The 194,673-nt window shown below is 71.0% G+C and carries 172 protein-coding genes, 5 tRNA genes and 1 riboswitch (1 of these 178 only partly in view); of the genes, 105 read left to right on the top strand and 72 right to left on the bottom strand.

Annotated elements, in window-relative coordinates:
* Nucleotides 1-194: 194 nt before the first annotated feature.
* The 4 genes from ABH929_RS13145 to gap all read left to right on the top strand — a co-directional run bounded on the left by ABH929_RS13145 (nt 195) and on the right by gap (nt 4,111).
* Entirely contained in the window at nt 195-1,274 is a 1,080-nt protein-coding gene (locus ABH929_RS13145) for a type III polyketide synthase (protein ID WP_404561554.1), read from the top strand.
* On the top strand, nt 1,271-1,993 hold the full coding sequence (locus ABH929_RS13140; RefSeq protein WP_205464155.1) for a methyltransferase domain-containing protein: 723 nt from the start codon (nt 1,271-1,273) through the stop codon (nt 1,991-1,993). Before ABH929_RS13145 ends, ABH929_RS13140 begins: the two co-directional genes overlap by 4 nt.
* 51 nt (nt 1,994-2,044) lie before the next feature.
* Nucleotides 2,045-2,995 (top strand): GlxA family transcriptional regulator, encoded by a 951-nt coding sequence (locus tag ABH929_RS13135; RefSeq protein WP_205464156.1) that lies wholly within the window; start codon nt 2,045-2,047, stop codon nt 2,993-2,995.
* A gap of 111 nt (nt 2,996-3,106) precedes the next feature.
* Nucleotides 3,107-4,111 (top strand): type I glyceraldehyde-3-phosphate dehydrogenase, encoded by a 1,005-nt coding sequence (gap, locus tag ABH929_RS13130; protein WP_404561553.1) that lies wholly within the window; start codon nt 3,107-3,109, stop codon nt 4,109-4,111.
* A 118-nt stretch (nt 4,112-4,229) separates the two neighbouring features.
* On the opposite strand, the gene ABH929_RS13125 is transcribed toward gap, so the two are convergent.
* The 7 genes from ABH929_RS13125 to ABH929_RS13095 all read right to left on the bottom strand — a co-directional run bounded on the left by ABH929_RS13125 (nt 4,230) and on the right by ABH929_RS13095 (nt 12,417).
* Nucleotides 4,230-5,318: an N-acetylglucosamine kinase gene (locus ABH929_RS13125; RefSeq protein WP_404561552.1), complete on the bottom strand. Its 1,089-nt coding sequence runs from the start codon at nt 5,316-5,318 to the stop codon at nt 4,230-4,232.
* Entirely contained in the window at nt 5,306-6,613 is a 1,308-nt protein-coding gene (locus ABH929_RS13120; RefSeq protein WP_404561551.1) for a 6-phospho-beta-glucosidase, read from the bottom strand. Before ABH929_RS13120 ends, ABH929_RS13125 begins: the two co-directional genes overlap by 13 nt.
* Before the next feature lie 8 nt (nt 6,614-6,621).
* Complete coding sequence (locus ABH929_RS13115) at nt 6,622-7,512, bottom strand: carbohydrate ABC transporter permease (RefSeq protein ID WP_404561550.1); 891 nt, start codon at nt 7,510-7,512, stop codon at nt 6,622-6,624.
* On the bottom strand, nt 7,512-8,552 hold the full coding sequence (locus ABH929_RS13110; protein ID WP_404561549.1) for a carbohydrate ABC transporter permease: 1,041 nt from the start codon (nt 8,550-8,552) through the stop codon (nt 7,512-7,514). Before ABH929_RS13110 ends, ABH929_RS13115 begins: the two co-directional genes overlap by 1 nt.
* On the bottom strand, nt 8,552-9,910 hold the full coding sequence (locus tag ABH929_RS13105) for an extracellular solute-binding protein (protein WP_404561548.1): 1,359 nt from the start codon (nt 9,908-9,910) through the stop codon (nt 8,552-8,554). Before ABH929_RS13105 ends, ABH929_RS13110 begins: the two co-directional genes overlap by 1 nt.
* Before the next feature lie 110 nt (nt 9,911-10,020).
* Nucleotides 10,021-11,262: an ROK family transcriptional regulator gene (locus ABH929_RS13100; protein ID WP_404561547.1), complete on the bottom strand. Its 1,242-nt coding sequence runs from the start codon at nt 11,260-11,262 to the stop codon at nt 10,021-10,023.
* A gap of 105 nt (nt 11,263-11,367) precedes the next feature.
* Nucleotides 11,368-12,417: an alcohol dehydrogenase catalytic domain-containing protein gene (locus tag ABH929_RS13095; RefSeq protein WP_404561546.1), complete on the bottom strand. Its 1,050-nt coding sequence runs from the start codon at nt 12,415-12,417 to the stop codon at nt 11,368-11,370.
* A gap of 78 nt (nt 12,418-12,495) precedes the next feature.
* Here ABH929_RS13095 and ABH929_RS13090 point away from each other — a divergent pair, with 78 nt between their 5' ends.
* Together ABH929_RS13090 and ABH929_RS13085 are read left to right on the top strand one after the other, a co-directional pair.
* Nucleotides 12,496-13,437 carry a DUF3097 domain-containing protein gene (locus ABH929_RS13090; protein WP_404561545.1) on the top strand — a complete coding sequence of 314 codons (942 nt, stop codon included), beginning with the start codon at nt 12,496-12,498 and terminating at the stop codon, nt 13,435-13,437.
* Nucleotides 13,438-13,508: 71 nt separating this feature from the next.
* A complete protein-coding gene (locus ABH929_RS13085) occupies nt 13,509-14,162 on the top strand; it encodes a spermidine/putrescine ABC transporter substrate-binding protein (RefSeq protein ID WP_404561544.1) in 654 nt (217 codons plus the stop codon).
* Nucleotides 14,163-14,249: 87 nt separating this feature from the next.
* On the opposite strand, the gene ABH929_RS13080 is transcribed toward ABH929_RS13085, so the two are convergent.
* Together ABH929_RS13080 and ABH929_RS13075 are read right to left on the bottom strand one after the other, a co-directional pair.
* Nucleotides 14,250-15,263 carry a LacI family DNA-binding transcriptional regulator gene (locus ABH929_RS13080; protein WP_111085034.1) on the bottom strand — a complete coding sequence of 338 codons (1,014 nt, stop codon included), beginning with the start codon at nt 15,261-15,263 and terminating at the stop codon, nt 14,250-14,252.
* Nucleotides 15,260-15,688, bottom strand: coding sequence for a DUF3054 domain-containing protein (locus ABH929_RS13075; RefSeq protein WP_404561543.1), 429 nt, complete (start codon nt 15,686-15,688; stop codon nt 15,260-15,262). The genes ABH929_RS13080 and ABH929_RS13075 overlap by 4 nt, the downstream gene beginning before the upstream one ends.
* A gap of 121 nt (nt 15,689-15,809) precedes the next feature.
* Between ABH929_RS13075 and ABH929_RS13070 the strand changes: the two genes are divergently transcribed.
* From ABH929_RS13070 to ABH929_RS13020, 11 genes are all read left to right on the top strand, one after another.
* A complete protein-coding gene (locus ABH929_RS13070; protein ID WP_404561542.1) occupies nt 15,810-16,760 on the top strand; it encodes a hypothetical protein in 951 nt (316 codons plus the stop codon).
* Between the two features lie 253 nt (nt 16,761-17,013).
* The gene (locus ABH929_RS13065) at nt 17,014-18,171 is read left to right on the top strand and encodes an extracellular solute-binding protein (RefSeq protein ID WP_404561541.1); all 1,158 of its coding nucleotides are present in this window, start codon (nt 17,014-17,016) and stop codon (nt 18,169-18,171) included.
* Nucleotides 18,168-19,208, top strand: a complete 1,041-nt coding sequence (locus ABH929_RS13060) for an ABC transporter permease (RefSeq protein ID WP_205464165.1) — start codon at nt 18,168-18,170, stop codon at nt 19,206-19,208. Before ABH929_RS13065 ends, ABH929_RS13060 begins: the two co-directional genes overlap by 4 nt.
* On the top strand, nt 19,205-20,017 hold the full coding sequence (locus tag ABH929_RS13055; RefSeq protein ID WP_123340755.1) for an ABC transporter permease: 813 nt from the start codon (nt 19,205-19,207) through the stop codon (nt 20,015-20,017). Before ABH929_RS13060 ends, ABH929_RS13055 begins: the two co-directional genes overlap by 4 nt.
* 44 nt (nt 20,018-20,061) lie before the next feature.
* A complete protein-coding gene (locus tag ABH929_RS13050) occupies nt 20,062-21,138 on the top strand; it encodes an ABC transporter ATP-binding protein (protein WP_404561540.1) in 1,077 nt (358 codons plus the stop codon).
* A complete protein-coding gene (locus ABH929_RS13045) occupies nt 21,135-22,733 on the top strand; it encodes an inositol monophosphatase family protein (protein ID WP_404561539.1) in 1,599 nt (532 codons plus the stop codon). Before ABH929_RS13050 ends, ABH929_RS13045 begins: the two co-directional genes overlap by 4 nt.
* A 471-nt stretch (nt 22,734-23,204) precedes the next feature.
* Nucleotides 23,205-24,026 (top strand): hypothetical protein, encoded by an 822-nt coding sequence (locus tag ABH929_RS13040; RefSeq protein ID WP_404561538.1) that lies wholly within the window; start codon nt 23,205-23,207, stop codon nt 24,024-24,026.
* 57 nt (nt 24,027-24,083) lie between these two features.
* A complete protein-coding gene (locus ABH929_RS13035) occupies nt 24,084-25,085 on the top strand; it encodes an ATP-binding cassette domain-containing protein (RefSeq protein WP_404561537.1) in 1,002 nt (333 codons plus the stop codon).
* On the top strand, nt 25,082-25,930 hold the full coding sequence (locus ABH929_RS13030) for an ABC transporter permease (protein WP_404561536.1): 849 nt from the start codon (nt 25,082-25,084) through the stop codon (nt 25,928-25,930). Before ABH929_RS13035 ends, ABH929_RS13030 begins: the two co-directional genes overlap by 4 nt.
* Before the next feature lie 148 nt (nt 25,931-26,078).
* Complete coding sequence (locus ABH929_RS13025; protein WP_240347702.1) at nt 26,079-27,980, top strand: amino acid transporter; 1,902 nt, start codon at nt 26,079-26,081, stop codon at nt 27,978-27,980.
* On the top strand, nt 27,977-28,945 hold the full coding sequence (locus ABH929_RS13020) for a DMT family transporter (RefSeq protein WP_404561535.1): 969 nt from the start codon (nt 27,977-27,979) through the stop codon (nt 28,943-28,945). The genes ABH929_RS13025 and ABH929_RS13020 overlap by 4 nt, the downstream gene beginning before the upstream one ends.
* Nucleotides 28,946-28,980: 35 nt before the next feature.
* On the opposite strand, the gene ABH929_RS13015 is transcribed toward ABH929_RS13020, so the two are convergent.
* Nucleotides 28,981-30,666 carry a long-chain-fatty-acid--CoA ligase gene (locus ABH929_RS13015; protein ID WP_263092202.1) on the bottom strand — a complete coding sequence of 562 codons (1,686 nt, stop codon included), beginning with the start codon at nt 30,664-30,666 and terminating at the stop codon, nt 28,981-28,983.
* A gap of 96 nt (nt 30,667-30,762) precedes the next feature.
* Between ABH929_RS13015 and ABH929_RS13010 the strand changes: the two genes are divergently transcribed.
* Entirely contained in the window at nt 30,763-31,686 is a 924-nt protein-coding gene (locus tag ABH929_RS13010) for an oxygenase MpaB family protein (RefSeq protein ID WP_404561534.1), read from the top strand.
* Between the two features lie 206 nt (nt 31,687-31,892).
* Here ABH929_RS13010 and ABH929_RS13005 read toward each other — a convergent pair whose 3' ends face one another.
* The 4 genes from ABH929_RS13005 to ABH929_RS12990 form a co-directional block, all read right to left on the bottom strand.
* Nucleotides 31,893-32,819, bottom strand: coding sequence for an aldo/keto reductase (locus ABH929_RS13005; RefSeq protein ID WP_263092209.1), 927 nt, complete (start codon nt 32,817-32,819; stop codon nt 31,893-31,895).
* A gap of 146 nt (nt 32,820-32,965) precedes the next feature.
* Nucleotides 32,966-33,532 carry a TIGR03086 family metal-binding protein gene (locus ABH929_RS13000; RefSeq protein WP_404561533.1) on the bottom strand — a complete coding sequence of 189 codons (567 nt, stop codon included), beginning with the start codon at nt 33,530-33,532 and terminating at the stop codon, nt 32,966-32,968.
* 540 nt (nt 33,533-34,072) lie between these two features.
* The gene (locus ABH929_RS12995) at nt 34,073-34,633 is read right to left on the bottom strand and encodes a YceI family protein (protein ID WP_123340768.1); all 561 of its coding nucleotides are present in this window, start codon (nt 34,631-34,633) and stop codon (nt 34,073-34,075) included.
* A 109-nt stretch (nt 34,634-34,742) separates the two neighbouring features.
* A complete protein-coding gene (locus tag ABH929_RS12990; protein WP_404561532.1) occupies nt 34,743-35,675 on the bottom strand; it encodes a hypothetical protein in 933 nt (310 codons plus the stop codon).
* Nucleotides 35,676-36,311: 636 nt separating this feature from the next.
* Between ABH929_RS12990 and ABH929_RS12985 the strand changes: the two genes are divergently transcribed.
* The 8 genes from ABH929_RS12985 (at nt 36,312) to ABH929_RS12950 (ending at nt 45,492) form a co-directional block, all read left to right on the top strand.
* Nucleotides 36,312-37,316 carry an aldo/keto reductase family protein gene (locus ABH929_RS12985; RefSeq protein WP_123341141.1) on the top strand — a complete coding sequence of 335 codons (1,005 nt, stop codon included), beginning with the start codon at nt 36,312-36,314 and terminating at the stop codon, nt 37,314-37,316.
* Nucleotides 37,317-37,551: 235 nt separating this feature from the next.
* Entirely contained in the window at nt 37,552-38,052 is a 501-nt protein-coding gene (locus tag ABH929_RS12980; protein WP_404561531.1) for a GtrA family protein, read from the top strand.
* Nucleotides 38,049-39,572 carry a glycosyltransferase gene (locus ABH929_RS12975; protein ID WP_404561530.1) on the top strand — a complete coding sequence of 508 codons (1,524 nt, stop codon included), beginning with the start codon at nt 38,049-38,051 and terminating at the stop codon, nt 39,570-39,572. Before ABH929_RS12980 ends, ABH929_RS12975 begins: the two co-directional genes overlap by 4 nt.
* Entirely contained in the window at nt 39,569-41,557 is a 1,989-nt protein-coding gene (locus ABH929_RS12970) for an ArnT family glycosyltransferase (protein WP_404561529.1), read from the top strand. The genes ABH929_RS12975 and ABH929_RS12970 overlap by 4 nt, the downstream gene beginning before the upstream one ends.
* Before the next feature lie 299 nt (nt 41,558-41,856).
* On the top strand, nt 41,857-42,678 hold the full coding sequence (locus ABH929_RS12965; protein WP_404561528.1) for a DUF4397 domain-containing protein: 822 nt from the start codon (nt 41,857-41,859) through the stop codon (nt 42,676-42,678).
* 101 nt (nt 42,679-42,779) lie between these two features.
* Nucleotides 42,780-43,934: a glycosyl hydrolase family 8 gene (locus ABH929_RS12960; RefSeq protein WP_404561527.1), complete on the top strand. Its 1,155-nt coding sequence runs from the start codon at nt 42,780-42,782 to the stop codon at nt 43,932-43,934.
* Nucleotides 43,931-44,653, top strand: a complete 723-nt coding sequence (locus tag ABH929_RS12955; protein ID WP_404561526.1) for a class F sortase — start codon at nt 43,931-43,933, stop codon at nt 44,651-44,653. The genes ABH929_RS12960 and ABH929_RS12955 overlap by 4 nt, the downstream gene beginning before the upstream one ends.
* Nucleotides 44,654-44,697: 44 nt before the next feature.
* Nucleotides 44,698-45,492: a polyprenol monophosphomannose synthase gene (locus tag ABH929_RS12950; protein WP_404561525.1), complete on the top strand. Its 795-nt coding sequence runs from the start codon at nt 44,698-44,700 to the stop codon at nt 45,490-45,492.
* Between the two features lie 204 nt (nt 45,493-45,696).
* On the opposite strand, the gene treZ is transcribed toward ABH929_RS12950, so the two are convergent.
* The 3 genes from treZ to glgX are packed head-to-tail and all read right to left on the bottom strand — an operon-like array spanning nt 45,697 to nt 52,183.
* Nucleotides 45,697-47,451, bottom strand: coding sequence for a malto-oligosyltrehalose trehalohydrolase (treZ, locus tag ABH929_RS12945; protein ID WP_404561524.1), 1,755 nt, complete (start codon nt 47,449-47,451; stop codon nt 45,697-45,699).
* Nucleotides 47,448-49,952, bottom strand: a complete 2,505-nt coding sequence (gene treY / locus ABH929_RS12940) for a malto-oligosyltrehalose synthase (RefSeq protein ID WP_404561523.1) — start codon at nt 49,950-49,952, stop codon at nt 47,448-47,450. The genes treZ and treY overlap by 4 nt, the downstream gene beginning before the upstream one ends.
* Complete coding sequence (gene glgX, locus ABH929_RS12935) at nt 49,949-52,183, bottom strand: glycogen debranching protein GlgX (protein WP_404561522.1); 2,235 nt, start codon at nt 52,181-52,183, stop codon at nt 49,949-49,951. The genes treY and glgX overlap by 4 nt, the downstream gene beginning before the upstream one ends.
* Before the next feature lie 129 nt (nt 52,184-52,312).
* On the opposite strand from glgX, the gene ABH929_RS12930 reads away from it, so the two are divergent.
* The 4 genes from ABH929_RS12930 to ABH929_RS12915 all read left to right on the top strand — a co-directional run bounded on the left by ABH929_RS12930 (nt 52,313) and on the right by ABH929_RS12915 (nt 56,640).
* Nucleotides 52,313-52,633 carry a hypothetical protein gene (locus tag ABH929_RS12930; protein ID WP_111086838.1) on the top strand — a complete coding sequence of 107 codons (321 nt, stop codon included), beginning with the start codon at nt 52,313-52,315 and terminating at the stop codon, nt 52,631-52,633.
* 99 nt (nt 52,634-52,732) lie between these two features.
* A riboswitch (TPP riboswitch) is annotated at nt 52,733-52,844 on the top strand.
* Nucleotides 52,840-53,478, top strand: coding sequence for an ECF transporter S component (locus ABH929_RS12925; RefSeq protein ID WP_404561521.1), 639 nt, complete (start codon nt 52,840-52,842; stop codon nt 53,476-53,478). (Overlaps the previous riboswitch by 5 nt.)
* A 41-nt stretch (nt 53,479-53,519) precedes the next feature.
* Nucleotides 53,520-55,961, top strand: a complete 2,442-nt coding sequence (locus tag ABH929_RS12920; protein ID WP_404561520.1) for an ATP-binding cassette domain-containing protein — start codon at nt 53,520-53,522, stop codon at nt 55,959-55,961.
* A complete protein-coding gene (locus ABH929_RS12915; RefSeq protein WP_404561519.1) occupies nt 55,954-56,640 on the top strand; it encodes an ATP-binding protein in 687 nt (228 codons plus the stop codon). Before ABH929_RS12920 ends, ABH929_RS12915 begins: the two co-directional genes overlap by 8 nt.
* A gap of 125 nt (nt 56,641-56,765) precedes the next feature.
* Here ABH929_RS12915 and ABH929_RS12910 read toward each other — a convergent pair whose 3' ends face one another.
* Entirely contained in the window at nt 56,766-58,136 is a 1,371-nt protein-coding gene (locus ABH929_RS12910; protein WP_263091779.1) for an MFS transporter, read from the bottom strand.
* Between the two features lie 102 nt (nt 58,137-58,238).
* On the opposite strand from ABH929_RS12910, the gene ABH929_RS12905 reads away from it, so the two are divergent.
* Both ABH929_RS12905 and ABH929_RS12900 read left to right on the top strand, forming a co-directional pair.
* Nucleotides 58,239-59,660, top strand: a complete 1,422-nt coding sequence (locus ABH929_RS12905) for an LLM class flavin-dependent oxidoreductase (RefSeq protein ID WP_263091780.1) — start codon at nt 58,239-58,241, stop codon at nt 59,658-59,660.
* Complete coding sequence (locus tag ABH929_RS12900; protein WP_404561518.1) at nt 59,657-60,922, top strand: acyl-CoA dehydrogenase family protein; 1,266 nt, start codon at nt 59,657-59,659, stop codon at nt 60,920-60,922. The genes ABH929_RS12905 and ABH929_RS12900 overlap by 4 nt, the downstream gene beginning before the upstream one ends.
* A gap of 37 nt (nt 60,923-60,959) precedes the next feature.
* Here the strand turns inward: ABH929_RS12900 and ABH929_RS12895 are convergent, their stop codons facing one another.
* The 6 genes from ABH929_RS12895 to ABH929_RS12870 all read right to left on the bottom strand — a co-directional run bounded on the left by ABH929_RS12895 (nt 60,960) and on the right by ABH929_RS12870 (nt 66,050).
* Nucleotides 60,960-62,324 carry an acyltransferase family protein gene (locus ABH929_RS12895; protein ID WP_404561517.1) on the bottom strand — a complete coding sequence of 455 codons (1,365 nt, stop codon included), beginning with the start codon at nt 62,322-62,324 and terminating at the stop codon, nt 60,960-60,962.
* A 78-nt stretch (nt 62,325-62,402) separates the two neighbouring features.
* Nucleotides 62,403-62,747, bottom strand: coding sequence for a metallopeptidase family protein (locus tag ABH929_RS12890; RefSeq protein WP_240347704.1), 345 nt, complete (start codon nt 62,745-62,747; stop codon nt 62,403-62,405).
* A 124-nt stretch (nt 62,748-62,871) separates the two neighbouring features.
* Nucleotides 62,872-62,947 (bottom strand) — tRNA-His (locus ABH929_RS12885).
* 75 nt (nt 62,948-63,022) lie between these two features.
* Complete coding sequence (gene orn, locus ABH929_RS12880; protein WP_205464185.1) at nt 63,023-63,661, bottom strand: oligoribonuclease; 639 nt, start codon at nt 63,659-63,661, stop codon at nt 63,023-63,025.
* Between the two features lie 707 nt (nt 63,662-64,368).
* A complete protein-coding gene (locus ABH929_RS12875) occupies nt 64,369-65,610 on the bottom strand; it encodes an MFS transporter (RefSeq protein WP_404561516.1) in 1,242 nt (413 codons plus the stop codon).
* Nucleotides 65,607-66,050, bottom strand: a complete 444-nt coding sequence (locus ABH929_RS12870) for a MarR family winged helix-turn-helix transcriptional regulator (RefSeq protein ID WP_263091784.1) — start codon at nt 66,048-66,050, stop codon at nt 65,607-65,609. Before ABH929_RS12870 ends, ABH929_RS12875 begins: the two co-directional genes overlap by 4 nt.
* A gap of 71 nt (nt 66,051-66,121) precedes the next feature.
* Between ABH929_RS12870 and ABH929_RS12865 the strand changes: the two genes are divergently transcribed.
* Both ABH929_RS12865 and ABH929_RS12860 read left to right on the top strand, forming a co-directional pair.
* Nucleotides 66,122-66,412, top strand: a complete 291-nt coding sequence (locus ABH929_RS12865) for an oligoribonuclease (protein WP_111086801.1) — start codon at nt 66,122-66,124, stop codon at nt 66,410-66,412.
* Between the two features lie 29 nt (nt 66,413-66,441).
* Entirely contained in the window at nt 66,442-66,702 is a 261-nt protein-coding gene (locus tag ABH929_RS12860) for a thioredoxin family protein (RefSeq protein ID WP_404561515.1), read from the top strand.
* Here ABH929_RS12860 and ABH929_RS12855 read toward each other — a convergent pair.
* Genes ABH929_RS12855 through ABH929_RS12845 form a run of 3 tightly spaced genes read right to left on the bottom strand, consistent with a single transcriptional unit; the run spans nt 66,646 to nt 69,859 of the window.
* Complete coding sequence (locus ABH929_RS12855; protein WP_404561514.1) at nt 66,646-68,181, bottom strand: DUF6716 putative glycosyltransferase; 1,536 nt, start codon at nt 68,179-68,181, stop codon at nt 66,646-66,648. The genes ABH929_RS12860 and ABH929_RS12855 overlap by 57 nt on opposite strands.
* Nucleotides 68,182-68,222: 41 nt before the next feature.
* A complete protein-coding gene (locus tag ABH929_RS12850) occupies nt 68,223-69,095 on the bottom strand; it encodes an N-acetylneuraminate synthase family protein (protein WP_404561513.1) in 873 nt (290 codons plus the stop codon).
* Entirely contained in the window at nt 69,092-69,859 is a 768-nt protein-coding gene (locus ABH929_RS12845; RefSeq protein WP_404561512.1) for a cytidylyltransferase domain-containing protein, read from the bottom strand. Before ABH929_RS12845 ends, ABH929_RS12850 begins: the two co-directional genes overlap by 4 nt.
* A gap of 112 nt (nt 69,860-69,971) precedes the next feature.
* Between ABH929_RS12845 and ABH929_RS12840 the strand changes: the two genes are divergently transcribed.
* A tRNA-Arg gene (locus tag ABH929_RS12840) sits at nt 69,972-70,044 on the top strand.
* A gap of 113 nt (nt 70,045-70,157) precedes the next feature.
* On the opposite strand, the gene ABH929_RS12835 is transcribed toward ABH929_RS12840, so the two are convergent.
* Together ABH929_RS12835 and ABH929_RS12830 are read right to left on the bottom strand one after the other, a co-directional pair.
* Nucleotides 70,158-71,432 (bottom strand): hypothetical protein, encoded by a 1,275-nt coding sequence (locus ABH929_RS12835; RefSeq protein ID WP_404561511.1) that lies wholly within the window; start codon nt 71,430-71,432, stop codon nt 70,158-70,160.
* An 89-nt stretch (nt 71,433-71,521) separates the two neighbouring features.
* Nucleotides 71,522-71,788, bottom strand: a complete 267-nt coding sequence (locus ABH929_RS12830; RefSeq protein WP_111086795.1) for a hypothetical protein — start codon at nt 71,786-71,788, stop codon at nt 71,522-71,524.
* Between the two features lie 158 nt (nt 71,789-71,946).
* On the opposite strand from ABH929_RS12830, the gene msrA reads away from it, so the two are divergent.
* From msrA to ABH929_RS12815, 3 genes are all read left to right on the top strand, one after another.
* Nucleotides 71,947-72,474: a peptide-methionine (S)-S-oxide reductase MsrA gene (gene msrA, locus ABH929_RS12825; RefSeq protein WP_404561510.1), complete on the top strand. Its 528-nt coding sequence runs from the start codon at nt 71,947-71,949 to the stop codon at nt 72,472-72,474.
* Nucleotides 72,475-72,511: 37 nt separating this feature from the next.
* A complete protein-coding gene (locus ABH929_RS12820) occupies nt 72,512-72,715 on the top strand; it encodes a methyltransferase (protein WP_205464191.1) in 204 nt (67 codons plus the stop codon).
* Nucleotides 72,716-72,838: 123 nt separating this feature from the next.
* Nucleotides 72,839-73,612, top strand: coding sequence for a single-stranded DNA-binding protein (locus ABH929_RS12815; RefSeq protein WP_404561509.1), 774 nt, complete (start codon nt 72,839-72,841; stop codon nt 73,610-73,612).
* Nucleotides 73,613-73,635: 23 nt separating this feature from the next.
* Here ABH929_RS12815 and ABH929_RS12810 read toward each other — a convergent pair whose 3' ends face one another.
* Complete coding sequence (locus ABH929_RS12810; RefSeq protein ID WP_404561508.1) at nt 73,636-74,361, bottom strand: hypothetical protein; 726 nt, start codon at nt 74,359-74,361, stop codon at nt 73,636-73,638.
* A 190-nt stretch (nt 74,362-74,551) separates the two neighbouring features.
* Between ABH929_RS12810 and ettA the strand changes: the two genes are divergently transcribed.
* The gene (gene ettA / locus ABH929_RS12805; RefSeq protein WP_111086790.1) at nt 74,552-76,237 is read left to right on the top strand and encodes an energy-dependent translational throttle protein EttA; all 1,686 of its coding nucleotides are present in this window, start codon (nt 74,552-74,554) and stop codon (nt 76,235-76,237) included.
* A gap of 32 nt (nt 76,238-76,269) precedes the next feature.
* Nucleotides 76,270-76,725: an acyl-CoA thioesterase gene (locus tag ABH929_RS12800; RefSeq protein WP_404561507.1), complete on the top strand. Its 456-nt coding sequence runs from the start codon at nt 76,270-76,272 to the stop codon at nt 76,723-76,725.
* Here the strand turns inward: ABH929_RS12800 and ABH929_RS12795 are convergent.
* Nucleotides 76,712-77,575, bottom strand: a complete 864-nt coding sequence (locus ABH929_RS12795; RefSeq protein WP_404561506.1) for an acyl-CoA thioesterase — start codon at nt 77,573-77,575, stop codon at nt 76,712-76,714. The genes ABH929_RS12800 and ABH929_RS12795 overlap by 14 nt on opposite strands.
* A gap of 47 nt (nt 77,576-77,622) precedes the next feature.
* Here ABH929_RS12795 and ABH929_RS12790 point away from each other — a divergent pair, with 47 nt between their 5' ends.
* Complete coding sequence (locus tag ABH929_RS12790) at nt 77,623-78,324, top strand: hypothetical protein (protein WP_404561505.1); 702 nt, start codon at nt 77,623-77,625, stop codon at nt 78,322-78,324.
* A 37-nt stretch (nt 78,325-78,361) separates the two neighbouring features.
* The gene (locus tag ABH929_RS12785) at nt 78,362-79,204 is read left to right on the top strand and encodes an NAD-dependent epimerase/dehydratase family protein (protein ID WP_404561504.1); all 843 of its coding nucleotides are present in this window, start codon (nt 78,362-78,364) and stop codon (nt 79,202-79,204) included.
* 161 nt (nt 79,205-79,365) lie between these two features.
* Here the strand turns inward: ABH929_RS12785 and ABH929_RS12780 are convergent, their stop codons facing one another.
* The 3 genes from ABH929_RS12780 to pepN all read right to left on the bottom strand — a co-directional run bounded on the left by ABH929_RS12780 (nt 79,366) and on the right by pepN (nt 83,598).
* The gene (locus ABH929_RS12780; RefSeq protein ID WP_404561503.1) at nt 79,366-79,878 is read right to left on the bottom strand and encodes a globin; all 513 of its coding nucleotides are present in this window, start codon (nt 79,876-79,878) and stop codon (nt 79,366-79,368) included.
* The gene (locus ABH929_RS12775; RefSeq protein ID WP_404561502.1) at nt 79,875-80,942 is read right to left on the bottom strand and encodes a mechanosensitive ion channel family protein; all 1,068 of its coding nucleotides are present in this window, start codon (nt 80,940-80,942) and stop codon (nt 79,875-79,877) included. The genes ABH929_RS12780 and ABH929_RS12775 overlap by 4 nt, the downstream gene beginning before the upstream one ends.
* 76 nt (nt 80,943-81,018) lie before the next feature.
* Nucleotides 81,019-83,598: an aminopeptidase N gene (gene pepN, locus ABH929_RS12770; RefSeq protein WP_404561501.1), complete on the bottom strand. Its 2,580-nt coding sequence runs from the start codon at nt 83,596-83,598 to the stop codon at nt 81,019-81,021.
* 122 nt (nt 83,599-83,720) lie between these two features.
* On the opposite strand from pepN, the gene ABH929_RS12765 reads away from it, so the two are divergent.
* A complete protein-coding gene (locus ABH929_RS12765; RefSeq protein WP_404561500.1) occupies nt 83,721-84,386 on the top strand; it encodes a DsbA family protein in 666 nt (221 codons plus the stop codon).
* 36 nt (nt 84,387-84,422) lie between these two features.
* Here the strand turns inward: ABH929_RS12765 and ABH929_RS12760 are convergent, their stop codons facing one another.
* Entirely contained in the window at nt 84,423-84,950 is a 528-nt protein-coding gene (locus ABH929_RS12760) for a GNAT family N-acetyltransferase (RefSeq protein WP_404561499.1), read from the bottom strand.
* Here ABH929_RS12760 and ABH929_RS12755 point away from each other — a divergent pair.
* Genes ABH929_RS12755 through ABH929_RS12745 form a run of 3 tightly spaced genes read left to right on the top strand, consistent with a single transcriptional unit; the run spans nt 84,949 to nt 87,049 of the window.
* Nucleotides 84,949-85,590 (top strand): helix-turn-helix domain-containing protein, encoded by a 642-nt coding sequence (locus ABH929_RS12755; RefSeq protein ID WP_404561498.1) that lies wholly within the window; start codon nt 84,949-84,951, stop codon nt 85,588-85,590. The genes ABH929_RS12760 and ABH929_RS12755 overlap by 2 nt on opposite strands.
* 22 nt (nt 85,591-85,612) lie before the next feature.
* Nucleotides 85,613-86,110 carry a ribose-5-phosphate isomerase gene (locus tag ABH929_RS12750; RefSeq protein ID WP_263091800.1) on the top strand — a complete coding sequence of 166 codons (498 nt, stop codon included), beginning with the start codon at nt 85,613-85,615 and terminating at the stop codon, nt 86,108-86,110.
* 9 nt (nt 86,111-86,119) lie between these two features.
* Complete coding sequence (locus tag ABH929_RS12745; RefSeq protein ID WP_205464200.1) at nt 86,120-87,049, top strand: Fpg/Nei family DNA glycosylase; 930 nt, start codon at nt 86,120-86,122, stop codon at nt 87,047-87,049.
* 6 nt (nt 87,050-87,055) lie between these two features.
* Here the strand turns inward: ABH929_RS12745 and ABH929_RS12740 are convergent, their stop codons facing one another.
* Nucleotides 87,056-88,525 (bottom strand): amidohydrolase, encoded by a 1,470-nt coding sequence (locus ABH929_RS12740; protein WP_404561497.1) that lies wholly within the window; start codon nt 88,523-88,525, stop codon nt 87,056-87,058.
* Nucleotides 88,522-89,160: an FMN-binding negative transcriptional regulator gene (locus ABH929_RS12735; RefSeq protein WP_404561496.1), complete on the bottom strand. Its 639-nt coding sequence runs from the start codon at nt 89,158-89,160 to the stop codon at nt 88,522-88,524. Before ABH929_RS12735 ends, ABH929_RS12740 begins: the two co-directional genes overlap by 4 nt.
* A gap of 158 nt (nt 89,161-89,318) precedes the next feature.
* Here ABH929_RS12735 and ABH929_RS12730 point away from each other — a divergent pair, with 158 nt between their 5' ends.
* The 7 genes from ABH929_RS12730 to ABH929_RS12700 all read left to right on the top strand — a co-directional run bounded on the left by ABH929_RS12730 (nt 89,319) and on the right by ABH929_RS12700 (nt 97,920).
* The gene (locus ABH929_RS12730; protein ID WP_263091804.1) at nt 89,319-90,905 is read left to right on the top strand and encodes an ABC transporter substrate-binding protein; all 1,587 of its coding nucleotides are present in this window, start codon (nt 89,319-89,321) and stop codon (nt 90,903-90,905) included.
* An 11-nt stretch (nt 90,906-90,916) separates the two neighbouring features.
* Nucleotides 90,917-92,338: a M14 family zinc carboxypeptidase gene (locus ABH929_RS12725; protein ID WP_263091805.1), complete on the top strand. Its 1,422-nt coding sequence runs from the start codon at nt 90,917-90,919 to the stop codon at nt 92,336-92,338.
* Nucleotides 92,338-93,279 (top strand): ABC transporter permease, encoded by a 942-nt coding sequence (locus ABH929_RS12720; RefSeq protein ID WP_404561495.1) that lies wholly within the window; start codon nt 92,338-92,340, stop codon nt 93,277-93,279. The genes ABH929_RS12725 and ABH929_RS12720 overlap by 1 nt, the downstream gene beginning before the upstream one ends.
* The gene (locus ABH929_RS12715; protein ID WP_263091807.1) at nt 93,276-94,166 is read left to right on the top strand and encodes an ABC transporter permease; all 891 of its coding nucleotides are present in this window, start codon (nt 93,276-93,278) and stop codon (nt 94,164-94,166) included. The genes ABH929_RS12720 and ABH929_RS12715 overlap by 4 nt, the downstream gene beginning before the upstream one ends.
* A 96-nt stretch (nt 94,167-94,262) precedes the next feature.
* Nucleotides 94,263-95,672: a serine hydrolase gene (locus ABH929_RS12710; RefSeq protein WP_404561494.1), complete on the top strand. Its 1,410-nt coding sequence runs from the start codon at nt 94,263-94,265 to the stop codon at nt 95,670-95,672.
* The gene (locus ABH929_RS12705) at nt 95,669-96,271 is read left to right on the top strand and encodes a GbsR/MarR family transcriptional regulator (RefSeq protein ID WP_404561493.1); all 603 of its coding nucleotides are present in this window, start codon (nt 95,669-95,671) and stop codon (nt 96,269-96,271) included. Before ABH929_RS12710 ends, ABH929_RS12705 begins: the two co-directional genes overlap by 4 nt.
* A complete protein-coding gene (locus tag ABH929_RS12700; RefSeq protein ID WP_404561492.1) occupies nt 96,268-97,920 on the top strand; it encodes a dipeptide ABC transporter ATP-binding protein in 1,653 nt (550 codons plus the stop codon). The genes ABH929_RS12705 and ABH929_RS12700 overlap by 4 nt, the downstream gene beginning before the upstream one ends.
* A gap of 73 nt (nt 97,921-97,993) precedes the next feature.
* Here the strand turns inward: ABH929_RS12700 and ABH929_RS12695 are convergent, their stop codons facing one another.
* Nucleotides 97,994-98,575, bottom strand: a complete 582-nt coding sequence (locus ABH929_RS12695; protein ID WP_404561491.1) for a hypothetical protein — start codon at nt 98,573-98,575, stop codon at nt 97,994-97,996.
* 132 nt (nt 98,576-98,707) lie between these two features.
* Between ABH929_RS12695 and ABH929_RS12690 the strand changes: the two genes are divergently transcribed.
* The 3 genes from ABH929_RS12690 to ABH929_RS12680 are packed head-to-tail and all read left to right on the top strand — an operon-like array spanning nt 98,708 to nt 101,863.
* Nucleotides 98,708-100,264 (top strand): sensor histidine kinase, encoded by a 1,557-nt coding sequence (locus ABH929_RS12690; protein ID WP_404561490.1) that lies wholly within the window; start codon nt 98,708-98,710, stop codon nt 100,262-100,264.
* 59 nt (nt 100,265-100,323) lie between these two features.
* The gene (locus ABH929_RS12685) at nt 100,324-100,986 is read left to right on the top strand and encodes a response regulator transcription factor (protein ID WP_111084503.1); all 663 of its coding nucleotides are present in this window, start codon (nt 100,324-100,326) and stop codon (nt 100,984-100,986) included.
* 13 nt (nt 100,987-100,999) lie between these two features.
* Entirely contained in the window at nt 101,000-101,863 is an 864-nt protein-coding gene (locus tag ABH929_RS12680) for an EamA family transporter (protein ID WP_404561489.1), read from the top strand.
* A gap of 8 nt (nt 101,864-101,871) precedes the next feature.
* On the opposite strand, the gene ABH929_RS12675 is transcribed toward ABH929_RS12680, so the two are convergent.
* The 3 genes from ABH929_RS12675 to ABH929_RS12665 all read right to left on the bottom strand — a co-directional run bounded on the left by ABH929_RS12675 (nt 101,872) and on the right by ABH929_RS12665 (nt 103,592).
* The gene (locus ABH929_RS12675) at nt 101,872-102,024 is read right to left on the bottom strand and encodes a hypothetical protein (RefSeq protein WP_159572741.1); all 153 of its coding nucleotides are present in this window, start codon (nt 102,022-102,024) and stop codon (nt 101,872-101,874) included.
* Nucleotides 102,025-102,126: 102 nt separating this feature from the next.
* Nucleotides 102,127-102,459: a hypothetical protein gene (locus tag ABH929_RS12670; protein ID WP_263091763.1), complete on the bottom strand. Its 333-nt coding sequence runs from the start codon at nt 102,457-102,459 to the stop codon at nt 102,127-102,129.
* Nucleotides 102,460-102,560: 101 nt separating this feature from the next.
* The gene (locus ABH929_RS12665) at nt 102,561-103,592 is read right to left on the bottom strand and encodes a LacI family DNA-binding transcriptional regulator (protein ID WP_404561488.1); all 1,032 of its coding nucleotides are present in this window, start codon (nt 103,590-103,592) and stop codon (nt 102,561-102,563) included.
* Between the two features lie 115 nt (nt 103,593-103,707).
* Here ABH929_RS12665 and ABH929_RS12660 point away from each other — a divergent pair, with 115 nt between their 5' ends.
* From ABH929_RS12660 to ABH929_RS12630, 7 genes are all read left to right on the top strand, one after another.
* Complete coding sequence (locus ABH929_RS12660) at nt 103,708-105,000, top strand: ABC transporter substrate-binding protein (protein ID WP_205464211.1); 1,293 nt, start codon at nt 103,708-103,710, stop codon at nt 104,998-105,000.
* Entirely contained in the window at nt 105,000-105,878 is an 879-nt protein-coding gene (locus ABH929_RS12655; protein ID WP_123673340.1) for a carbohydrate ABC transporter permease, read from the top strand. Before ABH929_RS12660 ends, ABH929_RS12655 begins: the two co-directional genes overlap by 1 nt.
* Nucleotides 105,875-106,837, top strand: a complete 963-nt coding sequence (locus tag ABH929_RS12650) for a carbohydrate ABC transporter permease (protein WP_404561487.1) — start codon at nt 105,875-105,877, stop codon at nt 106,835-106,837. Before ABH929_RS12655 ends, ABH929_RS12650 begins: the two co-directional genes overlap by 4 nt.
* Complete coding sequence (locus tag ABH929_RS12645) at nt 106,837-108,213, top strand: glycosyl hydrolase (protein ID WP_404561486.1); 1,377 nt, start codon at nt 106,837-106,839, stop codon at nt 108,211-108,213. The genes ABH929_RS12650 and ABH929_RS12645 overlap by 1 nt, the downstream gene beginning before the upstream one ends.
* A 32-nt stretch (nt 108,214-108,245) precedes the next feature.
* The gene (locus tag ABH929_RS12640; RefSeq protein ID WP_404561485.1) at nt 108,246-111,245 is read left to right on the top strand and encodes an alpha-mannosidase; all 3,000 of its coding nucleotides are present in this window, start codon (nt 108,246-108,248) and stop codon (nt 111,243-111,245) included.
* A 39-nt stretch (nt 111,246-111,284) separates the two neighbouring features.
* Nucleotides 111,285-112,202, top strand: a complete 918-nt coding sequence (locus ABH929_RS12635; RefSeq protein WP_404561484.1) for an endo-beta-N-acetylglucosaminidase H — start codon at nt 111,285-111,287, stop codon at nt 112,200-112,202.
* Nucleotides 112,203-112,398: 196 nt separating this feature from the next.
* Nucleotides 112,399-112,689 carry a DUF1905 domain-containing protein gene (locus ABH929_RS12630; RefSeq protein WP_404561483.1) on the top strand — a complete coding sequence of 97 codons (291 nt, stop codon included), beginning with the start codon at nt 112,399-112,401 and terminating at the stop codon, nt 112,687-112,689.
* A gap of 103 nt (nt 112,690-112,792) precedes the next feature.
* On the opposite strand, the gene ABH929_RS12625 is transcribed toward ABH929_RS12630, so the two are convergent.
* A tRNA-Gly gene (locus ABH929_RS12625) sits at nt 112,793-112,863 on the bottom strand.
* Nucleotides 112,864-112,916: 53 nt separating this feature from the next.
* Between ABH929_RS12625 and ABH929_RS12620 the strand changes: the two genes are divergently transcribed.
* The 5 genes from ABH929_RS12620 (at nt 112,917) to ABH929_RS12600 (ending at nt 116,207) form a co-directional block, all read left to right on the top strand.
* Complete coding sequence (locus ABH929_RS12620; protein ID WP_404561482.1) at nt 112,917-113,228, top strand: hypothetical protein; 312 nt, start codon at nt 112,917-112,919, stop codon at nt 113,226-113,228.
* Between the two features lie 56 nt (nt 113,229-113,284).
* Nucleotides 113,285-113,361 (top strand) — tRNA-Pro (locus tag ABH929_RS12615).
* Nucleotides 113,362-113,413: 52 nt separating this feature from the next.
* Entirely contained in the window at nt 113,414-114,721 is a 1,308-nt protein-coding gene (gene tig, locus ABH929_RS12610; protein ID WP_159572754.1) for a trigger factor, read from the top strand.
* A gap of 170 nt (nt 114,722-114,891) precedes the next feature.
* Nucleotides 114,892-115,521 (top strand): ATP-dependent Clp protease proteolytic subunit, encoded by a 630-nt coding sequence (locus ABH929_RS12605; protein ID WP_111084515.1) that lies wholly within the window; start codon nt 114,892-114,894, stop codon nt 115,519-115,521.
* Nucleotides 115,522-115,547: 26 nt separating this feature from the next.
* Entirely contained in the window at nt 115,548-116,207 is a 660-nt protein-coding gene (locus ABH929_RS12600; protein ID WP_111084516.1) for an ATP-dependent Clp protease proteolytic subunit, read from the top strand.
* Nucleotides 116,208-116,269: 62 nt separating this feature from the next.
* On the opposite strand, the gene ABH929_RS12595 is transcribed toward ABH929_RS12600, so the two are convergent.
* Complete coding sequence (locus ABH929_RS12595) at nt 116,270-116,875, bottom strand: copper resistance protein CopC (protein WP_404561481.1); 606 nt, start codon at nt 116,873-116,875, stop codon at nt 116,270-116,272.
* Nucleotides 116,876-116,925: 50 nt separating this feature from the next.
* Complete coding sequence (locus ABH929_RS12590; RefSeq protein ID WP_404561480.1) at nt 116,926-117,654, bottom strand: YcnI family protein; 729 nt, start codon at nt 117,652-117,654, stop codon at nt 116,926-116,928.
* 233 nt (nt 117,655-117,887) lie between these two features.
* Here ABH929_RS12590 and clpX point away from each other — a divergent pair, with 233 nt between their 5' ends.
* Complete coding sequence (gene clpX / locus ABH929_RS12585; protein ID WP_111084519.1) at nt 117,888-119,168, top strand: ATP-dependent Clp protease ATP-binding subunit ClpX; 1,281 nt, start codon at nt 117,888-117,890, stop codon at nt 119,166-119,168.
* A gap of 212 nt (nt 119,169-119,380) precedes the next feature.
* Here clpX and ABH929_RS12580 read toward each other — a convergent pair whose 3' ends face one another.
* Both ABH929_RS12580 and ABH929_RS12575 read right to left on the bottom strand, forming a co-directional pair.
* Complete coding sequence (locus ABH929_RS12580) at nt 119,381-121,405, bottom strand: M3 family metallopeptidase (protein WP_404561479.1); 2,025 nt, start codon at nt 121,403-121,405, stop codon at nt 119,381-119,383.
* Between the two features lie 76 nt (nt 121,406-121,481).
* Nucleotides 121,482-122,072, bottom strand: a complete 591-nt coding sequence (locus tag ABH929_RS12575; RefSeq protein WP_404561478.1) for a TetR/AcrR family transcriptional regulator — start codon at nt 122,070-122,072, stop codon at nt 121,482-121,484.
* Nucleotides 122,073-122,194: 122 nt separating this feature from the next.
* On the opposite strand from ABH929_RS12575, the gene ABH929_RS12570 reads away from it, so the two are divergent.
* Nucleotides 122,195-123,031 (top strand): alpha/beta fold hydrolase, encoded by an 837-nt coding sequence (locus ABH929_RS12570; RefSeq protein ID WP_263091742.1) that lies wholly within the window; start codon nt 122,195-122,197, stop codon nt 123,029-123,031.
* 105 nt (nt 123,032-123,136) lie between these two features.
* Here the strand turns inward: ABH929_RS12570 and ABH929_RS12565 are convergent, their stop codons facing one another.
* A complete protein-coding gene (locus ABH929_RS12565) occupies nt 123,137-123,388 on the bottom strand; it encodes a hypothetical protein (RefSeq protein ID WP_111084522.1) in 252 nt (83 codons plus the stop codon).
* 65 nt (nt 123,389-123,453) lie between these two features.
* Nucleotides 123,454-126,048: a valine--tRNA ligase gene (gene valS / locus ABH929_RS12560; RefSeq protein WP_404561477.1), complete on the bottom strand. Its 2,595-nt coding sequence runs from the start codon at nt 126,046-126,048 to the stop codon at nt 123,454-123,456.
* A gap of 267 nt (nt 126,049-126,315) precedes the next feature.
* Here valS and proP point away from each other — a divergent pair, with 267 nt between their 5' ends.
* Complete coding sequence (proP, locus tag ABH929_RS12555; RefSeq protein WP_404561476.1) at nt 126,316-127,902, top strand: glycine betaine/L-proline transporter ProP; 1,587 nt, start codon at nt 126,316-126,318, stop codon at nt 127,900-127,902.
* A 103-nt stretch (nt 127,903-128,005) separates the two neighbouring features.
* Here the strand turns inward: proP and ABH929_RS12550 are convergent, their stop codons facing one another.
* From ABH929_RS12550 to ABH929_RS12535, 4 genes are read right to left on the bottom strand one after another with little or no spacing between them, the layout of a single operon-like run.
* Complete coding sequence (locus ABH929_RS12550) at nt 128,006-129,733, bottom strand: ATP-binding cassette domain-containing protein (protein WP_404561475.1); 1,728 nt, start codon at nt 129,731-129,733, stop codon at nt 128,006-128,008.
* The gene (locus ABH929_RS12545) at nt 129,730-130,626 is read right to left on the bottom strand and encodes an ABC transporter permease (protein ID WP_404561474.1); all 897 of its coding nucleotides are present in this window, start codon (nt 130,624-130,626) and stop codon (nt 129,730-129,732) included. Before ABH929_RS12545 ends, ABH929_RS12550 begins: the two co-directional genes overlap by 4 nt.
* Nucleotides 130,623-131,615, bottom strand: coding sequence for an ABC transporter permease (locus ABH929_RS12540; RefSeq protein ID WP_404561473.1), 993 nt, complete (start codon nt 131,613-131,615; stop codon nt 130,623-130,625). Before ABH929_RS12540 ends, ABH929_RS12545 begins: the two co-directional genes overlap by 4 nt.
* 5 nt (nt 131,616-131,620) lie before the next feature.
* Nucleotides 131,621-133,240 (bottom strand): ABC transporter substrate-binding protein, encoded by a 1,620-nt coding sequence (locus tag ABH929_RS12535; protein WP_404561472.1) that lies wholly within the window; start codon nt 133,238-133,240, stop codon nt 131,621-131,623.
* A gap of 32 nt (nt 133,241-133,272) precedes the next feature.
* Here ABH929_RS12535 and ABH929_RS12530 point away from each other — a divergent pair, with 32 nt between their 5' ends.
* Both ABH929_RS12530 and ABH929_RS12525 read left to right on the top strand, forming a co-directional pair.
* Nucleotides 133,273-133,872, top strand: a complete 600-nt coding sequence (locus tag ABH929_RS12530) for a TetR family transcriptional regulator (protein ID WP_404561471.1) — start codon at nt 133,273-133,275, stop codon at nt 133,870-133,872.
* Between the two features lie 49 nt (nt 133,873-133,921).
* Nucleotides 133,922-135,421 (top strand): ArnT family glycosyltransferase, encoded by a 1,500-nt coding sequence (locus ABH929_RS12525; protein ID WP_404561470.1) that lies wholly within the window; start codon nt 133,922-133,924, stop codon nt 135,419-135,421.
* A gap of 56 nt (nt 135,422-135,477) precedes the next feature.
* On the opposite strand, the gene ABH929_RS12520 is transcribed toward ABH929_RS12525, so the two are convergent.
* Entirely contained in the window at nt 135,478-136,512 is a 1,035-nt protein-coding gene (locus ABH929_RS12520; protein WP_404561469.1) for a cation diffusion facilitator family transporter, read from the bottom strand.
* Nucleotides 136,513-136,756: 244 nt separating this feature from the next.
* Between ABH929_RS12520 and ileS the strand changes: the two genes are divergently transcribed.
* From ileS to ndk, 4 genes are read left to right on the top strand one after another with little or no spacing between them, the layout of a single operon-like run.
* Nucleotides 136,757-140,011, top strand: a complete 3,255-nt coding sequence (ileS, locus tag ABH929_RS12515; protein WP_404561468.1) for an isoleucine--tRNA ligase — start codon at nt 136,757-136,759, stop codon at nt 140,009-140,011.
* On the top strand, nt 140,008-141,465 hold the full coding sequence (locus ABH929_RS12510; protein ID WP_404561467.1) for a bifunctional folylpolyglutamate synthase/dihydrofolate synthase: 1,458 nt from the start codon (nt 140,008-140,010) through the stop codon (nt 141,463-141,465). The genes ileS and ABH929_RS12510 overlap by 4 nt, the downstream gene beginning before the upstream one ends.
* Nucleotides 141,462-141,878, top strand: a complete 417-nt coding sequence (locus ABH929_RS12505) for a DUF4233 domain-containing protein (protein ID WP_214546476.1) — start codon at nt 141,462-141,464, stop codon at nt 141,876-141,878. The genes ABH929_RS12510 and ABH929_RS12505 overlap by 4 nt, the downstream gene beginning before the upstream one ends.
* Nucleotides 141,879-141,916: 38 nt before the next feature.
* A complete protein-coding gene (gene ndk / locus ABH929_RS12500) occupies nt 141,917-142,336 on the top strand; it encodes a nucleoside-diphosphate kinase (RefSeq protein ID WP_111084529.1) in 420 nt (139 codons plus the stop codon).
* A gap of 420 nt (nt 142,337-142,756) precedes the next feature.
* On the opposite strand, the gene ABH929_RS12495 is transcribed toward ndk, so the two are convergent.
* The 4 genes from ABH929_RS12495 to ABH929_RS12480 form a co-directional block, all read right to left on the bottom strand.
* Entirely contained in the window at nt 142,757-143,062 is a 306-nt protein-coding gene (locus tag ABH929_RS12495) for a hypothetical protein (RefSeq protein WP_404561466.1), read from the bottom strand.
* A gap of 118 nt (nt 143,063-143,180) precedes the next feature.
* Complete coding sequence (locus ABH929_RS12490; RefSeq protein WP_205464228.1) at nt 143,181-144,044, bottom strand: thioredoxin domain-containing protein; 864 nt, start codon at nt 144,042-144,044, stop codon at nt 143,181-143,183.
* Nucleotides 144,045-144,226: 182 nt separating this feature from the next.
* Nucleotides 144,227-145,078 carry a DsbA family protein gene (locus tag ABH929_RS12485; RefSeq protein ID WP_404561465.1) on the bottom strand — a complete coding sequence of 284 codons (852 nt, stop codon included), beginning with the start codon at nt 145,076-145,078 and terminating at the stop codon, nt 144,227-144,229.
* 122 nt (nt 145,079-145,200) lie between these two features.
* Nucleotides 145,201-145,803: a vitamin K epoxide reductase family protein gene (locus ABH929_RS12480; RefSeq protein WP_404561464.1), complete on the bottom strand. Its 603-nt coding sequence runs from the start codon at nt 145,801-145,803 to the stop codon at nt 145,201-145,203.
* 349 nt (nt 145,804-146,152) lie between these two features.
* Between ABH929_RS12480 and ABH929_RS12475 the strand changes: the two genes are divergently transcribed.
* Both ABH929_RS12475 and ABH929_RS12470 read left to right on the top strand, forming a co-directional pair.
* The gene (locus ABH929_RS12475) at nt 146,153-149,008 is read left to right on the top strand and encodes an Rne/Rng family ribonuclease (RefSeq protein WP_404561463.1); all 2,856 of its coding nucleotides are present in this window, start codon (nt 146,153-146,155) and stop codon (nt 149,006-149,008) included.
* A gap of 2 nt (nt 149,009-149,010) precedes the next feature.
* The gene (locus tag ABH929_RS12470; protein ID WP_404561462.1) at nt 149,011-149,949 is read left to right on the top strand and encodes a hypothetical protein; all 939 of its coding nucleotides are present in this window, start codon (nt 149,011-149,013) and stop codon (nt 149,947-149,949) included.
* A 469-nt stretch (nt 149,950-150,418) separates the two neighbouring features.
* Here the strand turns inward: ABH929_RS12470 and ABH929_RS12465 are convergent, their stop codons facing one another.
* Entirely contained in the window at nt 150,419-150,691 is a 273-nt protein-coding gene (locus ABH929_RS12465; RefSeq protein ID WP_111084535.1) for a DUF4031 domain-containing protein, read from the bottom strand.
* A 179-nt stretch (nt 150,692-150,870) separates the two neighbouring features.
* On the opposite strand from ABH929_RS12465, the gene rplU reads away from it, so the two are divergent.
* The 15 genes from rplU to ABH929_RS12390 all read left to right on the top strand — a co-directional run bounded on the left by rplU (nt 150,871) and on the right by ABH929_RS12390 (nt 167,271).
* Complete coding sequence (rplU, locus tag ABH929_RS12460) at nt 150,871-151,179, top strand: 50S ribosomal protein L21 (protein WP_111084536.1); 309 nt, start codon at nt 150,871-150,873, stop codon at nt 151,177-151,179.
* Nucleotides 151,180-151,191: 12 nt separating this feature from the next.
* Nucleotides 151,192-151,443 (top strand): 50S ribosomal protein L27, encoded by a 252-nt coding sequence (gene rpmA, locus ABH929_RS12455; protein ID WP_071257351.1) that lies wholly within the window; start codon nt 151,192-151,194, stop codon nt 151,441-151,443.
* 184 nt (nt 151,444-151,627) lie between these two features.
* Nucleotides 151,628-153,232: a GTPase ObgE gene (gene obgE / locus ABH929_RS12450; protein ID WP_404561461.1), complete on the top strand. Its 1,605-nt coding sequence runs from the start codon at nt 151,628-151,630 to the stop codon at nt 153,230-153,232.
* A 7-nt stretch (nt 153,233-153,239) separates the two neighbouring features.
* Complete coding sequence (proB, locus tag ABH929_RS12445) at nt 153,240-154,058, top strand: glutamate 5-kinase (protein WP_404561460.1); 819 nt, start codon at nt 153,240-153,242, stop codon at nt 154,056-154,058.
* 377 nt (nt 154,059-154,435) lie between these two features.
* Nucleotides 154,436-155,701 carry a glutamate-5-semialdehyde dehydrogenase gene (locus tag ABH929_RS12440; RefSeq protein WP_404561459.1) on the top strand — a complete coding sequence of 422 codons (1,266 nt, stop codon included), beginning with the start codon at nt 154,436-154,438 and terminating at the stop codon, nt 155,699-155,701.
* 41 nt (nt 155,702-155,742) lie between these two features.
* The gene (locus tag ABH929_RS12435; protein WP_111084539.1) at nt 155,743-155,943 is read left to right on the top strand and encodes a hypothetical protein; all 201 of its coding nucleotides are present in this window, start codon (nt 155,743-155,745) and stop codon (nt 155,941-155,943) included.
* 10 nt (nt 155,944-155,953) lie between these two features.
* Nucleotides 155,954-156,553, top strand: a complete 600-nt coding sequence (gene nadD / locus ABH929_RS12430; protein WP_111084540.1) for a nicotinate-nucleotide adenylyltransferase — start codon at nt 155,954-155,956, stop codon at nt 156,551-156,553.
* Nucleotides 156,550-158,001, top strand: a complete 1,452-nt coding sequence (locus tag ABH929_RS12425; protein ID WP_404561458.1) for a hypothetical protein — start codon at nt 156,550-156,552, stop codon at nt 157,999-158,001. Before nadD ends, ABH929_RS12425 begins: the two co-directional genes overlap by 4 nt.
* 128 nt (nt 158,002-158,129) lie before the next feature.
* A complete protein-coding gene (gene rsfS / locus ABH929_RS12420; RefSeq protein ID WP_111084542.1) occupies nt 158,130-158,504 on the top strand; it encodes a ribosome silencing factor in 375 nt (124 codons plus the stop codon).
* 108 nt (nt 158,505-158,612) lie between these two features.
* Nucleotides 158,613-158,688, top strand: a tRNA-Ala gene (locus ABH929_RS12415).
* A 78-nt stretch (nt 158,689-158,766) separates the two neighbouring features.
* The gene (locus ABH929_RS12410) at nt 158,767-159,690 is read left to right on the top strand and encodes an aldose 1-epimerase family protein (protein WP_404561457.1); all 924 of its coding nucleotides are present in this window, start codon (nt 158,767-158,769) and stop codon (nt 159,688-159,690) included.
* On the top strand, nt 159,669-161,210 hold the full coding sequence (locus ABH929_RS12405; RefSeq protein WP_404561456.1) for an anthranilate synthase component I family protein: 1,542 nt from the start codon (nt 159,669-159,671) through the stop codon (nt 161,208-161,210). The genes ABH929_RS12410 and ABH929_RS12405 overlap by 22 nt, the downstream gene beginning before the upstream one ends.
* Before the next feature lie 66 nt (nt 161,211-161,276).
* Entirely contained in the window at nt 161,277-162,131 is an 855-nt protein-coding gene (locus tag ABH929_RS12400; protein ID WP_404561455.1) for a hypothetical protein, read from the top strand.
* A gap of 72 nt (nt 162,132-162,203) precedes the next feature.
* Nucleotides 162,204-163,832, top strand: a complete 1,629-nt coding sequence (locus tag ABH929_RS12395) for a DNA polymerase Y family protein (RefSeq protein ID WP_404561556.1) — start codon at nt 162,204-162,206, stop codon at nt 163,830-163,832.
* Nucleotides 163,833-163,854: 22 nt separating this feature from the next.
* The gene (locus ABH929_RS12390) at nt 163,855-167,271 is read left to right on the top strand and encodes an error-prone DNA polymerase (RefSeq protein ID WP_263090496.1); all 3,417 of its coding nucleotides are present in this window, start codon (nt 163,855-163,857) and stop codon (nt 167,269-167,271) included.
* A gap of 36 nt (nt 167,272-167,307) precedes the next feature.
* Here the strand turns inward: ABH929_RS12390 and ABH929_RS12385 are convergent, their stop codons facing one another.
* Together ABH929_RS12385 and ABH929_RS12380 are read right to left on the bottom strand one after the other, a co-directional pair.
* The gene (locus tag ABH929_RS12385; RefSeq protein ID WP_263090495.1) at nt 167,308-168,819 is read right to left on the bottom strand and encodes a cell wall metabolism sensor histidine kinase WalK; all 1,512 of its coding nucleotides are present in this window, start codon (nt 168,817-168,819) and stop codon (nt 167,308-167,310) included.
* On the bottom strand, nt 168,816-169,493 hold the full coding sequence (locus tag ABH929_RS12380) for a response regulator transcription factor (protein ID WP_111084549.1): 678 nt from the start codon (nt 169,491-169,493) through the stop codon (nt 168,816-168,818). Before ABH929_RS12380 ends, ABH929_RS12385 begins: the two co-directional genes overlap by 4 nt.
* A 225-nt stretch (nt 169,494-169,718) precedes the next feature.
* Here ABH929_RS12380 and ABH929_RS12375 point away from each other — a divergent pair, with 225 nt between their 5' ends.
* Complete coding sequence (locus ABH929_RS12375) at nt 169,719-170,072, top strand: hypothetical protein (protein ID WP_263090492.1); 354 nt, start codon at nt 169,719-169,721, stop codon at nt 170,070-170,072.
* 30 nt (nt 170,073-170,102) lie between these two features.
* Here ABH929_RS12375 and ABH929_RS12370 read toward each other — a convergent pair whose 3' ends face one another.
* Complete coding sequence (locus ABH929_RS12370) at nt 170,103-171,176, bottom strand: aromatic acid exporter family protein (protein WP_263090490.1); 1,074 nt, start codon at nt 171,174-171,176, stop codon at nt 170,103-170,105.
* A gap of 80 nt (nt 171,177-171,256) precedes the next feature.
* Between ABH929_RS12370 and ABH929_RS12365 the strand changes: the two genes are divergently transcribed.
* Nucleotides 171,257-172,501 (top strand): phosphotransferase, encoded by a 1,245-nt coding sequence (locus tag ABH929_RS12365; RefSeq protein ID WP_404561454.1) that lies wholly within the window; start codon nt 171,257-171,259, stop codon nt 172,499-172,501.
* A 650-nt stretch (nt 172,502-173,151) separates the two neighbouring features.
* Nucleotides 173,152-175,278, top strand: a complete 2,127-nt coding sequence (locus ABH929_RS12360) for a DEAD/DEAH box helicase (protein ID WP_404561453.1) — start codon at nt 173,152-173,154, stop codon at nt 175,276-175,278.
* Nucleotides 175,279-175,418: 140 nt separating this feature from the next.
* Here ABH929_RS12360 and ABH929_RS12355 read toward each other — a convergent pair whose 3' ends face one another.
* On the bottom strand, nt 175,419-175,691 hold the full coding sequence (locus tag ABH929_RS12355; protein ID WP_404561452.1) for a glutaredoxin domain-containing protein: 273 nt from the start codon (nt 175,689-175,691) through the stop codon (nt 175,419-175,421).
* 68 nt (nt 175,692-175,759) lie between these two features.
* Between ABH929_RS12355 and ABH929_RS12350 the strand changes: the two genes are divergently transcribed.
* Genes ABH929_RS12350 through ABH929_RS12340 form a run of 3 tightly spaced genes read left to right on the top strand, consistent with a single transcriptional unit; the run spans nt 175,760 to nt 178,448 of the window.
* Nucleotides 175,760-176,086, top strand: coding sequence for a PadR family transcriptional regulator (locus ABH929_RS12350; RefSeq protein WP_404561451.1), 327 nt, complete (start codon nt 175,760-175,762; stop codon nt 176,084-176,086).
* On the top strand, nt 176,083-176,922 hold the full coding sequence (locus ABH929_RS12345) for a hypothetical protein (RefSeq protein WP_404561450.1): 840 nt from the start codon (nt 176,083-176,085) through the stop codon (nt 176,920-176,922). Before ABH929_RS12350 ends, ABH929_RS12345 begins: the two co-directional genes overlap by 4 nt.
* Nucleotides 176,919-178,448 carry a CYTH domain-containing protein gene (locus ABH929_RS12340; RefSeq protein WP_404561449.1) on the top strand — a complete coding sequence of 510 codons (1,530 nt, stop codon included), beginning with the start codon at nt 176,919-176,921 and terminating at the stop codon, nt 178,446-178,448. Before ABH929_RS12345 ends, ABH929_RS12340 begins: the two co-directional genes overlap by 4 nt.
* A 99-nt stretch (nt 178,449-178,547) precedes the next feature.
* On the opposite strand, the gene ABH929_RS12335 is transcribed toward ABH929_RS12340, so the two are convergent.
* From ABH929_RS12335 to ABH929_RS12325, 3 genes are read right to left on the bottom strand one after another with little or no spacing between them, the layout of a single operon-like run.
* Nucleotides 178,548-179,081: a cysteine hydrolase family protein gene (locus ABH929_RS12335; RefSeq protein ID WP_404561448.1), complete on the bottom strand. Its 534-nt coding sequence runs from the start codon at nt 179,079-179,081 to the stop codon at nt 178,548-178,550.
* Nucleotides 179,078-181,249, bottom strand: a complete 2,172-nt coding sequence (locus ABH929_RS12330) for a S9 family peptidase (RefSeq protein WP_404561447.1) — start codon at nt 181,247-181,249, stop codon at nt 179,078-179,080. Before ABH929_RS12330 ends, ABH929_RS12335 begins: the two co-directional genes overlap by 4 nt.
* A 9-nt stretch (nt 181,250-181,258) precedes the next feature.
* Complete coding sequence (locus tag ABH929_RS12325) at nt 181,259-182,602, bottom strand: Fic family protein (protein WP_404561446.1); 1,344 nt, start codon at nt 182,600-182,602, stop codon at nt 181,259-181,261.
* A gap of 81 nt (nt 182,603-182,683) precedes the next feature.
* On the opposite strand from ABH929_RS12325, the gene ABH929_RS12320 reads away from it, so the two are divergent.
* Nucleotides 182,684-183,883 (top strand): amidohydrolase, encoded by a 1,200-nt coding sequence (locus tag ABH929_RS12320; protein ID WP_404561445.1) that lies wholly within the window; start codon nt 182,684-182,686, stop codon nt 183,881-183,883.
* A 72-nt stretch (nt 183,884-183,955) separates the two neighbouring features.
* Here ABH929_RS12320 and ABH929_RS12315 read toward each other — a convergent pair whose 3' ends face one another.
* A complete protein-coding gene (locus tag ABH929_RS12315; RefSeq protein ID WP_205464248.1) occupies nt 183,956-184,846 on the bottom strand; it encodes an aminodeoxychorismate lyase in 891 nt (296 codons plus the stop codon).
* A gap of 46 nt (nt 184,847-184,892) precedes the next feature.
* Nucleotides 184,893-185,243: a tryptophan synthase subunit alpha gene (locus ABH929_RS12310; RefSeq protein ID WP_404561444.1), complete on the bottom strand. Its 351-nt coding sequence runs from the start codon at nt 185,241-185,243 to the stop codon at nt 184,893-184,895.
* Between the two features lie 64 nt (nt 185,244-185,307).
* Here ABH929_RS12310 and ABH929_RS12305 point away from each other — a divergent pair, with 64 nt between their 5' ends.
* Entirely contained in the window at nt 185,308-185,826 is a 519-nt protein-coding gene (locus ABH929_RS12305; protein ID WP_263090475.1) for an 8-oxo-dGTP diphosphatase, read from the top strand.
* A gap of 22 nt (nt 185,827-185,848) precedes the next feature.
* On the opposite strand, the gene ABH929_RS12300 is transcribed toward ABH929_RS12305, so the two are convergent.
* From ABH929_RS12300 to ABH929_RS12290, 3 genes are read right to left on the bottom strand one after another with little or no spacing between them, the layout of a single operon-like run.
* A complete protein-coding gene (locus ABH929_RS12300; protein WP_111084562.1) occupies nt 185,849-186,136 on the bottom strand; it encodes a hypothetical protein in 288 nt (95 codons plus the stop codon).
* Between the two features lie 28 nt (nt 186,137-186,164).
* Nucleotides 186,165-187,751, bottom strand: a complete 1,587-nt coding sequence (locus ABH929_RS12295) for an ABC transporter permease (RefSeq protein ID WP_404561443.1) — start codon at nt 187,749-187,751, stop codon at nt 186,165-186,167.
* A gap of 52 nt (nt 187,752-187,803) precedes the next feature.
* Nucleotides 187,804-189,492 (bottom strand): sodium:proton antiporter, encoded by a 1,689-nt coding sequence (locus ABH929_RS12290; protein ID WP_123341057.1) that lies wholly within the window; start codon nt 189,490-189,492, stop codon nt 187,804-187,806.
* Between the two features lie 117 nt (nt 189,493-189,609).
* Between ABH929_RS12290 and ABH929_RS12285 the strand changes: the two genes are divergently transcribed.
* The 3 genes from ABH929_RS12285 (at nt 189,610) to ABH929_RS12275 (ending at nt 192,826) form a co-directional block, all read left to right on the top strand.
* Nucleotides 189,610-190,866, top strand: coding sequence for an inorganic phosphate transporter (locus ABH929_RS12285; RefSeq protein WP_123673409.1), 1,257 nt, complete (start codon nt 189,610-189,612; stop codon nt 190,864-190,866).
* Entirely contained in the window at nt 190,866-191,162 is a 297-nt protein-coding gene (locus ABH929_RS12280) for a hypothetical protein (RefSeq protein WP_205464249.1), read from the top strand. The genes ABH929_RS12285 and ABH929_RS12280 overlap by 1 nt, the downstream gene beginning before the upstream one ends.
* Nucleotides 191,163-191,335: 173 nt before the next feature.
* Nucleotides 191,336-192,826 (top strand): aspartate ammonia-lyase, encoded by a 1,491-nt coding sequence (locus ABH929_RS12275; RefSeq protein ID WP_404561442.1) that lies wholly within the window; start codon nt 191,336-191,338, stop codon nt 192,824-192,826.
* A gap of 39 nt (nt 192,827-192,865) precedes the next feature.
* Here ABH929_RS12275 and ABH929_RS12270 read toward each other — a convergent pair whose 3' ends face one another.
* Together ABH929_RS12270 and ABH929_RS12265 are read right to left on the bottom strand one after the other, a co-directional pair.
* Nucleotides 192,866-193,951, bottom strand: coding sequence for a YihY/virulence factor BrkB family protein (locus tag ABH929_RS12270; RefSeq protein WP_263090462.1), 1,086 nt, complete (start codon nt 193,949-193,951; stop codon nt 192,866-192,868).
* A gap of 190 nt (nt 193,952-194,141) precedes the next feature.
* Nucleotides 194,142-194,673: the 3' end of an MFS transporter gene (locus tag ABH929_RS12265; RefSeq protein ID WP_404561441.1), read on the bottom strand. The gene runs 788 nt beyond the window's last position; only the last 532 of its 1,320 coding nucleotides appear in the window; the start codon falls outside the window, past its right edge; its stop codon occupies nt 194,142-194,144.

Below are 194,673 nucleotides of genomic sequence, written 5' to 3'. Positions count from 1 at the left end.
GGCCTATGCGGGCCCGGGGCCCCGCCCCCCGGGTCCGCGGGGGGGGGGGGGCGGCCGCCCCGCCGGGGACCCCCCGCCCCCCCCCGGGGGGGGGGGCGGGGGCCCCGGGGCCCCCGCGCCTCCCGTCCGTCCGTGGTCGCGTTCGAGATCGTCGAATCTGGGGACGCGTCAGCGACCCGGTGACAGGATGAGTCGTGTCCGCAACGATCCGCGCCATCGGAACCGCCGTCCCGGAGACGACGCTCGAGCAGGCTGCCGTGCGAGACCTCTTCGCTGCGCAGCCCGAGCTCGGTCGTCTCGGCCGGCGGCTCGTCCCCGCAGCCTTCGACGCCTCGGCGGTCGAGCACCGGCACACGGTGTTGGCCGAACTCGACCGGAGCCGTCCAGCGGGCGCGTTCCGCGACACGGACGGCGCGCTGCACTCACCCTCGACGGGTACCCGCAACGACCGCTACCGCGAGCTCGCACCGACGCTGTTCGTCGACGCCGCGCGTGACGCGCTCGTCGGCGCAGACGTGGACGCGGCCTCGGTCACGCACGTCGTCACGGTGTCGTGCACCGGGTTCACACAGCCCGGGCCGGACCTGGACATCGTGACCGCGCTCGGGTTGCCACGCTCCGTGTTCCGGCACCACATCGGGTTCATGGGGTGCTGCGCTGCCTTCCCGGCGCTCCGGATCGCGGCCGCGTTCGCCGAGGCCGACCCGGACGCCGTCGTGTTGGTCGTCTGCGCCGAGCTCTGCACCCTGCACGTCCGCGCGAGCGACGACCCCGACCAGATCGTCGCGAACAGCGTCTTCGGGGACGGCGCCGCCGCCGTCGTGGTCACCGCCGACGGCCCCGGTCTGCGCCTCGACGCGTTCGCCACCGCCGTCGTGCCCGAGAGCGCCGGCGAGATGGCGTGGAACATCGGCGACGAGGGCTTCGAGATGGTCCTGAGCACCGCGGTCCCCAAGCTCGTCGGCAGCAGCGTCACCGAGGCCGTCGCGTCGCTGCTCGACGGACCTGCCGCCGACGTGCCGGTGTGGGCCGTGCACCCCGGTGGGCGTGCGATCCTCGACCGCACGCAGCAGGCGCTCGACCTGCCGGACGCGGCGATCGCGGCGAGCCGGACGGTGCTGCGCGACCACGGGAACATGTCGAGCGCGACCGTGCTGTTCGTGCTCCGCGAGGCCCTCGACGCCGGGATCCCGGACGGTGCTGCCGTCGTGGCGCTGGCCTTCGGCCCCGGTCTCACGGTCGAGAGTGCGCGACTGACCGTGGTGCGCACGTGAGCCGTCCCGACGGCGGCTCCACGGGCCTCCCGGTCCTCGACCTGCGCACGCGCGCAGTCGACCTGACCGAACTCATGGACGACCCGGACTGCGACCCGCACGCGCTCGCGCGGACCTTCCGGCGCTTCGCGCTCGTCAACGCCCTGGTGAGCGGCTGGCGTTCGGCGTGGCGGACCCACGTCGTGCCGGCCCTGCCGGTGAACGGCCGTGCCCGGGTCCTCGACCTCGGGTGCGGCGGCGGCGACCTGGCCCGGGCCGTCGTGCGGTGGGCGGCGAGCGACGGGTTCGACGTCGAGGTCGTCGGGGTCGACCCGGACCCGCGGGCGATCGACGCGGCGAACCGACGGGCGCCGCGGGGTGTCACCTTCCGGCAGCAGTCGAGCGGTGACCTGGTGACGGCGGGCGAGCGCTTCGACGTCGTGGTGTCGAACCACGTCCTGCACCACCTGGGCGACGACGAGCGGAACGGGTTCCTGGCGGACTCGGAGGCGCTCGCGTCGGGCCGCAGCGTGCACTCGGACATCCGTCGGTCACGCGAGGCCTACCGGGCCTACGCGCTGGCGTCGCCGCTGGTGTCCGCGGGGACCTTCGTCCGAGTCGACGGCCTGCGGTCGATCCGCCGGGCCTTCACCCTGGCGGAGCTGCGGGACACGCTGCCGATCGGGTGGCGAGCGGAACGGGCATCGCCGCACCGGGTGCTCGCCGTCCGCGACGCCTGACGGTCAGGGCACTCCGCGAGCCGGGCGGTCGCGTCCGCTAGCGTCGTCGGCATGGCTGCGTCCCCATTGCACCGCGTCGCAGTCCTGGTGCTCGACGGTGCGAAACCGCTCGACGTCGGGATCCCAGCGCAGGTGTTCTCGAACCGGCCGAGCATGCCCTACGAGGTGCGGGTGTGCGGCCCCCGGGTCGGTCGGATCACCGGCGGCGACGGCTTGGCCTACGCGGTCGACCACGGGCTGGAGGCACTGGACTGGGCGGAGACCGTCTTCGTGCCCGGCTACCGCCGCCCGTCGGACTCGGCGCCGCCCGCCGACGTCGTCGCGGCACTCGCGCGGGCGCACGACCGCGGCGTCCGCATCGCGGCGATCTCCACCGGTGCGTTCGCGCTCGCGGCAGCCGGGCTGCTCGACGGCCGCCGCGCGACGACGCACTGGCACTACACGCGGGTGCTCCGCGAGCGGTACCCCGACGTGGACGTCGACGAGGACGTGCTGTTCGTCGACGCCGGCTCGGTGCTGACCAGCGCCGGTGCTGCGAGCGGGATCGACCTCTGCCTGCACATCGTCCGACAGGACCACGGCGTGGCGCTTTCGAACCACGTCGCCCGACGGCTCGTCAGCGCCCCGTACCGCAGCGGCGGCCAGGCGCAGTACGTGCCGCGGAGCGTGCCGGAACCGCTCGGCGACGTGTTCTCAGACACCCGGGAGTGGGCGCTCCGGCACCTCGCCGAGCCGCTCACACTCGAAGCGCTCGCGCGGAACGCCACGGTGTCGACCCGGACGTTCTCACGCCGGTTCGTGGAGGACACCGGGTACACGCCGATGCAGTGGGTGCTGCGGGCGCGCGTCGACCTCGCCCGGGAGCTCCTGGAGCAGTCGGACCTCGGCGTCGACCAGGTGGCCGAGCGAGCGGGCCTCGGTTCCGACGCGAACCTGCGGACGCACTTCCGGCGGATCCTCGGGACCTCGCCCACCGAGTACCGACGGACGTTCCAGGACTGACCGCGCCGTCGCGGCGGTGGTGGCGACATCCTTTCGAACGCTGGCTTCCCTGCCACTGGAGCCGTGCCTCCCGGCCCGTGAGCATGGACCACGGAACGAAAGGAACCCCACATGACCCGCATCGCCATCAACGGCTTCGGCCGCATCGGCCGCAACACGCTCCGCGCCCTGCTCGCACGGGGCGGTGACGACCTCGAGGTCGTCGCCGTGAACGACCTGACCGCACCCGACACGCTCGCGCACCTGTTCCGCTACGACTCGGCGCTCGGCCCGTTCGACGGCACCGTCGAGGTCGACGGCGACACGCTCGTCATCGACGGCCGCCGCGTCCGCGTGCTCGCGTCGACGTCGCCGGCGGACCTGCCCTGGGTTGAACTCGGCGTCGAGGTCGTCCTCGAGTCCACCGGACGCTTCACCGCGCGCGACGCGGCAGCCGGCCACCTGACCGCAGGCGCCCGACGGGTCCTGATCAGTGCGCCGGCCACCGGAGCGGACGCCACCATCGCGTACGGCGTGAACTCGGACACGTTCGACCCGAACGTGCACACGGTGATCTCGAACGCGTCGTGCACGACCAACGCGCTCGCACCCCTGGCGTCGGTGCTCGACGACCTGGCGGGGATCGAGCACGGGTTCATGACCACCGTGCACGCGTACACGCAGGAGCAGAACCTGCAGGACGGGCCGCACCGCGACCTGCGTCGGGCCCGCGCTGCCGGCGTGAACATCGTGCCGACGACGACCGGGGCGGCCAAGGCCATCGGTCTGGTGCTGCCCCGCCTGGAGGGCAAGCTGTCCGGCGACGCCATCCGCGTGCCGGTGCCCGTCGGGTCGATCGTCGAGCTGAACGCCGTCGTCTCGCGGGACGTGACCGTGGACGAGGTGAACGAGGCCTACCGCGCCGCGGCTGCCGGTCCGCTCGCCGGGGTCCTGGCGTTCACGGTGGACCCGCTCGTGTCGACGGACATCACCGGGCGGCCGGAGTCGAGCATCTTCGACTCGCTGCTCACCCGCGTCGACGAGGGCCGGCACGTGAAGGTCGTCGCCTGGTACGACAACGAGTGGGGCTTCTCGAACCGCGTGGTCGACACGCTCGGGATGCTGGCGCGCGCGTAGGCCGCGGGCCGCGGGCCGAGGGCCGCGGGCCGCGAGACTCGGCGTGAGCGACAGTTCTCGCGCTCTGGAGCGCGAACCGTGTCGCTCAGGCCGAGTCTCGGGTGACGTCAGCAGCGCGTCAGCGGATCAGCGCCGTCGTGCTCGCGAAGGCCCGGGAGCGCACGGCCTCGCGGTACCGCTCGAGCGCCGCATCGTCGGCACCGACCGACTCCAGCGCCGCGAGCCCCGCGCCGAGCACCGGGGGATCGGTGACCCAGGTCGGCACCGCTCCGGGGACCCGGGCAGCGAGCCCGTCGACGACACCGTCCACGAGCAACGGGTGCCGAGCAGCGAGCACCCCGCCGCCGAGCACGACGGGCACCGGCTCGGCCGCCGAACCTCCGAGGCCCAACCGCTCGAGCGCGACCGCGGCGAGCAGGACGATCTCCTCCGCCTGCCGCTCCACGACGCTCCGGGCCACCACGTCGCCGGCTCCGGCCACGTCGAACAGCACGGGGCAGAGCCGGTTGAACACGCGCTGGTCGAGGCGGCCGAAGTGGATGGCCTCGGTGACCTCGCGGACGCTGCGGAGACCGACCGCTGCCGGCACCGCGTCGACCAGCGCCGTCGCCGGACCGCGACCGTCGTCGGCCCGCGCCGCGTGCCAGAGCGCCCGGTTGCCGAGCCACGCGCCGCCACCCCAGTCGCCGGAGACGTCCCCGATGGCCGGGAACCGTGCGGTCGTGCCGTCGGCCCGCACCGCGAGGGCGTTGATCCCGGTGCCGCACACCACGGCCGCGGCGTCGGGGGACAGGGTGCCGGCCCGCAGCAGCGCGAACAGGTCGTTGTCCAGGACGTGCGGTTCGCCGCCGTCCTCGGCCCAGTGCGCGAGGGCCGCGGTCGCCGCGACGAGCTCGTCGTGCAGGTCGAGCCCGGCCAGGTACACCTGCGTGGTGCGGATGCGGCGGTCGCCCAGCTCGCCCACCACCCGCGCACGGACGTCGTCGAGGATCGGGCCGGCGAGGTCCCAGCCCCGCGTCTGCGGGTTCGACCCCGGACCGCGCGCGTGGCCGACGATGGTCCCGTCGAGCGCGATCGCGACGACGTCGGTCTTGCTCCCGCCCCCGTCGACGGCGAGCACGACGTCGGTCGCGTCCGGTGGGACCGGCGCGGGCGGACGGGAGGCTCGGGCCGGGCCCGCCTCGCCGGTCCGGCTCAGCCCGCCCACGTCACGTGCTCCGATCGCGCCCACGGGATGTGTTCCGCGTTCGCGGCCAGGAGCAGGTCGGTGAGCTGCTCCGCCTTGTCGACCTGCCCCACGAGCGGGTGGGCCCACATCGCACGGAGCACCCGGTCGCGGCCGCCGTGCACCGCGGCGTCGAGGGCGAGCCGCTCGTACCCGGCGACGTGCGACACGAGACCGACCATGTCCGGGTCGAGCGGGGAGACCGGCAACGGTGTGATCGCCTGGCGGGTGACGCGCGACGGCACCTCGATGACGTGGTCGTCCGGCAGGAACGGGAACGTGCCGTCGTTCCGCACGTTGAGGACCTGCACGTCGCCGCGGTCGCCGAGGATCGAGGACAGCACGTCGATCGCCGCCTCGGAGTAGTAGGCGCCGCCGCGCTGCTCGAGTTCGGCGGGCTTCGTCACGACGGACTCGTCGGCGTACTTCGCGAGCAGGGCCCGTTCGGTCTCCATGACGGCCTCGGCACGGGTGGGTTCGTGCAGCTGCTCCTGCAGCACGATGTCGTGCGAGTAGAAGTACCGCAGGTAGTACGAGGGGATCGCGTGCTGCAGACGGAGGAGGTCCGGGTGCATGTGCACGCTCTCCGCCGTCCGGCCGAGGGCACCGTCCGACTCGGCGAGCAGGTCCGCCATCACGTCGCGCTCGACGCCGTCCGCGCCCGTGACGTGCACGCCGCGCTCCCACGTCAGGTGGTTCAGGCCGACGTGGTCGAGCCGGACGTGGTCGGGGGCGACGCCGAACTCCTTCGCGAAGCGGCGCTGGAACCCGATCGCGACGTTGCACAGGCCGACGGCGCGGTGCCCGGCTTCGAGCAGGGCGCGGGTGACGATCCCGACGGGGTTCGTGAAGTCGACGATCCAGGCGTCCGGCTTGGCGTGCTTCCGGACGAGTTCGGCGTACTCCAGGACCACGGGCACGGTGCGGAGCGCCTTCGCGAACCCGCCCGGACCGGTGGTCTCCTGCCCGATGCAGCATGCTTCGTGCGGCCACGTCTCGTCCTGCTGCCGTGCGGCCTGCCCGCCGATGCGGAGCTGGAACATGACGGCATCGGCGTCGGTGACCCCGGCGACGACGTCGTCGGTGACGTGGATCGTGCCGGGGTGTCCGGCGTGCGCGAACATCCGCTTGGCGACGCCGCCGACGAGTTCGCGGCGCACCGGGTCGGGGTCGACGAGCCAGAGCTCGTCGATGGGGAGCTGGTCGCGGAGCCGGGCGAAGCCGTCCACGAGTTCGGGGGTGTAGGTGGATCCGCCACCGACGACTGTGAGTTTCACTGGAGCTGCTATCCCTTCACGCCGGTGAGCGCGATGCCCTCGACGAATGCCTTCTGTGCGAAGAAGAAGATGATGACGACGGGGACCATGACGACGACGGTCATCGCCATCGTCATCGACCAGTCGGTGCCGTGCTGTCCGCGGAACGTCGCGAGCCCGTACGCCACCGGCCAGGCAGCCTGGTTCTCGGACGCGTACAGGAGCGGGCCGTAGTAGTCGTTCCACGAGTGGAAGAACATGAAGATCGCCGCCGACGCGATGCCCGGGCGGGCCATCGGGACGACCACCCGCCAGAGCACGCCCCACTCGCTGCAGCCGTCCATGCGGGCGGCGTCGCCGTACTCCTTCGGGATGGTCATGAAGAACTGGCGGAGCAGGAAGATGCTGAAGGCGTCGCCGAGCAGGTTCGGCAGGATGAGCGGCCACAGGGTGCCGGTCAGGTGCAGGTGCGACCACATCACGTAGACCGGCACCGCGGTGACCTGCGGGGGCAGGAGCATCGCGACGATGATCACCGTGAAGATCAGGTTCGCTCCCCGGAACTCGATCTGGGCGAGCGCGTAGGCCGCCGGCACCGAGCTGATGAGCATGAACGCGGTGGCGAGGACGGCGTACATCGACGAGTTGCCGAACCACTGCGTGAGCGGCAGCTCGGTGAACACCCGCGCGTAGTTCGAGAAGTCGAACGGCCGGGGCACGATCGACGCCGTGAGTGCCTGGTTGCTCGACATCAGCGACGTCAGGACCACGAACACGATCGGGGCGATGGTGAGGACGCCGAGGGCCACCAGGGCGGCGTGCTCGGCGATCCACACGAGCGTGCGACCACGCGGCCTGCCGGTGCGGGGAGCGGAACCCCGGGGCGCCCGGGTGAGCGGGGACTGGGACACAGCGGTCATCAGGACTCCTCCGGCCGGAACACACTGATCCGGCGCATCGTGAAGACGAGCACCACCGCGGTGATCACGAACAGGACCACGGCCATGGCGGACGCGTAGCCGAACTGGAAGTTCGCGAACCCGTGCTGGTAGAGCAGCTCGGTGTACGTGAGCAGCGAGGTGCCCGGGTAGCCGAGCTGGGCGGCGGTCCCGCCGCCGATCGTCGCCTTGCCGCTCGCGACGCCCGAGGCGACGGCCGCCTCGGTGAAGTACTGCAGCGCGGCGATCACCCCCGTCACGGCGGCGAACCCGATCACCGGGGCGATCGTCGGCAGGGTGATGTGCCGGACCTGCTGGACGCCGTTCGCACCGTCGAGCGACGCGGCCTCGTACAGGTCGCGCGGCACGTCGAGCAGCGACGCCAGGAAGATGATCATGATGTCGCCCATCACCCAGACGCCCAGGATCACGAGCGACGGCTTCGACCACGCCGGGTCGTTGAACCACAGCGGGCCGTCGATGCCGAAGACCCGGAGGATCTGGTTCACCGGCCCGGTGCCCGGGTTGAAGAGGAACACGAACGCCACGACGCTCGCGACCGGCGGGACGAGGGCGGGCAGGTAGAACAGCGTCCGCCAGAAGCCGGTGGCCGTCTTGGCCCGGCTGAGCAGCCCGGCGACCAGGAGTCCGCACACGATCCGCACCGGCACCAGGATGACGACGAACCACAGCGTGTTCACGACCGCCGGCCCGATCTGCGGGTCCTGGGTGAACAGGAACTTGTAGTTCAGCAGCCCGACGAACTCGGGCTCCTGCAGCTGGTTGTAGCGCGTGAACGAGTAGAAGATCGACGCGACGAGCGGGTAGGCGAAGAAGACCACGAGGCCCGCCAGGGCCGGCGCGAGCATCGTCAGGGCGACGAGGCGGCGCCGGGACTCTGCGGAGCGGGGCCGACGTCGCGGAGCCGTCGGGGGCACCGGACCGGACCCCGTCGGGTCCGTGGGCCGGGCGGCGCGGGCGAGCCGCGCCTCCCGGCCGGTCGTCTTGGTGGTGACGCTCATCACGGACCAGCCAGCTGGTTCGCGTTGTCGATGTCGGAGTCCAGCTTCTTCAGCTTTGCGTCGAGGTCGCCGCCGTTCTGCTGGTAGGCCTGCCAGAACTTCGTGAAGGTCCCGATGTAGGCAGCACCGTCCGCGGTGCCGGGCGAGGTCATCGTGTCCTCGTCGCCCGCGACGTCGACGAAGGTCTTGTAGTTCTCGTCGACCTCGAGGTCGGGGGACTCCAGCGCCGAGGTGAGCGTCGGGATGTTCTTCAGGCCGTTGCCCATCGTGACCTGCGCGTCGGTGTTCGTCGACAGGTACTTCAGCAGCGCCCACGACAGCTCGGGGTTCTTGGACCCCTTCGCGATGCCCGCGACGTTGCCCGCGATGTACGTCGAGCCGTAGTTGCCGAGACCGTCCATCACCGGGGTCGGGGAGGTGCCGTAGTCCAGGTCCGGCTTCTGGTCCTTGAGGAACGCCGTCCGGTACTCGCCGTCGATCTGCATCGCGACCTGACCGGTCTGGAACGCGTTGTCGGCCGCGAACTCCTGCCCGAGGCCGGACGTGAAGGCTTTGAGCTTGTCGTAGCCGATCTCGTCGACGAAGCCCTTCTGCCAGGTGATGAGCTTCTTCCACGCGTCGGACGTGCCGATCACGCTGTTGCCGTCCTTGTCGAGCCATGAACCGTCGACCATCGGCGCCCAGTGCTCGGGAGAGTTCTCGTAGAAGTCGATGAGCGGGTTGAAGCCGAGCTGCTTGATGGAGCCGTCGGCGTTGTACGTCGTCAGCTTCAGCGCGTCGGTCTTCAGCTCGTCCAGGGTCTTCGGCGGGGTCGTGATGCCCGCCTTCTCGAGCAGCGGCTTGTTGTACATGAGCGCGCTGACGTCGGCGAGGGCCGGCAGGGTGCAGCGCGTGCCCTTGTACTGCGTGTACGACTGCACGGCCTTCGGGATGTCGGACAGGTCGACCTTGTCCCGCTCGATGTACGGCGACAGGTCGCGGAACGCCCCCGAGGAGCAGAAGCTGCCGACGATCGCGGTCGAGTACGACAGGCCCACGTCGATGTTCTGGCCGGACGAGATCGCCTTCTGCAGCTTCTCGTCGTCCTGACCGGCGTGGATGTCGACGGTGACGTCGGGGTTGGCCTTCTCGAAGCCCTCGACGGCGGTCTTCACGACGCCGGCTTCACGGCCGGTGAAGAAGTGCCACAGGGACACGGTGCCCTTGAGCTCCTTCGGGGCGCTCTTCTCGATCGAGTCGGCGCTGCTGCCGGAGCTGCAGCCGGCGACGACGAGGGCTCCGACGGCGGCGACGGCCGTGGCGGTGGCGATGCGGCGGAACACCCGGCGGCGCGGGGCGTTCGGTTCGGGGAGGGACAAGGCGGTACTCGCTCTCTGGTCTCGCTCCGGCGCGCCGAGGATTCCGGGCGCGACGAAGAGCCCTGTGACAGGGCTGGGTGATGGTGCCTCGAGTGGTGCGGGTGGAACGTTCAGGGGCGCTCGACGGGGTCCGGCGTCGGGGCATCGTCACTGATGCGCTCGAGCCGGTCCGCGAGCGCGGTGCGGACGACGTCGATGAGGACGTGCCGCGCACCGTGCAGGACGGGGGTGTCGGGGACGCCGGGCGCGACCACGGCGGTGGACCAGCGTGAGCGGGTCCGGAGCCAGGCGGTCACGGCGGCGGCCAGGGCGGGGCCACCGGCGATCCCGGTCGGGCCGTGCAGGACGACCGTCTCGGGATCGGCCACCGCGAGGGCGGGGAGCACGTTGTGCCCGACGCGCTCGCCGAGGGCGACGGTGAAGGGGTGCTGCTCGGGCAGGCCGGGCAGTTGCGGGAGCACCTGGCGCCAGTCGGCCGCGGTGCCGTCCGGTGCCGTGATCCCGTGTTCGGCGGCCAGGGCGATGATCGCGGACTCGGAGATGAGGTCCGCGACGATCGTGGCCGTCGGGTCGATGGAGCGTGCGTCGGCGGGCACGCTGAGGTAGCCGATCTCACCCGCGGCACCGGAGGCGCCCGTGTGCAGGTGACCGTGCAGGTCGAGGGCCATGCCGAGGCCCTCGGCCATCCAGAAGAGCGCGAACGATCCGGGTGCTCGACCGGCCCCCATGTTGCGTTCGGCGATGGCGGCGAGGTTGGCGTCGTTCTCGACGACGACGTGGACGCCGAGCTCGGCGGAGAGGGTCGTGCTGACCTGCTCGCGGGGCCAGCCGGGTAGCCCGTCGGTGAAGATGAGGGTGTCGGTGGCGTGGTCGACACTCGCCTGCACGCCCACCGCGACGGCGGTGACGAGCTCGGGGTCCACACCGGCCGCGGCGGCTGCGCGGGAGATCGCTGCGGCCACGATGTCCGACCCGGGTGAGCGCACCTCGGCCTCGGACATCCGGTGCGTGGCGACCGGAAACGTGCGACCGGCGGCGTCCACCACGGTCGACCGGACGTCGACGAGCTGGACGTCCACCGCGACACCGAGGTCGCGGTCGGTGATCGCTTCGTACACGACGGCGCTCGGCCCGCGGCGCCCGGCCTGTGTGTCCGTGCCCGCTTGGCGGATGAGTGCAGCCGACTCGAGCCGTCGGATGATCTCGGCCGCGGTGGGCTTGCTGAGACCGGTGCGCTGCGCGATCTCGTTGCGGGTGAGCGGGCCGTCGTCGAGCAGGAGCTCGAGCGCCGCGCGGTCGTTCAGGACGCGCAGCAGACCGGGCTGGCCGGGGGTGCGTCCTCGTGTGGTCATGTCGAGGACTGTAACGGACAACCTTCTTTACTGAAAGGTTTGTTTACCGATTCGAAACACGCGTTCTGCTGCGCGAAACGCGCCGGCCCGACGGAGGCCCGGCGCCTACGGGCGCAGCAGCACCTTGATCGCCCGACGCTCGTCCATCGCCCGGTACGCTTCGGCGGTCTCGTCGAGGGGCAGCTCGAGGTCGAACACCCGACCCGGCTCGATCGCACCCGAGAGCACGTCCGGCAGCAGTTCGGGGATGTACTTCCGCGCCGGAGCCATGCCGCCCGCGATCGTGATGTTCGTGTCGAAGAGGTACCGCGTGCCGATCGTCGGCACCCCGTGCGGGACCCCGACGAAGCCGAGGTTGCCGCCCGCGCGCACCGAGTGCAGCGCCTGGTCCATGCTCTCCTCGGTGCCGACGGCCTCGACCGCACAGTCGGCCAGGTCGCCGCCGAGCAGGGTCTTGACGGCGGCGATGCCCTCCGCGCCGCGCTCGGCGACGATGTCGGTCGCGCCGAACTCCCTGGCGAGCGCCTGCCGGTCGGCGTGCCGGCTCATGGCGATGATGCGCTCGGCGCCGAGTCGCTTCGACGCGAGCACGGCGGACAGGCCGACCGCGCCGTCGCCGACCACCACGACCGTCTTGCCCGGACCGACCGCCGCCGACACCGCGGCGTGGTGTCCGGTGGAGAACACGTCGGACAGGGTCAGCAGCGACGGCACGAGTGCCGGGTCGACGGGGCCGGGCACCGCGACCAGGGTCGCCGACGCGTCCGGGATGCGGACGTACTCGGCCTGCGCGCCGCCGACCGGGTCGCCGTACGCGTCCTTCCCGCCGAAGCCGGACAGGTGGTCGCAGCCGCTGGTCATCCCGTGGCGGCAGGCCTGGCAGGTGCCGTCGTTCATGGTGAAGGGGGAGATGACGAAGTCGCCCTCGTGCAGGTCGGTGACCGCGTCGCCGACCGCGACGACCTCGCCGACGAGTTCGTGCCCGATCGGCCGGGGCTCCTTCGTCTTCGTGACGCCGCGGTAGGGCCACAGGTCCGAGCCGCACACGCACGCGGCGACGACCTTGACGACGACGTCCTTCGGAGTGAGGACCGAGGGGCGGTCGCGCTCCTCGACGCGGATGTCGTTCGGGGCGTGGATGATCGCTGCGCGCACGGGAGGCCTTCCGTCGAGATGGTGGGTGTCGGCGCGGTCGACGTCGTCCGGGCCGACGTCGACAGTACCCTCGTGCGGGTGGACGACGACCGGTACGGCGGGGACGTGCTCTCGGGAGACTGGCGCTCCCGCGGGGTGAAGAAGGTGCGGCAGGTGCCGCTCGAACGCGACATGGTGCTCGAGGACCCGGACTCCGGGTGGGCCGGTGCCGTCGTCGGGCTCGAGGCGGGCAACATCGCGCTCGAGGACTGGAAGGGCCGCACCCGTTCCTTCCCCTTCACCGGGCAGTTCCTGCTCGAGGGCGAGCTCGTGACGCTGGGGCGGCCGCAGGCGCCGGTCGGGCGGTCTGGTGGTTCGTCGGGTTCCGCTGGGTCGTCGGGTTCCGTCCACGCTGACTGGAGGCCCGGTGCCGGTCCGGCGGTCCGGCATGCTTCCGACGGTGGTCGCCTCCGCACCGCGTCCGGATCGTTCGCGGTGGAGTCGCAGCGTGCCCGGGTAGCCCTGCCCTCGCGCATCATGGTCGAGGGCAAGCACGACGCCGAGCTCGTCGAGAAGGTCTGGGGAACCGACCTGCGCGTCGAGGGCGTCGTCGTCGAGGAGCTCTCCGGCGTCGACAACCTCGCTTCGGTGCTCGATGAGTTCCAGCCCTCGCGCGACCGTCGTGTCGGCGTGCTCGTCGACCACCTGGTACCCGGGTCGAAGGAGTCCCGTTTCGCCGAGGCTGTGATGCGTGGCAAGTGGGGCGCGCACGTGCTCGTCGTCGGGCACCCGTTCGTCGACGTCTGGCAGTCCGTGAAGCCCGCCCGCGTCGGACTGCAGGCGTGGCCGACGATCCCGCGGTCGATCGAGTGGAAGAAGGGGATCTGCCAGGCGCTCGGATGGCCGAACGCCGAGCAGGCCGACATCGCGCGGGCGTGGCAACGGATCCTCGGGCAGGTGCGCACCTTCGCCGACCTCGAGCCGCAGCTGCTCGGCCGTGTCGAGGAGCTCATCGACTTCGTGACGGAACCCAAGGCCTGAGAACCCGGCCGTTCTGGGGCGGCGAGCGGAATGAGCGGGTGATCCGCGCCTCCGCTCCGTATCGTTGGGGCATGGACGGCATCGACGGACGCGTGCGCAGTGCTGTCGACGTCTGGCTGCGCTGGCTGCCGCGCTGGCAGATCGGGACCGCGCGCCCGCGCACCCGCATCTGCCGGAAGTGCACCGGGTCCCCGATCGCGAGTGCCGCCGGCTTCGGGCAGGACGTCCCGCACGCCGTCCAGCACGCGCTGATCGGCCGGATCTCGACCATCGTCGAGGACGCCGTCGACGACTACACCGCCAAGAACCTGCCGCTGCTGCAGCGCGAGCTCGAGCGGGCCGCGGCGCGCAAGCGGCACGCCGGGTACCAGCCGGCGGAGGGGTTGTCGCCCGAGTTCCAGGGCCTCGACGTCGATCCCGAGCCCTCGCCCGGTTCACCGTTCCTCTTCACGCTCGGGGAGCTGGCGGGGACGGGCGCGGGGGAGCAGGCCCCGAGGGAGCCGCTGTCCGACGAGGCCAAGGCGGCGCTCCGGCACGAGATCGAGCTGTCCGACGAGTGCGCTCGTTCGACCGGTACGGCGGTGTGCCTGGCGCTCATCGACCACCGGCCGCGCGTCGCCGAGGCGGTGGAGCGCCTGGTCGAACCGCAGATCGAGGCACTCGTGTCCGACATGTTCCGCGGGTTCGATGGTCCGGATGAGGGGCCGCGCAGCGGGCTGTTCTGACGGGCTTCGCTCGGTGCGAGGTTGATCACTCCGTGCGCGCTTGTTGCGCTGCACCGAGTGGCCAACCTCGCACCGAGAAGGTCCCGGTCAGCGGGGGAGCAGCGTGCGGCCGGGCACGACCGTGCCCCGGAGTGAGCGGTGCTCGACGGCCCGCGTCGGGTCGTCGATCCGGCCGATGACGAGGTCTATCGCCTCGCGGCCGATCCGCTCGATCGGCTGCTCGAGTGTCGTGAACCCGATCCAGTCGCTCGCGAGGGGGTACACACCGTCGAACCCGGTGACCGACAGATCGTGCGGGACCCGGACACCACGGCGGGAGAGTGCCTCGCACACGTCGAGCATGAGCCGGTCCGTCGGGCACATCACCGCGGTCACATCCGATTCGTGCATCGCGTCGACCAGGTCGGCAGCGAGGTCGTCCGGTGGCCGCACGAAGCTGGCGTCGATGTCGATGACCCGGACACCACGCGCTCGGAGCCGTTCGACCATCGCCGTCGAGCGGGCGTGCTGTGTGATCGCGTTGTCGAGCGGGACGGTGAGCACCACGACTGCGCGGTGACCGGCATCGGCGACGGCGTCGGCGATCGTCGCGCCACCGTCCACCTCGTCGCAGTACACGCTGGACAATGCCGGGTGGAGTTCGGGTCGACCTGCGACCACGGTGGCGATACGCGGGGCGAACTCGGCGATGTCGGCGGACGGCATCAGGCCGCTGCAGACCACGAGGCCGTCCACCCGCATCGACACGAGTGCGGCGAGCGCGGACTTCTCGTCCTCGACACGGCCGACACCCGTGGTGGTGACGACGCGGTAGCCGAGCTCCGATGCGCGGCGCTCCATCACGGCGTGCAGTGCGGTGTAGACCATCGACGACGCGTCGCGGACGAGCATGCCGATGGTGTGCGTCCGACCGCTGACGAGCCCGCGAGCCATGGCGTTGGCGACGTACCCGAGTTCGGCTGCTGCGCGTTCGACGCGCTCACGGGTCTCGTCCGAGAACCGCCCCGTGCCCGAGAGGACCCGGCTCACCGCCGACTTCGAGACACCCGCACGTGCGGCGACGTCGAGGATGGTCGGTTGGGAACCGCGGCTGCCGTTCACGCGTCCGACGCTGCAGCGTCCTGCCGGGAACGGGAACGGGAGCCGGCGAAGCGGAGCGCACCGCGGGCGATCGCGCGCCAGCCGAGCAGGAACACCCCGAGCACGATCGTCGCGACGATGACGAACGAGATCGGCAGCGGATTGCCGTCGACGTCGCCCTGGCCGGTGGCGACACGGATCGCCAGACCGACGAAGACCGTGAGGATCCAGACCACGACGCCGGTCGGCCAGAAGCGCAGCGGCCGGGCCCAGGCTCCGCTCGTCACGTACCCGATCGCCCAGCCCGCCAGGAACGGGTACGCGGTGATCCAGAGTGCCAGCGCCGTGTTGGCTTCACCGTGCGACGAACGCCCGATAAGTGCGAAGACGACGATGAGCACGACGTCGATGACCGCTGCGAGCCAACCCCAGGTGCGTTTGTTCACCCGGACAGTCTCGCAGCCCGGACGGCTCCGGCCTCTCCACAGGCGGGCGTCGCCCTCGTCTTGTCCACAGGACAGCCGCCGCCCCAACCGCTCTTGTCCCCCGACGACCACCATCGTCGGGGTGGACCGTCAGATCGCCCTCGCCCCGCTCCCCGCCGTCACCGTCCTCCGGACCTCGGCGCACCATCCGGCCGAGTCCGAGGTGATCAGGAGGCGGGCGGACGCGCAGGAGCTCGTCCGCATCGGGCGAGGGATGTTCGTCGACGCTGCCGCTTGGGCAGCCCTCCGGCCGGCGGAACAGCACCTGGTCCGTATCGGTGCGTCCGCCGATCGCATCGGACCCGATCAGGTCGTCTCACACGTCTCGGCGGCAGTCGTGCTCGGCGTGCCGACGGTGTCGCCGCCGCCCGATCGAGTGCACGTGACCTCGGTCGGGAGTGATCGGCGGACCACGAATGCTTCCTTCGTCGTCCACGCCGACCTCGACCCGGTACCGGACCCGAACAGGATCAGCACGCCGGAAGGCCTGCAGCTGAGCGGACCTGTTCGGATAGCTGCAGACGTGGCCCTCACGGTGCCGTTCATCGACGCCGTCGTGGCGCTCGACGACCTGCTCCGTCGGGGTGTTCCCCGAGCAGCCGTGCGCGACACGATCGCGCGGCGTGGCCCCAAGAGTCGCCGTCGGGCGCTCCGTGCGGTGGACTTCGCCGACTCCGCGTCGGACTCGCCGGGTGAGTCGATCGCGCGAACCCGGTTCGATCAGTTCGGAACGGAGGAGCCCGTGCTGCAGCACCGTTTCAGGTCGTCCGGGCAACCGGACATCGTGGTGGACTTCTGGTTCCCCTCGGCCGGCGTCGTGGTCGAGTTCGACGGCGAGGCGAAGTACCGCGACCCGACGATGCGGAACGGGCGTTCGGCGGAGGACGTGGTCGTCGCTGAGAAGTACCGGGAGGACCGGCTGCGGTCCATGCCCGGCGTTCGGCACGTCGTGCGGTTGCGATGGGCTGATCTCTGGGACGAGGCGACGTTGCGCGCGAAGCTGCGGCGGGCAGGTGTCCGGATGCGACGCTGAGCGCCGAGCGCCCCGTGCGAGGTTCGCCACTCGGTGCGAGGTTGTTGCGGTGCACGGGGTGATCAACCTCGCACCAGAGCGAAGCGCGGCCACGCACCCCGGAGTTCACCCGGCGGCGACGCCCGCGGCACCCGGCGTTCACCCGGTAGCGCCACACTCGACCTCGGCGCGGGAACGTTCCCACACGGCCCACCCCGCACCACCCCGCACGCCCCCCACACCACCCCCACCCCACGGAACAGGGAGAACCCACGTGAAGACCCGAGTCCTCGCCGGCCTCGCCATCGCGGCGGCCGCGACCGTCGCACTGTCCGGCTGCGTCCAGAGCGCCAACGCCTCGAACGCCGCAGACACGAGCGGTGGCACCACGAACCTCACGGTGTTCATCAGCGGCGACACGAACGTCCAGGACCTCTGGGACAAGTCGCTCATCCCCGCCTTCGAGAAGGCGAACCCGAAGATCCACGTGAGCACGAGCATCGACCTGCACGGCGAGCACGATGCGCAGACCCAGGCGAACCTGGCCACCGCGGTCAAGGCCGGCAAGTCCGTCGCGTACGACCTGGTCGACGCCGGCTTCGTCTCCACCGCCGGCAAGGCCGGCCTGATGGCGAAGGTCGACGACAGCACGATCCCGAACCTGAAGGACGTCCCCGAGGCCACGAGGCAGCAGGGTGGCGACAGCGCGATCCCGTACCGCGCCTCGAGCGTCCTGCTCGCGTACGACTCGAGCAAGGTGACGGACCCGCCGGAGACCCTCGACGAGCTCCTCGCTTGGATCAAGTCCAACCCCGGTCAGTTCGCGTACAACTCCCCGTCGTCCGGCGGTTCCGGCGGCTCGTTCGTCTCCACGGTGCTCGCGAAGTACCTGACCGCGGATGAGCAGCAGACCATGCAGACGACGTACGACAAGTCGCTCGAGTCGAAGTGGGACAAGGGCTTCGCAGCGCTCGAGGACCTCGGCCCCTCGACGTACCAGAAGGGCGTCTACCCGAACGGCAACGACCAGGTCGTGCAGCTGCTCGGGAGCGGCCAGATCGCGATGGCGCCGGTGTGGAGCGACCAGTTCATCACCTCGCAGAAGACCGGCGTGATCCCGAAGACCGTCAAGGCGATCCAGATCTCCGACCCGTCGTTCACCGGCAGCGCGAGCTTCCTCGGCATCCCGAAGACCGAGCCGAAGGCCAAGAAGGCGGCCGCCGAGCAGCTCGCCGACTTCGTCCTCAGCTCGAAGGGGCAGCAGCTCGTCGCGAGCGCCGTGTCCGGCTACCCGGTCATCCCGCTCGACAGCCTGCCGGCGTCGGTCGCGGAGCAGTTCGCCGACGCGAACCCCTCGCAGCTGCGCCTCGGGTTCCAGAGCGACTTCGCCGCGGACATGAACGCGGCGTGGGACGCGAAGGTCCCGCAGTGACCCAGACCGTCCAGGACGGCCCGGCGCTCGACCGGGAGGCCCGTGGCGACTCCGCCAAGGGCCTCCCGCCCGTCCCGTCGCCCGCCCACGGCACGGCGGACGCCGCAGGTCGGCTGTCCGTCCAGGAGCGGCTCGACCGCCGTCGGCGGTGGCAGGGCCTCGCCCTCGTCGCCGCCCCGGTGCTGGTCGTCGTCCTGTTCGTCGGTGTCCCCGTCGTCAACGCCGCCCTGTTCAGCCTCGGGTTCACCGGCGGCCTGAACCAGGCACTCGCGGACATCGGCGGCGACACCGTGCGCGGCTTCTCGTTCGCGGTGTACGGCACCCTGCTCGGCAACGCCACGTTCCTGCGCGACCTCGTCGCGACGCTCGGGGTCACCGCACTGTCGACCGGCCTGACCGTGGCGCTCGCCGTGGCGGTGGCCGTGATCCTCCGGCTCCGGGGCGGTTTCCTCGGCAAGAGCCTCAGCGTCCTCGCCGTGGTCCCGCTCTTCGTGCCGGTGGTCATCGCGAGCTGGTCGGTCCTGACGTTCACCGATGCGCAGGGCTTCCTCCGCAGCCTCGGTGCCCAGTTCGGCCTGGACGTCCCGGTGTGGGGCTACACCCTCGTCGCCGTGGTGTTCGGCAGCGTCTGGACGAGCCTGCCGTTCGCCGTGCTGATGATCGCCGGCGCGCTGCAGGGCACCCCGGACGCCCTGGTCGAAGCGGCGAAGGACGCCGGAGCGAGCACGTGGCGGGTGGTCTGGCAGGTGCTCCTGCCGATGGCAGCGACCCCGCTCGTCATCGCGACGACGTTCACCGTGATCGGCGTGCTCGGCTCGTTCACGGTGCCGTACTTCACCGGCCCGAACGCCCCGACGATGCTGGGCGTCGACATCTCGAAGTACTTCCAGGCCTACAACCGTCCGCAGCAGTCGACGGCGATGGCGTTCATCGTGTTCGCCTTCGCCGCGGCCGCGAGCGTGTTCTACCTCCGCTCGACGGTCCGGGCAAACGCCGGCGAGCTGCGGAAGCAGCAGCAGAAGCAGGAGCAGCCGTGATCAAGCGACTCACCGGGAACACCCTCGTCTGGGCCACCGCCGTCGTGCTGGCCGTCTTCGTGCTCGGTCCGCTCCTCTGGCTGGCGGCTCGTGCCTTCGCCACGACCTGGACGTACCCGAACCTGTTGCCCGACGGGTGGACGCTGCAGTGGTGGGGCACCGTGTTCGAGGACCGGAGCCTGGCGGTCGCCGTCCAGAACTCGCTCGTCCTCGCCCCGCTGACGGTCCTCATCGCCGCGGTGGTCTGCCTGCCGGCCGCGTGGGCGATCAGCCGCATCGAGTTCCCCGGGCGCCGGCTCGTCCTGGTCGGGCTGTTCGCCACGAACGCGTTCCCGAAGATGGGCCTCTTCGTCACGATGTCGGCGATGTTCACCGCGCTGAACCTCATGAACACGGTGACGGGCATCCTCATCGTGCACGTCCTCGGGTGCGTGGTGTTCATGACGTGGCTGCCCGCCGCCGCGTTCTCGGCCGTCCCGCGGTCCCTCGAGGAAGCAGCACGCGATGCCGGTGCGAGCCGCTGGCGGACCTTCTGGCGGGTGACGTTCCCGATCGCGTGGCCGGGGATCCTCGTCGCGATGGTGATGTCGTTCCTCGCGTCGTTCGACGAGGCGCAGGGCACGTACCTGGTCGGCGCGCCGACCTACATGACGATGCCGACGGCGATGTACTCACTCGTCCTCAACTCCCCACGCCAGGTCTCCGCGGTGTTCGCGATCGCGCTCAGCATCCCGTCCGTGGTCCTGCTGCTGCTCGCCCGGAAGCACATCATGGGCGGCCGCCTGGCGGACGGCTTCCAGATCCGATGAAGCGACGGACACCGATGACCACCACCAGCACGAAAGGCGACCAGATGACGGACACGACCCTCGTCGCGGAACGCACCACGGGCCTCCCGACCGACGGCAGCACGACCGACCGGGCCCGCACCGGCGGACTCACCATCCGCGGACTGCGCAAGACGCTCGGCGGACGCGACGTGGTCGCGGGCATCGACCTCGACGTCGCCAAGGGCGAGCTCGTCTCGCTGCTCGGCCCGTCCGGGTGCGGCAAGACGACCACGCTCCGGATGGTGGCGGGGTTCCTGCCCGCCGACGGCGGCGTCGTGACGATGGGGGACCGCGACGTCACGTCGACCGGTCCGGAGCGTCGGCCGAGCGCGATGGTGTTCCAGAACTACGCGCTGTGGCCGCACATGACGGTGACGCAGAACGTGGCGTTCCCGCTGTGGACCCGACGCGTGCCGAAGCAGCGGGTGGCGGAGCGGGTGCGCGAGGCGCTCGAACTCGTCGGCCTGAGCCACCACGCAGGATCGAAGCCGACGGCGATCTCGGGCGGTGAGCAGCAGCGGGTCGCCCTGGCGCGGGCGATCGTGCAGGAGCCCGACGTGCTGCTCCTCGACGAGCCGCTCTCGAACCTCGACGCGAAGCTCCGGGTGAGCGTCCGCGACGAGATCCGGCGCATCCAGCAGCGCCTCGGCATCACGACCGTCATCGTGACGCACGACCAGGACGAAGCGCTCAGCATCTCGGACCGGATCGCCGTCATGCACGACGGCCGGATCGAGCAGATCGCGACACCGACCGAGCTGTACGCCCGCCCCGCCACCGGGTTCGTCGCGTCGTTCATCGGGTCGACGAGCCCCGTCACCGGCCGGTTCCTGGCTGGCACGTCGGTCAGCCCCACCGTCGCGGACACGGTCCTGATCCGACCCGAGCAGGTCGTGCTCACCGACGACTCGCCGATCCGTGCGACCGTCGCCCGCGTGCTGATGCGCGGGCACTTCGCCGAGGTGGTGCTGGCCGCCGACGGCGCCGAGCTCCGCGCGTTCGTCACCGGAGCACCCCCGATGGTCGGCACCGAGACCGGGGTCCGCCTCGGCGAGGTGCTCGTGTACCGCGACGGCGCGCTGCTCGAGGGCACCCGATGAGTGCCCCGGTGTCGGCGCCCGCCGACCAGGTGGTCGCCACCAGCCCGACCGGGAGGCCCGGCGTGCGTCCGCCACGGCTCGTCGCCCACCGCGGTGCGCCGCGCGTCCGGCGCGAGAACACCCTGCCCGCCATCGCGGTCGCCGAGGCGCTCGGCGCCGAGGTCATCGAGGTCGACGTCCGTCGCACGGCCGACGACGTGGCCGTCCTGCTGCACGACGAGACCCTCGGCCGGATGTGGGGCGACGCCCGACGGGTGTCCGACGTCGCCTGGTGCGACGTCGCCCGGCTCGGCAACGGCCTCGACCGGATCCCGCGGCTCGACGCCGCCCTCGAACGGCTCGACGGCTGCCACTCGGTGCTGCTGGTCGACCTGACGGACGCGGCCGACGGACTCGTCGCCGCCCGGACCGTCGCGGGGTCCACCGCGTCCACCACCGTGGCGTGGTGCGGAGCGCCAGCGGCCATGGCGGCGGTCCGTTCGGTGCTGCCCGACGCCGACGTCTGGCTCGCGTGGGAGTCGCTCGACCCGCCCACTCCGGCCGACCTCGAGGCGTTGACCCCCTCGACCCTGAACCTCGACATCGCGTTCCTCACCCCGCGCACGATCGAGGCCGCGCACGCCCTGGGGTTGCGGGTCGCCGTCTGGACCGTCGACGAGGCCGAACCGGCGCTCTGGGCGGCACGGCTCGGCGTCGACTCGATCACCACGAACGACGTCGGCGCGATCGGTGCCGCGCTGTCGTCGGCGGAACGGGACGGCTGGCCGGAACGGGACCGCGAACCGACCGAGACCGAGGTCGCCTCGCGCGCCCAGGCCCTGGCGCACCGCATCGCGCACGAGGTCATCGCCTTCACCCGCGAGCACCCCGTCAGCGAGGTGCGGACCAAGGCGAACCCCGCGGACCTCGTCACCGATGTCGACCGTCTGGTGGAGCAGCACGTCCGCTCCCGCGTGCGGATGGCGTTCCCGACGCACGGGTTCACCGGCGAGGAGTACGGCGAGGCCCCCGGCGACCGGCACCGCTGGTTCCTCGACCCCGTCGACGGCACCACGAACCTGGCGAACGGCGTGCCCTGGACCTCGATGTCGCTCTGCCTGACCCGCGGTGGCCGCCCGCTCGTCGGCGTCGTGGCCGACCCGTGGCGGGGCGAGGTCCTCGAGGCGCGGCGCGGACGCGGTGCCACCCTGCGCGACCGTCCGCTGCAGCTGGACGACACCCCGCGACCGCTCGCCGGGGCGGTCGTCGGCACGGAGCTCGACGGGCACCGGCCGTGGCCCGGGTTCGGTGCGTTCCTCGACGCCCTGGCCGACCGGTCGTGCACGCTGCGGGTGCAGGGCTCCGGCACGCTGACCATCGCGCAGGTCGCGGCCGGCCGGGGGATCGGCGGGTGCGTGTCGGCGTTCAACCCGGTCGACCACGGTGCCGCCGTGCTGCTCGTGCACGAGGCCGGCGGTATCGTGCTGACCCGCTCCGGCCCGGTCGAGGGCTTCCCACCCGTGGGCGAACCGTTCCTGGTGGCGCACCCCGGGGCCGCCGACGAGCTGCAGGCGGTGTGGATGGCCGCGCTCGCCGCGGGCACGGGCGTGCGCTGAGCCGGCGCTGCGCGCTGGCGCTGGCGCTGCCGCTGGCGTGCGCTGGCGCTGGCGTGCGCGGTGCGCGGCCGGCGCACGGTGCGGGGCTTGCGTTCTGGTGCGGGGTTGGCCGCTGGGTGCGGCGCTGCAAGCGCGCACGGTGCTGCCGACCCGGCACGGGTCGTGCAGGTGCGCACGGTGCGGACTGGAGGCGCGGGTCGGGTCGGGTACGGGCCTCCCGTCGGGTGGGTGGTGCGCACGGTGCGGGGTCTGCGTTCTGGTGCGGGGTTGGCCGCTGGGTGCGGTGCTGTAGGCGCGCACGGTGCTGCCGACCCGGCACGGGTCGTGCAGGTGCGCACGGTGCGCCCGCGGGCGAGGCGGCGCACGGCTGACTCTGAGCGGGCGCTCAGTCAGCGGCCGACCCCGCTCCATAAGGTGGCAGACCACGGCCGGTCCGACCGGATCGCCCGTGCACCCGAAGGAGCATCGACCATGGGATTCCTCGACCGCCTGCTCGGACGTCCGGACCGCGACCGCACCGGTGACGCGCAGCAGTACGACGCGCAGCAGAACCAGTGGGGGCAGCCGCAGCAACCGCAGCAGCAGGGCTACCGGTACGGCCAGCAGTCGTACCACCAGCCCGCCCCGACGGGGGTGCCGGCCGGGCAGCAGCAGGGCGGCCAGTACGGCGTGCCGCAGTGGGGCGGAGCACCCGCGCAGCAGCGGGGCGCGACGACCGACGACGAGCGCGCGGTGGAGCGGTACCGCTACCTGCTCCGCACGGCGCCGCCCGAGCGCATCGAAGAGGTGCACGCCGAGGCGTTCGCCAAGCTGACCGACGAGCAGCGCCGGATGGTCTACGACGAGTTCACCCGCACGGCGCCTCCCGGCGAGGCCCCTCGTGGCGACGACCCCCGCTCGCTCGCGCAGTCGGCGACGCGGTCCGAGATCCGCCAGCCGGGCTTCATGGAGCGCTCGCTCGGTGGCGTCGGCGGTGGTGGCCGCCTCGGCGGGCAGCGCGGCGGACCGTCGTTCGGCAGCATGATCGGTGCCTCGATCCTCGGCACCGTGGCCGGCTACGTCATCGGTTCGGCGATCATGAGCGCCTTCCTGCCGGACCCCGGATCGTTCGATGGCGGTACTGACGCTGCGGGCGACGGTGGTTCGGAGGACACTGGAGCCGACTCCGGTGACGGCGGTGCGTCCGACGGTGGCGCATCCGACGGCGGCGGGTTCGAGAGCGCGGGCTGGGACGACGGCGGATCCGACTTCGGCGGTGGCTCCAGTGACTTCGGTGGTGACTTCGGCATCTGAGTGACGTCCGTCGCTCCACCGGACCCCGGTACCCACCGTGTCCGACGAAGGAGCGACATGGCCATCATCGAAGCCTCCGGGCTGACCAAGACCTACCGGTCGAAGTCCGGACCGGTGCACGCACTGGCCGGACTCGACCTGTCCGTGCCCCAGGGCACCGTGAAGGCGCTGCTCGGGCCGAACGGTGCGGGCAAGACCACGACCGTGAAGGTGCTCACCACCCTCATCACCCCGGACTCCGGGACGGCCACGATCGACGGCATCGACGTGATCGCCGATCCGCAGGCCACCCGGCGGTCCATCGGGGTGTCCGGGCAGTACGCCGCGGTCGACGAGAACCTGACCGGCTTCGAGAACCTCGAGATGATCGGGCGGCTCTACCACCTGGGCCGGAAGACGTCGCGGGAGCGTGCCCGTGAGCTCATCGACGTGTTCGACCTGGCCGAGGCGGGGGACCGCCCGGTGAAGGGCTTCTCCGGCGGCATGCGGCGACGGATCGACCTCGCCGGTGCCCTCGTGATGAACCCGCGCGTGCTGTTCCTCGACGAGCCGACCACGGGCCTCGACCCCCGCAGCCGGCTCGCGCTCTGGGGCATCGTCGAGGACCTGGTGGCCCAGGGCGCCACGGTCCTGCTCACCACGCAGTACCTCGAAGAGGCCGACCGGCTCGCCGACGACATCGCGGTCATCGACGACGGCCGGGTGATCGCCGAGGGCACAGCCGACCACCTCAAGGCGCAGGTCGGCGGCCACCGGGTCGTCGTGACCCTCGTGGACGAGACCGACGGTGACGCCGTGACGACCGTCCTGCGGCGCTACGGCGTCGGCGACGTCGAGGCCTCGGGCGACGGCCGCACCCACGCCATCGCGGTCGAGGCCGGCCCCACCGCGCTGCAACGGGTGCTCGCCGACCTCGGCGACGCCGGCATCGAGCTGCACGACGCAGGCATGCGCCGACCGACCCTCGACGACGTGTTCCTGCGGCTCACCGGCCACGCCGCGACGGAGGACGAGGCCGACGGAGCCGCTGCCCCCAAGCAGAAGGAGACGACCCGATGACCGCCACCACCATCGCGCCGGGTCGGCAGCTGCCCGTCGTCGTCACCTCGCCGGTCGCCATCTGGTTCGAGGACGGCTGGACCGTCAGCAAACGGAACCTCATCAAGATCAAGCGGTCGCCGGACATGCTCGTGTTCGCGGTGCTGCAGCCCATCATGTTCGTCCTGCTCTTCAGCCAGGTCTACGGCGGCGCGATCGCGGTCGAGGGCACCGACTACACGCAGTTCCTGATGGCGGGGATCTTCGCGCAGACCGTCGTCTTCGGGGCGACCTTCTCGGGGTCGGCGATGGCGCAGGACCTGAAGGAAGGCCTGATCGACCGGTTCCGCACGCTGCCGATGTCGGCGTCCGCGGTGCTCGTCGGCCGGACCAACTCCGACCTCGTGCTCAACTCGATCTCGATGGCGATCATGATGCTCACCGGGCTGGTCGTCGGGTGGCGGGTGAACTCGTCGCCGCTCGAGTTCCTGGCCGGAATCGCCCTGCTGCTGCTGTTCAGCTACGCGTTCAGCTGGGTGATGGCGCTGCTCGGGATGAGCGTGAAGACGCCGGAGGTCATCAACAACGCCTCGTTCATGATCCTGTTCCCGCTGACGTTCATCTCGAACGCGTTCGTGCCGAGCGGCACGCTGCCCCTGGTGCTGCGGGTGTTCGCGGAGTGGAACCCGGTGTCGTCGCTCGTGCAGGCGGCCCGCGAGCTGTTCGGCAACGTCGGGTCGGCGCCGGTGCCGGACATCTGGACGATGCAGCACCCGATCGTGACGGTGCTGATCGGGATCGCCGTGATGCTCGTCGTGTTCGTGCCGTGGGCGGTCAACAAGTACACCCGCATCAGCGCGAAGTAGCTTTCGTCCACAGGGGCCGTCCGGGTGCGCGCGTGCGTCACCCGGACGGCTTAGCATCGTCCACGTGACCGCGACAGACGCCGAGCGGGCCGCCCAGCGCGACGCCACGGAGCCACCCCTCGACCGCAGCACCCGACTGCGTCGCTGGATGCTGCAGGGCGCCCACCAAGGGGCATCCCACCAGGGTCCGCACCAGGTCGAGGTCGAGAAGACCCACCCGTGGTGGCGCGTCATGTGCCTGACCGGCGTCGACTACTTCTCGACCCTCGGGTACCAGCCGGCGATCGCGGCGCTCGCCGCCGGCCTGCTGTCGCCGATCGCCACGATCGTGCTCGTGCTCGTCACGCTGTTCGGCGCACTGCCGGTGTACCGCCGGGTCGCGAGCGACAGCTTCCGCGGTGCCGGGTCGATCATGATGCTCGAGAAGCTGCTGCCGTGGTGGGCCGGCAAGCTCCTGGTGCTCGTCCTGCTCGGGTTCGCCGTCACCGACTTCATGATCACGATGACGCTGTCGGCGGCGGACGCCACAGCGCACATCGCCGAGAACCCGTACACGCCGCACTGGTTCACGGAGATCCCCGTCCCGCTCACGCTCGCGCTGCTGCTCTTGCTCGGCGTGGTGTTCCTCCGCGGGTTCAAGGAGGCGATCGGCATCGCGGTCGGACTCGTCGCGGTGTTCCTCGCGCTGAACGCCGTCGTGGTGGTGGTCGCGCTCTGGCACGTCTTCGAGCACCCGATGGTCGCCAGCGACTGGTGGTCGGGGCTCACCGCGCAGCACAGCAACCCCCTCGTCATGGTCGGCATCGCGCTCGTCGTGTTCCCGAAGCTGGCGCTCGGCCTGTCCGGGTTCGAGACCGGCGTCGCGGTGATGCCGCAGGTGCGCGGTGACGCGTCCGACGACACGAGCGCCCGGCCCGAGGGACGGATCCGCGGCACGAAGCGGCTCCTGACCGTCGCGGCCGTGATCATGAGCTCGTTCCTCATCACCTCGTCGATCGCGACGACGTTCCTCATCCCGCAGCACGAGTTCCAGCCGGGCGGCGGTGCGAACGGGCGGGCCCTGGCCTTCCTGGCGCACCAGTACCTCGGCGGGGTGTTCGGGTCGATCTACGACTTCTCGACCGTCGCGATCCTGTGGTTCGCCGGCGCGAGCGCGATGGCCGGCCTGCTCAACCTGGTGCCGCGGTTCCTGCCCCGCTACGGCATGGCGCCGCAGTGGGCGCGGGCGACCCGGCCGCTCGTCATCATCTTCACGCTCATCGCCTTCCTGATCACGATCGTGTTCCGCGCGAACGTCGACGCCCAGGGTGGGGCGTACGCCACGGGCGTGCTCGTCCTGATCACGAGCGCCGCGGTCGCGGTCACCCTGTCGGCCCGTCGCCGACAGCAGAAGAAGCGCACCATAGCGTTCGGCGTCATCTCGGTCGTGTTCGTCTACACCACGGTCGCGAACGTCATCGAGCGGCCCGACGGCGTCCGGATCGCGGCGATCTTCATCGTCGCCATCGTCGTGGTGTCGCTCATCTCGCGGGTGCGCCGGTCGTTCGAGCTCCGCGCGTCGTCGATCGAGCTGGACGCCACGGCCCGGCAGTTCGTCGAGGCCGACGCCGACCAGTTCAGCTCGGTCTGCATCATCGCGAACGAGCCGGGTGCCGGCACCGCCGAGGCGTACCGGGCGAAGGGGCGCGAGGAACGACGCGACTCCGGCATCCCGGCGCGCGTCCCGACGATGTTCCTCGAGGTGCTGCCCGCCGACTCGTCCGACTTCGAAGAGGACCTGCTGGTCGAGGGGCACGTCGTGCACGGACACCGTGTGCTCCGGGTCCGGTCCGGCAACGTGCCGAACACCATCGCCTCGACCCTGCTCGCGATCCGCGACACCGCCGGGGTCGTCCCGAGCATCTACTTCGAGTGGAACGAGGGCAGCCCGATCCGGAACGCCCTGCGGTTCGTGTTCACCGGCGCCGGTGACGTCGCGCCCGTCACGCGCGAGGTCCTGCGCGAAGCCGAGCCCGACGTCCACCGCCGCCCGTCCATCCACGTCTCGTGACGGGTCCCGCCAGCGCGCGCCGGGTCCCGACGCCTGCCGGCGGGCTCGCTGCGGTGGTCGTCGCCGCCGTGGTCTGGGGGACCACCGGCACCGCGACCCACTTCGCCCCGGGCGTCCCCGCCTTCGTCTTCGGCGCCGTCACGTTCGGGATCGGTGGCCTCGTGCTCGCCGCCGTCGCCGGACGCGGCACCGTCCGCGCCGTCGCCGAGCGCCGAACACGGGGGTGGGCACTGCTCGGTGCGGCGGCGCTCGTCGTCTACGCGGTCGCCTTCTACGCAGCCCTCGCCGACGCGGGCGTCGCCCTCGGCACCACCATCGCCATCGGGTCGTCACCCGTGTTCGCGGGGCTCGTCGAGTGGGTGTCGGACAGGAGGCCCGTCACCGGCAGGTGGATCGTCGCCACGCTGGTGAGCGTGGCCGGCATGGTCGTCGTGACCCTGGCGCGGTCAGAGCACGGCGGCGGCGGTGGTGCGCTCGCGTTCGGTATCGCCAGTGCCCTGCTCGCTGGACTCACCTACGCGCTGTACTCGTGGGCGGTGGCACGGGGACTGCACGCGGCGGCCGGGGCGGTGTCGGTGCCCGGCGGGCCCGGGATCGAAGCCGTCGCGGCGGGACTGCCGAACGGCCGGGGGCTCGTCGGCGCCGTGTTCGGCATCGCTGCCGTGCCGCTCGTCGTCCTCGTGGTCGTCGTCGGCGCACCGTCCCTCGCCGAGGGCGGCAACTGGCCGGTGTTCCTGTACCTGGCCCTGGTGCCCACGGTCCTCGGGCACTCGCTGTACGCCGTGGGGTTGCGGTCCGTCGGTGCCTCGGTCGCGACCCTGGTGTCGTTGCTCGAGCCCGTGGTCGCGGCGGTGCTCGCCGTGCTCGTCGTCGGGGAGCACCTCGGTACGACGGGGTGGGTCGGCATCGCGCTCGTGGTGGCCGGGCTCGCCGTGCTCGCGGTGCCGGGGCGACGCCTGCGCTGACCTGCGTCGTCGGCCGCCGCGGACGCTGACGCGCGTCAGTCGTCGGCGAGGATCTGGTCCCGCACCTTCCGCCGCAGCACCTTGCCGATCATCGAGCGCGGCAGGTCCTCGACCACGACGACCCGACGCGGCACCTTGTACGCCGCCAGCTGGTCACGCGCCCACGCCCGCAGCGCCGCGGCGTCGAACGAGGACGGGTCCTTCGGCACGACGGCGGCGACGACCTGCTCGTTGCCGCCCTGCGTGATGCCGACGACCGCGACCTCCTTGACGCTCGGGTGCTTGAGCAGGGCGTCCTCGACCTCGGACGGCGACACGTTGAAGCCGCCCGTGATGATGAGCTCCTTGAGCCTGTCGACGATCCGGACGTAGCCGTCGGCGCCGATGGCCACGATGTCGCCGGTGCGGAACCAGCCGTCGGGGGTGAAGACCTCGTCCGTGGCCTCGGCCTTGCCCCAGTAGCCGCGGAACACCTGCGGCCCGCGGACCTGCAGCTCGCCGGGTTCGTCGACGCCGAGCACCTTCGTGCTGTCGTCGGGGTCGACCACGCGGGCCTCGGTGGAGGACAACGGCAGACCGATGGAGCCGAGGCGACGCTCCGGGGACACCGGGTTGGCCATCAGCACGGGGGAGCACTCGGACAGCCCGTAGCCCTCGACCAGGTACCCGCCGGTCCGTGCCTCCCACGGTTCGACGATGTCCTGCGACAGCGGCATGGCGCCCGAGATGCCGATCTCGATGCCCTCGAGCGAGACCTTCGCCGAGTCAGCGGCGTGCTGCAGTCGGGCGTAGATCGGCGGGACGGCCGGCAGGAACGTCGGCGGGTGCTTCTTGATCGCGGTGAGCACGAGCGCCGGGTCGAACGTCGGGAACAGCACGAGCCGCGAGGCCATGCTCATCGCGAAGGTCAGGCACAGCGTGAGGCCGTACGCGTGGAACATCGGCAGCACCGCGTACACGACGTTGTCGCCCCGACGGATCTGCGGCACCCAGGCGCGGGCCTGTGCGGCGTTCGCCAGCAGGTTCCGGTGCGTCAGCACGGCACCCTTCGGCGTGCCGGTGGTGCCCGAGGTGTACTGGATCAGGGCGACGTCGTCCGTCGACGGTCGCGGGTGGCGCTTCGACAGCTTGCGGGTGCCGACCAGGTCGTCCCACTTCGTCGTGCCGCGCACCGAGGTGGTGAGCTTCGCGCGGGACTCACGGGCCTTCGCCACCGGCAGGGCCAGGGCGAGCCGGGTGGCGCGGGGCATCGCTCGGGTCAGGTCGACCGACACGATCGCGTCGAGCGCCACGTCGGCGGGGAAGTCCTGCAGCGTCGCGACGGACTTGTCCCAGGCGATCGCGACCTTCGCGCCGTGGTCCTCGAACTGGTGGCGGAGCTCGCGCGGCGTGTACAGCGGGTTGTGCTCGACCACGATCGCGCCGAGGCGCAGGACCGCGTAGAACGCCACGATGTGCTGCGGGCAGTTCGGCAGCACGATCGCGACCCGGTCGCCGGCGCCGACGCCGAGCTTGCGGAGCCCGTTCGCCGCGCGGAGGATCTGCTCCTGCAGGTCGGCGTAGCTGGTGGTCCGCTTGAAGAACTCGAGCGCGACCCTGCCCGGGAACCGTCGCGCAGATTCCTCGACCAGGTCGATCAGGGAACCGTGCTGTTCCTCGATGTCGTGCGGGACCCCCGGGGCGTACGAGGCAAGCCAGGGACGAGGCGTGTCGATGCTCACGCGTCCCAACCTAGCGGGCCACCCCCGCGCCCGCTGGGAGGCGTCGGGGTGCACGAAGCCGAGCGCGCTCCCAGGGGGCGGACGGACGATGACGCCATGCCCTCCGTCTCCGATGCCTTCCGCTCCCGCCTCAACGACACGTTCACCGGTGGGGCGACGAGCAAGCCGGAGTGGATCGACGAACTCGAGGACGGCACCGACGCCGGCTTCTTCGGCCCCGGTTCCGCGACGTGGGCGGTGCACGGCGGCAAGCAGACGATCGTCGCCGGGGTCCGCGCACTCCTCGTCCAGGCCCTGCACCCCGGAGCCCTCGCCGGCGTCGCCGACCACTCCCGCTACCGCGAGGACCCGTTCGGCCGACTCGCCGGCACCATCCGGTGGATCTACACGGTCTCGCGCGGCGACACCGCGACCGCCCGCGGAGCGAGCGAGTGGGTGCTGCGCCTGCACGAGCGGGTTCGCGGCCAGTACGTCGACGGCCACGGCATCGCACGCGACTACGCGGCGAACGACCCCGACCTGGCCCGCTGGGTGCACCTCGCCTTCACCGACGCGTTCCTCCGGGCCGCGCAGCGCTGGGGCGGCCCGATCCCCGGCGGTGCCGACGCCTACGTCCGCGAGTGGGCGACCGCCGGCCGGCTCATGCGCGTCGAGGACGCCCCGGAGTCCGAGGCCGAGCTCCGCGCCCAGATGGACGGGTACCTCGACCGCGGCGAACTCGCGGTCACGGCCCGCACCCGCGACGTCGTCAAGTTCATCAGGAACCCGCCGCTCGCGCTGATGCTGCGGCCCGGCTACCAGGCGCTGTTCCAGGGGGCCGTCTCGACGCTCGACCCCCGCCACCGCTCGATGCTCGGCCTGCGGGCCCCCGCGATCGGGCCCGTCGAACTGCCCGTCGGCCGGGCGACCGGACTCGTGCTCGACGGGATCGGTGGGGTGCTCGGCAACCAGACGGGCACCGAGCGCGCTGCGCTCGTGCGCATCGCCCGCCTCGAACGCGAACGCGGCGCTGTCGCCTGACCGACCCGGCCCGTCAGGAGACGGAAGACGCCGTCGTCACGTCGAGACGCCGCCGGATCCGGCGGCGTCTCGACGCCGGAGCGGCGTCGCGCGGGCACGGCGGCGTGTGCTGAGCCGACGGCGTGCCACGTGTCGTGGACGTGACCGGAGACGGACGGGAGGCCCGTGGCCAGCTGGCCACGGGCCTCCCGTCTGCTTGTCGTACGTCAGAAACCGGACGGCACCCGGGGCGTGTACGCGGACTCGAGTCGCGTCACCTCGTCGTCGGTGAGCGTGATCGCGGCGGCCGCGACCGCGTCGTCGATGTGGTGCTCCTTCGTCGCACCGACGATCGGCGCGCTCACCGCGGGCTTGCCCGCGACCCAGGCGAGGGCGATCTGCGCCATGCTCACGCCGCGTTCGTTCGCGATCGCCTCGACGGCTCCCACGATCGCGCGGTTCGCGTCCTCGTCCTGGCGGTAGAGCGTCTTGCCGAACTCGTCGGTGCTCGCGCGTGACCCGGAGCCGTCGGCGTCCCACGGCCGGGTGACCTTGCCGCGGGCGAGGGGGCTCCACGGGATCACGCCGACGCCGGTCGCGTGCGCGAAGGGGTGCATCTCGCGTTCTTCCTCGCGTTCGAGCAGGTTGTACTGGTCCTGCATGCTGACGAAGCGGGTCCAACCGTGCAGGTCGGCGACGTGCTGCATCTGCGCGAACTGCCACGTCCACATGCTGCTCGCGCCGAGGTAGCGGGCCTTGCCGGCCTTGACGACGTCGTGCAGCGCCTCCATCGTCTCCTCGATCGGCGTCACCGGGTCGAAGCGGTGGATCTGGTACAGGTCGACGTAGTCGGTGCCGAGCCGGGTCAGCGAGGCGTCGATCTCGTGCATGATCGCGGCTCGGGAGAGCCCTGCGCCGTTCCGACCGGGGCGCATCCGGTTGAACACCTTGGTGAGGACCTGGACGTCCTCGCGTGGGGCGAGCTCCTTGAGGAGCGTGCCGGTGATCTCCTCGCTGGAGCCGTCGGAGTACACGTTCGCCGTGTCGAAGGTGGTGATGCCGGCGTCGAACGCGCGACGGACGAAGGGGCGGGCCTCGTCGATGCCGACGCTCCACGCGTGCGAGCCGCGGTCGGGGGCGCCGTAGGACATCATGCCGAGGATCACGGTGCTGATCTCGAGGCCCGAGGCGCCGAGGCGGGTGGTGTCCGTCGTCGCTGCGGTGCTCGGGGCTGCGTTGCTCGGTGCGGCGTTGCTCGGGGCTTCGTTGCTCGGTGCGGCGTTGCTCGGTGCTGCGTTCGTCATGCGCTCACCTTGGCATCGCGGCCTGTGACGGCGAGCAGGCGGACCTGGAGTGGGGCGTCCTCGTCGACGTCGACCGGCGCGGCGTACAGACCGGTGGCGGCGAGGTCCTCGATCTGCGGTTCGAAGTACTCCCACACCGCCTGCACGAGCTCGTCCGGCAGGGACTCGTCCGTGCCGGTCGCCCGCGCCAGGTCCCACGTGTGGATCGTGATGTCGCTGGTCTGCTCGGTGAGGTACTGGCCAGCCGGCACGACGTCGGTGCTGAGGTGCACGGGGGTGTCCTGCGGGGCGTTCCGCCAGGCATCGGTCGCCGCGGTCGCGAAGCGCTGCCACTCGGACACGAGGTCGTCGCCGATGGACTCGAGGTCGGCCTCGGCCTGGGCGTGGTCGCACCCGGTGAGGAGCTTCGGGATCCAGCGCTGCTCGTCCACCACGTGGGTGACGAGGTCGCGGGTGGTCCACTCGGAGTCGGGCGTGGCGGCGTCCCAGTCCGTCACGGCGGCGACGCGGCGGCCGAACTCGGCTGCCGCGAGGGCCTGCATCGCGATCCAGTCGGTGGCCATGGTGGTGCTCCTGTTCGTCGGGCTGGAGTGCGGTGCTTCGCGTGTGGTGCGTGTGGTGCGTTTCGTGCGTGTCGTTGTAACTCGGAGGCTGGTGTGCGGATTCCCGTGCCTTGCGGGCGTGCCCCCGTCCGCTGCCCAACGCTACGCCGAGGAGCCCGGCCGAGCGGGCGAAATGCCGCAGTCGTGCGCGTGCTCACCCGACGATTCCGCCCGTTCACGCCCGCGCGGGGATCGGTGCGCACTGCGCTCGCTGGGACCGGAGGGGCGTGCCGACGCGTGGTCCCTGAGCGAGCGGGCGAAATGCCGGGGTCGAGTACGAGATGAGGCCGGTATTTCGCCCGTTCGCCCGGTTGCGCACGCGATGGAGCACCCGCTCGGGCCGCAGCGGCGGGTGGCGGGCGGCGGGTGGCGGGCACGCGCGGCCGCCCGAAGCCCGGCGGGGACGACGAACGCCCCGGCTCCGTGGGGAGCCGGGGCGCGTGTCTCGGGTTCGGGTGGTGCTGTTCGGTGCCCTCAGTCAGGCAGCGAGACCGAAGGGGCTCAGGCCGCCTGGAGCACGAACTGGACGTCGAGGTTGATCGTCACGTCGTTGCCGAGGGTGAACCCACCGGCCTCGAGCGCTGCGTTCCAGTTCACGCCGAACTCGGTGCGGTCGATCTTCGTGGACGCCTCGGCGCCGAACTTGACCTGGCCGTAGCCGTCGGTCGTGAAGCCACCGAGCTCGGCCTTGAGAACGACGGGCTTGGTGACGCCGCGCAGGGTCAGGTCGCCAGCGATGTGCAGGTCGTCGCCCTTGGCCTCGATGCTCGTCGAGCGGAAGGTGAGCTGCGGGTGCTCCTCGGTGAGGAAGAAGTCGCTCGTCTTCAGGTGCTGGTCGCGCTGCTCCTGGCCGGTGTTGATCGACGCGACGTCGATGTTCGCCTCGACGGTCGACTCGAGGGGGTTCTCGGCGGTGACGACGGTTGCGTCGAACGTCTCGAACTTGCCCTTGACCTTGCTGATCGCGAGGTGGCGGACCGAGAAGGTGACCTCGGAGTGGGTGGGGTCGATCTTCCAGGTGCCGGTCTGGTAGCCGGGGATGGTGGTGGCGGTGAGCGTCATGGTGGTCCTTCTTCCGAACGAGAGTCTGTGGTGCGACGCGATCCATGCGCCTGCATCAACCTGATACTACGCCAGTGTGCACCCTTTTGGTTGAAGCGTCAACCATTGTTCACTGAAGCGTCGCGAAGCGGTGGTCGTGCGGTGCGCGGAACCCGGCGTGCAGGAGGCGTCTCACACGCTGTACGAACCGATCGACACCTCGGCCCACGTCTTCCGCAGTGGCCCGGACCAACCACCAGTCCACGTCCTTCAAGTACTCACCGCGGGTGAGGTCCTTCCGGAAGGTGGCCGGGTCGGTGCGGTGGAGATCACTCTCGTACTCGATCGCCACCCGTGCTGCGGGGTAGGCGAGGTCCACGCATGCGATCCACCTGCCGTCCACGATCACGTCGTGGTTCAGGGTGGGTTCCGGGAGTCCACGGCGGACGAGGGCCAGCCGTGCCCTGGTCTCACCTGGGGAGCGTGAGCCCGGTCTGATCTCCACGAGAGCCTGGCGCAGCTTCACGACGCCCCGGAGCCCGCGCCGCCGGTCGACGGCCTGGATGAGCTCGTCGAGCGTCGCCCATCCGAGCCACCCGACGAGGGCGTCACCCGCGATGATCAGTTCGTCGAGCGTCAACATCGTGCTCAGGGCGACGAACGTGTCCGCCGGGGCCGTCAGGCGCACACCTCGGCTGTTGGTCGCACTGACCCTGCCGTGGTGGGCGCGGTGTCCGACGGCGCCACGGACACGGAGCGCCTGATCGACCCCGATCGTCGTGACGTGGAGCCGCGGTGTGCCCTCGAACCGGCGGGGAAGTGGGATGCCGAGGATCGCGGCGGCCGTGACGTGGCTGAACACCTGGTCGGGGCGCAGTCGAGGAGCCAGTGACCGGGCGCGTTCGTCGACGGTTCGTGGCGGAACCGCGGATCGGATGCCGTGGAACGGGCGGACGAGGTCACGTGCCTCGAGGCGGCCGCGGGACACCCCTCGATGCAGTGCGTCACGGACGCGGAACGAGGCGTCCCGCAGCACCAACGGGAGTCGTCGTCTGGCGGTCATCTCCACATCGTGGAGCCGAGCGGGCGCGACGGTGGTGAGTCGCGCCTCCAGTGTGGACGGCCCACGATCCTGGAGCCCCTGTGGAGGAGTCGCGCCGGGGCCGAGCGGGCGAAACACCGGCGTCCTGCTGCGTGGCGACCGCGGCATTTCGCCCGCTCGCGGGGGCGCCCGCCTCCGCGGACGCCCGCTCGCGGGGCGCCCGCCTCCGCGGGCCCCGCCCGTCAGTGCAGCGGGCGGGACCGCGAGGGCGGCGTCAGCTCGTCGGGCTCCGCGAGGTACCCGCGGTCCCGACATCGACGACGACGCGAGCGGGCGTATTGCCAGGGTGCCGCCGTCGGGCACGCCGGCATTTCGCCCGCTCGCGGGACCCACGTTCGCGGGACTGACGTTCGCGGGACCCACGTTCGCGGGACTGACGTTCGCGGGACCCACGTTCGCGGGACTGACGTTCGCGGGACCCACGTTCGCGGGACCCGCGCTCGCGGCGGCCGACCGCACCGCACGCCCACCCACCCGCGCCCGCGGCGGCCGACCGCGCACCGCACACCGCACGCCCACCCCCACCGCGCCACGCGGCGGGCGGCAGGCACTCGCGGGGCCCCTCACGTGTCGGCGGGCTCCAGTAGCGTCGGGACCATGGAATTCAGGTACCTGGGCAACTCCGGACTCAAGATCTCCGAGATCACCTACGGCAACTGGCTGACGCACGGCTCGCAGGTCGAGAACGACGTCGCCTCCCAGTGCGTGCGGGCAGCGCTCGACGCCGGCATCACCACGTTCGACACCGCGGACACGTACGCCAACACCGCCGCCGAGACCGTCCTCGGCGAAGCACTCAAGGGTGAGCGGCGTGCGGGGCTCGAGGTCTTCACGAAGGTCTACTGGCCCACCGGCCCCAAGCAGCACAACGACGTCGGCCTCAGCCGCAAGCACATCACGGAGTCGATCAACGGCTCGCTGACCCGCCTGCAGACCGACTACGTCGACCTCTACCAGGCGCACCGCTACGACCACGAGACCCCCCTCGAAGAGACCATGCAGGCCTTCGCGGACGTCGTCCGCCAGGGCAAGGCGCTCTACATCGGCGTCAGCGAGTGGAACGCCGAGCAGATCCGCGCCGGCGCAGCGCTCGCGAAGGAGCTCGGCTTCCAGCTCATCTCGAACCAGCCCCAGTACTCGATGCTGTGGCGGGTCATCGAGGGCGAGGTCGTCCCCGCCTCGAAGCAGCTCGGCCTGTCGCAGATCGTCTGGTCGCCCATCGCGCAGGGCGTGCTGACCGGCAAGTACAAGCCGGGTCAGCCGTTGCCCGAGGGCTCGCGTGCCACGGACGAGAAGGGCGGTGCCGACATGATCAAGCGGTTCATGCGCGACGAGGTCCTCGAAGCCGTGCAGCGCCTGCAGCCCGTCGCCGACCAGGCCGGCCTCACCCTCGCGCAGCTCGCGATCGCGTGGACCCTGCAGAACGACAACGTCGCCAGCGCCATCGTCGGTGCCTCGCGTCCGGAGCAGGTCACGGACAACGTCAAGGCAGCGGGCGTCACGCTCGACGCCGACGCGCTCGCCGCCATCGACGAGGCACTGGGTGACCTCCCGGAGCGCGACGCGGCCAAGACCGTGTCCCCGGCGCAGCGTCCCGCCTGAGACGCGACCCACCATCGGACGGGAGGCCCGTGGCGACGCCGCCACGGGCCTCCCGTCCGCTCTGCTGGCCGCCTGCACAGACCGGTCCGGTCTGCACAGACCGGCCGTCGGTACCCCGTGTGAACAGCACGTGTCGTGGAACTGGCAGACGCCTGGGTAAGCCTGTACCCCACCCAAACCACGATCCGGTTACCCCCGAATCGGGGGCATGACCCGAACTGATACCCCCGTTCTGGTGTCACCCGACACCGGTGCGGTGCCGACCGTGCGACCCGGCACGGTTTCGCGCCTGCTCGCCACCGCGAGGCAACTCGCGTCGTTCGGCACGATCGGTGCCGTCTGCTTCGTCATCGATCTGGGCATCTACAACCTGCTGCGCGCCACCGTCATGCCCGACGGTCCCATCGCCGCGAAGATCGTGTCGGCCGTCGTGTCGACCGCCGTGGCGTGGATCGGCAACCGCTTCATCACGTTCCGTGCCGAGCGCCAGACCGGCCGCCGCGAGACCGTGCGCGAGGGGCTGCTCTTCGCTGCCACCAACCTGATCGGGCTCGGCATCGCCGCGGCCTGCCTGTTCGTCTCGCACTACGTCCTCGGGTTCACCTCGACCCTCGCCGACAACGTCGCCGGCAACGGCGTCGGCCTCGTGCTCGGAACCGCTTTCCGGTTCGCCGCGTACAAGGCCCTCGTCTTCCGTTCCACCGATGCTCGTCGCACGAAGGGGCTCGCCGCATGACCATCTCCGCCACGCTGCTGACGGCCGCAGGGCCGCTGCTCCAGCCGAACGAGGGAACCGCTCCGTCGAGCGTCCCGAACCGAGGGACCACCGACGTCCCGACCGGAGGCTCCGGTGCCGTCCAGCAAGCCGCGTGGTCGCTGGGCGAGTGGATCGGCTACTCCGCCCTCATCGCGATCTCCGTACTGCTCACGATCGTCGCGTTGACGACGCTCTGGTGGATGTTGCACGCGTGGCGCTCGCGGGACGCGCTGAAGTCGACGAGCTTCAGCCAGACACCGCGCCCGGCCGCGCACCGCTTCACCCTGCTGGTGCCCGGACGGCACGAGCAAGAGGTCATGGGCCAGACGCTCGACATGCTCGCGAAGCAGGATCACCCCGACTTCGAGATCATCGCGATCGTCGGCGAGGACGACCCGGAGACGGACGCCGTCGTCCGCGCCGCCGCAGCCCGCCACCCCGAGCTGATCCGGGTGGTCGTCGACGACACCCTGCCGAAGAACAAGCCGAAGGCGATGAACCTGGCGCTGCAGTACGCGACCGGTGACGTCGTCGGCGTGTTCGACGCCGAGGACGAGGTCTACCCGCACCTGCTCACCCTGGTGGACTCGCGGTTCCAGGAGACCGGCGCCGACGTCGTGCAGGGCGGCGTGCAGCTGATGAACTTCAAGTCCAGCTGGTGGTCGCTCCGGAACGTCCTGGAGTACTACTTCTGGTTCCGCTCGCGCCTGCACTTCCACGCCGGATCGAAGTTCATCCCGCTCGGCGGCAACACCGTCTTCGTGACGAAGGAACGCCTCGACTGGTCGAACGGCTGGGACGCGCACTGCCTCGCCGAGGACTGCGAGCTCGGTGTCCGCCTGTCCGCCGACGGCGCGAAGGTCGTCGTCGCCTACAGCCCCGAGGCCGTCACCCGCGAGGAGACCCCGCCGACCTTCGCCTCGCTGCTCAAGCAGCGGACGCGGTGGAACCAGGGCTTCCTGCAGGTGCTCGGCAAGGGGGAGTGGAAGAAGCTGCCGTCGTTCCGTCAGCGCTTCTTCGCCCGGTACATGCTGACCATGCCGTTCATCCAGGCGGCCACCGGTCTGCTCATCCCGCTCAGCGTCCTGATGATCCTGTTCGTCAAGGTGCCGACGGCGATCGCCCTGGTGTCGTTCATCCCGGTGGCACCGACGCTCATGCTGCTGGCCGTCGAGGTCGTCGGCCTCAACGAGTTCGGTCGCATCTACAAGGAGAAGGTCCGGTTCCGCGACTACGTGAAGCTCGTGCTCGGTCTCGTGCCGTACCAGGTCTTCCTCGCCGCAGCAGCCGTCCGAGCCGTGGTCCGCCACGCCAAGGGTCAGAACGGCTGGGAGAAGACGGAGCACACGGGCCAGCACCGGAACGCCGAGCAGCCCGCCGAGGTCGTCGGCTTCGCGTCGGAGTTGACCGGGTCCGCGGGCGCGACGTCGTCGTCTTCGTCTTCGTCTTCGTCTTCCGAGCGTGAGTTCGCCGGTACGACCACTGGAGGGACCCGATGACCGCCAGCATCACCAACACCACCGGTATCCCCATCCGCGGGGCCGTCGCCGGCGACCGCACCGGCATCGGCGCCTGGTTCCGCCGGCACGCCGCGAGCCTGACGTGGCTGCTGCCCGTCGTCGCCGTCACCGTCATCGTGCAGGCCTGGAACATGTCCGGCACCCCGCAGCGGATCGACGACGAGGGCACGTACACGGCGCAGGCCTGGGCGATCATGCACCTCGGTGAGATCACGCACTACACGTACTGGTACGACCACCCGCCGCTCGGCTGGATCCAGATCGCCGGCTACACCGGTCTGACCGGGGCGTTCGCGCGCTACCCGTTCGCCGTCGAGGCCGGACGCGAGGCGATGGTCTTCTTCTCCGCCGTCTCGAGCATCCTGCTGTTCGTCCTGGCCCGCCGCCTCGGTGCCGGCCGGATCACCGCTGCCGCGGCCGGACTCGTCTTCGCGCTGTCGCCGCTCGCCCTGCAGTACCACCGCACGGTCTACATCGACAACGTCGCGACGCCGTGGCTGCTCGCCGCGTTCGTCCTCGTGCTGAGCCGTCGTCAGCAGCTCGCCGGGTTCGCCGGAGCCGCTGCGTGCCTCGGCATCGCGGTGCTCTCCAAGGAGACGTACCTGCTCGCCCTGCCGTTCCTCATGTGGATGGCGATCCGTCGAGCCGACAAGAGCACCCGCCGGTACACGCTGAGCGTCGCCGGGGCCGTCCTGGTCATCATCGGCGGCGGGTACCTGCTGCTCGCCGCGGTCAAGGGCGAGCTGCTGCCGAGCAGCGGTCGGGTCAGCCTGTTCGAGGGCATCACCTACCAGCTCGGCTCGCGCTCGGCATCGGGATCGCTGTTCGACCCGGGCAGCCTGGCAAACGCCGCCGCGTCGCAGTGGTGGGCGCTCGACCCGGTGTTCATCGTGCTCGGCTCGGCCGCTGCGGTCGTCGGGCTCTTCCTGCGCCGGGTCCGTCCGATCGCCGCGATGCTCGTCTTCCTGCTCGCGATGATGTTCCGCCCGAACGGGTACCTGCCGGTGCCGTACGTCATCATGCTCATCCCGTTCGCCGCCCTGCTGGTCGCCTACACGGCCGAGCGTGCCGTCCTGGCGATCGCCGGTCGGGTCCGCACCCGTACCCGCCTCGGCGCCGGGACCCGTCGTGGTCTCGGCATCACCTGGGCCGTCACCACCGCGGTCGCACTCGTCGTGGCGGTGCCGCTCTGGGGAACACAGCTGCGCGGCTTCGTCCTGGGCAACCTCGACCTGCCGATGCAGCAGGCCGAGCAGTGGGTCGGGGACAACGTCTCGAAGTCCTCCCGACTGCTGGTGGACGACGCCATGTGGGTCGACCTCGTCGAGGACGGCTTCGCCCGGAACAACGTGGTCTGGTACTACAAGCTCGACACCGACGGAGCCGTGGAGCGCCAGTCGCCCAACGGGTGGAAGGACTCGGACTACGTCATCACGACGGACTCCATGCGGACCGGCGGCAACTCGTCGTCCGACGTCCGCCAGGCGATCGAGAACTCGACGGCCGTCGCGACCTTCGGGTCCGGTGACCAGCAGGTCGAGGTCCGACGCATCCACGCCGAGGGATCGACGGCCGCACAGGCCGCGATCACCCGGGCCAGCGATCTGCGGAAGACCATGGGCACCGAGCTGGCGTCGAACCCGGCGCTCCGGGCCGACGACGGCACCAAGTCGCAGTTCCGTGCGGGTCAGGTCGACTCGCGAGCGATGATCGCGCTCGGCCAGGTGCTCGCCGACCAGGACGTCCGCGTCGACCGGTTCACGCCGCTCACGGGCGAGACCGGGCAGCCGTTCCGCACCGCCGTCCTGCACACGAGTGACGCTGTCTCGGCGGAGCGCGTGGCCGCCACCCTCGAGGCGATGTCCGATTCGTTCCGGCCGGCGTCGGTCGAGCGTGAGGGCGAACGCCTCACCGTCATGTACACCCCGGCGGACCCGACCACGACCGCGACGAGCGCCTCGTGACCCGCCGCCCTGCCGCCCCGTCCGCCGAGCGGATCGCCGAGCGGGCGAAATGCCCGGGTGCTCCGGACGCCGGCCCCGGCATTTCGCCCGCTCGCGGGGCCGCTCGCACCACCCGCACACGCGGGATCGCCGAGCGGGCGAAATGCCCGGGTGCTCCGGGCGCCGACCCCGGCATTTCGCCCGCTCGCGGGGCCGCTCGCGGGGCGGTTCGCGGGAACGCCCGCAGCGACGCCCCCAGGAACGCCCGCAGCACCACCGCACAGAACTCGACCAGCACCACGACCCGAAGGAGCACGACCATGACCGCACACACCCAGCGACGCCGCACCGTCGTCGTCGGCGCACTCGCAGCGACCCTCGTCGCAGCGACCGTCGGACTCGCAGCACCCCAGACCGCCTCCGCCGCCACCTCCGACGAGGGCTGGCTCCGCGTCGGCCACCTCTCGCCCGACACCAAGGGCGTCGACGTCGAACTGTCCAGCCTGTCCGGCGGCAAGACGGTCTTCGAGCTCGACGACGTCACGTACGGCCAGGTCAGCAAGTACCAGGAGCTCCCGGTCGGCACCTACGTGCTGTCGATGCGTGCCTCGGACGCCCCGGACTCGACGCCGGTGATCTCCACCGACGTGACGGTCGACAAGGGCGACGCGAGCACGGTCGTCGCGTACGGCACGAACACCGACCTCAAGACGACGGCGTTCACCGACGACCTGCAGCAGCCCGGCGACGGCAAGGCGAAGCTCCGGCTGGTCCAGGCCGCCACCACGGCGAAGCAGGTCGACGTGAGCACCTCCGAGGGCACCGCCATCGCCGAGGGAGCGAAGTTCGGCACCGCCACCAAGTACGCCACCGTCGACTCCGGCAAGTGGACGCTCGACGTCTCCGGCAGCGGCCAGCAGGGCACCGCCAGTGTCGACCTCGCGGGCAACACCGTCTCCACCCTGTTCGTCCTCGACGACAGCAAGGGCGACCTGACGGTCGTGCCGGTCACGGACGCCGCGGCCACCGCCGCGACGCCGACCGGCGGCGTGCAGACGGGTGGCGGCGGCGCAGCCGCCGACCGCCCGATGACGGAGGCCGTGCACACGGCCATCGCAGCGCTCCGCTCGCTGTACCGCTGACGCCCTGGCCGGGAGGCACGGATCACGTCCGCCGACACGCTCACGTGATCCGGTCCTCCCGTCCAGTGCCGTCGTCACCATCCACGGAAAGGCAGGCCAGCATGACCCGCAGGACCTGGATACCCGTCACCGCCGCAGCGGCGGTGGTCGTCGCCGTCGGCGTTGCGCTCATCGCGGTTCGCCCGTGGGGGCAGGACACCGAAGCCGGAAGCGGCTCGGTCGCCACCCCGACCTCGACCAGCGCGCCCGACGCGGCACGCTCCCCGAAGGAGCTCCGCACGGAGTTCCTCGACCGCTACGTGCAGGACGGCCGCGTCGTCCGCACCGACCAGGGCGACGACACCGTCAGCGAAGGACAGGCCTACGGGCTGCTCATCGCCTTCGCGAACGGTGACCGCGACCGGTTCGACGACATCTGGAAGTGGACGAAGACGCACATGCTGACCGACGACGACCTGCTCGCCTGGCGTTGGACGCCCGACGACGGTGTCGCCGACGAGCAGCCCGCGAGCGACGCCGACCTCGACGCCGCGCGGGCCCTGGTGCTCGCCGGTGATGCCTGGGGCGAGGACCGCTACACGGCAGCCGGCAAGCGCATCGCCTCGGCGATCCTGGAGCACGAGACCGCGACCACGGAACTCGGCACGATCCTGCTGCCCGGGCCGTGGGCGGACTCCGAGCCGTACCGGTACAACGCCTCGTACGCGTCGCCGGCAGCCTTCGCGGTGCTGGCGAAGGCCACGGGCGACGACCGCTGGACCGCGCTGAACCGTGGTTCCCGCGCGGCGACGGCGGCGGTGCTCGACGAGTCGCAGCTGCCGAGCGACTGGTCGCAGGTGCACGCCGACGGCACCGTCGACCCGATGCCCGCCACCGGAGGGGACCAGCGCGTGCTGTACGGCTACGACGCGATGCGGACGCCCGTCCGCTACGCCGAGGCGTGCTCCGCCGACGACCGTGCCCTCGCCGGGTCGCTCGCCCCGACCCTGCGTCGGACGACGCAGCTCGCGGCCCAGCTCGACCTGGGCGGCACCGCCGTGACCGGGGACACGAACGCCCTGGCGTACACCGCCCGTGCCGCCGCCGAGTACGCGGCCGGTTCCTCCGGTGCTGCCGCCGACGACCTGGAGCGGGCCGACCGGACGGCTGCCACCACGCCGACCTACTACGGGGACGCCTGGGCGGCACTCGGTTCGACCATGCTCACGTCGGACGTGCTCGGTGGCTGCGGGACGAAGGCCGGAGGCACGTCATGACCGGCCGACGGTCCGCCGGGCGCGGTCCGGAGTTCCGGCGTCGTGGCGTGGTGATCGGGGCGGTGCTGGCCGCGGTCGTCGTGGGCGGCGGCGTCACCGGCGTGGCACTCGCGTCGACCGTCGGCAGTGACGGGTCGGACGGGCGGGCCGATTCGGTGCCGTCTGGGTCGGCTTCGGCTTCTGCTTCTGCTGGGTCGGATTCTGCGGGGTCTGCGTCTGACCGGCCGGGCATCGAGGGGTTCCAGGACCCGGCGGCACCCGCTGCCCGATCCGCGGCGACCCCCGTCAGCGTCTCGATCCCCGCGATCGGCGTGCAGTCGAACCTCGAGGACCTGCACCGCGGCTCCGCCGGTGAACTCGATCCGCCCGTCGACTGGGACAGCGCCGGGTGGTTCAGCGACGGCATCGTCCCCGGTGAGGTCGGCCCCGCCGTCATCGCCGGCCACGTCGACAGCCCGACGAGCGCCGCGGTGTTCTTCCGGCTCGACGAACTGGTCGCCGGCGACGAGATCCACGTCGCGATGTCCGACGGCACCACCCGCACCTTCACCGTCGACCGCTCGGAACGCGCCGCCAAGTCGGCGTTCCCGACGAGCGACGTCTACGGCACCACCCCCACCCCCCAACTCCGACTGATCACCTGCGACGGCGTGTTCGACACCGCCACCGGGCACTACACGGACAACCTGATCGTGTTCGCAGACCTCTCGTCGGACTGACCCATGACCGACCGATACATTCGATGTGGAGCACGAGGAGCACCATGAGCGAGACCCTGGTCATCATCCCGACCTACGACGAGGCGGAGAACGTCCGTCCCATCGTCGAGCGTACGCTCGCCGCGACGGACGACGGAGTCCACGTACTCGTCGTCGACGACAACTCGCCCGACGGCACCGGTGACATCGCCGACGCGATCGCCCGCGAGTCCGACCGGGTGCACGTCATGCACCGCACGGTGAAGGACGGCCTCGGCGGCGCGTACCTGTCCGGGTTCGCGTGGGGCCTCGAGCACGGGTACGCCAAGCTCGTCGAGATGGACGCCGACGGGTCGCACCACCCCGAGTACCTGCCGTGGATGCTCGAGCTCGCCGACACGAACGACCTCGTCCTCGGGTCCCGCTGGATCAAGGGCGGCAAGGTCGAGAACTGGCCCTGGTACCGCGAACTGCTCTCCCGCGGCGGCAACCTCTACACGCGCCTGGCCCTCGGCATCGCCGTCCGCGACGCCACCGGCGGGTTCCGGGTCTTCACCTCGCAGGCGTTCGAGCGGATCGACCTGGCCGGCGTCGCCTCGAAGGGCTACTGCTTCCAGGTCGACCTGTGCTGGCGTGCCCTCGAGGCCGGTCTGCGGGTCGTGGAGACCCCGATCACGTTCACCGAGCGGGAGTTCGGCGTCTCGAAGATGAGCGGCAACATCGTGCGCGAGAGCCTGGCCCTCGTGACGAAGTGGGGCATCGACCGCCGCATCCGCGAGACCCGTTCCCTGGTCAAGGACCACCGGAAGCTGCCGTCCGTGCGCACCAACGCACACGCCGTGGCCGATCACGCCTCCTGACCCGCTGGCGTACCGTTCGACGTCGGCGCGCGCCGTCGGCGCCGCAGCGTCGGTGCGGCAGCGTCGTACCGCGGCGTCGGTACCGCGGCGTCGGTACCGCGGCGTCGTACCGCGAAAGCGACAGTGTCCCGTGAACCGTTCGCGGGACACTGTCGCTTTCGCGGATCGGGCGCCCATGGGCAGCCCGTGCGATGAGCGCAGCGACTAGCGCAGCACCACCACGCCGCGCCCGCGGAACCGCACGCAGTCCGTCGCGACCTCGGCCGCCCCGAACCGGTACAGCTCGTCGCCGGTGGCACCGGGGACCGGCACCTCGGCTGCGTCGTCGAGGAAGTTCACCACGACGTGCACGGGTGCCACGTCCGGTCCGAGCAGCCCACGCGTGAGCACCAGCCACCGCCGGTCCTCGCTGAACCGCACGGCGTTCGCCTCGTACCGGTGGTCGACGAAGGCCTGGTCGGTGCGGCGCAGGGCGACGAGCACCCGGTAGGCGCGCAGGATCGCCGCACCCCGCTCGGAACTGACGTCGGCCCAGTCGAGCTTCGAGTTCGTGAACGTCGTCGGGTCCTGCGGGTCCGGCACGGCCGACTCGTCCCAGCCGTGCTCCGCGAACTCGCGGATGCGGCCCTCGGCCGTCGCCTTCCCGAGCTCGGGCTCCGGGTGCGACGTGAAGAACTGCCACGGCGTCGTCGCGGCGAACTCCTCACCCATGAACAGCATGGGTGTGAACGGGCCCAGCAGTGTCAGCGCCGCAGCGATGACGAGGCCTTCGTCGTCGAGCGTCGCCGCCAGACGGTCGCCCGCCGCGCGGTTGCCGATCTGGTCGTGGTTCTGGTTCGTGACCACCAGGGCCGTCGCCGGGGAGGTCCCACGGTCGATCGGCTGCCCGTGGCGCCGGCCACGGAACGACGACCACGTGCCGTCGTGGAAGAACCCGTGGTCGAGCACCTTCGCGAGCGCCGACAGCGGTGCGAAGTCGGCGTAGTAGCCGTTCGTCTCGCCCGTCAGCGCCACGTGCACGGCGTGGTGGAAGTCGTCGGACCACTGTCCGGCGAGTCCGTACCCGGCGGCTTCCCGCGGGCGGAACATCACCGGGTCGTTGAGGTCCGACTCGGCGATCAACGACAGCGGACGACCGACGAAGGAACCGTAGGCGTCCGTCTCGTCGGCCATCTCGGCCAGGACGTGCGGCCGCGTGGTGTCGCGGATCGCGTGCACGGCGTCGAGCCGGAGCCCGTCGACGTGGTGGTCGCGGAACCACATGCGCACGTTGTCGAGCACGTACCGACGGACCTCGGGGTGCTCGACGTTCACCGAGTCGCCCCACGTGTTCGCGAGCCCCTGCACCAGGTACGGCCCGTACAGCGGCAGGTAGTTGCCGCTCGGCCCGAGGTGGTTGTAGACGACGTCCTGGATGACCCCCAGACCGAGCGAGTGCGCCGTGTCGACGAACCGGTCGTAGGCGTCGGGGCCGCCGTACGGGGCGTGCACCGCGTACCAGGCGACCCCGTCGTACCCCCAGTTCCACTCGCCGTTCACACCGTTCACGGGCAGCAGTTCGACGAACTCGACGCCGAGCTCGACCAGGTGGTCGAGCTTCTGCGCCGCCGCGTCGAGGGTGCCCTCCGGCGTGTAGGTGCCGACGTGCATCTCGTAGATCACGGCGCCGCGGGCCGGTCGTCCGGTCCACGACTCGTCGGTCCACGCGAAGCGCGCGGGGTCGACGACGGCGGACGTGCCGTGCACCCCGTCCGGCTGGAAGCGACTGCGGGGGTCGGGTCGGACCGCGTCGTCGTCGCCGAGGCGGAACCCGTAGCGGGCACCGACGACCGGCATGATCGCGTCGGTCGACCACCAGTCGTCGTCGGCCCGGGTCAGCGGGTACTCGACGTCGTCGACGACCAGCCGGACGCGGTCCGGCTCGGGCGCCCAGACGGCGTAACGGTCGGGTGCGGTCATGCGTGACCCTCCAGGATGTCGATCTCCGCTTGCGCGTCGGACTCGGTCGCCGCCGGGACGGTTCCACCGGTGGACCGGGAGGCCCGTTCCGCGTCGGACGCGTCGGTCACCGTGTCGGCGTGGCCGGGTTCCCCGACCGTGGCGGCCGGCACGAGCAGCGCGACCGGGTAGGTGGTGAGCAGGTCCGCGAGTGCGATGCCCCGGCTGGCCGGGAAGGTCTTGCCGGTGAGCAGGTCGACCCGGTCGACGGGGACGGCGTGCACGAGGGTGTCACCCCAGCCACCGACCCGTTCGAGGCCGATCGGCAGTCGTGTGGCGACCGTGACGGCACCGCCGCGGTCGAACGCGACGACGTGGTCCGCCGCGCTGCCCGTCGCTTCGAGCGCGAGGTACCGCGTGAAGAGCTCCGGCTGGTCGCGGCGGAGACGGAGTGCACGGGCGGTCACGAGGAGCTTCGCGGCGCCGTCGATCCCGATCGCCGGAAGGTCCTCGGGGCCGTCGTCGTCCGGGCCGTCGATCTCGGCGAGGACGTGGCGCCGTTCGGCGTAGTCCACGGCTCGGCGGTTGTCGGGGTCGACGAGGGACCGGTCCCAGAACTCGGTGCCCTGGTAGACGTCGGGGACGCCGGGAGCCGTGAGCTGCACGAGCTTCTGCGCGAGCCCGTTCGACCACCCCGCGGCGTCGATCTGCTCGTCGAGGGCGTCGAGCACGGCGACCACGTCCGGGTCGTCGAACGCTGCGTCGACGATCGCGTGCATCTGCTGCTCGAACGCCTCGTCGGGCTCAGTCCAGGTGGTGCTGTCACCGGCTTCGCGTGATGCCTTCTCGGCGTAGGCGTGCAGCCGCTCACGACTCGCGGGTCGGGCACCGACGATCGCCTGCCAGAGGAGGTCGGCGAACACGCGGTCCTCGAGCGGGACGAGGGACTGCAACCGGTCGAGTGTGTCGGCCCACTCGCTGCCGAGCTCGGCCAGGACCGCGATGCGTGCGCGGGTGTCCTCGCTGCGCTTCGTGTCGTGGGTGGTGAGCGTCGTCATGGTGTGCGGCCAGCTGCCGAGCCGGTCGCGCTGCGCCTGGTGGAAGTCGGCCACGGACACCGCGAACACGCTCGGGTCGCCACCGACCTCGCTCAGGGACGTCAAGCGAGAGGTGCGGTAGAACGCCGTGTCCTCGACGCCCTTGGCCATCACCATGCCGCTCGTCTGCTGCAGGCGGATCGCGGCGGCGTTCTCCGGGTCGACGAGCGCCGGGGCGATCCGGTCGATGACGTCGTCGAGGTCGGGACGTGCCTCGGCCGCGCGTTCGAGCGCCGCGATGAGGTGGTGCGCGCCCTCGGGCAGGTAGGTGCGGTAGGCGTCGAACGACGCCACGACCTCGGCGAGGGCATCGACGAGCCGTTCGTGCGTGATCGCGTCCGCGTCGGCGGTGACCGGCGCGAGCAGTCGGGCGAGCCGCTCGACCTCGCTGCCCAGGATCCCGTCGGCGATGCCGCGGCGGGTGTCGTGCGTGAGGCGCTGCCAGTCGGCTGGTTCCGCGCCCGACGCCGCGGTCAGCGAGGGTTCGCCCGCGGGGTCGACGAGCACGCGGTCCAGGACGCCCAGGGCGTCGTACCCGGTCGTGCCGTCGACGGGCCAGGAGCTCGGGAGCTCCTCGCCGGGTTCGAGGATCTTCTCGACGAGGGTGTACGCACCGCCGGTCAGCGCAGCGAGGTCCTGCAGGTAGCCGGCGGGGTCGTACAGGCCATCGGGGTGGTCGATGCGCAGGCCGTCGACGAGGCCGTCGCGGAACCAGCCGCCGATGACGCCGTGCGACGCCGCGAACACCTCGGGTTCCTCGACCCGGATGGCGGCGAGCGTGTTCACCGCGAAGAACCGGCGGTAGTTCAGCTCGTGGTCGGCACGCTTCCAGTGCACGAACGCGTAGTGCTGCAGCGCGTGCACGGCCTCGACCGAGTCGCCCGGGTGGGCGCTGCCCGGCGCGGTCGGGTACGCGGTGTCGCCGACCCGGAGCACCGGGCGCTCGGCGTCGGACGTGTCGAGCGTGACGGCTTCGAGCAGCCGGTCGTCGAGGACCGGCACCCGGACCTTGCCGTCGCCGGCGTCCCAGTCGACGTCGAACGCCCAGGCGACGGGGGAGCCCTGGCCGAGTTCGAGCAGGGACCACCACCACGGGTTGACCGCCGGGGTGGCGACCCCGACGTGGTTCGGGACGACGTCGACCAGCACGCCGAGCCCGACCGCGTGCGCGGCCTCGGCGAGGACCCGGAGGGCTTCGTCCCCACCACGGTCGGTGTCGACGTGCGTGTGGTCGACGACGTCGTAGCCGTGGTCCGAGCCGGGCTCCGACTGCAGGACCGGCGACAGGTACAGCCAGTCGGCGCCGAGGTCGTGCACGTAGTCGACGAGGTCGCGTGCCGCGGCCAGGTCGAAGTCCGCCGACACCTGCAGCCGGTACGTGGAGACGGGCACGCGACGCCCGGCTCCCGGTGTGCCGGCGCTCATCGTGCGGTGCCGCTCGGCGCGGTGGAACCGGCGGGGTTCGCTGGCGTCACGGCGTCCTGCGGGGACCGGAGCTCTGGATCGCCCTCGTGGTGCTGGACCTCGACCGGTGCGACGGAGACCTCGTGGTTCGGCTCGGCGCGGAGGACGATCATCGACCGGGCGGGGACGTCGAGCGGCGTGCCCGCCTCGACGATCTCGTCACGGGCGCCGGGCTCGGCGGTGTCGATGCGGACCGTCCAGCCGGGTGCGTACTCCTCGGGCGGCAGGGTGAAGGTCACGACGTCGTCGTGGGCGTTGAAGTACGTGATGAACGCCACGTCGGTGACGCGCTCGCCGCGGGAGTCGCGCCCGCGGATGCCGTCGCCGTTCAGGTACATGCCGACGCTCTTGCCGAAACCGGAGTCCCAGTCCTCCGGCGACATCGCGTCGCCCTCGGGCGTGAGCCAGACCACGTCGGGCAGCGGCTCGTCCTGACCACGGCGCACCGGGCGCCCGTTGAAGTACCGGGTGCGGCGGAACGTCGGGTGGTCGTGGCGCAGCTTGACCACGTCGGCGGTGAACTGGACGAGGTCGTCGTCCGCGGACTCCCAGTCGATCCAGCTGAGCTCGGAGTCCTGCGCGTAGACGTTGTTGTTGCCGGACTGCGAACGGCCGAGTTCGTCACCGTGGGCGATCATCGGCACGCCCTGGCTGAGGAGCAGCGTCGCCAGGAAGTTCCGGCGTCGCTGGAGCCGCAGGGCGTTCACGGACTCGTCGTCCGTCGGACCCTCGGCGCCGGAGTTCCAGGACCGGTTGTGGCTCTCGCCGTCGTTGTTGTCCTCGCCGTTGGCGTCGTTGTGCTTCTCGTTGTAGGCGACGAGGTCGTACAGCGTGAAGCCGTCGTGCGCGGTGATGAAGTTGATGCTGGCCTTGGGCGTGCGGCCGTCGTGCTCGTACAGGTCGGCCGAGCCGGAGATGCGCGAGGCGAACTCACCGAGCGTCGATGACTCGCCGCGCCAGAAGTCGCGCACGGTGTCGCGGTACTTGCCGTTCCACTCCGACCACTGGGGCGGGAAGTTGCCGACCTGGTAGCCGCCGGGGCCGACGTCCCAGGGCTCGGCGATGAGCTTGACCTGCGACACGACTGGGTCCTGCTGCACGAGCTCGAAGAACGCGGACAGCCGATCGACCTCGTAGAACTCGCGGGCGAGCGCCGAGGCGAGGTCGAAGCGGAAGCCGTCGACGTGCATCTCGGTCACCCAGTAGCGCAGCGAGTCGAGGATGAGCTGCAGCGAGTGGGGGTGCCCGACGTTGAGCGAGTTCCCGGTGCCCGTGTAGTCCATGTAGAACTTCTTGTCGTCGTCGACCAGGCGGTAGTACGCCGCGTTGTCGATGCCTCGGAACGACAGCGTCGGCCCGAGGTGGTTGCCCTCGGCGGTGTGGTTGTAGACGACGTCGAGCACGACCTCGATGCCGGCGCGGTGGAGCTCCCGCACCATCGTCTTGAACTCCTGCACCTGCTGGCCCTGGTCGCCCGAGGACGAGTACGAGGAGTGCGGCGCGAAGAAGCCGATGGTGTTGTAGCCCCAGTAGTTCGACAGCCCCTTGTCCTGCAGGGTCGAGTCGTTCACGAACTGGTGCACCGGCATGAGCTCGAGCGTCGTGACACCGAGTCGCTGCAGGTGCTCGATGACCGCCGGGTGCGAGACGCCGGCGTAGGTGCCGCGCTGCTCTTCGGGCACATCGGGGTGGGTCTCGGTGAGGCCCTTGACGTGCGCTTCGTAGATGACCGTCTCGCCGTAGGGCGTGCGCGGTGCGCGGTCGCCCTGCCAGTCGAAGAACGGGTTGATCACGACGCCCTTCATCATGTGCGCCGCGGAGTCGTCGTCGTTCGTCGAGTCCGGGTCGCCGAACGTGTAGGCGAAGAGCGACTGGTCCCAGTCGATCTCGCCGCTCGTCGCCTTGGCGTAGGGGTCGAGCAGGAGCTTGGACGGGTTGCAGCGTGCGCCGTTGTCGGGGTCGTACGGGCCGTGGACACGGAAGCCGTACTCCTGGCCGGGACCGATGTTCGGCAGGTAGGCGTGCCAGACGTAGGCGTCGACCTCGACGAGGGGGACGCACTCTTCGTTGCCGTCGGTGTCGAACAGACAGAGTTCGACGCGCTCGGCGACCTCGCTGAAGAGCGCGAAGTTCGTGCCGCTTCCGTCGTAGGTCGCCCCGAGCGGGTACGGGTTGCCGGGCCAGGTGTGCAAACGGTCCTCCAGGTGATGGTCGCGCCAACATATCGGTGACACCCGTCCGCGTCCGCAGACAAGCGCCAGCTGTGTACCCGTGCGCGCGTGGCCCGGCCTGTGGAGGAACGGACGAGTAGCGTCGCGCGCATGGCCAACATCGTCACGCAGATCGCAGACAAGGTACGCCCGATCGGCGTCTCCACGAACTACGGGGACCCCGTCGAGGTCGGCGACCAGACCCTCATCCCGGTGTCCCTCGGCTGGTTCGGCTTCGGGGGCGGTGGGGACGACGAGAACGGCGGCGGCGGTGGCGGCGGCGCGTCGATCCCGGTCGGCGCGTACATCCGTCGTCCCGGCAAGGACCTCGAGTTCGAGCCGAACCTCATCTCACTCGTCGCCGTGAGCATCCCGCTCGTCTGGGTGACCGGCACCGTGCTCCGCAAACTGGTGCGCGTCCTGAAGAAGTAGCGACACACCGGACGGGAGGCCCGTGGCGGACCCGCCACGGGCCTCCCGTCCGATGTGTGGTCGCGACCCGTCACGTGGACGCGACCACGTCTAGACTGCTGGGACACACACGGGAGTCCGGGACCGCCGGGCTGAGAGGGAGCGAGTGGCGCTCCGACCGTCGAACCTGATCCGGATCATGCCGGCGCAGGGAGGAGTCCAGCACCATGTCTTCTGGCACGTCATCAACCGTCCACACCGCCCCGCGGCGATCGCTGCGCTGGCGGGTCGTCGACATCGTCGTCGCGAGCGTGCTCGCGGTGGCACTCGGCGTCGTCTTCCGGCTGTGGGAGTTCGGCTACGAACCCATCAGCGCCGTCATGGACCTCGTCCTGCCGGGAACGAAGGCCCTGTTCGGCGGAGTGTGGTTGCTCGCCGGACCGCTCGTCGCGATCGTCGTCCGCAAGCCAGGCGCTGCGCTCTACGGCGAGATGGTCGCCGCGTCCGTCGAGGCACTGTTCGGCACGCAGTGGGGGTGGCTGACGCTCGAGGCCGGACTCGTCCAGGGGCTCGGCGCCGAGATCGTCCTCGCACTCTTCCTCTACCGCGTGTACCGGCTGCCGGTCGTCGTCCTGGCGGGCGCCGCAGCCGGCCTCGCGCTCGGAGTCAACGACACCGTGCTGTGGTACCCGGGTCTCGACGCCGCGTTCAAGGTCGTCTACGTCGTGTGCGCGATCGTGTCGGGTGCTGTCATCGCGGGCGCCGGCTCGTGGCTGATCGTCCGTGCGCTCGCACGCACCGGCGTGCTGTCCTCGTTCGCGGCCGGCCGGGAACACAGCCGGCGTCGGCCGCGCGAACTGGTGTGACGGTGTCGGCTCCGTCGTCGACGTCCCCGGACGTCGTCGGCGTGCGCGCCGCGCGCATCGCGTTCCGTGACTGGGGATGGCGCTACCCAGAGCGTGCCGAGTGGGCTGTCCGGGGCGTCGACCTGACCGTCGAGCCGGGGGAGCGGGTCGCGATCGTCGGGCCGTCCGGCTCCGGCAAGTCGACGCTGCTCCGGGCCGTGGCCGCCGTGCTGCCCGACGAACCCGACCCCACCGACGACACCGCAGCTTCCGTGCAGGGCTCGGTCCTGGTCGACGGTTCCGACCCCCGCGCGGTCCGCGGGCGTGTCGGCCTCGTCATGCAGGACCCTGAGGCGCACACCGTGATGTCGCGGATCGGCGACGACGTGGCCTTCGGGTGCGAGAACCTCGGCGTCCCGCGCAACGAGACCTGGGCACGGGTGCGGTCGGCGCTCACGGTCGTCGGACTCGAGTTGCCCCTCGGCCGTTCGACCGCGATGCTCTCCGGCGGCCAGCGGCAACGACTGGCGCTCGCCGGGGTGCTCGCGATGCGTCCGGGAGCCCTCGTGCTCGACGAACCGTGCGCGAACCTCGACCCGGCCGGCGTGGCCCAGGTGCACGACGCCGTCGCTGCGCTGCTCGACGAGACGGGGGCGACCCTGCTCGTGGTGGAGCACCGGATCGGCACCTGGCTCGACCTGGTCGACCGGCTCGTGCTGCTCGAGCCCGGCGGTGGGGTCGTCGCGGACGGCGCGCCTGCCGAGGTGCTCGCACGCCACGGCGCCGCGCTCACTGCGGCGGGGGTGTGGGTGCCCGGCGCCGAACCCGAGCGGGGCGCCGCCCGCGGACGGCTCCGTCCGGCTGCGCGAACGGGCGGAACACCCGGGTCGGCCGCCGAGGTGACCGCGGCATTCCGCCCGCTCGGCGAATCGGCGGGCTCGGGCATCGGCGAGGGGGCCCGCGCGGGGGCGGGCGTGCTGCTCGAGGCGCGGGACCTCGGGACCGGCCGGGCCAAGCGGCAGCGGGTGGGCAGCGGCATCGACCTCGGGCTCCGAGCCGGACAGGTCCTGGCGATCACGGGGCCGAACGGGATCGGCAAGTCGACGCTCGGCCTCACGCTCGCGGGGCTCCTGCCTCCGGCCGCGGGGGAGCTCGCCGCCACGACGGACCTCGCCGCCGGCCTCGACCCGGCGCCGCACACGTGGTCGAGCCGCGAACTCGCCGCCCGCATCGGCACCGTCTTCCAGGACCCCGAGCACCAGTTCGTCGCCGGCTCGGTCCGCGAAGAGGTCGAGGCCGGCCCCCGCGCGATCGGCGCTCCGGACGTCGCTGGCCGGGCGGACGCGCTCCTCGGCGAGTTCGGCCTCGCCCACCTCGCCGAGGCCAACCCGTTCACGCTGTCCGGCGGCGAGCAGCGACGGCTCGCCATCGCCGCGGTCGTCGCCGCGCGGCCGCCGGTCGTCGTGCTCGATGAACCGACCTCCGGGCAGGACCGGTCCACGTGGGACGCTGTCGTCCGGCACCTCGGCGCCCTCGCCGACGCCGGCACCACCGTCGTCGCCGTCACGCACGACCGCGACCTGATCCGGGCGCTCGACGCCGACGAGGTCGTACTCGGGTCGGACGGCGCCCGGCGCGTGGACCGCGACCAGGGGGGTGCGACGGCGACCGCCCCGAAGCCGAGGCCGATGTCGACGGGCCGAGCCGCGCCTCCAGGCCGAACCGACGCGACGACCGCCACCGACCCGACCGATCACCACCGCGGCGTCCGAGCCGTCCAACCGGTGGCCTCGCTCGTCGGCGTCCTCGCGCTCGGCGTGTGCCTCGTGCTGAGCCTGGACGTCGTGTCCGCAGCCGTCGCCCTCGCGGTCGAGCTCGCGCTCCTGCCACTCCTGCGGCTGCCGGTGCGGACACTGCTGCTGCGGGTGTCACCGGTCCTGGTGGCCGTGCCGCTCACGGCGGTGAGCATCGCGCTGTACGGACGACCCTCCGGACGGGAGTGGTTCGACTTCGGCTTCGCCCACGTCACCGACGGGTCGCTGACGCTCGCCCTGGCGACGGCGCTCCGCGTGCTCGCGGTGGGGCTGCCCGCGGTCGCGTTGTTCATCCGCGTCGACCCCACCGACCTGGCCGACGGGCTCGCACAGGTGCTGCGGCTGCCGGCACGGTTCGTGCTCGGGGCCCTCGCGGCCATCCGGATGATGACGTTGCTGGTGGACGACTGGCGGCAGCTCGCGATGGCGCGGCGTGCGCGAGGTCTTGCCGACACCGGGCGGCTGCGGCGCGGGGCGTCGATGGCGTTCGCGCTGCTGGTCCTGGCGCTGCGACGGGCGACGACGTTGGCGGTGGCGATGGAGTCGCGCGGGTTCGGGGCTCCCGGGCGACGCACGTGGGCAAGGGCCGCACGGTTCGCGTGGCCGGAGTGGGCGATGGTCGCTGTGCTCGTCGGGATCGGTGTCGCGTCGATCGCGGTCGCCGTGGCAGCGGGGACCTGGCGTGCGTGAGTCGGCGGACCCGGCGGATCCGGCGGACCCGGTGCACCCGGTGCACCCGGCGGACCCGGTGCACCCGGCGGACCCGGCGGACCCGGCGGACCCGGCGGACCCGGTGCACTCGGCGGACCCGGCTGGCCCGGCGGACCCGGCTGGCCCGGCGGACGGCGAGGGCCTCGCCGCAGGCGTCGCTGCGGCCGCGGCCGGTGCTGCGGCGGCATCGGGCGGGCGCCTCGTGGTCCTCGTCGACGGCCGTTCCGGCACCGGCAAGACGACCCTCGGCGCCCAGCTCGCGCAGGCGCTGGGGGCGCAGGTCGTGCACCTCGACGACGTCTACCCGGGGTGGGACGGACTCCGTGCGGCGGCCGACGCCGTGGTGCGCGACGTGCTCGGGCCTCCCAGCGGGTACCGCCGGTGGGACTGGGTGGCCGACGGCCCGGCTGAGTGGACCGCGGTCGACTCCGATCTGCCGATCGTGATCGAGGGCTGCGGGGCGGTGTCCCGGGCATCGGTGCCGCTGGCTTCGCTGGCGGTGTGGCTCGAGGCAGACGATGCGGTCCGCTGGGACCGGGCGATCGGCCGCGACGGCGACACCTTCGCGCGCGAGTGGGAACGGTGGGCGGCGCAGGAGCAGGACTTCATCGCCGCCGAGGACCCGGCGTCCCTGGCCGACGTGGTGCTGCGGACGTAGCGGGTCGGTCGCCGTGACCATCAGGCCGCCCCGAGTCTCGGGCTGGCCGCGCCGAGTCTCGGCTGGCCGCGCCGAGTCTCGGGCTGAGCGACAGTTCACGGGCTCACGAGCGAGAGAACTGTCGCTCACCGCGAGACTCGGCCCCGCGCAGCGCCCGCCCGCGCAGCGCCGCGCGCCCGCGCGACCGGATCCACCGCGAACACCGCCGCCACGACGGTCAGCACCGCGTACACCCCGAGGTACCCGCACAGGATCCACGGCGAGCCCCCACCGAGCTCCACGAACACCGCGGCGAGCAGCGGCGTCAGCCCCACCGAGAAGATCGACCCGATCTGGTACCCGAGCGACATCCCCGAGTACCGCCGTCCGGTCGGGAACTGCTCCGCGAACCAGGCTGCCTGCGGCCCGTAGATGCTGTCGTGGAAGACGCACATCCCGATCAGCGCCACGAGCGGCAGCAGCACGAGCGGCCCGGCGTCGAGGAACGCGAAGAACGGCCAGATGAGCACGGCGATCCCCACGGCCGACCAGATCGTGAGCACTCGGCGCCCCACCCGGTCGGACAGCCAGCCCCAGAACGGCGTCGACACGAGCGACACCGACGAGATGACGAGCACTGCCTGCAACCCGGCGTCCGAGCCCGACGGTCCCCGTACGGCCGCGAGGTAGGTCAGCGAGTACGTCGTCAGGATCGAGTACAGCGCGGGCTGCACCAGGCGCAGTCCGGCGGTCACCAGGATCGCGCGCGGGTGGTGCCGGATCGCCTGCCAGACCGGGAACCGTTCGACCCCGCCGGAGGCCCGCAGCTCCTGGAACACCGGCGCGTCCTGCACGCCGAGCCGGATGACCAGGCCGACCGCCACGATCACGGCGGAGAACAGGAACGGCAGCCGCCAGCCCCAGGCCAGGAACACCTCGTTGCCGAGCAGGGACCGCACCAGGGTGAACACGCCGGTCGCGAGCAGCATCCCACCCGCCGACCCCATCTGCGTGAACGCCCCGAACAGCCCGCGGTGCCGTTCGGGTGCGTGCTCGACGGACAGCAGCGCGGACCCGCCCCACTCCGCGCCGGCCGCGACGCCCTGCAGCAACCGCAAGAACACCAGCGCGACGACGGCACCGACCCCGATGGTCGCCGCCGACGGTACGACCCCGATCAGGGTCGACGCGATGCCCATCAGCACCAGGGACGCGACGAGCAGCTTCTTGCGTCCGATGCGGTCGCCCAGGTGTCCGGCGATCACCCCGCCGAGCGGCCGGGCGACGAAGCCGACCCCGTAGGTGGCGAACGACGCGATCACCCCGACCGCCGGCGTCACCGACGGGAAGAAGGTGGGCGCGAACACCAGGGCGGACGCCGTCGCGTACAGGTAGAAGTCGTAGTACTCGACGGTCGTGCCGACGAACGAGGCGAGAGCGACGCGACGGCGGGTCGCGGTGGTCGACGGTGCGGCGGAACGGCCGGGAGGCGCGGTGACGGTGCTCGGGGTCGGCATGCCTCAGGAGCATGGTCGCCTCCAGAGCCGGGGGGAACACCGCGCGTAACGGAGGGTCACGTCGCTGTCGTCAGGCGGTGCCCGCCGACCACGATGGGATGCATGAGCGATGCACCGAATCGACCGCTGCGCTTCGCGGCCTTCGTCATGAACACGACGTCGCACATCCAGCACGGCCTCTGGCGGCACCCCGACGCCCGTCAGGCGGACTTCGACGACGTCACGCTCTGGACCGACCTGGCGAAGACCCTCGAGCGCGGCCGGTTCGACGCGATGTTCTTCGCCGACGTCGTCGGGACCTACGGGCCGGGGCGCGGCGACTACTCGACCAACCTGCGCGAGGGGCTGCAGATCCCCTCGAACGATCCATCGGTGCTGCTCTCCGCGCTCGCCGTGTCGACCGAGCACCTCGGCCTGGCGTTCACGTCGAGCGTCATCCAGTCGCACCCGTTCGACTTCGCCCGCAAGGTCTCCACCCTCGACCACATCACCCGGGGCCGGATCGGCTGGAACGTCGTCACGAGCGCCCTCGACAGCGCCGCCCGGAACTTCGGCGCCGACCGGCTCGAGGAACACGACGAGCGGTACGTCTGGGCCGAGGAGTACCTCGAGGTCTGCGCGAAGCTCTGGGAGGGCTCGTGGGAGGACGGCGCCGTGCTGAAGGACCCGGTGCGTGGCTACGCCGACCCCGACAAGGTGCACCGCATCGACCACCACGGGAAGCGCTACGACGTGCAGGGGCCGCACCTGAGCGCGCCGAGCCCGCAGCGGACGCCGGTGCTGTTCCAAGCCGGCTCCTCGCCCGCCGGTCGGGCCTTCGCCGCACGGAACGCCGAGGCCCAGTTCATCCTGACCTCGAACCGCGACGCCACCGAGCAGCTCATCCGCGAGACCCGCGACCTCGCCCGGGCAGCCGGGCGTCGACGGGAGGACATCGCGTTCTTCCTCGGGCTGACCTTCGTCACCGGGTCCACCGAGGCCGAGGCGAAGGCCAAGGAAGCGGAGATCGACGAGTACCTGGCGGCCGACGGCTTCCTGGTGCACTCGAACCTCGGCTTCGACCCGGACACCGGCGAGGCCCTCGACCCGGACACCCCGCTGTCCGAGGTCCGCACCCACGCCGGGCAGTCGCACCTGCAGTGGCTCCGCGAAGCCGCCGGCGACCGCGAACCCACGATCGCCGACCTCGCACGCCTGTCCGCCAAGCTCCGTGCGCGGGTCGTCGGCACCCCGGAGCAGATCGCCGACGAACTCGCCGACTGGCAACGCGTCGGCGTCGACGGGGTGAACGTCATCAACTGGACGCTGCCCGGCTCGTACGAGGAGTTCGTCGACCACATCGCGCCCACCCTGCAGGAGCGTGGGCTGATGCAGTCCGAGTACCGCGAGGGAACCCTGCGCGAGAAGCTCTTCGGGCACGCGCAGCTGCCGGACTCGCACCCCGCCCGGCAGTGGCGCGGCGCGTTCTCCGGCGGCGCGAGCGGTGTGGCGGACGCGGCACGTGCCGTGGAGGTGACCGCATGACGGACGCGACGACGAGCGACGGACGGGTGACGGGCCTCCCGGCCGATCGTCTGGCGACCCTGCGCGAACGCTTCGCACCCGTGTTCGCGACCATCCGCGAGGGCGCGGTCGAGCGCGAGCTCGCCTCCGGCACCCCCGGCGACCGGCCGTTGCCGCACGCCGAGGTCCGGGCGCTCGCCGACGCCGGGTTCGGGCGGCTGCGCGTGCCGGAGGACCGCGGCGGGTTCGGCGTGAGCCTGGTCGAACTCGTGCACCTGGTTGCGGACCTGGCGGCCGCGGACTCGAACGTCGCGCACCTGTGGCGCGGTCACTTCGGGTACACCGAACTCGTGCTGCTCCGGCCATCGTCGGCCGGACGGGACGAGTGGCTCCAACGCATCGTCGACGGGGCGATCGTGGGGAACGCGACCTCGGAGCGGACCGGCACGACCCTGGCCGACATCTCGACGACGGTGACGCCGGCTGGCGATTCCCTCCGTCTCGACGGGCGGAAGTTCTACTCGACCGGCACGCTCTACGCCGACTGGATCTACCTGGCGGCGGACCGCTCGGGGGACCGCGTGACGTTCGCCGTGCCGGTGGACGCGCCGGGCGTGACGAGCGTCGACGACTGGGACGGGTTCGGGCAGCGGCTGACCGCGTCCGGCACCACGGTCTTCGAGGGTGTGCCGGTCGACCCCGCCGTGGTGTCGGCGTACAAGGACGCACCGCTGTCGCACATCCAGGCCTTCTTCCAGCTGTACCTGCTGGCCGTCCTGGCCGGCATCGGACAGGCGGTGTCCGACGATGCGGTCGCCTTCGTGCGGCCGCGGACCCGGACGTACATCCACGCGAACGCCGCCACTCCGGGGGAGGACCCGCAGGTCCTGGCGGTCCTCGGGCGGTTGTCCGCCGGGGCGTTCACCGCGCGGTCGCTCGTCGTCGCTGCCGCGGGGCTGCTCGACGCGGTGGTGGCGACGAACGAGCCGGGCGTCGGGGTCGACCACGCACTGCTCGATGCCGCCGAGAACGCCGTGTACCAGGCGCAGGTCGAGATCGGGCCGCGCGTGCTTCGGTCGGCGTCCGAACTGTTCGAGGTCGGGGGAGCCTCGGCGGCCGACCGCACCCGGGCGCTCGACCGGCACTGGCGGAACGCCCGCGTGGTGGCGTCGCACAACCCGGCCGTCTACAAGGAGCGGCTCGTGGGGGAGTACGCGCTGCACGGGCGGGGGCCGGTGGAGGCGTGGGAGAAGTACCACGAGGTGGGACCGACGCGGTTCTGACGGGCACTGTGCAGCGTCCGATGCCGGAGCTCGTGTGTCAGTCGCGCGTGCCGCTCGGTGGTCCCGCCGGTCGGCTTGGACGCGCCGCGTCGCCGGTTCCGCGCTTGCCCGACATCGTGTGGGTCCCGGGCGCCCCAGGCCCCCCAGACGCCGCAGGCCCCGCAGGCGCGTCGGGTCGTCGGTGTCGTGCGCCGCGCGGTCGGTCCGTTCCGCGGAGGAGCTCCGCCCTGCGAGGTTGCTCCGTCTCGCGGAGCTGTTCTGTCTCGCGCTGCGAGGGCAGCGGACGCGCATCGAACCGCTGGCAGTCACGCGTCGAGCTGGACGCGGGGAGGCCCGCCGGTGCCACGTCGGAGCGACGTCGCGATGGCGCCGCGAGCCGCATGGCCGGCCGTTCGACGAGCAACCAGCTCGCGATCGCGAACGGGATCGACCCGAGGATCGTGACGCCGGCGATCACCCAGGGCTCCGCGGTCGGTCTCACCAGGACGTGAGCGATCATCTGACCCACGGGCCAGCCGTACAGGTACACGCCGTACGAGACGTCGTGCCGCGCGGTGAGCCGGTCGCCACGCAGCCACGCCCCGGCGAGCACGCAGAGGACGGCGAGCGGAACGGGCGCCACCAGGACCGTGAACCCGGTCCCGGCACCCGCCACGAGCACCAGTGCCATCGCGCCGGCGAACCACGCTCGTGCCGGGAGTCGATCCGCGACGAGGAACACGAACGCGCCACCGAAGAAGAACGCCGTCGGTCGGAAGGCGACGCCCAGCGCTGTCGGAACCGAGATCACGTCAGCCGCGAGCGCGAGCGCGGCGCCGCCTGACAGGGCCATCCCCAGGAGCACTCCGCCGATGAGGAGCGATCGCCGCCGCAGCACCGCCACGAGGACACCGATGACGAGGTAGCACGCGAACTCGTACCCGAGCGTCCAGAAGGATCCGTTCCACACCCCGGGCAAGGGGACGTCCTCGATCGTCCCGGGGATGTCGTCCTGCATGATCTTGAGGAAGAGGTTGCGGAGCACGAACGAGACGCTCGCCCAGACACTCCACGACGCCTCGCCGAACGCGAGCACCGCGACCGGGGCGAAGCCGAACGCGATGACGAGCGTCACGGTGATGTAGGCGGGGTAGATGCGGAGGAACCTGCGGAGGACGAAGTCCGTCAACGCGGTCCGCATCCGGCTGCGCGTGATCAGGAATCCCGAGATGGCGAAGAACGCACCCACCGCCCAGTCGCCGATCGAGAGACCGCCGGCCGACGGTTCCCCGCTCCAACCGCCCATCGGCCAAGCGTGGGCGAGGATCACCGCCGACGCCAGGACGAGACGGATTGCGTTCAGGGCGTTCCGGCGGGAATCGAAGGCGGCTGCGAGCGACCGCGGCGAAGTTCTCGTTGGCATGGTCCTGCGAGCATGGCGTATTTTCGCCGCCGTCACTAAACATGTTGGATTCTGGTGAGAAACGGTTCCCGGAGCGCGTCACGCCCAGCCGAGCTCGTGCAGCCGCTCGTCGTCGATGCCGTAGAAGTGCCCGATCTCGTGGACGAGGGTGGTGTGCACCTCGTCCTTCAGCTCCTCGACGGTGTCGCACTCGGCCAAGTGCTGCTTGCGGAACACCACGATGCGGTCGGGCAGTTCACCGAAGCCGTACTGCCCGCGCTCGGTCGCCGCGATGCCGTCGTACACGCCGAAGAGCTCGTCGCCGTTCTCTGGTTCGTCCTCGACGACGAACACCACGTTGTCGAGCCCGTCGACCATCTCGTCGGGGAGCAGGTCGAGTTCGTCGGTCACGAGCTGCTCGAAGTCGTCGGCGGACATCTCCATCACGCAGGGATCGTCCCACACCGCGCTGACCACTCGCGGCGAAGCCGCACGGCACCGGAGGCGCCCGGACGAACACTGAGGGAGAGCCCCGGTTGCGTCACACGCAACAGGACTCTCCCTCGACTGGGGTGAATAACGGGTCTCGAACCCGCGACCTCCTAGACCACAACCAGGCGCTCTACCAACTGAGCTATATCCACCATGCACACACCGGCGGACCGGCGCGACCACTCAATAGTAGTACATGCTGCGGGCGGTGCTGACCACCCGTGTCGTCACTCGGCCGCAGGCTGGGCCAGGCGCGGTTCCCACTTCTCGACGACCTCGGCCTGGACGGCGCGGACGTCGTCGGTGGTCGGCCCGGGCTCGGCGACGAAGCCGGCGCGACGGTAGTACTCGAGCTCACGGATCGACTCGAGGATGTCCGCGAGCGCGCGGTGCCCGCCGTGCTTCTCCGGCGAGTTGAAGTACACGCGTGGGAACCAGCGGCGGCAGAGCTCCTTGATGCTCGACACGTCGACGCTGCGGTAGTGCAGGTGGCCGTCGACGCGGGGCATGTACTTGGACAGGAACGCACGGTCGGTGCCGATGGTGTTGCCGGCCAGGGGAGCGGTGCCCTCGGCGGGGACGTGCTCGAGGATGTACTCGAGCACCTGGTACTCGGCGTCCGCCAGGCTGACGCCGTTCGGGATCTCCTCGATGAGTCCCGACGTGACGTGCATGTTCGTCACGAACTCGTTCATGTTGTCGAGCGCGGACTGGTCCGGCTTGATCACGATGTCGAATCCGGGGTGCACGGGCTCGAGGTCGAAGTCGGTGATGACCACGGCCACCTCGACGAGTTCGTCGACCTCGAGGTCGAGGCCGGTCATCTCGCAGTCGATCCAGACGAGGCGGTCATTCGCGGTTGCCATGTGCACGATCCTATTCCCGGCCCGCGTGCGCCCCGTGCGCGGGTGGTGCGCGGCCGGTGCGGGGCTCGCGTCCGCGCTGGTGCGCGGTCGCGTCCCCCGAACCCGCGAGCGGGCGAAATGCCCGGGTCGCGTCGCGAAGCACACGGGTGTTTCGCCCGCTCGCGGGCGGCGGGGCCGGAGGCGCGTTGGGCGGTGGTGGTGACGGCACGGAGGCCCGGTGCCGGTCCGCGGGGCGGGTGCCGGGCCTCCAGGCTGGTCGCGTCCACTGCGCCCACCACGCGAGCGGGCGGAATGCCGCGGTCGCGGGGCGGGGTGACCCGGGCATTTCGCCCGCTCGGCGAGACGGTCGGGGGGAGCCGCGCTCTGGCCGCCCCGCGCCAGCGCGAGCGGGCGGAATGCCGCGGCCCGGCGGCGGGGTGACGCGGGTGTTTCGCCCGCTCGGCGAGCGGGCCGGCCGGGGGATGAGGCGGACGCACGCCGGGTGGTGACGGTGACCGCCTGGAGGCCCGGTGGCGGTCAGCCGGGCGGGCGCCGCGCCTCCAGACTGGTCGCGCCCAGTGCGCAGAGCGCGAGCGGGCGAAACACCCGGGCCGCGTCGGGAGGCACCCGGGTGTTTCGCCCGCTCGCGGAGACGGAGACGAACGCGGAGACGAACGCGGAGACGGAGACGGAGACGGAGACGGAGACGGAAGCGGCGAGCGGGGGAGTTAGGACATCTCGCCGGCGCCGATCGCCTCGGCCTCGACGCGCTCCGGCTCGGCACCGTCGTCCACGCGGCGCAGGACCTTCGTGGTGCAGAGGATGACGACGAACGCGACGGCGACGGACGCTCCGGCGAAGACGTACGCGGCTGAGGGGGCGTACGCGTCGGCGAGCAGGGTCGCGACGGGCGGGGCGATGGCGCCGCCGATGAAGCGGACGGCCGAGTAGGCGCTCGAGGCGACCGAGCGGGGCAGGTCCGTGGCCTCCATCACGCACTCGGTGAGGACCGTGTTCAGGACGCCGAGGACCAGACCACCGACGATGACGCAGATGATGAGGCCGACCTGCGAGTCCACGACGACGGCCGCGGCGAAGAGGTCGAGTGCCAGCAGGGGCAGCGCGATCTTCAACACGGTCGTCCTGCGGAGACGGGCGGTGAGCATCGGGGCGACCCAGACGGAGGTGATCGCGAGACCGAGCCCCCAGCCGAAGAACGTGCAGCCGATGCCGAGTGCACCGAACCCGAGTGGGAACGGCGTGTAGGCGAGCAGGACGAAGAAGCCGATGTTGTAGAACAGCGCGGTCGCGGCCAGTGCGGCGAGCGCGGGACGGCCGAGGGCACGGAACGGTGCCGAGAGCCTGGTGGGCGTGGGCTTCTCGAGGCTGCCGGTCTTGAGCAGCGCAACGATGGCGATGAACGCGACGGCCATCAGCGTGGTGACACCGAAGAACGGGCCGCGCCAGCTCACCGACCCGAGCAGGCCGCCGACGAGCGGGCCGACGGCGATGCCGAGACCGAGTGCTGCCTCGTACAGGATGATCGCCGAGGCGGTCCCGCCTGACGCTGCACCGACGATGGTCGCCAGGGCGGTGGAGATGAAGAGCGCGTTGCCGAGGCCCCAGCCGGCACGGAAGTCGATGATGCTCCACACGCTGTTCGACGTCGCGGCGAGGACCGAGAACACGACGATGAGCGCCAGACCGATGAGCAGGGTGCGCTTCGCGCCGATGCGGCTCGAGACCCAGCTCGTGAAGAACATCGCCACACCGGTGACGGCGAGGTAGCTCGTGAAGAGCAGTTCGGTCTGCGCCGGGGTCGCCTTGAGTGATGCGGCGATCGCGGGGAGGATCGGGTCGACGAGGCCGATGCCCATGAAGGCGACGACGCAGGCGAAGGCGATCGCCCAGACCGCTGAAGACTGCTTGAGGATGGAGCCGGACTGGCCGGCAGGTGCGTGGGCGTTCACGCGGTGGTCTCCGTTCTGGTGGGTGCTGTGCGCTGGGCGATCAGGACGGACGCGTGGTGCAGCACGTCCCAGTCGTCGTCGGTGAGGTCGGCGAACAACGGGCCGACCGTTTCGGTGAGCGTGGCGCGCCAGGCGGTGAGTCGGGCGCGGCCTGCGTCGGTGATCTCGATGAGCTGGCCGCGGGAGTCGTCGGGGTCGACGCTCCGTGTGACCAGACCGTCGGCGAGCATGCCGGTCACGAGTCGGGTCATCGTGGGCTGCGCGACGCGCGAGGCCGCCGCGAGTTCACCGAGCCGGAGCGGCTCGTCGGACTCGAGGATGCCGAGCGTGCGCCAGACCGCGGCCGACGTGGTGTTGCCCGTCGACTGCACGGCGCTGCGGATCAGGCGGTTGACGGAGACGAGGAGCGTCTCGACCGTCTGCGCTCGCGTTGTTTCCATAGCTGAACTATATAGCGATGCTATGCGTTGCGCAACAGACCGCATCAGGGGCCGCCTGGTAGAAGGGATGCATGAGCGACATCACCATCCACGAAGGCGACGAGTACACCGCGATCTTCCACGGCGGACCCTTCGACGGCACGACCGACACCCGCACCGCGACGAGCGACGCGCTGGACGACGAGGTCACGGTGTTCGCCGACGTCGAGGGCCTGCAGACGGCCTTCACCTACCGCGCCACCAAGTCCCGTCAGGTCCTCGACCAGACTTCGGTCGAGTTCACCTACGAGCCGGGGGAGTCCGACCCGGTGGATGACCTGGCCGACCGCGGCGACCGCAGCGGCGAGTTCGACCGGGAGTAGAACCCCGCGCCGCCGCGTTGCACGGTCACATGCAGCTCGACCTCTGGACGTCCGCCTTCTGTGCGCCGTGCGCCGCCGCCCGCCGGGTGTCGGCCGAGGCGTCGGCGCTCGTGCCCGGGCTCGCCGTGACCGAGCGTGACGTGGCGTCGTACCCCGACGACGCAGAGGACCTCGGCATCCGTTCCACGCCCACGATCATCGTGCGGCGGCAGGACGGCGCCGAGGTCTTCCGTTCACCCGGGGTCCCCACCCGCGACCAGCTCCTGCTGGCGATCGCCAAGGCCCTCTGACCCGCCGCCCGCCGCGCTGCTGGCGCCCGCCGCGCTGCCGGCACCCGCGCTTGCCGCGCGCTGCGACGTCGGCGCCGCCACCACGACCGGCTCCGGCGGGTCGACCAGCGCCCTGGCCTTCCGAGCCAGTCGCTTCGTCGTCCGGATCGGCGCCCCGATCACGAGCGCGAGCCAGCCCAGCGCGGAGCGGTCCGCGCCGCCGAGTGCGTTCTTCCGCTCCCAGGCCCGGCGCAGCACACCGCCTCGGCTGCGGCGTGCGGGTTCCCGGTCGACGAGCGTCCCGGCGTCCCGTTGCACCATGAGCTCCGTGAGTCGACGCTGCCAGTCGTCGTCCGAGGCTGGGTGGAAGTAGTTGTCCTGCATCCAGCTCGGTCGGACCGTCCCGAACCGGCCGTCCACCAGGTCGACCGAATCGCCCTCGAGGCCGCTCGACACGAACACCTCGTTGATGAGGTGGCGGCCGATGCCGAAGTCGGTCAGGGTCAGCGCGGGCACACCACGTGCGGCGGCTTCGAGCACCGCCGTCGAGCTGATCGTCACGAGGGCCACTGCACGGTCGAGGTGTTCGGCCATCGGCCCGCTCTCGACCACGAGGTTCGCCGGTGCGTCGGCCGGGACGAGGTCGGGGTAGGGATGTTCCTCGCGGTGCGTCTGGTGTTCGCCGGCGGCCGCGCGGGTCTTGATCACGACGCGCCACTCCGGGTGCTGCCGTGCGGTCGCGACGAGCCACTCCACGACGAGGGCCCGGTCGACGCGCTCCAGCGGGACGCTCGGCTGGGCGGCGAAGACGACGGCGTCACGGACGTTCACACCGGTCGCATCGGGCGCGCCCGTGCTGGCGCTGGTGCTGGCGCTGGCGCTCGCGCTCCGGGCGAAGGGCAGCGTGGCGAGCGCGAAGTGCGGCTCGACACCGCCCTCGATCGCCATCTCCTCGTACGCCCGCACCTCGCGGTGGCTGTGCAGCACGAACAGGTCGGCACGCGCGCGGAAGAAGATGCCCTTCCACTTCGCCGGGAACGAGATGCCCGGCAGGCCGGACACCAGCACCGGCCGGTCCGGGATCCGACGGTGCACCTCGTCGATGACGAGTTCGGCGACCGGGCCGATCAGGGACACGAGGACGGCGTCGGGCGGATCGACGCGGAGCTCCTCGACGACCGCATCGACGTCCTTCGGCGTCGGCGGAGCCGTCCGCAGGTGTGCGAGTCGTGCGTCGAGCCCGCGGAACGCCGAGCGCAGCTGCTTCGCGCTGGCCGAACGCGGCGTCGCGACGGTCCGCAGGTCGAGGTCCCAGCCGGCTGGTGCCGCGGCGAGCAGGTGGGCGCCCCACTTGGCGAACGAGTCGGTGTCGACCAGGGCGACCACACGTCGGCCGCGGGGTGACGGGCCGGACGGGAGGCGCGCCTCCCGTCCGACGGACGACGCACCCCCGTCAGCCGGCACGTCCAGAGTGCCCGTTTCGTCGACCGGGCCGCTCACGCGGTCTCCGTCCTCACGCGCTCCGCGTTCGCGCGCTGCGCTCACGCGCCGACGCGGCGCAGCTTGGCGAGCGGCGCCCGCTCGCCGGGGAAGATGCGCTTCACCCCGTCACCGAGCGCGGTCTCGATGATCCGGATGTCCCGCGCCAGGGTCTTCAGGCCGTGCGGCTCGAGCGAGGCCGCGTGGTCCGAGCCCCACATCGTGCGGTCGAGCGTGATGTGCCGTTCGACCGCGGTCGCACCGAGGGCCACGGCGGCGATCGAGATCTGCAACCCCGGCTCGTGGCCGGAGTACCCGACCGGCACGCCCGCGTACCGGTGCGCGAGGGTGTCGATCATGCGCAGGTTCGCCTCCTCGGCGGGGAGCGGGTACGTCGACGTGGCGTGCATGAGCACGAGGCGGTCGGTTCCGAGGGCGTCGACGGCGGCGTCGATCTGCTCGAGCGTCGACATGCCCGTCGACAGGATGACGGGCTTGCCGGTCGCGGCGACGGCGGCGAGCATCCCGAGGTCGGTCACCGACGCCGAGGCGATCTTGTACGCGACGACGTTGAGGTCCTCGAGGAAGTCCACCGACGGCTCGTCCCAGGGGGAGGCGAACCAGTCGAGGCCGCGCAGCGTCGCGTGGTCGCCGATCTCGATGTACTGGTCGCGGTCGAACTCGACGCGGTAGCGGTACTCCAGGTAGGTCATCTCGCCCCACGGGGTGCTGCGGGGCGTGTTCTTCATGTGCTCGGGCGTGGAGATCGCCGGAGTGCGCTTCTGGAACTTGACGGCCTGCAGCCCGGCGTCGGCAGCGACGTCGATGAGCTGCTTGGCGATGTCGACGTCACCGTTGTGGTTGAGGCCGATCTCGCCGATGAGGTACGCGGGGTGGCCCGCGCCGATCGTGGACGTGCCGATGGTGACGGTCATGGTGCTCCGTTCAGTGCGGGGGCTGCCCGCGTCGGGGATGGGTCGTGGTCCGGGATCTGGGGAGCGACGGCTTCGGCCGCGGCTTCGGCCGCGGCTTCGGCCGCGATCAGGTCGGTCTCGTCGTCGATGTCGATCGCGCCGGCGGGGTCGACGGCGATGAGCTCGACGCGGCCGTGGAAGCGGTGCCGGTGCTGCCGGAAGCCGTCGGTCCGCATGACGTACGAGGCGCCGGTCTCGCGGTACTCGGCCGCGCGGTCCTGGCGACGCGGACGGGTGGCCGCGTCGTGGTTCACGGCGACGGCGGAACCGTCGGCGGCAACGCGCCACAGGAACGCGTGCGACGGCGCTGCGGCGAACACGACGTCGGCGTGCCCCTCCGAGACGCGCCGGATCGCCGTGTCGAGGTCGTCCGGGTCGATGAACGGCGAGGTCGCCTGCAGGAACACCAGGACCTCGGGCAGCGCATCGCCGGCGGCCTCGAGTTCGTCGAGCACGTGGAGCAGCGCGGACTCCGACGACGCCTGGTCGTCCGCGAGGTCGGCCGGCCGTCGGACCACGTCGGCGCCGGCGGCGCGGGCCTCTGCGGCGATGGCGTCACCGTCGGTCGTGACGACCACGGCGTCGATCAGTGCTGCGCTGCGTGCCGACTCCACGGCCCGGCGGACGAGCGACCGTCCGCCGACCGTCCGGAGGTTCTTGCCCGGGATGCCCTTCGAGCCGGCGCGTGCGGGGACGACGGCGAGGACGGTGGCAGAGGAGTGCATCTCCCGGACGGTACGAAGCGCGGGTGTCCCGGAGGCGAACTGCGGGCAGACGACGGCCGAACCGTTCCGGAACCGCTCGACCGGCGGGTCCCGGTTAGAATCGACGTCGCTCGCCTCCGTAGCTCAGTGGATAGAGCAGGTGGTTTCTACCCACCGTGCCGCGGGTTCGATTCCTGCCGGGGGCACGACGCGAACGGGCCGCCATCCGATCGGATGGCGGCCCGTTGCTCGTTCGTGGGGGGGGTGTCGGACGCTGGGTGCTGGGTGCTGGGTGCCGGGTGCTGCTTGACCGTGCCCGCTACTCGTCGTCGTCCGCGGCGCGGCGACGGAGTTCAGAGGCGCTGATCGGCTGCGTGTGCGTCGCCTCGGACGTCTCGTCCGCGTCCGTGGGCTCTGCCGGGGCCTGGGTGATGCGGGTCGGGATCGACGTCGTGTTCGTCGTGCCCGGGGTCTCGACCCTCGGAGCAGGAGCGGACGCCGGGGTCGTCGGGACGTCGTTGGCGGGCGTCCGGTTGACGTGGGCGTCGGCCGAGGTGGGCGCCGGCGTCGCGACGGTGGACGACGCGGGACGGTCGGTGCCGCGGGCCGGGGTCACCCGGTCGGTGTCACCGAATGCCTTGGTGACGGCGTCGTCGTCCACCACCTCGGTGTCGTCGGTGCCGCGGCTCGGGGTGGAGCGTGCGGGGGACGTGGGTGTGCCGAGCGCCGGGCGCACGGGCGGTGCGGCGTCGTCACCGTAGACGCGGGTGGTGTTCTCGCCGTAGGAGCGCGTGGCGTTGGCGTCCGACCCACCGCGGTTCACCGAGAACCCGGGTCCTGCAGCGGGAGCGGACGCCGACCCGGCTGCGGCAGCGGGGGCGCCACCGGCGGGGGCCGACCCGGCGTTGGCGGGGGCCGACGGCGCGGAGGCGGGCGTGCCTCCCGGACGCTGTGCCGGACGCAGGGAAGTCGTCGTCGGCGTCGGGCGCTCGACGGGAGCGGCCTGAGCGGGCGCTGCCGGGGTCTGCGGGCGGGCGGTGCTGTTCTGGTCGGCGTTCCAGTCCTGCTGGCGCTTGATCAGGTCGGCATCCGGGTCGGGGGACTCGAACTTCCAGCGCTCGAGGTCGGCCTTGAAGAGCTTGCGTGCGCGACCCGGACGGGCCTGCCACTCGAGCAGGCGGTCGCGGAACTCCGCGAGCGACTGGTCGGCCTGGAAACTGAAGGTCGACGAGTTCTTCTTGATGTCGGCGATCTCGTGCTGTGCCCAGTTGGCGGCGAGGGGCGCACCCTGCACGGGGAGCAGCCGGAGCCGGATGTCGGCATCCTCTGCAAGGTGGTCCGCGTAGCCGCGTTCGTCGTGCCCGAGCGAACCCCAAGCAGCGGCCTTGCGCGCCGCGGAGATGATCGCCGCGACGGCGGCGTTCTTCGACTCGCGCTCCTGCAGGGCCACGACCCGTTTGGTCGCACCCCGTCCGATGAGCGCCGCGATCACGCCGGCGACGACGATGGCGACGAAGGGGATCACGGCACCCGAGATCACCCGCCACCCGTCGTCGGACGAAGTCCAGTCGGTCAGGTCGTTCCACCAGTCCATGCGCGCACCATACTCACGAAACGGTCAGGCCCCGGGGAGGACGAACGGCGTTCCGCGCATCCGACCCGAGATGATTCCAATCTGGAACATCATGACCAGCGGAGGCAGTCCACGGCGTCGTCGGCGGACCACACGTTCGGCAGCTCGACGAACCGACGCTCGGTCGCGACGTAGCGACGGGCGCGGTAGGCGGTGTCACCGGCGACGTCGATGCGGTCGACGTAGCCGACGATCTCGCCGTTGGCGCGGGTCACGCGGCTCAGGTCGTCGCGGACGTCGAGGATGCGGTAGTCGCCGCGCGACCGGGAGAGCGGGACGGTGCGGATCCGCAGTGCGGGTTCGGTCGTGGTCTGCATCGTGGCCTCCTGGTCGGTGTGGTCTCGACGTTACGGGCCACCACCGACACGCCGGGGCCGTGCTGACGCATCGTGGACGGCGGAGTGGGCGGTGCGTGCTGTGGAGGGCATGTCCCCGGTCCGGCCCCGCGCGGATGTCGGGGAGGTAGGTTGTGGCCATGACCACGTTCGTGCTCGCAGGTGGATGTTTCTGGTGTCTCGACGCCGTGTACCGCACGCTCCAGGGCGTGCAGGACGTGGAGTCCGGCTACATCGGCGGTCGGGTGGAGAACCCGTCGTACGAGCTGGTGTGCACGGGGTCGACCGGTCACGCCGAGGCGGTCGCGGTCACCTTCGACGAGACGGTGATCCCGGACGAGGTCATCCTCGACGTGTTCTTCACGCTGCACGACCCGCGGCAGCTCAACCGGCAGGGTGCCGACGTCGGCACGCAGTACCGCTCGGCGGTGTTCCCGGCCGACGACGCGCAGCGCGCACTGTTCGAGCAGGCGATCGAGCGCGCGTCCGACATCTGGGACGGCGGGATCGTCACCACGATCGAGCCGCTCTCGACGTTCTACCCGGCGGAGGAGTACCACCAGGACTTCTTCGCGAAGAACCCCGGTCAGGGCTACTGCCTCGCAGTCGCGCTGCCCAAGGTGAACAAGGTCCGCAAGGCCTACAGTCAGTACATCCTGGCGTCCTGATCCTCGGGCGTCGGGGCCACGAGGAGGTGGTCGAACGATGACGAACAACACCGGGACCTGGGTCGCGATCGGTCCGGCAGGTGCGGTGGGCAGCATCCACCGTGCCGCGGACGGCTTCCAGGTCGAGCTCTACGGACGAGGGCGCAGCGGCGGGCTGTACCCGTCGCTCGAGTCGGCGAAGGGTGCGGTCCACGCCGCGCTCGGCCCGCTCGCGGCGCGGCCCGAGTTCCGAGCGCACTAGCGGTCCAGGGCCGGACAGGAGGCCCGGGGGACTCGTCCTCCACAGGTCGCCTGATCGGGTCCACACGCCACAGATCGAGCCCGGGGCTGCTTCCGCAGCCCCGGGCTCGATGACGATCGACGCATGAACGACATCATCACCGTCTGCGGAATCGTCGCCACGGAACCCCGTCACCTCGTCACCGAGACCGGCATCGCCATCACGAGCCTGCGCCTCGCCTCACCGTCACGTCGATGGGACCGGGCCAGCGCGGCCTGGGTCAACGGTGCGACCAACTGGTACACCGTCACCGCGTTCCGCTCCCTCGCGTCGAACGTGTTCAAGTCCCTGAAGAAGGGCGACCGCATCGTCGTGTCCGGCCGCGTCCGGATCCGCACCTGGGAGCGCGACGGCCGGGGCGGCACGTCGGTCGAGATCGATGCCGACGGCATCGGGCACGACCTGGCGTGGGGCATCAGCAACTGGGTCCGGGTGCCGCGGCAGGTGAACGACACCACGTCCGGGCACGGCGGCGTGCGGGGCGTCGATCCCCGAACCGGCGAGGTGCACGGCGGCGGCCTCGTCGCTGCTCCGGCGCTCGACGGCCAACGGCAGGCGCACGGGCAGGACGCCGGCCACGAGCCCGACCTCGGTGCCGAGGCCGACCCTGAAGCGGAGGCCGGCCACCGGGCCGAGGCCGACGACGGCGCCGGGCCCGACGACGGCGCCGGGCCCGACGACGTCGCCGGGCACGACGACGGCGCCGTGCCCGACCACGAGAACGAGGCCGCGACCGACCACGGGCTGGACGGCGCGGACCTGGAAGGGCCGTCCGAGCGCGTGCTCGAGCACGACGGAGCCGCATTCGACCCAGCGTCGCCCGATGACGACGGGGCGCTCGCTCGGGTCGCCGCGTGACCCTGGTCAGACGCGCCGGACGGTCACCACTTCTGCGCGATCATCCCGATGCCGGACACCTGATCGGTGTCCCAGTTGCCGCCGCGCGGCAGCCCGGAGACCCGACCGTTGATCCGGAACGTCGCTCCCTGGACCGCAGGCTTGTTGATCTGGGTCGCCTTGATGCCGTGGAACGAGAAGTTCGTGTTCCACGTGCCGTTCAGACCCGTCCGGCCCTTGACGTTGCCCACCGTGATGCGGGTGTTCTGGACGGTGGAGTGCACGACGTCGCCGTTGAGGCGGCCGTTCGCCTCGGCGTTGAAGAACAACCGACCGTCCAGGTTGAGCTTGAGCGTTCCGATCGTCTTGTGGTTGACGATCATCGTCGCGACGTCGTTCTGGTACCAGCGCATCCCGATCGGGGTGTTCTTGTTCGTCGCCGGACCGAGGTACCCGTAGGTGAACTTGCCGTTCTGCACCCGCTCCCAGATGAAGCGCGGCTTGCCCTTGCTCTCGGGCGAGCCCTTGTCCGACTGGATGCCGAACGCGTAGGCGTTGTTGTGGGCGTCGTGCACGTTGATGTAGGACGAGTACCCCGTGCCGGCCCCGTCCGCGCTGATGGTCGCCGTGTAGAGCAGGTACGGGGAGCCCTTCGGCACCGCGCCGGCGGCCGTCGCCGGAGACGCAGGCGCGACGAGGGCGGCGGTGAGCGCGATCGCTCCGAGGAAGGGGAGCGCGAGTCGGCGGAGTCGTGTGGCGTGCCTGGTCATGGTTGTCATCCCGTCCGTGATCCTGAGCCGGTCCGCGTCGTGGTGAGTGACGGGCCCCGAGGTGGTTGGCGAGGACAACCTACGTCGTCGTCACGGATCCCGACAGCCCCCCATTCCGCCGGGTGCGCGAAGCGGCGATCCGGTGCCGGGCGCGCGGTGCACCGACGGGGTCACTACACTTGGGGCCGATATGGCTGAGTACATCTACCAGATGGTCCGCGCCCGCAAGGCGGTCGGCGACAAGCTGATCCTCGACGACGTCACGATGTCGTTCCTCCCCGGCGCCAAGATCGGCGTCGTGGGACCGAACGGTGCGGGCAAGTCGACGATCCTGAAGATCATGGCCGGTCTCGACCAGCCGTCGAACGGCGAGGCGAAGCTCACGCCGGGCTTCACCGTCGGCATCCTCATGCAGGAGCCGGAGCTCGACGAGACGAAGACCGTGCTCGAGAACGTCCAGGAAGGCGTCGGCGAGATCCACGCGAAGCTCGCCCGCTTCAACGAGATCTCCGCCCTGATGGCCGAGCCGGACGCCGACTTCGACGCGCTCCTCGCCGAGATGGGCACGCTGCAGGAAGAGATCGACGCCGCCGACGCGTGGGACCTCGACTCGCAGCTCGAACAGGCCATGGCCGCGCTCCAGTGCCCCCCGGGGGACGAGCTCGTCACGCACCTGTCCGGCGGTGAGAAGCGTCGTGTGGCGCTCTGCAAGCTCCTGCTCCAGAAGCCCGACCTGCTCCTGCTCGACGAGCCCACCAACCACCTGGACGCCGAGAGCGTGCAGTGGCTCGAGCAGCACCTGCAGCAGTACCACGGTGCCGTCCTCGCCGTGACCCACGACCGGTACTTCCTGGACCACGTGGCCCAGTGGATCGCCGAGGTCGACCGTGGTCGCCTCTACCCGTACGAGGGCAACTACTCGACGTACCTCGAGAAGAAGCGTGCGCGCCTCGAGGTGCAGGGCAAGAAGGACGCGAAGCTCGCGAAGCGCCTGTCCTCCGAGCTCGACTGGGTCCGCAGCAACACCAAGGGCCGTCAGGCGAAGTCGAAGGCCCGTCTCGCCCGGTACGAAGAGATGGTCACCGAGGCCGAGCGCACCCGCAAGCTCGACTTCGAGGAGATCGTGATCCCCGTCGGCCCGCGTCTGGGCTCGCAGGTCATCGACGCCGAGAAGCTGCACAAGCAGTTCGGTGAGCGCGTCATCATCGGTGACCTGTCCTTCACGCTGCCCCGCAACGGCATCGTCGGCGTCATCGGCCCGAACGGTGTCGGCAAGACGACGCTGTTCAAGACGATCGTCGGGCTCGAGCCCCTCGACGGCGGCACGCTGAAGATCGGCGACACGGTCGACATCTCGTACGTCGACCAGAGCCGTGGCGGCATCGACCCGAACAAGAACCTGTGGGAGGTCGTGTCCGACGGGCTCGACTACATCCAGGTCGGCAAGACCGAGATCCCGTCCCGCGCGTACGTCTCGCAGTTCGGGTTCAAGGGTCCGGACCAGCAGAAGCGTGCCGGCATCCTGTCCGGTGGTGAGCGCAACCGTCTGAACCTCGCGCTGACCCTCAAGCAGGGCGGCAACCTGCTGCTCCTCGACGAGCCGACCAACGACCTGGACGTCGAGACCCTCGGCAGCCTCGAGAACGCCCTGCTCGAGTACCCCGGTTGCGCAGTGGTCATCACCCACGACCGGTGGTTCCTCGACCGCATCGCGACCCACATCCTGGCGTGGGAAGGCCTGAACGAGGACGGCACGCCGAACTGGTACTGGTTCGAGGGCAACTTCGAGGCGTACGAGGAGAACAAGATCGAGCGCCTCGGTGCCGACGCCGCGAAGCCCGGGCGCGCGACGTACCGCAAGCTCACCCGCGACTGACCCGCGTGGCGAGACTGCACGCTCCCATCCGCATGCGGTGGAGCGACATCGACGCCTACGGCCACGTCAACAACTCCGCGATGCTGCGCCTGCTCGAAGAGGCGCGCATCGTGGGGTTCTGGGGTCCGGACGCGGGTGAGCTGTCGGCCGACGGCAGCCTGCCCGAGCCGATCATCGACGGTCGGCCGGGCTCCGGCACGATGACGGTGATCGCCGGACAGCGCCTCGAGTACCTCGCGTCGATCCCGTACCTGCGCCAGCCGCTCGACATCCAGATGTGGATCGGGCGGCTCGGTGGTGCGAGCATCGACGTGTCGTACGAGGTCTGGTCGCCGGTCGGGCAGCAGCCGGCCGAGCTCTACACCCGGGCGACGACCGCGCTCGTCATGGTGGACGCCGCCACGAACCGTCCTCGGCGGCTGACCGCGGCCGAGCGTGCGGCGTGCGAGCAGTACCTCGAGGCCCCGGTGGAGTTCAGCCGCCCGTAGGGACCCGCATCATGCCCTCCTGCGCCACGGTCGCCAGCAGGCGTCCGTCGCGGGAGAACATCCGACCGAACGCGAGCCCCCGGCCGCCCTGGGCGCTGGGGGACTCCTGCGTGTACAGGATCCACTCGTCGGCCCGACCGTCGCGGTGCCACCACATCGCGTGGTCGAGGCTGGCGCTCTTCACACCGGGCGTGCCCCAGGCGACGCCGTGCCGACGCATGATCGGCTCGAGGATCGACAGATCGCTGGCGTACCCGAGGACCGCACGGTGCAGCGCCGGGTCGTCCGGCAGGTCGCCCTGCACACGGAACCAGACCGCCTGGTGCGGCACGTGCTCGCCCTGCACGTCGACGAACACCGGACCCTCGACGTGCCGCAGGTCGATCGAGCGCTCGGCCCAGGCCTTGGCGACGGGGTGGTCGATGGTGGACAGGATCGACGCAGCGGACGGCAGCGACTCCGGCCACGGCGTGTCCACCGGGTACGGGTCCTGGTGCTCGACCCCGGTGTCGGGCACCTGGAACGACGCGATCATCGAGAAGATCGGCACACCGCGCTGGTAGGCCTGCACGCGCCGCGTCGCGAACGACCGACCGTTGTGGATGCGTTCGACGCCGAAGGTGATCGGCACGTCGATGTCGCCGGGGCGCAGGAAGTACCCGTGCATCGAGTGGATGTCACGCCCCTCGATGGTGGCCTGCGCAGCGACGATGCACTGGGCGAGCACCTGACCGCCGAACACCCGCCCACCGGGGGACCAGTGGTTCGCGCCGGTGAGGATCGTCTCACCCGTGCTCGCACCGGTGTCCTCGAGTCGGAGTGTCCGCAGGAAGTCGGGTTCGCCGTTCACGTGGTGCAGTCTACGAACACAGGGTGCGCCGGTAGGATCGGTCCGACATGGGCACCTCGTTCACGCTTCCCGACGCCGCCTCCCTCGGTGACCTCCGCACGTACCTCGGACGTGCCGCTCGGATCGAGGACGGTTCGGTCCGGCTCATCGCCGACTCCGGTGTCCTCGCGGTCTACACGGCGATCCTGTACCCCCTCGGGCTCCTCGACGAGCTGCCGACGGTGCTCGGCCTCCGCACGTTCTCGCTCACCGAGCCCGCGACGATCGACGTCGTGGTGCCGCTGCAGTCCCTGCTCGAGCGGCTCCGGCTCCTCGCCGAGGCGCAGGACGCCGAGCACGCCGACGGCGCCGACCCGACGCGGGCCACCCCGATCGAGGTCGAGCTCCCGCACGAGGTCCACACCGTGACGTGGGCGGCGATCTCCCCGCCCCGTGGCGGATGGGTGCCGCTGCCCGACGTCTCGCCGGAGCTGCTGCGCCGCGCCACCCGTGACGGCATCGCCGAGGTCGCCGACGCCGTCCCGACGAACGCGGGCGAGGCGATCATCCGCAAGGTGCGCTCCGAGGTCTGGGGCCGTCCGGTGCCGGGCATCGAGCACCTGCCGGCTGGTGCAGGCTTCGCGGGGGAGAGCCTCGGCTTCCTCGGGCACGACCCGGTCCGCTTGTTCGAGACGGGTCCGTGGAGCCGTCTCACGACGTCGCGCGGGCACGTGCTGGTCAAGCGCCGCGCCTGGACCCTGAACCCGTAGCGAGCGTCACGGTCGGGCCTGGTGGTTGGCTGGCCGCATGCACGTCTTGCTCACCGGCGCGTCCGGGTACATCGGTTCCTCTGTCCTCCGCGCCCTCGTCGCCCACGGGCACGAGGTGACCGCCATCGTCCGATCCGACGAGAAGGCGCAGCACGTGCGTGACGCCGGTGGGCACGCCCTCGTCGGGGACGTCACCGACACCGAGGTCGTCGAACGACTGCTCCACGAGACCGACGGCGTCGTCCACACAACGTCCGCCGCCGACGTCGACCCGGACTTCACCGCGACGGTCCTGCGCGCGTCCGTCGGCACACCGAAGCCGTTCGTGCACACCGGCGGCATCTTCACCTTCGGCAACTCGACGGACATCTCGGAGCAGTCGCCGATCGATCCGCCCGAGCTGACGTCGTGGCGTACGGCGAACGAGGCTGCTGTGCGGGCGAGCGACGTGCGGACCACGATCGTCGCCCCGGGCATCGTGTACGGGCGAGGTGCCGGCATCCCCGCGATGTTCGTCAGCGACGGCACCCAGCCGGTCACGCTGGTCGGTGACGGCTCGCAGCGCTGGACCACGGTGCACGTCGACGACCTCGGCGAGCTCTACGTCCTCGCGCTGGAGCGTGCCGAGCAGGACGGGTACATCGTCGCCGCGTCCGGGGACAACCCGACGGTGCGCGAGCTCGCCGAAGCGGGAGCGCACGGTGCACCGGTCGTCCCCGAGAGCGTCGATGCTTCGCGCGAGCGACTCGGCGGGGCCTTCGCGGACGCGCTGCTCCTGCACCAGGAGGCGTCCGGTGCCCATGCGCGCTCCGCCTACGGGTGGAACCCGACGCACCCGTCCCTGGTCGAGGACCTCGCCACCGGCTCGTACGTGCGCTGAGGACCACGTCCCCCCTCGGCGGCGGCATCAGCGCCGCCGAGGTTCCGCAACATGCCGCGCGCCGTTCGCCGAGGTTCCATGAACGGGACGAGGCGCCGCCGAGATGTGCAGATTTCGGAACCTGAAGGGGCCGCGGGCGCGGGCGCGGGGCGCGCCCCGGGTCAGTCGAAGGTGTTCGTCATGGCGTGCGCGGCACGGTCGAGGTACGCCCACAGCTCGGCCTCGTCGAGGGGCGCGAGCTGCAGCGACTCGACGGCCTCGCGCATGTGGTGCAGCCATCGTTCGCGGGCCTCGGACGTGATGCGGAACGGGTTGTGCCGCATCCGGAGCCGGGGGTGTCCGCGCTCCTCGCTGTAGGTTCCCGGCCCGCCCCAGTACTGCTGCAGGAAGGCCGACAGGCGCCAGATCGCGCCCTCGAGGTCGTCGGCCGGGTACATCGGCCAGATGACGTCGTCCTGCTGCACGCCCTCGTAGAAGCGGCGGACGAGCCGGTCGAAGGTCGGGGCGCCGCCGATGCGGTCGAAGAGCGAGCCGGTGGCCGGGACCCCGTGCTCGCCGACCCGCAGCGTGATCGGCTGGGCCGGCACAACGGGCACAACGGGCACCCCCGGCACCCCCGGCTTGCCGAGGCCCGCTCCGCCGGTGCCGCTGTTCGGGGACGTGGGATCGGTCACTGGGAGTCCTTCCCACCGTCGTGGTGGTCGTCGGTCCGGATGGGTTGCCCGAGCACGTTGCGCTTGGTGCGGCGCGGCTTGGTCGGCGCCGGGGTCGGCCGGGTCTGCACGGAGCGCAGTCCGTTGATCGAGGTCGCGTTCTCCCAGCCCTCGGGCATGATCATCGCCATCGCGGGCAGGGTGATGCCGAGCTCGTCGACGGCGTGCTTCAGTCGGGCGCGGAGTTCGCGGCCGACGACGTCGAGCTCGGACGCGCGGGTCTTCACGACGAGGCGGAAGACCATGCCGTCCGTGGACACCGACTGCAGGCCCCAGATCTCGGGCTTCTCGACGATGCGCTGGCGCCAGCGGGGCTCCTGCGACATGGTGACGGCGGCCGTGAGCAGGGCGTCCTGCACGGCGTCGATGTCGGTGTCGTAGGGGACGGTGATGTCGACGAGGACCCGCGACCACCCCTGCGACAGGTTGCCGACGCGCAGGATCTGGCCGTTCGGCACGAACCACAGGATCCCGTTGACGTCGCGCACCTGCATGACACGGAGCCCGACGTTCTCGACGACGCCCGTGGCCTGCCCGGTGTCGACGACGTCACCGACGCCGGCCTGGTCCTCGAGGATCATGAAGATGCCGGACAGCAGGTCCTTCACGATCGACTGCGCGCCGACGGCCAGGCCGGCGGCGACGAGCGAGGCTCCACCGACGATGCCGACGGCGGCGTTCGGGATCGCCACGGGGATGATGATCGCAAGAGCCACCACCACGACGACGACCGTCGCGAGGTTCTCGAGCACGCTGCCCAGGGTGCGGGTCCGCTGCACCACGCGCGCCGTCTGGACCGGTGACGCGATGAGCGCCTGCGTGTCTTCGGCGCCCTGACGCTTCTTCACGCCGTTCACGACGCGATCGACGATCTGCTTGATCATGCGGCGGAGGATCACGCGCAGGATGATCGCCGCGACGATCGTGATCACGATCGTGATCGGGATGTGCCAGGCGTCCACGAACTGGGTGAACGCGTTGGATGCCCACTTCGGAACGTCGGAGGTCTCTGCAGCCAGGGTCATATCCGGTCGATGCTAGAGGGCGGGGCCTCGGCGTTCCATGAGGAACGCCGAGGCCCCGCCCGTGTTCACCAGCGACTCAGGCGTCGGCAGCCTGCACTCGGAGCGCACGCTCCGTGCCCGCGACGCTCTCGGAGACGATGCGACGCAGCGCCGGGGTGTCCGGGTGCGCCTCGAGCCACGCGTGGGCGGCGTCGCGGAGTTCGGCCGACGCGAGCGGCGCCGGGTAGAGGCCCGAGACGATGGTGTCGGCCATGTGGTAGCTGCGCTCGGCCCAGATGCGGGTGAGCACCTCGAAGTACTTCGGCACGAGGCCTTCGAGCACGACGGGGCTGTTCACGTGCTGGAAGCCGACCGTGGTCTGCCGCACGATCGCGTTCGGCAGCTCGGACGAGTCGACGAGCGACGCGAAGGCGGCCAGCTTGCCCTCGGCGGTCGGGATCGTCGCCCGGGCACGGGCCGCGGCCTGCTCACCCGATGCGGTCTTGTCGGCCGCGAGTTCGGCATCGACCTCGGCGCCTGCAGCAGCACCGGCGAGCACGAGGCCCTCGAGCAGCTCCCAGCGCAGGTCGGTGTCGATCTCGAGCCCGTTCAGCGTGACCGAACCGTCGCGCAGCCCCTGCAGGGTGGCGACGTGCTCGGGCGTCGACGCGATCTGCGCGAAGAACTTCACGAACTGGAACTGGGCGTCCGACCCGGCTTCGGCCGAGGCGGCGAGCTGCCAGAGCGTGTCGCCCACCGTGCGGACCGTGGCGTCGACCTTCGACGGCGCCACGTAGTTGCGCGTCGTGAGGAGCAGCTGCGACAGGGTCGTGCGGATGGTCGTCGACTCGGACTCCGTCGCGATGTTGCCGAGCGCGAGCCGGACGTAGTCGCTGGCGGGCGACTCGGCGTCGCGCGTGGCGTCCCACATCGCACCCCACACGATCGAGCGCGCGAGCGGGTTCGCGATGGCCGCGAGGTGCTCGATCGCCGTCGTGCGGGACTGCTCGTCGAGACGGATCTTGGCGTAGGCCAGGTCGTCGTCGTTCAGGAGCACGAGGTCGCCGCGCTGCACGCCGACGAGCTCGGGCACCTCGGTGCGTGCGCCGTCGACGTCGATCTCGACACGGTGCACGCGCTCGAGCTTGCCGCCGGACGACGCGGTGTCGGCACCGAACGGCGCGTCCGCGTCCTGCGTGAACGCGTAGACGCCGATGGCCAGACGGTGCGGGCGGAGCGTCGGGTGGTCGGCCGGCGCTTCCTGCAGGACGGCGAACGAGGTGATCGCGCCGGACGCGTCGACCTCGATCTCCGGGCGGAGCGTGTTGACGCCCGCGGTCTCGAGCCAGAGCTTCGACCACTCGGACAGGTCGCGGCCGCTGGTGGCCTCGAGCTCGACGAGCAGGTCACGCAGCTCGGTGTTCGAGTGGTGGTGCTTCTTGAAGTAGGCCGAGACACCGGCGAAGAACGCGTCGATGCCGACCCACGCCACGAGCTGCTTCAGGACGGAGCCGCCCTTGGCGTACGTGATGCCGTCGAAGTTGACCTGGACGTCCTCGAGGTCGTTGATCGTCGCGACGATCGGGTGCGTCGAGGGGAGCTGGTCCTGGCGGTAGGCCCAGGACTTCTCCATCGCCTGGAACGTGGTCCAGGCTTCGGTCCACTCGGTGGCCTCGGCGGTGGCGATCGTGGAGGCCCACTCGGCGAACGACTCGTTCAGCCAGAGGTCGTTCCACCACTTCATGGTGACGAGGTCGCCGAACCACATGTGCGCGAGCTCGTGCAGGATCGTGACGACCCGGCGCTCCTTGATGGCGTCGGTCACCTTCGAGCGGAAGACGTAGGTCTCGGTGAACGTGACGGCGCCCGCGTTCTCCATCGCCCCGGCGTTGAACTCCGGCACGAAGAGCTGGTCGTACTTCTCGAACGGGTACGGGACGTCGAACTTCTCCTCGTAGTAGGCGAAGCCCTTCTTCGTGGTCTCGAACACGTACTCGGGGTCGAGGTACTCGGCCAGCGACTTGCGCGCGAAGACGCCGAGCGGGATCGTGCGGCCGTCGCTGCTCGTGAGTTCGTCGCGGACGACCTCGTACGGGCCGGCGATGAGCGCCGTGATGTAGCTCGAGATGGTCGCAGTGGGCGCGAAGGCCCAGGTCGCGTGCTCACCGTCGACGCGGGGTTCGGGCGTCGGGGAGTTCGACACGACCTGCCACCGCGACGGCGCCGTCACGGTGAAGGAGAACTGTGCCTTGAGGTCGGGCTGCTCGAACACCGCGAACATGCGGCGCGAGTCGGGGACCTCGAACTGGGAGTACAGGTACACCTCGTCGTCCACGGGGTCGACGAAGCGGTGCAGGCCCTCGCCGGTGTTCGTGTACAGCGCGTCGCTGACGACGACGAGCTCGTTCTGCTCCTGCAGGCCGTCGAGCTGGATGCGGACGCCGTCGTTCACCGCGGCGACGTCGAGCGCGGTGCCGTTCAGGGTGACGGAGTGCACGGTCTTCGTGATCGCGTCGATGAACGTGGACGCACCGGCGGTCGCGGTGAAGCGCACGCGGGTGGTGCTGCCGAAGGTCTCGGCGCCGCGGGTCAGGTCGAGCTCGACGTCGTACGTCTGCACGCTGACGATGCCGGCACGTTCCTGGGCTTCGGTTCTGGTGAGGTTCTCTCCGGGCACGCAACGCTCCATCTTCGCTGAGGACGCGGACGATCGTGGTCCGCGCGGGGGAGTCCCGGCACGGCGTCGTGCACCGGCGGGACGGTCATCCCCAGCCTAGCGACGCCGCGTACGCTCGGAGCGTGAGCGAGACGACTGTGGACAAGACGACGGAACACACGACGGAACACCCGACCGAACGCACCACCGTGGAGTTCTGGTTCGACCCGAACTGCCCCTGGGCCTGGATGACGAGCCGCTGGGTGGGCGAGGTCGCCGAGCACCGCGACCTCGACGTCACGTGGAAGGTGATGAGCCTGTTCGTCCTGAACGAGGACCAGGACATCCCCGACGAGTACCGCGAGCGCATCCACAAGGGGCAGCTCTACCCGCGCATCGTCACGGCGGCGCGGCTCCGGCTCGGCCAGGACATCGTGAAGCCGCTCTACGACGCCCTCGGTGAGCACGTCCACCACCGCCAGGAGCAGGACCCCGACCAGGTGGTCCCCGCAGTGCTCGCGGAGCTCGGTCTCGACGCCGACCTGCTCGAGTACGCCTGGACCGACGAGGTCGACGCCGCCGTGCGCGTCAGCCACCAGGACGGCATCGACCGAGTCGGACAGGACGTCGGCACGCCCGTCATCGCCGTCGCCGGCACCGCGTTCTTCGGCCCGGTCATCTCCCCGGCGCCCAAGGGCCAGGAGGCGCTCGACCTGTGGGACGGCGTCGTCGCCGTGGCCAAGTACCCCGGCTTCTTCGAGCTCAAGCGCTCGCGCACCGTCGGCCCGGTCTTCGACACCACCGACTGACGGGAGGCGCGGCTCGCCCCGGCCCCCCGGCTCGCGTCAGGCGAGCGGCAGGCGCATGAGCGTCAGGTCCAGCCAGCGGTCGAACTTGCGTCCGACCTCGGGTACGACCGCGACCGTGCTGAACCCGAGCTTGGTGTGCAGGGCGATCGACCCGGTGTTCGTGCTGCAGATCCCCGCCATCATGACGTGCCGGCCCTCGGCGGTCGCCCGCTCGACGAGCGACCGCATCAGGGTCGAGGCGATGCCCCGACCGCGGAACGACTCGACCACGTAGACGCTGTGCTCGACAGTGAGCCGGTAGCCGTGGTGCGGTCGCCACTGCGAGTACGTGGCGTACCCGGCAACGGTGCCGTCGACCTCGGCGACGAGCACGGGGTACCCGTCGCCCCGCCGTTCGGCCAGCCAGCCGTCGAAGTACGCGCGGGGGTGCGGGATCTCCTGCCAGATGGCGGTGGAGTGCAGCACGGCGTCGACGTGCAGGGCGTGCACGACGTCGAGGTCGCGGGGTTCGCAATCGCGCACCACGACCGGATCCGTCCCGTTCGTCGCATATGCTGTCGTCATGTCTCACATCGTAGACGAACCGATCGTCGATGACGCAACCGCCGCCGACGACACGGTCGCAGACGAACAGCGTGCTCTCGGCGAGCGTCTCCAGCGCCTGCGCACCGAACGGAAGTGGAGCCTCACCGAGCTCGCCGAGGAGTCCGGTGTCTCCCGCGCCATGATCAACCGCGTCGAGCGCGGGGTGTCGAGCCCCACCGCGACGATCCTCGGCCGGCTCTCCGGCGCCTTCGGCCTGACGATCTCGCAGCTCCTCGACGAGGCCCTCGAGCACGAGGTGCCCAGGGCGACCGACCCCGACGACGCACGGGGCATCCAACGCGGCGCGACCGCGGAGTCCTGGACCGATCCCGACACCGGGTACCGCCGCCGTCCGGTCTCGAGTGCGGCGTTCCCCGCGGACGTCACCGAGGTGCGCCTCCCGGCCGGCCGCGAAGTGGCCTACCCAGCGTCCGCCTACGCGTTCCTGCGGCACTGCATCTGGGTGGTCGACGGCGTGCTCGAGCTCGTCGTCGGCGGCGAGCCGACGCGGCTCGCCGCGGGCGACCGGATCGAGCTCGGTGACCCCGCCGACGTGGTCTACCGGAACCCGGGCGAGGGGCCCACGCGGTACGTCGTCGTGGTGGTCCGGGGGCAGTAGCCGCAGGAATAGGATCGGTTCCATGCGCATCCACCTCGGAACGGACCACGCCGGCCTCGAGTTCAACCAGACCCTCGCAACGCACTTGACCGAAGCCGGGCACGAGGTCGTGGACCACGGACCGACCGAGTACGACGCGCTCGACGACTACCCCTCGTTCTGCATCAACGCCGCGCACGCCGTGGTGCACGACCAGCGTGCCGGCGTCCAGGCGCTCGGCGTCGTGTTCGGCGGCTCCGGCAACGGCGAGCAGATCGCCGCGAACAAGGTCGAGGGCGTCCGCGCAGCGCTCGTCTGGAACGAGTCGACCGCACTCCTCGCACGCCAGCACAACGACGCCAACGTCATCTCGATCGGTGCCCGCCAGCACACCGAGGACGAAGCGATCCGCTTCGTCGACCTGTTCATCGCCGAGCCGTTCTCGGGCGAGGAGCGTCACGCACGCCGCATCGCGCAGCTGGCCGAGTACGAGCAGACGGGGCACATCGCCGGCAAGCAGATCGACGGCTCGGCCGAGTAGACAGGTCCCATGCCCGAGGGTCACTCCGTCCACCGAATCGCCAACCAGTTCACCCGCCACTTCGTCGGCAAGCGCTGCGAGGTGTCCAGTCCGCAGGGGCGGTTCGCCGCCGGGGCCGCGCAGCTCGACGGCAAGAAGTTGGTCGCCGCCCGCGCGGTGGCGAAGCAGATGTTCCTCGAGTTCGAGGACGACCTGTTCCTCCGGGTCCACCTCGGCCTGTACGGCGCATGGGACTTCGCGGGGGTGATCTCCACCGCCGAGGCACTGTCGGACGACGACGACCGCGAGGAGTCGCTCAGCTCGATCGGCGCACCACGGCTGGCGCGCTACCGGATGGCCGAGCAGGAGAAGGCCGAGGACCCGATCGAGTCCTTCCCGCCGGACCCGGTCGGCCAGGTGCGCGTCCGCATCCTGACCGAGGACACCGTCGCCGACCTTCGCGGGCCGACCGCGTGCGTCGTGGAGACGCCGGCCGAGGTGCAGCGCGCCCTCGACAAGCTCGGCCCCGACCCGATGAACGACGACGGTCCCGAGGCCGAGAAGGCCTTCGTCGACAACGTCCGGAAGCGGAATGTCGCCATCGGCCAGCTGCTCATGGACCAGTCCGTCGTGAGCGGCATCGGCAACATCTACCGGGCCGAACTGCTGTTCCGGCAGCGCATCGACCCGTACAAGGTCGGCAAGAAGATCACCGTCAAGCAGGCGAAGGCGCTGTGGGCGGACTGGTCGAAGCTGCTGCACGACGGCGTCCGCGACGGCCTGATGATGACGATGGACGGCCTGTCCGACGCCGAGTACAAGAAGGCGCAGCGGTCGCGCAAGGACCGGCACTGGGTCTACCACCGCCAGGGTGAGCCCTGCCGGGTGTGCGGCACCGAGATCCGGATGGCCGACATGGCCGGCCGGAAGCTCTACTGGTGCCCGAAGGACCAGAAGTAGCGCGCTTCAGAGCTCTGAGTACGTGAATCGTCCGGCGATCGCGGTCGCGAGCACCCGCGTCGATCGCAACGAGGACGACGACGCTGCCAGCGGGTCCGACCCGACGAGCACCAGGTCCGCGACGTCACCGACTGCGACGCTGACCCGACCGTCCGTCGAGCCCTGCCACGCGGCGAGCGTGGAGAGCCGTTCGGCGGGGTGCCACGGGTCGCGGCCGTCCCGGTCGCGTCCGACGGCCGCGGCCATCGAGATCCACGGGTCGAGCGGTGCGACGGGGGCGTCCGACCCGAGCAGCAGCCGGGCACCGGCTCGGGCGAGCGACGCGAACGCGAAGGCGCGGTCGGTGTGGCCCGCCCAGTGCCGGTCGGCGATGTCGCGGTCGTCCATGGCGTGCTCGGGCTGCACCGAGGCGGCCACCCCGAGCCTGGCGAACCGGTCGACGTCGGTGTCGACGAGCAGCTGGGCGTGCTCGATGGTGCCGCGGGCGCCGACGGCTTCGAAGACGTCGAGCGCGAGGGTGTTCGCCCGGTCGCCGATGGCGTGGATCGCGGGCACGAGTCCGGCGTCGACGGCCCGGCGGGTGATGGCCACGAGGTCGTCGAACTCCCATGCCAGCACGCCGGAGCCGTCGGTCATGGCCGCGGTCCGGGTGCCGAGCGAGCCGTCGGTGACGACCTTGAACGGCCCCATCGTGAGCAGGCCGCGGGTCCGGTCGACGACGTCGCCGGTACGGAGTCCGCGGTCGATCACGGCGTCGAGTTCCGCCGGGTAGACGCCCGACGACACCCGGAGCGCGTCGGTGCCGGCGTGGATCCGGCGCATCCAGCGGTCGAGGCCGAAGCGCATCTCGAGGTCGACGATGCCCGTCACACCGCGGGCCGCGGCGGCCTCCACGGCGTCGGCGACGTACCCGTCGAGCAGGTCGTCCGGCACCTGCGAGAGCGCGCCGGTCACGTCGAAGGCGTCCTGCTCGCGCAGGACCCCGTCCGGGCCCGCCTCGAGCGGCCGGCCGACGAGTGCGGAGAAGTGCGCGAGCGCGAGGGCGTTGCACCAGACGGCGTGCAGGTCACCGCTGATGACGACGGTCGGGAGGCCCGGTGCGGCCTGGTCGAGCAGCTCGCGTCGTGCGGGGGTCGGCCACAACCCGTCGCGGTAGCCGTGTCCGATCAGCACGCGGTCCGGCACCCCGGTCCGCGCGACCGCGGCGAGGAGCTCGGCGGTCGACTCCGCGGAGTCGCAGCCGGAGACGTCGACGCGGCGGCGCACCAGGGCCCACTGGTCGAAGTGCGTGTGGTGGTCGCGGAGGCCGGGGCCGAGCCAGGCACCGGCGGCCTCGACGACCTCGGTGTCGGGGCCGGCGGGGTCGAGCGTGCCGGCCGGCGCGATCTCGGTGACCAGGCCGTCGGCGATGCGGACGTCGGCAGGGGCCCCGGAGGTGCCCACCCGGCGGACGGTGCGGAGCAGGATCTCGCTCACCGTTCCTCCAGACCGTGCGCCCGTGCCATCTCGTCGGCGAGCGCCGGCGACGCGTAGGGGCCGTCGCCGCGCAGGCCGGCGATGATGCGGTCGACGACCTCGGGGGCCTTGTTCTGGGAGAGCTTCGCGCGGGCGTCGAACCGGGTGACCCGGATCCGGATGCCGACGGTGCCCTTCGCCATCCGGCGTGCGGTCTCCTCGTCGATCTCGAGGGACACCGGCTCGGGCATGACGCGCTCGAAGTGGTCGACGAGCTCACCGAGCACGCGGAAGTTCTCGTCGTCGGACAGCAGCTCCGGCGTGCCCCACAGGTGGGCGGTGACGTGGTTCCAGGTCGGCACGAACTGCTCGGGCGGGTACCAGGCGGGGGAGACGTAGCCGTGCGGACCCTGCACCACGACCAGGACCTCGTGGCGGCCGAGTTCGTGCGCGAGTTCGTCGGGGCGGCCGACGTGCGAGACGAGGACGATCGCGTCGGGGTCGTCGTCCGGACCGGGCGTCTCGAGCAGGAACGGGTAGTGCGACGCGACGATCCCGGCGTCGGTGTGCGACACGATCGTGGCCCACGGGTTGCCGGCGACGAGGCGCTTGACCTCGTCGACGTCCGTCATCAGGAAGTGGGGTGTGTGCCGCATGGTCCGAGCGTGGCACACGGCCCCGGTCGAGCGCGACACCTGTCGTTTCACGAGTGTTTCAGAACGGTAAAAGTTTCAGAGTTCATTGAAAGAAGCATTGTGCCGGGTGCTCCGACGGGCCTAGCTTCACTCATCAACGACGACCCGAGGAGACCCCCATGCGACGCAGGACCATCGCCGCCCTGGCCACGGCAGCCACACTGGCGCTCGTGGTGACCGGCTGCTCGGCGAGCGGCACGGCCGACTCCGCAGCGGACGCGAGCCTGGTGTACGCCACCGGCGAGCCCGACCACCTGACGCCCGGACGACAGACCGTCGCGTTCGACCAGGTGCAGAGCCTGTTCGCCCCGCTGACGCAGACCGACGCGAAGGGCGAGCTCCACGACGTCGCCGCGAAGAGCGTCGAGAGCGACGACGCCACCACGTGGACGATCACCCTCCGCGACGGCTGGACGTTCCAGAACGGTGAAGCCGTCACCCCGGAGAGCTACGTGAAGGCCTGGAACCACGTCGCCTACGGACCCAACGCGTGGGAGAACAGCGGGCAGCTCGCCGCGATCGTCGGGTACACGGACCTCAACCCGGCGAAGGGCACCCCGAAGACGAAGGAGATGTCGGGGCTGAAGGTCACCGGCAAGGACACCTTCACGGTCACGCTCACCCACGCCGACAGCCAGTTCCCGCTGCAGCTCAGCCAGGCCCAGACGGCGTTCTACCCGATGCCCGAGGCCGCCTACGACGACCTGAAGGCGTACGACAAGAAGCCGATCGGGAACGGCCCCTACGAGATGCAGTCGGCGTGGAAGGCGGACAAGGAGTTCACCGTCACCGCGTGGAAGGACTACGAGGGCACCAAGCCGGTCACGAAGGACGTCACGTTCCGGAGCTACTCGGACATGAACACCGCCTACACCGACGTCCTCGCGGGCAACGCCGACGTGCTGTTCCTGCCGACCGACAAGATGACGAGCGCGAAGGCCGACTTCGGCGACCGCCTGCACTCCTTCGACGCCCCGGGCATCGACTACCTCGGCTTCCCGCTCTGGGACGACCGCTACTCCGACCCGGACGTCCGACGCGCGATCTCGATGTCGATCGACCGCGACGAGGTGAACACCGCCATCTACGGCGGCCTGTACGACCCCGCCACCGCACTCACGCCCCCGTCGATGTCCGGCACGGAAGAAGGCATCTGCGGCGACGCGTGCGAGTTCGACCCCGCAGCGGCGAAGCAGCTCCTGGCGAAGTCCGGTGGCTTCGACGGCACGATCACGCTCGTCTACCCCGGCGGCAGCGGCCTCGACTCGCTCTACGAGGCCTACGCCAACCAGATCCGGCAGAACCTGGGCGTCGACACCGTCGCGAAGGCCACCACCGACTGGGCCTCGTACTACTCCGAGCTGACGGACAAGAAGGTCGCCGGCCCGCACTTCGGTCACTGGGGTGCGCTGTACATCAGCCAGCAGAACACCCTCCGCGCCCTGTTCACCCTGGCCGGCGGCTGCTCGCCCTGCACCGGGTACTACCAGTCCGACACCGTCGACGCCCTGCTGGCGAAGGCCGACTCGGCCGGCTCGCAGGACGAGGCGAACGAGTACTACACGAAGACGCAGGAGGCCGTGCTCGAGGACTTCCCCGTCGTCCCGACCTTCTTCGACAAGTACTCGTACGTCACGAGCGACAAGGTCACGAAGCTCCCCGCGGTCGCCGGCAGCCCGGTCGTCGCGCAGATCGCCGTGAAGTAGGGCACCACCACATGGACCAGCGCACCATCCTCCGCCTGGCGGCCGAGGTCCCCGCCCGAGACGGCTTCCCGCTCGTCGACGACCTGCACGCCCGGTTCGACGCGCTCGCCGCGGCGCACCCGGACCAGGTCACGGTCACCCGGATCGGCACCAGCCGGCTCGGCGAACCGCTGCACTCCTACCGGATCGGTACCGGGTCGCACGCCGCCGTCGTGGTCGGCGGCGTGCACCCGAACGAACCGATCGGTTCGTGGACGGCCCTGCACCTCGCCGAGACGGTGCTCACCGACGATGACGCCCGTGCGCTCGACGTCACCTGGCACATCGTCCCGACGATCGACCCGGACGGCATGCGGCTCAACGAGGCCTGGTTCCACGACCCGCACGACCGCGTCTTCTACTCGCGGCACTTCTACCGCCCGGCCCCGGACAGCCAGGTGGAGTGGACGTTCCCGAACCGCTACAAGTCGGTGTACTTCGACCAGGTGCTGCCCGAGACGCTCGCGTTCATGCGGCTCATCGACGACACCGAGCCGGACCTGCTGGTGTCGCTGCACAACGGCGAGATGGGTGGGGTCTACTACTACCTGTCCGAGGACCTGCCCGACGTCGTCGACACCCTGCACGCGGTCCCCGCCGCGCTCGGGCTGCCGCTCGACACCGGGGAGCCCGAGTCACCGTTCCTGCGCGAGCTCGCCCCCGCGGTGTTCGCGATGGACGGGATCGAGACCGCGTACGACTACCTGGAAGGGCTCGGGGTCGACCCGGGCGAGCACATCCACGGTGCGTCGAGCGCAGCGTGGGCGATGCGGCACGGGGCACTGTGCATGGTGGCCGAACTGCCGTACTGGAGCCACCCGGACGCCGACGACCAGACCCCGACCGACGAGTCGTACGCCGACCTGCTGCGGCGCTGCTCCGCCGAGCTCGGCGCTTCGGGTGAGGAACTCCAGCAGCTGCTCGACGAGGCGTCGCCGATGCTGTCGATCGAGTCGCCGTTCCTCGAGGCGTCGCGGGCCTTCGTGCCGATGCTCGCCAGCACGGCGGACACCGACCGCCGCCGGGCCGACCGCGAGCCGGCCGACCGGCGGGCCACCGTCGCGGAGCGCTTCGGCTGCGAGGACCTGGTCCGCTGCTTCCGGCTGCGCTACGGCGGCATGCTGCTCCGCGCGGTCGAGGCGGAGACCACCGCCGGCACGGCGTCCGCGCCGCTCCGGCGGCTCCGCGACCGCCTGGCGGAGCGCTACGCGCACTGGCAGGCGGACGCCGCCTCCGAGGCGGAACCGATCCCGGTGCGGAAACTCGTGGGGGTGCAGTACGGGGCGATCCTCGCCTGCGCGAGCCACGTCGCCGAAGGCGACGACGGAAGGCACAGTGCTGACCCGACCCGTGCCTCCCGTCCGGTGTCGGCGGCCGTGTCGGGAGGCGCGTGATGCGTCCGACGCTCGCCGTCGGTCGCCGGCTCGGCGGCCTGGCCATCGTGTTCCTCGGGGTGACGTTCCTCATCTACGCGATGACGTTCGCGCTGCCCGGTGACCCGATCCGGGCGCTCGGCGGCGACCGGCCGCTCAGCGACGCGGTCGTCCGCACGCTCCGGGCCGAGTACCACCTGGACCAGCCGCTGTGGCTGCAGTACGTGCAGTACCTCGGTGGGCTGTTCCGCGGCGACTTCGGCACCGACTTCAACGGGCAGTCCGTCGGCGAGCAGATGGCCTCGCGGTGGCCCGTCACGATCACCCTGGCGCTCACCGCGTGGGCGCTCGAGATCGTCCTGGGCATCGGCCTCGGAGTGCTCTCCGCACTCAAGCGCGGGACCGCACTCGACAAGACGGTCCTGGTCGGCACCATCGTCGTCGGTGCGATCCCCGTGTTCGTCCTCGGCGTCGCCCTGCAACTCGTGTTCTCGGTGCGGCTGCACTGGTTCCCGGTCGCCGGCGTCACCGCGGGCTGGCCGACGGCGTACATCCTGCCAGCGTTCGTCATCGCGCTGTTCGGGCTCGCGGCGGTGTCCCGGCTCACCCGCACCTCGATGATCGAGACCCTCGACGCCGACTACGTCCGGACCGCACGGGCCAAGGGGCTCACGCCCGGTCGGATCGTCGGCGTGCACGTGATGCGGAACTCGCTCATCCCCACCGCCACCTACCTGGCGACCGACCTCGGGTACCTGATGGGCGGCACCGTGATCATCGAGGGCATCTTCAACCTGCCCGGTGTCGGCAACCTGCTGTTCCAGGGCATCCGGTCGCACGAAGGTGCCGTCGTGGTCGGCATCTCGACGGCGCTCATCCTGGTGTTCCTCGTCACGAGCGTGCTGGTCGACCTGCTGCACGCCGCCCTCGACCCCCGCGTCCGGACCGGAGCAGCCGCATGACCACCTCAGCGCTCAGCGCCACCGTCGAACCCGTCGTCGGCGGCCGACGACGCCCCCTGCTGGCCGCGGCCCGCACCCCGGGCTTCTGGGTCCCCGCCTCGGTCCTGGTCGTCGTGCTGCTCGTCGCGTCGTTCCCGCAGCTGTTCGCCGGACTGTTCGGCCACGGCGACCCCCGGGTGTGCGACCTCGGGCAGAGCGGCGCCTCGCCGACCAGCGGACACCCGTTCGGCTTCGACCTGCAGGGCTGCGACGTGTACGCCAACGTCGTGTACGGCACGCGCTCGTCGATCGCCGTCGCGGTGCTCACCACCGTGCTCGCCGGCATGGTCGCCGTCGTCGTCGGGACGATCGCCGGCATGGTCGGCGGCTGGGTCGACGCCGTGCTCGCCCGCCTGACCGACGTGTTCCTCGGCTTCCCGTTCCTGCTCGGCGCCGTCGTGGTGCTCAACAGCGTGGGGGAGCGGTCCGTGCTGACGGTGTCGCTCGTGCTCGCGCTGTTCGGGTGGCCGACGATGGCCCGGCTCGTGCGGTCGAGCGTCCGCAGCGTGCGGAACGCCGAGTTCGTGCTCGCCGCCCGCACGATGGGGCTGTCCACCTGGCGGATCACCACCCGGTACGTGCTGCCGTCGTCGATCTCGCCGCTGCTCGTGCTCGCGACCATCACCGTCGGCGGTGTCATCGTGTCCGAGTCGTCGCTGACCTACCTCGGCATCGGGCTCGAGAGCCCGGCGATCTCGTGGGGACTGCAGCTCTCCGCCGCGACGTCGCAGTTCCTCCGCGCCCCGCACATGCTCATCGCCCCCGCGACGTTCCTCGCCGTCACGGTGCTCTCCGTCATCGCGCTCGGCGACACGCTGCGCGCCGCGCTCGACCCGCGTCGGCGCTGAGGCGTGTCGGCCCTGACCGGCGCCGACGCGCGTCGCGGCGGGCGCCGTCGCGACCGACGCGCCAGACTCGAACCACCGCCCTTCGAAAGGACCACCGTGACCGACACCCTCTCCGCGTACCGGAAGACCCTGCCCTACGTCCACGAGTGGGTCTCGTACAAGGTCTGGCAGCTGCGGGTGCCGGGCGTGCAGGTCGCCATCGGGTTCGGCGGCGAGGTGCTGTTCGACGAGGCCTGGGGCTACGCCGACGTCGAGGCCGGTCGCCGCCTGACCACCACCGACCTGTTCCGCATCGCCTCGCACTCGAAGACCTTCACCGCGACCGCGCTCCTGCAGCTCGCCGAGCGCGGGTCGCTCCGCCTCGACGACACCGTGGGCACGTACGTCCCGGCACTCGTCGAGGGCGGGTCGCCGCTCGCCGACGCCACGATCCGGGAACTCATGGAGATGGGCGCCGGGGTCATCCGGGACGGCCACGACGGTGACTACTGGTCGCTGCTCCGCCCGTTCCCGGACGAGCAGGAGCTGCTCGCGCTCGTCCTCGACCGCGGGCAGAAGGTCCCCACCGGGTCGTCGTTCAACTACTCGAACCTCGGGTACTCGCTGCTCGGGCTCGTCATCGCAGCGGTGTCCGGGCAGTCCTACAACGACTTCGTCCGCGAGTCGATCACCGAACCGCTCGGCCTCCGCAACACCGGACCGGACTGGGACCCCACCCGCGCCGACGACTTCGTGGTCGGGTACACCGGCTTCCACACCGCCCGGTCTCGGCAGCGCATCGACCACGTCGACACCCGTGCGATGGCCGCGGCGACCGGGTTCCACGGCACCGCGTCCGACCTGGTCCGGTACTTCTCGCAGCACGTCATCGGCCAGGGCACCCTGCTCGACGACCACTCGAAGCGGCTCGCGCAGCGGAAGGCGTGGAGCGCCACCGAGGACCCGGCGGCCCGCGGCTACGGCGCCGGGTTCATCGTCGACCGCATCGGGGGGCGAGACGTGCGCGGCCACTCCGGCGGGTTCCCCGGGCACATCACCCAGTCGCTGTTCGACCCGGCATCCGGACTCGTCGTGTCCGTGCTGACGAGCGCTGCCGCGGGGCCAGCCACCCTCATCGCCACCGCCATCGTGCAGATGCTCGACGCCGCGGCGGACACGTCCGCGCCGGGCACCCCCGTGCCCGACGACGTCGACACCACCACCTACACCGGACGCTTCGCCAACCCGTGGGGCGTCAGCGACATCGCCCGGATCGGCGACCGGCTCGTCGAGGTCGACCCGTCCGGACCGGAACCGCTCGACACCCCGACCCGGCTCGAGGTCGTCGACGCGGACACGCTCCGGATGACGCACGGCAACCGCTTCGGCTCGGTCGACGAGGACATCACCTTCACGCGCGACGCCGACGGTACCGTCCGGTCGATCCGTGCCGGTGGCGGCATGACCGAGGAACCGTGGACGATCCCGGCCGAGTCGCCCGAGGTCGCGGCAGGGCTGGCACCGTGAGTGACGTGGAGGGTCGGGGCGACGGTGCCGGGCACGACGACGGTGCCGGGCACGACGACCGTGCCGGGCACGACGACGTCGTGCTCGGACCCGACCGCCAGGCGTTCGTCGAGGAGTTCGCCCTCATGCTCAACGACGGTGCGGGCATGCCCCTGACCGACGCCCGCGTGCTCGGCTACCTGATGATGACGCGCGCGCCGCACTCGTCCTCCGCCGATCTCCAGCGCGCGCTCGGCGCCAGCTCCGGTTCGGTCTCGATGGCGACGCGCCGGCTCGTCGACTCCGGGTTCGTGAAGCGGCAGATCGTCGCCGGCGAGCGCAGCCACTACTTCCGTGCCGAGGCCGACGTCTGGGGCTCCTGGCTCGCCGGCGAACGGAAGTACCTCGACCGGCAGCGCGACGTCATCGGACACGGTCTGGCCGTCGTCGAGCACGCCGGCCGCACCGGGGCGGGCGACGTCGACGCCGAGGTGCGTGAGCGCCTGCTCAACGGCCGCGACTACATGCAGTGGTTGCAGGGCCACCACCACAAGATGCTCGAGGACTGGGAGGCGTTCAAGGCCGCCCGCGACCGCACCGACCGCTCGGAGACCCCATGACCGACGTCCTGACCGTCGACCACCTGTCCGTGACCTTCGACGTCGACGGCGCCGAGGTCCGCGCGGTCGACGACGCCTCGTTCACCGTCGGCCGCGGCGAGGTCGTCGCCGTCGTCGGGGAGTCCGGTTCCGGCAAGAGCATGACGGCGATGACGGCGATGGGGATCGCGCCGGACGGGGCGCGGTCCTCCGGCAGCATCCGGCTCAGCGACCTCGAGGTGCTCGGCACCGACGAGCGCACCCTGCGCGGGGTCCGCGGCCGCAGCGTGTCGATGATCTTCCAGGACCCGTCGGCTGCCCTCAACCCGGTGTTCACGGTCGGGTTCCAGCTGGCCGAGGCCGTCCGCCGCGCCGACGCCTCGCACGACCGCGCCGCCGTCCGTGCGCGGTCGCTCGAACTCCTGCGTGCCGTCGAGGTGCCGGAACCCGAACGCCGGCTCGGCCAGTACCCGCACGAGCTCTCCGGCGGACAGGCGCAGCGGGTGATGATCGCGATGGCGCTCGCCGCCGACCCCGACCTGCTCATCGCCGACGAGCCGACCACCGCACTCGACGTCACGGTGCAGGCCGAGGTGCTCGACGTCCTGCGTGCGCTGCGGGAACGCACCGGCACCGCGATCCTCCTCATCACCCACGACATGGGCGTCGTCGCCGACATCGCCGACCGCGTGGTCGTCATGCGCCGCGGTCGCGTCGTCGAGACGGGCACCGTCGCCGCGGTCTTCTCCGCACCGTCCGCCGACTACACCCGCGACCTGCTCGCTGCGGTCCCACGCATGGGCACCGAGGTCGGCCGGGAGGCGCGGGTCGACCCCGTCACCGAGGCCCCGTCGGTCGTCCTCGACGTCCGGCACCTCGTGGTCGAGTACGGCGGTGCACTGCGCGGGCGGTTCCGCGCGGTCGACGACGTGTCGTTCACGGTCGGTCGCGGTGAGATCGTCGGACTCGTGGGCGAGTCCGGCAGCGGCAAGACCACCATCGGCCGCGCCGCCGTGGGGCTCGCACCGATCACGTCCGGTTCGGTCGTCGTCGAGGGCACCGACGTGGCGGTCGCCCGGCGAGCAGCTCGTCGGGCGATGCGGCGACACGTCGGCGTGGTCTTCCAGAACCCGCTCCGGTCGCTCAACCCGCGCTACACGGTCGGACAGACCGTCGCAGAGCCGCTCCGGCAGATCCTGCGCCTGCCGTCGGCCCAGATCGACGAACGGGTGGACCGGCTCCTCGCCGACGTCGGCCTGGACGGCGGGTACCGCGAGCGCTTCCCGCACGAGCTCTCCGGCGGACAACGGCAGCGCGTCGCGATCGCCCGCGCCGTCGCACTCGACCCCGCACTGCTCATCGCCGACGAGCCGACGAGCGCCCTCGACGTCTCGGTGCAGGCGCGGGTGCTCGACGTCTTCCGCGAGCTGCAGGAACGCCTGGGCTTCGCGTGCCTGTTCGTCACCCACGACCTGGCCGTGGTCGACACGCTGTGCGACCGGGTCGTCGTGCTGCACGGCGGGAAGGTCGCCGAGCAGGGGACCCGCGACGCCATCCTCCGGTCACCGCAGGACCCCTACACGCGTCGACTCATCCAGGCTGCGCCGGTGCCCGACCCGGACGAGCAGGCAGTGCGCCGGTCCGAGCGCCTGGCGGCACGGGCCGACTGAGGGGCGCACGCCGGCGCTGCGGCGCTGCGGCCCTGCGGCCCTGCGGCCCTGCGGCCTCAGCGTCGTTGCGGAGTCAGCGCACCTCGGCCGAGGCCCAGAGCGCGTTCATTCCCCGGCCCACCGGACGCAGGAGCGGGATGGCGACGAGCACCGTCGCCGCCAAGTAGGCCACGGTCTGCAGCAGCCCCGGGACGGAGAACGTGATGCCGAGTGCTTCCTGCGGCAGCGCCGTCAGGAGCACCGTGTTCGACAGCAGCGCGGCGACGAACCACAGCGACGCCGCCACGGCGACGACCCAGCCGAAGGCCCGCTGCACGCCGTCCTCGTTCCGGATGGTCAGCACCCCGAACGCCACGAGTGCACCCTGCGCGACGACGAGGAGCACCTCGGTAACCCAGCTCGGCGCGGGCCACAGGAGCGCGAACGCCAGGACCGACACCGCGAACGCGAGCGCCCGACGGTCCCGAGCGCGCACCGCGGCGACGAGCACGACCACGCCGGCCAGTCCGGCGAGCGCCGTGGCGACGAGGAGCAGTCCGTTCGGCAGGTCCCACGGCGCGAGCCAGATCGTCCCCACCAGTCCGCGCGCCCCGAACACGACCGCTGCGACGACAGCCGCGGCCGAGACCACCCGAACCCCCGTGATGTTCTGCATACCCGGACACTACTCCCGCGCCCGTGACGCCGCCATGGTGCCCCGGTAGTCGGCGGAACGGGGGGATAACCCCACCCGGGGTGGGGAGGGGGCAGGATGGGGGAACGGCCCCGTGATCGCGAGGCTGGAGTCATGACCGACACCGACCGCCTCGACCAGGCGCGAACCGTCCCGCTGGACGACGTCACACCCTCGCCCGACCAGGCCCAGACCGTCCCGCTGGGCGACTCCGTCCCACCTGGAGCCACCAAGCCGATGCCGCAGTACCCGCGACAGCACGAACAGCAGACCCCGCCGGCGTCGTGGGAAGCGACCCCGGCGAACGGATCGGCACCGGGTGGCGGTCGTGGCGGCAGTGCGGGCTCCGGCATGACCGCCGGCGCGTTCTACCGCGAGTCCTGGAAGCGCCTGCCGCGCGACTTCGGGTACATGGCCCTGACCGGGGTGCTGCTCTGCACGCTCTACTTCGCGTTCCCCGCGGCGATCTTCGGCGGCGGCTTCCGCGACCTGTTCAACCCGTTCGTGCTGCTGATGTTCTTCATCGCGCTGTTCGTGGCGCGGTGGCTCGGACAGTTCGAGAAGCTCCGCATCGGATGGGCCGACCGGCGTCCGATCCGCCCGGTGGACTGGACGCCCCGTTGGCAGCAGAACTGGTGGACGCGCACCGGTTCCGCGGTCGCCAACCCGCACTACTGGCTCTACCTGCTGCACGCAGCGGTCGTGTACCCGCTCGTCGCGCTCTTCACCGTGGGCGCCGGCGTCCTGCTGCTCGCCGGGTTCCTCTGGCCCGTCGGGCTCGCGGTGGTCGCGTTCGCGAACGGCCTGAGCGCGCAGTACTTCGGGTGGGACATGACCTCCGTCGTCGGCTTCGGGTTCCTCGGGCTGCTGTCGATGGCCGCCTCGGTCGTGCTGTTCCCGCTCTGGGCCCGTGGCTCGGTCATCGCGCACTACTGGGTGGACTTCGGTCTGCTCGGCGGGTTCCGTGCCGAGCAGCTCGAGCAGCGCGTCGCCGGACTCCAGGCCTCCCGTGCCGGTGCGGTGACCGCCGAGGGCCAGGCCCTGCGCCAGATCGAGCGCGACCTGCACGACGGCCCGCAGCAGCGCCTGGTGCGGCTCCGGATGGACCTGTCGGCAGCGGAACGCGCGTTCGACAAGGACCCGCAGAAGGCGAAGCAGCTCATCGGCGAGGCCTCGGAGCACGCGCAGGACGCCCTCGACGAACTGCGTGCACTGTCCCGCGGGTTCGCCCCACCGATCCTGCTCGACCGCGGGCTCGTGGCGGCCCTCGAAGCCCTCGTCGCCCGCACCCGAATCCCGGTCGGCCTCGACGTCCGCCTGCCCGAGGGCCTCGAGCTCGCGACGGAGATCCAGCGCAACGTGTACTTCACGGTGAGCGAACTCCTGACGAACACCATGAAGCACGCCGGTGCGACGACGGCCGGGGTGTACCTCGGCCTCGTGGTCGACGCCTCGGGGCTCTGGTACCTGACCGTCAGCGTGACCGACGACGGCCGCGGCGGCGCACGACCCCAGCAGGGCCACGGCATCGAGGGCCTGATCGGCCGGATGCGTGCACTCGACGGCGACCTGGTCGTCGCGAGCCCCGAGGGCGGCCCGACCGAGGCCACGGCGCGGATCCCGCTCGGTGCCCTGAACGGCGTGCCCACGACGGCGAACCCGCGGTCGTGACCCCACGGGAGCGCCCGTGCTCCCACGGGAGCGCCCGTGCTCCCACTAGGCTGGTCGGCATGACAGACGGCCCGGATGCAGCACGCATCCGGGCCGTCGTCGTCGACGACGCCGTCCTGCTGCGCGAGGGCCTGGCCCGCGTGCTCGACGAAGCCGGCATCGACGTCATCGGCCAGTACGCCGACGCCCGTGCGTTCCTCGCGACGCTGCCGGACGGCGCTCCCGACGTCGTCGTCATGGACGTCCGGATGCCGCCGACCTTCACCGACGAAGGCGTCCGCGCAGCCGTCGAGACCCGCAGGATCGCCCCGCGCACCGGGGTCCTGCTCCTCTCACAGTACGTCGAGGCCACCTACGCCGAGGACGTCCTCGCCGCCGGTGCGACGGGCATCGGCTACCTGCTCAAGGACCGCGTCACCCGGCTCGAGGAGATCGATGACGCCGTACGCCGGATCGCCGCCGGCGGCACGGTGCTCGACCCCGAGGTCGTCACGCAGCTGATGAGCCGGCGGCGCGACCCGCTCGCCGCGCTCACCCCGCGCGAACGCGACGTGCTCGGTCTGATGGCCGAGGGCCGCACGAACGCGGCCATCGCCCGCGCCCTCGTCATCGGCACCGGCGCCGTCGAGAAGCACGTGTCGAGCATCTTCGGCAAGCTCGCGCTCGAGGACACCGGCGAGGACCACCGCCGCGTCCTCGCCGTGCTCGCCTACCTCGGATGAGCCGGGCCCGCGGATGAACCAGGCCCGCGGTACCGACCGGATCCCGGCTCCGCTGCTCGCCCTCACCGCGATGGTGTCCGTCCAGGTCGGTGCCGCGATCGCGAAGACCCACTTCGACGACGTCGGCGCGGTCGGGGCCGCGACGCTCCGGCTCGTCATCGGCGCGGTGGTGCTCGCGCTGGTCGTCCGTCCTCGCGTCCGGCACTGGACCCGCGCGCAGTGGCTCGGCGCGGTCGGCCTCGGGCTGGCGCTCGGCGGGATGAACGTCTTCATCTACCTGGCCTTCGCGACCATCCCGATCGGGGTCGCGGTGACGATCGAGTTCCTCGGTCCACTCGCCCTGTCCCTCGTGCACACCCGGCGGTGGCGGGATGCCCTCTGGGCCGCCCTGGCGCTCGCCGGCGTCGTCCTGCTCGGGGTCGGCCCGAGCGCCGTGACCGAGGTCGGCGGCGTCGTCTGGGCCGTGCTCGCGGCGGCCTGCTGGGCGGGCTACATCGTGATGAACCGGCACGTCGGCGCCGCGATCCCGGGTGTCGACGGCCTGGTGGTGTCGATGGTGGTCGCGATGCTCGTGTCGCTGCCGTTCGGGTTGCCGTCCGCGGTCGACGGCGTGGTCCGCGAACCCGTGCTCCTGCTCGTCTTCGGCGTGGTGGCCGTGCTGTCGAGCGTGCTGCCCTACGCCCTCGAGATGCTGGCGTTGCGGCGGATGCCGACGCGGGTGTTCGGCGTGCTGCAGAGTCTCGGCCCGGCGATCGCCGCGCTGGCCGGGCTCGTCGTGCTCAGCGAGGGGCTGTCCGTGCTGGAGACGGTGGCGCTGGTGTGCGTCACCGCTGCCAGCGTCGGCGTCACGCTGTCCGCGCGCCGCCGACGCCGCTGAACGACCGTCTACTCGTCGCCGAGGAAGTCGGCGTACGTGGGTTCCGTGTGTTCACCCGACAGCAGGGCCGGGTCGTTGACCCGGGCCTCGACGTAGGCGCTGATGACCTCGGGTGGGGTGAGCACGTGGGCGACCCAGGACGGCACCGCTGTGTTCTTCATGGTGCCTCCTCGTCCCGGAGCGGCACTCGAACGAATGCCTCGATCAGTGAGTTACTTGCCGAACCGGTGTTCGGTAAACGATCCTCGGGGTGTGGCCGGAAGTCAACGCGCTGCGTTCTGCGGACTCCGCATCGCGCGTTCCGGCTGGTCGGCACGCAGGGTGCGGTGCTTCACGGCCGACCGCCACACCCAGGCGTCCGCCTGCTGTCCGAACTGCGCCCACTCGACCATGACGGCGTCACGCGTCCAGCTCTTCGCGAAGGCCTTCACCCGGACGTGGAAGGTCGGGAACTGGATCCACGCCCAGACCGGCACGGGGGTGACGGCGTGGCAGACGTCGGGCCCGCGGGCGTCCTCGGACAGTGAGTAGGCGCGCGGACGTTCGACCTCCGGGTGTTCCGGGGGCTGCCACCGGTTCTCGCGACGCCGTCCCACGACGGTATTCGAACGTGTGTTCGAACGTGAGTCAAGTCCGCCGCGTGCTGTGGACGCAGACGAGCAGAGTGCTGGGCGTGTCGGATGGTGCCGACGACGGGTCAGGACCGCGCGCGTGTCGTCGATTCCCGGACACTGAGGGTCAGTGGCGGCCCGGGGCGTGACGGCAACGGGGCATCGGCGTCGATCTGTGCGCGCAGGAGCGTCGCCGCGCGCTGCCCGAGCTCCACGGTGTCGCGGGTCAGCGAGGTGATGGACGGCCGGACGAGTTGGATCATCGCCGAGTCGTCGAACGACACGATCGAGACGTCGGTCGGCACGGCGATGCCCATCTCGCTCGCGACCCCGAGCCCGGCGACCGCCAGGACGTCGTTGTCGTACACGATCGCCGTCGGCCGACTGCTGCGGGATAGCAGGGTGCGGGTCGCACTCGCGCCAGCCTCGGCGGAGTAGTCGGTCGGGATCGACACGGCGTCCGCGAGCCCCTCGGCCGCCGCGAACGCCCGGACGCGTTCGATCCGCATGGCGGTGTGCTCGAACTCCGGGCGCCCGGCGACGTGCGCGATGCGCCGGTGCCCGAGCGCGTGCAGGTACCGAAGGACAGTGTCGGTCGCGTCGCCGTCGTCGATCCACACGCTCGGTGCGGAGCCCTCTGGTGAGGGGTGGGAGCCGACCACGACCGTGGGCATGCCGAGTTCGGCGAGCAGGGTGAGCCGGTCGTCGTCGCGCCGCGGGTCGATGACGACGACACCGTCGACCCGGTGCCCACGCCACCACGCCCGGTAGGTCTCGAGCTCCTCGGCCGCGTCGCGTGCCACGAGCAGGTTCATCCCGACGTGGGTGCCGGCGAGCCCGAGCTGGATGCCGGAGATCAGGTCACCGAAGAACGACTCGGTGCCGAGCGTGCGGGCCGGCCGGTTCAGCACGAAGCCGATCGACCCGGCTTTTGCGCCGCCCAGGGCGCGGGCCGCGGTGTGCGGTTGCCAGTCGAGTTCGCGGGCGATCGCGCGGACGCGTTCGCGGGTCTCGTCGGACACGCCGGGGCGGTCGTTGAGGGCGAACGAGACCGCGCTGACGGACACGCCGGCACGCGCGGCGATGTCGGAGATCGTCGTTCGACGGTTCGTGGCCACGGGCTTGACTATAGCGTTTTAGTCCTTCATAGTCACTGCCACAAGCGGGTTCAGCCGCAGGGACTGAACCGGTTCAGCACGATGACGAAGCAGGATGACGAGGGAGTCAGACGCCATGAGGACCACCACACGTGCGACGAGGAGCCGCGCCGCAGCGCTGCTCGCAGGAGCTGCCGCCACGGCACTCGTCCTGACCGGCTGCTCGAGCGGCGGCAACGCGGCCGACACCGGCAGCGGGGAGATCAGCGGGTCGATCACGCTGCAGACCTGGGCGCTCACGCCGACGTACACGGGCTACCTGAACGGGGTGATCGCCGACTTCGAGAAGGCCCACCCCGACGCGAAGGTCAAGCTGCAGGACCAGCCGGGCGACGGCTACGCCGACAAGGTGCTCAGCCAGGCGTCGTCGAACTCGCTGCCCGACGTCATCAACCTGCCGCCGGACATCGCCCTGCCGCTCGCGAAGCGCGGGTTCCTGCAGGACGTCGCGAAGGACGACGCCAAGCTCGCGAGCACCTACGTCTCCGGCGCCCTGGACTCGTACCAGTACAAGGGCGTGGACGGCACGTTCGGCTACCCCTGGTACCTCAACACCGACGTCGACTACTGGAACGCGACGATGTTCACGAAGTGCGGCCTCGACGCGGAGAACCCGCCGAAGACCACCGACGAGCTGTTCACGCAGGCGAAGACCATGCACGAGAACTGCCCGACCGACTACCTGATGAGCCGGAAGCCCGGCCTCGGCGACTTCACCCTGGCCGGCGTGAAGGTCCTCAACGCGGACGGCACGAAGTTCACGTTCGCCGACTCGTCGAAGGCCGCCGACCTGATCGAGCGCTACAGGGACGCGTACCAGGACGGCTACATGCCCTCGAACGTGCTGAACAGCGACTACCTCGGCAACTCCACCCTGTTCACGCAGCAGAAGGTCGCCTGGACCACCGGCGGCGCCACGTCGCTCGCCGACTTCGAGAAGAACAACCCGTCGCTCAAGGGCAAGGTCACCGTCAGCCCCGCACTCGACACCCCGCCGCTGTACGTGCAGGGTCTGTCGGTGTCGGCCAAGTCGAAGCACCTCGCCACGGCCGAGGCGTTCGCGAAGTTCATGACGAACGCGGAGAACCAGGAAGCGTTCGCGCACAAGGTCAACATCTTCCCGTCGACCACGTCGTCGCAGTCCGACCCGTACTTCTCGAAGGACGACGGCACCGTCAACGGCGAGGCCCGTGTCCTGGCGAACGAGGCCCTGAAGACCGCGAAGGTCCTCAACCCGGTCGAGGCGAACTCCGCGATGACGGACTTCCTCGACCAGCAGATCGCCCTCGCCATGAAGGGCCAGGTCGCGCCGGAGAAGGCGCTGCAGACCGCCCAGACCAAGATGAACAGCCTGCTGGCCAACGGCTGATGCGCGCCAACCGCTGGTTCACGCCCTGGCTGCTCGTCTTGCCGGCCCTCGTCTGGCTCGTCGCGTTCAGCCTCTGGCCGTCGATCAACACCGTCCGGCTGTCGTTCACGAACGCCAGCCCGCTGGGGGGCGTGAGCCAGTGGGTGGGCCTTGCGAACTTCGAGACCCTGCTCGCCGATCCGCAGGTGTGGGAGGCGCTGCTCAACAGCGTCATCTACATGGCGATCTGCCTGCCGCTGCTGACCGTGCTGCCGCTGCTCATCGCGGTGCTCGTCCAGCAGAAGCTGCCGGGGATCGCGTTCTTCCGCACGGCGTTCTACACGCCGGTCATCGCGTCGGCCGTGGTCGTCGGGCTCATCTGGACCTGGATCCTCGACGACCGCGGCGTCATCAACGAGATGGCGCAGGCGCTCGGCGTCGTGCAGGGCAGCGTCCCGTTCCTGACCGACCGGTGGCTGCTGCTCCTCAGCGCGATCAGCCTGACGGTCTGGAAGGGCCTCGGCTACTACATGATCATCTTCCTCGCGGCCCTCGGGAACGTCGGCAAGGACCTGCACGAAGCGGCCGCCCTCGACGGCGCCGGATCGGTGCGACGGTTCTGGTCGGTCACCATGCCGGGGGTCCGCGGCACCATGACGCTCGTCGGGATCCTGGTGTGCGTCTCCGCGCTCCGGGTGTTCAGCGAGCTCTACATCCTCACCAACGGCACCGGTGGGCCCGGCGGGCAGGACAACTCGCTCGTCATGCTCATCCAGCAGTACGCCCGCGGCTTCACCGGCAACCTCGGCTACGCGTCCGCCCTGAGCCTCCTGCTCTTCGTCGTGACGCTGATCCCGATGCTCGCCCTCGCGCGGATGAACAGCAAGGCGGACAAGTGACGAACACGACGACCACCGAACCCGCCCTGGGCGGGGCGCGCGGTGCAGCCAGCCCGACGCCGGACGTGACTGGAGCGACGGACGGGGGACGGGCCTCCCGGCCTCCCCGCAAGCGCCGTCGCGCGGTCTGGGGCGTGATGTCGACCCGCGAGAAGGTCGTGCGCTACGTCCTGCTCATCGTGGTGCTCTTCATCACGATCGGCCCGTTCCTGTGGCAGCTGTCCACCTCGCTCAAGGGTGCCGGCGAGGACATCTACACCGCGAACCCGTCGTTCATCCCGACCGAGCCGACCATCGAGAACTACCTGAAGGTGGCCGCCGCGATCCCGGTGTGGCGCTACATCGGCAACTCGCTGCTCGTCGCCGCGATCGACGTGTTCGGCAACATCGTCTTCGCGACCCTCGCCGGCTTCGCCCTGGCGCGGCTGCAGTGGCGGCACCGCAAGCTCGTGCTCGGGCTGTTCCTCGCGACCCTCGTCCTGCCCGGCGAGGCGACGATCATCTCGCAGTTCGTCACCGTCAAGGACCTCGGCCTCGCCGACAACCTGGTCGGCGTCGCCCTGCCCGGCATGATCGCCGCACTCAACGTCCTGCTCATGTTCAACGCGTTCCGGCAGATCCCCGAGGAGATCGACCAGGCCGCGGTGATGGACGGTGCGAACGCGATGCAGCGGCTGCGGTACATCTCGCTGCCCGCCGTGCAGGGGACGATCGCCGTCATCGCGATCTTCTCGTTCATCGGGGCGTGGGACGACTTCCTGTGGCCGCTCATCGTGCTGCAGTCGCCGGAGAACCTCACCCTGACCGTCGGGTTGCAGTACCTGCAGGGCACGTTCGCGACCGACCAGCGCATGATCGCCGCCGGCACCATGATCGCGTTCATCCCGATCGCCGTGATCTTCGCCGTCCTGCAACGCTTCTTCTTCAAGGGCGTCGAAGAGGGCGGTGTGAAGGGCTGATGCGCTTCGGGGTCAACTACACGCCCTCGGTCGGCTGGTTCCACTCGTGGCTCGACTTCTCACCGTCCGACACCGCCAGGGACCTCGAGGCGATCGCCTCGCTCGGCGCCGACCACGTGCGGATCTTCCCGCTCTGGCCGGTGGTGCAGCCCAACCGCACCCTCATCCGGGCGTCGGCACTGCAGGACGTCGCGACGGTCGTGGGCATCGCCGGCTCGTTCGGGCTCGACGTCAACGTCGACGCCCTGCAGGGGCACCTGTCGAGCTTCGACTTCGTGCCGTCGTGGCTGGACAGCTGGCACCGTCGGAACATGTTCACCGACCCGGACGTCGTCGCGTCGACCGCGGCGTACGTCCGGGCGCTCGCCGCGGCGGTCGCGGACAAGCCGAACCTGCTCGGCATCACCATCGGCAACGAGGTGAACCAGTTCGCACACGCGCCGCACCCCGCTCCGCACGACATCACGGCGGAGCAGGGGCACGCGTGGGCGGCGGCGATGGTCGCCGCGGCACGTTCCGGGCTCGCGTCCGGTTCGTCCGGTTCGTCCGGCCGGGAGGCCCGGGTCGACTCCTCCGCGTCGGCCCCGTCCGGCAGCCGGCCGCGTCCACGGCCGCTGATCACCGTCGCGCAGTACGACGCGGCCTGGTACGACGACGCGCAGCCGTTCGGACCGGAGCACGCGGCGGACCACGGTGACGCCACCGTCACGCACTCGTGGGTGTTCAACGGCTCGGCGGCGCTGCACGGCGCACTCGGGTCCGGCTCGGTGCGGCACGGGGAGTACCTGCTCCAGCTCGCCGCAGCCTGGAACCGCGACCCCGCACGGCCGAACTGGCTGCAAGAAGTGGGAGCGCCCACCAACGTCGTCGCCCCGGAGGACGCCGCCTCGTTCACCGAGCAGACCATCCGGCACGTGCTCGGGGCGCAGCAGGTGCTCGGCGTCACCTGGTGGTGCTCGCACGACGTCGCCAGGTCGCTCGCCGACTTCCCGGAGCTCGAGTACGACCTCGGGCTCTTCACCAACGACGGCCGGGTCAAGCCGGCGGGGGAGGCCTTCGCCGCCGTCGCACGGTCCGGTGCCACCGGCACCGCCGCTGCACCGCCGGCCACGGCGCTCGTGCTCGACGACGTGCTGCCCGACGGCGCGGACCGGCACGGGATGCGTGCCGACTGTGCCCCCGGCGGGCGCTTCGCCGCCGCCTGGCTCGCGGTCGCGTCGGCGGAACCCGACGGTCGCGGTCCACAGGTGGTCCTGCGTTCCCGGCTCGACGACACCGAGATGCTCGCCGCCCGTGGCATCGACCGATGCGTCGACGTGCCCGCCGAGCTCGGCTCCACCTCCATCCGCGTCGCACACCCCGCGACCACGCACTGACCGGCGACCACGCCCCGACCCTGGAAGGCTCCATGCACGACGACATCCCCCTCACGACCGGACGGGCCCGCCGGGTCCTCGACGAGCGCATCACGCCGGCGGTGCACGCCACCGCCGTGCCGCTGGAGACCGCGTGGCACGAGCTGCCGGGGGAGCCGATCCCGCCGGCGCAGGGACTCGCGCTCGAGTTCACGCCGTACGAGGTCGGCACACCTTGGGGCGCCGCGTGGGGGACGACGTGGTTCCGGCTGACCGGGACGGTCCCGAGCGCATGGGCCGGACGTCGGGTCGAGGCCGTGGTCGACCTCGGGTTCGACAAGAACATGCCGGGGTTCCAGTGCGAGGGCCTCGTGTACCTGGCCGACGGCACGCCGGTGAAGTCGATCAACCCGCGCAACCAGTGGGTGCTGCTGACGGAACGGGCCGAGGGCGGCGAGACCATCGATCTCTTCGTCGAGGCGGCGTCGAACCCCGTCCTGCTCGACTACCACCCCTTCCTCGTCACGCACGAGGGCGACATCCAGACCTCGTCGTCGAAGCGGCTGTACACCTCGCGCCGGATGGACCTCGCCGTGTTCGAGTCCGAGGTGCACGAGCTCGCGCTCGACATCGACGTCCTGCTCGAACTGCAGGCCGAGCTGCCCGAGGGACCGCGACGGATGCGGATCCTGCAGGCCCTCGACGACGCGCTGGACCGGCTCGACCTGCAGCACATCGCAGCGACAGCGGGTGACGCCCGAGCGGCGCTCGCCGACGTGCTCGCCGCCCCTGCCGAATCGTCCGCACACACGATCTCGGCGATCGGCCACGCCCACATCGACTCCGCGTGGCTCTGGCCCGTCCGCGAGACGATCCGCAAGGTCGCACGCACCACCTCGACGATGACCGAGCTCATCGACCAGACCGACGACTTCCTGTACGGCATGTCGAGCGCCCAGCAGTACGCCTGGATCAAGGAGCACCGACCCGAGGTGTACGCCCGGGTCACGGCCGCCGTGCAGGCCGGCCGGTTCCTGCCGATCGGCGGCATGTGGGTCGAGTCCGACACCGTGATGCCCACCGGCGAGAGCATCGTCCGCCAGTTCTCGCAGGGGCAGCGGTTCTTCGAGCGCGAGTTCGGCATCCGGCCCAGGGGCGTCTGGCTGCCGGACAGCTTCGGGTACTCGCCGGCGCTGCCGCAGCTCATGCGCCGTGCTGGCTTCGAGTGGTTCTTCACGCAGAAGATCTCGTGGAACCAGGTCAACAAGTTCCCGCACCACACGTTCCTGTGGGAAGGCATCGACGGCTCGCGGGTGTTCTCGCACTTCCCGTCGATGGACACCTACAACTCGCGGCTGTCCGGCAGCGAGGTCGCGAAGGCCTCCCGCCAGTTCCGTGAGAACCGGCTCGCCACCGGGTCAATCGCCCCGGTCGGCTGGGGCGACGGCGGCGGTGGCACCACCCGCGAGATGACCGGCACGGCTGCGCGGCTCGCCGACCTCGAGGGCAGCGCGAAGGTGCGCTGGGAACACCCCGACACGTTCTTCGACCGTGCAAAGTCTGAGCTGCCCGACCCGCCGGTGTGGGTGGGGGAGCTGTACCTCGAGCTGCACCGCGCCACCCTGACCAGCCAGCACGGCACGAAGCAGGGCAACCGCCGGTGCGAACAGCTCCTCATCGAGGCCGAGCTCTGGGCCGCGACCGCCGCCGCACGCAGCGACTTCGCCTACCCGTACGACGAGCTCGACGCCCTGTGGCAGCAGGTGCTGCTCCAGCAGTTCCACGACATCCTGCCGGGCACCTCGATCGCCTGGGTGCACCGCGAGGCTGAGGCGAGGTACGCCGAGACGGCCGCGGCGCTGACCGCGATCATCGAGCAGGCGCTCTCGGCGCTCGCCGGTGCCGGAGACGCGGCCGTCGTCGTGAACCCGGCCCCGTTCCTCCAGGCCGGCGCACCCGCCCAGGGCGCCGTCCTGGCGACCGACGTGGCGGAACCGACCGCTGTAACGCTGACGGAGCAGGACGGCGGGTACGTACTGGCGAACGAGCTGGTACGCGTGACCGTCACCGACCAGGGACTCGTCACGAGCGCCGTCGACCTGGCCAGTGGGCGCGAGGCGATCGCCGCCGGGCAGGACGCGAACCTGCTGCAGCTGCACCAGGACTTCCCGAACATGTGGGACGCGTGGGACGTCGACCGGTACTACCGGAACCGGGTCGAGGACCTGGTGGACGTCTCGTCGCTCGAGGCCTCGGTCGACGACGCAGGTGTCGCACGGGTCGTCGTGTCGCGGTCCTTCGGCGACTCGACCGTGCGGCAGGAGATCGTCCTCGCACCGGACTCCCGCACGCTCGAGTTCGACCAGACGACCGACTGGCACGAGACCGAGAAGTTCCTCAAGGTCGCGTTCCCACTCGACGTCCGCGCCGAGCACACCGTCGCCGAGACGCAGTTCGGAGCGCAGAAGCGGGTGACGCACACGAACACCTCGTGGGAGGCCGCGAAGTTCGAGACCTCGATGCACCGCTACGTGCTCGTGTCCGAGCCGGGGTTCGGCGTCGCGCTGGTGAACGACTCGATCCACGGCTTCGACACCACCCGCGACGCCGTCGACGGGCACGTCACCACCACCGTGCGGCTGTCCCTGCTGCGGGCACCGCGGTTCCCCGATCCCGAGACCGACCAGGGCGTGCAGACGCACCGGTACGGCATCGTCATCGGGACGGACCAGCTCGGGGCCACCGCGGCGGGCGTCCGGATGAACGCCGGCGCGCGGACCGTCACCGGGGCGCACGGGTTCGCGCCGCTCGTGCGGGTGTCCGGCGGGGTCGTGCTGTCGAGCGTCAAGCTCGCCGACGACCGCTCCGGCGACCTGGTCGTGCGGGTGTACGAGCCGGTGGGTCGGCGGGGGACCGGCGGGATCGCGGTCGAGGGGCCGTTCGGTCCTGCTGCCGAAGTCACCTTGCTCGAGGAGCCGTTGTCCGCCACGAATGCCTCAGCTTTCGCCGTCGACGCGTACGAGGTGCGGACCTTCCGCTTCCCACGGAACTGACCAACCTGTTCACGACCAACCCATTCAAGGAGGAATGACATGAAGAAGTCCACGAAGTTCGGGATCGTGGCGGCCATCGCCGCGATGGTGGCGGCGCCACTGGTGCCGTCAGCCGCGACCGCAGCCCCGACCACTGCTGCAGCCGCCGGCACTGCCGCTGCCACCAAGTCCGGGCCGACGAGCATCGCCTACGTCGAGGTCAACAACGACCAGCTCGCCAACGTCGGCCGCTACACGTTGTCCGGTGGTGCGAACGCCTTCGACGTCGCGATCATCTTCGCGGCGAACATCAACTGGAACGGCTCCAAGGCTGTTCTGGTCAACAACGACAAGGTGCAGGCGACCCTCGACAACGCCGCCACGCAGATCAAGCCGCTGCAGGCGAAGGGCATCAAGGTGTCGCTGTCGGTCCTCGGCAACCACCAGGGTGCGGGCATCGCCAACTTCCCGACCCAGGCGGCCGCGTCGGACTTCGCGTCCCAGATCGCCGCCACCGTGTCGAAGTACGGACTCGACGGCGTCGACCTCGACGACGAGTACTCCGACTACGGCGCGAACGGCACCCCGCAGCCGAACCAACAGTCCATCGGCTGGCTCATCACCGCGTTGCGTGCCCAGATGCCCGGCAAGCTCATCTCGTTCTACGACATCGGCCCGGCCTCGTCTTCGCTGTCGTCGTCGAGCAGCACCATCGGCTCGAAGCTCGACTACGCCTGGAACCCCTACTACGGCACGTACTCGGCGCCGTCGATCCCGGGGCTCGGCAAGGACCGGTTGTCCGCGGCCGCGGTCGACATCCAGAACACCGCGCAGTCGACGGCGGTGTCGCTCGCTTCGCGCACGAAAGCGGACGGGTACGGCGTCTTCATGACGTACAACCTGCCGGGAGGCGACAAGTCCGCATACGTCTCCGCCCTGACGCAGCAGCTCTACGGGCAGGCCGCGACGTACCGCTGACGCGCTTGGCGTGCGCCCCGTGCTCTCCGGCTCCGGTCTGGGGGCGCGGGGCGCTTGGCGTGGGGCGCTGGAGGCTCGGCCTGGTGCGAGGCTCCGAACTCGGTGCGAGTACGCGGCCGTCGCACCGAGTGCGGAACCTCGCACGGAGCTCGGCCGACCTCGCACCGTGTGAGGGGCGCGGCCGTACGATCGCGGCATGGAGCTCCACTTCCGCGGCGAGGTCATCGAGTGGCGCGGCCCTTCGCCGTTCTTCTTCGCCGCTGTGCCGCCGGACGCCGCCGAGGTCATCGCCGACCTCGCGCCGATGCTCACGTACGGGTGGGGTGTGATCCCCGCCCGGGTGACGATCGGTGCCGTGACGTGGACCACCTCGCTGTTCCCGAAGGACGGCGGGTACCTCGTGCCGCTCCGGGCGGCCGAGCGCAAGCGCGCACACGTGGACCTCGGGGCCACCCCGCAGATCACACTCGAACTCGGCGGCCCCTGACCACGCGCGGTGCGCGCGTGTTCGCTCCGTGCGAGGTTGATCACTCGGTGCGCCGGAACAACCTCGCACCGAGCGTGTAACCGCGCACCAGCTGAAGCAAGGGAGGGGATGACGGGAATCGAACCCGCGTGGCCAGTTTGGAAGACTGGGGCTCTACCATTGAGCTACATCCCCGCGCTGCGCACGTGTCGCAGCCCGACCATCGTAGCGGACGAACGAGCACCGACATGCCACCCCGTGTGACGCTCCCGCCGACCGACGCCGATGCACGGCGGATCAAGCGGTCGCGGGTGGTCTCGTACGTGCTGGTGGTCCTCGCCGCGATCGTGTTCTCGATGCGCCCGGAGTTGTTCGGCGATCCGCAGTCGCAGCCCGCGCACGCCCTGCTGCACGTGTGGCGGATCGTCGTCGGGATCGTGCTCGGGGTGATGGCGCTCGGGGTCCAGGTGGTGGTCGGAGTGCAGTGGCGGAAGGGTGTGCGACGCGCCGCTGAACCCGATGACGTCCCTCCCGGGAACCGCGCACCGGGGGACCGCTAGACTCATCGGCGTCGCGTGCGCCCTTCGGCGTGCGCGAACACCCTGGCCCAGTCAAACGGGGCGTAGCTCAGCTTGGTAGAGCGCCCGCTTTGGGAGCGGGAGGTCGCAGGTTCAACTCCTGTCGCCCCGACCAGGTCCTCGAGAACCATCGACCACACGAACGTCAACCAACAGGAGAACATCCCGTGGCCACCAGCACCGTCGACAAGGTGAGCGACACCCGCGTCAAGCTCACCGTGAACGTGACGCCGGAAGATCTCAAGCCGAGCATCGACCACGCGTACAAGCACATCGCCGAGCAGATCAACATCCCCGGTTTCCGCAAGGGCAAGGTCCCGCCGGCGATCGTCGACCAGCGCGTCGGCCGTGGCGAGGTCCTGAACCACGCCGTCGGTGACGCCATCGACAACTTCTACCGCCAGGCGGTCGAAGAGCAGGAGCTGCGCATCCTCGGCCGTGCCGAGGCCGACGTCGCCGAGCTGCCGAACCTCGCCGACTTCGCGGGCGACCTCGTCCTCACCTTCGAGGTGGACGTGCGTCCCGAGTTCGACCTGCCGGACTACTCCGCGTACGAGCTCACCGTCGACGCCGTCGAGGTGTCGGACGACGAGATCGAAGAGGAGCTGCAGAACCTGCGCACCCGCTTCGGCACGCTCGTGACCGTCGACCGTCCGGCGAAGACCGGCGACTTCGCGCAGATCGACCTGACCGCCAGCATCGGCGACGACGAGGTCGACTCGGCCACGGGCGTCTCCTACGAGATCGGCTCCGGCGACTTGCTCGAGGGCATCGACGAGGCGCTCGAGTCCCTGACCGCCGGTGAGTCGACGAACTTCGAGTCGAAGCTCGTCGGTGGCGACCGCGAGGGCGAGACCGCCCAGATCGCCGTCACCGTCACCGCCGTCAAGGAGCGCGAGCTCCCCGAGGCCGACGACGAGTTCGCCCAGATCGCCAGCCAGTTCGACACGATCGACGAGCTCAAGGCGGACCTGAAGGAGCAGATCGCGAAGTCCAAGACCTTCGGTCAGGGCGCCGCGGCTCGCGACAAGCTCGTCGAGAAGCTCATCGAGGACGTCAACATCCCGATCTCGGAGCAGCTCATCGAGGACGAGGTGCACCGTCACCTCGAGCAGGAGAACCGCCTCGAGGACGACGAGCACCGCAAGGAGGTCTCCGAGTCCAGCGAGAAGGCCTTCCGCTCGCAGATCCTCCTCGACTCCATCGCCGAGAAGGAGGAGATCCAGGTCTCCCAGGAGGAACTGACCCAGTACCTCATCCAGGCTGCTGCGCAGTACGGCATGGAGCCGGCCGAGTTCATCAAGGTCATCGACCAGAACGGCCAGATCCCCGGCATGGTCGGCGAGGTCGCCCGCTCGAAGGCGGTCGCGACCGTCCTGTCGAAGGTGACCGTCAAGGACACCAACGGCGACGCAGTCGACCTGTCCGCCTTCACGGCGGGCGTCGCGCAGGCCCCTGCTGAGGACGCCGAGTAACGAACTCGACGCCACCAGCAACACGCAACGGGAGGCACGGTGCCAGCTGGCACCGTGCCTCCCGTCTCGTGTTTTCCGCACCACCGCATTGCTGTCGGCGAACACACGCGAAGTGGTGCGTTGCAACCGATAAGTTCGACAACAAGCGACAACTGAACGGGAGCTTTTCCATGGCCGAAGCAACACTGAACCCCAGTGTTTTTGACCGCCTTCTGAGAGACCGGATCGTGTGGCTCGGCTCCGAGGTCCGCGACGACAACTCGAACGAGATCGCAGCCAAGCTGCTGCTGCTCGCCGCCGAGGACCCTGAGAAGGACATCTACCTCTACATCAACTCGCCCGGTGGCTCGATCACCGCCGGCATGGCGATCTACGACACGATGCAGTTCGTCCCGAACGACATCGTCACCGTGGGCATCGGCCTGGCCGCGTCGATGGGACAGTTCCTGCTGTCCTCCGGCACGCCGGGCAAGCGCTACATCACGCCGAACGCCCGCGTCCTGCTGCACCAGCCGTCCGGCGGGTTCGGCGGCACCGCTGCCGACATCCAGACGCAGGCCAAGGTCATCCTCGACATGAAGCAGCGCATGGCGGAGCTCACGGCCGAGCAGACCGGCAAGTCGATCGAGCAGGTCCTCAAGGACAACGACCGCGACAACTGGTTCAGCGCACAGGAGGCCCTCGAGTACGGCTTCGTCGACCACCTGCGTGCCTCGTCGGCCGAGGTCGTCGGCGGTGGTGGCACCGTCGGCGACGGCGCGACGCCGACCGCGGCTGCCGACCCCGACGCCCAGTCCTGACCCCCACCGAAGAAAAGGAAACGAGAATGCATCTCCCAATGCTCGGTGGCGCGCAGAACGTCCCGGCTCCCTCCGATCGGTACATCCTGCCGAGCTTCGAGGAGCGCACGGCCTACGGCTACAAGCGCCAGGACCCGTACGCGAAGCTCTTCGAGGACCGCATCGTGTTCCTCGGCGTCCAGGTCGACGACGCGTCGGCTGACGACGTCATGGCCCAGCTGCTCGTGCTCGAGTCGATGGACCCCGACCGCGACATCGTCATGTACATCAACTCGCCCGGTGGCTCGTTCACGGCGATGACGGCGATCTACGACACGATGCAGTACATCCGTCCGCAGATCCAGACGGTCTGCCTCGGTCAGGCCGCCTCGGCCGCGTCGGTGCTCCTCGCCGGTGGCACGCCGGGCAAGCGTCTGGCCCTGCCGAACGCCCGCGTGCTCATCCACCAGCCCGCTGTCCAGCAGGGTGGCGGCCAGGCGTCGGACATCGAGATCCAGGCGGCGGAGATCCTCCGCATGCGCACCTGGCTCGAGGAGACGCTGTCGAAGCACTCCAACAAGACGCCGGAGGAGATCAACCACGACATCGAGCGCGACAAGATCATGTCCGCGCAGGAAGCCGTGGAGTACGGCCTGATCGACCAGGTCCTCACCAGCCGCAAGAACCTGCCGGCGCTCGTCAAGTAGCACCAGCAGGAACGACGAAGGCCCCGCACCGATCGGTGTGGGGCCTTCGTCGTGCAGCGGTGTCAGTCGTCGGTGTCGTCCGTCTCGGGCGCGGGGCGGCGTCGCAGGAGCAGCAGGACGGCGACGACCGCGGCGACGAGGACGACGCCTCCGGCGCCGATCCAGAGCGCGTCGGTCGCGGCCGAGTCGGTGTCGCCCGAGGCGGTGCCGGTGGTCGCGGCCGCGGTGGAGCCGTCTCTCGCGGTGGCGCAGGTCGGCGGCGTGGTCGATCCCGAGGCCGCGGAGAAGCCCGACGGGGCCTTCCACGTGAAGGCGTACTCGTCGGAGACGGTGTGGCCGTCGGCGGAGACGATCTGCCACTCGACGGTGTACTTCCCCGAGCCGCCGAGTGCGGCGGTCGTGGTCATCGAGGGGCCGTCGATGTTCACGCAGCCGTCCTCGTAGTACTTCCCGTCCGGACCCACGACCCGGAAGGCGAAGCCCGAACCGGAGTCGCCGATGTCGAGCAGCTTGTCGTTCGTGGTGATCTCGAACGCCTTCGGCAGGCTCGTGAGCGTGCCGCCGACCTCCGGGGTGGACGCGATCAGGTAGTTGTGCGCGCTGGCGGGACCCGCGAGCCCGAGGACCGCACCGCCCGCGATCGCGACGGCCGCGGCGGACCCGGCCACGAGCCTCCAGGCACAGGACCGCAGCCGAGTCCGACGCGAGCCGCGCTGCGTCACTTGGCGGAGCTCCGACGACGCGTGCCGGCGACGGCGACGACCAGGGCGACGGCGCCGAGCACCAGACCGCCCAGGCCGAGGAAGCGGCCGACCAGGTCGGGGTCCGCAGGGGTCGTCGAGCCGGCTGCGGCCTCGGCGGTCGGGGTGGTGGCGACCGGGTCACCGTCGTCGTCGGTGGCCTCGGCCGCGGTCAGCGTGATCGAGGGGGCCGGGTGCTCGGGCTCGGCCTCGCCGGCCTGCTGCTCCTGGTTCCACTCGACCGAGCCCTTCTCGCAGGTCTGCAGCACGGGGAACTCGACGAGGTCGCCGGCCTTGCCGTCCGGCAGGGAAAAGGAGAAGGAGAAGGTGTCGCGCTCGTCGGCGGGGAGGGGGGTCTTCGCCGTGTACGTGATGCTCGTGACCCGTTCGGCGGCGTCCTCGGCGTGCTCGCCGTCGGCCGACGCGGACGCGCTCGTGTAGGGCTCGGTCGTCTTCGAGATCTTCCAGTTCGGGTTGACCGTCGGCGTGACCTCGATGACGGACTCGGGCACCTGGAACTCGAGCTTCGTGGTGGGGGAGCCGTCGCAGCCGTGCGGGACCGAGAAGGTCGCCGTGGTGTACGAGTTCGCGGCGGTCGAGGTGGCCGTGGCGGACACGTGCGCGCTGGCTGCGCCGGCGGTGCCGAGGACGATGACGGCCACGGCGCCGAGGGTGACGGCGCCGCCGGCGGCGAGACGCTTCTGCATGGGGATCCTTCGATGGTCGGGACGGTGTTTCTACAACTTGTAGAGAAGACTGGATCACGGTAGCAGCCCCGAACGCCCTGGGCGAACGCGCGCGCGAAATCCCGCGGCGCCGCACGGTCGGTGTCACCGGTTGCGGTTAGGCTCGTGTCCACGACGAGGTGCCCACCAGCAGCGGTGCACCAGCGGCCGGTGCGAGTGCGCGGGCCGGCATGTCCAACCAGGGAGGCACGGCAATGGCACGCATCGGAGAGAGCGGGGACCTCCTCAAGTGCTCCTTCTGCGGCAAGAGCCAGAAGCAGGTGCAGCAGTTGATCGCCGGTCCGGGTGTCTACATCTGCGACGAGTGCGTCGAGCTGTGCAACGAGATCATCGAGGAGCGTCTGGCCGAAGCGGGCGAGGACACCTCGAGCGGTGACTTCGAACTGCCGAAGCCCCGCGAGATCTTCGACTTCCTGCAGGAGTACGTCATCGGGCAGGACCCGGCGAAGCGCGCTCTTGCCGTGGCCGTCTACAACCACTACAAGCGCATCCGTGCGCAGGGGCAGATCACCGCTGCCGAAGACCGCGACGACATCGAGATCGCGAAGTCGAACATCCTGCTCATCGGCCCGACCGGCTGCGGCAAGACCTACCTGGCGCAGACCCTGGCGAAGCGCCTCAACGTGCCGTTCGCCGTCGCCGACGCCACCGCCCTGACCGAGGCCGGCTACGTCGGTGAGGATGTCGAGAACATCCTGCTCAAGCTGATCCAGGCCGCCGACTACGACGTCAAGCGCGCCGAGACCGGCATCATCTACATCGACGAGGTCGACAAGATCGCCCGCAAGGCCGAGAACCCCTCGATCACGCGGGACGTCTCCGGCGAAGGCGTGCAGCAGGCACTGCTCAAGATCCTCGAGGGCACGGTCGCATCCGTCCCGCCGCAGGGCGGTCGCAAGCACCCGCACCAGGAGTTCATCCAGATCGACACGACGAACGTCCTGTTCATCGTGGCCGGTGCGTTCGCCGGGCTCGAGGACATCGTGTCCTCGCGCGTCGGCAAGCGGGGGATCGGCTTCGGCGCGCCGCTGCACAGTGCGACCGACCACCAGGACCTCTACTCCGAGGTCCTGCCGGAGGACCTGCACAAGTTCGGCCTGATCCCCGAGTTCATCGGTCGTCTGCCCGTCGTCACCACGGTGTCGCAGCTCGACCAGGCCGCCCTCATGCAGATCCTGACCGAGCCGAAGAACGCGCTGATCAAGCAGTACCAGCGGATGTTCCAGATCGACGGCGTGGAGCTCGAGTTCGACCAGGGTGCGCTCGAGGCGATCGCCGACCTGGCCGTGCTGCGCCAGACCGGTGCCCGTGGCCTGCGCGCCATCCTCGAAGAGGTCCTCGGCCCGGTGATGTTCGACGTCCCGTCCGACGATGACGTCGCCCGCGTGGTGATCACCCGCGAGTCCGTGCTCGAGAACGCGGCGCCGACCATCGTGCCCCGGCCGCGGGCGAAGCGCGTCGAGAAGTCGGCGTAGCGCTCCGCTCGCTCCGAAGCCCCGCACCGGATCGGTGCGGGGCTTCGTCGTGGTGGGGCGGTCGCACGGCCTGCGGGTCGGCGTCTGGTTCTTCCCATGACGGCTGCGATGGAAGGTGAGATCGGGCGTAGCTGGTCGAAAGTCCCGACCAGGTACGCCCGAATCGACGCGGTACGCCCGAAAGCGCCCGGTCCGCGCCGCGCGCCGCGCGCCTACTCGAGCCCGCGGCGGCGCAGCAGCGGGCCGACGTCGGCGTCGCGGCCGCGGAAGTCGCGGTACGCCTCGAGCGGGTCCTTCGACCCACCGACGCCGAGCAGGCGTTCCGCGAAGCGCCGACCGGCCGCGCGGTTCAGCCCACCGTTGTCACGGAACCACTCGACCGTGTCGGCGTCGAGCACCTCGGACCAGATGTAGCCGTAGTACCCGGCGTCGTACCCGCCCGAGAACGTGTGCGCGAAGTACGTCGACGAGTACCGCGGCGGCACGGCCTCGACCGCGATGCCGGCGGCCTCCAACGCCGAGCGCTCGAAGTCCTCGACGGACGTCACCGCGGCGGCCTCTGCGGCGGAGAGCCGGTGCCAGGCCTGGTCGAGCAGCGCCGCGGCCAGGTACTCGGTCGTGCCGAAGCCCTCGTTGAAGCCCTCGGACTCGCTCAGGCCCAGGACGAGCTCGGGCGGCAGCGGAGCACCGGTCTCGTGGTGCTTCGCGTAGTTCGCCAGGACCGACGGCCACGACACCCACATCTCGTTCACCTGGCTCGGGAACTCGACGAAGTCGCGCTCGACGTTCGTGCCCGAGAACCGGGGGTAGGTGGTGCGGGCGATGAGACCGTGCAGCGCGTGGCCGAACTCGTGGAAGAGCGTCTCGACCTCGTCCTGGATGAGCAGCGTCGGCGAGCCGGGTGCCGGCTTCGCGACGTTGAGGTTGTTCACCACGACGGGCAGCGTGCCGAGCAGCTCGGACTGCTCGACGACGGGGTTCATCCACGCGCCGCCGCGCTTGCCGTCGCGCGTGTACAGGTCGAGCAGGTAGAGCCCGACGGGCTCGCCGTCGTCGCCGGCGACCTCGAAGACACGGACCTCGTCGTTGTAGCCGTGCAGGTCCGGTCGCTCGGTGAAGGTCAGGCCGTAGAGGGCACCCGCGGCGTGGAAGACGCCGTCGTGCAGGACCCGGTCGGCCTCGAAGTACGGTCGGAGCGCCGAGCTGTCCGCGGCGAACTGCTCCCCGCGCAGGATCTCGGTGGCGTACGCCCAGTCCCACGACTCGATGTCGAACCCGACCGTGCGGGACCGGACGGCCCGCTCGTCGTCGGCGTTCCGTGCCGCAGCGCCGACGAGCGACGACAGCAGCCCGTCGACGGCCTCGGGGGTCTTCGCCGTCTCGTCGGCAGTGACGACCGAGGCGTGGTTCGGGAACCCGAGCAGTTCGGCGCGCTCGGCACGGAGCCGGACGATGCGCAGCAGGACCTCGCGGTTGTCGTACTGGTTGCCGCGGCGGCCGCGGGCGAGCGAGGCGCGCATGATCCGCTCGCGCAGGTCGCGGTTCGCGAGCGACGGCAGCCACGGGTGGCCGGTGTAGAGCGGCAGGGTGATGAGCCAGCCCTCGAGGCCGCGGTCCGCTGCGGAGCCGGCAGCGGCGGACTTCGCACCGTCGTCGAGCCCCTCGAGCTCGGCTTCGTCGGTCACGTGCACGGCGGAGTCGTTGGTGTCCTCGAGCAGGTTGCGCTCGAAGGTGGTGGTGAGCGTGGACAGCTCCTGGTTGATCGCGGTGAGACGCTCCTTGCCGGCGTCGTCGAGCCCGGCGCCCGCCAGGGTCATCTCGGCGTGGGTGCGCTCGACCAGGCGGAGCGCCTCGCCCTCGAGCCCGGCGGCTGCGGCGCCGTCGAGCACGGACTGCACGCGGGCGTAGAGCCGGGAGTCCAGCGTGATCGCGTCGCGGTGGGCCGCGAGCAACGGCGAGACCTCGGCCTCGAGGTCGTGCAGCTCCGGCGTCGAGTCCGCCGACGACAGCGTGAAGAACACGTGGCTGACACGGGTCAGCAGCTGCCCGGAGCGCTCGAGAGCGATGAGGGTGTTCTCGACCGTCGGTGCGTGCGGATCGGTGGCGATGGCCTCGACCTCGGCGCGCTGCTCGGCCATGCCGGCCTCGAAGGCCGGTCGGTAGTGCTCGAGTCGCACGTCGCCGAAGGGCGGCAGGGCGTAGGGGAGGGTGCTCGGGACGTCGAACGGGGTTGCCATCTCCCCACCCTATTCACGGGAGGCCCGTGGCGGCCTGGCCCCGCGCCTCCCGCCCGCCTTGTGGGTGCGTTCTCGGTCAGCGGGTCGCGGCGTCGATCAGCGTCGACGCAGCACGGCGGGCGTGCGCCGCTGGCGCCGTGGTGCCGGCGATGGCCGCAGTGGTCTGCGCACCCTCGGCGAGCAGGGCGAGCTGTGCGGCGAGTTCCTCGGCACGGCCCGGATCGGCGACGACCTCGGCGGTGAGCTCCTGCACGAACCGCTGGAACGAGTCCTTGTGGTCGCGGGCGATCTCGGCGACCGCAGGCGAGGTCGCGCCGAGCTCCCCGAAGGCGTTGATGAATCCGCAACCGCGGAACGTGTCGTCGCCGAACCACGACTCGAGGAAGTCGTACACGGCGAGCAGCTTGTCGCGCGGGGTGGTGGCCGCCTCGACCGCGCCGTGCACGCCGCGTTCCCACAGGTCGTGCCGCCCGGACAGGACGGCCGCGATGAGCTGCTCCTTGCCGGGGAACGCCGCGTAGAGCTTCTTCAGCGAGACGCCGGCGCCGGTGCGGATCTCGTCCATGCCGACGGACCGGATGCCGCGCGCGTAGAACAGCTGGTCGGCAACGTCCACGATGTGAGCGCGGACGCCGGCGTCGACCGTGCTGATGGTGCTGGTTGCCATGACGTACCCCGTTCGCTGCGTGTTCACCGTTCCCGAGTTGCGCCGGGAACGATCGTTCTCTAGTGTAAGGCACATCCACGGAGAACGGACGTTCTCCGTGAGGCTCAGGGAAGGAAACGATCATGGGTGCCATCACCGTCGGAACCGAGAACAGCGTCGACATCGAACTCCACTACGAGGACAAGGGAACCGGGCAGCCGATCGTGCTGATCCATGGCTTCCCCCTGGACGGCAACTCGTGGGAGGGCCAGACCCCGGCCCTGCTCGACGCCGGCTACCGCGTCATCACCTACGACCGCCGCGGCTTCGGGCAGTCCTCGCAGCCGTCCACCGGGTACGACTACGACACCTTCGCCGACGACCTGCACACCGTCCTGACGACCCTCGACCTGCGCGACGTGATCCTCGTCGGCTTCTCGATGGGCACCGGCGAGATCGCCCGCTACATCGGCCGCCACGGCGAGGACCGGATCGCCAAGGTCGCGTTCCTCGCCTCGCTCGAGCCGTTCCTGGCCATCACCGACGACAACCCCGACGGCGCCGGCCCGATGTCGTTCTTCGAGGGCATCGCCGCCGACGTGAAGAAGGACCGCTACGCGTACTTCACGAACTTCTACCAGGACTTCTTCAACCTGTCGGAGAACCTCGGCTCGCGCATCTCGGAAGAGGCCGTCCGCAACGCCTGGAACGTCGCCGCCGGCTCGGGAGCGATCGCGTCCGCCGCGGCACCGCTGACCTGGCCGACCGACTTCCGTCAGGACATCCCGAAGGTCACCGTCCCGGCGCTCATCGTGCACGGCACGGCGGACAACATCCTGCCGATCGACGCCACCGGCCGACGCTTCACCAAGGCCCTGCCGGCAGCGAAGTACGTCGAGATCGAGGGCGCCCCGCACGGCCTGCTCACCACGCACACTGCCGAGGTGAACGAGGTGCTGCTCACCTGGCTCGCCGAGTAGTCGCGAGCGGCGCGCGTCGAGAAGCGCCCGCATCGTGAGCAGAAATGGTCGGGTTCCCACTGAGGACCCGACCATTTCTGCTCACCGAGCAACTGCGCCGGCGCGTCAGTCCTCTTCCGCGGCGTCGTCGGGGTTCGTGACCTGCGCGTGCCCGGCATCGTCGAGGTGGATCGAGGTGCCGTCGTCGAGTTCGACGATCGGCTTGCCCTCCAAGAACGTCAGGGTCCAACCCCACGAACCGGTGTCGACCGACTCGGCCGCCAGCTCGTCCTCGACCCCGCGCACGGCGACGACCATCGCCTCGGGCAGTCGCGCAGGCGGCTCCCCACCCACGCTCCATCGTGTGCCCAACTGCATCCGTGCCTCCTGTCCGGTGGTGGACGGGCCGGATCGCCGACGCGACCCGGCCCGGACGACCGACGTTACGCCTGCTGTTCCGCCAGCTCGATCTCGGTGACGGCGAGCTCGTCGCCGTCGACGAACGACAGGTTCTCGATGCGGCCGACGGCCGCCAGGTCGACCGCCGCGCGCTCGATGAGCGCCCGCGTCTCGGCCGGCGCCGCGACGACGGCACGCGTGACGGGCGTCTTCTGGGACGCCTTCGCCGACGTCTTCGCGCCGCGGATCCCGATGAGCGCCTGTCCGACGGCCGCGAGCAGCCCGGTGGGGGCCGCGTCGGTGGGCAGGTCGGCAGCGGTCGGCCAGGAGGCCCGGTGCACGCTGGTCTCGTAAGTCCAGGCCCACACCTCTTCCGTCGCGTACGGGAGGAACGGTGCCAGCAGTCGGAGCAGCACGTCGATCGCGCCGCGCAGCGCCAGGACCGCGCTCGCCTGGGTCTCGTGCGTCGCGTCGGCCGCCGTGCCGTAGGCACGTTCCTTCACGAGCTCGAGGTAGTCGTCGCAGAAGGTCCAGAAGAACCGCTCCGTGATCTCGAGCGCGCGGGCGTGGTCGAATCCATCGAACGCGGCGGTGGCCTGCTCGACGACCGCACCGAGCTCGGCGAGCATGTCGACGTCGAGTGCCTCGGTCACGCTCGTGGCGCCCTCGGGTAGGGGGAAGCCGTAGACGAACTTGGCGGCGTTCAGCACCTTGATCGCCAGACGACGACCGACCTTGATCTGCTTCGGGTTCTGCGGGTCGAACGCCGCGTCGGTGCCGAGCTTGGACGAGGCCGCCCAGTAGCGGACCGCGTCGGCGCCGTGCTGCTCGAGGATCGACAGCGGCGTGACGACGTTGCCCTTCGACTTCGACATCTTCTTGCGGTCGGGGTCGACGATGAAGCCGGAGATGCTGGCGTGCTTCCACGGCACGGTGTCCGCTTCGAGCTGGCTGCGGAGCACCGTCGTGAAGAGCCACGTGCGGATGATGTCCTGCGCCTGCGGGCGGACGTCGTACGGGTAGACGAGGTCGTAGAGCGCCGGGTCGGTCTCCCACTTGCCCGCGAGCTGCGGGGTGAGCGACGACGTGGCCCAGGTGTCCATGACGTCGAGCTCGCCCTGGAACCCGCCGGCGACGCCGCGCTGGTCCTCGGAGTAGCCCGGAGCCGGGTCGGAGGACGGGTCGACGGGCAGCTGCGCCTCGGTCGGGACGATCGGCTGGTCGAACACCGGGTTACGGTCGGCGTCGAGCGGGTACCAGACCGGGATCGGCACACCGAAGAACCGCTGACGCGAGATGAGCCAGTCGCCGGACAGGCCACCGACCCAGTTGTCGTATCGGACGCGCATGAAGTCGGGGTGGAACGCGATCTCCTCGCCGCGGGCGCGGAGCGTCGTCTTGAGCGCTTCGTCGCGGGCACCGTTGACGATGTACCACTGGCGGGTCGAGACGATCTCGAGGGGCTTGTCGCCCTTCTCGAAGAACTTCACCGGGTGGTTGATCGTCTTGACGTCGCCGACGAGCTCGCCGGACTCGGTCAGGGCGTCCACGACGACCTTCTTCGCCGAGAACACGGTCTTGCCGGCCATCTCGGCGTAGAGCGCCTTGCCGGTCGCCGACTCGATCCACTCGGGCTCGTCGGAACGGACACGGCCGTCGAAGCCGAGGATCGCGCGGTTCGGCAGCTGCAGCTCGCGCCACCAGACCACGTCGGTGGTGTCGCCGAAGGTGCAGACCATCGCGATGCCGGCGCCCTTGTCCTTCTGCGCCAGGTGGTGCGCGAGCACCGGGACCTCGACGTCGAACAGGGGGGAGCGGACCGTGGTGCCGAACAGGTCCTGGAACCGCTCGTCGTCCGGGTGCGCGACGAGGGCGACGCACGCCGGCAGCAGCTCGGGACGGGTCGTCTGGATCACGACGTCGTCGCCGCCGTCCGCACGGTGGAACGCGATGCCGTGGTACGCGCCGGGCATCTCCTTGTCCTCGAGCTCGGCCTGTGCGACCGCGGTGCGGAACGTGACGTCCCACAGGGTCGGGGCGTCGGCCTGGTAGGCCTCGCCGCGCTCGAGGTTGCGGAGGAAGGCACGCTGCGCGCTCGCCCGCGAGGTCTCGTCGATGGTGCGGTACGACTGCGTCCAGTCCACCGACAGCCCGAGGGTGCGGAAGAGCTCCTCGAACTGCTGCTCGTCCTGCACGGTCAGCTGGTCGCACAGCTCGATGAAGTTGCGGCGCGAGATCGGCAGCTGGTCGGCGGCCTTCGACGACTTGCCGTCGCCGCCCTCGAACGGCGGCGTGAAGTCGGGGTCGTAGGGGAGCGTCGGGTCGCAGCGGACGCCGTAGTAGTTCTGCACGCGGCGCTCGGTCGGCAGGCCGTTGTCGTCCCAGCCCATCGGGTAGAAGACGTGCTTGCCCCGCATGCGCTCGAACCGCGCCTTGAGGTCGGTGTGCGTGTACGAGAAGACGTGCCCGATGTGCAGCGATCCGGAGGCGGTCGGCGGCGGGGTGTCGATCGAGTAGACGGCGTCGCGGTGGCCGGCGGCGTCACGGTCGAAGCGGTAGGTACCGTCCTGCTCCCAGACCGGCCCCCAGACCTGCTCGAGTCCGTCGACGCTGGGCTTCTCGGGCATGGGCTTGGTCATGGCTGCGCCTTCCGTGCGTGTGTGCGGCACCGAGTCCGTGATGAGGTGCCTGAGTGTCCCCGCTCGAGGCGAGGTGCCCCAATCGTAGCGGGCGGGACCGACGCGGCTCACGAGCGCTCGGAGCGGCGATTACCACACCGACCTGTCGGACACGCCGGAGACCTGGTAGTCTGTCGGAGTTTGTCCGGCGAGCGCGGGTTCGCAGGAACTGCACCGTTGCCGTCCGCCGGACGCCCGAAGGACGCACCGCACACCGGAGGAACTCTCTTGGCACCGAACGACGCACCCCACCCGCACGGCGATCGGCCGCAGCCGCACGGCGACCGACCGCTGCGCTCGAAGGGCGCTGCGAAGCGCGCTCGGCGCAAGCTGACGAAGGACGACGTCACCGTCGTCGAGGAGTCGCTGCTCAAGCGCGCCGTGGCGGCCGCCGCCCTCGGCAACGCGATGGAGTGGTTCGACTTCGGCATCTTCGCGTACCTGACCGTCACGATCTCGCAGGTCTTCCTGCCACAGGGCGACCCGGCCGCGAACATCGTCGCGACCTTCGGGTTCTTCGCCGCCGCCTTCATCGTCCGTCCGATCGGTGGCGCCGTCTTCGGCCCGATCGGCGACAAGATCGGCCGGCAGAAGGTCCTCGCGCTGACGATGATCCTGATGGCCGCCGGCACGCTGATGATCGGCCTGATCCCGTCGTACGACTCGATCGGCTTCTGGGCTCCGGTCCTGCTGCTCGTTGCCCGCTTCGTGCAGGGCTTCTCGACCGGCGGTGAGTACGGCGGCGCCGCGACCTTCATCGCCGAATACTCGCCGGACAAGCGCCGCGGGTTCATGGGCTCGTGGCTCGAGTTCGGCACCCTGGCCGGCTACGTGCTCGGCGCGTCGATCGTCACCGGCCTGCAGTTCGGCCTGTCCGAGGACGCCCTGCTCAGCTGGGGCTGGCGCATCCCGTTCATCATCGCGGGCCCGCTCGGCCTGATCGGCCTGTACCTGCGCCTCAAGCTCGAGGAGACCCCGGCCTTCCAGAAGCAGCAGGAGCAGGCCGCCGAGCGCGAGGGGCAGAAGACCCCGTTCCTCAAGCTCTTCGCCGAGAACTGGCGCGCACTCATCATCTGCATCGGCCTGGTCCTGGTCTTCAACGTGACCGACTACATGCTGCTGTCGTACATGCCGACCTACCTCGAGCAGAACCTCGGCCAGAACGCCACGTTCGGCCTCATCCTGATCGTCGTCGTGATGCTGCTCATGATGGTCGTCATCACGTTCGGTGGCCGGCTGTCCGACAAGTTCGGTCGTCGCCCGGTCCTCGCCGCCGGCTGCATCGGCTTCATCCTGCTGTCCTGGCCGGCCCTCAAGCTCGTCCAGACCGGCACGGGCGTCGGGGTGTTCTCCGGCCTGCTCATCCTCGGTGTCGTGCTCGTCACGTTCACCTCGACCATGCCGTCGACGCTGCCCGCGCTGTTCCCGACGATCATCCGCTACGGCGCCCTGGCGATCGCGTTCAACGTCTCGGTGTCGCTGTTCGGTGGCACCACCCCGCTCGCGACCTCGGCGCTCATCAACGCCGCGAAGGACGCCGGCTACGGCTGGGCCGAGGACATCCCCGCGTTCTACCTGATGCTGGCCGCCGTCATCGGGCTCGTCGCGGTGTACTTCACCAAGGAGACCGCCGCCACCCCGCTCATGGGCTCCGGCCCGACGGTCGGTTCCGAGGACGAGGTCGCCGGCGTGATCGACGACTACAACGACCCGACGTCGGAGTTCGCGCAGTCCGACTGGGCGAAGGAGTTCGCGACGAGTGAGATCCCGATCATCTCGGGTGACGCGGCGAAGAAGGAGTCCGCGGACTCCTGACCCCGGTCACACCCGCCCTGGAGGCCCGGTGCACGTCCGCCACGGACGCGCACCGGGCCTCCGATCACGTTCAAGGGCCGTGGTGCGGCCCCGAGACTCGGAGTCAGCGACCCGACTCGGGGCCTGCGGCCCGAGTCGGGTCGCCCTGCGCGAGACTCGGGCCGGCGGCGAGCCGCTCGGCCGCCTGCAGCAGGTGCGCGGTCACCGGGTGCGCCGGGCGCGCGAACACTGTCGCGGCGGGGCCGTGCTCGACGACCGCGCCCCGGTGCACGACCAGCACGTCGTCGGCCATCCGGCGCACGGCCCGCAGGTCGTGCGAGACGAACACCATCGCCACGCCGGTGGCGTCGCGGAGCCGCTCGAGCAGGGTCAGCACGGCGTCCTGCACGGTGGCGTCGAGGGCGGTGACCGGCTCGTCGAGGACGATCACCTCGGGGTCGGTGGCCAACGCCCGGGCGATCGCGAGTCGCTGCCGTTGCCCACCGGACAGGGTCAGCGGTGACCGCGGCCGGAGCGCCGGGTCGAGGTCGACCTGTCGCAGGGCTGCGTCCACCCGGGCGGCGAGGGAGCCACGGGCGCGGCGGTCGTCGCCCCGCGAGAACGCGTCGGCGAGGACCCGCTCGACCGACCACCGCTCGTCGAACGTGGCACCGGGGTCCTGCACGACGGCGGCGACCCGGTGGCGTCGCGGTCGTCGGTCGCGCTCGGGCAGCGGTACCCACGGCGTTCCGTCGAGTGCGACCGTGCCGGCGTCGGGCGTCTCGAGCCCGAGCAGCATCCGCGCCAGGGTGGTCTTGCCCGACCCCGAGGCGCCGATCACCCCGAGCACCCGCCCGCGGTCGAGCCCGAACGACACGTCGTCGACGGCGCGGACGCCCTCGTAGTCGCGCGCGAGGCCCGCGGCGACGAGGACGCCCCTCGCACCGTGCGAGGTTGCGCGCTGGGTACGGCGGTCGCCGATCGGCGCACGGTGCGTGAACGTGCGCTCGGTGCGAGGTTGCCCGCTCGGTGCGTCGTCAGAGGCCTGCACGGAGCCATCAACCTCGCACCGGTCGACCAGATCGGCACCGTGCGCAGCGCGCACCAGGGCCTGCGTCGCGGCGTGCTGCGGATCCTGCAACACCGCGGCGACCGGCCCCTGCTCGACGATCCGCCCCGCGTGCATGACGGCCACCCGGTCGGCCCACCCTGCGACGAGCCCGAGGTCGTGCGTGATGACGAGCAGTCCCGCCCCACGCTGCTGCGCCGCCCGGAGCTGCTCCATCACGGTGACCGCGACCCCGGCGTCCAGTGCGGTCGTGGGCTCGTCGGCGACCACGAGCGCTGGCGACCCGATGGTGGCCGCCGCGATGAGGGCGCGCTGCCGCATCCCGCCCGACAGCGTGCCGGCGAGTCGGCCGTCGGTCGCGATGTCCGGGTCGAGGCCCACCGCCTCCAGGGCATCGCGCACGGCGTCCACGCGCTCGGCCGCACCCATCTCGGTGTGCAGGCGGAGGCTGTCGGCGACCTCGCGCCCGACCGGACGCAGCGGGTCCAACGCGCCGAGGGCCTCCTGGCCGACGTAGCCGACCCGCGACCCGCGCACCTGACGCCACCGTCGGTCGGAGAACGCCCGGACGTCGAGGCCGGCGACGGTGAAGGCGTCGGCGCGGACGGCGGAGCCGGGTGCGGACAGGCCGAGCGCGGCGCGGGCGGTGACGGTCTTGCCGGAGCCGGACGCGCCGACCAGGGCGACGCACTCGCCGGCGTCGACCCGCAGGGCGACGTCGTGCACGATCGGCGTGCCCGCGATGGCGACGTGCAGCGCCTGGACCTCGAGGACGGTGGTCATCGGACGACTCCTGTTCGGCGGATCGCGCGACCGAGCACAGTGACGGCGGTCGCGAGCACCACGATGGCGAGCCCGGGGAAGGTGCTCATCCACGGTGCGGTCTGCAGGTAGGTCCGGCCGTCGGCGAGCATCGCGCCCCACTCCGGGGCCGGGGGAGGTGTGCCGACGCCGAGGTAGCTCAGCGCCGAGGCCCAGACGATCGCCTGGCCGACGCCGAGCGTGGCGACGGCGACGACGGGCCAGAGTGCGGTCGGCAGGACGTGCCGGACCACGATGCGGACGGGGGAGCGGCCGAGCAGCACGGCGGTCTCGACGACCTGCGACGACCGGGCCGCGCGGACCAGACCACGGACGATGCGGGCGTAGCCGGGGGCGGTGGCGAAGCCGACGGCGAGCACGGCGGGCACCGGGCCGGGGCCGGTGACGGCGATGACCACGAGGGCGACGAGCAGCAGCGGCAGGGCGAACGCGACCTCGGTGACGCGGCCGATCACGGCGTCGAGTAGCCGGCCGACACGTCCGGCGCCGGCGCCCAGTCCGGCGACGACCCCGAGGACGACGCCGGTCCCGCCGCCGATCAGGGTCGCGGCCACACCGACCACGAGCGAGGCCCGCGTGCCGGCGACGACCCGGGACAGGACGTCGCGTCCGGATTCATCGGTGCCGAAGGGGTGCGCGCCGCTCGGTGCGAGGAGCGCCTCGGACGGGTGCACCGCGAGCGGGTCCGCGCCGCCGAGCAGCGCCGGCCACGCGGCCGCCACGACGGCGAGCAGGACCACGGCGCCTGCGACCGTGCCGGGGACGCCGAGGACACGTCGCCGGCGACGTGCTGCTGCCGGACGTCCGTCGACCGGTTCACCGGCCAGGAGGCTCGGCTCGGCGATGCCGCTCACCGCGCCGCCGCCTCGGGGCCGGGTCCACGGCGTCGCGCGGCTCGCGGGGCGCCGGTGCGCCGGCCTCCGGTGCGCGGGTCGACGACACGTTCGACGAGGTCGGCAACCGCGAGCACCACGACGTAGGCGGCGGCGGACACCAGCGCGATGCCGGCGACGAGCGGCATGTCCCGCTGCGTCACCGCGGTCACCAGGGCGCGACCGATGCCGGGCAGCGCGAACACGGACTCGACGACGACGGCGCCGGACACGAGGGACCCGAAGGCCCAAGCGGACAGGGCGATCCCGGGCAGCGCCGCGTGGCGCAGCAGGTGCCGGGCGAAGAGCCCGAGGCGGGTCTCACCGCGGCCCCGGGCGGCGAGGGCGAACGCGGACCGCTGCGCGTCGACCACCCCGTCCCGCACGGTCTCGGCCAGGTACCCGGCCACCGGCACGGCCACCGTCAGCACCGGCAGCACCCAGCCGCGCACCGTGCCGTCGCTGACCGCCGGCACCCAGCCGAGGGCGCTCGCGAACACCACGATGAGCACGCTGCCGAGCCAGAAGTGCGGCATCACGCTCGCGGTGACGCTCAGCGCGCTCGTCAGTCCTGTGGCGAACCGACCGCGCTGCGTCGACCACCACGCCGCGACGATCGCCAGAGCCCAGGCCACGACGAGCCCGGCGACCGCCAGGGTGAGCGTGACGGGCAGCTGCTGGCCGAGCAGCGTCGCGACCGGGGTGCGGAAGGCGTACGAGTCACCGAGCTGCAGGGTGGCGAGGCGGCCGAGGAACACGGCGTACTGCACGAGCACCGGCTGGTCGAGGCCGTACTCGTGCCGGACCTGGGCGACGGCCTCGGCGGAGGCCTGCGAGCCCGGGCCTCCGAGGATCGCGAGTGCGGGGTCGCCGGGGATGAGCCGGATCGCGACGAACACGATCGTCGCGACGGCCCAGAGCACGCCGATACCGCCCGCGAGCCGTCGGACGGCCCACCACACCCAGGGCATCCGCGTCAGCGGTCGATCCAGGCCGTGCCGAACCAGGGCGTGGACACCGAGGTCGTCTGGACGCCGTGCACGGCCGAGCGCACCAGGAAGTGGTTCTGCTGGTCGTAGAGGGGCAGCACGGTGTCGCTCGCCAGGATCGTCTTCTGCGCCTGCTCGTACAGGTCGGCGCGCTCGTCCGAGTCCGAGGTGCGGGCGGCCCGCTCGAGCAGGGTGTCGAGCGCGGGGTCGTCGAGCTGCGCGAGGTTCGCGAAGTACCCGGACGGCGCCGGCTCGATGCTCGCGCTGTCGTACAGGATGCGCAGGACGTCGGGGCCGACCTTCGTGTACGGGGCGCTGACCACGTCGTACTCGTTCGCCGCGAGGGCGGCGTACCAGCTGGAGAGGTCGAGTTCGTCGAGCACGACCTTGAACCCGACGGCCTTCTCGGACGCCTGGATCTGCTGGAACAGGCTGCGCTCGGCCGGCACCGACTGGTTCGTCGACACCGGGAACGTCACGGTGAGCTGCTTGCCGTCCTTGACGCGGATGCCGTCCGATCCGACCTTCCAGCCGGCGTCGTCGAGCAGTTGCTTCGCCTTCGACGGCGAGTAGTCGAACCGGCTCTTCTCGGAGTACGCCAGCGGTTCGGCACTCGAGAGCACGGAGTACGAGCGCTTCGCGGTGCCGAGGAACAGCGACTGCAGGCCGGGGTCGATGTCGGCGCCCGCGATGAACGCCTGGCGCACTGCGTCGTCACGGAACACGCCGTGGCCGGAGTTCAGTTCGAGGCGGTTCGAGGCACCGGGGCGCGGGGCGTCGAGGTCGCGGATCGAGCCCTTCGACGACGCCGCCTTGAGCTGGTCGGGCTGGGCGTTGTCGATGACGTCGACCTGCCCGGACTGCAGCGCCGCGTAGCGCGACGTCGAGTCGGGCAGGAAGCGCCACGTGATGCCGGACAGGCGCGGCTTCGTCGTGCCCCAGTAGTCGCTGTTCTTCGTCAGGGTGACGCGGTCGCCGTGCTTCCATCCGGTGATCTCGAACGGGCCGGTGCCGACGGGGGACTCGCAGTTGGTCGCCTGCTCGCGCTCGAGTGCCTTGGGGGACTCCATGCCGACCCACGGCTGCGAGAAGGACTCGAGCAGCGCGCTGTCCGGACGGCTCAGCGAGAGCGTCACGGTGTGGTCGTCGGTGGCCGTCGCCTTCGAGATGGACTGCAGCGCGAGGTAGCCGGTGCTCGACGCGGTGGCCGGGTCCTGCACGTGCTCGATGTTCGCCACGACGGCGGCGGCGTCGAACGGGGTGCCGTCGGTGAAGGTGACGTCGTCGCGCAGCGTGAAGGTGAGGGTCTTGCCGTCGTCGCTCGTGGTCCACTTCGTCGCGAGCTCGGGCGTCGGCTCGCCGTCCTCGAGCCCGACGAGCTCCTCGATGTACTGCGTCGCCAGGAGCGCCTGCGGGTAGTTGCCGCCGACGTGCGGATCGAGGCAGGTGGGCTCGGCGTCGCCGGAGGCGTACGTCAGGGTCCCGCCGCTCACCGGCTTGCTGCTCGTGGTGCTCGTCCCGGGGCCGCTGCACCCCGCGAGGACGAGGACGACGGCGGTGGCGGTCGCGACGGCGGCGACGGTTTTCTGTACTGAGTCCAAGATCATGGCTGGACGAGTCTAGCGGTTTACTGGGGCCCATGGACGAACCGATCCGCCGCGGTGGCCGCCCTCGACGCTCGAGCGCCGAGGTCCTCGCGGACGCCGCTGCCGAGCTGTTCCTCGAGCAGGGGTACGGACGCACCACGGTCGACCAGATCGCCGTGCGTGCGGGGGTCAGTCGCGCGACGTTCTTCAACTACTTCACGGCGAAGTCGGACGTGATGTGGCTCGAGCTCGACGCCGCGGTCGCGGGGCTGCCCGGGTACCTGGCGGCCTCGACCGAGCCCAGTGCGGTGCGTGCGGTGGAGCAGGCCCTGCTCGCCGCGGCCCGGGCCCACGACCCCGAGCGGGTGCCGTGGGCGGTCGCGCAGGCCGAGGTGATGGGCATCGGCGCCGAGCTCGTCGCCGGCGTCGCCGTCCGGGTGATGGCGCAGCACGGGGCCGTCGCCGCCTTCGTGGCCGGGCGCACGGGGGAGCAGCCGGGATCGCTCTGGCCGCAGACCGTGTCCGGGGCGATGCTCGGTGCCGCGGGGGCGGCGTTCGGGGTCTGGGTGGCGGACGGGGTCGGTCGTCGGGCGCTCGTCGAGTACGTCGGTGCCGCGCTCACGCCGGTCACGTCGGGCCTCGACGCGCACTGAGCCGCCGCACCAACCGGACGGTCCGCCGCACTGTGGGAGGATCGTCGCCGTGCAGTCGTGGGTACGTGTGGGGCGCTGGCCCGTGTTCGTCGTCATCGCCCTGGCCGGGGTCTTCGTCTGCTTCTGGCACATCGGTCAGCAGACGATCAACGTCGACGAGATCCTCTACGCGCAGGCCGGTTGGCAGTACGTCCACGGCATCGTCACGCTGAACCTCGAGCACCCGCCGACCGCGAAGTACCTCTACGGCCTCGCCCAGTTGGTCGTCGGCGAGGGCATCCTCGGTCCCCGGCTGGTCGCCGGCGCGGCGGTCTTCGGGACCGGCGCCGTCCTCTTCGCCTGGCTGCGCGGTCCGCTCGGCCACTGGGGTGCGCTGCTCGCCGCGGGCCTCTGGTGGCTGACGCCCCGCGGCGCCGGACTCGACCCGTTCGACCCCGGATCGGGCACCCCGGTGCGCATCGACCGCATCGCGCTCCTCGAGCCGGTCATGGTGTTCTTCGTCGTGGTGGCGCTCGCCGCCGCATGGGTGTGGATCACCTCGAGCAGCCGGTGGCGCTGGGCGTGGGCAGCGCTCGCCGGGGTGGCACTCGGACTCGCGGTCACCTCGAAGGTCACCGCAGCGCCGTACGTGATCGCGATCGTCGTGCTGCCGGTCCTGTTCCGGCGCTGGTGGGAACTCCTGATCGGCGGCGTGATCGCGGCGGCGGCCTTCGCCGTGACCTTCGTGGCCTGCTACCACCCGATCGGGATGGTGCACGCGATCCGGTACATGCTCGAGTTCCAGTCCGAGCACGACGCGAAGGGGCACCTGGCCGAGATCGCCGGGCACACCTACCGCTTCGCTCCCTGGTGGGCCGAGTTCTGGTACATGGCACGTGGGGTGACGCCGCTCCTCGCCGTGGTGCTCGCGGTCGGGATCCTCGCAGCCCTGGTGGTCCGCCCCGGACGGCTCGTCCTCTACCTGGTCGCCGCTGCCGTTCCCCTGATGGTGTTCCTCGGGACGTCGAAGGTGGCGCTCGCGCACTACTACGACGCCTGGATGCCGATCGTCATCGCGCTGGCCGCCGTCGGGTACACCCGTCTCGCACAGAGCGTGCGGGTCGGTCGTCGTGCTCGGCGGACGACCCCACCGGTCGCGAGCGCAGTGATCACCGCCGTGGTCGTGCTCTGCGTCGGGGCAGCCGTCGTTCCCGCGGTGCAGCAGACCGTCGCCGTCGCCAGGGTCCGCCCGTCCGGTGTCGGGCTCCTCGACCAGGCACTCCGGGCACACGGGATGGACGGCGGCCGGATCCTCTTCACCGCCTACGGGGCACCCGGCTGGCGGCCGTACTTCGCCGACCGGGGTGTCGACGCGCCGGTCAACGGGCGGTACGGGGCGGTCGTGCAGGGGGTCGACGGACGGTTCCCGGTACCGCCACAGGTGTCCGGCTTCCTCGAGGCGGAGCGGTCACGGCTGACCTCCTTCCGCGTCGACGAGCTGCGGGTGTGGGTGCCCACCGACGGCTCCGAGATCGTGGTCGACGGTGAGTCGTTGACGCTCGGGCGCTGACCGTCACCTGCTGACCGTCATCTGCCGACCGTCACCCGCTGCCCGTCTGCCGCGCGTCAGTCCGTCCGCAGCGTCCCCGCGCCGCCGGCGGCCACGTCCGAGGCCGTCCCGTCGCGCACCACCTCGGGCACCTCGTCGCTCGTCGGCCGCAGCGAGGCGTCGCCCGGGTAGCTCAGCGTGAGCACGGCTTCCTCGATGTACTGGCTGTCCTCGAGCGACTTCTCGACGTCGCGCAACCGCACCGCCACGTGCTCCTCGTTCTCGTTGCCCGTCAGGTCGACGGCCGCGACGAGGTACACCCGCGACGGTCCGACGAACTCCAGGTGCAGGTAGGTGACACGTTCGATCTGCGAGCGGCCGAGCAGCTCGACGAGCACGGCGTTCTCGAGCTCGGGCGACGTGCTCTCGCCGAGCAGGAAACGGCGGTTGCGGTCGATGAGGATGATCGCCACGACCCCGAGCAGCACGCCGATCGCGATGGAACCGATCGCGTCGAAGACCGCCAGGCCGGTGACCTGGTGCAGGAACACCCCGAGGAACGCGACGACGAGGCCGATGAGCGCAGCGGCGTCCTCGGCGAAGACGGCCCGCAGCGTCGGGTTCGAGGACTGCAGCACGTGGCGCAGCACCGGCACCTTGCGCTTCGTCGCCGCTCCGTGGGCCTGGCGGTAGGCCTGCAGGAAGCTCGTGCCCTCGAGGCAGAACGACAGCGCGAGCACGATGTAGTTGAGCAGGACGTCCTCGGCCGGACCCGTCTCGCCGAGCTCGGAGATGCCGTGGTAGATCGACACGATCGCGCCGGCGGTGAACAGCCCGAACGCGGCGAACATCGACCAGATGTAGGTCTCGCGGCCGTACCCGAGCGGGTGTGCGGTGTCGCGCTTCCGCGCGCCCCGTCGTTCGGCGACGAGCAGGAAGACCTCGTTGCCGGTGTCTGCCCACGAGTGCGCCGCCTCGGCCACCATCGAGGCGGACCCGGAGATGAGCGACGCGATGGTCTTCGCGATCGCGACGAGCAGGTTCGCGCCGAAGGCGATGATGACGGTGAGGGAGGACTCCGGGCGTTCGCCGGAGGCAGAGTCGTCGGGCATCCCTCCAGCATGCTCCCGTCCGCTAAACTCGTGTCACACGAGCGTCGATCCGGCCATCACCGGGGAGCTCCCGGAAGAACGCGGTCCGCGCGAGCGGCTCGTCAGTAGAACCGGGCGGACCGGGCCGCACCGAACCCGAACACGAGCGGTCGTGACGTGCGGACAGCACGGCGTGGCAAGCGAGGTGGTACCGCGGAGCCTGCTCCGTCCTCGTGGAGATCGAGCGAACCCACAAGGAGTCCCGGTGCCGTACCCGTTGAACGCCGATGCCGATGGCGTCGTCCCCTCGCCGTCCTTCCCCGCCGTCGAGCGGGGGATCCTCGCCTTCTGGAAGGGCGACGACACGTTCCAGGCGTCCATCGACCAGCGCCAGGGCTGCGACGAGTGGACCTTCTACGACGGCCCGCCGTTCGCGAACGGCCTGCCGCACTACGGTCACCTGCTGACCGGGTACGCGAAGGACGTCTTCCCGCGCTACCAGACCATGCGCGGCAAGCAGGTGCACCGCCGCTTCGGCTGGGACACCCACGGGCTGCCCGCCGAGCTCGAGGCGATGCGCCAGCTCGGCATCACCGAGAAGCACGAGATCGACGAGATGGGCGTCGACGTGTTCAACGCCGCCGCCAAGAAGTCCGTGCTGCAGTACACCGACGAGTGGCAGCAGTACGTCACCCGCCAGGCGCGCTGGGTCGACTTCGAGGACGACTACAAGACGCTCGACACCACGTTCATGGAGAGCGTGCTGTGGGCGTGGAAGCAGCTCTGGGACAAGGGCTTGGCGTACGAGGGCTTCCGGGTCCTGCCGTACTGCTGGAACGACCAGACGCCGCTGTCGAACCACGAGCTGCGCATGGACGACGACGTCTACAAGATGCGTCAGGACCAGTCCGTCACGGTGTCGTTCCCGCTGCAGGGTGCGCGCGCCGAGTCGCTCGGGCTGGCCGGCGTGCGTGCGCTCGCCTGGACGACGACCCCCTGGACCCTGCCCACGAACGCCGCCCTGGCGGTCGGGCCTGCGGTCTCGTACGTGGTGCTCCCTGCGGGGCCGGGAGGCGCGGCTGACGGTGCCGACGCCGGTTCCGTCTCCTACCTGCTGGCTTCGGACACCGTGGCCGCCTACGCGAAGGACCTCGGCTACGAGACGGCCGGCGACGCCGCTGCCGCGGTCGTCCGCACCCTGGCGGGCGCGGAGCTCGACGGCGTCGAGTACGAGCGCCTGTTCGACCACCTCGCCGACACCGAGGGCATGGAGCACGCCTGGCGCATCCTGGTCGCCGACTACGTCGAGACCGGCGAGGGCACCGGCATCGTGCACCAGGCCCCGGCCTACGGCGCCGACGACCAGGTGGTCTGCGCCGCTGCCGGCATCCCCGTGGTGCTCTCGCTCGACGAGGGCGGGGTCTTCACCTCGCAGTTCGGCGAGGTCGCCGGCATGCTCTGGTCCGACGCGAACAAGCCGCTGACCAAGGCCGTCCGCGACGCCGGCCGACTGCTCCGCCAGGCGTCCTACGAGCACAGCTACCCGCACTGCTGGCGCTGCCGGAAGCCCCTCATCTACAAGGCCGTCTCGAGCTGGTTCGTCCGCGTGACCGAGTTCCGCGACCGCATGGGCGAGCTCAACCAGGACATCAACTGGGTGCCCGACAACGTCAAGGACGGCCAGTTCGGCAAGTGGGTCGGGAACGCCATCGACTGGTCGGTGTCCCGGAACCGGTACTTCGGGACGCCGATCCCGGTGTGGCAGTCCGACGACCCGTCGTACCCGCGTCAGGACGTCTACGGCTCGCTCGAGGAGATCGAGCGCGACTTCGGGCGGCTGCCCCGGAACGCCGACGGCGAGGTCGACCTGCACCGTCCGTTCATCGACGACCTGACCCGCCCGAACCCCGACGACCCCACCGGGAACTCGACCATGCGCCGGATCACCGACGTGTTCGACGTCTGGTTCGACTCCGGGTCGATGCCGTACGCCCAGGTGCACTACCCGTTCGAGAACCGGGAGTGGTTCGAGTCGCACAACCCGGCCGACTTCATCGTCGAGTACATCGGGCAGACCCGCGGCTGGTTCTACGTCATGCACGTGCTGTCCACCGCGCTGTTCGACCGACCGGCCTTCGAGAACGTCATCAGCCACGGCATCGTGCTCGGCTCGGACGGTCAGAAGATGTCGAAGTCGCTGCGGAACTACCCGGACGTCTCCGAGGTGTTCGACCGCGACGGCGCCGACGCCATGCGCTGGTTCCTGATGTCCTCGTCGGTGATCCGCGGTGGCAACCTCGTCGTCACCGAAGAGGGCATCCGCCAGGGCGTCCGCGAGTTCATGCTCCCGCTGTGGTCGACGTACTACTTCTTCACCCTGTACGCGAACGCCTCCGGGCCGGACGGCTACCAGGCGTCCCGCCGGACGGACAGCACCGACGTCCTCGACCGGTACCTGCTCGCGAAGACCCGGGTGCTCGTGTCCGACGTGCAGCAGCACCTCGACGCGCTCGACACCCCGCTCGCGGCCCAGGCCGTCCGCGACTTCGCCGACGTACTGACGAACTGGTACGTCCGCCGGTCGCGCGACAAGTTCTGGACCGGGGCCGACGGCGCGGCAGGGGACGACGCCCGTGCGGCGTTCGACACGCTGTACACGGTGCTCGAGACCCTGACCCGCGTGGCGGCCCCGCTCGCCCCGCTCGTCACCGAGGAGATCTGGAAGGGCCTGACCGGTGGCCGGAGTGTGCACCTGACGGACTTCCCCGACGCGGCCGAGTTCCCCGCCGACGACGCCCTCGTCGCGGCCATGGACCGCGTGCGCGACGTCGCCTCGAAGGGCCTCGCGCTCCGCAAGGCGACCGGCAAGCGCGTCCGGCTGCCGCTCGCCACGCTCACCCTCGTGGTGCCGGACCCGGCGGCGGTCGAACCGTTCGCCGACATCCTGCGCGACGAGCTGAACGTCAAGCGGGTCGTGCTCGAGGCGCAGGCCGAGGAATCACTGGCGCAGTACGGCATCGAGCGGAAGCTCACCGTCAACGCCCGCGTCGCCGGTCCGCGCATCGGCAAGGCCGTGCAGCAGGTGATCCCGGCCGCCAAGAAGGGCGACTGGACCGCGACCGAGTCCGGCGTGACCGTCGGCGGTGTCGACCTGGTCGAGGGCGAGTACACGCTCGACCTCACCGTCGCAGACCCGTCGGTCGCCGTGGCGTTCCTCGACGAGGGCGGCTTCGTGGTGCTCGACACCGTGACCACGCCCGAGCTCGAGGCCGAGGGACTCGCCCGCGACGTCGTCCGTGCCGTCCAGCAGGCCCGACGCGACGCCGACCTGGACGTCAGCGACCGCATCGTCCTGACCCTCGGGGTCGACGAGGCCGCCGACGCGTCGGTGCGCACCCACCAGCAGCTCATCGCGGGGGAGACCCTGGCGACGAGCGTCGAGATCGTGCCCCTCGGGGCAGGCGCCACCACCGATGTCGGTGACGGCGCGAAGGTGACCGTGGAGGTGTCACGCGCATGAGCGACGACGACCAGTACGACGAGCACGACCAGCACGACGAGGACGGCATCCGGATCCCGGTGGGGCCGTCCGGTGACGCTCCGGTCGAGGCCGTGCCGTACGGCGGTGACGACGACGATGTCAAGCGCGTCGAGGCCGCCCTGTACGCCCGGATCGGCGAGCAGTCGCCCGAGCACCGCCTGACCGCGACCCGTCGCGCCGTCGAGCTGCTCGGGGACCCGCACCTGGCGTACCCGGTGATCCACATCACCGGCACGAACGGCAAGACGTCCACCGCGCGCACGACCGAGAGCATCGTCCGTGCCCACGGGCTGCGCACCGGCCTGATGACGAGCCCGCACCTGGTGTCGATCCGGGAGCGCATCGTCATCGACGGGCAGCCGATCGAGCCGAGCCGGCTCGTCGAGAACTGGGACGACATCGCCCCGGTCCTCGAACTGACCGACCAGGAGCTCACCGCCAAGGGCGAGCTCCCGCTCACCTTCTTCGAGGCACTGACCGTCCTGGCCCTGGCGTGCTTCGCCGAGGCACCGGTCGACGTCGCCGTGATCGAGGTCGGCATGGGCGGCGAGTGGGACTCCACCAACGTCGTGCAGAGCCAGGTCGCGGTGTTCACGCCGATCGCCATCGACCACGCGAAGCAGCTCGGCAGCACCGTGGCGGAGATCGCGCGGACCAAATCCGGGATCATCAAGCCGTCGTCAGCCGTGGTGTCGAGCGAGCAGGTCCCGGAGGCACTCGTCGAGCTCGAGCGCGCCGCCGAGCTCACCGAGTCGACCCTCGCGGTCGAGGGCACCGGGTTTTCGCTCGTCGACGTCACGCCGGCGGTGGGCGGTCAGCTCATCACCGTGCAGGGCATCGCCGGCCGCTACGACGACCTGTTCCTGCCGCTGTTCGGCCGGCACCAGGCGCACAACGCGGCCGTCGCGATCGCCGCGGTCGAGTCGTTCCTCGGTCGGGGCACCCAGGCGCTCGACGAGGACGTCCTGTCCGAGGGCCTCGCCGGTGCCACCAGCCCCGGCCGCCTCCAGCCGATCGCCACCGACCCGACCGTCGTGGTCGACGCGGCGCACAACCCGCACGGCGCCGCGGCCCTGGCCGAGGCCCTGCCCGTGGCGTTCCCGTCCGAGCACGTCGTCGGCGTCGTCGGGATCCTCGGCGACAAGGACGCCCGTGGGTTCGTGCGCGCGCTGAAGGGCACCGTCGAGACCTTCGTCGTCACGCAGCCACCGGGGGAGCGTGCCCTCGACGCGGACGCCTTCGCGAAGGTCGTCGTGGACGAGGTCGGCGCGGACCGCGTCGTCGTCGAGCCGTCACTCGCCGCCGCCCTCCAGCAGGCACGCGACCTGGCGGACGAGGCGGACGCCGAGGACGCCCTCGTGCTCGTCGCGGGCTCCATCGTGATGGTGGGTGCGGTCATGGACCTGGTCCACCGGGAAGGCGAGACGAAGTGACGAACGCACCACGTGCCTCCCGGCCGGGGCGTGCACCGCGCACCCGCAAGCCGCGACGCGACCGCGGGGCGCAGGAGAGCCTGCTGTCGATCGCGCTCGTGCTCGAGGCGATCATGTTCTTCTTCCCGATGCTCGTCGTGTTCGGCAAGGGGACCCTGCCGCCGGCCCTGGCGTTCGGCGGCGGCATCGGCGCGATGATCGTGCTGGCGCTGGCCGCACGTCTGACCGGCAACCCCGCCGGTGTAGGGTTCGGGTGGCTGCTGCAGGCGGCCATCCTCGCCACCGGGTTCATCGAACCGTTCATGTTCGCGGTCGCCGTGGTGTTCCTGGCGCTGTGGGTCTTCTGCTTCGTCAAGGGCGGTCAACTCGACCGTCAGAACGCCGCGCGCCGGGCCGCCATGGGCGAGGACTGACCACCCCTCCGATCCCGCGAACACACTAGGAGTACTGCGTGTCCGACCTCGAAGAGACCCTCGTCCTCGTCAAGCCCGACGGCGTCGCCCGCCAGCTCACCGGTGAGATCCTCCGCCGCATCGAGTCGAAGGGCTACGAGATCGTCGACCTGAAGATGCTCACCGCGCCGCGCGACCTGTTGGACGCGCACTACGAGGAGCACCAGGGTAAGCCGTTCTTCGAGCCGCTCGTCGAGTTCATGCAGTCCGGTCCGGTCGTCGCCGTCCGCGTCGCCGGCAACGGCGTCATCGCCGGCTTCCGGTCGCTCGCCGGCACCACCGACCCGACCTCGGCCGCACCCGGCACCATCCGTGGCGACCTCGGTCGCGACTGGGGCCTCAAGGTGCAGCAGAACCTGGTGCACGGATCTGACAGCACCGAGTCGTCGGCGCGCGAGCTCGCGCTCTGGTTCGCCTGACGCTGAAACGGCAAGAAGGCCTCGCAGATGATCTGCGAGGCCTTCTTATTTTCACCGCCGGCTAGACGATCTTCCACTTCACGCTCAGCGCAGAGCCACCTCGAGAGCAGAGAGCCGAGATCTGGTATGTACGCCCGAAGGACTCGTTCCACCGGTACGAGCGAACAGTGTTATAGGTCACGCAGTTCAGGGTGTACTGAACTGTGCCTTTGCCGTTACACGTGTGCAGAAAGTTGCCACCCTGAATGATCGAAGTAGGTCCGCAGTTCAAGCCCGCGGCTCGTGCTGGTTCGGTTCCGACCGGACTGAGCATCTGCGCTCCGACCAGTATGGTGGCCACGAGCGTCACGCTCAGAGCGGCTTGCAGTGACCTCCTGCGGCGATCCAGGGAAAGAGTCTTCTTGGTCTCACGCATCACCATCAACCAAGCCGGTAGCTGGCCGATACGAGCGGATTCCCACCAGGACACGTCACATTGAAGATCAAACACTTCGCCGACGCGAAGTAGCGGGTGTACTGCTGGTTGTTCCCCGGAAGCAGACACTTCACTGTGTACGTGACCTGAGTTTTCGCGTCGCAAGTGTGGACGAGACGTGCTGTCGACACTCCAGTGCGCTCCACGCCCAATGCGCCGCATTGGTTTTTCGCGGATGCCGGACTGGCGAACGCCAGACTGCCTACCAGCATGGCCCCCAAAACTGCAGCCGCGGCGATGGACTTCTTCATATTGCACCCCTATCTACGCTGATGTGTTACCGGCAAGCTAGTGGAACATCGAATCTTGTGTCAAGCCAGCAAGAAACGGCGGGCCGTCCGAAAACGACCCGCCGCAGTGAGGGGTGCGTTACTTGCTCCCACCGTTCTGCTCGACGAAGGCTGCGAAGGCGTTCGCATCGCTCCAGGCACTCGTTGCATCACCGTTGTACTGCTTTCCGTTGACGATGACGGTCGGCGTGCCGGTGAGCTTCGGGAGATCGGAGTTTGCGAGGGGCTCGGTCAGCACGCGGTCGGTCGCATCGCCGACCCAGCCTTGGAAGTTCTGATTCGTGATGCAGCTGGCGACGTCCTTGCTCGTGACGCCCGCCTGTTTCACGACCGACGCCAGCTCAGCGTTCGTGAGTCCGCGAGTGCCTTCCTGTGGCTGGTTGGCGTAGAGCGCTGTGTTGACGTCAAGGAACTTGTCCGGGGCGTAGTTCGCGACGCAAGCGGCCGCGGCGGCGGATCGCGTCGAGTACTTGGAACCGAGAGAGGATCGATCCAGGAGGTTGAACGGGTGAACCTCAAGCGTCGCAGAGCCGTCCTTGACCCACTTCTTGATCTGCTCCATGTTGCCGGTCTCGAACTGGTTGCAGATCGGGCAGAGGTAGTCCTCGTACACCGTGATGTTGGCGACACTGTTGTCTTGCTTGGTGGCTGTGGGCTTCCCGCCCTCCGCAATGGCCTTCGTCCGTTCGGCGACGATCTTCCCGTTTTGCCCCTTCAGCAGGATCCCGTCGCTGGCCATGTTCTTCGGGCCCGGTCCTGCCGGCTGGATCGAGCTCGAGATGATGAGCACGACCGCTGTCACTATCGCCAAGCTCCCGACGACGATCGCGCTGACCAGGGCGATCCGGTTGCGGCGTCGGCGCGCCTGCTCTTTCTGGCGAGCCTCTCGGGCCCGTTCCCGCGCGGCGTTACGGCGCGCCTTCTTCGTCTCGTTGTCGCTCACGGGCATCGAGCGTAATCGAGGCTGAAGTGTTCGTGGCGGCCGTTCGGTGCTCCGTGCTGTATTGGCGGTGTCATCTCAGGTTGATCGTCTGAACAGATCAGCCGTCGTGTCGAACTCGCCGCGTGAGCACGGACCTGCTTCCAGAGGCGAAGCGAGGGGCGTGCTCGTCGCGTTGGCGCGTATCACGCAGCGCCACCGTTCTGCTGGACGAAGGACGCGAAGGCGTCGGTGTCGGTCAGGGAGCCGGTGAACTGCTTGCCGTTCACGATGATCGTCGGGGTGCTCGTCACCTTGTCGAGCGACGAGTTCGGGATCGGGTCGTTCATCACCCGGTTCGTGGCGTCGGCGACCCACCCGGCGAAGTGCTGCCCGGTGATGCACGAGGCGACCTTGCTGTTCGTCGCGCCGGCGTCCTTCGCCAGGGACGCCAACTCGTCGTTCGTCAGCCCCTTGGTGCTCTCGGACGGCTGGTTCTCGTAGAGCGACGTGTTGTACGCCAGGAACGCGTCGGGGTCGTAGTTCGCCACACAGGCGGCCGCGGCGGCGGAGCGGGTGGAGTACTTCGACCCGAGGGACACCCGGTCGAGCAGGTTGAACGGGTGCAGTTCGAGCGTTGCGGAGCCGGCCTTCACCCACTGCTCGATCTGGTCCATCTGCGCCGTCTCGAACTGGTTGCAGTACGGGCACATGTAGTCCGAGTACACGGTGATGTTCGCCACCGAGTCGTCCTGCTTCGTCGCGGTCGGGGTCCCACCGTCGGGCGTGGCCTTCGTCTCGACGGGTACGATCTCGCCGCTCTGGCCGGTGAACAAGATGCCGTCACTCGCCATGTTGCGCGGCCCGGGCCCCGCGGGTTGCACCGAGTTCGCGATCACCAGGACGACCACGGCGACGACCGCCAGGCTGCCGACGATGATGCCGCTGATGCCGAGCGTCCTGTTGCGGCGACGTCGCGCCTGTTCCTTCGCCCGGGCTTCGCGAGCGCGCTCTCGGGCGGCGTCGCGACGGACCTTCTTGCTCTCGTTCTCGCTCATCGGAATCGAGCGTAGGTGCTGCCCGTACGGCGATCGGGCGTCCTGCCTGGGAAGCCCCCAGGAATTCGGTGACGTGTCATCGATGTGTCATCGGTGCCGCATCGGGAATGCCCAGCAGCGGATCAGAAGACCGTCAGGATGGTCGGGAACTTGATGATGATCGTCACGATGATGAACAGGTAGTTCGCCAGCGGGAACGCCCAGCAGAAGGGGAGCAGCACCTGGCCGAATCGCTGGGTCTTCGCACCGAAGCGGCCCTGCGCGGCGTTCCAGATCGTGAACACCCAGAACATCGGGATCGTCATCGACCACACGAGCATGCACCACGGGCAGAGCGCGCCGATGAACCAGACGGTCTGGGTGAAGAGCCACGTCACGAAGACCCACGCCAGGAACACGCCGGTGTTGAACGCGATCCAGAACCACCGCGAACCGTTGCGGAAGCCCGCGAGCATCATCACCGCGACGGCGATCGGTGCGACGAAGCCCATCACGCCCAGCAGCGGGTTCGGGAACCCGAACAGGTGGCCCTGCCAGCTCGCCATCACGTCAGAGCAGCTGATGAACGGGTTCACGTCGCACGAGAGCACCGTGTCGGGGTCGGCGTACTTCTTGAACTCGTCGAGCACCAGGGAGAAGGACCCGTACAGGCCGACGAACCCGGTGATCAAGAGGAAGACGGCCATCGCGATCGGACGACGGGGGGCAGGCGCTGACGTGCTCACGCCGTCATCATCGCATGCGGCTTCCGGTCCTTTCCGGGAGCGGCGTGCGATACTGGCCGGAGGTCGTGCGGGCAACCGCAGACCGAAGAGAGCTTTCCGGGCAGTGCCCCACGGGGCAGTGTCCGGACGATCAGGTGCGGTGAGAGCGCACCGTGGTCGGGACAGCGTCACTCCGACGCCGAGCCGACCCGGGCCGGGTGCCCGGACCGGAACGGCAGCGGACGCAACGAGAAGTTGACGCAGACCGATCACGAAGACAGCGAGCGCGGGGCGTCGACGCCACCGCCACAACCAAAGAATTCCCGCCGCCTGACAAGGGTGCGAGTGGGGCCGAGGAGTGCGCCAGTCCATGGTGGAGCAGAACAACGACAACACGACCAACGACGAGAACGCCCCGAAGCGTCGGACCCGCCTGTTCGGCGGACGCCGCGCCCGGTCGTCCGGCCAGCAGGGCCAGGGGGGCGCCGTGCAGTCGCCCGCCGTCGACGAGCCCCTCGCGCTGACGGACGGGGCACCGGCAGAAGCCGTGTCCGTCGCGGTCGAGGCCGTCTCCGCGCAGAGCGCCGAGCCGGACGACGTGAGCACGCTGACCGGCGACCTGCCGGTGGTCACGGCCGAGCCGACCGAGCCCGCAGCCGACGTGGCGGAGCCGAGTGGTGCCTCCCGTCCGACCGAGACCGAGCCGACGGCCGAGGCGAGCGAACCCGCCGCCCCCGCCGAGCCGTTCGTCCCGAAGGCGACGAGCACGCTCAGCCTGATCTTCCACGCCCCCGTCCTGCCGGAGCTCCCGCGCCGTGCTGAGCGGTACGAGCGCGACGAGGACGACCGTGACGACCGCTACGACCGCTCCGAGCGCGAGGACCGGTTCGACCGCGATGACCGGTACGACACCGACGAGCGTGAGGAGCAGGGCGGATCCCGCCGGCGCTCGCGTCGTCGGGGGAGCAGCGCCGACCGCGAGGCACGTGCGCCGCGCGAGCCGCGCGACCACCAGGAGCCCCGCCGCCGCGAGCCCGAGCTCATCACCGAGCCGCAGCGCATCAAGGGCTCGACCCGACTCGAGGCGAAGAAGCAGCGCCGCCGCGACGGCCGTGACGCCGGACGCCGGCGCCAGGTCGTGAGCGAGGACGAGTTCCTCGCCCGCCGTGAGAGCGTCGACCGGCAGATGATCGTCCGCTCCAGTTCGTCGACCATCGAGATCGGCGTGCTCGAGGACGGCATCCTCGCCGAGCACTACATCACCAAGTCCGAGAACGTGTCGCTGATCGGCAACGTGTACCTCGGCAAGGTGCAGAACGTCCTGCCCTCGATGGAAGCCGCCTTCGTCGACATCGGCCGAGGCCGCAACGCCGTGCTGTACGCCGGCGAGGTCGACTGGAACTCGGTCGACACCAGCCACGGCCGTCGCATCGAGGCCGCGCTCAAGCCGGGCGACAAGGTCCTGGTGCAGGTCACGAAGGACCCCGTCGGCCACAAGGGCGCCCGTCTGACCAGCCAGGTCTCGCTGCCCGGTCGCTACCTGGTCTACGTGCCGAACGGCTCGATGAACGGGATCTCCCGCAAGCTGCCCGACACCGAGCGTGCGCGCCTGAAGAAGATCCTGAAGGAGGTCCTGCCGGAGCACGCGGGCGTCATCGTGCGCACCGCAGCCGAGGGCGCGACCGAGGAGCAGCTCACCCGCGACGTGCAGCGCCTGACCAGCCAGTGGGAGGCCATCCAGAAGAAGGTCGCCGGTGGCCAGGCCCCGGTGATGCTGCACTCGGAGCCGGACCTGCTCGTCAAGATCGTGCGTGACGTCTTCAACGAGGACTTCACGAAGCTCATCATCGACGGCGAGGCCGCGGGCGGAACCATCGACGAGTACCTGTCGGCCGTCGCGCCCGACCTGAAGGACCGCGTCGTCCGCTACGAGGGCCCGGACTCTTTCGAGGAGTACCGCCTGAACGAACAGATCGACAAGGCGCTCGACCGCAAGGTCTGGCTGCCCTCCGGCGGTTCGCTCGTCATCGACCGCACCGAGGCCATGACGGTCGTCGACGTCAACACGGGCAAGTTCGTCGGCTCCGGGGGCAACCTCGAGGAGACCGTCACGAAGAACAACCTCGAGGCCGCCGAGGAACTCGTCCGCCAGCTCCGCCTGCGCGACATCGGCGGCATCATCGTCGTCGACTTCATCGACATGGTGCTCGAGGAGAACCGCGACCTCGTGCTCCGTCGCCTGATCGAGTGCCTGAGCCGCGACCGCACGAAGCACCAGGTCGCCGAGGTCACCTCGCTCGGCCTCGTGCAGATGACCCGCAAGAAGATCGGCGTCGGTCTGCGCGAGTCGCTCGACGAGGTCAACGCCAAGGTCAACGACAACAACGCCGACCCGGGCCCGAGCAAGGGACGTCGCAAGGGGCGCAGCGGTGCCGGCAGCAACGGCGCCGGTGGCAACGGGAACGGTGGCAACGGCGGCAACGGGCACGGCAACGGCGGGGGCAACTCCGGCGGTGGCTCCGGTTCCGGTTCGTCGAACGGGCAGTCCAGCCAGGCGCACCAGATCACCGACGACGTGAAGAACGCGCTGTCGCGGATCGCTGCCTCGACGATCCCGCACGAGGAATCGCCGGCATCGCCGACCTCGGCGGAGGCACCGACCTCGGCGGACGTCCCCGCAGTGACGTCCGCGTCCGACGACTCCGGTGCGGGCGAGCAGCCCAGCGGGTCGAAGCGTCGGCGCCGTGGCGGCCGTGGTGGACGCAGCGGTGAGCAGTCGAACGCTTCCGCGACCGAGACCACTGAGTCCGCTCCCGTCGCAGTCGAGCCCGAGGTTGCAGTCGAGCCTGAGGTCGCCGTCGAACCGAAGCAGACCGAGCCGAAGCAGGCGGTCGCCGAGGCTGCTGCTGTTCCTGCTGCCGAGCCGAAGGCCAAGGCCCCGGCCCGCCGTCGGGTCAGCTCCAGCGCAACGGTGACCCCGACCGAGAACACGGTCGCGATCCTGGACATCCCGCTCGGCGCCGCCCCGAAGCGTGAGCCGCGCCAGGTCGCCCCGGACGCCGAGTCGCTGTTGGACTCCGTGCTCCAGGCGTTGCCCGAGCCGAAGCAGCCGGGTCAGGGCCGTTCGCGGTCCCGCCGGGTGTCGTCGCCGAGCATCAGTGCCCCGGCCACGACCGAGGGTGCGTCCGGCGAGGACACCGACGGCGCCGTCATCCTGGGGAACTGAGCGTGACGAACCCCGGTGACCCGCAGCAGGATCGTGGGTACTACGGTGCGGGCTGGCAGCAGCCCGCACCGCCCGGAGCCGGGGGAGCCGGTGGTTCCGCGCCGCTGTACGGTGGGCAGCCGGTGGGTGGCGGGCAACCTGGTGGGCAGCCGCCGTACGGCGTCCAGCCCGCTGCCGGGGTGCCCTACGCCCCGCCGCGACCGCCGCGTGCACCGGCCGATCCACGTCGGGCCTTCGCGCCCAGCGCCTCGGTGAACAACACCGCCGGGGCGCTCATCGCCGTGGTGTCCCTCGTGCTGGTCGAGTTCGTGTCCGGCATCGTCGGCCTCATCGGGACGTCGCTCGTCGTCAGCCCGTTCGCGCACTACGGCGCGGGTGCCAGCCTGGTCGGCAGCTTCATCGCCTCGGTGTTCCTGGCGCCGTTCCCGTTCTACGCGGGGGCGTTCCTGGCGCTGGCGTTCCTGACGCCGATCGCCCGCCGCAGCCCGCTGCCGACCGTGCTGCTCCGCGCCGTGCTCGCCGGAGCCGCCGGGACGATCGCCCTCGCGCTCGTCGGCGTCTTCACGGGCGCGTTCGGTGCGATCACCTCGGGCGGGTCCCGCCTGGTCATCGACGTCGTCACGAACCCGCTCCGCAACGGGGTGCCGTTCACGGTGATGCTCCTGGCGAGCGCGACCGCGGCGTGGCTGTGGCTCGGGCGCCCGCGACGGAACCGTGGCACCGCGCCGACGACCGGCCTGCCGGGCACGGTGCGGCCCGCCGACGCCGTCCCGCCCGCGACCGTGCAGCCGGGGCCGCAGCAGCCGCAACAGGGCCCGTACGGACAGGGTCTGGTCCAGCCGGATCCCCACGGGCAGTACGGCGGCCAGTACGGCGCACAGCCCCGTCCGGACCAGCAGCAGCCGCCGGCCGCTCCCTGGGGCGGTCCAGCGCCCCGCTGACCTCGGGTCGTCGCGCGTGCTGTCGTGGGGGCGCCCTCGGTCGTGTCGACGGTCGCTGCACGGTGCGAGGTTGACCACATCGTGCGGCCTTCGTACCTCGCACTGTGTGGCCAACCTCGCACCGTGCGTGCATGCCCGTGACGCGACCGCGGTCATGCGAGGTCATGCGCGGTGCGGCGCACGCCTGTCGCCGCACCGTGCGAGGTTCTCCGGGCGGTGCAGCGGCCGCGGCACGGTGCGAGCCTCTGGCGACGCACCGTACTGCCGACCTCGCACGCTGTGAGCAACCTCGCACGGTGTGCACGTGCTCGAGACGAGGCCGCGCACCGTGTGGCGGGACTGGCGTGGCGGGGGCGCGCCGGGCCTCCCGTCCGCACCGTGCGAGGTTCCGGACAGCGTGCGAGCCGGCGTGCCCCGCACCGAGTCCAGAACCTCGCACCATGCGTCCCGGACGCACGCGCGCGGCGCGTCAGTGGGCGCGCTTGTCGCGCTGCGCCACGCGCAGACCGCTGTGGATCAGCCGCAGCACGAGCTCCCGGCCGGACACCGCAGAGGCCCCTGCGGCGACCAGTTCGTCGTACTTCGCGAGCGGCACGTCGTAGTGGTCGTGGTCGAACGCGCGACGCGGCACACCGGCGCGTGCAGCGAACGCGTGGAGTTCCGCGTAGGATTCATCACTGACGAGGTGCGACCACAGAGTGTCGTGAGCGGGCCACGTCGGTGGGTCGATCAACACGGTCACCGTGCAATCGTACGTGTGTCGCCGTTTGACCGGACCCATGGGGATCGAGTATTCTCGATCCCTGGTGTCAGCGGGCCGTTCTGCCTGCGTCGCCGATCGGGCCCGGCCTTCCGGGAGCCGCTCGTGCAGAAGTGGGCACCCGAGACTTCCCTCAAGCAGAGTTACGTAAGGATTTCCACGTGGTTTACGCAGTAGTGCGCGCCGGCGGCCGTCAGGAAAAGGTCGAGGTCGGCACCATCCTGACCGTCGACCGTGTCAAGGCGGACGACAAGGGCAACATCGACCTCGCCCCCGTGCTCCTCGTGGACGGTGACAAGATCACGTCGGCGGCTTCCGAGCTCGTCAACGTGACCGTCACCGCCGAGGTGCTCGACGACCTGCGCGGTCCGAAGGTCATCATCCAGAAGTTCAAGAACAAGACCGGGTACAAGAAGCGCCAGGGTTTCCGCGCTGAACTGACCCGCGTCAAGATCACCAAGATCGCGTAAGGGAGTCAGCTCATGGCACACAAGAAGGGTGCGAGTTCCACTCGCAACGGTCGTGACTCGAACGCTCAGCGCCTCGGCGTGAAGCGCTTCGGTGGCGAGGTCGTCAACGCCGGCGAGATCATCATCCGCCAGCGCGGCACCCACTTCCACCCGGGCGCCAACGTCGGCCGCGGTGGCGACGACACGCTGTTCGCCCTCTCGGCCGGTTCGGTCGAGTTCGGCACCAAGGGTGGCCGCAAGGTCATCAACATCGTCAACGCGTAGTCGCGACGATCAGCTTCAGCGGGAGGGGCGGGCCGAGTGCCCGCCCCTCCTTCGCTTTTCCCGCCGACGGATCACGTCGGCACAACGCGCTGACGGATCACGTCGGCACAACGCGCTGACGGATGCCGTCGGCACAACGCGCTGACGGATCACGCCGGCGCAACGACCTTCCAGGAGTGGAACCATGGCGACCTTCGTCGACCGCGTGACCCTGCACCTCAGCGCGGGGAAGGGCGGCAACGGTTGCGTCTCGGTCCGCCGTGAGAAGTTCAAGCCCCTCGCTGGGCCCGACGGTGGCAACGGCGGTGATGGCGGCGACATCGTGCTCGTGGCCGACCCGCAGGTCACCACGCTGCTCGGCTACCACCGCTCGCCGCACCGTTCGTCCAAGAACGGGCAGCCGGGCATGGGCGACCACCGCAGCGGCGTCGGCGGCGAGGTCCAGGAGCTCCCGCTCCCGATCGGCACCGTCGTGTACGACGAGGCCGGCGAGGTCATCGCCGATCTGACCGAACCCGGCATGCGCGTCGTCGTGGCCCCCGGTGGCCAGGGCGGCCTCGGCAACGCGGCGCTCTCGACCACCAAGCGCAAGGCCCCCGGCTTCGCGCTCCTCGGCACCGAGGGCTGGGCGGGCGACATCAGCCTCGAGCTGAAGACCATCGCCGACGTCGCCCTCGTCGGCTTCCCGAGCGCCGGCAAGTCCTCGCTCATCGCAGCGATCTCGGCCGCGAAGCCGAAGATCGCCGACTACCCCTTCACCACGCTCACCCCGAACCTCGGCGTCGTCGAGTCGGGCGAGAGCCGCTTCACCGTCGCCGACGTCCCCGGGCTGATCGAGGGTGCGTCGGAGGGCAAGGGCCTCGGCCTCGAGTTCCTGCGGCACGTCGAGCGCTGCGAGGCCCTGCTGCACGTCATCGACTGCGCGACCATGGACCCGGGCCGCGACCCGATCAGCGACCTCGACGTCATCCTCGGCGAGCTCGAGCGCTACCCGGTCCCCGAGGGCCAGGTGCCGCTGCTCGAGCGTCCGCAGCTGATCGCGCTCAACAAGATCGACGTGCCGGACGCCGCGGAGCTCGCCGAGTTCGTCACCGCCGAGCTCGAGGGCCGCGGCTACCGCGTGTTCCCGATCTCCACGGCGTCGCACAAGGGGCTGCGTGAGCTGACGTTCGCGCTGGCCGAGGTCGTCGAGCAGGGTCGCGCCAAGCGCGCGGCCGAGCCCGTCGTCGAGCGCATCGTCATCCGCCCCCGTGCGGTCAACGACCAGGGCTTCACGGTCCGTGCCGAGGGCGGCGAGGAGCACCGCTTCTTCCGCGTCCGCGGCGCGAAGCCGGAGCGCTGGATCCAGCAGACCGACTTCACCAACGAAGAGGCGATCGGCTTCCTGGCCGACCGGCTCGCGAAGCTCGGTGTCGAGGACGGCCTGTTCAAGGCCGGCGCGGTCGCCGGTTCGACCGTCGTGATCGGTGGCGACGGCGGCATGGTCTTCGACTGGGAGCCGACGCTCACGTCCACCGCGGAGCTCATCACGAGCGCGCGCGGTACCGACGCCCGCATCGGTGCGACCTCGCGTCCGACCCGCAACGAACGTCGCGAGGAGTACTTCGAGCGGATGGACGCCAAGGCGGCCGCCCGTGCCGAGCTCGAGCAGGAGCGAGTGTCCGGCCTCTGGGTGAACGACGACGTCGTCACCAGCGACGACCTCGAGACCGGCGACTTCGAGACCAGCGACGTCGAGACCGGCGACTTCGAGACCAGCGACGTCGAGACCAGCGACCAGAAGGACTGACCGCGGCATGACCGACACGACCGCCCGCACCGACCTCGGACCCGTCACCCGGCGCGAGGACATCCCGCGTGCGCGGCGGATCGTGGTCAAGGTCGGCTCGTCCTCGGTCAGTGGTGACGCCGCCGGCCAGATCGGTCCGCTGGTGGACGCCCTGGCCGGCGCCTACGGCCGCGGCACCGAGGTCGTGCTCGTGTCGTCCGGTGCGATCGCGACCGGGTTCCCGTTCCTCGGGCTCGAGGGCCGTCCCGACGACCTCGCCACGCAGCAGGCCGCCGCGGCCACCGGCCAAAACGTCCTGATGTTCCGGTACCAGAAGGAGCTCGACCGGCACCGGGTCGTCGCGGCGCAGATCCTGCTGACCGCCGGCGACCTGCAGAACCCCACGCACCGGGTGAACGCGCAGCGCGCCATCGACCGGCTGCTCGCCCTGCGCGTGCTGCCGATCGTGAACGAGAACGACACGGTCGCCACGCACGAGATCCGCTTCGGCGACAACGACCGGCTCGCCGCCCTGGTGGCGCGGCTGCTCGGTGCCGACGCCCTGGTGCTGCTGTCCGACGTCGAGGCCCTGTACACGAAGCCGCCGGAGCAGCCCGGCGCCGAGCGCATCGACGCGGTACCGTTCGGCGACGAGCTCGCCGGCGTCACCTTCGGCTCCGTCGGCAAATCCGGCGTGGGGACCGGGGGCGCGGGCACCAAGGTCGCGGCAGCGCGACTCGCGGCCGAGGCGGGCACGTCGGTCCTGGTGACCGCCACGGCCCTCGTCGACCGCGCCCTGTCGGGCGACCACGTCGGCACCTGGTTCCACGCCGCGCCGCGTCCCTGACACGGGTCGGACCGCGCCCGGAGCGGTCACGACTCGCGGTCGGGACGGCGCCGACCGGTCAGAGACCGTCGGCGCGGGGTCGCGGAGCGACGGTCTGCGACCGCTCGCGTGGCGCAGGACGACGTGTCGTGACCGGTCGGCGTGGTGAACGCGACCGCCTGGAGGCCCGGCGCGGGTCCCGGGGACCGGTGCCGGGCCTCCAGGCGGTCACGACTCACCGACGGACTGCGTCGAGCGGTCGGGACCAGTCGACGGGGTCGGCGCGGAGCGACGCGGCGCGACCGCTCGGCGTTGGTGGTACGACGTGTCGTGACCGGTCGGCCGGCGAGACGCCGTCACGCCCGTCACGGGCCGACGAGCGGACCTAGAATCGGTCCATGTCGTCGATCGCGCCCGCCCCGACCCTGACCGACACGCTCGTGGCGGCCCGGACCGCCTCGTCGGCCCTGGCGACCGCGACGACGGCGGTCAAGGACGCAGCCCTCGTGGCGATCGCCGCCGGGGTCCGTGCAGCCACCGACGAGATCGTCGCCGCGAACCACGGCGACCTGGTCGCGGGCGAGGAGAGCGGCCTGTCCTCCGGCCTCGTCGACCGCCTCCGACTCGACCCCGCACGCATCGAGGCGCTGGCCACCGCGGTCGAGGACGTCGTCGGCCTGCAGGACCCGGTGGGGGAGCACCTGCGGGGCTCGCTGCTGCAGAACGGCCTGCAGCTCACCCAGGTGCGGGTGCCGTTCGGGGTCGTCGGCGCCATCTACGAGGCACGACCGAACGTCACGGTCGACATCGCCTCGCTCGCGCTGAAGTCCGGCAACGCGGTCGTGCTCCGCGGGGGTTCGGCGGCCCAGCGGACGAACGCCGTGCTCGTGGCCCGCATCCAGGACGCCGTCGAGTCCGTCGGCCTGCCGCGCGAGCTCGTGCAGACCATCGACGAGTTCGGCCGTGCCGGCGCCACCGAGCTCATGCGCGCCCGCGGCCTGGTCGACGTGCTCATCCCGCGCGGCAGCGCCTCGCTCATCCAGACCGTCGTCACCAAGTCGCAGGTCCCCGTGATCGAGACCGGCGCCGGTGTGGTGCACGTGTTCCTCGACGCGTCGGCCCCCGAGCAGCGAGCCGTCGACATCGTCCTGAACAGCAAGGTGCAGCGGCCGAGCGTCTGCAACGCCCTCGAGACGCTGCTGGTGCACGAACAGGCGGCCGAGCGGCTGCTGCCCGTGCTCGCGGACCGGCTCCGCGCCTCCGGCGTCACGCTGCGCGGCGACGACGCCACGCGGGCGATCGTGCCGGGCGTGCTGCGCGCGACCGACGAGGACTGGGCGACCGAGTCGATGGACCTCGACCTGTCGATCCGCGTCGTGCCGGACGTCGACGCCGCGATGGCGCACATCGCGCGCTGGTCCACCCACCACACCGAGTCGATCGTCACCAACGACGTCGACACGGCCGAGCGGTTCCTGGCGACGGTCGACTCCGCGGTCGTGATGGTGAACGCCTCGACGCGTTTCACCGACGGCGGGGAGTTCGGGTTCGGCGCCGAGGTGGGCATCTCGACGCAGAAGCTGCACGCGCGTGGCCCGATGGGGCTGCCGGAGCTCACGAGCACCAAGTGGATCGTGCGCGGGAACGGCCAGATCCGCGGCTAGACTGAACGGCGTCTTTCCCCGACCGAACGGAGCACCGAACGATGACCTTCCTCGCAGAAGCTGCTGAGCACGCCTCCGGGGCCCCGGCGTTCGTGTTCCCGCTCGTCGGTGCGCTGTTCTTCGTCTTCCTGGGCTTCGTCACCTGGAGCTTCCGCGACGTGGCGTACCGCCACTCGCAGAAGTTCGAGGCGACCCGCCACCACGAGACCGGTGTCGACGAGTTCGGCCACACCAAGATCTGATCTGCACGCGATGCTCGAGAGCACCGGACGACCGCGCATCGGGGTGATGGGCGGCACGTTCGACCCCATCCACCACGGTCACCTCGTCGCGGCGTCCGAGGTCGCTCGGGCGTTCGACCTGGACGAGGTCGTGTTCGTCCCCACCGGTCAGCCCTACATGAAGTCGGGCGTGACGGATGCCGAGCACCGCTACCTGATGACGGTCATCGCGACCGCGTCCAACCCGATGTTCACGGTGAGCCGCGTCGACATCGACCGCCCCGGCCCGACGTACACGGTCGACACGCTCCGCGACCTGCACGAACAGCGGCCGGACGCGCAGCTCGTCTTCATCTCGGGCGCAGACGCCGTTCAGCAGATTGTCGACTGGAAAGACCATGATGGTCTCTGGGACCTCGCGCACTTCGTCGCCGTGACGCGTCCGGGACACGACCTGAGCATCAGCGGACTCCCCGAGCGAGACGTAAGCTTGCTCGAAGTCCCCGCACTGGCCATCTCGTCGACCGACTGCCGCGACCGGGTGAGACGTGGTTCCCCCGTCTGGTACCTGGTCCCCGACGGGGTCGTCCAGTACATCTCCAAGCACCACCTGTATCGGAGCGTTGCATGAGTTCGTCCGACGCGCAGCCGCCCCTGTCGCGGCGCCAGGCGCGCGAGCGGGAGCGTGCCGCAGCAGCCGGTTCGCAGCCCGCGACGCCGCCGCCGACCGTCGCCGCCCCCGCCGAGTCGACGGACCCCCGTCCTCGGCCCGGTTCGCACGTGGCACCCGCCCCCGGCGGTCCGACCCAGTCCGCCGCCCCCGCCTCGGCGCCCTCCGTGCCGGTGTCGTCGGTCCCCGCAGCCGGGGTGTCGCCGTTCCCGCCCGCCTCGGCGACCGAGATCGTGCCCGGCAGCGGTGGCCTCACCCGCCGCCAGATCCGCCAGCAGCGCGCCGCCCAGGACCAGGCGGTCCTGCCGGTCCCGCTGCAGAACCCCACGCCGCAGTCCTCCGACCGCACCGTCGAGGACGTCCTCGGCTCGGTCGACACCATCGAGCCCGCCTCGGCGCCGCGCGCCACGGACGAGCCGTCCGGTTCCGAGACCCCCACGGTGCTCGACGAGGCAGCGGTCGCCCAGGCCACCGAGGCCGACGGTTCCCCCGACGCCCTCGAGCCGCTCGACGAAGCCGCTGCGCACGCCGAGGAGCCCCGGCGCCACCGGTCGACCTGGTCGCCGCCCGCCGACGACGGCGACGACACACCGGACGCACAGCCCGCAGCCGACTCCACGGACGAGGGCTCCGCAGGGACGCCCAGCGACCAGGCGAGCACCGGCCAGGCCAGCACCGACCAGACGGGCACCGACTCGATCGCCACGGACGCACCGGTCGACGTCGCCGCGCCCGAGCGCCCCTCGGCCACGCCGCTCCCCGGGATCCCCGACGGTGCGCCGTCGACACCGGCGGTGTTCCCGCTGTCCCTCGACCCCGAGGACGACGACACCAACGAGGTCCCGATCCCGGAGCCCGCACGGACCGAGCCCCCGAAGGTCCCCGCGTCCTTCCAGCGACCGGCCGAGCCGAAGCCGGTGACGACGGCCTTCGAGCCGCCCGTCGGGCACTGGTCGCAGCAGGCGCACGGCTCGAACGACGCCGAGGTGCACGACGACTCGACCGGCACCCGACGGATCGCGGTGACCGACACCAACGCGATCATCCTGCCGAACTCGGCCCTGGCCGACCCGACCGGAGCATTGAACGCGACGGGCGAGGTGATCCTCACGGGGTCCATCGACCTGCCCGCGTCGCTGTCCTCGACGGGGTCGCACCGACCGATCGACGGTGCCGAGGTCGACCGCCTGCTCGAGCAGCACGACGAGCAGCCGGAGACCGACGCGAGCCCGGTGCGCGCCAGCCGCGCGGTGTCCAGCCACACCTCGACCCGCCAGGTCGTCCTCGCCGCCGCGAAGCCGAAGGAGTCGCGCACGCCGCTCATCCTCGGTGTCACGGTGGGCGCGGTCGGACTGGCAGCGGCAGGTGTCATCATCACCGCCCTGCTTACCACCCACATGGGCGGCTGACCGCTGTCGTCCCTGACGTCCTGCACCACCCCGCCGCCCCTGGCCTGGCCGCTGTCGGCGGGGTGGCTTATGATCGTGACCCATCAAGCGATCCGGCTCCCTGCCGGGTCGACGACCGGAAGGAATCCGTGACCGCCTCCACTCGCGCACTGGAACTCGTGCAGGCCGCCGCTCTCGCGGCGGACGCCAAGCAGGCCGAGGACCTCGTCGCGCTCGATGTGACCGGGCCGTTGCAGCTCACGGACGTGTTCCTGCTCGCAACCGGTCGGAACGAGCGCAACGTGCAGTCCATCGCCGATGCGGTCGAGGAGCGCCTCCTCGAGCTCGGTGCCAAGACCCTCCGTCGTGAAGGCCGGAGCGAGGGCCGCTGGGTCCTCATCGACGTCGGCGACATCGTGGTGCACGTCTTCCACGACGAGGACCGTCAGTACTACTCGCTCGAGCGGCTCTGGGCAGACTGCCCGACCATCCCGCTCGAGCTCCCGGTGGACCACACCGCCTGATCAGCGACGCGCCCGGGTGACGGCTTCGATTTCGTTGCCCGGCGTTCGCATGGTGTACGCTTCTATGGTGCCTCCGGGGAACCGGTCGGCACAGAAGCAACACAATCTGGGTCTGTGGCGCAGCTGGTAGCGCACCTGCATGGCATGCAGGGGGTCAGGGGTTCGAGTCCCCTCAGATCCACCAACAACCCCCGTCGTTCCCCGGAACGGCGGGGGTTTTCTCGTGGTGCGGGTGGCCACGCGTGCCCGATACGCTGAGCGCATGAGCAACGATGCGCCGCTGTCCGGAACCCCGCTGACGATCTCCGCCGCCGGGTACACGGCCGACATCGCCACGGTCGGTGCGACGCTGCGGACCCTGCAGTACGAGGGTCGCGACCTGATCGTGCCGTTCGCCGCCGACGAGGTCCGACCGGCGTTCCGCGGTGCCGTCCTCGCTCCGTGGCCGAACCGCGTCGTCGACGGCGAGTACTCGTTCGGTGGCGTCGACCACGAGCTCGCGCTCTCCGAACCGGCACGGCACCACGCCCTGCACGGACTGGTCGCCTGGACCGACTTCCGGGTCGAGGCGCAGGAGTCCGACCGCGTGGTGCTCGCCACCACCGTGCAGGCCCAGGCGGGCTACCCGTACCGTGTCGAGGTCCTGGTCGAGTACCGGTTGGACGACGCCGGCCTGCACACGACGATCACCGGCACGAACTCCGGCGCGGACGACGCCCCGTGGGGGACCGGCCCGCACCCGTACCTGGTCGCCGGCGACGGCACGGTGGACGACTGGACGCTCACCCTGCCCGCGGCCGAGGTGCTCGAGGTCACGCCGGACCGGCTGATCCCGACCGACCTGGTCCCCGTGCACGACGAGTTCGACCTGCGCACCGCCACACGCATCGGCGACCGGTTCATCGACCACGCCTTCACGGGCTTCGACCGCGACGCCGACGGGGTCGCGGCCATCGCCCTGACCGCGACGGACGGCCGGGGTGTCCGCGCGGCCTTCGGTCCGGAATGCCCGTGGGTGCAGGTGCACACGGCCGACCACGTGGTCCCCGAGTACCACCGCGCCGGGTTGGCGGTCGAGCCGATGACGTGCGCCCCCGACGCCTTCAACGACGGTGCCGACCGCGGTCTCGTGGTGCTCGCCCCCGGTGCGTCCCACGCCGCCGCATGGACGATCTCGGCGATCTGACCGGTCCGTCGGCCGGCGTCCGCATCGAGGTCCGTCGGCTCGATCCGGTCCCCGACCTCGTCGCGCTGGCCGCCGCGGTCGACGGTGACCTGGTGTGGCTCGACTCCGCGCTGCCGGACGGTGCACCGGACCGAGCCCGGCCGCGTGCCCGCTGGTCCGTGCTGGCGTGGACGGACGGGCCGTTCCGGGCCCGGTTCCGTCACCAGGACCGGCGGGCGTCCGTCGAGGTCGCCGCGCCCGCTGCCGGCTGGTTCGGTCGGTCCTCCACCGACGACCGTCCCGCCTTCGCCGTGCTGGCGGAGTTGCTGGACCGAACGCCGCAGCTACCCGAGCCGATCGCCGGCTGCGGCTTCGCGCTCGGCTGGATGGGGTTCCTCGGGTACGAGCTCGGTCGCGAGTCCGGCGGCCCGGACCGGACCGCCGACGGTCACGCCGACGCCGACCTGCGGTTCGTGGACCGCGCCGTGGTCGTCGACCACACCGGCGGTGCCTGGGCGCTGACGCTCGTCGCCGACGCGGAACCGGCGGCCAGTGCGCAGAACCGGGTGTGGCTCGAGACGGTGACCGGGGCGCCGTCGCGGGCCGACGTGGCGGACGCGGCCACGGGCCTCCCGGCCGGGGTGTCGTCAGCGGTCGGACGCGTGTCGCGTGTCGACCACGAACGCGCGGTCGACGCGTGCCGCGCCGAGATCCGCGAGGGGAACGCGTTCCAGGTCTGCCTCACCACTTCCTTCTCCGTGCCGGACGGGGACCGGGAGGCCCGGGTCGGCCCCGGCGCGGACCCGCACCTGGACGACCCGCACCTGTCCGACTACTTGCGGATGCGGGCGTCGGACCCCGTCCCGTTCGGTGCGTACCTGCGGCTCGGCTCGCTGCGCGTGGCGAGCCGGTCGCCGGAACGGTTCCTGCGGATCGACGCGGACGGGAGCGTGCTCGCCGAGCCGATCAAGGGCACGCGGCGCCGCCTCGCCGACGCTGCCGCCGACGCGGCCGTGCGGGTCGAACTCGCGCTGAGCGCCAAGGACCGTGCCGAGAACGTGATGATCGTCGACCTGCTGCGGAACGACCTGATGCGGACGGCGACCCCCGGGTCGGTGCACGTCGATCGGCTGTGCGCGATCGAGACGTACGCGAGCGTGCACCAGATGGTGTCCACGATCGGTGCCGTGCTGCCGTCGGGGACGTCGCCGGCGGACGTGGTGCGGGCGGCGTTCCCGCCGGGGTCGATGACCGGTGCGCCGAAGATCAGCGCGATGGCGATCGCCGACCGGCTCGAGGGTGCGCCGCGCGGGGTGTACTCGGGGGCGATCGGGTACTTCGCGGCGAGCGGGGCGGTCGACCTGTCGGTGGTGATCCGGACACTGGTGACGGTGGTGGACGCCTCGGGCCGGGTCCGGTCGCGGACGCTCGGGGCCGGGGGAGCGGTGACGTGGTCGTCGGTGGCGGCGGACGAGGCGGACGAGGTCGTGACGAAGACACGGTCGGTGCTGGGTGCGGTCGGGGCGACGGCGACGTGGTGAGCTGACCGAACACGCGTTCGACCCGATTGTCCACGGATGTCGGACGCGATTGACATCATCGAACACATGTTCGAATATGAGGGCATGCAGACGGCGTCGGCACTCCGGTCGCCCGGCCCGGACCGGGTCGGGCGGGGCGGTGCTGCACGCGGGGGTGCGGGTGCGGCGCGCGGGAACGGCGCGGGTACTGCGCGCGGGGGCGGCGCCGACCACCTCGGCGACGCTCGGGCGGCGCTCGATCGCATCACGTCCCTGCGGTCCCGGGTCACCGACATGGAGTCCACCCGCGTCGACACCGCTGGGCTCCCGACCGCCTCTGCTCTCGAACCGCTGCTGCCCGGCGGGGCGATCCGGGTCGGCGGCACCTACGCCGTCCCCGAGTCGGTGCTGCTCGCGATCACCATGCTGCAGGCGGCCTCGGCGGCCGGTGCGTGGTGTGCGGTCATCGGGGTGCCCTCCTTCGGGATCGAGGCGGCCGCCGCCGCGGGCATCGACCTCGAGCGGCTCGTGCTCGTCCCCGACCCGGGCGACCAGTGGCTCGCGGTGACCGCGGCGATGGCCGACGTCGCCCAGATCGTGCTCACCCGGCCGCTCGGCCGGGTGGTCCCGGGTGACGTCGCCCGGCTGTCTGCACGGCTCCGGCAACGCGGCGGTGCCCTCGTCGCGCTCGGGTCCTGGCCCGGTGCCGATGTCACGTTGCGGATCACGTCGTCGGTGTGGAGCGGCATCGGACAGGGCCACGGGCACCTGACCGAGCGTCGCGCCACCGTGACGGCGACCGGTCGCGCGGGTGCGGTGCGCCCCACGAGCGCCGAACTGCTCCTGCCCGCGGCCGACGGCACGGTCCGGGCAGCCACCCCGGTGCCGAAGGTGGGCTCCGGCGACACCCGGGTGCTGCGGCCCGTCGCGGTGGCGTCGTGATCGCCGCGGTGCTGCGGCCCGTGGCGGTGGCGTCGTGATCGCCGTGGTGCTGCTGTGCGTGGCGGTGGCGTCGTGATCGTGCCGGGGCGTGTCCGGGCCGACGCGATCGCCCGCGGCGGGGCGCTGCCCGAGCCGCCACCGACCCGGACCATCGTGCTCTGGTGCCCGGACTGGCCGGTGATCGCGGCGGCCCGCGCGGCCGGTGCGCCGCCGGATCAGCCCTTCGCCGTGGTCGCGAAGGGCCTGGTGTTCGCGAGCTCCGCGTCCGCACGGCAGCACGGCGTCGTCCGGGGCCTCCGGGTGCGCGAGGCACAGGCGCGCTGTCCGGAGCTCGTCGTCCAGCCCTACGACGACGCGCTCGACCACCGTGCGTTCGAACCCGTCATCCGCGCGGTCGAGGCGGCCGTCCCCGGGGTCGAGGTACTCCGTCCCGGCACCCTCGCCCTGCGTGCCCGGGGGCCGGCGCGGTACTACGGCGGCGAGCGGGCGGCAGCGGCGACCCTGGCGGGGATCGCGGCCGACCACGGTGCCCCGGCGGTGCGGGCCGGCGTGGCGGACACCCCGTTCGCAGCGGAGCAGGCAGCACGGGCCCGGCCGGTGCGTCCCGGCGAACGGGTGCGGATCGTGCCGGTCTCCGGCTCGTCGGACTTCCTGGCGGCCCTGCCCCTCGATGTGCTCGGCGACCCTGAGCTCGCGACCGTGCTCGACCGGCTCGGCATCACCACGCTGGGCGCGTTCGCGTCGCTCAGCGACGAGCAGGTCCGCGACCGGTTCGGGGTCGCCGGGGCGTTCCTGCACCGGCTGGCGGGCGGACGCGACCCGCGGGAGATCTCGGCGCGCGCGATCCCGCCCGAGCTCCGGATCGAGGCCGCCTTCGAGCCCCCGCTCGACCGTGCCGACCAGATCGCGTTCGCGTTCCGGCGCTCCGCCGACGACTTCGCCGCACGCCTCCGTGCCGCGGGGTTGGTCGCGACCACCATCCGGGTGGGGATCGTCGACGAGCGGGACATCCTGCTCGAACGCACGTGGGCACACCCCCGCTGGTTCGACGCCGCCGACGTCGTCGACCGGGTGCGGTGGCAGCTCGCCGGCGGGGTCGACCCGACCGGGCTCGAGGCCCCGGTCACCTCGGTCGTGCTCGAGCCGGTCGCCGTCGACGACATGGCGAACCACGAACGCGGACTCTGGGGCTCCGGGCCGGACGAGCGCGTGCACCACGGGCTGGCCCGGATCCAGGGCATGGTCGGGCACGACGGGGTGGTGAGCCCGCGAGTCGGCGGTGGACGGACCCTGTCCGAGCGGGTGGTGCTCGTGCCGTGGGGCGACGCCCCGCCCGGCGGCGAGCGTGCCCTGGCCACCGTGCGCGACCGACCGTGGCCCGGCAAACTGCCCGGGCCGCCGCCCGCCACCGTCCTCGAGCGTCCCCGACCGGTCGACGTGGTCTCCGGCGACGGCGCGAGTGTCGACGTCGACGACCGCGGTGTGTTGTCCGGCGCGCCCGAACGCTTCCGCGCCGAGGGGGACCGGGGCGGCGGGTTCGCACCCGTCACCGCCTGGGCCGGCCCCTGGCCGCTCGTCGTGCGGTGGTGGGAGTCGGGCGGTCGACGACTGCACCGACTGCAGCTCGTCGACGCCGAGGGTCGTGCCTGGTACCTGGTGCTGGCGGACCACCGGTGGTGGGCGGAGGCGATCGCCACGTGAACCGATCCAGGAGCAGGACCTGATGGGCTACAGCAACCCACCCGTGCCGTGGTCGCAGTTCGAACGCGCCCTGTCGGACAAGCGCAGTCCGGGGACGGCGAAGGCCGGCGACGGCGGGGACAGCCCGGCGTGGTCGCGGAAGCGCGAGCGCTACGTGCCGACGGCCCTGGACACCGACGGCGCTCCGGTCGTGCCGTACGCCGAGCTGCACGCGCACTCGGCCTTCAGCTTCCTCGACGGAGCCAGCCAGCCCGAGCAGCTGTTCGAGGAAGCCGCACGGCTGCGCCTGCACGCCCTCGCGCTCACCGACCACGACGGCTTCTACGGTGCCGCCCGGATGGCCGAGGTCGCCGAAGCGTACCCGCAGGTCGGCACCGTCTACGGCACCGAGCTCTCGCTGGGTCTGACCGAGCCGCAGAACGGCGTCCCCGATCCGCAGGGCTCCCACCTGCTCCTGCTCGCCGACGGGCAGGACGGCTACCACCGGCTCGCGGGCGCGGTGACGAGTGCGCACCTCGCGGCCGGGTCCGAGAAGGGCAGCCCGCGGTACGACCTCGACGAGCTCGCGGGTCGGGCCGACGGACACTGGCGGGTGCTCACCGGGTGCCGGAAGGGCACCGTCCGGCAGGCGCTCGAGCAGGGCGGGGAGTCCGCGGCGGAGACCGCGCTGCGCGTGCTGCTCGACCGCTTCGGCGGCGGCAACGTCGTGGTGGAGCTCCTCGACCACGGCGACCCGCTCGACAGTGCGCGGAACGACGTGCTCGCGACCCTCGCCGAGCGGTACACGCTGCCCCTGGTCGCGACCGGCAACGTCCACTACGCCACACCGGACCGGTTCCCGGTGGCGACGGCGCTGGCCGCGGTCCGGGCCCGGCGCAGCCTCGACGAGATCGACGGGTGGCTGCCGGCCGCCGACACCGCGCACCTGCGCTCCGGCGCCGAGATGACCCGGCGGTTCGGGCGGTACCCGGGGGCGATCGAGAACACCGTCACGCTGGCCGACGAACTCGGGTTCCGGCTGCGCACGGTCAAGCCCGGGCTGCCCGACCTCGACGTGCCGGACGGTCACACCGCGATGTCCTGGTTGCGGGAGCTCACCTGGACGGGTGCACGTCGGCTCTACCCCGGTAGCGCCGACGGCGTGGACCCGCAGAAGCGCGAGCGCATCGAACGCGAGCTCGCGGTGATCGAGGACAAGAACTTCCCCGGCTACTTCCTGATCGTGCGCGACATGGTGCAGTACGCCCGCGGCCGGGGGATCCTCTGCCAGGGGCGGGGCTCCGCCGCGAACTCCGCGGTCTGCTACCTGCTCGAGATCACCGCGGTGGACTCGATCCGCTACGGCCTGCCGTTCGAGCGGTTCCTGTCGGCGATGCGCGACGAAGAACCCGACATCGACGTCGACTTCGACTCGGACCGCCGCGAAGAGGTGATCCAGTACGTCTACGAGAAGTACGGCCGGTACAACGCCGCCCAGGTCGCGAACGTCATCACGTACCGCCCGAAGGGTGCCGTCCGCGACATGGCGAAGGCCCTCGGCCACAGCCCGGGGCAGCAGGACGCCTGGTCGAAGCAGGTCGAACGGTGGGGCTCGGTGACCGAGAGCCAGGACCACGACATCCCGCCGGCGGTCGTCGGGCTGGCGAGCGACGTCCTGGGCTTCCCGCGTCACCTCGGCATCCACTCGGGCGGCATGGTGCTCACCGACCGGCCGGTGGGCGAGGTCGTGCCGATCGAACACGCGCGGATGGACGGCCGCACCGTGCTGCAGTGGGACAAGGACGACTGCGCCTTCATGGGACTCGTGAAGTTCGACATGCTCGGCCTCGGCATGCTCGCGGCGCTGCAGTACTCGTTCGACCTGGCGGCGGAGCACTGCGGGGAACGCTGGGAGATGCACTCCATGCCGAAGGAGGAACAGGGCGTCTACGACCAGCTCTGCCGAGCCGACACCATCGGGGTGTTCCAGGTGGAGTCCCGTGCGCAGATGGGCACCCTGCCCCGGCTGCTCCCACGGCGGTTCTACGACCTGGTGATCGAGGTCGCCCTCGTCCGCCCCGGCCCGATCCAGGGCGGTGCCGTGCACCCCTACATCCGGCGTCGGACCGGCGAGGAGCCGATCACGTACATCCACCCGTCGCTCGAACCGGTGCTCGAACGCACCCTCGGGGTGCCGCTGTTCCAGGAGCAGCTCATGCAGATGGCGATCGCGGTCGGCAACTGCTCGGGCGACGACGCCGACCTGCTGCGGCGGGCGATGGGATCGAAGCGCGGCCACGAGAAGATCGACCGGCTGCGCGACAAGCTCTACGCGGGCATGTCGGACAACGGCATCCACGGCGAGGACGCCGACGCGATCTACGCCAAGATCCAGGCGTTCGCGAACTTCGGCTTCGCGGAGAGCCACTCGATCAGCTTCGCCCTGATCGTCTACGCGAGCGCCTGGATGCGCCTGCACTACCCGGGGGCGTTCCTGGCCGCGCTGCTCCGGGCACAGCCGATGGGGTTCTACTCACCGCAGACCCTGGTCGCCGACGCCCGTCGGCACGGCGTCCAGGTGCTCCGACCGGACATCCTGCGCTCGGGTGTCGACGCCACGCTCGAACCGCTCGGCGACGACCAGGTGGTGCCCTCGTGCGGTGACGACGCCTGCCTGCGCACGGAGCAGCCGCCGGTGCTGCCCTTCGACAAGGCACTGCCCGACGACACCGCACGGCACCGCCGCGACGGCGCCTTCGCGGTCCGGCTCGGACTCGCCGAGGTCGCCTCGCTCAGCCGGAAGAGCGCCGAGAAGATCGTCGCCGAGCGTGACGCGAACGGTCCCTTCGCCGACATGTCCGACCTGGCCCGCCGGGTGGGGCTGACGACGGCGCAGCTCGAGGCGCTCGCCGCCGCCGACGCCTTCGCCCCGTTCGACATCGACCGCCGCGGGGCGATGTGGTCGGCGGCCCAGGCCGCTGCGGAGCACGCCGACCAGCTGCCGGACACGCAGGTCGTCGTCCAGCCGCCGCTGTTCGGGCAGATGACGAGCGGTGACGTCCTGATCGCCGACATGTGGTCGACGGGCATGACGACCGACGACCACCCCGTCCGGCACGTGCGCGACCGGCTCGCCGCCCGCCGGGTGCTCAGCGTGCAGGACACCGCGACGGCCGAGACCGGGCGGCGGGTCGAGATCGGCGGGATCGTCACGCACCGGCAACGTCCGGCGACGGCGTCGGGGATCACGTTCATGAACGTCGAGGACGAGACCGGGCTGGTCAACGTCATCTGCAGTGTCGGGGTGTGGGGGCGCTACCGCCGGGTCGCCCGGGAATCCCCGGCGGTGATCGTCCGGGGCATCCTCGAGCGGTCACCCGACGGCGTGGTCAACCTGGTGGCGGACCGGATCGAGCACCTGTCGCTGTCCGTGCGTACGCGCTCGCGGGACTTCCAGTGAGCGGTCGCGGGCGAGGGGCGCGGAACGGGCGCGCGGCTACTCGACCTCGGGCAGTCGCACCGTGACCTCGAGTCCGCCGGAGCGCACGTTCCGCAGCGACGCCGTCCCGCCGGCGCGCTCGGCCACCGCACGGACGATCGCGAGACCCAGCCCGGATCCACCCGGCAGGGCGTTCGCACCGGTGGCCGGATCGGGGTTCGGGCGCGACTTCCGGGCCTCGTCCGGTCGGGTGAACCGGTCGAACGCGACCGGGATGAACGACTCGGGGACGCCGGGGCCGTCGTCGGTGACCTGCAGGACGCCCTCGCCCCCGGTGCTGCGCCAGGAGACGAAGATGCCGCCGCCGCGGGGGAGCGCCGACACCGCGTTGCCCGCGATGTTCGTGACGAGCTGCGCCATGCCGCCGGTGTCGAGCCGGTAGCGGGGTTCGTGGGTCCCACCGCCGATGCCCGGCCCGGAGCCACCGACGGCCACCGGTGCCTCGAGGTCGAAGTCGACGGTGACGTCCTTGGCCGACGCGATGAGCCGGACCCGGTCGACGGCCGCCATGACCTCGTCACCGAGGTCGGACCAGCCGGTCTCCGGGCGCTGGTCGCCGTCCTGTTCCCGCCGTTCGGACTCCTCGATCCGGGACAGTGCGAGCAGGTCGTTCGCCAGCCGGGACAGCCGGGCGACGCTGTGCTTGGCGCGCTCGATGTGGGCGGCCAGGGCAGCGGCGTCGTCGCCGTCGAGCGACGCCAGGTCGAGCTGCGTGGTCAGGATGGCGAGCGGTGTGCGGAGCTCGTGGCTGGCGTCGGACACCATCTGCCGCTCCCGCTCGGTGGCCTGGCGCGTGCGGGCGAGGAAGGCGTTGAGGGTCGTGGCGAGGGACGCGAGTTCGTCCTGCGCGGGGCCGACGGGCAACTCGGCCCGTTCGGGCGCGACGGACAGCCGCTCGGCCTCACGGCGCATCCGGTTGACAGGGCGGAGCGCCGCGGTCGCCAGGACCCAGGAAGCGATGCCGAAGGCGAGCAGGATCGCGACGCCGGTGAGCGACAGGGTCGAGGTGAGGTCATCGACCACGATCGCCTCGGCCTGCGAGTTCCGGGCGGCGACGACCGTCCACCGGCCGGCCTGGTTCACGGGGTGTTCGACGACCACGCGGTACTCGGACCCGGACACCCGGATGATCGAGGTGCCGGCCGCCGTGGAGGTCAGGCTGCCGAGGGCGCTCTCCACCCGGGTGGGCATCGTCGAGAGCACGATGTCGCCGGACGGTGAGACCACGGCGACGAGCTGCGCGTTGCCCGGCGGGGACAGGTCGGGGTCGCTGTCCACCTCGAGCGTGGCGACGTACGGGTCGGCGTCGGCGTCCAGCAGGGTCCGGGTCGCGCTCGCGACGACGCTGACCACCTGGAACCGCATCACCAGCACCAGCAGCACGATCACGACCGCGGCGATCGCCGTCGAACCGATCGTGATCCGTGCCCGCAGGGACAGCAGGCGCAGGGGGCGGACCAGACCGCGTCGTGGGCGGTCCGGCCCCGGGCGAGCGGAGGCCCCGCTCACGCCCCGAGCAGATCCAGGCGGTACCCGCGGCCGCGGACGGTCGCGATCGCGACGGTGGCCTCGTGGGCGACGAGCTTCTTGCGGAGGTACGAGATGTACTGCTCGACGACGTTCGGGTCGACGTGCTGCGAACCGTCCCAGACCTCTTCGAGGATCTTCGGCCGGTCGACCACGCTGCCGGCGGAGCGCGCCAGCAGGCGGAGCAGCGCGAACTCGGTCGGGCTGACGGCGACGCGCTGCCCCTTGATCGAGATGCGACGGGCCTCGGAGTCGATCGAGACGTCGCCGACCTCGATCGTGCGTGGTGCCCCGGCGGACTCGCGGCGACCGAGGGCGCGGAGCCTGGCGGTGAGCTCGGCGAACGCGAACGGCTTGGTGAGGTAGTCGTCCGCACCAGCGTCGAGGCCGAACACGCGGTCGTCCACGGCGTCGCGCGCGGTGACGAGCAGGATCCGCACGGGGTCCTCGCGTTCGCGGATCCGTCGTGCGAGCTCGAATCCGGACATGCCGGGCATCATCACGTCCACGACGGCCAGGTCGAACGCCTGCTCGCCGAGGGCGATGAGTGCCTCGACCCCGTTCTCCACCGCCGTCACGCGGTACCCCTCGGCAGCGAGACCGCGCTCCATCAGGGCACGCATCTCGTCGTCGTCCTCGACCACCAACAGCCGCATAGTGGACCTCCTCGGACCCATCGTGGCATCGAACGGGCGTCGAGGGTCGATGCCCGGGCCGAACTCACTGAATCTCGTCACAGGAGCGGGTACCGTGGCTGCCAGAGCACCGGGCAGAACGGTCTGTCCCGCGTTCTAGGGACATGAGGACTTCTTGCTTCATTGGTAGGATCACCCGGCGGACAGCGCTTACCCGAAGGGCGGTCCGTTGCAGCAGGGGGCACCATGAACGACCCGATCGACCACGCGTCCGTCGACCACCCGTCCGTCGACCATCCGTCCGTCGACCACCCGGCCATCGTCCGTCTCCGCGCGGAGCTCGATGCCGCGTGGAAGGGCATCGGCGCACTCGGCCAGATGGAGGGCGTCCGCCGCGACCGCGTGGTCGCCGAACTGCGGACGGCCGTCCCCGACGTCGCGAGCCGCGCGGCGCGCGAGGTCGGCTCCGAGGCCGCCGTCGCGGAGATCAGCCGGTTCGCCGACGTGGGCGTGCCCGGCGCCGACCCCGCCGTGCCGGCCGCGGTGATCTGGGACGACGTCGTGCAGACGGCGGCCGAAGCCGCACGCGCCACGCGCTGACCAGCACTGGCACGCCGCGCCCGACCGGCGTCAGTCGTCCTCGCCGAGCAGCTCCTCGCGCACGCGCCGGACGTCCTCGAGCAGAGCGCCGATGAGCACCCAGTGCCGTGAGTTCGGTCGCACGATCTCCATCGGTGCCGTCAGCGCGGGTTCGGCGGTCGACACCTCGGCATCGTGCCCACCGGCACCCGCAGCGATCGACGGGTCCAGCCGCGTCGACTCGACCCGGGCGCTCAGAGCGCGGACGTCCGCGCCGATCCGGGCCACCTCGGTCGCGATGCCGCCGACCACCGGGTCGGCGCGCAGGTCCGGTGCGGTGTTGTCGTGGATCGCCCGGGTCATGCCGGTGACGCGCGTGACCAGGACGCGCAGGTGCTCGGTGATGGCGACGTCGCGGTCGAGGATCGTGCGGTGCCGTCCACCTCGTGGGTTCATCGTCAGGGACTCGCGGGCCGCGTTCAGCGATGCCTCGGTCTTCGCGTGCTGCTGCCGGAGCGCACGGGCCCGCACCAGGGCGTCCTGCCAGCGGTCGCGGTCCCACCCCTCGGTCAGGCCGATCGCGACCCGTTCGAACGCCACGGCGGTGTCGCGGGCGAGTCGGGCGACGGCGAGGTGCGCGGGCTCGAGCAGGACCGGCGGGATGATCAGGGCGTTCACGACGAGGGCGACGACCGCACCGATCACGGTCTCGAGGATCCGGTCGGCCGAGTAGTTCGGCGTGACGACCCCCGCGGTGAGCACGAGCATCCCGCTGATGCTGACCTGGGTGGCCGAGGTCGGGGTCAGCCGGAGCACCCAGGCGATGAGGATGGCGAGCACGACCACGAGCAGGACGACCCACACCGAGTCGCCGAGCAGCAGGTGGAACCCGGTGGCGAGCAGCACGCCGAGCACGACCCCTGCGCTCCGCTCGAGGCCCTTGACGAACGACTGGTTGATGCTCGGCTGCACGACGAGCAGCGCAGCGATCGCGGCGAAGGTCGGGAACGGACCCTGGATCAGCAGCCGACACAGCAGCACCGCCGCGACGACCGCGACCGCGGTCTTCACGACCTGCAGGAACGGCGTGCGACTGGAGCTGCGGAGACGCGCGACCGGGTTCACCTCGACCACGCTAGCCACCGCCCGCACGCCGAGCCGTGCACGAACGCGACGAAAACGTCCGGACACGGTTGACTGATGTCGTGTGGCCCAACCATGAGCGCGTCATCCCGCAGGCCTTCGCCGGCTCCGGGACCTCCGTCGTGGCCGCACGGGCGCACTCCGTCGAGCCCTCGGGCAACGGCTACCTGTACGGCTACGAGGTCGACACGGTCGACCGGAACGGCCAGCGCGCCACCGTCCTGACGTACGTCGACACCGGCGGCGCGCACGACCAGAACAGTGCGATCGTCACCGATCCCGCGACCGGCGAACCCGTCTCGGTGTGGGCGTACCCGAACGACCCGGGTCTTCCGGTGCTGCCGCAGGTGACCTACCGCGACGCGGTCGCCGAGCTCCTGACGACGCTCGGCATGCCCGTCACCGACCCGGTGCTCACGGTGGCCGCGTACCGACCGGGCAAGCGTGCGGTGGTGCGGGTGGACGCCCCCGAACGCACCCTGTTCCTGAAGATCGTCCGTCCGCACCGGGTCGCGCCGATCGTGGAGTCGCACGAGCAGTTCGTGACGGCGGGCCTGCCGGTGCCCCGAGTGCTGTCCAGCCGCGGCGACGGGCTCCTCGTGCTCGAGCGGATCCGCGGCGTGCCGGCCGGCAGTCGCATCCTCGACATCGCCGACGACCCGCGGTTCGTCGCGTCCCTGGCCGCCCTGAGCGGTCGGGTCGCGACCGTCCCGATGACCCAGCAGGCCCGCGCCGACGCGATGGACCACGCCGACTGGCACCGCCGTACGCTCATCGCCGCGTTGCCGCAGGACGCCGACGAGATCGACCGCCTGTACGACGCCATCGGCCGCCGGTCGATCGGTTGGACGAGTGCCGCGAAGCAGGTCGTGCACGGCGACCTGCACCTCGAGCAGGTGTTCGTCGACGAGGACGAGCCCTGGCGCATCTCCGGACTCCTGGACATCGACACCGCCGGCTGGGGCTTCCCGGTCCGCGACATCGGGGCGGTCGTCGCGCACCTGGTCGTCACCGGCCTCTGGCACCGATCGCGCGGAGACGCCGACCGCGGAGCCGCGGCCGAGCGCCTCGCCGACGCGATCGCCCGCGACTGGGTCGCCCGCAACCCGCGCGAGGCCGACCGCATCGGGCCCGCCATCGGCGCCCAGCTGCTGGCCCACGCCGGCGGCCAGGCGACCACCGGCTCCGCGAACGGCATCCAGACGGCCGAGCAGCTCCTCGCGGCGACGCGGGCTGCGTTGGCCGAGGCATCTCCGGTCCCGCCGGCGGCCGGTCTGGTCCGCCCGCGGTCCGCGCCCCGCGTCTGACGGGGTTCCACGGCACGCCACGCGCCGAGCGCCCAGGTTCCACGACATGCCGCGCGCGGTGCGCCGAGGTTCCACGGACGGCTCCGAGGCGGCGCGAGGTGCCAATATTTCGGAACCCCGGGCGCGGCGGTGCATGCGACCCGTGGCGGTCGGGAGGCGCGTGGCGGGCCCGCCCCGGGCCTCCCGGTCGGCCGTCGCGAACGTTCCAGATCCCGTGGGACGCGCGCGGGAAAGGGACGCTCGGGCCGCAACGGCCAGGAGGCGCGACGCGCGCGGGCGACGTGGAGTCGCCGCTGTCGGGGGTCGGGGAGTAAACTGAGCGCGCACGCACCGCGTTCCCGCGTGCCGCGTCGATTCCGGACGCAGCCGTCGATCACTTGATCGACGCGGGAACCGGGCCGTGACCGCCCCGCGGGGGCGTCACGTGCGTGTGACGACGCCGGATCCCGGCGCGGACCGTCGCACCCGGCGCCGAGCAGGCGCTCGCGGTGGAACGGTCCGCGGGACTCCACCGGACGTCCCGAAGCGGGGACCGGCGATGCGGTGGGCCACGGTGGCCCGCAGCCGAACCGGAGCCGTGTCAGGCCCCGGTGCAGGACTTCCGCCCCACGGGCGGCTCGCCCCGATGTGTGGGCGGAACAGGAGGAGCGTTGGCTCGATCAGGCACCCGGCGAGCTGCCGGCGGGACGCGGACCGCGTCACGTCGGACGAGGCCGCTGGACAACGACGGCGTGATCCCCGTCCTCGCCCGCGCGGTGCGCGAGGTCGAGGCGGCGGCGCAGCGCGGACCGCTCAAGGCGACGAACCGGACGAAGTTCCAGGCCGTCGCACTGCTCATGCGCGAAGAGCGCGCACGGGTGAAGGGCGACACCGACCTCACCGACTCGCAGCGCGCCGAGCAGCTCAAGCGGCTCGACGGCGTGGCGACGATCCTCGCGAAGACCGCGGCCCGTGACACCAGCGTCATCCAGCTGCTCGCGGAAGAGGTGCAGGTCTCCGAGGCGACCCGCGCCGTCAAGCGCGACATGATGATCGCCGGCGGCATGGAGCTGCAGCCGGAGGACCTCGTCATCGCGGCCGAGCCCACCCCGGTCGCCGAGACCCCGGTGCGCGCGGTCACCCCACAGGCGGTCGTGCAGCGTCAGCTCGCCAACCCGTTCCTGCCGCCGGACTTCGCGCTCGCCGACCAGCCCGTCGCGCACCCGCGTCGCCTGGCGAACTGGGAGCTCTTCGGTCCGCTGTTCAAGTCGTTCGAGTACGGCGCAGGCGGGGGAACGGCGACGATGCCGCTGCCCGAGCCGACCTCGCTGCACTCCCGCTCCGGCACCACGCTGATGAAGCACCAGGCCGAACTGGTCGCCGCCGCGTCGCAGGGGCACCGCACGTTCCTGCTCGCCGACGAGCCGGGCCTCGGCAAGACGGCGCAGTCGCTGCTCGCCGCCGACGCCGCGAACGCGTTCCCGCTGCTCGTCGTCGTGCCGAACGTCGTCAAGACGAACTGGGCGCGCGAAGCCGAGCGCTGGGTGCCGAACCACCGCGCCACCGTCATCCACGGGGACGGCAACGACCTCGACGGGTTCGCCGACATCATCATCGTGAACTACGAGATCCTCGACCGGCACGCGGGCTGGCTCGGCGGCTTCGGCTTCAAGGGCATGGTCGTCGACGAGGCGCACTTCATCAAGAACAAGGACTCGCAGCGCGCCCGCTTCGTGCTGCAGATCGCCGATCGCATCCGGCAGCGCACCGCAGCACCGCTGCTCATGGCGCTGACGGGCACCCCGCTCATCAACTCGGTCGAGGACTTCCGCACCATCTGGGAGTACCTCGGCTGGATCGACGACAAGAAGCCCCGCGCGAAGCTCATGAACGAGCTCGAGGAGATCGGGCTGACCCCCGCCGACCAGGGCTTCTTCGTCGAGGCCCGTCGTGCCGTCATCGACCAGGGCATCGTCCGACGCCGCAAGGTCGACGTCGCCGCGGACATCCCGGCCCGCCGGATCGCCGACATCCCCGTCGAGCTCGACGGCGACGAGGGGCGCTCCATCCGCGACGCCGAGCGCGAGCTCACCGCGAAGCTCGTCCGCCGGTACCACCAGGCGCTCGACGCCCGCACCGGGCAGGACCCGGTCGTCGGCATCGACCACAAGCTCGTCCGGCAGGTCGCCCGCTGGGAGCTCGAGGACCAGGACGCCTCGTCGACCGGCGAGAACGTGTTCTCGATGGTCCGACGCATCGGCCGCGCCAAGGCCCAGCTCGCAGCCGACTACGCCGCGCAGCTCGCGTCGAACGTCGGCAAGGTCGTGTTCTTCGCCAAGCACCTCGACGTGATGGACCAGGCAGAAGAGGTCTTCGCTCGACGGGGCCTGCGCACCGCCACGATCCGCGGCGACCAGACGGCCACGCAGCGCACGGCGCAGATCGACTCGTTCGTGAACGACCCCGACGTCGCCGTGATCGTCTGCTCGCTGACCGCGGCCGGCGTGGGCCTGAACCTGCAGGTGGCGTCCAACGTCGTGCTCGCCGAGCTGTCGTGGACGAGCGCCGAGCAGACCCAGGCGATCGACCGCGTGCACCGCATCGGGCAGGAAGAGCCCGTCACAGCGTGGCGCATCATCGCCGCGCAGACGATCGACACGAAGATCGCCGAGCTCATCGACTCGAAGGCGTCCCTGGCCGCCCGCGCGCTCGACGGATCGGACGAAGAACTCGTCGGCTCCGGCGACATCCAGCTCGACGCCATGTCCGCGCTGCTGACCGAGGCGCTCGGAGGCTAGTTCCGCGGCTGTTCCGGCCGCAAAACACCGGTGTTCGCACTTCGAACCGCGTCGTGCGCGTGTTCGGAGCGGGAACACCGGTGTTTCGCCGCGTCGTCGCGTCGTCGCGTCGTCGCGTCGTCGCGTCGCCGCGTCGTTGCTCAGATGCGGGACTGCACCTCGGCCAGCGATGGGTTCGTCGCCGTGGTGCCGTCGGGGAACACGAGCGTCGGAACGGTCTGGTTGCCGCCGTTGACCTCGGCGACGAGTTCCGCCGTGCCCGGGGTCTGCTCGATGTCGACCTCGGTGAAGGGCACGCCGGCCTTCGCCATCTGGTTCTTCAACCGGGCGCAGTACCCGCACCACATGGTCGTGAACATCGTGACGCCGCCGGCTTCGGGGGTGAACTGCTCGCGGGTGATCGTGTCGCTCATGGCGCCAGGCTAACCCCGCTTTCTGGACGCCCTTGACGTGCTTATCCGATATAGCTAGGTTAAGCCGCATGGAACCGATCCAACGCATCACCGCCCCGACGCTCGACGTGCTCGACGCACTGCTGACCGTCGACGGCCCGGCATGGGGGTTGCTCGTCATCAAGGCCACCGGGCGCCAGGCCGGCACCGTCTACCCGATCCTCGAACGACTCGAGCGGCAGGGGTGGATCACGTCGTCGTGGGACGACGAGACCGACCGCCCCGGGCCGCGCCGTCGGCTCTACGAGTTCACGCCCGACGGGGTCGACGCCGCACGCGACCTCGTCGCGGCGCGTCCGTCCGCCGCGACGCCTGCTCGTCCGGCTCGCTCGGCCCACCGGCCGGTGACCTCGTGAGCGCGCTCGACCGGGTGCTCGTGGGGGTCGCGGTCGCGGTCTCGCCCGCAGCACACCGCGCCGCCCGCCGCGAGCAGTGGCTCGCCGACGTCCGCGATGCCCATGAACTCGACCTCTCGCCGACCGCACTCGCGTTCGGCGCCTTCACCACGGCGCTGTTCCACCGACGCGCCGGCCACCGTTCCACCTGGGGGGACACCATGACCGCACTGCCGACACCCGTCCGTTCTGCACCGCACACCATCCGCACGATCCCGGTCCTCATCGCGCTCGCGGTCCTGTCCTTCGTCGTCTCGGTGGGCGTCCTCGCGCTCCTGCAGCGGTACAACGGCCTGCCCGAGGCACGTCCGGTCTTCGACATGGTCGGGATCGGGCTCGCGGTGGTGCCGGGCGCCGCTGTCGCAACGAGCGTCCTCCTGGTGTCGGACGTCGCACGCCGCCGCCGGGTCCTCGGCGCTGTTGCCGTGTTCGCCGTCGCCGCCGTGTGGTGGGCGATCACGACCGGTTCGCTCAACGTCCCCGTGTACGCCCCGGTCCAGGTCGGCGTCATCGCGGCTGGGCTGCTCGCGGTCTGGCTCGTGGTGCTCCACCGACCGGTGTGGACGTACTCGCTCCTCGTCCTGCCCGTCGTCGCTGCCGTGCTGGTGTTCCCGCTTGCGGAAGCAGCGAACGGCTCGGGGATCCCGTACTCCGCCATGGCGCTGGTGTCGTGGATCGGGCAGCTCGTCCCGTTCCTGGTCGCCGTCGTCGGAGCCGTGGTGGCGTCACGGTTCTCCACAGATGCGCCAGCGGTGGTCGAGGCGCACGGCGAAGCCCTGGTAGACAAGACCGTGTGAGTGACACCCACCTCGAGATCGAGCGCACCTACGACCTGCCAGAGGGCGGTGCCCTGCCCGACCTCGTCGGCGCGGGTGGCATCCTCCGCACCGAGCACCAGGAGCCGTTCGAGCTCGATGCGACGTACTGGGACACCGAGCGCTACGACCTGGTGGCGGCGCGGGTCACGGTCCGCCGGCGGACCGGCGGTCCCGATGCCGGGTGGCACATCAAGCGCTCCGAATCGGACACGGTCCGCCACGAGCAGCACTTCCCGCTGACCGACGACGCTGACACGGTTCCGACCGAGGTCCTCGCGGCGCTCTTCACCGAGCGCCGCGGCCGTGGCCTGCGCCCCGTGGTCCGCATCACGACCACTCGCACCGTCACCCGCCTGCTCGACGAGGACGGCGACCAGGTCGCCGAACTCGCCGACGACCAGGTGACCGCGCAGCGCCTCGACGACGATGCTCCTGAAACGCCGCGGACCTGGCGCGAGGTCGAGGTCGAGGCCGTCGCCGACGTCGACCCGCAGGTCGCGCACGAGCTCTTCGCGGCCCTCGACGGGCGCTTCGCGGCCGTCGGCGCCGGCCCCGCCGCCGTCGCGTCCAAGCTGGCACGCGGGCTGGCAGGAGCACTGGCACCGCGCCTCCAGACCGAGGAGAAGCCGGACAAGGGCACGACCGCGCGCGTCCTCGCGAAGCGGCTGCGGAAGCTGCGCGCCGCGCTGCTCGGCCAGGAATCGCGCCTCCGCGCTGGCGATGCGGCCGACCTCCGGCAGACGGCCGAGACCGCGCTCGAGATCGCCTCGATCCTCGGTGCGTACCGTCCAGCGTTCGCCGCCGGCGCCGCCGTCGACCGTGCCGCCGAGGCGGCCGACGGACTGGCTGCCGTGACCGCGCGCGCAGCACTCAACGAGTACCTGATCGACCGGTTGCCGCGGGCGTCGACCCCGGCGCAGGACGACCTGGTCGACTCGATGACCCGTGAACGCATCCTGGCGTCGACCCGTGAGCGTCGCGACCAGTCGGTGCGGGACGTCGTCGCGTTCGTGCACGGCGAGCCGTTCCTCGAACTGCTCGACGCGCTCGACGACGCCGTCGAACGACCGACCCCGACCGAGTGGTCGCTCCGTTCGCCGAAGAAGGTCGCACAGGACGTCGGCGCCGTCGTGAAGCCGCACATCCGCGAGCTCGTCCGGGCCGCGGTCGCCGATGACACCTCGGACACCGCCGCCGAGCGCGAGGCCGCCGACCGTGCGACCACCGAAGCCGCCTGGCAGGGCACGATGCGGGCGCGGATGGCGATGGACGTCCTCGGCGACGACGCGTTCCCGCATGCGCTCTGGAAGCGGATCGGCAGCGCGGCCGATGTACTGACCGAGCGCGTCCGGTCGCTGCACGCCCTCGATGCGCTGCGGACCAACGCGGCGATCGCCGAACGCGGTGGCGAGGGGACGTTCGGGTACGGCGTGCTCGCGGGGGACCGGGTGCGCCTGGCCGAGGAGTCCTACGACGAGGCGGTGCACGCGCTCAACCGCGTGTGAGCCGCGCGCTGCGCTTCGCCGCGGGCGTTCGCTTGGTGCGCAGGAATGGTCGGTTGCCTGCGGGCAGCGGACCATCCCTGCTCACGAAGAGCGTGGCGCTCAGCCGCCGAAGTCGACCGACGCCGACTCCGGCACCCGGAACCGCCGACCCGGGTAGCGCAGCCCCGACCAGTACGTGTTGGTGTGGGCGATGACGTGCCCCGCCGGCACCGTGACGCCGTCGTGTTCGGCATCGGTCGTCGTGTGGGCGTCGGCGACGAGTGAGACGTCGTACCCGTCAGCCGCTGCTCGCCCCGCGGTGGTGCGGACGCAGTAGTCCGTCTGCGCCCCCACGATCACGAGGTGCGTGACGTCGAGCCCGTCGAGCACAGCACGCAGGTCCGTGTCGACGAACGAGTCCCGGTAGGTCTTGCGCACGAGCGGCTCGGCGGCATCACGGACGAGCGGGACCGCGAGCTGCCAGCCGTCGGTGCCGTACGGGAAGTCCTGTTCGTCCTGCACCCAGACGACGGGGACCCCCTCGGACCGAGCTCGCGTCACGAGGGCATGGATACGTGCAACCACGGCGTCGGCGTCGAGGCAGGAGCGGACCACCCCGGCCTGGACGTCGATCACCAGCAGGGCAGTGCTCATCCGAGTGCGAGGGGCGCGGCGCTCGCGGGCGCGGGCTCTTCGTCTGCCAGCCCGAGCACGTCGAGCAGCCAAGCCAGTTCGAACGCCCGCTCCTTCCACGAGGCGTACCGCCCGCTCACGCCGCCGTGGCCCGCGGACATCTCGGTCTTCAGCAGCACCGGCGCCCCGACCTCACGCAGCTTCGCGGTCCACTTCGCCGGCTCGACGTAGAGCACACGGGTGTCGTTGATCGACGTCACGGCGAGGATCCGCGGGTACTGCACGTCGTCGCGGACGTTCTCGTACGGGGTGTACTCGCTCATGTAGCGGTAGACCTCGGCGTCGTGCAACGGGTCGCCCCACTCGTCCCACTCGATGACGGTCAGGGGCAGGTCGGGGTCGAGGATGCTCGTGAGCGCGTCGACGAACGGCACCGCGGCGACGATCCCGGCGAACCGGTCCGGCGCGATGTTCGCCACCGCACCCATCAGGAGCCCGCCGGCGCTGCCGCCCTCGGCCACGAGCCGGTCCGCGGTGGTGCGGCCGGACTCGATCAGGTGGTCGGCGACCGCGACGAAGTCGGCGAACGTGTTCTTCTTCGTCAGGGTCTTGCCGTTCTCGTACCAGTGCCGGCCCATCTCGCCGCCACCGCGCACGTGGGCGACGGCGAAGACGACGCCGCGGTCGAGCATCGACAGGCGCATGACGCTGAACCCCGGGTCGATGGAGTGCTCGTACGAGCCGTAGCCGTACAGGTGGAGCGGCGAGGGGGTGTCCGCGTCGACGGCGTCGCGGCGCCACACGAGTGAGATCGGCACGCGGGTGCCGTCCGAGGCGGTGGCCCAGTCGCGCTCCTGGACGTAGTCGGCGGGGTCGTAGCCGCCGAGCACCGGCTGGCGCTTCAGGACCGTCACCTGGCCGGTCGCCAGGTCCAGGTCGCTGACCTCGGACGGGGTGACGAACGAGGTGAACCCGATGCGGAGCGTCGGCTGGTCCCACTCGGGGTTGCCGCCAAGGCCGGCCGAGAACAGTGCTTCGTCGAAGGGGACCTCGTGCGCGTCGCCGTACCCGTCACCCTCGATGGGGATGATCGCGATGCGGGGGAGCGCCTCGGAGCGGTACTCGAGCGCGAGGTGCCCGGCGAAGGCGTCGACGGACTCGATGCGGCGCTCGGTGTGGTGCGCCACCACGACCCGGCGGTCGCGCTCGGACGTGGGGTCGTCGGCGGGGACGTCGACGAGCTCGAAGTTCTCGGCACCGTCGTTGTGCAGCACCAGGAACCGGTCGCTGCCGCCGACGATGGCGTGCTCGATCTCGTACTCGACGCCGTCGCGTCGCGGCCACACGACCTGGAACTCGCCGGTCGGGTCGGCGGCGTCGAGCACCAGGGCCTCGGACGTGATCTTCGACCCGAGCTCGATGACGATGTACTGCGACGACCGCGTGACGCCGACACCGACCCAGTAGCGGTCGTCCGGTTCCTCGAAGACCAGCACGTCGTCGGACGCCGCCGTGCCGACGGCGTGCCGCCAGATCTTGTCCGGACGCCACGACTCGTCGACCGTCGGGTAGAAGACGTACCGGCCGGCCGGGTCGAACGTCGCGCCGGCCCCGGTGTTCGGGATGGCGTCGCCGAGGTCGGTGCCGGACGCCAGGTCGCGCACGTGCAGGGTGTACCGCTCGTCGCCCTCGACGTCGATGCCGTAGACCAGGCGGGTGCCGTCATCGCTGATGTCGTAGGTGCCGAGGGAGAAGAACTCGTGGCCGTCGGCCAGGGCGTTACCGTCGAGGACGACCTGCTCGCCGGGGAGGGTCGACTCGCCCTCGACGACGGCCGGCGGGGTCCAGTCGTTGGCACCGGCGATCGGCGCGCGGCAGTGCACGCCGTACTGGCTGCCCTCGGCCGTGCGGGTGAAGTACCACCAGTCGCCCATGCGCACCGGCACCGAGAGGTCCGTCTCCTGCACCCGGTTCTTGACCTCGGCGAAGACGCGGTCGCGCAGCGGTGCGAGGTGGTCGGTGGCAGCGTCGGTGTAGGCGTTCTCTGCCTCGAGGTAGGCGAGGGTGTCCGGCGAGTCCTTGTCACGCAGCCACTCGTAGTCGTCGACGAAGTCGATGCCGTGGTGGGTCCGCGTCACGGGCCGCTTGGCGGCGGTGGGCGGGGTGGCCTGGGAGTGCTCGGTGCTCACCGTCCCACCCTATGCGCACGGCCCCGTGGCGTGCCGGGCGTCACGCCGCCGCCCGGAACCGGTCGGACCGGGTCCGCCCGGCCGCCCCGTCCGGAACCGGTCGGACCGCGTCCGCCCGGCCATCCCCGCGCGGACCCGCTGCTCGAAGGCCTCGAGCTCGTCCACGACGGCCGGTGCGACCCAAGCACGGTCACGCCGCCGCTCGGTGACCGGACGCAGCACTCCGGCGCGGACGAGCTCTGTGGCCACGGTGCCGGCCAGGTCGTCGTCGACCGGTCCGCCGGCGACACCGGCGAGGAGGCCCTGCAGCCGGGTCTCGGTCAGGACCGGGTCGTCGGACAGCGCCCGCCCGACGACTGCGTGGGCTCTCGTGGCACACGGACCCGCCATCCGGTCGGCCGCGTGCTCGTCGAGCAGCAGGGCGGTCACGGTCGCCTCGTCGCACACGGTGCCGATGGCGATCGCGACGTCTGCCACGAGGGCGTCCACGACCCCGTCGCGGTACCGCTCGAGGTGTCGGAAGTACCGGCCCCGGTCCGCTGCGAGCGCGGTGGCGATCGGTGCGGTCACCGTCGTCGTGACGCCCCGGCGTCGCAGCACGGCGCTGATCACCGCGCGTCCGATCCGGCCGTTGCCGTCGGTGAACGGGTGGATCGACTCGAACTGGGCGTGCCCGATCGCAGCCTGGGCGATCGGGTGCAGGTCCGTCCGGTGCAGGAACGCGAAGAGGTCGGTCATGAGCGGCGCGACGAGCTCCGGCGGAGGCGGGACGTACGTCGCCAGCCGCGGGGTGTCGCCGCCACCGATCCAGTTCTGGACGCTGCGGTAGCGCCCGGCGTACGGCCCGTCGACCGGGTCGTCGCGCATGAGCAGCCGGTGCGCCTCGAGCAGCGCGGCTTCGGTGATCACGCCCGTGTCCGCTGCTGCGACCAACCCCTCGATCGCACCGGCGGCACGGACGACGACGGTCGCAGTCGGGTTCGCGCGGATGCCCACGAGTGCTCGGGCGCAGTCGTCGAGCGACGCGGACTCGTCCTCGATCCGCGACGAAGCGACGGCCTCGGTCCGACCGATCACCGACCCGAGGGGCGCGAGCCGGGAACCGTGGTGGACGTCGAGCGACCGGAGCGCCGTGGCCGCGCGGTCGAGCAGCGCCTCGGTCCGGGCATCGGGCACCCACCGAGCACGAGCGATCCTCGGTGGGAGCGACACCCGGACCGACGTGGTCATCCGGTCGGCACGGGAACCCCGACGGGAACCGCGCCACGGACGCTCGGCACTGCCGTGCACTGGCCAGCTGCCGGGTGCGGGCGACGTGTCGAGGAGGTGCGCGGGCTCGATCCGATGTGCCATGCCGCGAGCGTAGGGACCTCCGGATGCCCGACGCCAGGAACTCGTATTTCGCGTGCGTGCCGTCCGCGTAGCGTTGGTGGCATGAGCAACTCCTTCGCGATCACCGGTGCCCACGTCGTCCCCGTCTCCGCTCCCGCCTTCGACGGCGGCGCGGTCGTCGTCGAGGGCGGCCGCATCACCGCGATCGGCCCGGATGTCACACCGCCCTCGGGGATCACCGTCGTGGACGCAGCCGGTGCCTGGCTCGTCCCCGGGTTCGTCGAGTCGCACGGTCACGTCGGCATCCACGAGGAGGCGAACGGCGAGGCGGGCAACGACACGAACGAGATGACCGGCCCCAACATGGCCGGGGTCCGTGCGATCGACGCGATCGACATCGACGACGAGGGCTTCCGCGATGCGCTCGCCGGCGGCATCACGAGCATCGTCGTGAAACCCGGCTCGGGCAACCCGATCGGCGGCCAGACCGTCGCCATCAAGACCTGGGGCGGCCGGACCGTCGACGAGCAGCTCATCTCGGACTCGGTGAGCATCAAGAGCGCCCTCGGCGAGAACCCGAAGCGCGTGTACGGCGGCAAGGGCCAGACGCCGTCGACGCGCTTGGGCGTCGCGAAGATCATCCGGGACGCCTTCGTCGAGGCGCAGAACTACCGTGCCGCCCGCGACGCCGCCGCGGCCAAGGGGGAGCCGTTCGCGCGGGACCTGTCGAAGGAGGCCCTGGTCCGGGTCCTCGACGGCGAGCTCGTCTGGGACCAGCACACGCACCGCCACGACGACATCGCGACCGCGATCCGGCTGTCCGAGGAGTTCGGCTACCGACTCGTCGTGAACCACGGCACCGAGGCGCACAAGATCGCCAGCCTGCTCGCCGAGAAGGACATCCCGGTCATCTACGGCCCGCTGTTCACGAGCCGCTCGAAGGTGGAGCTCCGTGACCGGGGCATCCCGAACCTCGCCACCATCGCCGCCGCCGGCGTCCGGGTCGCGATCACCACCGACGCCCCCGTCGTGCCGATCGGCATGCTCGTCGACCAGGCGACGGCCGCGGTGAAGGAGGGCCTGCCCGCCCAGACCGCGCTCGAAGCGCTCACGGTCAACCCGGCCGAGTTCCTGGGCTTCGGCGACCGAGTCGGTCGGCTGGCCGTGGGGCACGACGCCGACCTCGTGCTCTGGGACGGCGATCCGCTCGACGCGACCAGTCGCGCGACGCGCGTCTGGATCGACGGCCGCCAGGTCTTCGAGTGGGCGGACGGCGTCGGCGTCACCACCCCGCGCTGGTAGCGGGGGCGATCCGGGCCTGGCGTCCGTGGCGCCGGGGGCGCTGGGTGGTGACGGCCGGCGGACCCGGCGGGCTCAGACCTCGCGTGCCAGCAGGAACTCGTTGATGCGGTCCGTCAGGTCCGCGTCGATCGCGCGGGCGTCGCCGTTCACGGAGCGGATCGGCGCCGCCTGCCGGACGCTCGACACGAGCCAGAGTGCGTCCGCAGCCTGCAGGTCGGCGAGCGTGACGAGCTCGTAGGCGGTCTCGATGCCTTGCTGCTCGGCGAAGCGGAAGACGTCCGCCTGGGTGGTGCCGGCCAGGATCCCGATGTCGGTGCGCGGCGTGACGAGCCGGTCGCCGACCTTCAGGATCAGGTTCGCGCGCGTGCCCTCGAGCACGTAGCCGTCGCTCGACACGAACAGGGCGTCGTCGGCACCGCGCCGGGCGGCCTCGCGCAGGGCGGCCATGTTGACCGCGTACGACAGGGTCTTCGCGCCCTGCAGCAGCCACGGCGAGGTTCGCTCCACGTCGTGGCGGTAGCCGCGGTCCAGCACGACGACGGAGATGCCCTCGGTGCGCGCGGCGGTCGAGTCGACGGACGGCGCGGCGTACACCCAGCCGGTCGGACGGTCGGTGCCCTCGACGCCACGGGTCAGGACGGTCTTCGCGAAGGCCTCGCGGACCGGGTCGAGCCGGGCGCAGACGGCCTCGATCGCCTGCCGCCAGGCGTCGGGGTCCGGCGCGGGCAGGTCGAGCATCGCGGCGGAGCGGCCGAACCGGTCGAGGTGCGCCTCGAGGGCCTGCGGACGACCGTCGACCACCGTGATCGTCTCGAATACGCCGTCGCCCCGGGTGATGCCGAGGTCCTGCACCTGCAGGTGCTCCTCGAGCGGCTTCGCCCAGGTGAAGGCGTCCGCTGCGGGGTCGTGCGGCGCGGCGTCGCGGGAGGGCTGGTTGAGGATCGCGAGCACGGTTTCGGTCATGCGCCCATCCAACCGCACGTGCGTCCGCGCACGTTGTGCGTGGACGTCAGCTCGCGTCGGGCAGCGCGCCTATGAGCTTCCACACCGCCTGGGTGAGCTCGGGGTGCTGCAGCGCGATCCGGCGCAACCGGTGGTACTCCTCGCCGAGGACGGTGCCCTGACCGGACGCGGGGTGCATCGACCACTGGGCGTGCCGCTTGCCGATCGCGGCGTCGAGGTCGACCGCGTCGGCCCGCAGGATGAGCACGACCTGCTCGTCGACCGTGGGGAGCGTCGGCATGAACTCCCACGGGTCCTCGCCCTGGCGGCTCCGGTGCTCGACGAGCATCGAGATCTCCTCGGCAGCCTCGGCGCGCAGCACTTCGAGGCTGCGCCCGGTCCTGCGGGGCTCAGCCATGGTGCCCCCGCAGCACGCCTGCCATGGGAAGAGCGTACGACACATCTTCGGCCAGACTGGACGGGTGACCCCGCGCGACGAGAGCAAGTCCCAACACCCCCGAGTGGTCGTCGTCTACCTGCTGCGCGACGGCGAGAGCGGACCCGAGGTCCTGCTCGGGGAGAAGCGCCGCGGCCTCGGCACCGGCCGGCTGGTCGGCCCGGGCGGCAAGCGCGAACCCGGTGAGTCGGCGGTCGAGACCGCCGTGCGCGAGGTGCGCGAAGAGGTCGGCCTGCGTCTCGAGACGGTCGACCTGGAGGCCCGTGGCACGTTGGACTACCGGTTCCCGTACCGGCCGTCCTGGTCCCAGGTCTCGGACGTCTTCGTGTGCCGCCGCTGGCAGGGCAGCCCGTCGGGCTCCGACGAGCTCGAGCCGCGGTGGATCCCCGTCGCCGACGTCCCCTACGAGGCGATGTGGGACGACGCGAAGTACTGGCTGCCGGCGGTGCTCCGCGGGGGGTCGGTGCGTGCACGCTTCACGTTCGCCGACGACGACGCGACGGTCGCGGGCTTCACCGGGACGGGTGTCGAGTCACCCGCGTAGAGCGGGTCAGCGGGTCTGCGGGTCAGCGGGTCTGCTGCGTGCGGGTGCTGCCGGTGCGTGCTTCCTCGGCCGCGGCGATGACCTCGGCGTCGCCGCTGCGACCACCGAGGGGCCGGACGAAGAAGTCGATGATCCCGAACACGATCGCTCCGACCATGGCGAACATCGCCCAGCCGACGAAGAGCCCGGCGGTGTTCCGGCCGTCGGCGGGTGCGAGCACGATGCTCGCGACGTAGAAGCCGACCGTCAGCACGAGGAGCACGACGACGACGGTGACGAGGACGCGGTGCCAGGTGATGCGGGGGTTCATACCCTCCAGGATACGCGCCGCCGACACCTCACCGGTCCGCGTGGCGGCCGTGCGGCGGCTCATCCGACGTGTCGACGCGGGCCGACGTGTCGGACCGAGCCGGTGCCCTGGAGCCCTCGGTGCGTGGGACGGGACGCGTGCGCGGTCCGGTCCCCGCGCCTCCCGGCCGCTGCACCGGTCCGGTGCGGTCCCCAGTCCGCACCACGGGGATGCGGCCGGTGGGGGTGGTCTCGGTCTCGAGGCCGTCGCGGCCGCCCGTGAAGACGTCACCGCCGACGCGGGCGTCCTCCCAGTCGTCGTCGCTCAGGACGCTCAGGGTGCCGGTCTCGGTGGACTCGAGGCCGTGGCGCTCGAGCTCGGCGTCGCGTTCCTTGCCCAGGAACTCGCGGTTGGCGGTGTTGGCGTCCTGGAACATCGTCGTCCGGCCCGTGACGATGGCGCGGATGCGTCGGCGTTCCCACCACTTCTTGCCGAAGTACATGAGCACCAGGCCGGCCGCGGCGTAGCAGCCCATCGTGATCAGGCCGCGGGCCGGGCCGGGGCCGACGCCGTAGATCTGGTGCTTGATCATGTCGACCATGCTCGACCCGACGACGACGTTGTTGAGCCAGGCGAACGGCTCCGGCATGAACCACTTCGGGTACGCCCCGCCGGACGACGGCATCGACAGGAACACGAAGCAGATCATGGCGGGTGCGGCGATGAACCGGCCGACGAAGTAGCTCAGCCCGTTGACGGCGAGACCGATCGCGACGATCCACCCCCACGCGATGAGGACGAGCTGGATCCAGTGGCCGTGGATGGCGCCGACGACCGGACCGGCGAGGGTGTTCGTGATCAGGGAGATGACGAGGCCGCCGACGACGATGACGGTCATCCGGGTGCGGTGCCGGAGCGGACCGCCCATGATCCCGATGAACATCGCGACCATGTAGCCGCCGATGCACCAGGCGAGCATGACGTACATCGGGACGGTGCCGTACTCGTCCCACGCGGGCAGGGCAGCGAGCTCGGTGGTCTTCGGGGTCGCGACGCCGATGCCCGTGAGCACCGCGCTCAGTGTCGCCGGCACGAGGCTCGCGACCTGGAACTGGTGTGCGCTCGCCTTGAAGAACTCGTTCCTGGACGGGTCGTACGCGACCGCCATCGACCCGGCGAGCACGTCCCGCTTCGCCGCAGCCAGGGAGTCGTAGGTGTGGAACACGAACTCGCCCGGCAAGGCCTTCTGCACCGCGGCGACGAGGGTCGGGTCACTGCCGATCAGCGCGATCGGGACGTCGTGCGGGTGCGGGGCGTGGAACGCGAAGACGTAGCAGAGGCAGAAGCCGACGATGAAGAACAGCGGCATCCACAGCTGCAGACCGATCAGCTGGAGCGACGGGTGCAACGTCGAGTACCAGCGGCGGTACGCACCGTGCTGTTGTGGCTCCGGGACGGGGGCCTGGCGACGCGGTGCAGCCCGCGTGGAGCCTGCGACCTTCGCACCGCGGCGGGGCTTCGTGCCACGGGCCGAGGGGCGGGTGCTGCGTGGCTTCGGGGCCGACGTCGGCCGGGACGCTCCGGGACGGTCCGGGGTGTCGTTGTTCTTCGGGACGTCGTTCCGCGGCGTGCTCACTCGGCGTTGTGCTCCTGTACTCGATCGGAGCGCCAGGATACGCCCGAGGCCCTCAGGAGCGGCTGCGTGAGGCCTGCGCCGAGTCCATCGCGAGTTCTTCGGCGTCGAGGGTCACGAGCACGCGGCGCATGACCTCTTCGTCGAGGTTTCCCTTCTCACGCTCCTCGAGCACGATCTCGCGTCGTCGGTCGAGCAGCTCGCGCCGGATGTCCTGGATCTGCGAGCCGCGCAGACGCATCGGGGCGTTGCGCTCTTCGACCTCTTCTTCCTCGGCGTCCTGGCGGAAGGTCTCGACCTGTCGCTCGAGCCGTGCCTTCAGCCGGTTCACCACCGAGTCGACGGCGACGTCGCCGTACTGCTTCGACCAGTCCGGACGTCGCTTCTCGAGCAGCTCGATGGCGGCCTCGGTGGTGCGCTGGTTCAGCCGCATCTCGCTCCGGACGTCCTCTTCGCCCTCGGCCGGGTCCTGCACCTTGAGCGCACGGATGACGAAGGGCAGCGTCAGGCCCTGCAGCAGCAGGGTGCCGACGGTGACGAAGAACGCGATGATGAAGATCGTGTCCTGCGCGGGGATCTGCGTCGGGCTCGCGACCACGGACACCGCTGCGGCGAGGGTCACCACGCCGCGCATGCCGGTCCACGAGATGACGGTGAGCTCGCGCCAGTTGAGCTTCGGCTCGGCCGTGCCGCGCATCCACCGCAGCGACGGGTGACCGCGGGAGAGCTTGATGCGCAGCGGACGGAGCCATCGCCCGTTGAAGCGGTTGCGCACGTACGACTCGAAGATGAAGAGGGGCCGCACCAGGATCACGACGCCGAGCACCACTGCCGCGGCGGTGAGCGTCTGGCCGAGACTCCGCTCGCTCTCGACCAGGTCCTGCACCACGGTGTTGAGCTGCAGGCCGATCAGGGCGAACACGAAGCCCTCGAGGATGACGTCGATGCTGGTCCACAGCGGACGCTCCTGCAGGCGGGTGGCGTAGCCCTCCTTCGGGGAGTTGTAGCCGATGTACAGGCCGGCCGTGACGACCGCGATGACGCCGGAACCGGAGAGGTCCTCGGCCAGGATGTAGGCGACGAAGGGCAGCAGGATGCTCATGATCGTCTCGACCACGGGGTCGTTGAGCCGCATCCGGATCCAGTGCACGACGACACCGAGCACGATGCCGACGGCCAGGCCGACGCCGATCGCCAGGCCGAAGATGCCGAGGTCCTGCCAGATGGTGAGCGACGTCCCCGCGATGATCAGGGTGAACACGCGCACCAGGGTCAGGGAGGCTGCGTCGTTGATCAGGCTCTCGCCGGACAGCACCGTCATCACCCGGCGGGGGAGCCCGAGCTTGCGACCGATCGCGGCGGCGGACACGGCGTCCGGCGGGGCGACGATCGCACCGAGCAGGATCGCCGCGGGCAGGGTCATGTCCGGGATCAGGAAGTAGGCCACCGCGCCGACCACGAGTGCCGTCACGATGACCAGGAAGATGCCGAGACGCCGGATCTGCTTGATCGACGTGCGGAAGCTCTGCCACGACACGTCGAGCGCCGCCGAGTAGAGCAGCGGCGGCAGGATCACCGTCAGGATCACCTCGGAGTCGATCTCCATCGCGGGGAGCCCCGGCAGGAACGACGCTGCGAGCGCGACCGCCGTCACGAGCAGGGGAGCGGGGAGCCCCTTCGCCCGTGCGAACCCGGTCACCGCGAGCGATCCGACCAGCAGGATGAGGAGCTCGACGGTGTCCATGGGACTCATTCTCGCATCGGCATGGTTCCGAACCTGAACGAGTCTGAAGCTCTGGTGAACGGCAGGTTGCCGATCAGGTTTGCTAGGGAGGCCGTCGATGGGGAACACTGGCCCGCGGTGGACATCACACTCATAGTCGTCCTGGTCATCGCGTTGGCCCTCTTCTTCGACTTCACAAACGGTTTTCACGACACCGCCAACGCGATGGCGACTCCGATCGCGACCGGGGCCATGAAGCCCAAGGTCGCGGTCACGGTCGCCGCGGTGCTCAACCTCGTCGGTGCGTTCCTCAGCACCGCGGTGGCGACCTCGATCTCGCACGGCCTCATCAACGAGGGCCCGGGCGGCGTCGCGATCTCACCGGAGATGATCTTCGCGGGGCTCATCGGAGCGGTCGTGTGGAACATGATCACGTGGCTCCGCGGGCTGCCCTCGTCGTCGTCGCACGCGCTGTTCGGCGGACTGATCGGCGCCGCGATCGTCGGCGCCGGGTTCCAGTCCGTCAACTACGTCGCGCTGCTGACGGTCGTCATCATCCCGGCCTTCGCGTCGCCGGTGATCGCGTCGCTCGTGTCGTTCCTGTCGACCCGCATCGCGTACCGGATCACGAAGCGTCCGGTGTTCCCGAACGAGCGCGGTGGCTTCCGCGTCGGGCAGATCTTCACCTCGTCGATGGTGTCGCTCGCCCACGGCACGAACGACGCGCAGAAGACGATGGGTGTCATCACGCTGACGCTGATCGCGTCGGGGGCGCAGTCGTCGAACCAGGGCGTGCAGTTCTGGGTCGTCGTCGCCTGTGCCCTGGCGATCGCGCTCGGTACCTACACGGGCGGGTGGCGCATCATCCGCACGCTCGGGTCAGGCATCACCGAGATCCGTGCCACCCAGGGCTTCGCGGCCGAGGCATCGACCGCCGCGACGATCCTGGCGTCCAGCCACCTCGGCTTCGCGCTCTCGACCACGCAGGTGTCCTCCGGCTCGATCATCGGTGCCGGGCTCGGCCGCCGCGGCTCGAAGATCCAGTGGTCCACCGCCGGCAAGATCGTCATCGCCTGGTTCATCACGCTGCCGGCCGCCGCAGCCGTTGGCGCCGTGGCATCGGGCATCGCACGCCTGGGCGTCATCGGCCTGGTCATCGACGCGATCGTCGGTGCCGCGGTGATCCTCGGCCTGTACCTGTGGTCGCTCCGGAAGCCGCACGAGCAGGCCTCGGCCATCGAGGTCGACGTGGCCGCGAACGCCGTGTACACCCGCAAGGAACTGCGCGACCTGCAGCGCAAGAAGCGCGCCGACGCCGTCGCGGACCGCCGCGCAGCGCTGAGCCGCGAGCGCACGCTCCGCCGCATGGCCGCACGCAAGGGAGGCCGTCGCTGATGGGAATCGACTGGTTCGCGTTCCTCACCGTGGCGCTCGTCGCCGTGGTCTCGTCGTGCTTCGTCGTGGCCGTGTACTCCGTCGGTCTCCGGTTCTGGAGCGCCGCGGACACCCGCGCCGGCAAGTTCACCGTGAAGGACGACGGCACGATCGGTCCGGCGACCGCCGGGTTCCCGAACCCCGACGGAGCGACGACCGCGGTGCGTGCCTTCCGTGCGCTCGCGATCCTCTGCTACGCGGTCTGCGGCGCCGTCGTGCTGTACGGCATCTACCTCATCGTCCCCCAGTTCCACTGACCCGGGGAGCGCGCGACGCCAGCTTCGTGAGCAGAAATGGTCGGGTGCGTTCCGGCGACCCGACCATTCCTGCTCGCCATGTGCGCACTCCCGCTCACCATCCGCACGCATCCACCCGCGCACACCCCGAGCTCGTTCCGGACCGGCCGGACGGACTGGGCTAGCCTCGACGTGTGACCGGCAACGAAGCAGCACAGGCCCCCACCGGGGCGCAGACCCGTACCGAGAGCGACTCGCTGGGGTCGCGCGAGGTCCCGATCGACGCGTACTGGGGCATCAACACCCTGCGGGCACTGGAGAACTTCCCGATCACGTCCGTGCCGATCTCGGTGTACCCGGACCTCATCGAGGCCCTCGCCACCGTCAAACAGGCGGCAGCGCGGGCGAACCGGGCGATCGGGGTCCTCGACGACGAGCGTGCCGACGCCATCGACCGTGCTGCGCAAGAGGTACGGGACGGCGCCCTGCGTGAGCAGTTCGTCGTCGACATCGTGCAGGGCGGTGCCGGCACGAGCACGAACATGAACACGAACGAGGTCCTGGCGAACCGGGCCCTCGAGCTCCTCGGCCGAGAGCGGGGCGACTACGGGTACCTGCACCCGATCGACCACGTGAACCGCAGCCAGTCGACGAACGACACGTACCCGACGAGCATCAAGATCGCGATGATCTTCTCCGCCCGGCGGCTCATCGAGCAGCTCGAACAGCTCTCCGCGGCGTTCGCCGAGCGGGGGAACGCCTTCGCCGACGTGCTCAAGGTCGGCCGGACGCAGCTGCAGGACGCCGTGCCGATGACCCTCGGGCAGGAGTTCACCGGCTTCTCGCACACGATCCAGGAGGACGCCGACCTGCTCCGCAAGGTCCTGCCGCTGCTGGCCGAGATGAACCTCGGCGCGACGGCGATCGGCACCGGGATCACCGCGGACCCGCTCTACCGCGACGAGGTCCGCCGGCAGCTGCAGGACGCCAGCGGCATCGACGTCGTGACGGCACCGGACCTGATCGAGGCGACGAGCGACGCCGGCGCCTTCATGACGCTGTCCGGCACGGTGAAGCGCAGTGCCGCGAAGCTCTCGAAGATTTGCAACGACCTGCGGTTGCTCGCGTCGGGGCCGCAGGCGGGTCTCGGCGAGATCACCCTGCCGGCGCGCCAGGCGGGCTCGTCGATCATGCCGGGCAAGGTGAACCCGGTGATCCCCGAGGTCGTGAACCAGATCGCGTTCGCCGTGGTCGGCGCCGACACCACCGTGACGATGGCGGCAGAGGGCGGCCAGCTGCAGCTCAACGCGTTCGAGCCGATCATCGCGCACTCGATCCTGCAGTCGCTGCAGTGGATGTCACGGGGCTGTGCGACGTTGCGCGAGCACTGCGTGGCGGGCATCGAGGCGAACGAGGCGAAGCTCGCGGCGCAGGTCGACACGAACGTCGGGGTGGTCACTGCTCTGACCCCGTACATCGGATACGCGGCTGCGGCGTCGATCGCGCACACGGCACTGACCACGTCGACGCCCATCTCGACACTTGTCGTCGCGGCCGGCCTGATGGACGAGGACCAGGTGCAGCGCGTGCTGAGCCCGGCGCGGCTGTCCGGCATCGAGCTCGCGACCGGCGCGATCCCGGTGGTCACCGAGGAGATGCTGGACCAAGCGGCGCGCGAGCGCTGACGCGCAACCAGCGCAACCAGCGCAACCAACGCAACCGCCTCAGGGCATCGGCGCCTCGCCGACGCGCACCTGCTGTGCCACGTCGCGCAGGTGCTCCTCGGCCGGGGTCGGCTCGGCGTCCTCGTCGGCGGCGACCTGGGCCGCGGCGGTCCGGACGTTCCGCGCCGCGGCGATGTCGGCGTCCCGCCACCGCGCCAGCGTGAAGTTGCGGGTGACGTCGCGCAGCGGCAACCGGATGGACTCGTCGGCCTCGATGCCGGCCAGGAGCTGCCGCATCCGGATCACCTCGGAGTCGAGCTCACCGCCGACCACGAGCACGAAGTTCGAGATGTACAGGTACACGAGCAGCAGGATCCCGCCGCCGAGCCACCCGTACGCACGGTTGCCGCCGCCGATCGTCTCGACGTAGACGGCGAAGCCGAGGGTCGCCAGCGCCCAGGTCACGATGGCGAACGCGGCACCGGCGGACACCCACCGCAGCTGCGGCGTCTTCACGTTCGGGGTCGCGTAGTACAGGACCGCGACCATCACGACCAGGTCGACGGCGAGCACGGGCCACTTCACGACGTTCCACACGTCGTCGATCCACGGCGCCCAGCCGAACGACGCGACGATCGCCGCCGAGATCGTCGGGGTTCCGAGCAGGATCACGATAGCGATCGCCCCGCCCGCCATCACGAGCAGGGTCACGAGGAGCATCATGCTGCGGAACTTCCAGATCCGCCGCCCTTCCTCGACCTCGTACGAGGTGTTCATCGCGCGCCCGAACGCCGTCGCGTACCCGGACAGCGACCACAGCGTCAGCACGACGCCGGTCGCGAAGCCGAGCCACGGGTTGTCGAGTGTCAGCAGCTGGCGCAGCGGGGTCTCGAGGTGCTCGGCCGTCTCCGGACGCAGGATGAACCCGAGCACGCCGATGATGTCGGCCAGGCTGTCGCCCTTGCGGTCGACGATCGACAGTGCGGACACCACGGTCAGCGCGGTGGGGAACACGGTCAGCAGCGCGAAGAACGTCAGCGACGCCGCCGCGTCGACGACGCGGTGCCGGATGACCGAGTGGTAGGTGCGCCGGACGACGGCGCGGACTCCCGTCCGCTGGAGATCGCGCGATGCGCTGTCCGGCATGCGTTGTACGGTACCCGACACGTGACGGCCTGGAGGCGCGGGGCGGCGCCGCCACGCGCCTCCAGGCCGGCCCCTGGTCACGTCCGGCGGCCGCTGCCGAGACTCGGGCTGAGCGACAGGTCACGCGCTCCGCGGGCCGAGGACTGTCGCTCAGGCCGAGACTCGGCGCAGTGGGCCCGAGTCTCGGCCGTCAGTTGGCGTGCGGGTGCAGGGCGTCGTACCGGCGGAAGGAGGGGACCAGGCGGAGGAGCAGCGCGACGAGCGCCACGATGAGCACGCCGCCGATGATCGGCGGGTACGCGATGCCGGCCGCGACGACCAGACCCGCGTAGAGGTCGCCGAGCCGCGGTCCACCGGTGACCACGACGATGAAGATGCCCTGCAGCCGGCCGCGCATGCCGTCCGGCGACGCCGCCTGCAGGATCGTGTTCCGGAACACCGAGCTGACGTTGTCCGCACCGCCGGCCGCCGCCAGGAACAGCGCCGCCAACCCGAGCGCGGGCAGGATCCCGACCGAGAACGACTCGCCCGAGCGTCCGCCGAGCACGCGCGCGAACGCGATGACGACGCCGAACGCCGCGATCGCGCCGCCGTACGCCGTGATGGCCCAACCGACCGCCTCGCCCTGGCGGCGCACGTGCCCGAGCGGCCCGGAGAAGACGCTCGACAGCAGGGCGCCGATCGCGTACGCGGCCGTGAGCGTGCCGACGGTGATCGATCCG

It is taken from the genome of Curtobacterium sp. AB7, assembly GCF_044909335.1.
In the GTDB taxonomy this organism is placed as follows: Bacteria; Actinomycetota; Actinomycetes; order Actinomycetales; family Microbacteriaceae; genus Curtobacterium.
This window is presented reverse-complemented; position numbering and strand designations above follow the sequence as displayed.

Bases quoted from the DNA above. Each gene is read 5' to 3' on its own strand.
- ABH929_RS13135 (WP_205464156.1), top strand. From the start codon at position 2,045: ATGGCTGCGTCCCCATTGCACCGCGTCGCAGTCCTGGTGCTCGACGGT.
- gap (WP_404561553.1), top strand. From the start codon at position 3,107: ATGACCCGCATCGCCATCAACGGCTTCGGCCGCATCGGCCGCAACACG.
- ABH929_RS13115 (WP_404561550.1), bottom strand. From the start codon at position 7,512: ATGACCGCTGTGTCCCAGTCCCCGCTCACCCGGGCGCCCCGGGGTTCC.
- ABH929_RS13110 (WP_404561549.1), bottom strand. From the start codon at position 8,552: ATGAGCGTCACCACCAAGACGACCGGCCGGGAGGCGCGGCTCGCCCGC.
- ABH929_RS13100 (WP_404561547.1), bottom strand. From the start codon at position 11,262: ATGACCACACGAGGACGCACCCCCGGCCAGCCCGGTCTGCTGCGCGTC.
- ABH929_RS13085 (WP_404561544.1), top strand. From the start codon at position 13,509: ATGGACGGCATCGACGGACGCGTGCGCAGTGCTGTCGACGTCTGGCTG.
- ABH929_RS13050 (WP_404561540.1), top strand. From the start codon at position 20,062: ATGACGGACACGACCCTCGTCGCGGAACGCACCACGGGCCTCCCGACC.
- ABH929_RS13045 (WP_404561539.1), top strand. From the start codon at position 21,135: ATGAGTGCCCCGGTGTCGGCGCCCGCCGACCAGGTGGTCGCCACCAGC.
- ABH929_RS13040 (WP_404561538.1), top strand. From the start codon at position 23,205: ATGGGATTCCTCGACCGCCTGCTCGGACGTCCGGACCGCGACCGCACC.
- ABH929_RS13035 (WP_404561537.1), top strand. From the start codon at position 24,084: ATGGCCATCATCGAAGCCTCCGGGCTGACCAAGACCTACCGGTCGAAG.
- ABH929_RS13030 (WP_404561536.1), top strand. From the start codon at position 25,082: ATGACCGCCACCACCATCGCGCCGGGTCGGCAGCTGCCCGTCGTCGTC.
- ABH929_RS13025 (WP_240347702.1), top strand. From the start codon at position 26,079: ATGCTGCAGGGCGCCCACCAAGGGGCATCCCACCAGGGTCCGCACCAG.
- ABH929_RS13010 (WP_404561534.1), top strand. From the start codon at position 30,763: ATGCCCTCCGTCTCCGATGCCTTCCGCTCCCGCCTCAACGACACGTTC.
- ABH929_RS13005 (WP_263092209.1), bottom strand. From the start codon at position 32,819: ATGATGTCCTACGGCGCCCCCGACCGCGGCTCGCACGCGTGGAGCGTC.
- ABH929_RS13000 (WP_404561533.1), bottom strand. From the start codon at position 33,532: ATGGCCACCGACTGGATCGCGATGCAGGCCCTCGCGGCAGCCGAGTTC.
- ABH929_RS12995 (WP_123340768.1), bottom strand. From the start codon at position 34,633: ATGACGCTCACCGCCACCACCATCCCCGGCTACCAGACCGGCACCTGG.
- ABH929_RS12990 (WP_404561532.1), bottom strand. From the start codon at position 35,675: ATGACCGCCAGACGACGACTCCCGTTGGTGCTGCGGGACGCCTCGTTC.
- ABH929_RS12985 (WP_123341141.1), top strand. From the start codon at position 36,312: ATGGAATTCAGGTACCTGGGCAACTCCGGACTCAAGATCTCCGAGATC.
- ABH929_RS12975 (WP_404561530.1), top strand. From the start codon at position 38,049: ATGACCATCTCCGCCACGCTGCTGACGGCCGCAGGGCCGCTGCTCCAG.
- ABH929_RS12970 (WP_404561529.1), top strand. From the start codon at position 39,569: ATGACCGCCAGCATCACCAACACCACCGGTATCCCCATCCGCGGGGCC.
- ABH929_RS12965 (WP_404561528.1), top strand. From the start codon at position 41,857: ATGACCGCACACACCCAGCGACGCCGCACCGTCGTCGTCGGCGCACTC.
- ABH929_RS12960 (WP_404561527.1), top strand. From the start codon at position 42,780: ATGACCCGCAGGACCTGGATACCCGTCACCGCCGCAGCGGCGGTGGTC.
- ABH929_RS12955 (WP_404561526.1), top strand. From the start codon at position 43,931: ATGACCGGCCGACGGTCCGCCGGGCGCGGTCCGGAGTTCCGGCGTCGT.
- ABH929_RS12950 (WP_404561525.1), top strand. From the start codon at position 44,698: ATGAGCGAGACCCTGGTCATCATCCCGACCTACGACGAGGCGGAGAAC.
- treZ (WP_404561524.1), bottom strand. From the start codon at position 47,451: ATGACCGCACCCGACCGTTACGCCGTCTGGGCGCCCGAGCCGGACCGC.
- treY (WP_404561523.1), bottom strand. From the start codon at position 49,952: ATGAGCGCCGGCACACCGGGAGCCGGGCGTCGCGTGCCCGTCTCCACG.
- ABH929_RS12930 (WP_111086838.1), top strand. From the start codon at position 52,313: ATGGCCAACATCGTCACGCAGATCGCAGACAAGGTACGCCCGATCGGC.
- ABH929_RS12925 (WP_404561521.1), top strand. From the start codon at position 52,840: ATGTCTTCTGGCACGTCATCAACCGTCCACACCGCCCCGCGGCGATCG.
- ABH929_RS12910 (WP_263091779.1), bottom strand. From the start codon at position 58,136: ATGCCGACCCCGAGCACCGTCACCGCGCCTCCCGGCCGTTCCGCCGCA.
- ABH929_RS12905 (WP_263091780.1), top strand. From the start codon at position 58,239: ATGAGCGATGCACCGAATCGACCGCTGCGCTTCGCGGCCTTCGTCATG.
- ABH929_RS12900 (WP_404561518.1), top strand. From the start codon at position 59,657: ATGACGGACGCGACGACGAGCGACGGACGGGTGACGGGCCTCCCGGCC.
- ABH929_RS12895 (WP_404561517.1), bottom strand. From the start codon at position 62,324: ATGCCAACGAGAACTTCGCCGCGGTCGCTCGCAGCCGCCTTCGATTCC.
- ABH929_RS12890 (WP_240347704.1), bottom strand. From the start codon at position 62,747: ATGGAGATGTCCGCCGACGACTTCGAGCAGCTCGTGACCGACGAACTC.
- orn (WP_205464185.1), bottom strand. From the start codon at position 63,661: ATGGCAACCGCGAATGACCGCCTCGTCTGGATCGACTGCGAGATGACC.
- ABH929_RS12870 (WP_263091784.1), bottom strand. From the start codon at position 66,050: ATGGAAACAACGCGAGCGCAGACGGTCGAGACGCTCCTCGTCTCCGTC.
- ABH929_RS12865 (WP_111086801.1), top strand. From the start codon at position 66,122: ATGAGCGACATCACCATCCACGAAGGCGACGAGTACACCGCGATCTTC.
- ABH929_RS12860 (WP_404561515.1), top strand. From the start codon at position 66,442: ATGCAGCTCGACCTCTGGACGTCCGCCTTCTGTGCGCCGTGCGCCGCC.
- ABH929_RS12850 (WP_404561513.1), bottom strand. From the start codon at position 69,095: ATGACCGTCACCATCGGCACGTCCACGATCGGCGCGGGCCACCCCGCG.
- ABH929_RS12845 (WP_404561512.1), bottom strand. From the start codon at position 69,859: ATGCACTCCTCTGCCACCGTCCTCGCCGTCGTCCCCGCACGCGCCGGC.
- ABH929_RS12835 (WP_404561511.1), bottom strand. From the start codon at position 71,432: ATGGACTGGTGGAACGACCTGACCGACTGGACTTCGTCCGACGACGGG.
- ABH929_RS12830 (WP_111086795.1), bottom strand. From the start codon at position 71,788: ATGCAGACCACGACCGAACCCGCACTGCGGATCCGCACCGTCCCGCTC.
- msrA (WP_404561510.1), top strand. From the start codon at position 71,947: ATGACCACGTTCGTGCTCGCAGGTGGATGTTTCTGGTGTCTCGACGCC.
- ABH929_RS12820 (WP_205464191.1), top strand. From the start codon at position 72,512: ATGACGAACAACACCGGGACCTGGGTCGCGATCGGTCCGGCAGGTGCG.
- ABH929_RS12815 (WP_404561509.1), top strand. From the start codon at position 72,839: ATGAACGACATCATCACCGTCTGCGGAATCGTCGCCACGGAACCCCGT.
- ABH929_RS12810 (WP_404561508.1), bottom strand. From the start codon at position 74,361: ATGACCAGGCACGCCACACGACTCCGCCGACTCGCGCTCCCCTTCCTC.
- ettA (WP_111086790.1), top strand. From the start codon at position 74,552: ATGGCTGAGTACATCTACCAGATGGTCCGCGCCCGCAAGGCGGTCGGC.
- ABH929_RS12800 (WP_404561507.1), top strand. From the start codon at position 76,270: ATGCGGTGGAGCGACATCGACGCCTACGGCCACGTCAACAACTCCGCG.
- ABH929_RS12790 (WP_404561505.1), top strand. From the start codon at position 77,623: ATGGGCACCTCGTTCACGCTTCCCGACGCCGCCTCCCTCGGTGACCTC.
- ABH929_RS12785 (WP_404561504.1), top strand. From the start codon at position 78,362: ATGCACGTCTTGCTCACCGGCGCGTCCGGGTACATCGGTTCCTCTGTC.
- ABH929_RS12775 (WP_404561502.1), bottom strand. From the start codon at position 80,942: ATGACCCTGGCTGCAGAGACCTCCGACGTTCCGAAGTGGGCATCCAAC.
- ABH929_RS12755 (WP_404561498.1), top strand. From the start codon at position 84,949: ATGTCTCACATCGTAGACGAACCGATCGTCGATGACGCAACCGCCGCC.
- ABH929_RS12760 (WP_404561499.1), bottom strand. From the start codon at position 84,950: ATGACGACAGCATATGCGACGAACGGGACGGATCCGGTCGTGGTGCGC.
- ABH929_RS12750 (WP_263091800.1), top strand. From the start codon at position 85,613: ATGCGCATCCACCTCGGAACGGACCACGCCGGCCTCGAGTTCAACCAG.
- ABH929_RS12745 (WP_205464200.1), top strand. From the start codon at position 86,120: ATGCCCGAGGGTCACTCCGTCCACCGAATCGCCAACCAGTTCACCCGC.
- ABH929_RS12735 (WP_404561496.1), bottom strand. From the start codon at position 89,160: ATGCGGCACACACCCCACTTCCTGATGACGGACGTCGACGAGGTCAAG.
- ABH929_RS12730 (WP_263091804.1), top strand. From the start codon at position 89,319: ATGCGACGCAGGACCATCGCCGCCCTGGCCACGGCAGCCACACTGGCG.
- ABH929_RS12725 (WP_263091805.1), top strand. From the start codon at position 90,917: ATGGACCAGCGCACCATCCTCCGCCTGGCGGCCGAGGTCCCCGCCCGA.
- ABH929_RS12720 (WP_404561495.1), top strand. From the start codon at position 92,338: ATGCGTCCGACGCTCGCCGTCGGTCGCCGGCTCGGCGGCCTGGCCATC.
- ABH929_RS12715 (WP_263091807.1), top strand. From the start codon at position 93,276: ATGACCACCTCAGCGCTCAGCGCCACCGTCGAACCCGTCGTCGGCGGC.
- ABH929_RS12700 (WP_404561492.1), top strand. From the start codon at position 96,268: ATGACCGACGTCCTGACCGTCGACCACCTGTCCGTGACCTTCGACGTC.
- ABH929_RS12695 (WP_404561491.1), bottom strand. From the start codon at position 98,575: ATGCAGAACATCACGGGGGTTCGGGTGGTCTCGGCCGCGGCTGTCGTC.
- ABH929_RS12690 (WP_404561490.1), top strand. From the start codon at position 98,708: ATGACCGACACCGACCGCCTCGACCAGGCGCGAACCGTCCCGCTGGAC.
- ABH929_RS12685 (WP_111084503.1), top strand. From the start codon at position 100,324: ATGACAGACGGCCCGGATGCAGCACGCATCCGGGCCGTCGTCGTCGAC.
- ABH929_RS12680 (WP_404561489.1), top strand. From the start codon at position 101,000: ATGAACCAGGCCCGCGGTACCGACCGGATCCCGGCTCCGCTGCTCGCC.
- ABH929_RS12675 (WP_159572741.1), bottom strand. From the start codon at position 102,024: ATGAAGAACACAGCGGTGCCGTCCTGGGTCGCCCACGTGCTCACCCCA.
- ABH929_RS12660 (WP_205464211.1), top strand. From the start codon at position 103,708: ATGAGGACCACCACACGTGCGACGAGGAGCCGCGCCGCAGCGCTGCTC.
- ABH929_RS12655 (WP_123673340.1), top strand. From the start codon at position 105,000: ATGCGCGCCAACCGCTGGTTCACGCCCTGGCTGCTCGTCTTGCCGGCC.
- ABH929_RS12645 (WP_404561486.1), top strand. From the start codon at position 106,837: ATGCGCTTCGGGGTCAACTACACGCCCTCGGTCGGCTGGTTCCACTCG.
- ABH929_RS12640 (WP_404561485.1), top strand. From the start codon at position 108,246: ATGCACGACGACATCCCCCTCACGACCGGACGGGCCCGCCGGGTCCTC.
- ABH929_RS12635 (WP_404561484.1), top strand. From the start codon at position 111,285: ATGAAGAAGTCCACGAAGTTCGGGATCGTGGCGGCCATCGCCGCGATG.
- ABH929_RS12630 (WP_404561483.1), top strand. From the start codon at position 112,399: ATGGAGCTCCACTTCCGCGGCGAGGTCATCGAGTGGCGCGGCCCTTCG.
- ABH929_RS12620 (WP_404561482.1), top strand. From the start codon at position 112,917: ATGCCACCCCGTGTGACGCTCCCGCCGACCGACGCCGATGCACGGCGG.
- ABH929_RS12605 (WP_111084515.1), top strand. From the start codon at position 114,892: ATGGCCGAAGCAACACTGAACCCCAGTGTTTTTGACCGCCTTCTGAGA.
- ABH929_RS12600 (WP_111084516.1), top strand. From the start codon at position 115,548: ATGCATCTCCCAATGCTCGGTGGCGCGCAGAACGTCCCGGCTCCCTCC.
- ABH929_RS12590 (WP_404561480.1), bottom strand. From the start codon at position 117,654: ATGCAGAAGCGTCTCGCCGCCGGCGGCGCCGTCACCCTCGGCGCCGTG.
- clpX (WP_111084519.1), top strand. From the start codon at position 117,888: ATGGCACGCATCGGAGAGAGCGGGGACCTCCTCAAGTGCTCCTTCTGC.
- ABH929_RS12580 (WP_404561479.1), bottom strand. From the start codon at position 121,405: ATGGCAACCCCGTTCGACGTCCCGAGCACCCTCCCCTACGCCCTGCCG.
- ABH929_RS12575 (WP_404561478.1), bottom strand. From the start codon at position 122,072: ATGGCAACCAGCACCATCAGCACGGTCGACGCCGGCGTCCGCGCTCAC.
- ABH929_RS12570 (WP_263091742.1), top strand. From the start codon at position 122,195: ATGGGTGCCATCACCGTCGGAACCGAGAACAGCGTCGACATCGAACTC.
- ABH929_RS12565 (WP_111084522.1), bottom strand. From the start codon at position 123,388: ATGCAGTTGGGCACACGATGGAGCGTGGGTGGGGAGCCGCCTGCGCGA.
- valS (WP_404561477.1), bottom strand. From the start codon at position 126,048: ATGACCAAGCCCATGCCCGAGAAGCCCAGCGTCGACGGACTCGAGCAG.
- ABH929_RS12550 (WP_404561475.1), bottom strand. From the start codon at position 129,733: ATGACCACCGTCCTCGAGGTCCAGGCGCTGCACGTCGCCATCGCGGGC.
- ABH929_RS12540 (WP_404561473.1), bottom strand. From the start codon at position 131,615: ATGCCCTGGGTGTGGTGGGCCGTCCGACGGCTCGCGGGCGGTATCGGC.
- ABH929_RS12535 (WP_404561472.1), bottom strand. From the start codon at position 133,240: ATGATCTTGGACTCAGTACAGAAAACCGTCGCCGCCGTCGCGACCGCC.
- ABH929_RS12530 (WP_404561471.1), top strand. From the start codon at position 133,273: ATGGACGAACCGATCCGCCGCGGTGGCCGCCCTCGACGCTCGAGCGCC.
- ABH929_RS12520 (WP_404561469.1), bottom strand. From the start codon at position 136,512: ATGCCCGACGACTCTGCCTCCGGCGAACGCCCGGAGTCCTCCCTCACC.
- ABH929_RS12510 (WP_404561467.1), top strand. From the start codon at position 140,008: ATGAGCGACGACGACCAGTACGACGAGCACGACCAGCACGACGAGGAC.
- ABH929_RS12495 (WP_404561466.1), bottom strand. From the start codon at position 143,062: ATGAAGAAGTCCATCGCCGCGGCTGCAGTTTTGGGGGCCATGCTGGTA.
- ABH929_RS12485 (WP_404561465.1), bottom strand. From the start codon at position 145,078: ATGAGCGAGAACGAGAGCAAGAAGGTCCGTCGCGACGCCGCCCGAGAG.
- ABH929_RS12475 (WP_404561463.1), top strand. From the start codon at position 146,153: ATGGTGGAGCAGAACAACGACAACACGACCAACGACGAGAACGCCCCG.
- rpmA (WP_071257351.1), top strand. From the start codon at position 151,192: ATGGCACACAAGAAGGGTGCGAGTTCCACTCGCAACGGTCGTGACTCG.
- obgE (WP_404561461.1), top strand. From the start codon at position 151,628: ATGGCGACCTTCGTCGACCGCGTGACCCTGCACCTCAGCGCGGGGAAG.
- proB (WP_404561460.1), top strand. From the start codon at position 153,240: ATGACCGACACGACCGCCCGCACCGACCTCGGACCCGTCACCCGGCGC.
- ABH929_RS12440 (WP_404561459.1), top strand. From the start codon at position 154,436: ATGTCGTCGATCGCGCCCGCCCCGACCCTGACCGACACGCTCGTGGCG.
- ABH929_RS12435 (WP_111084539.1), top strand. From the start codon at position 155,743: ATGACCTTCCTCGCAGAAGCTGCTGAGCACGCCTCCGGGGCCCCGGCG.
- nadD (WP_111084540.1), top strand. From the start codon at position 155,954: ATGCTCGAGAGCACCGGACGACCGCGCATCGGGGTGATGGGCGGCACG.
- ABH929_RS12425 (WP_404561458.1), top strand. From the start codon at position 156,550: ATGAGTTCGTCCGACGCGCAGCCGCCCCTGTCGCGGCGCCAGGCGCGC.
- ABH929_RS12410 (WP_404561457.1), top strand. From the start codon at position 158,767: ATGAGCAACGATGCGCCGCTGTCCGGAACCCCGCTGACGATCTCCGCC.
- ABH929_RS12405 (WP_404561456.1), top strand. From the start codon at position 159,669: ATGGACGATCTCGGCGATCTGACCGGTCCGTCGGCCGGCGTCCGCATC.
- ABH929_RS12400 (WP_404561455.1), top strand. From the start codon at position 161,277: ATGTTCGAATATGAGGGCATGCAGACGGCGTCGGCACTCCGGTCGCCC.
- ABH929_RS12390 (WP_263090496.1), top strand. From the start codon at position 163,855: ATGGGCTACAGCAACCCACCCGTGCCGTGGTCGCAGTTCGAACGCGCC.
- ABH929_RS12380 (WP_111084549.1), bottom strand. From the start codon at position 169,493: ATGCGGCTGTTGGTGGTCGAGGACGACGACGAGATGCGTGCCCTGATG.
- ABH929_RS12375 (WP_263090492.1), top strand. From the start codon at position 169,719: ATGAACGACCCGATCGACCACGCGTCCGTCGACCACCCGTCCGTCGAC.
- ABH929_RS12355 (WP_404561452.1), bottom strand. From the start codon at position 175,691: ATGAGCGACACGATCACCCGCGAGCAGTTCACCCCCGAAGCCGGCGGC.
- ABH929_RS12350 (WP_404561451.1), top strand. From the start codon at position 175,760: ATGGAACCGATCCAACGCATCACCGCCCCGACGCTCGACGTGCTCGAC.
- ABH929_RS12335 (WP_404561448.1), bottom strand. From the start codon at position 179,081: ATGAGCACTGCCCTGCTGGTGATCGACGTCCAGGCCGGGGTGGTCCGC.
- ABH929_RS12325 (WP_404561446.1), bottom strand. From the start codon at position 182,602: ATGGCACATCGGATCGAGCCCGCGCACCTCCTCGACACGTCGCCCGCA.
- ABH929_RS12320 (WP_404561445.1), top strand. From the start codon at position 182,684: ATGAGCAACTCCTTCGCGATCACCGGTGCCCACGTCGTCCCCGTCTCC.
- ABH929_RS12315 (WP_205464248.1), bottom strand. From the start codon at position 184,846: ATGACCGAAACCGTGCTCGCGATCCTCAACCAGCCCTCCCGCGACGCC.
- ABH929_RS12310 (WP_404561444.1), bottom strand. From the start codon at position 185,243: ATGGCTGAGCCCCGCAGGACCGGGCGCAGCCTCGAAGTGCTGCGCGCC.
- ABH929_RS12300 (WP_111084562.1), bottom strand. From the start codon at position 186,136: ATGAACCCCCGCATCACCTGGCACCGCGTCCTCGTCACCGTCGTCGTC.
- ABH929_RS12290 (WP_123341057.1), bottom strand. From the start codon at position 189,492: ATGGACACCGTCGAGCTCCTCATCCTGCTGGTCGGATCGCTCGCGGTG.
- ABH929_RS12280 (WP_205464249.1), top strand. From the start codon at position 190,866: ATGGGAATCGACTGGTTCGCGTTCCTCACCGTGGCGCTCGTCGCCGTG.
- ABH929_RS12270 (WP_263090462.1), bottom strand. From the start codon at position 193,951: ATGCCGGACAGCGCATCGCGCGATCTCCAGCGGACGGGAGTCCGCGCC.